At 71.4% G+C, this 229,231-nt stretch carries 207 protein-coding genes and 1 tRNA gene (2 of these 208 cut by a window edge); 118 read left to right on the top strand and 90 right to left on the bottom strand.

Going from position 1 to position 229,231, the window contains the following annotated elements:
- The 5 genes from ABD262_RS07855 to ABD262_RS07835 all read left to right on the top strand — a co-directional run.
- Positions 1–90: the 3' portion of a Ni/Fe hydrogenase subunit alpha gene (locus ABD262_RS07855; RefSeq protein WP_344133641.1), read on the top strand. Its footprint begins 1,221 nt before the window's first position; only the last 90 of its 1,311 coding nucleotides appear in the window; the start codon falls outside the window, past its left edge; it ends in the stop codon at positions 88–90.
- A 71-nt stretch (positions 91–161) separates the two neighbouring features.
- Positions 162–662: a hydrogenase maturation protease gene (locus ABD262_RS07850; protein ID WP_344133638.1), complete on the top strand. Its 501-nt coding sequence runs from the start codon at positions 162–164 to the stop codon at positions 660–662.
- Positions 649–903: a HypC/HybG/HupF family hydrogenase formation chaperone gene (locus ABD262_RS07845; RefSeq protein WP_344133635.1), complete on the top strand. Its 255-nt coding sequence runs from the start codon at positions 649–651 to the stop codon at positions 901–903. Before ABD262_RS07850 ends, ABD262_RS07845 begins: the two co-directional genes overlap by 14 nt.
- Complete coding sequence (locus tag ABD262_RS07840) at positions 900–1,829, top strand: DMT family transporter (protein ID WP_344133632.1); 930 nt, start codon at positions 900–902, stop codon at positions 1,827–1,829. The genes ABD262_RS07845 and ABD262_RS07840 overlap by 4 nt, the downstream gene beginning before the upstream one ends.
- A 5-nt stretch (positions 1,830–1,834) precedes the next feature.
- Positions 1,835–2,605: a DUF6390 family protein gene (locus ABD262_RS07835; protein WP_344133629.1), complete on the top strand. Its 771-nt coding sequence runs from the start codon at positions 1,835–1,837 to the stop codon at positions 2,603–2,605.
- Positions 2,606–2,709: 104 nt separating this feature from the next.
- Here ABD262_RS07835 and ABD262_RS07830 read toward each other — a convergent pair whose 3' ends face one another.
- The 4 genes from ABD262_RS07830 to ABD262_RS07815 form a co-directional block, all read right to left on the bottom strand.
- Entirely contained in the window at positions 2,710–3,828 is a 1,119-nt protein-coding gene (locus ABD262_RS07830) for a glutamate--cysteine ligase (protein ID WP_344133626.1), read from the bottom strand.
- Between the two features lie 98 nt (positions 3,829–3,926).
- Positions 3,927–4,214 (bottom strand): hypothetical protein, encoded by a 288-nt coding sequence (locus tag ABD262_RS07825; RefSeq protein WP_344133623.1) that lies wholly within the window; start codon positions 4,212–4,214, stop codon positions 3,927–3,929.
- Positions 4,211–5,344, bottom strand: coding sequence for a lysylphosphatidylglycerol synthase domain-containing protein (locus ABD262_RS07820; protein WP_344133616.1), 1,134 nt, complete (start codon positions 5,342–5,344; stop codon positions 4,211–4,213). Before ABD262_RS07820 ends, ABD262_RS07825 begins: the two co-directional genes overlap by 4 nt.
- 81 nt (positions 5,345–5,425) lie before the next feature.
- Complete coding sequence (locus tag ABD262_RS07815; protein WP_344133613.1) at positions 5,426–6,307, bottom strand: hypothetical protein; 882 nt, start codon at positions 6,305–6,307, stop codon at positions 5,426–5,428.
- Positions 6,308–6,558: 251 nt separating this feature from the next.
- On the opposite strand from ABD262_RS07815, the gene ABD262_RS07810 reads away from it, so the two are divergent.
- From ABD262_RS07810 to ABD262_RS07800, 3 genes are all read left to right on the top strand, one after another.
- The gene (locus ABD262_RS07810; RefSeq protein ID WP_425564813.1) at positions 6,559–7,242 is read left to right on the top strand and encodes an ANTAR domain-containing response regulator; all 684 of its coding nucleotides are present in this window, start codon (positions 6,559–6,561) and stop codon (positions 7,240–7,242) included.
- Between the two features lie 11 nt (positions 7,243–7,253).
- Positions 7,254–7,775, top strand: a complete 522-nt coding sequence (locus ABD262_RS07805) for a GNAT family N-acetyltransferase (RefSeq protein WP_344133610.1) — start codon at positions 7,254–7,256, stop codon at positions 7,773–7,775.
- Between the two features lie 271 nt (positions 7,776–8,046).
- Positions 8,047–8,637, top strand: a complete 591-nt coding sequence (locus ABD262_RS07800; protein ID WP_344133607.1) for a GNAT family N-acetyltransferase — start codon at positions 8,047–8,049, stop codon at positions 8,635–8,637.
- A 102-nt stretch (positions 8,638–8,739) separates the two neighbouring features.
- Here the strand turns inward: ABD262_RS07800 and ABD262_RS07795 are convergent, their stop codons facing one another.
- Entirely contained in the window at positions 8,740–9,132 is a 393-nt protein-coding gene (locus ABD262_RS07795; protein WP_425564835.1) for a PaaI family thioesterase, read from the bottom strand.
- Positions 9,133–9,229: 97 nt separating this feature from the next.
- Here ABD262_RS07795 and polA point away from each other — a divergent pair, with 97 nt between their 5' ends.
- A complete protein-coding gene (polA, locus tag ABD262_RS07790; protein WP_344133601.1) occupies positions 9,230–11,902 on the top strand; it encodes a DNA polymerase I in 2,673 nt (890 codons plus the stop codon).
- A 4-nt stretch (positions 11,903–11,906) separates the two neighbouring features.
- On the opposite strand, the gene ABD262_RS07785 is transcribed toward polA, so the two are convergent.
- The 3 genes from ABD262_RS07785 to ABD262_RS07775 all read right to left on the bottom strand — a co-directional run bounded on the left by ABD262_RS07785 (position 11,907) and on the right by ABD262_RS07775 (position 17,229).
- Complete coding sequence (locus ABD262_RS07785) at positions 11,907–13,631, bottom strand: hypothetical protein (RefSeq protein WP_344133598.1); 1,725 nt, start codon at positions 13,629–13,631, stop codon at positions 11,907–11,909.
- 83 nt (positions 13,632–13,714) lie between these two features.
- On the bottom strand, positions 13,715–15,763 hold the full coding sequence (locus ABD262_RS07780) for a hypothetical protein (protein ID WP_344133595.1): 2,049 nt from the start codon (positions 15,761–15,763) through the stop codon (positions 13,715–13,717).
- Entirely contained in the window at positions 15,760–17,229 is a 1,470-nt protein-coding gene (locus ABD262_RS07775; RefSeq protein ID WP_344133593.1) for a bifunctional glycosyltransferase/class I SAM-dependent methyltransferase, read from the bottom strand. Before ABD262_RS07775 ends, ABD262_RS07780 begins: the two co-directional genes overlap by 4 nt.
- A gap of 109 nt (positions 17,230–17,338) precedes the next feature.
- Here ABD262_RS07775 and ABD262_RS07770 point away from each other — a divergent pair, with 109 nt between their 5' ends.
- Positions 17,339–18,190, top strand: a complete 852-nt coding sequence (locus ABD262_RS07770; RefSeq protein ID WP_344133590.1) for a 2OG-Fe(II) oxygenase — start codon at positions 17,339–17,341, stop codon at positions 18,188–18,190.
- Here ABD262_RS07770 and ABD262_RS07765 read toward each other — a convergent pair.
- Positions 18,168–19,289 carry an acyltransferase family protein gene (locus ABD262_RS07765; protein WP_344133587.1) on the bottom strand — a complete coding sequence of 374 codons (1,122 nt, stop codon included), beginning with the start codon at positions 19,287–19,289 and terminating at the stop codon, positions 18,168–18,170. The two genes, ABD262_RS07770 and ABD262_RS07765, sit on opposite strands and share 23 nt — an antisense overlap.
- A gap of 67 nt (positions 19,290–19,356) precedes the next feature.
- Here ABD262_RS07765 and ABD262_RS07760 point away from each other — a divergent pair, with 67 nt between their 5' ends.
- Together ABD262_RS07760 and ABD262_RS07755 are read left to right on the top strand one after the other, a co-directional pair.
- Positions 19,357–21,150: an MmpA family trehalose lipid delivery protein gene (locus tag ABD262_RS07760; protein WP_344133584.1), complete on the top strand. Its 1,794-nt coding sequence runs from the start codon at positions 19,357–19,359 to the stop codon at positions 21,148–21,150.
- A gap of 10 nt (positions 21,151–21,160) precedes the next feature.
- Positions 21,161–21,301, top strand: a complete 141-nt coding sequence (locus tag ABD262_RS07755; protein ID WP_344133581.1) for a hypothetical protein — start codon at positions 21,161–21,163, stop codon at positions 21,299–21,301.
- A gap of 35 nt (positions 21,302–21,336) precedes the next feature.
- Here ABD262_RS07755 and ABD262_RS07750 read toward each other — a convergent pair whose 3' ends face one another.
- A complete protein-coding gene (locus tag ABD262_RS07750; protein WP_344133578.1) occupies positions 21,337–22,503 on the bottom strand; it encodes a glycosyltransferase family 4 protein in 1,167 nt (388 codons plus the stop codon).
- Positions 22,504–22,570: 67 nt separating this feature from the next.
- Between ABD262_RS07750 and ABD262_RS07745 the strand changes: the two genes are divergently transcribed.
- Positions 22,571–23,302: a class I SAM-dependent methyltransferase gene (locus tag ABD262_RS07745; protein ID WP_344133574.1), complete on the top strand. Its 732-nt coding sequence runs from the start codon at positions 22,571–22,573 to the stop codon at positions 23,300–23,302.
- Positions 23,303–23,313: 11 nt separating this feature from the next.
- Positions 23,314–27,513 carry an alpha-(1->3)-arabinofuranosyltransferase domain-containing protein gene (locus ABD262_RS07740; protein WP_344133571.1) on the top strand — a complete coding sequence of 1,400 codons (4,200 nt, stop codon included), beginning with the start codon at positions 23,314–23,316 and terminating at the stop codon, positions 27,511–27,513.
- Here ABD262_RS07740 and ABD262_RS07735 read toward each other — a convergent pair.
- Positions 27,455–28,558 carry an acyltransferase family protein gene (locus tag ABD262_RS07735; protein WP_344133568.1) on the bottom strand — a complete coding sequence of 368 codons (1,104 nt, stop codon included), beginning with the start codon at positions 28,556–28,558 and terminating at the stop codon, positions 27,455–27,457. The genes ABD262_RS07740 and ABD262_RS07735 overlap by 59 nt on opposite strands.
- Before the next feature lie 177 nt (positions 28,559–28,735).
- On the opposite strand from ABD262_RS07735, the gene pgfA reads away from it, so the two are divergent.
- Positions 28,736–29,695, top strand: a complete 960-nt coding sequence (gene pgfA, locus ABD262_RS07730) for a cell envelope lipid trafficking protein PgfA (RefSeq protein WP_344133565.1) — start codon at positions 28,736–28,738, stop codon at positions 29,693–29,695.
- 158 nt (positions 29,696–29,853) lie between these two features.
- Here the strand turns inward: pgfA and ABD262_RS07725 are convergent, their stop codons facing one another.
- A complete protein-coding gene (locus tag ABD262_RS07725) occupies positions 29,854–30,663 on the bottom strand; it encodes a class I SAM-dependent methyltransferase (protein ID WP_344133562.1) in 810 nt (269 codons plus the stop codon).
- A gap of 152 nt (positions 30,664–30,815) precedes the next feature.
- Here ABD262_RS07725 and rpsA point away from each other — a divergent pair, with 152 nt between their 5' ends.
- The gene (rpsA, locus tag ABD262_RS07720; protein ID WP_344133559.1) at positions 30,816–32,327 is read left to right on the top strand and encodes a 30S ribosomal protein S1; all 1,512 of its coding nucleotides are present in this window, start codon (positions 30,816–30,818) and stop codon (positions 32,325–32,327) included.
- Positions 32,328–32,526: 199 nt separating this feature from the next.
- On the opposite strand, the gene ABD262_RS07715 is transcribed toward rpsA, so the two are convergent.
- Genes ABD262_RS07715 through ABD262_RS07695 form a run of 5 tightly spaced genes read right to left on the bottom strand, consistent with a single transcriptional unit; the run spans position 32,527 to position 38,408 of the window.
- Positions 32,527–33,486 (bottom strand): ABC transporter permease, encoded by a 960-nt coding sequence (locus ABD262_RS07715; protein WP_344133556.1) that lies wholly within the window; start codon positions 33,484–33,486, stop codon positions 32,527–32,529.
- A gap of 7 nt (positions 33,487–33,493) precedes the next feature.
- Positions 33,494–34,474: an ABC transporter permease gene (locus ABD262_RS07710; protein WP_344133553.1), complete on the bottom strand. Its 981-nt coding sequence runs from the start codon at positions 34,472–34,474 to the stop codon at positions 33,494–33,496.
- Positions 34,471–35,550, bottom strand: a complete 1,080-nt coding sequence (locus tag ABD262_RS07705; RefSeq protein ID WP_344133550.1) for an ABC transporter ATP-binding protein — start codon at positions 35,548–35,550, stop codon at positions 34,471–34,473. The genes ABD262_RS07710 and ABD262_RS07705 overlap by 4 nt, the downstream gene beginning before the upstream one ends.
- The gene (locus tag ABD262_RS07700; RefSeq protein WP_344133547.1) at positions 35,547–36,599 is read right to left on the bottom strand and encodes an ABC transporter ATP-binding protein; all 1,053 of its coding nucleotides are present in this window, start codon (positions 36,597–36,599) and stop codon (positions 35,547–35,549) included. Before ABD262_RS07700 ends, ABD262_RS07705 begins: the two co-directional genes overlap by 4 nt.
- A gap of 9 nt (positions 36,600–36,608) precedes the next feature.
- Positions 36,609–38,408, bottom strand: a complete 1,800-nt coding sequence (locus ABD262_RS07695; protein WP_344133544.1) for an ABC transporter substrate-binding protein — start codon at positions 38,406–38,408, stop codon at positions 36,609–36,611.
- A 237-nt stretch (positions 38,409–38,645) separates the two neighbouring features.
- Between ABD262_RS07695 and ABD262_RS07690 the strand changes: the two genes are divergently transcribed.
- The 9 genes from ABD262_RS07690 (at position 38,646) to ABD262_RS07650 (ending at position 46,951) form a co-directional block, all read left to right on the top strand.
- Positions 38,646–39,329 (top strand): response regulator, encoded by a 684-nt coding sequence (locus ABD262_RS07690; protein WP_344133541.1) that lies wholly within the window; start codon positions 38,646–38,648, stop codon positions 39,327–39,329.
- Between the two features lie 68 nt (positions 39,330–39,397).
- Positions 39,398–40,732 carry an ATP-binding protein gene (locus ABD262_RS07685; RefSeq protein WP_344133538.1) on the top strand — a complete coding sequence of 445 codons (1,335 nt, stop codon included), beginning with the start codon at positions 39,398–39,400 and terminating at the stop codon, positions 40,730–40,732.
- Positions 40,733–40,745: 13 nt separating this feature from the next.
- Entirely contained in the window at positions 40,746–41,294 is a 549-nt protein-coding gene (locus ABD262_RS07680) for a GerMN domain-containing protein (protein WP_344133535.1), read from the top strand.
- A gap of 364 nt (positions 41,295–41,658) precedes the next feature.
- The gene (locus ABD262_RS07675) at positions 41,659–43,785 is read left to right on the top strand and encodes a hypothetical protein (protein WP_344133532.1); all 2,127 of its coding nucleotides are present in this window, start codon (positions 41,659–41,661) and stop codon (positions 43,783–43,785) included.
- Between the two features lie 104 nt (positions 43,786–43,889).
- Entirely contained in the window at positions 43,890–44,399 is a 510-nt protein-coding gene (locus ABD262_RS07670; RefSeq protein WP_344133529.1) for a hypothetical protein, read from the top strand.
- Between the two features lie 196 nt (positions 44,400–44,595).
- Positions 44,596–45,060 (top strand): PPOX class F420-dependent oxidoreductase, encoded by a 465-nt coding sequence (locus ABD262_RS07665; RefSeq protein ID WP_344133527.1) that lies wholly within the window; start codon positions 44,596–44,598, stop codon positions 45,058–45,060.
- A gap of 10 nt (positions 45,061–45,070) precedes the next feature.
- The gene (coaE, locus tag ABD262_RS07660; protein WP_344133524.1) at positions 45,071–46,261 is read left to right on the top strand and encodes a dephospho-CoA kinase; all 1,191 of its coding nucleotides are present in this window, start codon (positions 45,071–45,073) and stop codon (positions 46,259–46,261) included.
- Complete coding sequence (locus ABD262_RS07655; protein WP_344133521.1) at positions 46,254–46,631, top strand: YidH family protein; 378 nt, start codon at positions 46,254–46,256, stop codon at positions 46,629–46,631. The genes coaE and ABD262_RS07655 overlap by 8 nt, the downstream gene beginning before the upstream one ends.
- Positions 46,628–46,951 (top strand): DUF202 domain-containing protein, encoded by a 324-nt coding sequence (locus tag ABD262_RS07650; RefSeq protein WP_344133518.1) that lies wholly within the window; start codon positions 46,628–46,630, stop codon positions 46,949–46,951. Before ABD262_RS07655 ends, ABD262_RS07650 begins: the two co-directional genes overlap by 4 nt.
- A 71-nt stretch (positions 46,952–47,022) precedes the next feature.
- On the opposite strand, the gene ABD262_RS07645 is transcribed toward ABD262_RS07650, so the two are convergent.
- On the bottom strand, positions 47,023–48,393 hold the full coding sequence (locus tag ABD262_RS07645; RefSeq protein WP_344133515.1) for an MFS transporter: 1,371 nt from the start codon (positions 48,391–48,393) through the stop codon (positions 47,023–47,025).
- Between the two features lie 93 nt (positions 48,394–48,486).
- On the opposite strand from ABD262_RS07645, the gene uvrB reads away from it, so the two are divergent.
- The 3 genes from uvrB (at position 48,487) to ABD262_RS07630 (ending at position 56,569) form a co-directional block, all read left to right on the top strand.
- Entirely contained in the window at positions 48,487–50,595 is a 2,109-nt protein-coding gene (gene uvrB / locus ABD262_RS07640) for an excinuclease ABC subunit UvrB (protein ID WP_344133512.1), read from the top strand.
- A 161-nt stretch (positions 50,596–50,756) separates the two neighbouring features.
- Positions 50,757–52,553 (top strand): MFS transporter, encoded by a 1,797-nt coding sequence (locus ABD262_RS07635; protein WP_344133509.1) that lies wholly within the window; start codon positions 50,757–50,759, stop codon positions 52,551–52,553.
- On the top strand, positions 52,550–56,569 hold the full coding sequence (locus tag ABD262_RS07630; RefSeq protein WP_344133506.1) for an AAA family ATPase: 4,020 nt from the start codon (positions 52,550–52,552) through the stop codon (positions 56,567–56,569). The genes ABD262_RS07635 and ABD262_RS07630 overlap by 4 nt, the downstream gene beginning before the upstream one ends.
- Here ABD262_RS07630 and ABD262_RS07625 read toward each other — a convergent pair.
- The gene (locus ABD262_RS07625) at positions 56,560–57,507 is read right to left on the bottom strand and encodes a hypothetical protein (protein ID WP_344133503.1); all 948 of its coding nucleotides are present in this window, start codon (positions 57,505–57,507) and stop codon (positions 56,560–56,562) included. The genes ABD262_RS07630 and ABD262_RS07625 overlap by 10 nt on opposite strands.
- A 146-nt stretch (positions 57,508–57,653) precedes the next feature.
- Here ABD262_RS07625 and ABD262_RS07620 point away from each other — a divergent pair, with 146 nt between their 5' ends.
- The 3 genes from ABD262_RS07620 to ABD262_RS07610 all read left to right on the top strand — a co-directional run bounded on the left by ABD262_RS07620 (position 57,654) and on the right by ABD262_RS07610 (position 62,463).
- A complete protein-coding gene (locus ABD262_RS07620) occupies positions 57,654–60,797 on the top strand; it encodes a DHA2 family efflux MFS transporter permease subunit (protein WP_344133500.1) in 3,144 nt (1,047 codons plus the stop codon).
- Positions 60,794–61,147, top strand: coding sequence for an MmcQ/YjbR family DNA-binding protein (locus ABD262_RS07615; RefSeq protein ID WP_344133497.1), 354 nt, complete (start codon positions 60,794–60,796; stop codon positions 61,145–61,147). Before ABD262_RS07620 ends, ABD262_RS07615 begins: the two co-directional genes overlap by 4 nt.
- Positions 61,148–61,458: 311 nt before the next feature.
- Positions 61,459–62,463, top strand: a complete 1,005-nt coding sequence (locus ABD262_RS07610; RefSeq protein WP_344134600.1) for a TerC family protein — start codon at positions 61,459–61,461, stop codon at positions 62,461–62,463.
- Here the strand turns inward: ABD262_RS07610 and ABD262_RS07605 are convergent.
- Complete coding sequence (locus tag ABD262_RS07605) at positions 62,452–63,345, bottom strand: EamA family transporter (protein WP_344133495.1); 894 nt, start codon at positions 63,343–63,345, stop codon at positions 62,452–62,454. The genes ABD262_RS07610 and ABD262_RS07605 overlap by 12 nt on opposite strands.
- A 411-nt stretch (positions 63,346–63,756) precedes the next feature.
- Between ABD262_RS07605 and ABD262_RS07600 the strand changes: the two genes are divergently transcribed.
- The 3 genes from ABD262_RS07600 (at position 63,757) to ABD262_RS07590 (ending at position 65,790) form a co-directional block, all read left to right on the top strand.
- On the top strand, positions 63,757–64,323 hold the full coding sequence (locus ABD262_RS07600) for a sensor histidine kinase (RefSeq protein ID WP_344133492.1): 567 nt from the start codon (positions 63,757–63,759) through the stop codon (positions 64,321–64,323).
- Positions 64,320–64,970, top strand: a complete 651-nt coding sequence (locus tag ABD262_RS07595) for a response regulator (protein WP_056921120.1) — start codon at positions 64,320–64,322, stop codon at positions 64,968–64,970. Before ABD262_RS07600 ends, ABD262_RS07595 begins: the two co-directional genes overlap by 4 nt.
- 145 nt (positions 64,971–65,115) lie before the next feature.
- On the top strand, positions 65,116–65,790 hold the full coding sequence (locus ABD262_RS07590) for a response regulator (protein WP_344133484.1): 675 nt from the start codon (positions 65,116–65,118) through the stop codon (positions 65,788–65,790).
- Positions 65,791–65,812: 22 nt separating this feature from the next.
- Here ABD262_RS07590 and ABD262_RS07585 read toward each other — a convergent pair whose 3' ends face one another.
- Both ABD262_RS07585 and ABD262_RS07580 read right to left on the bottom strand, forming a co-directional pair.
- Positions 65,813–66,550 (bottom strand): maleylpyruvate isomerase family mycothiol-dependent enzyme, encoded by a 738-nt coding sequence (locus tag ABD262_RS07585; protein WP_344133481.1) that lies wholly within the window; start codon positions 66,548–66,550, stop codon positions 65,813–65,815.
- Positions 66,547–68,373 (bottom strand): glycoside hydrolase family 15 protein, encoded by a 1,827-nt coding sequence (locus tag ABD262_RS07580; protein ID WP_344133478.1) that lies wholly within the window; start codon positions 68,371–68,373, stop codon positions 66,547–66,549. Before ABD262_RS07580 ends, ABD262_RS07585 begins: the two co-directional genes overlap by 4 nt.
- 74 nt (positions 68,374–68,447) lie before the next feature.
- On the opposite strand from ABD262_RS07580, the gene uvrA reads away from it, so the two are divergent.
- The gene (gene uvrA / locus ABD262_RS07575; RefSeq protein ID WP_344133475.1) at positions 68,448–71,552 is read left to right on the top strand and encodes an excinuclease ABC subunit UvrA; all 3,105 of its coding nucleotides are present in this window, start codon (positions 68,448–68,450) and stop codon (positions 71,550–71,552) included.
- A gap of 80 nt (positions 71,553–71,632) precedes the next feature.
- On the opposite strand, the gene ABD262_RS07570 is transcribed toward uvrA, so the two are convergent.
- The 5 genes from ABD262_RS07570 to ABD262_RS07550 all read right to left on the bottom strand — a co-directional run bounded on the left by ABD262_RS07570 (position 71,633) and on the right by ABD262_RS07550 (position 76,607).
- Positions 71,633–72,352 carry an ABC transporter ATP-binding protein gene (locus ABD262_RS07570; RefSeq protein ID WP_344134597.1) on the bottom strand — a complete coding sequence of 240 codons (720 nt, stop codon included), beginning with the start codon at positions 72,350–72,352 and terminating at the stop codon, positions 71,633–71,635.
- Positions 72,342–73,259: an ABC transporter ATP-binding protein gene (locus ABD262_RS07565; RefSeq protein ID WP_344133472.1), complete on the bottom strand. Its 918-nt coding sequence runs from the start codon at positions 73,257–73,259 to the stop codon at positions 72,342–72,344. Before ABD262_RS07565 ends, ABD262_RS07570 begins: the two co-directional genes overlap by 11 nt.
- Positions 73,252–74,382, bottom strand: a complete 1,131-nt coding sequence (locus ABD262_RS07560) for a branched-chain amino acid ABC transporter permease (RefSeq protein WP_344133469.1) — start codon at positions 74,380–74,382, stop codon at positions 73,252–73,254. Before ABD262_RS07560 ends, ABD262_RS07565 begins: the two co-directional genes overlap by 8 nt.
- Positions 74,379–75,365 carry a branched-chain amino acid ABC transporter permease gene (locus ABD262_RS07555; protein WP_344133466.1) on the bottom strand — a complete coding sequence of 329 codons (987 nt, stop codon included), beginning with the start codon at positions 75,363–75,365 and terminating at the stop codon, positions 74,379–74,381. Before ABD262_RS07555 ends, ABD262_RS07560 begins: the two co-directional genes overlap by 4 nt.
- Positions 75,366–75,479: 114 nt before the next feature.
- Positions 75,480–76,607, bottom strand: coding sequence for a branched-chain amino acid ABC transporter substrate-binding protein (locus ABD262_RS07550; protein ID WP_344133463.1), 1,128 nt, complete (start codon positions 76,605–76,607; stop codon positions 75,480–75,482).
- A gap of 268 nt (positions 76,608–76,875) precedes the next feature.
- Between ABD262_RS07550 and ABD262_RS07545 the strand changes: the two genes are divergently transcribed.
- The 11 genes from ABD262_RS07545 (at position 76,876) to ABD262_RS07495 (ending at position 87,995) form a co-directional block, all read left to right on the top strand.
- The gene (locus ABD262_RS07545; protein WP_344133461.1) at positions 76,876–77,391 is read left to right on the top strand and encodes a Rieske (2Fe-2S) protein; all 516 of its coding nucleotides are present in this window, start codon (positions 76,876–76,878) and stop codon (positions 77,389–77,391) included.
- Positions 77,392–77,523: 132 nt separating this feature from the next.
- Entirely contained in the window at positions 77,524–79,494 is a 1,971-nt protein-coding gene (gene uvrC, locus ABD262_RS07540; protein WP_344133459.1) for an excinuclease ABC subunit UvrC, read from the top strand.
- A 28-nt stretch (positions 79,495–79,522) separates the two neighbouring features.
- A complete protein-coding gene (gene rapZ / locus ABD262_RS07535) occupies positions 79,523–80,452 on the top strand; it encodes an RNase adapter RapZ (RefSeq protein ID WP_425564833.1) in 930 nt (309 codons plus the stop codon).
- 118 nt (positions 80,453–80,570) lie between these two features.
- Positions 80,571–81,506, top strand: coding sequence for a gluconeogenesis factor YvcK family protein (locus tag ABD262_RS07530; RefSeq protein WP_344133453.1), 936 nt, complete (start codon positions 80,571–80,573; stop codon positions 81,504–81,506).
- 238 nt (positions 81,507–81,744) lie between these two features.
- A complete protein-coding gene (gene whiA, locus ABD262_RS07525; protein ID WP_344133450.1) occupies positions 81,745–82,725 on the top strand; it encodes a DNA-binding protein WhiA in 981 nt (326 codons plus the stop codon).
- 31 nt (positions 82,726–82,756) lie between these two features.
- A complete protein-coding gene (locus ABD262_RS07520; RefSeq protein WP_344133447.1) occupies positions 82,757–83,929 on the top strand; it encodes a nucleotide sugar dehydrogenase in 1,173 nt (390 codons plus the stop codon).
- Between the two features lie 177 nt (positions 83,930–84,106).
- Positions 84,107–85,111, top strand: coding sequence for a type I glyceraldehyde-3-phosphate dehydrogenase (gap, locus tag ABD262_RS07515; RefSeq protein WP_344133444.1), 1,005 nt, complete (start codon positions 84,107–84,109; stop codon positions 85,109–85,111).
- Between the two features lie 19 nt (positions 85,112–85,130).
- Positions 85,131–86,354, top strand: a complete 1,224-nt coding sequence (locus ABD262_RS07510) for a phosphoglycerate kinase (protein ID WP_344133442.1) — start codon at positions 85,131–85,133, stop codon at positions 86,352–86,354.
- A gap of 109 nt (positions 86,355–86,463) precedes the next feature.
- Positions 86,464–87,273, top strand: coding sequence for a triose-phosphate isomerase (tpiA, locus tag ABD262_RS07505; protein WP_344133439.1), 810 nt, complete (start codon positions 86,464–86,466; stop codon positions 87,271–87,273).
- 74 nt (positions 87,274–87,347) lie between these two features.
- Complete coding sequence (gene secG, locus ABD262_RS07500; protein ID WP_344133436.1) at positions 87,348–87,593, top strand: preprotein translocase subunit SecG; 246 nt, start codon at positions 87,348–87,350, stop codon at positions 87,591–87,593.
- A 51-nt stretch (positions 87,594–87,644) separates the two neighbouring features.
- Complete coding sequence (locus ABD262_RS07495; RefSeq protein WP_082592485.1) at positions 87,645–87,995, top strand: RNA polymerase-binding protein RbpA; 351 nt, start codon at positions 87,645–87,647, stop codon at positions 87,993–87,995.
- Positions 87,996–88,120: 125 nt separating this feature from the next.
- Here ABD262_RS07495 and pgl read toward each other — a convergent pair whose 3' ends face one another.
- The 6 genes from pgl to tkt are packed head-to-tail and all read right to left on the bottom strand — an operon-like array spanning position 88,121 to position 96,567.
- Positions 88,121–88,855, bottom strand: coding sequence for a 6-phosphogluconolactonase (gene pgl, locus ABD262_RS07490; RefSeq protein ID WP_344133431.1), 735 nt, complete (start codon positions 88,853–88,855; stop codon positions 88,121–88,123).
- Positions 88,852–90,048, bottom strand: coding sequence for a glucose-6-phosphate dehydrogenase assembly protein OpcA (opcA, locus tag ABD262_RS07485; protein ID WP_344133428.1), 1,197 nt, complete (start codon positions 90,046–90,048; stop codon positions 88,852–88,854). Before opcA ends, pgl begins: the two co-directional genes overlap by 4 nt.
- Positions 90,045–91,589 (bottom strand): glucose-6-phosphate dehydrogenase, encoded by a 1,545-nt coding sequence (zwf, locus tag ABD262_RS07480; RefSeq protein ID WP_344133425.1) that lies wholly within the window; start codon positions 91,587–91,589, stop codon positions 90,045–90,047. Before zwf ends, opcA begins: the two co-directional genes overlap by 4 nt.
- Positions 91,586–93,256, bottom strand: coding sequence for a glucose-6-phosphate isomerase (locus ABD262_RS07475; RefSeq protein ID WP_344133422.1), 1,671 nt, complete (start codon positions 93,254–93,256; stop codon positions 91,586–91,588). Before ABD262_RS07475 ends, zwf begins: the two co-directional genes overlap by 4 nt.
- Positions 93,253–94,392 carry a transaldolase gene (gene tal, locus ABD262_RS07470; RefSeq protein WP_344133419.1) on the bottom strand — a complete coding sequence of 380 codons (1,140 nt, stop codon included), beginning with the start codon at positions 94,390–94,392 and terminating at the stop codon, positions 93,253–93,255. Before tal ends, ABD262_RS07475 begins: the two co-directional genes overlap by 4 nt.
- Positions 94,393–94,398: 6 nt before the next feature.
- Positions 94,399–96,567: a transketolase gene (gene tkt / locus ABD262_RS07465; protein WP_344133416.1), complete on the bottom strand. Its 2,169-nt coding sequence runs from the start codon at positions 96,565–96,567 to the stop codon at positions 94,399–94,401.
- 171 nt (positions 96,568–96,738) lie between these two features.
- Between tkt and ABD262_RS07460 the strand changes: the two genes are divergently transcribed.
- Complete coding sequence (locus ABD262_RS07460; RefSeq protein WP_425564810.1) at positions 96,739–97,689, top strand: heme o synthase; 951 nt, start codon at positions 96,739–96,741, stop codon at positions 97,687–97,689.
- Here the strand turns inward: ABD262_RS07460 and ABD262_RS07455 are convergent.
- From ABD262_RS07455 to ABD262_RS07435, 5 genes are all read right to left on the bottom strand, one after another.
- Positions 97,676–98,962, bottom strand: coding sequence for an MFS transporter (locus ABD262_RS07455; RefSeq protein WP_344133413.1), 1,287 nt, complete (start codon positions 98,960–98,962; stop codon positions 97,676–97,678). The genes ABD262_RS07460 and ABD262_RS07455 overlap by 14 nt on opposite strands.
- Positions 98,959–99,540, bottom strand: a complete 582-nt coding sequence (locus ABD262_RS07450; RefSeq protein WP_344133410.1) for an ArsR/SmtB family transcription factor — start codon at positions 99,538–99,540, stop codon at positions 98,959–98,961. The genes ABD262_RS07455 and ABD262_RS07450 overlap by 4 nt, the downstream gene beginning before the upstream one ends.
- A gap of 52 nt (positions 99,541–99,592) precedes the next feature.
- Entirely contained in the window at positions 99,593–100,519 is a 927-nt protein-coding gene (locus ABD262_RS07445; RefSeq protein ID WP_344133407.1) for a COX15/CtaA family protein, read from the bottom strand.
- Between the two features lie 235 nt (positions 100,520–100,754).
- Positions 100,755–101,528, bottom strand: a complete 774-nt coding sequence (locus tag ABD262_RS07440) for an ABC transporter permease (RefSeq protein WP_344133405.1) — start codon at positions 101,526–101,528, stop codon at positions 100,755–100,757.
- Positions 101,525–102,235 (bottom strand): ABC transporter ATP-binding protein, encoded by a 711-nt coding sequence (locus ABD262_RS07435; RefSeq protein WP_344133403.1) that lies wholly within the window; start codon positions 102,233–102,235, stop codon positions 101,525–101,527. Before ABD262_RS07435 ends, ABD262_RS07440 begins: the two co-directional genes overlap by 4 nt.
- A 170-nt stretch (positions 102,236–102,405) precedes the next feature.
- Between ABD262_RS07435 and ABD262_RS07430 the strand changes: the two genes are divergently transcribed.
- The 13 genes from ABD262_RS07430 to ABD262_RS07370 all read left to right on the top strand — a co-directional run bounded on the left by ABD262_RS07430 (position 102,406) and on the right by ABD262_RS07370 (position 113,792).
- Complete coding sequence (locus tag ABD262_RS07430; protein WP_344133400.1) at positions 102,406–102,591, top strand: hypothetical protein; 186 nt, start codon at positions 102,406–102,408, stop codon at positions 102,589–102,591.
- Between the two features lie 127 nt (positions 102,592–102,718).
- Positions 102,719–102,913, top strand: coding sequence for a hypothetical protein (locus tag ABD262_RS07425; protein WP_344133397.1), 195 nt, complete (start codon positions 102,719–102,721; stop codon positions 102,911–102,913).
- Positions 102,914–102,926: 13 nt separating this feature from the next.
- Positions 102,927–105,968: a helix-turn-helix transcriptional regulator gene (locus ABD262_RS07420; RefSeq protein ID WP_344133394.1), complete on the top strand. Its 3,042-nt coding sequence runs from the start codon at positions 102,927–102,929 to the stop codon at positions 105,966–105,968.
- Between the two features lie 66 nt (positions 105,969–106,034).
- A complete protein-coding gene (locus tag ABD262_RS07415; protein WP_344133391.1) occupies positions 106,035–106,841 on the top strand; it encodes a helix-turn-helix transcriptional regulator in 807 nt (268 codons plus the stop codon).
- Positions 106,838–108,259 carry a Fe-S cluster assembly protein SufB gene (gene sufB, locus ABD262_RS07410; RefSeq protein WP_344133388.1) on the top strand — a complete coding sequence of 474 codons (1,422 nt, stop codon included), beginning with the start codon at positions 106,838–106,840 and terminating at the stop codon, positions 108,257–108,259. Before ABD262_RS07415 ends, sufB begins: the two co-directional genes overlap by 4 nt.
- Positions 108,260–108,320: 61 nt before the next feature.
- The gene (gene sufD, locus ABD262_RS07405) at positions 108,321–109,514 is read left to right on the top strand and encodes a Fe-S cluster assembly protein SufD (protein ID WP_344133385.1); all 1,194 of its coding nucleotides are present in this window, start codon (positions 108,321–108,323) and stop codon (positions 109,512–109,514) included.
- Positions 109,511–109,867 carry a non-heme iron oxygenase ferredoxin subunit gene (locus ABD262_RS07400; protein WP_344133382.1) on the top strand — a complete coding sequence of 119 codons (357 nt, stop codon included), beginning with the start codon at positions 109,511–109,513 and terminating at the stop codon, positions 109,865–109,867. The genes sufD and ABD262_RS07400 overlap by 4 nt, the downstream gene beginning before the upstream one ends.
- A gap of 53 nt (positions 109,868–109,920) precedes the next feature.
- On the top strand, positions 109,921–110,679 hold the full coding sequence (gene sufC, locus ABD262_RS07395) for a Fe-S cluster assembly ATPase SufC (RefSeq protein WP_344133379.1): 759 nt from the start codon (positions 109,921–109,923) through the stop codon (positions 110,677–110,679).
- Between the two features lie 29 nt (positions 110,680–110,708).
- Positions 110,709–112,007 carry a cysteine desulfurase gene (locus ABD262_RS07390; RefSeq protein ID WP_344133376.1) on the top strand — a complete coding sequence of 433 codons (1,299 nt, stop codon included), beginning with the start codon at positions 110,709–110,711 and terminating at the stop codon, positions 112,005–112,007.
- Positions 112,007–112,528, top strand: a complete 522-nt coding sequence (sufU, locus tag ABD262_RS07385; RefSeq protein ID WP_344133373.1) for a Fe-S cluster assembly sulfur transfer protein SufU — start codon at positions 112,007–112,009, stop codon at positions 112,526–112,528. The genes ABD262_RS07390 and sufU overlap by 1 nt, the downstream gene beginning before the upstream one ends.
- Complete coding sequence (locus ABD262_RS07380) at positions 112,525–112,854, top strand: metal-sulfur cluster assembly factor (protein ID WP_344133370.1); 330 nt, start codon at positions 112,525–112,527, stop codon at positions 112,852–112,854. Before sufU ends, ABD262_RS07380 begins: the two co-directional genes overlap by 4 nt.
- Positions 112,788–113,408: an acVLRF1 family peptidyl-tRNA hydrolase gene (locus ABD262_RS07375; RefSeq protein ID WP_344133367.1), complete on the top strand. Its 621-nt coding sequence runs from the start codon at positions 112,788–112,790 to the stop codon at positions 113,406–113,408. Before ABD262_RS07380 ends, ABD262_RS07375 begins: the two co-directional genes overlap by 67 nt.
- A gap of 18 nt (positions 113,409–113,426) precedes the next feature.
- Complete coding sequence (locus ABD262_RS07370) at positions 113,427–113,792, top strand: hypothetical protein (protein WP_344133364.1); 366 nt, start codon at positions 113,427–113,429, stop codon at positions 113,790–113,792.
- Positions 113,793–113,825: 33 nt separating this feature from the next.
- On the opposite strand, the gene ypfJ is transcribed toward ABD262_RS07370, so the two are convergent.
- Positions 113,826–114,752, bottom strand: a complete 927-nt coding sequence (gene ypfJ / locus ABD262_RS07365) for a KPN_02809 family neutral zinc metallopeptidase (RefSeq protein WP_344133361.1) — start codon at positions 114,750–114,752, stop codon at positions 113,826–113,828.
- A 153-nt stretch (positions 114,753–114,905) separates the two neighbouring features.
- Between ypfJ and ABD262_RS07360 the strand changes: the two genes are divergently transcribed.
- The 10 genes from ABD262_RS07360 (at position 114,906) to ABD262_RS07315 (ending at position 126,623) form a co-directional block, all read left to right on the top strand.
- Positions 114,906–116,507 carry an ABC-F family ATP-binding cassette domain-containing protein gene (locus ABD262_RS07360; protein ID WP_344133358.1) on the top strand — a complete coding sequence of 534 codons (1,602 nt, stop codon included), beginning with the start codon at positions 114,906–114,908 and terminating at the stop codon, positions 116,505–116,507.
- A 116-nt stretch (positions 116,508–116,623) separates the two neighbouring features.
- Positions 116,624–118,300: a nitrite/sulfite reductase gene (locus ABD262_RS07355; RefSeq protein WP_344133355.1), complete on the top strand. Its 1,677-nt coding sequence runs from the start codon at positions 116,624–116,626 to the stop codon at positions 118,298–118,300.
- Positions 118,297–118,503, top strand: a complete 207-nt coding sequence (locus ABD262_RS07350) for a hypothetical protein (protein WP_344133352.1) — start codon at positions 118,297–118,299, stop codon at positions 118,501–118,503. Before ABD262_RS07355 ends, ABD262_RS07350 begins: the two co-directional genes overlap by 4 nt.
- On the top strand, positions 118,500–119,303 hold the full coding sequence (locus tag ABD262_RS07345; protein WP_344133350.1) for a phosphoadenylyl-sulfate reductase: 804 nt from the start codon (positions 118,500–118,502) through the stop codon (positions 119,301–119,303). The genes ABD262_RS07350 and ABD262_RS07345 overlap by 4 nt, the downstream gene beginning before the upstream one ends.
- Complete coding sequence (cysD, locus tag ABD262_RS07340) at positions 119,300–120,229, top strand: sulfate adenylyltransferase subunit CysD (protein ID WP_344133347.1); 930 nt, start codon at positions 119,300–119,302, stop codon at positions 120,227–120,229. Before ABD262_RS07345 ends, cysD begins: the two co-directional genes overlap by 4 nt.
- Positions 120,229–121,587: a sulfate adenylyltransferase subunit 1 gene (locus ABD262_RS07335; protein ID WP_344133344.1), complete on the top strand. Its 1,359-nt coding sequence runs from the start codon at positions 120,229–120,231 to the stop codon at positions 121,585–121,587. Before cysD ends, ABD262_RS07335 begins: the two co-directional genes overlap by 1 nt.
- Complete coding sequence (gene cobA / locus ABD262_RS07330) at positions 121,587–122,891, top strand: uroporphyrinogen-III C-methyltransferase (RefSeq protein WP_344133342.1); 1,305 nt, start codon at positions 121,587–121,589, stop codon at positions 122,889–122,891. The genes ABD262_RS07335 and cobA overlap by 1 nt, the downstream gene beginning before the upstream one ends.
- Complete coding sequence (locus tag ABD262_RS07325) at positions 122,888–123,592, top strand: sirohydrochlorin chelatase (RefSeq protein ID WP_344133339.1); 705 nt, start codon at positions 122,888–122,890, stop codon at positions 123,590–123,592. Before cobA ends, ABD262_RS07325 begins: the two co-directional genes overlap by 4 nt.
- The gene (locus ABD262_RS07320) at positions 123,589–124,377 is read left to right on the top strand and encodes an enoyl-CoA hydratase/isomerase family protein (RefSeq protein ID WP_344133336.1); all 789 of its coding nucleotides are present in this window, start codon (positions 123,589–123,591) and stop codon (positions 124,375–124,377) included. Before ABD262_RS07325 ends, ABD262_RS07320 begins: the two co-directional genes overlap by 4 nt.
- A 377-nt stretch (positions 124,378–124,754) precedes the next feature.
- The gene (locus ABD262_RS07315) at positions 124,755–126,623 is read left to right on the top strand and encodes an ABC transporter ATP-binding protein (RefSeq protein ID WP_344134591.1); all 1,869 of its coding nucleotides are present in this window, start codon (positions 124,755–124,757) and stop codon (positions 126,621–126,623) included.
- A gap of 13 nt (positions 126,624–126,636) precedes the next feature.
- Here the strand turns inward: ABD262_RS07315 and ABD262_RS07310 are convergent, their stop codons facing one another.
- Complete coding sequence (locus ABD262_RS07310) at positions 126,637–127,434, bottom strand: SURF1 family cytochrome oxidase biogenesis protein (RefSeq protein WP_344133334.1); 798 nt, start codon at positions 127,432–127,434, stop codon at positions 126,637–126,639.
- Positions 127,435–127,466: 32 nt separating this feature from the next.
- On the opposite strand from ABD262_RS07310, the gene moaA reads away from it, so the two are divergent.
- A complete protein-coding gene (gene moaA, locus ABD262_RS07305) occupies positions 127,467–128,513 on the top strand; it encodes a GTP 3',8-cyclase MoaA (protein WP_344133332.1) in 1,047 nt (348 codons plus the stop codon).
- Positions 128,514–128,563: 50 nt separating this feature from the next.
- Here moaA and ABD262_RS07300 read toward each other — a convergent pair whose 3' ends face one another.
- Together ABD262_RS07300 and ABD262_RS07295 are read right to left on the bottom strand one after the other, a co-directional pair.
- The gene (locus ABD262_RS07300) at positions 128,564–128,773 is read right to left on the bottom strand and encodes a hypothetical protein (protein WP_344133330.1); all 210 of its coding nucleotides are present in this window, start codon (positions 128,771–128,773) and stop codon (positions 128,564–128,566) included.
- The gene (locus ABD262_RS07295; RefSeq protein WP_344133328.1) at positions 128,773–129,093 is read right to left on the bottom strand and encodes a DUF3099 domain-containing protein; all 321 of its coding nucleotides are present in this window, start codon (positions 129,091–129,093) and stop codon (positions 128,773–128,775) included. The genes ABD262_RS07300 and ABD262_RS07295 overlap by 1 nt, the downstream gene beginning before the upstream one ends.
- A gap of 99 nt (positions 129,094–129,192) precedes the next feature.
- On the opposite strand from ABD262_RS07295, the gene fabG reads away from it, so the two are divergent.
- The 3 genes from fabG (at position 129,193) to ABD262_RS07280 (ending at position 133,000) form a co-directional block, all read left to right on the top strand.
- Positions 129,193–129,903, top strand: a complete 711-nt coding sequence (gene fabG / locus ABD262_RS07290; protein ID WP_344133327.1) for a beta-ketoacyl-ACP reductase — start codon at positions 129,193–129,195, stop codon at positions 129,901–129,903.
- Between the two features lie 47 nt (positions 129,904–129,950).
- The gene (fabI, locus tag ABD262_RS07285; RefSeq protein ID WP_344133325.1) at positions 129,951–130,709 is read left to right on the top strand and encodes an enoyl-ACP reductase FabI; all 759 of its coding nucleotides are present in this window, start codon (positions 129,951–129,953) and stop codon (positions 130,707–130,709) included.
- A gap of 71 nt (positions 130,710–130,780) precedes the next feature.
- A complete protein-coding gene (locus tag ABD262_RS07280) occupies positions 130,781–133,000 on the top strand; it encodes a tetratricopeptide repeat protein (protein ID WP_344133304.1) in 2,220 nt (739 codons plus the stop codon).
- Between the two features lie 101 nt (positions 133,001–133,101).
- Here the strand turns inward: ABD262_RS07280 and cphA are convergent, their stop codons facing one another.
- The 3 genes from cphA to serB are packed head-to-tail and all read right to left on the bottom strand — an operon-like array spanning position 133,102 to position 138,098.
- Positions 133,102–135,957 (bottom strand): cyanophycin synthetase, encoded by a 2,856-nt coding sequence (cphA, locus tag ABD262_RS07275; protein WP_344133302.1) that lies wholly within the window; start codon positions 135,955–135,957, stop codon positions 133,102–133,104.
- Between the two features lie 40 nt (positions 135,958–135,997).
- Complete coding sequence (locus tag ABD262_RS07270; RefSeq protein ID WP_344133300.1) at positions 135,998–136,858, bottom strand: cyanophycinase; 861 nt, start codon at positions 136,856–136,858, stop codon at positions 135,998–136,000.
- A gap of 16 nt (positions 136,859–136,874) precedes the next feature.
- Positions 136,875–138,098, bottom strand: coding sequence for a phosphoserine phosphatase SerB (serB, locus tag ABD262_RS07265; protein ID WP_425564809.1), 1,224 nt, complete (start codon positions 138,096–138,098; stop codon positions 136,875–136,877).
- Positions 138,099–138,788: 690 nt separating this feature from the next.
- Here serB and ABD262_RS07260 point away from each other — a divergent pair.
- On the top strand, positions 138,789–139,103 hold the full coding sequence (locus tag ABD262_RS07260; protein ID WP_344133297.1) for a hypothetical protein: 315 nt from the start codon (positions 138,789–138,791) through the stop codon (positions 139,101–139,103).
- A 327-nt stretch (positions 139,104–139,430) separates the two neighbouring features.
- Here ABD262_RS07260 and ABD262_RS07255 read toward each other — a convergent pair whose 3' ends face one another.
- Together ABD262_RS07255 and glgC are read right to left on the bottom strand one after the other, a co-directional pair.
- Positions 139,431–140,243 carry an LLM class F420-dependent oxidoreductase gene (locus tag ABD262_RS07255; RefSeq protein ID WP_344133294.1) on the bottom strand — a complete coding sequence of 271 codons (813 nt, stop codon included), beginning with the start codon at positions 140,241–140,243 and terminating at the stop codon, positions 139,431–139,433.
- Positions 140,240–141,493, bottom strand: a complete 1,254-nt coding sequence (gene glgC / locus ABD262_RS07250; protein ID WP_344133286.1) for a glucose-1-phosphate adenylyltransferase — start codon at positions 141,491–141,493, stop codon at positions 140,240–140,242. The genes ABD262_RS07255 and glgC overlap by 4 nt, the downstream gene beginning before the upstream one ends.
- A 62-nt stretch (positions 141,494–141,555) precedes the next feature.
- Here glgC and glgA point away from each other — a divergent pair, with 62 nt between their 5' ends.
- Positions 141,556–142,746: a glycogen synthase gene (gene glgA, locus ABD262_RS07245; protein WP_344133284.1), complete on the top strand. Its 1,191-nt coding sequence runs from the start codon at positions 141,556–141,558 to the stop codon at positions 142,744–142,746.
- A gap of 16 nt (positions 142,747–142,762) precedes the next feature.
- Here glgA and ABD262_RS07240 read toward each other — a convergent pair whose 3' ends face one another.
- Entirely contained in the window at positions 142,763–144,472 is a 1,710-nt protein-coding gene (locus ABD262_RS07240; RefSeq protein WP_344133282.1) for an NAD(P)/FAD-dependent oxidoreductase, read from the bottom strand.
- Between the two features lie 41 nt (positions 144,473–144,513).
- Positions 144,514–145,281, bottom strand: a complete 768-nt coding sequence (locus ABD262_RS07235) for a hypothetical protein (protein ID WP_344133280.1) — start codon at positions 145,279–145,281, stop codon at positions 144,514–144,516.
- A gap of 32 nt (positions 145,282–145,313) precedes the next feature.
- On the opposite strand from ABD262_RS07235, the gene ABD262_RS07230 reads away from it, so the two are divergent.
- The 4 genes from ABD262_RS07230 (at position 145,314) to ABD262_RS07215 (ending at position 148,686) form a co-directional block, all read left to right on the top strand.
- Entirely contained in the window at positions 145,314–146,132 is an 819-nt protein-coding gene (locus ABD262_RS07230; RefSeq protein WP_344133279.1) for an ABC transporter ATP-binding protein, read from the top strand.
- 48 nt (positions 146,133–146,180) lie between these two features.
- The gene (locus tag ABD262_RS07225; protein ID WP_344133278.1) at positions 146,181–146,648 is read left to right on the top strand and encodes an NfeD family protein; all 468 of its coding nucleotides are present in this window, start codon (positions 146,181–146,183) and stop codon (positions 146,646–146,648) included.
- An 11-nt stretch (positions 146,649–146,659) separates the two neighbouring features.
- Positions 146,660–147,820, top strand: coding sequence for an SPFH domain-containing protein (locus ABD262_RS07220; protein WP_344134585.1), 1,161 nt, complete (start codon positions 146,660–146,662; stop codon positions 147,818–147,820).
- Between the two features lie 92 nt (positions 147,821–147,912).
- Positions 147,913–148,686: a sulfite exporter TauE/SafE family protein gene (locus ABD262_RS07215; protein ID WP_344133276.1), complete on the top strand. Its 774-nt coding sequence runs from the start codon at positions 147,913–147,915 to the stop codon at positions 148,684–148,686.
- A 43-nt stretch (positions 148,687–148,729) separates the two neighbouring features.
- Here the strand turns inward: ABD262_RS07215 and ABD262_RS07210 are convergent, their stop codons facing one another.
- Entirely contained in the window at positions 148,730–150,517 is a 1,788-nt protein-coding gene (locus ABD262_RS07210; RefSeq protein WP_344133274.1) for an Ig-like domain repeat protein, read from the bottom strand.
- A gap of 108 nt (positions 150,518–150,625) precedes the next feature.
- On the opposite strand from ABD262_RS07210, the gene ABD262_RS07205 reads away from it, so the two are divergent.
- A complete protein-coding gene (locus ABD262_RS07205) occupies positions 150,626–151,438 on the top strand; it encodes a TrmH family RNA methyltransferase (RefSeq protein WP_344133271.1) in 813 nt (270 codons plus the stop codon).
- A gap of 51 nt (positions 151,439–151,489) precedes the next feature.
- On the opposite strand, the gene ABD262_RS07200 is transcribed toward ABD262_RS07205, so the two are convergent.
- From ABD262_RS07200 to ald, 7 genes are all read right to left on the bottom strand, one after another.
- Positions 151,490–151,876, bottom strand: coding sequence for a DUF3037 domain-containing protein (locus ABD262_RS07200; protein WP_344133268.1), 387 nt, complete (start codon positions 151,874–151,876; stop codon positions 151,490–151,492).
- Entirely contained in the window at positions 151,873–152,640 is a 768-nt protein-coding gene (locus tag ABD262_RS07195) for a HipA family kinase (RefSeq protein ID WP_344133265.1), read from the bottom strand. Before ABD262_RS07195 ends, ABD262_RS07200 begins: the two co-directional genes overlap by 4 nt.
- Positions 152,641–152,699: 59 nt before the next feature.
- Complete coding sequence (locus ABD262_RS07190; protein ID WP_344133263.1) at positions 152,700–153,914, bottom strand: MFS transporter; 1,215 nt, start codon at positions 153,912–153,914, stop codon at positions 152,700–152,702.
- A 44-nt stretch (positions 153,915–153,958) separates the two neighbouring features.
- A complete protein-coding gene (locus ABD262_RS07185) occupies positions 153,959–154,429 on the bottom strand; it encodes a MarR family winged helix-turn-helix transcriptional regulator (protein ID WP_344133260.1) in 471 nt (156 codons plus the stop codon).
- A 56-nt stretch (positions 154,430–154,485) separates the two neighbouring features.
- Complete coding sequence (locus ABD262_RS07180) at positions 154,486–154,674, bottom strand: hypothetical protein (RefSeq protein ID WP_344133257.1); 189 nt, start codon at positions 154,672–154,674, stop codon at positions 154,486–154,488.
- Between the two features lie 152 nt (positions 154,675–154,826).
- Positions 154,827–156,359, bottom strand: coding sequence for an ATP-dependent DNA ligase (locus tag ABD262_RS07175; protein WP_344133254.1), 1,533 nt, complete (start codon positions 156,357–156,359; stop codon positions 154,827–154,829).
- 94 nt (positions 156,360–156,453) lie between these two features.
- Entirely contained in the window at positions 156,454–157,575 is a 1,122-nt protein-coding gene (ald, locus tag ABD262_RS07170; RefSeq protein WP_344133252.1) for an alanine dehydrogenase, read from the bottom strand.
- Between the two features lie 195 nt (positions 157,576–157,770).
- On the opposite strand from ald, the gene ABD262_RS07165 reads away from it, so the two are divergent.
- Positions 157,771–158,733, top strand: a complete 963-nt coding sequence (locus ABD262_RS07165) for an anti-sigma factor RsbA family regulatory protein (RefSeq protein WP_344133249.1) — start codon at positions 157,771–157,773, stop codon at positions 158,731–158,733.
- A gap of 20 nt (positions 158,734–158,753) precedes the next feature.
- Here ABD262_RS07165 and ABD262_RS07160 read toward each other — a convergent pair whose 3' ends face one another.
- Entirely contained in the window at positions 158,754–158,936 is a 183-nt protein-coding gene (locus tag ABD262_RS07160; protein WP_344133246.1) for a hypothetical protein, read from the bottom strand.
- Positions 158,937–159,039: 103 nt separating this feature from the next.
- Positions 159,040–159,768, bottom strand: coding sequence for a sulfite exporter TauE/SafE family protein (locus ABD262_RS07155; protein ID WP_344133243.1), 729 nt, complete (start codon positions 159,766–159,768; stop codon positions 159,040–159,042).
- Between the two features lie 170 nt (positions 159,769–159,938).
- On the opposite strand from ABD262_RS07155, the gene ABD262_RS07150 reads away from it, so the two are divergent.
- A complete protein-coding gene (locus tag ABD262_RS07150; RefSeq protein WP_344133240.1) occupies positions 159,939–160,820 on the top strand; it encodes a universal stress protein in 882 nt (293 codons plus the stop codon).
- 84 nt (positions 160,821–160,904) lie between these two features.
- On the opposite strand, the gene ABD262_RS07145 is transcribed toward ABD262_RS07150, so the two are convergent.
- The gene (locus tag ABD262_RS07145; RefSeq protein ID WP_344133237.1) at positions 160,905–161,477 is read right to left on the bottom strand and encodes a flavodoxin family protein; all 573 of its coding nucleotides are present in this window, start codon (positions 161,475–161,477) and stop codon (positions 160,905–160,907) included.
- A 222-nt stretch (positions 161,478–161,699) separates the two neighbouring features.
- On the opposite strand from ABD262_RS07145, the gene ABD262_RS07140 reads away from it, so the two are divergent.
- A complete protein-coding gene (locus ABD262_RS07140; RefSeq protein ID WP_344133234.1) occupies positions 161,700–162,575 on the top strand; it encodes a universal stress protein in 876 nt (291 codons plus the stop codon).
- A gap of 111 nt (positions 162,576–162,686) precedes the next feature.
- Here ABD262_RS07140 and ABD262_RS07135 read toward each other — a convergent pair whose 3' ends face one another.
- From ABD262_RS07135 to ABD262_RS07125, 3 genes are all read right to left on the bottom strand, one after another.
- Entirely contained in the window at positions 162,687–163,583 is an 897-nt protein-coding gene (locus tag ABD262_RS07135; RefSeq protein WP_344133231.1) for a universal stress protein, read from the bottom strand.
- The gene (locus ABD262_RS07130) at positions 163,580–164,530 is read right to left on the bottom strand and encodes a universal stress protein (protein WP_344133228.1); all 951 of its coding nucleotides are present in this window, start codon (positions 164,528–164,530) and stop codon (positions 163,580–163,582) included. Before ABD262_RS07130 ends, ABD262_RS07135 begins: the two co-directional genes overlap by 4 nt.
- A gap of 93 nt (positions 164,531–164,623) precedes the next feature.
- Positions 164,624–165,073 (bottom strand): hypothetical protein, encoded by a 450-nt coding sequence (locus ABD262_RS07125; protein ID WP_344133225.1) that lies wholly within the window; start codon positions 165,071–165,073, stop codon positions 164,624–164,626.
- 200 nt (positions 165,074–165,273) lie between these two features.
- Between ABD262_RS07125 and ABD262_RS07120 the strand changes: the two genes are divergently transcribed.
- Positions 165,274–166,458, top strand: coding sequence for a phosphodiester glycosidase family protein (locus ABD262_RS07120; RefSeq protein WP_344133223.1), 1,185 nt, complete (start codon positions 165,274–165,276; stop codon positions 166,456–166,458).
- Positions 166,459–166,514: 56 nt separating this feature from the next.
- Here the strand turns inward: ABD262_RS07120 and ABD262_RS07115 are convergent.
- Positions 166,515–166,602 (bottom strand) — tRNA-Leu (locus tag ABD262_RS07115).
- 150 nt (positions 166,603–166,752) lie between these two features.
- On the opposite strand from ABD262_RS07115, the gene ABD262_RS07110 reads away from it, so the two are divergent.
- Both ABD262_RS07110 and ABD262_RS07105 read left to right on the top strand, forming a co-directional pair.
- Entirely contained in the window at positions 166,753–168,105 is a 1,353-nt protein-coding gene (locus ABD262_RS07110) for a M20/M25/M40 family metallo-hydrolase (RefSeq protein WP_344133221.1), read from the top strand.
- Between the two features lie 119 nt (positions 168,106–168,224).
- Positions 168,225–168,974: a hypothetical protein gene (locus tag ABD262_RS07105; RefSeq protein ID WP_344133218.1), complete on the top strand. Its 750-nt coding sequence runs from the start codon at positions 168,225–168,227 to the stop codon at positions 168,972–168,974.
- Positions 168,975–169,019: 45 nt separating this feature from the next.
- Here the strand turns inward: ABD262_RS07105 and ABD262_RS07100 are convergent, their stop codons facing one another.
- On the bottom strand, positions 169,020–169,205 hold the full coding sequence (locus tag ABD262_RS07100) for a DUF5703 family protein (protein ID WP_344133215.1): 186 nt from the start codon (positions 169,203–169,205) through the stop codon (positions 169,020–169,022).
- A gap of 39 nt (positions 169,206–169,244) precedes the next feature.
- Between ABD262_RS07100 and ABD262_RS07095 the strand changes: the two genes are divergently transcribed.
- Positions 169,245–169,631, top strand: a complete 387-nt coding sequence (locus ABD262_RS07095; protein WP_344133212.1) for a hypothetical protein — start codon at positions 169,245–169,247, stop codon at positions 169,629–169,631.
- A gap of 47 nt (positions 169,632–169,678) precedes the next feature.
- On the opposite strand, the gene ABD262_RS07090 is transcribed toward ABD262_RS07095, so the two are convergent.
- Positions 169,679–170,617, bottom strand: a complete 939-nt coding sequence (locus ABD262_RS07090) for an aldo/keto reductase (protein WP_344133209.1) — start codon at positions 170,615–170,617, stop codon at positions 169,679–169,681.
- A 64-nt stretch (positions 170,618–170,681) separates the two neighbouring features.
- On the opposite strand from ABD262_RS07090, the gene ABD262_RS07085 reads away from it, so the two are divergent.
- Together ABD262_RS07085 and ABD262_RS07080 are read left to right on the top strand one after the other, a co-directional pair.
- Positions 170,682–171,740: an LLM class F420-dependent oxidoreductase gene (locus ABD262_RS07085; RefSeq protein WP_344133206.1), complete on the top strand. Its 1,059-nt coding sequence runs from the start codon at positions 170,682–170,684 to the stop codon at positions 171,738–171,740.
- A gap of 46 nt (positions 171,741–171,786) precedes the next feature.
- Positions 171,787–172,644 (top strand): undecaprenyl-diphosphate phosphatase, encoded by an 858-nt coding sequence (locus ABD262_RS07080; RefSeq protein ID WP_344133203.1) that lies wholly within the window; start codon positions 171,787–171,789, stop codon positions 172,642–172,644.
- Between the two features lie 27 nt (positions 172,645–172,671).
- Here ABD262_RS07080 and ABD262_RS07075 read toward each other — a convergent pair whose 3' ends face one another.
- From ABD262_RS07075 to corA, 7 genes are all read right to left on the bottom strand, one after another.
- Positions 172,672–172,941, bottom strand: a complete 270-nt coding sequence (locus ABD262_RS07075; protein WP_344133200.1) for a hypothetical protein — start codon at positions 172,939–172,941, stop codon at positions 172,672–172,674.
- A 118-nt stretch (positions 172,942–173,059) separates the two neighbouring features.
- The gene (locus ABD262_RS07070) at positions 173,060–173,479 is read right to left on the bottom strand and encodes an ester cyclase (protein ID WP_344133197.1); all 420 of its coding nucleotides are present in this window, start codon (positions 173,477–173,479) and stop codon (positions 173,060–173,062) included.
- A 78-nt stretch (positions 173,480–173,557) separates the two neighbouring features.
- Positions 173,558–176,383, bottom strand: coding sequence for an ATP-binding protein (locus tag ABD262_RS07065; RefSeq protein WP_344133194.1), 2,826 nt, complete (start codon positions 176,381–176,383; stop codon positions 173,558–173,560).
- Between the two features lie 78 nt (positions 176,384–176,461).
- A complete protein-coding gene (locus ABD262_RS07060) occupies positions 176,462–177,226 on the bottom strand; it encodes an ABC transporter permease (protein WP_344133191.1) in 765 nt (254 codons plus the stop codon).
- Positions 177,223–177,960, bottom strand: a complete 738-nt coding sequence (locus ABD262_RS07055; RefSeq protein WP_344133188.1) for an ABC transporter ATP-binding protein — start codon at positions 177,958–177,960, stop codon at positions 177,223–177,225. Before ABD262_RS07055 ends, ABD262_RS07060 begins: the two co-directional genes overlap by 4 nt.
- Positions 177,957–178,529, bottom strand: a complete 573-nt coding sequence (locus tag ABD262_RS07050) for a TetR/AcrR family transcriptional regulator (protein WP_344133185.1) — start codon at positions 178,527–178,529, stop codon at positions 177,957–177,959. Before ABD262_RS07050 ends, ABD262_RS07055 begins: the two co-directional genes overlap by 4 nt.
- A gap of 54 nt (positions 178,530–178,583) precedes the next feature.
- A complete protein-coding gene (gene corA, locus ABD262_RS07045) occupies positions 178,584–179,564 on the bottom strand; it encodes a magnesium/cobalt transporter CorA (RefSeq protein ID WP_344133182.1) in 981 nt (326 codons plus the stop codon).
- 78 nt (positions 179,565–179,642) lie between these two features.
- Here corA and ABD262_RS07040 point away from each other — a divergent pair, with 78 nt between their 5' ends.
- From ABD262_RS07040 to mshC, 4 genes are read left to right on the top strand one after another with little or no spacing between them, the layout of a single operon-like run.
- Positions 179,643–180,341, top strand: a complete 699-nt coding sequence (locus tag ABD262_RS07040) for an MSMEG_4193 family putative phosphomutase (RefSeq protein ID WP_344133179.1) — start codon at positions 179,643–179,645, stop codon at positions 180,339–180,341.
- Positions 180,342–180,350: 9 nt separating this feature from the next.
- On the top strand, positions 180,351–180,890 hold the full coding sequence (locus tag ABD262_RS07035; protein ID WP_344133176.1) for a DUF3090 domain-containing protein: 540 nt from the start codon (positions 180,351–180,353) through the stop codon (positions 180,888–180,890).
- Positions 180,827–181,699, top strand: a complete 873-nt coding sequence (locus ABD262_RS07030; protein ID WP_344134582.1) for an SCO1664 family protein — start codon at positions 180,827–180,829, stop codon at positions 181,697–181,699. Before ABD262_RS07035 ends, ABD262_RS07030 begins: the two co-directional genes overlap by 64 nt.
- Before the next feature lie 22 nt (positions 181,700–181,721).
- On the top strand, positions 181,722–182,969 hold the full coding sequence (gene mshC, locus ABD262_RS07025; RefSeq protein WP_344133173.1) for a cysteine--1-D-myo-inosityl 2-amino-2-deoxy-alpha-D-glucopyranoside ligase: 1,248 nt from the start codon (positions 181,722–181,724) through the stop codon (positions 182,967–182,969).
- A gap of 27 nt (positions 182,970–182,996) precedes the next feature.
- Here mshC and ABD262_RS07020 read toward each other — a convergent pair whose 3' ends face one another.
- Positions 182,997–183,848 carry a PAC2 family protein gene (locus ABD262_RS07020; protein WP_344134579.1) on the bottom strand — a complete coding sequence of 284 codons (852 nt, stop codon included), beginning with the start codon at positions 183,846–183,848 and terminating at the stop codon, positions 182,997–182,999.
- Positions 183,849–184,055: 207 nt separating this feature from the next.
- Between ABD262_RS07020 and ABD262_RS07015 the strand changes: the two genes are divergently transcribed.
- Positions 184,056–184,754 (top strand): HAD family hydrolase, encoded by a 699-nt coding sequence (locus ABD262_RS07015; protein ID WP_344133171.1) that lies wholly within the window; start codon positions 184,056–184,058, stop codon positions 184,752–184,754.
- Between the two features lie 8 nt (positions 184,755–184,762).
- Here the strand turns inward: ABD262_RS07015 and ABD262_RS07010 are convergent, their stop codons facing one another.
- Entirely contained in the window at positions 184,763–185,608 is an 846-nt protein-coding gene (locus ABD262_RS07010; RefSeq protein WP_344133168.1) for a RecB family exonuclease, read from the bottom strand.
- A 48-nt stretch (positions 185,609–185,656) separates the two neighbouring features.
- A complete protein-coding gene (gene metH, locus ABD262_RS07005) occupies positions 185,657–189,457 on the bottom strand; it encodes a methionine synthase (protein WP_425564808.1) in 3,801 nt (1,266 codons plus the stop codon).
- A gap of 59 nt (positions 189,458–189,516) precedes the next feature.
- Between metH and ABD262_RS07000 the strand changes: the two genes are divergently transcribed.
- From ABD262_RS07000 to ABD262_RS06985, 4 genes are all read left to right on the top strand, one after another.
- Complete coding sequence (locus tag ABD262_RS07000; protein WP_344133165.1) at positions 189,517–190,629, top strand: site-2 protease family protein; 1,113 nt, start codon at positions 189,517–189,519, stop codon at positions 190,627–190,629.
- Positions 190,630–190,640: 11 nt separating this feature from the next.
- Positions 190,641–191,678, top strand: coding sequence for a tRNA (adenine-N1)-methyltransferase (locus tag ABD262_RS06995; protein WP_344133162.1), 1,038 nt, complete (start codon positions 190,641–190,643; stop codon positions 191,676–191,678).
- 83 nt (positions 191,679–191,761) lie between these two features.
- Complete coding sequence (gene arc / locus ABD262_RS06990) at positions 191,762–193,501, top strand: proteasome ATPase (RefSeq protein ID WP_425564807.1); 1,740 nt, start codon at positions 191,762–191,764, stop codon at positions 193,499–193,501.
- Between the two features lie 54 nt (positions 193,502–193,555).
- The gene (locus tag ABD262_RS06985; protein ID WP_344133159.1) at positions 193,556–194,404 is read left to right on the top strand and encodes a sterol desaturase family protein; all 849 of its coding nucleotides are present in this window, start codon (positions 193,556–193,558) and stop codon (positions 194,402–194,404) included.
- A 33-nt stretch (positions 194,405–194,437) separates the two neighbouring features.
- On the opposite strand, the gene ABD262_RS06980 is transcribed toward ABD262_RS06985, so the two are convergent.
- The 3 genes from ABD262_RS06980 to ABD262_RS06970 all read right to left on the bottom strand — a co-directional run bounded on the left by ABD262_RS06980 (position 194,438) and on the right by ABD262_RS06970 (position 196,918).
- A complete protein-coding gene (locus ABD262_RS06980; RefSeq protein WP_344133156.1) occupies positions 194,438–194,860 on the bottom strand; it encodes a DUF3054 domain-containing protein in 423 nt (140 codons plus the stop codon).
- Positions 194,853–195,842 carry a ribose-phosphate diphosphokinase gene (locus ABD262_RS06975; RefSeq protein ID WP_344133154.1) on the bottom strand — a complete coding sequence of 330 codons (990 nt, stop codon included), beginning with the start codon at positions 195,840–195,842 and terminating at the stop codon, positions 194,853–194,855. The genes ABD262_RS06980 and ABD262_RS06975 overlap by 8 nt, the downstream gene beginning before the upstream one ends.
- Before the next feature lie 65 nt (positions 195,843–195,907).
- Positions 195,908–196,918: an alpha/beta hydrolase gene (locus ABD262_RS06970; RefSeq protein ID WP_344133152.1), complete on the bottom strand. Its 1,011-nt coding sequence runs from the start codon at positions 196,916–196,918 to the stop codon at positions 195,908–195,910.
- 48 nt (positions 196,919–196,966) lie between these two features.
- Here ABD262_RS06970 and dop point away from each other — a divergent pair, with 48 nt between their 5' ends.
- Genes dop through prcA form a run of 4 tightly spaced genes read left to right on the top strand, consistent with a single transcriptional unit; the run spans position 196,967 to position 200,399 of the window.
- The gene (dop, locus tag ABD262_RS06965) at positions 196,967–198,484 is read left to right on the top strand and encodes a depupylase/deamidase Dop (protein WP_344133149.1); all 1,518 of its coding nucleotides are present in this window, start codon (positions 196,967–196,969) and stop codon (positions 198,482–198,484) included.
- A gap of 36 nt (positions 198,485–198,520) precedes the next feature.
- Positions 198,521–198,727, top strand: a complete 207-nt coding sequence (locus ABD262_RS06960; RefSeq protein ID WP_056914404.1) for a ubiquitin-like protein Pup — start codon at positions 198,521–198,523, stop codon at positions 198,725–198,727.
- Positions 198,724–199,551, top strand: a complete 828-nt coding sequence (gene prcB / locus ABD262_RS06955) for a proteasome subunit beta (protein ID WP_344133141.1) — start codon at positions 198,724–198,726, stop codon at positions 199,549–199,551. The genes ABD262_RS06960 and prcB overlap by 4 nt, the downstream gene beginning before the upstream one ends.
- The gene (gene prcA / locus ABD262_RS06950) at positions 199,548–200,399 is read left to right on the top strand and encodes a proteasome subunit alpha (protein ID WP_344133138.1); all 852 of its coding nucleotides are present in this window, start codon (positions 199,548–199,550) and stop codon (positions 200,397–200,399) included. Before prcB ends, prcA begins: the two co-directional genes overlap by 4 nt.
- A 3-nt stretch (positions 200,400–200,402) precedes the next feature.
- Here prcA and ABD262_RS06945 read toward each other — a convergent pair whose 3' ends face one another.
- The 6 genes from ABD262_RS06945 to ABD262_RS06920 form a co-directional block, all read right to left on the bottom strand.
- A complete protein-coding gene (locus tag ABD262_RS06945; protein ID WP_344133135.1) occupies positions 200,403–201,143 on the bottom strand; it encodes a dienelactone hydrolase family protein in 741 nt (246 codons plus the stop codon).
- A gap of 26 nt (positions 201,144–201,169) precedes the next feature.
- Positions 201,170–201,805: a peroxiredoxin gene (locus tag ABD262_RS06940; protein WP_344133132.1), complete on the bottom strand. Its 636-nt coding sequence runs from the start codon at positions 201,803–201,805 to the stop codon at positions 201,170–201,172.
- Positions 201,806–201,854: 49 nt separating this feature from the next.
- Positions 201,855–202,793, bottom strand: a complete 939-nt coding sequence (locus tag ABD262_RS06935; protein ID WP_344133129.1) for an alpha/beta hydrolase — start codon at positions 202,791–202,793, stop codon at positions 201,855–201,857.
- Between the two features lie 122 nt (positions 202,794–202,915).
- A complete protein-coding gene (locus tag ABD262_RS06930) occupies positions 202,916–203,908 on the bottom strand; it encodes a Rossmann-fold NAD(P)-binding domain-containing protein (RefSeq protein WP_344133126.1) in 993 nt (330 codons plus the stop codon).
- A gap of 3 nt (positions 203,909–203,911) precedes the next feature.
- Positions 203,912–205,138, bottom strand: a complete 1,227-nt coding sequence (locus tag ABD262_RS06925; RefSeq protein ID WP_344133124.1) for a coiled-coil domain-containing protein — start codon at positions 205,136–205,138, stop codon at positions 203,912–203,914.
- Positions 205,131–206,642 (bottom strand): hypothetical protein, encoded by a 1,512-nt coding sequence (locus tag ABD262_RS06920; protein ID WP_344133121.1) that lies wholly within the window; start codon positions 206,640–206,642, stop codon positions 205,131–205,133. The genes ABD262_RS06925 and ABD262_RS06920 overlap by 8 nt, the downstream gene beginning before the upstream one ends.
- Positions 206,643–206,708: 66 nt before the next feature.
- Between ABD262_RS06920 and pafA the strand changes: the two genes are divergently transcribed.
- The 3 genes from pafA (at position 206,709) to ABD262_RS06905 (ending at position 209,606) form a co-directional block, all read left to right on the top strand.
- Complete coding sequence (gene pafA / locus ABD262_RS06915; RefSeq protein ID WP_344133119.1) at positions 206,709–208,076, top strand: Pup--protein ligase; 1,368 nt, start codon at positions 206,709–206,711, stop codon at positions 208,074–208,076.
- Positions 208,077–208,187: 111 nt separating this feature from the next.
- Positions 208,188–209,135 (top strand): FKBP-type peptidyl-prolyl cis-trans isomerase, encoded by a 948-nt coding sequence (locus ABD262_RS06910; protein ID WP_344133116.1) that lies wholly within the window; start codon positions 208,188–208,190, stop codon positions 209,133–209,135.
- Between the two features lie 84 nt (positions 209,136–209,219).
- Complete coding sequence (locus tag ABD262_RS06905; protein WP_344133113.1) at positions 209,220–209,606, top strand: FKBP-type peptidyl-prolyl cis-trans isomerase; 387 nt, start codon at positions 209,220–209,222, stop codon at positions 209,604–209,606.
- Between the two features lie 24 nt (positions 209,607–209,630).
- On the opposite strand, the gene ABD262_RS06900 is transcribed toward ABD262_RS06905, so the two are convergent.
- On the bottom strand, positions 209,631–210,761 hold the full coding sequence (locus ABD262_RS06900; RefSeq protein ID WP_344133110.1) for a DUF3866 family protein: 1,131 nt from the start codon (positions 210,759–210,761) through the stop codon (positions 209,631–209,633).
- A 52-nt stretch (positions 210,762–210,813) separates the two neighbouring features.
- On the opposite strand from ABD262_RS06900, the gene ABD262_RS06895 reads away from it, so the two are divergent.
- From ABD262_RS06895 to ABD262_RS06860, 8 genes are all read left to right on the top strand, one after another.
- On the top strand, positions 210,814–211,803 hold the full coding sequence (locus ABD262_RS06895) for a helix-turn-helix transcriptional regulator (RefSeq protein ID WP_344133107.1): 990 nt from the start codon (positions 210,814–210,816) through the stop codon (positions 211,801–211,803).
- The gene (locus ABD262_RS06890; protein ID WP_344133104.1) at positions 211,800–212,783 is read left to right on the top strand and encodes a helix-turn-helix transcriptional regulator; all 984 of its coding nucleotides are present in this window, start codon (positions 211,800–211,802) and stop codon (positions 212,781–212,783) included. The genes ABD262_RS06895 and ABD262_RS06890 overlap by 4 nt, the downstream gene beginning before the upstream one ends.
- 9 nt (positions 212,784–212,792) lie before the next feature.
- Positions 212,793–213,104: a hypothetical protein gene (locus tag ABD262_RS06885; protein WP_344133101.1), complete on the top strand. Its 312-nt coding sequence runs from the start codon at positions 212,793–212,795 to the stop codon at positions 213,102–213,104.
- Between the two features lie 67 nt (positions 213,105–213,171).
- Positions 213,172–213,459 carry a Sec-independent protein translocase subunit TatA gene (tatA, locus tag ABD262_RS06880; protein ID WP_344133099.1) on the top strand — a complete coding sequence of 96 codons (288 nt, stop codon included), beginning with the start codon at positions 213,172–213,174 and terminating at the stop codon, positions 213,457–213,459.
- A 32-nt stretch (positions 213,460–213,491) separates the two neighbouring features.
- The gene (gene tatC, locus ABD262_RS06875) at positions 213,492–214,298 is read left to right on the top strand and encodes a twin-arginine translocase subunit TatC (RefSeq protein WP_344133096.1); all 807 of its coding nucleotides are present in this window, start codon (positions 213,492–213,494) and stop codon (positions 214,296–214,298) included.
- Positions 214,295–215,194 (top strand): diacylglycerol/lipid kinase family protein, encoded by a 900-nt coding sequence (locus ABD262_RS06870; protein WP_344133093.1) that lies wholly within the window; start codon positions 214,295–214,297, stop codon positions 215,192–215,194. The genes tatC and ABD262_RS06870 overlap by 4 nt, the downstream gene beginning before the upstream one ends.
- A gap of 10 nt (positions 215,195–215,204) precedes the next feature.
- Positions 215,205–218,042: a DEAD/DEAH box helicase gene (locus tag ABD262_RS06865; RefSeq protein WP_344133090.1), complete on the top strand. Its 2,838-nt coding sequence runs from the start codon at positions 215,205–215,207 to the stop codon at positions 218,040–218,042.
- 55 nt (positions 218,043–218,097) lie between these two features.
- The gene (locus tag ABD262_RS06860; protein WP_344133088.1) at positions 218,098–219,438 is read left to right on the top strand and encodes an HNH endonuclease; all 1,341 of its coding nucleotides are present in this window, start codon (positions 218,098–218,100) and stop codon (positions 219,436–219,438) included.
- A 51-nt stretch (positions 219,439–219,489) separates the two neighbouring features.
- Here the strand turns inward: ABD262_RS06860 and ABD262_RS06855 are convergent, their stop codons facing one another.
- On the bottom strand, positions 219,490–220,431 hold the full coding sequence (locus ABD262_RS06855) for a 5'-3' exonuclease (protein WP_344133085.1): 942 nt from the start codon (positions 220,429–220,431) through the stop codon (positions 219,490–219,492).
- Positions 220,432–220,479: 48 nt separating this feature from the next.
- Here ABD262_RS06855 and ABD262_RS06850 point away from each other — a divergent pair, with 48 nt between their 5' ends.
- The gene (locus ABD262_RS06850) at positions 220,480–220,902 is read left to right on the top strand and encodes an Lrp/AsnC family transcriptional regulator (protein ID WP_344133082.1); all 423 of its coding nucleotides are present in this window, start codon (positions 220,480–220,482) and stop codon (positions 220,900–220,902) included.
- Between the two features lie 20 nt (positions 220,903–220,922).
- On the opposite strand, the gene ybaK is transcribed toward ABD262_RS06850, so the two are convergent.
- The 3 genes from ybaK to ABD262_RS06835 form a co-directional block, all read right to left on the bottom strand.
- On the bottom strand, positions 220,923–221,396 hold the full coding sequence (gene ybaK, locus ABD262_RS06845) for a Cys-tRNA(Pro) deacylase (protein ID WP_344133079.1): 474 nt from the start codon (positions 221,394–221,396) through the stop codon (positions 220,923–220,925).
- A gap of 2 nt (positions 221,397–221,398) precedes the next feature.
- Positions 221,399–222,010, bottom strand: a complete 612-nt coding sequence (locus tag ABD262_RS06840; protein ID WP_344133076.1) for a biotin transporter BioY — start codon at positions 222,008–222,010, stop codon at positions 221,399–221,401.
- An 81-nt stretch (positions 222,011–222,091) separates the two neighbouring features.
- Positions 222,092–223,537, bottom strand: a complete 1,446-nt coding sequence (locus ABD262_RS06835) for a KamA family radical SAM protein (RefSeq protein ID WP_344133074.1) — start codon at positions 223,535–223,537, stop codon at positions 222,092–222,094.
- Positions 223,538–223,680: 143 nt separating this feature from the next.
- Between ABD262_RS06835 and kdd the strand changes: the two genes are divergently transcribed.
- The 3 genes in view from kdd to pta are tightly spaced (at most 49 nt apart) and all read left to right on the top strand, a layout consistent with a single transcriptional unit that may run on beyond the window.
- A complete protein-coding gene (kdd, locus tag ABD262_RS06830; RefSeq protein ID WP_344133071.1) occupies positions 223,681–224,694 on the top strand; it encodes an L-erythro-3,5-diaminohexanoate dehydrogenase in 1,014 nt (337 codons plus the stop codon).
- A 49-nt stretch (positions 224,695–224,743) separates the two neighbouring features.
- A complete protein-coding gene (locus ABD262_RS06825) occupies positions 224,744–227,191 on the top strand; it encodes a phosphoketolase family protein (protein ID WP_344133068.1) in 2,448 nt (815 codons plus the stop codon).
- A 9-nt stretch (positions 227,192–227,200) separates the two neighbouring features.
- Positions 227,201–229,231 carry the 5' portion of a phosphate acetyltransferase gene (pta, locus tag ABD262_RS06820; protein WP_344133065.1) on the top strand. It continues 27 nt past the right edge of the window, so the window shows 2,031 of its 2,058 coding nt (coding positions 1–2,031); its start codon is at positions 227,201–227,203; the stop codon falls past the right edge of the window.

Genomic DNA, 229,231 nt, shown 5'->3' with positions numbered 1-229,231 from the left:
CTGCACCGCTGCGAGCAGGCCATCCGCAACTACGACCCGTGCATCTCCTGCGCGACGCACTTCCTCGACCTGACCGTGGACCGCACATGACCCGCCGGGAGACGGGAGGTCCGGACCCTGCGTCCCCACCGGGACCAGGAGTGGGAGCGAGGGCCCTCGTCGTGGGAGTGGGAAGCCCCGACCGCGGGGACGACGCGATCGGGGCGAAGGTCGCCGGCGCCGTTACCGCGCTCGGCCTGCCGCACGTGGCCGTCATCGTGCACGAGGACCCGACCGACCTGATCGAGCTCTGGTCCGGCTCCGACCCGGTGGTCGTCATCGACGCCGTCCGCTCGGGGGCTGCCGCGGGCACCCTCACGATCCTCGAGACCGGAGCCGGGCTCGACCCCCTGCCCGCGTCCGCGTGGCGGTGGACGGGGCGCGGCGGAACGCACGCCTTCGGAGTGGCCGAGGCGGTCGAGCTCGGACGAGCGCTGCACCGGCTGCCGCCGCGGCTGACGATCGTCGGCATCGAGGCCCGAGCCTTCGAGCACGGCGCACCGCTGTCCCCTGAGGTGGCGGCTGCGCTGCCCGACGCCCTGGAAGCCGTGCTGGGCGCGGTCTCGCTCAGCAGGCAGGGCAACGCCCACCGCCGGGAAGGACACGACCATGTGCCTGGGTGAGCTCGCTGAGGTGCTGCAGGTCGGGCCCGGCCCCCGAGCGCTGGTCCGAGCGGGCCGCCGGCCCACGACGGTCTCGCTGCTCACCCTGGAGGAGCCGGTGGCCGCCGGCGACTGGGTGGTCTGTCACTCGGGCTTCGCACTCAGTCGCGTCACTGCGACGGAGGCCGCCGAGGCCGCCGCGATCCGCGCCACGGCCGACCCGCAGACCATGAAGGCGACGACGACGGAGGACGAGCAATGAACCCCACCCGACGGACCGGCATACTCCTGGCGCTCGCCACCGCGGCGATCAGCGGTGTCTCGGTCTTCCTCAACGGCTATGGAGTGAAGGCCTTCGGCAGCTCCACCGTCTACACCACTGGCAAGAACCTCGTCGCCGCGGTCATCCTGCTCGCGCTGGTCGGGGTGGGGGGCCGCAGGGGCGCGCGGCTGACCAGACCGACGCGCCGGGGTCAGTGGCTGGCGCTCGGCGCGATCGGTGTGATCGGCGGCAGCGTCCCCTTCGTGCTCTTCTTCGAGGGACTGGCCAGGGCGTCGAGCCCACAGGCGGCGTTCGTCCACAAGACCCTGGTGCTCTGGGTCGCGCTGCTCGCCGTGCCTCTCCTCAGGGAGCGGTTGCAGTGGGGGCACTGGCTGGCCATCGCGCTGCTGGTCGTGGGCCAGGTCGGGCTCGCAGGGGGCGCTCCGGAGTCGTTCGGGACGCCGGGCCTGATGATCCTCGGCGCGACGCTCCTGTGGTCGCTGGAAGTGGTCGTCGCCAAACGGTTGCTCGCCGGAGTCTCCTCGTGGACGGTCGGCGTGGCGCGGATGGGACTGGGCTCGGTGGCGTTGCTGGGCTGGCTCGCGGTCCGCGGCCAGCTGGGCGCGCTCGTCTCGCTGACCGGTGCCGAGGTCGGCTGGGCGCTCGCGACAGGAGCCCTGCTCGCGGGGTACGTGGCCACCTGGTTCGCCGCGCTGGCCCGGGCCCAAGCCGTCGACGTCACCGCGGTCCTCGTGCTGGCGGCTCCCGTCACCGCCCTCCTCAGCGCGGCCGTGAACGGCACGACGCTGGCGCCCCAGACCCCCTGGCTGGCCATGGTGGTGCTCGGAGGCGTGACCATGGCCTGGCTGGGCTGGCGCGCCGGGCCGCTCGGAGGAGCACCGGTCCGCGTCGAGACGCCGAGGTAGTGCCGGTGCTGCCCACGGTGAGCGGTGCCCTGCAGTTCGCGGCCTACGCCTACCCGCCGAACGCGCTCGGTTACTGCGGCCCCGATGAGTCGAGCCAGCTGCTCGAGCAGGTGGCCGCGGGGGTGGACGACCCCGACCTGCGTCGACTGGCGCGGGGGTTCGAGGGCGCGTGGCCCTACCTCGAGCTGATCGCCTCGGCCAACCGGATCGGCGACCCGTTGGACCCCCGGGTCGTGGAGGCCTACTGGGTCGGCAACGAGCTGCTCGACCGGGTGGGTCCTCGGCTCCTGGGGGACTCCCTGGAGGTCCGGTTCCGCGCCAGGGCGGGCCGGTCCTGGCCGCGGCTCCTCGACGCAGTGCCGGCCGGGGCGGTCCCGCACCACTCGTTCCACGTCTTCGGTGTCTATCCCTGGCTCGGGCTGCTGCGCGAGGGCCGCGTCGACGAGCCCCTTCGGGTCCTCGACCGGTGCCGGGTCCGCTGGGGCCAGGTGCTCGACGTGGTCGGTGGTGAGGCCATCGTCCGCTCCCGGCCACTGTGGTGGGACGGCCGCCGGCTGCTGCTCGCCGAGGCGCGCGAGGAGCGTGCCGTCCTGCGCATGGACGGTCTCGGCCTGGCCAGTGGCATCCAGGTCGGCGACTGGTGCTCGCTGCACTGGGACTGGGTCTGCGAGCGACTCGACCGGCGCCGGCTGACGGCCCTGCACGACCGCACCCTCAGCCAGCTCAAGGTCGCCAACGGCACGCCCTTCCCGGCTCCCGCAGCGGTCCTTGCCTGAGCACCCTGCTCGGGTCCGCATCCGGCCGCACCTCTCCTGCGTGGTGCGGTCAGGCCGTCCGGCGCTGGCTCACGGCCGAGACCGCCCCGCAGGCGTCTGCACGGTCACCCCGTCGCCGGCGAGGCGACGGCGTGCGTGCACTCGACCGCGTCGCGGACCACCGCGGACAGCGAGCCCTGGCCGGCCCACACGCTGCGCTGGCGCTGGGCCCCGTTGCCCCTCGTGAACAGGCGCTCGAGCCCGTCGCCGACGAGCGCGTCGTCCCCGTGGCGCTGCAGGGCCGGGCGCACGTGCTCGTGCAGGTCGGCGATCACCAGCCGGGCTGGTCGCGGCACCCAGTCCACCGGGTGCACGAGGTCCCCACTCAGGCCCCATCGTGCGGCCCGCCAGGCCGCGGCTCGCAGGAGGGTGGTGGGCACCTGCGGGACCTCGGCGCCCTCGCGCCACTCCTGGGCCGCCGTGTCGACGAGGGCCCTCGCGAGCCCAGCGAACACCACGGCGTCCTCCGCGTGCAGGCAGACGTCGGCCACTCGGATCTCGACGGTCGGGTAGGTGGCGGAGAGCCGGGCGTCGAAGTAGACCATGCCGGCGTCGAGGATCGCCCCGGAGGTGATCAGGTCGCCGACCAGGCGGTGGTAGCTCTCGGGGCTGCCCTGCACGTCGATGGGTCCGGCCGAGGGCCAGCGCGACCACACCTGGGCGCGATAGCTGGAGTACCCGGTGTCGGCGCCCTGCCAGAAGGGAGAGTTCGAGGTCAGGGCGAGCAGCGGCGCCAGCCACACCCGGATCCGGTCGAGGGCGCCGACTCCTTCGGCGGGCGACTCCACCGAGACGTGGACATGGCAGCCGCAGGTGAGCTGCTCCTCCTCGAACGCCCGGTAGAGGCGCCGCAACCGCACGTACCTGCCGTGCCGGAGGAGGGTGGGCGAGACCGGCAGCGGCGAGGTCGCCAGGGCCGCGACCCGTGCCTCGGCCTGCCGGGCCAGCTGGTCGGCTCGGTGCCGCCAGCCCACCAGCTCGGCACCGAGCGCCGCCAGGCTCACGTGGGGGCGGGAGTTGGTCTCGAGCTGCTCTTCCTGGAGCTCGGCGACCAGTCCGCGCAGCTCGCGTCCGGGGAGCCTCCCGCCGTTCCGGCCGCGCAGGAGTTCGGAGGCGCGGGGCACCGGCTGCCCACTGCTCTCGTCGACCAGCAGCAGCTCCTCCTCGACGCCGACCGTCCGCACACCGTCAGTGTCGGACTGGGCGCGGCCGCGCCGTAGAGCAGGAAGTCCCGCCATACCCCGGACAGCCGACACCGCCGCTGCCTGGCCGACGTCTGCGATCACCAGGGCGGGGGTGGCCAGGCAGCAGAACGTCGCCGCTCGGCCTGCCCGGCACCACGCAGGTGCCTGCGACGACGGAGCTCCCGCACGATCTGCTCCCGCTGGTGCAGGAGCTCGCGACGGTCGGCGGCGACGGCAGACGAGTCGGCGTCAGCCACCCCTGACGGGTCCTCGCGGAGGGCGTCCTCGCACGAGGTGAGGTCGCTCAGGAGCTCGCGCACGGACAGGTGGGTCAGCGGGAGCACGGGCCCCTGTTCGCGTGTCTCGTCCGACGTGCTGTGCTTCACGGAGTCCTCGGCTCGTTCAACGCCTTCTCCATGACATGCAAGCGAGACCGACCTCGACCCAGCAGGGCCTTTGGTCCCACGTTGCCCCGGATCCGGCGGGCCAGCCACCACAGCAGCAGCAGGCCGCCGACGGGGACCTCCATGCCGACCACCAGGATCCGGTACAGCAGCACGGCGGCCGCGGCGCCGGCAGGGGCCGCGCCCGCCCCGACGAGGTAGCCGGTCATGCCGAGCTCGACGATCCCGGTCGCCGCAGGGGAGACCACGGCGAGCGACAGCACCCGTTCGAGCGCGAAGGCCGCGAAGATCACGGCCGCGGGCGGTTGGACGTGCACGACCGACAGGCAGAGCCAGAGCAGTGCCGCCTGGAGGGCCGCGTACCCGGCCTTGCCCACGGTCAGGGCCTGCCAGGCGTCCGCGACCAGCTCGGTGATCGAACGCTGGGCCGCGACCGTCAGCTCGGCGAAGGTGGTCCCGGGCGGAGGCGACCGTCGCACCACGCGAGCCAGCCGGTCGAGGGCGGCGCCCGCGGTCCGGGCCCAGGACTCGATCCTGAGGGCAGCCACCGTCAGGGCCAACGCCAGCAGCAGGACCAGCGAGGCTCCGAGTCCGGCGTCGCGCAAGGACGTCGAGGGCCATCCGGTGGCGGACAGCCAGACCAGCGCGACACCGGGCACCGCCAGCCGGCTGAGGGCGTCCCAGATGTTCGTCACCAGCGCCCACCGGATGAAGTCGGCGGTCCTGAAGCCCCAGCTCCTGACCGCCCAGTAGTTGACGACCGAACCTGCGGCGCCGCCCAGGGGCAGGAGGTTCGAGACCGAGCTGCCGGTGATGTTGAGGAAGAAGGCCCGTCGGTGCGAGAGCCCGGGAAGGGCTGCGGAGAGCGCGATGGTGTGCACCCAGAGCCCAGCCAGCCACACCGCGACGAGCGCCGCTTCCTCGGTCACGGTGAGGCTGCCCAGCACATCGCCGATCTGGTGCCAGCTGGCCCCCGCCACCCTGGGCAGGCCGAGCGCAAGCAGAGTGACGCCGAGGACGACGGCCGCGATCCAGACCACCCGATGCCGGATCGTCGACCATCGTGACCCGGACGGGACGACCGGCGACGACGCATGGGTCGGTGTGACCATCCTCCAAGCCTGTCGGGTGTCCCCTCCGCCCGACAGGGACGTTGGGCCCGGCTGCGGACCTCGGGGGCACGACCGGCTGGCTCAGCGCCACCCCGTCGTGTGGACCCCGCACCGCGCGGGGTCGGGGACCCTGGTCCGGCGCTGGAGGGTCCTGACCGCCCACCGGATCCGCCGGCGGGTGAGGAGCACGATCACGCCGACCCACAACGCGATGGCCCACCCCTGCGGACCACGAGGGGGATCGGGTGGTGGGCCGTACGCGCCGTCGAACAGACCGGCGGCCTGCTCGAAGTGGTTCTCCGACCCCGGGTAGAGCGTGTCGTCGACGAGGTACAGGACCGGGAGCAATGCGATCCCCCCGGCAATGGTGCAGACGGCCCACTGGTCGACGTGCCGGGACTCGTGCTGGGCCAGGTCGCGGGCGCGCACCGGGTTGATGCGGGGCACCGGCGAGGCCAGGAAGACCTCGCCGACCATGCTGCCCATGTGCCCGCCCGCCTGCGGGACGAAGGCGAGGGTCATGGGCGGGTCGCCGACACTGCACAGGCCCCGGCCCCGGGCCTCGGCGAACCACAGCGCGAGCCCGCTCACGGGGGCGGTCATCACCGAGCGCACCGTCGACCACATCGGCGGCGGACTCGGCGCGCGGGGGTCGATGACGCGACGCCCTTCGGCGATCGAGGTGTCGGCGGCGCAGGCCGGCAGCTCACGGGCGCGCTGGGACAGTCGCAGCCCGAACCCGGCGACCGAGACGAGCGCCAGGACCACCATCGCGGCCAGCAGACGTCGGTGCCGGCGTTGGCACAGGTCGCAGGCGAGCACCCGGCGAGGGCGCAGCATCCGGGTGCGGGGGAGGACGAGGAACAGCCCGAGCAGGCCGCCGCCCATGAACGCCACGAGCATCCACACCACGCGCATCGACGCGGACGTCGGTCGGCGGCGCGGACGGTGCGCCTCAGCCACCACGTTCTGCACTTGCCACGTCTCCAACTGCCATGCCACGGACGGCCGGACCACCACCAGCCGAGCGGCGACGGACGAGGGCGCCCGGTCGGCTCCGGGACCGGGTCCATTCTCGTCCTTCGACGCGTCCACAACCAGAGCGCGGTATGCCGCGAACGGTGCCCCCGCGGCATACCGTCGGTCCGCCTCCGGGCGGCGCGCGGGTGGACGCCGCAACCTGCCGTTAACGCACGTCCCCTAGGCTCGTTTCCGTGAGCGACACCCGTGACACCAAGACGCCCCAGCCGACGAGCAAGCCGGCCACCGAGCCGGCCACCGAGCCGTCGAGCAAGACGACCCAGCCGGCGACCCCTTCGCAGGCGCCCACCCGGATCCTGGTGGCCGAGGACGAGGCGCTGATCCGCCTCGACCTCGCGGAGATGCTCGTCGAGGCCGGCTACGACGTGGTCGGCCAGGCCAGCAACGGCGAGCAGGCCGTCGAGATGGCGACCGAGCTGCAGCCCGACCTGGTGATCATGGACGTCAAGATGCCGGTCATGGACGGCATCACCGCCGCCGAGCAGATCGGCGCCGCCCGGATCTGCCCCGTCGTCATGCTCACGGCGTTCAGCCAGACCGAGCTCGTCGAGCGGGCCCGCGACGCCGGGGTGATGGCCTATATCGTCAAGCCGTTCACGGCCTCCGACCTCGCGCCGGCCATCGACATCGCCCGGCACCGCTGGACCGAGGTCAAGGCGCTGGAGCAGGAGATCAGCGACCTGGGCGAGCGGCTCGAGACCCGCAAGTCGGTCGACCGGGCCAAGGGCGTCCTGATGAAGAAGCTCAAGATCACCGAGGCCGAGGCGTTCCGCTGGATCCAGAAGACCGCGATGGACCGTCGACTCGGCATGCGTGAGGTGGCCGACGCCGTCGTGGCCGGGATGGACAAGGCCTGAGCGTGGAGGTGGTGGTGCGCCCGGCAGGTGCGGGTGACGCTGCCGTGCTGGCCCAGGTGGCGGCGGCGACGTTCGCGCTGGCCTGCCCCCCGCACGTCACGCAGCAGGCGATCGACACCTTCATTGCCCAGGTGCTGTCGCAGGAGCGCTTCGAGGCCTACCTCGCCGACCCGGGGCGCGACCTCTACGTGTCGGTGGCTGACGGGCTCGTGACCGGTTACGCGATGGTCGTCCACGGGGAGCCCGCCGACCCCGACGTCCGCGCCGCGCTGTCCCTGCGCCCCACCGCTGAGCTGAGCAAGATCTACGTCCTGCCGGACCACCACGGCGCAGGCACCAGCCGGCTGCTGATGGCGGCCTCGATCGAGGGAGCCCGGGCTCGTGGTGCGGTCGCCGTCTGGCTCGGGGTCAACCAGCTGAACGAGCGGGCCCAGCGGTTCTACGCCAAGAGCGGCTTCGTCAAGGTCGGCACGAAGCGCTTCCTCGTGGGCGACCGCTACGAGGACGACTACGTCTTCGAGCGGTCCGTCTGACCCTGCGCGGAGCCGCCCGGGGGACCCGCGTGACCAGTCCGCGAGGACGGCGTGAAACGATGGCAAAGCAACGAATCGGCGCCGGCCCGTCAGGTAACACTCGTGGAACAACGGCAGTGGCAAGAGTTAACACGGGAAAGTCGTTGAACCCTTCACGAGGGCCCTCGAATGGGCCTAGAGTCCAGTCTCGGTCGCCTTTCGAGGCACCGCGGCCATCGGGGGAGCCGTCTGCAGTGGTGAGCAGGTCCAGAGCGACGATGGAGGAACCCCGGTGAGCCGTCCCGTGATCAGCGTCAGGCGCGTCTCCGCGGATGAGGAGCGTTCCTTCACCGAGCTCTGGATGAGCTCCCGGGTCGAGGCCGGCGTCAGCCCCGAGGTGGTCGCGCGCGCCGCCTCCGAGGGAAGGATCTCGACCGCGCTGCACCGCGAGGACGTCCGGGCCTACGTGGCCATGTCCGACGGCCAGCCGGTCGGCTTCGCCGTCGCGGCCACCAGCCCGTTCTCGTCGCTGACCGACGCTCCCTGCGTGACGATCGACCAGCTCTACGTCGCGCCCGACTCACGCAAGCACGGGGTGGCCCGTCAGCTCATGAGCGCCGTCACCCTCTACGCCGACTCCCGCGGGTGCGAGCAGATCGGCTGCAACGTGCCGGCCCAGCACCGCGACGCCAACCGCTTCTTCGCCCGGCTCGGCTTCTCCTCGCAGATGGTGCGCCGCGTGACGAGCGTGTCCGCCCTGCGCCGCCGGCTCGGTCAGGACGAGCCGCGCCACCACTCCATCGAGGCCCTGCTGCACCGCCGCCGCTCACTGCGGGCCCGGGCGACCGCCACCGCGACCGCCGAGAGCCGGCTGGCCGGCTGAGCCACCACAGCACGCGACGACGGGGGGGTATGCCGTGTGCACGGCATACCCCCTCGGCGTGCCTGCCCGGGTGGTGACGCGGCAGGTGGGTCGCGGGTGGCGTCAGGCGCCGGGGGCGGCGTCGCGCAGCAGGCAGGTGATCCGGCAGGTGCAGGTGCGCCGGTCCTGGTCGTCGGTGATGACGATCTCGTAGGACGCCAAGGTGTTGCCCAGGGACAGGGCGGTGGCCGTGCCGGTCACGAAGCCCGACCGCGCGGCCCGGTGGTGCGTCGCGTTGATGTCCAGGCCCACGGCGATCCGGTCGGGCCCGGCGTGCAGCGCGGAGCCGATCGAGCCGAGGGTCTCGGCCAGCACGACCGAGGCGCCCCCGTGCAGCAAGCCGTAGGGCTGGGTGTTGCCCTCGACGGGCATCCGGGCGACCAGGCGCTCCGGCGACGCCTCCAGCACCTCGATCTGCATGCGGTGGAGCAGGGAGCTCGGGTTCATCGCCAGCATCGCCTCGAGGGCGGCGGCGAACTCGGGGTGGGTGGGGCCAGCGCTCGGGGGGCTGGTGGTCGCGGGGCTGTCACTCATACGCAATAGGCTGCCATGCGTGAGTCGCCTCCTGCTCCTCGACGGTCATTCCCTTGCCTACCGCGCCTTCTTCGCGCTGCCGGCCGAGAACTTCTCGACCAGCACGGGGCAGCACACCAATGCTGTCTACGGCTTCACCTCGATGCTGATCAACGTCATGCGCGACGAGCAACCGACCCACCTCGCCGTGGCCTTCGACGTGTCGCGCCAGACGTTCCGCACCGAGGTCTACGCCGACTACAAGGCGGGGCGATCGGTCACCCCCCACGAGTTCCACGGCCAGGTGTCGCTGCTGCACGAGGTGCTCGACGCGCTGAAGATCCGCTACGTCGAGGTCGACGGCTACGAGGCCGACGACGTGCTGGCGACCCTCACCACCCAGGCCCTGGCCGAGGGCATGGAGGTGCTGATCTGCTCGGGTGACCGCGACTCGTTCCAGCTGGTCACCGACACCAGCACCGTCCTCTACCCGGTCAAGGGCGTCTCCGAGCTGGCCCGCATGACCCCCGGCGCGGTCGAGGCCAAGTACGGCGTCCTGCCCGAGCGCTACTCCGACCTGGCCGCACTCGTGGGCGAGTCCTCCGACAACCTGCCCGGGGTGCCCGGGGTGGGGCCCAAGACCGCCGCGAAGTGGCTCACCCAGTACGGCGACCTCACCGGCGTCGTGGCCCACGTCGACGAGATCAAGGGCAAGGCGGGCGAGTCGCTGCGGGAGCACCTCGACGGCGTGCTCCGCAACCGCCGCCTCAACCAGCTCGTCCGCGACCTCGAGCTGCCGGTCAGCATCGCCGAGCTCGAGCGGCAGAACTGGGACCGCGAGCAGGTGCACGCCGTCTTCGACAGCCTCGAGTTCAGGGTGCTGCGCGACCGGCTCTTCGAGTACCTCGACACGCCACAGGAGGAAGCCGACCACGGCTTCGACCTCGACGGCGCGCTGCTCGCCTCCGACGAGGTGGCCGGCTGGCTGCAGGAGCATGCCGCGCCCGGCACCTCGGTGGGCGTGCACCTCGTGGGCCACTGGGGTCGTGGCACCGGTGACGCCACGGCACTCGCGCTGGCCACCGACGCGGGCGCGGCGGCCTACCTCGACCTGACGGCGCTCGACGCGGCGGGCGAGGCCGCGGTCGGCGCGTGGCTGGCCGACGCCGACCGGCCCAAGGTGTTCCACGACGCCAAGGGACCGTTGCTGGCCCTGGCTGCGCGCGGCTGGCCGGTCGCCGGGATCGCCACCGACACCGCGCTGGCGGCCTACCTCGTGCGCCCCGACCAGCGGTCCTACGACCTGGCCGACCTGGTGCTGCGCCACCTCGGGCGTGAGCTGCGGGCCGAGTCCGACAACTCCGGCCAGGGCCTGCTCGACTTCGGTGACGAGGGTGACGCCGGCGCGCAGGACGCGATGGTCCGGGCCCGGGCGGTGCTCGACCTGGCCGGCTCACTGGCCGAGCAGCTCGAGGCCACCGGCGGCACCTCGCTCCAGCGCGACGTCGAGCTGCCGCTCGAGCAGGTGCTGGCCGGGATGGAGCGCACCGGCATCGCCGCCGACGTCGACGTGATGACCGGGCTGGAGGCCGACTTCGCCGCCAAGGTCCGTGAGGCGCAGCAGGACGCCTACGACGCGATCGGCGGCGACCAGATCAACCTCGGGTCGCCCAAGCAGCTGCAGGTGGTGCTGTTCGAGACGCTGGGGCTGCCCAAGACCCGGCGCACCAAGACCGGCTACACCACCGACGCCGACGCCCTCAACGACCTGTTCACCAAGACCGAGCACCCGTTCCTCGAGGCCCTCCTGCGGCACCGCGACTCGTCCCGGCTGCGGGTCACCGTCGAGGGCCTGCTCAAGTCCGTGGCCGACGACGGACGCATCCACACCACCTACCAGCAGACCATCGCCGCGACGGGCCGGTTGTCCTCGACCGACCCCAACCTCCAGAACATCCCGATCCGCACCGACGAAGGGCGCCGGATCCGTGAGGTGTTCATCGTGGGCGAGGGCTACGAGTCGTTGATGTCCGCCGACTACAGCCAGATCGAGATGCGGATCATGGCCCACCTGTCCGGTGACGAAGGGCTGATCGAGGCGTTCCGGTCGGGGGAGGACCTGCACCGCTTCGTCGGGTCGCGGGTCTTCTCGGTCGAGCCCGAGGACGTCACGTCGGCAATGCGTTCCAAGGTCAAGGCGATGTCCTACGGCCTGGCCTACGGGCTGTCGGCCTTCGGGCTGTCCAAGCAGCTCACCATCTCGACCGGCGAGGCGCAGGGTCTGATGGACGAGTACTTCGCGCGGTTCGGCGGGGTCAAGGACTACCTCGACTCGGTCGTCGCCGAGGCGCGGGGGACGGGCTACACCGAGACCATGCTGGGACGGCGGCGCTACCTGCCCGACCTCACCTCCGACAACCGCCAGCGTCGCGAGATGGCCGAGCGGATGGCCCTCAACGCACCCATCCAGGGGTCGGCCGCCGACATCATCAAGCTCGCCATGCTGCGGGTCGACAAGGCGCTGGCCGAGGCCGGCGCCCGCTCACGTCAGCTGTTGCAGGTGCACGACGAGCTGGTCCTCGAGATCGCCCCCGGCGAGGCGGCCGACGTCGAGGCGCTGGTGCGCAAGGAGATGGGCGGTGCCATCGAGATGGACGTCCCGCTCGACGTCAGCGTGGGGGTCGGCCGCTCCTGGTTCGACGCGGCGCACTGACGGCTCAGGACTTGCAGATCGTGTACTCCCCGGCACCGTTCAGCGTGACGAACACCAGCGCTTCCTTGGCCGTGGTCGACACGTAGATGGTCCCCGGGGTGACCGTCCAGGTGCGCTGGACGCTCGCCAGGTTCTGCCCACGCAGGATCTGGGTGACCACCTCCGTGCTCTGGCTCGTCACGGTGATCTCGTTCCCCTGACCCGTGCCGAGGACCAGAGCCGGTCGCTGCCCCTGAGCCTGGTAGGTGTGGCAGCCTGCGCCCGGCTTCATCGGCGTGGTGAAGCTCCCCGCGATCTGGTCGAGACCGCCGGTGGTGGCGGGGACCGCGCTCTTCGTCCCGACGCGGACCATGAACAGGCCTTCCGCGTCGATGCGTCCCTGGGGCGTCGCCTTGCCTCGAGGCAGCGCCCGGCGAATGGCCGGCTCGGTGATCCGCTGTGGGTTGATGTCGCCGTTGTAGAAGTCGCCCGAGAAGTCGTTCAGACTGCGCTCGCCCGCGTCCACGGCAGCCACCATGCCCAGGGTGCGATCGGGCCACGGGCGCGTGATGGGCACCCAGGTGTCGGCGAAGGTGCGCTCAGCCAGCACCCCGTTGACGGCGTAGCCGCCCAGCAGGCCGGCTGCGATGAGCGCCGGCAACCACTTCGGTTCGACGGCGAGCCGACTGACCCCCTCGATGCAGAGCGCGACGGCCGGGACGAGGAACACGATCGTGTAGTAGGAGTACCGACCCGTGTCCGGCGCCACGAACTGGCGGGACAGGGACAGCGTCGTGCTCATGAACACGGCGGCCAGGATGCCGGCCCACGCCAGCTGCTTGAGCTTCTCCTTGCGGCTCTTCACCAGAGCCGTGCCCACCAGGAGGGCCACGAGCACGGCGGGTCCGACCTCGGCATACCCCAGCGCGTTGCCCATCGCGGCCGACATGCCCTGCCAGACGAGCTGGGGGATCTTCAGGTAGTCCCACACGCCGGTGGGCATCTGCGCACCCGCCTCAACGTGTCCGTACAGCGAGTACCAGAGGAGGTAGACGGCCGCGGGGACCACCACCAGCCGGGCGGCCCGCAGGAGCCCGTGTCGGATCGCGACGAACGCCACCACGAAGAAGACCGCGCTCACGCCTGTGTTCGAGAACATCAGTGCGCCCACGAGGGGAATGGCGACCACCCAGGTCCGGTGACGTTCGGAGAGCACCAGCAGGAGCGCGCTGAGGCCGAGGAGCAGTGACCCCAGGTGGTTCATCGCAGCCGAGTACATGACTGCATCGCCGCCGACCCCGAGGAACAGGATCACCCAGGCCCCGACCAGGGCAGCCACTCGACGCGCGCGTAGCCGCATGAGGATGACGTACCACAGGGCTGCGATGGCCAGGTGGAACACGATGGTCACGAGCGCATACGGCAGGTAGGTGCGCAGACCGAAGAGGGCGAACAGGGCCCGGTAGATGGCGATGGTCAGGGTCGACCAGTGCCCGTTCTTCGGCTCCAGCCACCCTCGCGACTCTGCGGGGATGGTGCCGCGCAGCAACAGGAAGTCCCAGTCGTCCATGACGAACCAGAACTGACGCGCGAAGCCCACGAGGAGGAGGGCCTGCAGAGCGATCCCGAGTGCCAGAACCGTAGCGGGCAGCGCTCGCCTGACCCGGCCCCACTCGCGCAGGCCCAGTGAGGCGTGTCGTCGAGACGCCCGGTGGCGTTCTTCGACCTCGTGGTCTGTTTCGGTGGCCACGGAGATCGGGCCTTTCTATCGGAAGTCTCTGCCCGCTGGCATTTCGCCGCAGATGGGCAGGATTGTCGCAGACTCTGGAAGTCCTAGGAGCGGCCGGCGGCTGCTTCGCTCCATCCGTCGAGTCCATCGAGGTGGGCGCACAGCTCCGGCACGGGTCCGAGCTCGGAGGAGACCGTGGCATGCCTGACACTGCCGTGCTCGGCGGCGCCGGTGAACGACAGCGCGGCCTGGACGTTGTACCAGTCCGCGTTCCACTCGCTCGTGGCGAGGTAGAGGTCGTAGGCCGACGCGTCGTCGACGCGCAGACGGGTCTGGCCGGTCTCGGGCGTGGTGTGGGCGGTCACGGTAAAGGGACGTCCCCGCTCCACCTCGAACCAGGGTGAGTAGAAGTTGCCGTCCGGGTCCTCGACGACGAGGCGGGCTTCGGGCAGCTTGCTGTCGAACTCGACGCCGACCAGGCGGTCTTCGAGACCGGTCTGGCGGAAGAGCCCGACGGTGCCCGGGCGGTAGTCCTCGAAGACGGGACTGACCGTGGCCACCATGTCGCGCTGCTCGACCAGGGTCCACGGCTCGTACCGGTCGCCGGTGTTCAGGTAGACGGCGGCGCACTCGCCCCTGATGTGGAGCTGGTCGGTCTGCCCGCCCTGGGGCACGGAGTCGGAGCGGGTCAGCGGCGGTGACGACGACCCGTCCCCGAGACGCAGCCGCTGCTGGACCATGAGGTAGTCCGCGAGCCGGTCACCTCCCCATGTCTGGGCCGCCACCGCACTCCCGGTCGCCAGCTGGGACACGATGCTGAACGCGCACAGCAGGCCCAAGGCGGTCGCGACCGCCACGCGTGGAGCGCGGACGAGCGGCACGAGGCCGACGACCGTCCAGAGGCCGACGAACCCGCCGAGGACCAGCATCGGGACGAAGTCGCTCGTGTACCGGTTGGCCAGGTAGCCGTAGCCCATGATGCCGCCGGTCGCGCCCACGGCTGCGAACATCGGCCAGCGCGCCGCGACGACGCCGGGGCGAGACCGCATGACCACCAGGGCGACCAGGCCGATGAGGGTCAGGACGAGGAGGCCGGGCATGAAGGCCGTCACGCTTCCGGTGCGGTAGGTCTGGTCGAGGAACGCTCCGCCGTAGGCCTGCGCAGGCTTCGCGGGCAGCGTGACGAAGGGGAAGTAGTCGACGAACCGGATCCCGTCCGGCCGCAGGTAGTTCACCAGGGACGTCTCGAAGAACTGGGAGCCGGTGATGGTGCCACCGTTGACGCGGAGGGCCTCGCGGCGGTGCGCGTTGACCTGGGTCCAGACCTGCGACTGGAGCGGGAAGAGGTACGGGTGGCCGAACTTGACCACGTTGTAGACGACGGCCACCGCGAGAGGTGCGGCGCCGGCCGCGACCACGGTCAGGCCGAGCCGGCGGCGGTGCCGGATCGCCAAGGTGGCGCCGAGGAGCATCGTGGTGCCGGCCATCGCCCAGCCGCCCGGGGTCCGCGTGAGACCCTCGGCCAGGATCAGGGCGGCCAGCCACAGCGCGGATCGGCGGTCGGGCGAGAGGATCAGCCGGAGCATCCAGTAGCAGGAGCCGACGAGCAGCGCCGTGGACCAGAGGTACACCTCGTGGTAGACCCACGGGAGGGAGGCGTCGAAGGTCAGCGTGCTGCCGCCAGTGGCCATCGCGAGGACCACGACAGCGCTGACCCACTCGAACCGGGTCAGCGGGGTCGTGCCTCGGAGCTGCTCCCTGAGCAGCCAGAGCAGCTTCTGGGCGAAGACGGCGAACATGACCCAGGCGAGCCCCATGGAGACCAGGCTCAGGCGTCCGTCGAACTCGTGCGTGACCAGCTGGACGGGGACTCGCAGCAGGGCCGGGAACGGCCCGAAGTACATGAAGGTCTTGCCCTCGATGACGAAGCCCTCGATCCCCAACGCGCCGGTCGGCACGTCGAGGTGGCCGTGCAGGAAGGCCGTGGCCTGGATGTCGAAGAAGTTCGACGCATAGCGCTGGGAAACGGCCGTGCGCAGCAGGTCGACGCGGTAGTCCAGCAGTGCCAGGAAGAAGGGGATGCCGCCGAGGACGAGTCCCGTTGCCGTGGCGACCCCCTCCCGGGGCGGTCGCCGCCGCGCATGGGAGCTCAAACTCGCTCCAGCTTGTAGAGGAACTGGTAGCCGAACAGCGTGGGCCAGACCCGGACCGCCGCACGGTCGACGGCCGACGCGAACCGGGCGACCCGACCGACGACCGGGTTGCCACCCCGCTCGAGCACGTCCAGCGGTGAACCGACGGTCCGCCGCTCCACGATCCGCAGGCCGGCCCGGGCGATGAGGCGCTCGAAGCTGCGGCGGGTGAAGAACCGCACGTGGCCGCGGTCGAGGGGGCCGCGCTGGTCGTAGTCGAAGTTGCCCGACGCGGTCCGCAGACGCGGGTACCAGTGGCCGAAGTTGGGGATGCTCACGAGGATCGAGCCGTCGTCGCCGAGGCGCGAGACCATGTCGGCCATCAGCGAGTCAGGGTCGATCACGTGCTCGAGGACGTCGCCTGCCACGATCACGTCGTAGCCGGACCCTGCCTCGCTCGGGAGCCCCTGGTTGAGGTCCGCCTCGACGAAGGCGTCGATCCGCTGGCCGATGCCCTCGTGCTTGACCAGGTCGACCCCCACCACGTGGTGCCCCATCGAGCGCACCAGCCCGGCGAAGAGCCCGTCAGAGCAGCCCACGTCGAGCACCGAGGCCGCCGGGATGCCGGTCAGCCAGGTCAGCAGCTGGCCGTGCGAGGAGTGCGCGCTGTGCTTGACCTCGTAGGCCTCGGTGTCGACGCCACCCCGCGTCGACCCCCCGAAACCCATCTGGTGGGCCCGGTGGCGGAGCACGTCCATGGCCACGTCGCGGGCGTACGACAAGCCGTTGACGTAGCAGATCTCGTCGCCGTAGTAGGTGGGGATCGGCACCTCGACGATCCGCTTCCGGGCCGCGAGCATGCCCAGGATGATCTCGGTGTCGAAGTCGAAGTCGTTGGAGTAGTCGGCGAAGGGCACGTCGCGCAGGGCGTCGGTGCGATAGGCGCGGTAGCCGCTGTGCCACTCGGTCAGCGAGGCGCCGGTCACGGCGTTCTGGAAGCGCGTGAGGATGCGGTTCCCCACGTACTTGTAGAGCGGCATACCCCCCTTGAGGGCCGAGCCGCGCTTCATCATGCGCGAGCCCATCACGACGTCGGCCTCGCCGGTCATCAGCGGCGAGACGATCTGCTCCATCACCTCCGGGGCGTACTGCCCGTCGCCGTGCAGGAGGACCACGATGTCGAGCCCTTCCTCGATCGCCCAGCGGTAGCCGAACTTCTGGTTGCCGCCGTAACGCAGGTTCTCCACGTGCTTGATGACGGTCAGGGGGAGGGTCGAGCCGGACTTGTACTCGAGGCCGATCTCGTACGTCTCGTCGACGCTCGCGTCATCGCACACCAGGACGTGGTCGAGCTGGTCGCGGAAGTCGGACGGGATCCGGTCCAGGGTCTGTCGGAGGGTGCTGGCGGCGTTGTAGGCGACCACGAGGACACCGATCCGCACTGCCCCCGGCTCGGCGGAGCCCACGTCTTCTGACGCCACTGTCATCCCTCTCATGCTGCCCCGTGGAGTGCCGACTCGCCTCTCACTGCCGTGGGCTCGGGGAATCTTACCCGTTGGTAACGAGGCGGCAGGACGTTCTGGCATACTCCGCGCCATGACCGCCGCCCTCGTCGACCTCGGCACGCTCCAGGCGCGCTTGCCTGAGCTCACGGAGCAGTACCGCTCCGCCCAGCCGTTTCCCCACGTCGTGCTCGACGACGTGTTGTTCGCGGACGCCTTTGCCCGCGCGGCGACCGAGTTCCCTGCCATGCGGGACCCCTTCTGGAAGGGCTACCTCCACGTCAACGAGACCAAGTACGGCAACACCCAGCCCGACACCTGGGGGCCGACCCTGACCGAGGTGGCCAAGGAGTTCGTCTCTCCCGAGTTCGTGGGGTTCCTCGAGCAGCTGACCGGGATCACCGGCCTGCTGCCCGACTGGAGCATGGACGGCGGTGGCCTGCACCAGACGCTGCGTGGCGGACACCTCAACATCCACGCCGACTTCACCACCCACCACGTCCACGAGCACTGGAGCCGCCGGGTCAACATCCTGCTCTACCTCAACGAGGAGTGGCGCGATGAGTGGGGCGGCAAGCTCGAGCTCTGGGACAAGGACATGACCGCGGCCCAGGCCAAGGTCGAGCCGGCTGGCAACCGGATGCTCATCTTCACGACGAACGAGGACAGCTTCCACGGTCACCCGGACGCCCTCACCTGCCCGGACGACGTGGCGCGCAGGTCGATGGCGCTCTACTACTTCACCGAGGAGGAGCACGCGGTCCGCAGGTCGACCAACTACCGGGCCCGACCCGACGAGGCCGGCATCAAGCGTGCCGCGATCGCCGTGGACCGCAGCGCCGTCGACCTCTACGACCGCGCCAAGCGGAAGCTCGGCATCTCCGACGAGCACGTCAGCGGGCTCCTGGAGCGGATCAGCCGGCTCACGAGGCGACGGACGCGGTAGTCGCGGTCTCGGCGCGGGGGCGGCGGAGCCATCCCTGGGTGGGACGTTCGCAGAGTCGTTCGGTCACGACCGCGACGAGGGCGGTCAGGGCCACGGCGACCAGCGTCCTGGGCACCCAGCTCCAGCCGTGGGAGTGTCGCGCCACCGCCCAGAACACCGGGTAGTGCCAGACGTAGAGCGCGAGCGAGAGCGTGCCGAGCCTGCGCAGTGAGCGCAGTCCCAGCTGACGGCTGAGCGGACGGCTGGGTGCCGCGAGCCCGGCGACGAGTGCGACGGTGGCGACCACTGCAGCAGCTCCGGCCCACCCGAGGTACGCCAGGTCGCCGGCGCCCCCCGCGCTGGCCACGACGATGACGAGCCCCACTGCCCCGGAGGTGGCCAGCAGTCGGGCGGCGCGTTCGCCGAGGGGATGGAGACGGGTCGCGACAGCAGCCAGGGCGCCGCCGAGGATCGGGTCGCAGCGCGTGGTGGTCCGCAGCGAAGCGCTCACCCACCCCTCGACGTCGAGGATGTGCGCGCGCCAGACCATGACCACCACCACGCCGAGGGCGAGGACGCCGAGCAGCACAGGGAGCCGACGACGAAGGACCCAGACCAGCACGACGAGGAGCAGGCTCACCTGCAGGTCCACCGAGACGTACCACAGGTGCCCCAGGTCCTGGCGGGCCTCGGCGGAGTCGGTCTGCAGCAACCAGTTCCACGTGTAGGTCGCGACGGACCAGAAGGTGCGCCGGTTCGTCTGGTCCGTGGCCGGGTCGGTCGGGTCGAGCAGGCTGACGACGGCGACGACCAGCAGCAGTGGGTACACCTGCGAGCTCAGCCGGATGAACCGGCGCGCGGCCAGGCGCCAGGGGATCCGCCCCGGCCCGTCCCCTCCGGCGAGGACCGCGCTGCACAGGAGGAAGCCGCCGACCGCGAAGAAGCCCGTGACGGCCGTGTTGCCGCTGTTGAAGACACCCCGCAGGACCGGGATCCGATTCAGGTGGTCCGTCGGCCAGAGCGTCCAGCCGTGCGAGAGGACGACGATCACGATGGCGATGCCGCGGAGTCCGTCGAACGTCGTGATGCGTGGGCTGGTCGGGGTTGCTGGGTTGGGCACCTGTCCTCCGGGTGGGTTCGGCAGAGGTTAGCCTGCCCGCTCGGGGCGTTGCTATAGCCTCCCCGGTGTGGCCCGCCCCTCGACCCGCGCCATCGTCGAGGCGGCCGTGGTGCTGGGCGTCGCGATGCTCGTCCTGGGTCCGGCGCTGCGTCCCGGCGTGGTCCTCGCCTACGACCTCGCGTGGTCGCCCGACGCCCGGCTCACCCCCTTCGCTACCGGCGTCGACACGCCTGCTCCGCGTGCCGTCCCGAGCGACGCGGCCGCCTGGCTCCTGGGCCTGCTGCTCACTCCCGGGGTGGCGCAGAAGCTCGTCCTCGGGGGAGCGCTGGTCCTGGTCGGCCTCGGTGCTGCGGCGCTGGTCCGCGTCCTCCGTCCCGGGGCCGGTGCGCTCGCCACCTGTGCCGCCGCCGTCGCCGCTGTGTGGAACCCCTTCGTCGCCGAGCGCCTGGTCATCGGTCAGTGGACCGTCCTGCTCGGGTATGCCGTGCTGCCCTGGGCGGTGCGCGCCGCCCTGCGCGTCCGGGGCGGGTCGGGCGGGGTGACCGCGCTGGGCGGGTGGGCGATGCTGGGGGCCGTGGGGGGCGCCAACTCGCTGGTCATCGTCGGCCCCCCGGTCGTGGTCCTGCTGCTGCTGCCACGCCCCCTGTGGCGCGCGGTGCTCGCCTGGCTCGCGCTGGTCGCCGGGGCTGCGGCCGCGTGGGCGGTGCCCGCGCTGTGGGGCGGGCTGGCCTCGGACCCTGCGGGGTTCACGGTCTTCGCCGCACGGGCCGACGGCCCGTTGGGGCTGGCCGTCTCGCTGGCTGGGGGTGGCGGGTTCTGGAACCCCGCGTCATACCCCGCCGAGCGGGGGGTCGCGCCGATCGCGGCAGCGGCCGCGGTCCTGCTGACGGCCGGTGTGGTGGCCGTGGCCCTCGCTGCCCGTCGGGGTCGTGGCTCGACCGACGACGGCCCCACCGCCGCGCTCGGCGAGCGCCTCGACGCCGCCGTGCTGGTCCTGGTCGCGGTGGCCCTGCTCGGTCTGCTCCTGGCCCTCGCGAGCGGCACGCCGGGGCTCGCGGACGCCTGGTCGAGGCTCGCCGACGTGCCGGGCGGCGCCCTGCTCCGCGACAGCCAGAAGGTCGTCGCGCCCTGGGTCGTCCTCGGGGCGGCCGGGGTGGGACTCCTCGTCGACGGGCTGGTCCGCCACCGCGGTGCTGCCCTCGTGCCCGCCATCGGCCTGACCGTCGTGGCGCCGCTCCTGCTGCCCTCGCTGGTGTGGGGCGAGCGGGGTCGGGTCGAGGCGGTCACGGTGCCGGCCGACCTGCGCCAGGCCGCGGCCCGGCTGTCGAGCGCCCCCGCGGGGGACGTCGCGCTTCTGCCGTGGCGGCAGTACCGCCGCTATGGCTGGAACGACGCGCGAGTCAGCCTGAGCCTGGTGCCCCGCATGGTCGACCAGCGCGTCCTCTACGACGACTCGTTGCCGCTCAGCACCGGCCGCATCGCAGGGGAGAGCCCGCGGTCGGCAGCCGTCACCGCCGCCATCGACGCAGGCACCGACCCCTGGGACGCGGTGGTGGCCCAGGGGGCTCGCTACGTCGTCGTCGAGAAGGACACCGGGCTCGCGACCCCGACGCCACCCAGTGGTGCCGGACGGGTCCTGGCCGACACGGCACACGTCCTGGTCGTCGAGGTCCCAGCCCCGTCGCGGGCGACGACCGGGTCGAACAGGACGACCGAGGCGACCGAGGCGACCGGGGCAGGAGACGGCGCGGGCTCGGCGACGGGGTGGGGTGTGACGCTCGCGACACTGGCAACGTGGCTCGTCCTGGCGGGCCGGCGCGGCTTCAAGGGAAAACGCGGAGCGAACCGAACTCGCTGGTAGGGTTTCGCCCATGACTACTGCTGTCAGCGGCATCGCCGCCCTCGTGACCGGTGCCGTGCTCGCCCTGCTGGCCATCTTCGGCGGCACCGCGGCGCTGACCCCGTCCGTCGCGGCGAACAACTCGCCGGTCGTCAACTACGACGGCAACTGACCGCACCTTCTCCGCAAGCGGGCTGCTGACTTCGGTCAGTGGTCCGTTTCGCTGTCCCCGGCGGGGCCGGGTCCGGCCGGGGGATCGAGCTCTCGCGCCGCCGCGGCATACAGGAGTGACTCCCACCGGCTGACCGTCTCCGACCAGCGGAACCTCGTCACCCACCGGACGGCACGCTCACTCATGGCGTTCCTGGCGTCGTGGTCGTCGAGGAGCCGGCCCAGCGCGGACGTGAACTCGCGCTGCCCTCCGTGGACGAGCACCCCGGTCTCACCGTCGCGGACCGAGTCGTTGAGGCCGCCCACGTCGGCGAAGGCCACGGTGGGCGTCCCGTGCACGCCGGCCTCCACGACCACCAGACCCCAGCCCTCCTTGAGGCTGGGCAGCGCCAGCACCCACGCCTCGGCGAGGAGTCGGTGCTTCTCCGCCTCCGAGACGTGCCCGGTGAAGGTGGTGCGATCGCGGATCCCGAGCTCGTCGGCGACGCGGTGCAGCTCGGTGTCCCAGTAGCCGGAGCCGACGACCCACAGCTCGAGGTCGGGTCGGTCGACGGCGAGGTCGCGCACCGCCTGCATCGCGATCTCCACCCGCTTCTGCGGGACCAGCCGACCGAGGACCACCACGACCGGGTGGTCGGCTCGGCTGACGTGCTCGTCGGCGACGGCGTCGGTGCCGTTGTGGATCACCGTCACGCGCGCGGCCTCGACGCCGAGCCCACCCAGCTCGTCGCGAGTCGACTCGGACACGGCGACGTAGGGGCTGCGACCGTAGACGCGCGGCGCCACCTTCGACTCGAGGAACCACCCGGCCCGCGCGACGGTGGGACCGAACACCACGCCCCACTGCTCGCGGTGGACGTGGTGCACGAGGTTGACGACCGGCCGGCCGGACCGGACGAGGGGGCTGAGGAAGGGGACGCCGTTCTGCACGTCGACGACCACGTCGGCGCGGTGCCGGCCCAGCGCCAGCGCAGCCAACGAGCGCAGGTAGACGCCGTAGCGACCACCGCGGCGCAGGTACCGCACGCCCTCGACGGTCTCGCGCGGCAGCGCGCCCGGGTAGGCGGCGGTGCGCACCGTGACCCGGTGGCCGCGGGCGGCCAGCCCGGTCGCGACCTCGCTCAGGTACTTCTCGGAGCCGCCGGCCTCAGGGTGGTTCATGTCCCGCCAGTTGAGCAGCACGACGGACAACGGGTTGCGCACGCAGAAATCCTTGGTGGTGTGGGCACGCCCGAACGGACCACGAGGTCCGGCTGGCTAGCATGCACGGGTGAATCAGCGACCGACGCGACGGTATCGCACCGCTGGTCGGTCGCTCCGCCTCTTCCGGTCCTTCCTGGTGGAGCAGACCGACCCCGACCGCTTCTACGGTGACCTGGCCGACGACACCGTCGCGCTGCTGTCCGGGTACACCGAGCTGGCGGGCTCGACGGTCCTCGACGTGGGAGCCGGGCCACGGCAGTTCGCGGCCGCCTTCGACGGCGCAGGCGCGCGCTACGTCGGTCTGGATGTCGCCGTCGGCGACCTCGCCGAGGCCGCGGCCCCGGACGTGGTGGGAGTGGGGGAGCGGCTGCCGTTCGCCGACGCGAGCCTCGACTGTGTCATGTCGAGCAACGTCATGGAGCACGTCCCGAGGCCCGGCGTGGTGGCCCGTGAGATGGTGCGCGTCGTGCGCCCGGGCGGGCTCGTGTTCATCTCCTACACCGCGTGGGCGTCACCCTGGGGCGGCCACGAGACCTCGCCGTGGCACGTGCTCGGCGGCGAGTATGCCGCGCGACGCTACGAGCGCGGGCACGGCCACCCACCCAAGAACCGGTACGGGACGACCATGTTCGCGACCAGGGTCGGCGACGGGGTCCGGTGGGCCCGGCGCCAGCCGGACCTCGTCGTCGAGGAGCTCTCGCCGCGCTACCACCCCGACTGGGCGCGCGCCGTCGTCGAGGTGCCGGTGCTGCGTGAGGTCGCGACCTGGAACCTCATGATGGTGCTGCGGCGCCGGTGACCGCTCCACCTGTGACCGCAGGACGCCGACCCGCTGGCGTGCGGGCTGCCCCGGCCCGGGCCGTCCCCTCCCTGGTGGACCGGGCCCGCACCCTGACCTGCCTGCTGGTGCTGTGGACCGTCGCCTTCGCACAGCAGCCCGGCAAGGTGGTCGCCGACACCAAGATCGACCTCGCGCTCGACCCGTGGGGACTGATGTCCCGCGCCCTGCACCTGTGGGACCCGAGCACGACCTTCGGCGTCCTCCAGAACCAGGGCTACGGCTACCTCTTCCCGATGGGTCCGTTCGCCGCCCTCGGCCAGCTGGTCGCGGCTCCGTGGGTCGTGCAGCGGCTGTGGTGGGCGCTGCTCCTGACTGCCGGCTTCCTCGCGATGCGCGCCCTGCTGGCGGCCTGGCGCGTCGCCGACCCGGTCACGCGGCAGGTCGTCGCCGTCGCCTTCGCCCTGTCGCCGCGGGTCGTCAGCACGCTCGGCCCGATCTCGTCGGAGTCGGCCCCCGCGCTGCTCGCCCCCGCGATCCTCCTGCCCTTGGTGCTCGCGGGCCAGGGGCGGCTCGGAGCCCGTCGGGCCGCGGCGCTGTCAGCGCTCGCCGTGCTGTGCTGCGGCGGGGTCAACGCCACGGCGACCGCCTTCGCCGTCGTCCCCGCCGGCCTGTGGCTGGTGACCCGGCGCGGCTGGTGGCGCACCCCCCTCAGCTGGTGGTGGGCCGGCTCGGTGGCGGCCGCGTCGGCCTGGTGGGCCGTGCCGCTCGTCGTGCTGGGGCGCTACTCGCCGCCCTTCCTCGACTGGATCGAGTCCTCCGACACGGTGACCCGCACGGTCAGCCTGCTCGACGACCTGCGCGGGACGTCGCACTGGCTGGGCCACCTCGTGACGCAGGCGGGGCCCTGGTGGAACGCCGGCTACGACCTCGTCGCGGGGCCGGGGCTGGTCACCGGGACGGCACTGGCCGCTTCGATCGGGCTGGCCGGGCTGACCCTGCGCGGGCTGCCGCACCGCGGATACCTCGTCGGCCTCGCCCTCCTGGGGGTGCTGGTCCTGGCGCTGCCGCACAGCGGCCCCCTCGACAGCCCTCTCCGACCGCTCGTCCAGGACCTGCTCGACGGGCCGCTGGCGCCCCTGCGCAACGTGCACAAGGCCGACCCGCTGCTGCGACTGCCGCTGACGGTGGCCTTCGCCCACCTCGTGGGCCGGCTGGTCCAGCGCGACCGTCGGGCCCCCTTGGTGCCGGCCCGGGCCGCCCGGCCGGTGGTGGTGATCGCAGCGCTGACCGCGTGCGCCGCGGCGCTGAGCCCGGTCCTGCCCGGCGTCGCCGGACAGCTCGCCTCGCGCGGCTCGTTCGTCGCGGTGCCGAAGGAGTGGAGCCAGGCCGGCCGGTGGCTCGACCGGCAACCGGGCGGCGGGACCGCCCTGGTCGTGCCCGCGTCCAACTTCGACGAGTACACCTGGGGCCGGCCCCTCGACCTGGTGCTCCGCACCCAGACCTCGACCGGCACCGCGGTCCGCGACGCCGTGCCGCTGACCCCTGCCAACACCGTGCGGCTGCTCGACTCGGTCGAGACGCGCCTGCAGACCGGACGTGACCTGGGGGGCGTCGTCGACGTGCTCCGCTCGGCCGGGGTGCGCCACGTGGTCCTGCGCAACGACCTCGACACGTCCTCGACCGGTGGCGTGCCGGTGTCGGTGGCGCGCTCGGCGATCTCGCGGACGCCGACGCTCAAGGAGGTGGCGGCGTTCGGCGACACCTTCGTCGACGGCACCGGCGGACGCCTGCGGCCCGTGGAGGTCTACGCGATCGCAGGCTCGCCCGCCCCTCCCGCCGCGCTCACCCCGCTGTCGGAGGTCGGGTCGGCCTCGGGGGCGAGCGAGAGCCTGCCCGACCTGCGCGAGGCCGGCTTCGACGGGCCCGTGGTGTTCGACGGTGACGCGGCGAGCAGCGCCTCGGCCGCCCGGGTCGCGCGTGCGGCCGTGGCCGGCGGACGGCGGGTGGTCACCGACGGCCTGCGGGCTCGCGACCGCTCGTTCGGCGCGATCCGGGGGAGGGATGTCAGCCAGACCCTGCCTGCCGCCGACCTGTCCGGCGCCCATGACTACCTGCCGTGGAGCGACCCGCGTCTTCGCACGACGGTCGCCTGGACCGGGCTGCGCGACCTCCGGGCATCGGGGTCGTTGGCGACCGACGCCGGCCCCGGCGGGCTCGACCCGGCCGACCGGCCCTTCTCCGCCGTCGACGGGCTCGCGACCACGGCGTGGGTGGTCGCGGCGGACGGACACCCCTCCCTGACGATGACCTTCGACCGGCCGCGCTCGGTCGACGGTCTCGAGGTCTCCGCGCTCGCCGACAAGGCCCGCTTCGGTGACTTCCTCGGCATACCGACACGGGTGCGGGTCACCACGGACGCAGGCGACACCGTGGTCCCGCTGGCCGCCACCGGGCGCTCACAGGTGGTGACCGGCCTGCCTTCGGGCGCCACGACGCGGCTGCGCATCGAGATCCTCGCGACCGACCGCGGCGCCGACGCGCTGGTCACCGGCCTCACGGAGGTGCGGGTGCCCGGGCTGGTGGTCAGGGAGAGCACGGTCGTGGCGCACCAGAGCCCGGAGCCCGCAGACGCCTTCGTGCTGGCGGAGCAGTACCGCGGCACCGACGGCTGCGTGGACGTCCGAGCCGCCTTCGTATGCCGCGACGAGCAGCGGGCCCCCGAGGACGCCGCCGGCCTCGACCGCACCATCCCGGTCGCCGACGGGGTCGGGTATGCCGTGCACGGCACCCTGGGCGCCGTGCCCGGGCCGGGGCTCGACGCGGTGCTCGATCTGGGGGCGGTCGGCTCGGTGACCGCCAGCAGTCGGCTCTCGCGGGCGCCGCAGGCTCGTCCAGGCGCGGTGCTCGACAGTGACCCGGCGACGGCCTGGGCCCCTAACCCGGCTGATGCCACCCCCACCCTGTCGGTGGGGCTCGCCCGGCCCACCACGGTCGCCCACCTGCAGCTGCAGACCCGCGGGGAGTGGCTCACCGGGCGCGACGTGACGGCCCAGGTGACGGTGGACGGCAGGGTGCAGCTCGCCGAGGTGGCGCAGGACGGGAGCTTCGACATCCGTCCCACCACGGGTCGCAACCTGCGGGTGCGCCTCCTGCTCGCGGCCACGCGCCAGGATGCCGAGCGGGATGCCAAGCCCGCCGCGGGCATGGAGGTCAGCGAGCTGGTCATCGACGGTGTGCAGCCGACGCCCGTGCCGGAGCGGATCACCGCCGGCTGCGGCACGGGTCCCCAGCTGCTGGTCGAGGGCGTGTCCGTGCCGACGCGGGTGAGCGGTCCCCGGACGGCGGCCTTCGGAGTCGGGGAGCTCGACTACGAGGCCTGCGCGCCGGTGCGGATGAGTGCTCCCGAGGGTCGCGTGGCGGTCGCGCCGTGGGGCGGGTTCGTCCCCGACCGACTGGTCCTGACCCGCACCGACGGGTCCGCGTCGACCACGACCACGACCACGACCCCGGCCAGGTCGGTCGAGGTGGCCGCGACGTCGGCCGGGAGCCTGTCCGCCCAGGTGGGACCGGGCGCGGCCGGGCTCCTGACCCTGCCCCAGAACGCCAACCCGGGGTGGCGGGCGACCCTCGACGGGCGGCGCCTCGACCCGGTCACGGTGGACGGCTGGAAGCAGGGGTTCGTCGTGCCGGAAGGGGCCGGGGGGACCGTTGCGGTGACCTTCGGCCCGGACGGCCCGTACCGCTGGGGGCTCCTGCTGGGCCTCGTGCTCGTGCTCCTGGTCGCCGCCAGCGCGCTCACGCCTTCGCGCCAGCGTGACGGTGTGGTCACCGGGTCCGGTGCAACAGCAGGAGCGGCGCGGGTGTCCGTGCGGCGGCGCTGGTCGGTGCCCGCGCGGGTGCGGGCGGGGTCGGGGTCCGTGGCGACCCTGCTCCTGGGCTTCCTGCTCGCGGGCTGGTGGGGCGCGCTCGTCGCGGTGCCCTGCCTCCTGCTGACGGTCGGCCCCTGGCTGCGAGTCCCGCTCCGGGTGCGATCCCTGGTGGTCGGTGGGCTGGTCGCAGGGCTGGTGACGGTGGCGGGGCTCGTCCAGGCCTGGTGGGCCCCGGGACGGCTTGGCGGCCCGGCTCTGGAAGGCACCCTCCGCCTCCTGTGCGTGGCGGGCCTGGCCCTGGTCAGCGCGTCCTGGCGTGCACCCGGTCCATCAGCGGACGCTCGACCAGACGCTCGCTGAGGGCGGCCAGCCCCAGGGTGACGGGCACCCCGACGGCCAGCAGGGCGACCGCGCCGCCGGTGAAGTAGTCGATGCCCGTCACGGCGTAGATCGCCTCGAAGACGGGCAGGTGCCACAGGAAGACGCCGTAGGAGATCCGCCCGAGGTAGCGCGCCGTCGCCGTCCCGAGCGCCCGGCTGAACGCATCACCCCCGTCGCCGAACAGCAGCGGCACGAGGAGACCCGCGGTGACCACCGACCCCAGGACACCCTTGCCGGCGAGCTGGGTGCCGGCGACGGGGCCGAGGGTGAGTGGCCCGGCGACAGTGGTCGTGGCCAGGAGGTACGCGCCACCGGCCAGCGCCAGGCAGGTTCCCGGGTAGGCGGCGAGGTCGCGCAGCACGCGGTGGGCACGCAGGGCGGGGGTGTCGCGGACGACCGAGAGCGCCATCCCGAGCGCGAACTCTGGCCAGTGCGCCGGGAGCCAGCGCCCGGCCAGGCTCTGGCCACCGATCTCCACGAGCCCGGACACGACCGCAGCGGCCAGCCCGAGCAGCCAGCTGGCCGCGAGCACACGCAGTGCCACCGACGCCCGTCCGGTGCGCCGCCGCAGCGCCGCGAAGGCGAAGGGGAGGACCAGGTAGAACGAGACCTCGGTCGCCAGGCTCCAGGTCTGCGTGTAGCCGTCGAGCAGCGCGTCGGGGACGTAGACCTGGGTCAGGGACGCGTTGGCCAGCCACACCCGCGCGGGCGGTCGCACCGCGAGGCCGACGACGAGCAGCCCCACCCAGAAGGCCGGCAGCACCCGGACCGCCCGTCGCGCGTAGTAGCCCGGCACGTCCACCCGCCCGCTCCTGGCCCACTCGCGGCCCATCGCGGCATACAGCAGGAAGCCCGACAGGGCGAAGAAGATCGAGACCCCGAGGTCACCGCGACCGAGCAGCCGGCCGACCACGCCGAAGGAGACCGCGCCGGTCAGGAAGCCCACGTGCGTGAGCACCACGAGACCCGCAGCCACGGCCCTCAGGCCGTCCAGCGCGCCCAGTCGCGGCAGGTCACGGGACACGCTCGGCGGGTTCGCCGAAGGTACGCTCGCCGTTGCCCTACTCGCTGGTAGAGTCCCGCCAGTGGGGTCGGCTTCGGCCATGTCCGCAGGATAGTCATCAGTCAGCTGGCCGCCGGGGTCCAGCCGCGCCAGCCCTTGCTGCGTGGTCGCCGTCGGACCGCAACGAAAGGGTTCTGGATGCGCAAGGTCGCCGGTCTCATCGGGTTGGGGCTAGGAGCTTTTCTCCTGGTCTCGGCGCTGATGCTCAAGGTCTACGCCTACCCGGCGCTGGCCAAGGTTCCGCTCGACCAGTACTCCAAGTCGGTCTCGCAGGGTCAGAACATGGAGGCGTTCTACGTCTCGGACCTCTCGACCAAGTCCGGCCTGACCCTCACCTCGACCCGTTTCGTGAAGGCCGACCAGGCCGCGCAGACGAAGCAGGGTGACAACGTCGCCGTCTGGGACAGCTTCGTGCGCTCGACCGACCAGAACGGCGTGGTGCTCTCCGCCGGTCTGCAGCGGGTCGCGATGGACCGCACCACCGGCGAGGCCGTGCAGTGCTGCGACACCTACAACGCCGCGACCGAGGACCCGGCCGACCGGACTGCGACCGCCTACAAGGGCCTCATCTTCAAGATGCCCTTCGACGCGCAGAAGAAGACCTACCAGTGGTGGGACAACACCCTGCTGAAGCCGGTCGACGCCAAGTTCGTCCGCACCGAGAAGCTCTTCGGCACCGACGTCTACGTCTACCGCATGGTCATCCCGGCCACCCCTTACACCCAGCAGGAGGTGCCGGCCAAGCTCGCCGGTGACCCCAACGCGACGGGCAACATCACGGTCGACCGCGTCTACGAGAACACCCGCACCCTGTGGGTCGAGCCCAACACCGGCATCGTCGTCAAGGGTGAGGAAGTGCTCAACACCCGCTTCCAGAAGGACGGCGAGGATGTCGTCACCCTGCAGAAGGGCACGATCGGCTACGACGACGCGACCGTGAAGGCCAACGCGAAGGACGCCGGCGACAAGGGCTCCAAGCTCGCGCTCGTGCACACCACCCTCCCGCTGACCTTCCTGATCCTCGGGCTGATCCTGATCCTCGTGGGCTTCCTGGCGGTGCGGGTGAGCGCCCCCCGAGGACGCCGCGAGGCCGTCTGACCCGCCACCACCCCCCCTTTCACACCTCTATCGGTCCCCCCTGTCACACCTCTATCGGGTCCAGGGACAAAGGGCGGCTCCACCCGGGAACGGTTCCGGGGCGGAGCCGCCCTTTCCCGGGTGAGGCCCCGGCCGCGGAGGTATGCCGCGGCGGCGGCTCAGGCGCGGAGGCAGACGAAGATCGCCGTCCCGGGGAAGTAGCCGCCCCGCAGCGGCGACCACCCGCCCCAGGCCTGCTGGTTGCGCTCGGGCCACTCGGGCTCGACGAGGTCGACGAGGACGAGCCCGGCCGCCACCAGCTCGCGGATGCGGTCGCCGACCGTGCGGTGGTGCTCGACGTAGGTGGCCTCGCCGTCGGAGTCGGCCTCGACGTAGGGCGTGCGGTCGAAGTAGGACTGGGTCAGGGTCAGGCCGCGCGCACCCGGGTCGTCCGGGAAGGCCCACCGGAAGGGGTGGGTGGTCGAGAAGACGAACCGGCCCCCGGGGCGCAGCACGCGCGCGACCTCGCGCATCAGGCGCGCGGTGTCGGCGACGAAGGGGATCGCGCCGTACGCCGTGAACACGGTGTCGAAGCTGCCCTCGGCGAACGGGAGCTCGACCGCGTCGCACTGGGCGAAGGGGACGCCCCGCTGCGGAGCCTTGCGGTTGAGGTCGAGCCCCTGCCGCACCATCCCGGACGACAGGTCGGTGGCCACCACCTGGGCGCCGGCGGCAGCGACCCACCGCGCGCACTGGCCGGCGCCGGCCCCGATCTCGAGCACGCGGCGACCCTCGACGTCGCCGAGCAGCCGGAGCTCGTCCTCCCGCCAGCCCTCGGGTCCCCAGACGAAGTCGGCGTCGCCGAGGAAGGTCCCGTGCTCGGCGTAGTAGTCGCCCGCCTCGGCGTCCCACCACGAGCGGTTGGCGGCGGCTGTCTCCTCGGCGCCCGCCTCCCGACGGCTGACCTGCGCATACTCACTCAACGGCATACCCCTCGCGTTTTGACCCTGCACGGACGGCGTCGGTAGGCTAGGGAGGCACTTCCGTGTGCGCGCTTCGTCGTGCCGCCGTTCGGCGGTCCGGTTCGCGTGAGCACAACCAACACCTTCTATTCACTGTCCACCATCGGAGTTCCTACTACATGACTGCCAGCACGGTCGAAAAGACCGCCCCTCAGGTTGCCATCAACGACATCGGCACCGAGGAAGAACTGCTCGCCGCGATCGACGCGACGATCAAGGATTTCAATGACGGAGACATCGTCGAGGGTGTCATCGTCAAGGTCGACCGGGACGAGGTCCTGCTCGACATCGGCTACAAGACCGAGGGAGTCATCCCCTCCCGCGAGCTCTCGATCAAGCACGACGTCGACCCCTCTGAGGTCGTCAAGGTCGGCGACGAGGTCGAGGCCCTTGTCCTCCAGAAGGAGGACAAGGAAGGTCGTCTGATCCTGTCCAAGAAGCGTGCTCAGTACGAGCGCGCCTGGGGCACGATCGAGAAGATCAAGGAAGAGGATGGCGTCGTCACCGGCACCGTCATCGAGGTCGTCAAGGGTGGACTCATCCTCGACATCGGCCTGCGCGGCTTCCTCCCCGCCTCGCTCGTGGAGATGCGTCGCGTCCGCGACCTCCAGCCCTACGTGGGCAAGGAGATCGAGGCCAAGATCATCGAGCTCGACAAGAACCGCAACAACGTGGTCCTGTCGCGTCGCGCGTGGCTCGAGCAGACCCAGTCCGAGGTGCGCACCACGTTCCTCAAGGAGCTCCAGAAGGGGCAGGTCCGCTCCGGCGTCGTGTCCTCGATCGTCAACTTCGGTGCGTTCGTCGACCTCGGCGGCGTCGACGGTCTCGTCCACGTGTCCGAGCTGTCCTGGAAGCACATCGACCACCCGTCCGAGGTGGTCGAGGTCGGCCAGGAGGTCACCGTCGAGGTTCTCGACGTCGACATGGACCGCGAGCGTGTCTCCCTGTCGCTCAAGGCGACGCAGGAAGACCCGTGGCAGCACTTCGCCCGCACCCACGCGATCGGTCAGGTCGTGCCGGGCAAGGTCACCAAGCTGGTCCCGTTCGGTGCGTTCGTCCGTGTGGACGACGGCATCGAGGGCCTGGTCCACATCTCCGAGCTGGCCGAGCGCCACGTGGAGCTGCCGGAGCAGGTCGTCACGGTCGGTTCCGACATCTTCGTCAAGGTCATCGACATCGACCTCGAGCGTCGCCGGATCTCGCTGAGCCTCAAGCAGGCCAACGACGACAGCGCGCCCGTCGCCGAGTTCGACCCGACCCTCTACGGCATGGCCGCGGAGTACGACGAGGCCGGCAACTACAAGTACCCGGAGGGCTTCGACCCGGAGACCAACGAGTGGCTCGAGGGCTTCGACGCCCAGCGTGAGAAGTGGGAGAAGCAGTACGCCGAGGCCCACACCCGCTGGGAGGCTCACAAGACCCAGGTCGAGGAGGCCACCAAGGCCGACGCCGAGGCAGCCGCCAACGCCGGTGCCGCGACGTCCTACTCGTCCGACTCGGGATCGTCCTCCGCGGACTCCGACGACGACACGGGCAGCAGCAGCAGCCGCCCGGCCTCGCCGGTGTCCGAGGGCACCCTGGCCTCTGACGAGGCCCTCGCCGCACTGCGCGAGAAGCTCACCGGCAACTGAGCCCACGCCGCACGGCATACCTCGTATGCCGCGTGGCACGGCTTCTGGAGTCCACGAGAGGCCCGGTCCCCACCTGGGGGCCGGGCCTCTCGGCGTCCACGAGCGACTTCTGGCCACCCGCGCGGCACCAGCTGCGCGAAATGGGGTCCGGTGCGGCACAGGTGGCCAGAAGAGCCGGGGTAAGAGGGGTGCGCCCCCTTCAGTGCAGGCGGACGCGAGGGTCCAGCACCGCGTAGGCCAGGTCGACGAGGATGTTGGCGACCACGACCGCGGCGGCCGCGAACAGCACGATCCCGATGATCACCGGCAGGTCCTGTTGGTTGATCGCGTCGATCGCGGTCTTGCCCAGCCCCGGGAGGCTGAACACGGTCTCGGTGACGACCACCCCGCCGAGCAGCGACCCGACGTCGATCCCGAACTGCGTGACGATCGGGGTGAGCGCCGCTCGCAACCCGTGCCGCACGATCACCCGTCGTTCGCTGATCCCCTTGGACCGGGCGGTCCGGACGTAGTCCTCCCCGAGGACGTCGAGCATCGAGGCCCGGGTCAGCCGGGTGTAGGTCGCTGCCGACACCAGGGCCAGGGTGAACCACGGCAGGACGAGGTGCTGCGCCCAGGGGCCGAGGCCACCCCCGAAGGGCGCGTAGCCCCCGGCCGGGAAGGCCGTGTGCCCCGCGAGGGTCAGCCGGAAGTACAGCAGGTAGAGCAGCAGGATGCCGAGCAGGAAGGTCGGGGTCGAGTAGAAGAACAAGCTCAGCGCGGTGAGCGACCGGTCGGTGAACGATCGCGGGTGGGTGGCCGAGATGACCCCGTTGAACACCCCCAGGCCGAGCCACAGGAATGCCGCGCCGAACACCAGGGACAGGGTGATCGGCAGGGCGGACCCGAGGATCGTCGTGACCGGAACCTGGTGGTAGTAGTCGTAGCCGAGGTCGCCGTGCAGGGCGTTGCCCACGAAGTCGAGGTACTGCTTCCACAACGGCTGGTCGAGGCCGAGCCGGTGGGAGATGGCCGCGACCGTCTCGGGAGTCGCCTGCCGGCCGGCGAGCGTGCGGGCGACGTTGTTGGGGGCGACGAAGAACAGGCCGAAGACCGCCACGGTGATGAGCCAGAGCACGAGGAGGCCCAGCGCCACTCGTCGGATCAGGAAGCGCACCATGACGTCCTCACTTCGCCATCAGGCGCTCGGAGCGCGGGTCGAAGGCGTCGCGGATGCCGTCGCCGAGGAGGTTGAAGGCCAGCGTCGTGACCAGCAGCGCGGCGCCGGGGAAGACGACGAACCACCAGGACGTCGTGTAGTAGGTCTGGGCCTCGCTGATCATGCCGCCCCAGTCGGCCGTCGGCGGGGCCAGGCCCAGCCCGAGGAAGGACAGGGTCGCCTCGACCACGATGACCACAGGGATGAGCAGCGACGCGTAGACGATCACCGGCGCGAGCACGTTGGGCAGGATGTCGACGAACATGATCCGGGGGTTCGAGGCGCCCAGTGACCGCGCGGCCTCGACGAACTCGCGCTCCCGCATCGACAGCACCTGACCCCGCACGATGCGGGCCACGGACGCCCAGCTGAAGAACCCGATCACCAGCACCGTGACGAGCAGGCTCGGCCCCGTGATGGAGACCAGCGCGATCGCCACCAGCAGGAAGGGCACGGAGAGGACGACGTCGATGAGGCGGGCCAGCACGGTGTCGACGAGCCCGCCGAGGAAGCCGGCAGCCAGCCCGATCACCACCCCGATCACCACGGTCAGGACCGTCGAGGCCACCCCGACGAGCAGCGAGATGCGCGCTCCGTAGGCGATGCGGACGAGGATGTCGCGGCCGAGGTCGTCGGTCCCGAGCCAGAACTCGCTCGAGGGACCGCGGGGGAGGCCGTCCGGGGTGAGCCCGGTGGTGCGGTACTGCTCGTTGACCGGGTGCCCGGTCACCAGCGCGGCCAACGGTGCTGCGACGGCCATCAGGACGATGAGACCGATCACGACGAGCGACACCATCGCCACCCGGTCGCGCCGTAGCCGCTGCCATGCGAGCTGCCACGGCGTGCGGCCCTCGATGCCGGTCGCCGCGGTGGCCTGCGTGGTGGTGTACGGGTCGGGCTCGCCGCTCGACGGGCTCATGACGGCCACGACGTCTGCGGTGTCGCTCATGCGGACTCAGCCTCCTCGGCCCGGCTCGACCGGGCGTCGATCTCGGTGTCGCGGACCCGGGGCCTGGCCAGCGAGAGGTCCTCGCCCACCGCGAGCGGGTGCAGGCAGGCCGTCAGGTGCACCGGTCCGTCCCCGAGCACCGGTTGGAGCGGCGGGTCGGTGAGCGCGCAGTCCTCACGGGCCTTGGGGCACCTCGTGTGGAACCGGCACCCCGAGGGTGGGTTGGTGGGGGTGGGCAGGTCTCCCACCAGGACGATCCGCTCCCGGCTGTCGGCCACGTCCGGGTCGGCATGGGGGAGGGCGGACAGCAGAGACCTGGTGTAGGGGTGCCGGGTGTGGTCGAAGAGCTGGTCGGCGGGCGCGAGCTCGGCGATCTTGCCCAGGTGCATCACCGCGATGCGGTCGCTCACGTGACGGATCACCGAGAGGTCGTGGGAGATGAACAGGTAGGTGAGCCCGAAGTCGTCCTGCAGGTCGACGAGCAGGTTGATGATCTGTGCCTGGATCGAGACGTCCAGGGCGGACACCGGCTCGTCGCAGATGACCAGCTTGGGTCGCAGCGCGAGCGCGCGGGCCACCCCGATCCGCTGCCGCTGGCCGCCGGAGAACTCGGCCGGGAACCGGTTGTAGTGCTCCGGGTTGAGTCCGACCCGCTCCATCAGCTCCTGCACGGTGCGCTTGCGGTCGGCCGCGGCGCCGATCCCGTGGATGACGAACGGGTCGCCGATGATCGAGCCCACGCGCCGACGGGGGTTCAGCGAACCGTAGGGGTCCTGGAAGATCATCTGGATGTCCTGGCGCAGGGGACGCATCTCGCGGCCGGACAGGGTGCTGATGTCGCGGTCCTCGAACGTCACCGTGCCCGACGTCAGGTCGTAGAGCCGGGCGAGGCAGCGCGCGAGGGTCGACTTGCCGCACCCGGTCTCGCCGACCAGGCCCAGCGTCTCGCCCCGACGGATCTCCAGGCTGACGCCCGCCACGGCCTGCACCACGTCGTGCGTGCGGCGCAGCCCAGACGAGCGCACGGGGAAGGACTTGGTGACCTCCTCGGCGCGCAGGAGGACCTCGGGCCTCATGACCCGACTCCGGCCGGGGTCGGCGCGCGGTCGCCGGTGCTCGCAGCCGGACCGGCATCGCGGGCCTGGGCCGCCCTGCGAGCCTGGGCGTCGTCGGCGAGCCAGCAGGCGGAGCGGTGCTCCGGGTCGTCGTGCACGGTGTCGAGTGGCGGCGCGACGCTCCAGCACCGGTCGAAGGCATACCGGCAACGGGGGGCGAACGGGCAGCCCGGCGGCAGGCTGATGAGCGACGGTGGCGACCCCGGGATCGGCGTCAGTCGCTGACCGGTACCGCCCTGGGACGGCAGCGACGCCAGCAGTCCCTCGGTGTACGGGTGGTGGTTCCGGTAGAACAAGGTCCGGCGAGGTGCGCGCTCCATGACCGACCCGGCATACATGACCACCACCTCGTCGGCCATCTCGGCGACCACGCCGAGGTCGTGGGTGATGAGGATGATGGCCGTGCCGAACCTTTCCTGGAGGCTGCGCATCACGTCCAGCACCTGCGCCTGGACGGTGACGTCGAGGGCAGTCGTGGGCTCATCGGCGATCAGCAGCGCCGGATCGAGCGCCATCGCCATGGCGATCATGACGCGCTGGCGCATCCCACCCGAGAACTGGTGCGGGTAGTCATGGATCCGTTGCTCGGCCCGGGGGATGCCGACGATCGAGAGGAGCTCCGCTGCCCGTTGCTGGGCAGCGGCTTTCGTCACCTTGCGGTGCGCCCTGATCATCTCGACGATCTGCCAGCCGACGGTGTAGTAGGGGTGCAGGCTGGACAGCGGGTCCTGGAAGATCATCCCGATCTGCGCGCCCCTCACCCGGCGCAGCACCTCGGGGTCGGCACCGATGAGGTCGATGCCGTCGAAGCGTGCCGTGCCGCTCACCCGGGCGCCGCGGGTGAGGCCGGCGATGGTCTGGGTCGCCACGCTCTTGCCCGAGCCGGACTCTCCGACGATGGCGAGCGTGCTGCCACGCTCGACGTCGAAGGAGAGTCCCCGCACGGCCTGGACGACACCGTCGGCGGTGTTGAAGGCGACCTCGAGGTCGCGAACCTCCAGCAGTGCCATGACGGAACCTCAGCCACCCTGCTTGCCCGCGGCGAGCCATACGTTCGCGGGGTCGAACTGCTGGAAGGCGGGGATGTAGACCGCGTTCATCAGCTGTGCCGCCCGGTAGTTCGCAGTGATCGGGTTGGTGATCGGGAAGAAGATCGCGTCGTCCATCACCTGGTGGTCGGCCTTGGCCCACAGGACCCTGGCTTCATCTTCGGTCTTGGCCGTCGAGGCCTGCTCGATCAGCGCGTTGGTCGTCGGGCTGTCGTAGAAGCCGAAGTTGCTGCCGGCCGGCGGGAAGGCCGCCTTGCCGAAGTAGAGCGGCTTGAAGAACGACAGCGCCGCGTTGCCGTACCAGTCGGCTCCCCAGCCGGCGATCGCGATGTCCCACACGCCGCGCTGGGCGACGGTCGGCACCTGCAGGTACTTCGTGTAGAAGTCAGCGTTCGGGGACGGGACGCCGACGACCTTGATGCCGACCTTCGACAGGTCCTGCTGCACGGTCTGGAACGCCTTGCTCTGCCCCTCGGAAGCGTTGCGGTACAACATCTTCAGCGTCAGGCCGTTGGGGTAGCCGGCGGCCGCCAGCATCGACTTCGCCTTGGCCGGGTCGTTCGGGTACGGGTCGAAGTTCTGCTCACCGCCCACGACGTTGCTCGGCAGGACGTGGGTGAGCGGCGGGTTGACCTTGGGTCCGCCGAGCACCTGGATGATGTTGCTGCGGTTCAGCGCGTAGGAGAGCGCCTGCCGCACCTCCTTCTTCTGCAACGCCTTGTTGTTGGTCGGCGAGACGGTGTTGTAGACGAGGTAGGGGTTGTTCGACGAGCCCTCCCCGAGGTTGAGCAGCGGGTCCTTCTTCGCGATCAGGGCCGACAGCTGCGAAGGCGGCGGGAAGGTGTCGAAGGCCATGTCGGCGCTCGGGGTGCCGGTCTGCAGCTGCTGCTGGATCGAGTCCTGGCTGACCGTCTCGTTGATGACGACCTTGTCGACGTACGCCTTGCGGATCGGGTCCGTGGCGGGGTCCCAAGCGGGGTTGCGGCTGAAGGTGATCTTCTTCGTCGCGGTGTACGAGTCGACCTTGTAGGGGCCGTCGGAGATGGTGTGGGCGGCGAGCTCGGGGCTGGCCGGCAGGTAGGCGTCGTACTCCTTGGGCGCCGGCGAGAAGGACGGCAGGGTGAGCATGTCGACGAAGTAGCTGGCCGGGTGGGTGAGCTGGAAGACCACGGTCTGGTCGTCCTTGGCCTGGAGGCCGGCCACCGGGGTCTTGTCGACGTAGGCCGCGATGGCAGCCGGCGTCTTGGCCACCTTGGCGAAGCCGTCGCAGAACGACTGGAAGCCGACGATGAGGTCGGCGTAGTCCGGCAGGCCGCCGAACGGCTGGACCGGGTTGCAGGTGCGCTTGACCCCTCGGACCATGTCCTGGGCGGTCACCTGCCGTGCCGGAGAGGTGTCCCACTTGGCGCCCTGGCGGATGGTGAAGGTGTAGGTCTTGCCGTCGGCACTGATGCCGTTGCCCTCGGTCGGGATCGCGGTCGCGAGGTCGGGGGCAGCCTTGGTGACCTGGTCCTTGATGGCGGGATAGGTGAAGAGCTGACGGCTCCACAGTCGCAGTGCGACGTAGCCACCCGAGTAGTAGCTGACGTTCGGGTCCATGTAGTCGACGTCGCCGGTTCCCAGCATGTTCAGGGTGCCGCCCTTGACGGCCGTGCCGCTGCTGGCCGAAGTGCCGCTCGTGGTGCCGGTGCTGCTCGCGCAGGCAGCCAGTCCGAGGCTCGCAGTGCAGGCGGTGGCCACCGCTGCGAGCCGACGTGTCCTGGGGATCATCGCATTCTCCTCGGATGGTGGATGGAGGTTGGTTGCATGGTCTGCCCGCTCGTGCAGGACAGGTCGACTGCGAAACTAGGCACCACGCCGCACCCGTGGGAGGGCGCGCCGGGAAGCGTCACGGGACCGCAAATGCTTCGTCACACGGCCAGGGGCTTCATGACGATTGCGTGACGGAACGCCATGGGCGACAGGAAGTTCCGGACGGGTCCGAGGGGACGGTGTGATACTGACCGAGTGACGCGGCGCGTGCTGCTGGTTGAGGACGACCCTCGGGTCAGGAGGGTGCTCCGCCTCGCCCTGGAGGACGAGGGCTACCACGTGTCCGAGGCGGCGACGGGGGAGCAGGGTCTGGCCGACCTGCCGCGTGAGGAGCCCGACGTCGTGCTGCTCGACGTGATGCTCCCCGACACCGACGGCTTCTCGGTGTGTCGTGAGATCAGGCACCGCAGCAACGTCCCCGTCATCATGGTCACCGCCCGGTCGGACAGCCACGACGTGGTCGCCGGGCTGGAGGCCGGCGCCGACGACTACGTGACCAAGCCGCTCGTCGCCAAGGAGCTCTCGGCGCGGATCCGTGCGCTCCTGCGGAGGGTCGAGCCTGCCGTCGACCACCGCCCGCGCCGACCCGTGGTGGGTGACCTGTCGATCGGGCTCGACGACGGAGTGGTGCTCCGTGACGGAGAGCCAGTTGCGTTGACCCGCACGGAGTTTCGCCTCCTGGCCGAGCTCGCCGTGGCCGAGGGGCGCATCCTCAGCCGCGAGGACCTGCTCGACAAGGTCTGGGGCTACGGCTACTTCGGCGACTCGCGGATCGTCGACGTCCACATCCGCCGGCTGCGGACCAAGGTCGAGCGCGATCCCGCCAGCCCTCGCTACGTGGTCACCGCCCGCGGGCTGGGCTACCGGCTGGCGGGCTAGTGGCAGGCGGGGGAGCTGGCGCTGGATCGCCGGGTCTGCGTCGGCTCCTCCCTGCTCGCAGGTTCGGGGTGCGGGGGCGGGTCACGCTGGGGTTCGGGTTGCTGGCGCTGGGACTCTCGGCGCTGCTGTCCGGCCTGGCCTGGACGCTGGTGACCCGCACCATGGTGTCGCAGACCGAACAGACTGCCCTCGTCGAGACCTCGTTCGACCGTGGCGAGGTGGAGACGGCGCTCTCGACCGGCGTGGCCGACCTGCCGACCGTGCTCGAGGGAGTGCCGGGCACCGACTCGGCCGCGGTCCTCGCCCACGTCGACGGACGCTGGTACGCCACGTCCCCGAGCCTCGGGCCGGCCAGCCTGCCCACCTCGCTGGTGACCCTGGTCGGCAGCGGTCAGGGGGCCACCCAGCGGATCCGCGTCGACGGCACCCTCCACCTCGCCGTGGGGCTCCCGCTGGACGAGGGCCGGGGCAGCTACTTCGAGATCTACTCCCTCGACGAGATGCAGCGCACGGCGCGGGCCCTGTCCCTGGGCCTGGTGGCGGCCGCGGTCGTCACGGTGCTGATCGGCCTGGGTGTCGGCCGGTTCGCCAGCCGGCTGGCCCTGCGCCCGCTCACCGAGCTCAACCGGGTGGCGACCGACGTCGCGGCCGGCCGGCTCTCCGCGCGCCTTGACGCCGACGGCGACCCCGACCTCGAGGAGCTGGCCGGCTCCTTCAACCGCACCGTCGAGGACCTCCAGCGGCACGTCGTGGCCGATGCCCGGTTCGCGGTCGATGTCAGCCACGAGCTGCGCACCCCGATGACGACCATGCTCAACTCGATGCAGGTCATCCAGAACCGGCGCGAGCAGCTCCCCGAGTCGGTGCGCGAGCCCGTCGACCTCCTGGCCGACGAGCTCGAGCGGTTTCGCGCACTGGTCGTGGACCTCCTCGAGATCTCGCGCCACGACGCCGGCGACCAGGTGGTGCGGGAGACGGTCCGGGTGGGAGACCTGGTGCGCCGGGCGGCCGATGCGGCGGCGGGCCGGGTCGTCACCACCGTCGACCCGGGCGTCGCCACCCTGACCATGGAGGTCGACAAGCGGCGCCTCGAGCGGGTCGTCGCGAACCTCGTGGGCAACGCCGAGAGCCACGGTGGTGGATGCACCGCCGTCCGGGTGGAGCCCGGAGCGCACGGGCTGCGCATCGTGGTCGAGGACGCCGGGCCCGGCATCGTGCCCGAACGCCGTGCGCGCGTGTTCGAGCGCTTCGCGCGGGGAGGCTCGAGCGAGCGCACCGGCGTGGGTCTGGGCCTGTCCATCGTGCAGCGGCACGTGGCGCTGCACGAGGGGCAGGTGCTGGTCGAGGAACGACCGGGAGGAGGTGCCCGGTTTGTCGTCGAGCTGCCCACCATCTCGTCCTGACCCGGTATGCCGCGTGGCCGGCGTGGTGGCCGCCGTCGCCCTGGGCCTGTCGGCGTGTTCGATCGGCACGCAGGCAAGCCCCGTCCCGGCCTCCGCTCCGACGGCGACGTCCACCTCGTCGGGTCCCAGTCGTCAGGGGGTGCCGCTGAGCGTGCAGGTCTACCTCGTGCAGGGTGACCGCCTGGTGCGCTTGACCCGCACGGTGCCCCCCGGGGCCGGGCTCGAGCCGTCCTTCGTCGGGCTGGCCGTGCCGCTCACGCCCGCCATGGCAGCCCGCGGCATCCGCAGCGCCCTGCCCATCGCCAGCACCCCACTGCAGGGAGTCGTCGACCAGGACGGCGTCGCCAGGATCACGCTGCCGACCGGGTTCGAGCGGATCTCGGTGCACGAGCAGTCGCTCGCCATGGCCCAGCTGGTCTTCACGGTGACGGCCAACAGCCTCGCCCAGAGCGTCCAGCTGGTGCAGGGGAAGCGGTCGCTGCCGATGCCCGACCCGAGCGGGCAGCTCGTGACGCGGCCCGTCACGCGCGTGGACTACGCGGCATACGACCCTCCTGGGTAGACACCGGGGCAGCAGGGTGACCGCCGGAGCAGCAGGGGCCGGCCCGATCCGCAAGCGGACGACCGTGGACGCACGCCGCGAGGTGTCTTCATGTCGTGAATCACGACCAGTAGATGTTGAAGGATCTACGCAGCGTCTACGTCATTTCACTGATGGCGAACGCAGGCTAGTGCCTCTATACCTATTGGTGCTGCGCCAGCAGGGGGGGAACGACACCGTCGGTCCCTGACGCGGCACAGGGTGAGGTGTGCACGTGACGTCGCGGTCCGCGGCCGTCCACCAGCGCAGGGGGCGCGGTGACGACCGGAGGGCTGGTGCGGGTCGGCGACGGACGGCACACAGGAGTCTCGGGGAGGACTCGCACATGAAAACAACCACTACCGGGTTGCGCCGTTCGGCGCGGCTCGCAACGGTGCTCGTCACGGCCGGTGCAGCCTTTGCTGCGGCAGCCGCGACGGCCCAGACCGCCGCCTCGGCGGCACCATCGCACAGCATCGTGAAAGCGCCCGTCCAGGCGGCCGTGGTCGACGCGACCGCCGCGCCGACCACGACGGTCACCGCCACGAAGGTGCCACCCGGGAAGGGTGTCGCCACCGGCTCGAAGACCTCGGGCGTCGGCGGCGTCTCCGGCGCTGCGCCGTCCACCTACGCACAGCTGACGGTGCACGGCGGCTACACCGCCTCGGGCGTCGGCCTGCGCAACCGCGGCGCCGGTTCCATCTACGTGTCCGGGGTGCCGTCCGGCGCCAAGGTCGTGGAGGCATACCTCTACTGGACCATCCTGGGCAACCGGGAGTCCTCGTCCTTCGCGGCCGGGACGTTCAAGGGACTGCCCATCCGGGGCATCAAGGTCGGTCAGGGCGGCAGCCCGTGCTGGGCCGGCACGACCACCGGCTACGCCTACCGGGCGAACGTCGGCAGCTACGTGACCGGCAACGGCTGGTACTCGCTCAAGGGGTTCGCGTCGAGCCGGCACGACGGCGCCGACCCGTTCAAGACGTCTGCGGCGGCACCGCTCGCCGAGGGCGCCTCGCTGGTCGTGGTCTACGACAAGCCCAGCTACCCGCTCACCCAGGTCGTCGTGGCCAACGGCTACGGCATGACCTCCGGCGGGGCGATGACCACCTCGCTGCCCTTCGGGTTCTCAGCCTCGAACCCGGTCGGCGAGTTCCGGACCACCTTCATCGGTGGGGACGGACAGGCCAACGCCTCCGAGCCGTTCAGCAAGGTGAACGGTGTCGACGTCTTCCCGCCGGACTGGGACGGGACCGACCGGCCCCTGCCGCGCTACAGCCAGGGCAACCTGTGGGACACCGACACCATCTCGTTCGGCCGCCTGGTCCACCCGGGTGACACCAGCGCGAGGTTCACCGTCGACGGTGGCCCGGACTGCCTCGCCTGGGTGGCCCAGGTCATGTCGGCCCGCTACTACGGGCAGATCGACACCGACGGCGACAAGCTGCTCGACGGGTGGGAGGCCAACGGCCTCGACTCCGACGGCAACGGCACGTTCGACGTCCCGCTGCCGGGTGCGAGCCCGGTCCACAAGGACCTCTACGTCGAGATGGACTACATGGGGGCCGAGGCCGTGTGCCCGTGCCACCTGCCACTCGCCGCGGACCTGAACCGCATCGTGGCTGCCTACGCGGCTGCCCCGTATGCCAACAACCCTGACGGGCTCACCGGCATCCGGGCGCACCTGGACGCCGGCCCGGCGCGTGGTGCTGCGTACAACCTCGGTGGAGGCAACCTGGTGCCGTTCGACGCGGACCTCAACCCGGTCGCCTCGCAGTTCAACGCCATCAAGGCCGCCAACTTCAACGCCGCGCGCGCGAAGGTCTACTACTACATGATCTGGGCGCACGGCTACGACGGTGGCAGCAGCAGCGGCAACGCCTTCAACATCCCGAACGACAGCTTCGTCGTGACGCTCGGGCTCTGGGGTGGCGGCGGCAGCTCGGACGCCAAGGTGGGCACGTTCATCCACGAGTTCGGGCACGACCTCGGACTCCGCCACGGCGGGGACGACCACGCCAACTACGAGCCGAACTACCTGAGCGTGATGAACTACGCGTTCCAGGTGACCGGCATCCCGCGGACCGGCACCACACCGCCGAGCTTCACCTACTCCTCGTTCACCCTGCCGAACCTCAACGAGTCGGCCTTGAACGAGAACGCAGGGCTCGGGAGCGCCAGTGCCGCGACCTACCGCACCCGCTGGTTCTGCCCGAACGGCACGCAGCGCACCACCGCCGGTGGCGCCAACCTGCCGATCAACTGGAACTGTGACGGTGTCACCGGTGGTGTCGTCGCAGCCGACATCAACAACTCCGGCGGCCTCTCGGTCCTGGGTACCCAGAACAACTGGGCCAACCTGGTCTACGGCGGCGGCACGGTCGGTGGCGGGGTCTCCGCCGGGCTGAGCCCGACGGCGAGCACGCTGCACGAGCTCACCTACCAGGAGGCGAAGCAGCACCACCTGCACCGGTGACCTCAGGGTCGCAACCGGCTGGCGGGGAGCTCCGGCTCCCCGCCAGTCGGGCGACCGGGGGGAACCTGGGGGAACCATGACTCCGAGAGGGGCGTCGAAGTGCCATGAGCACCAAGCATCCGGTCAGGCGGCTGTCCACCGTCGGCGCGACCGCCCTGGTGTTGGCCATCGGCGGGTGCGCCACGACGACCACCGACGACCACGAGCCCCAGGTCTCGGCTCCGTCGACGAGCACGCTGCGGCCGACGAGCCCTTCGGCGAGCAGCAGCCCGACGTCGGTGCCATCCGAGCTCACCGCCGAGGAACAGCTGCGGGTCAACCCGCCGCCGCCACAGCGACTGAAGGCCACCCGTGTCGGCGACGCGGTGCGACTGACCTGGTCGCCGCCGCCGGCAGTGACCGTGCCGCACACCTACTCGGACACCGTGGTGGAGTACCGCATCTACCGCTCCGTCGACGGGCGCGGGGAGGAGCTCCTGGGCACCAGCGCGACGCTCACGTTCACCGATGCGAAGCCTGGCACCGGAACGGCCCGGTATGCCGTGAGCAGTGTCCGCGAGCACGGCGTGGAGGGCCCCCGCACGAACGCCGTCGTGGTGCCACCGGCATCCTGACCCCTTCGTCGGCGGTGACCCTCAGGCGCTGACCCTCAGGCGGCGCTGACCCTCAGGCGGCGCTGACCCTGGCGTTGACCCTCAGGCGGCGCTGACCCTCCGCGGCTGTCACCGTTGGCACCGATGGTGGCGACGTCGCGGCCCCGGGGAGGCGGCAGCGGGGGCGAGCCGCGACCCGCGTGTCTAGGCTCGGGGGATGGCACGCACCATCGCGACGAACACCCAGGTCGACCTCGACGGGCTCCTCGAGTTCGTCAGGCCCCGTCACCACATGCTCCTCATCACCAGTCGCGCGGACGGCCGACCACAGGCGTCGCCGGTGACCGGTGGGGTCGACGACAGCGGACGGATCGTCGTCTCCAGCTACCGCGACCGCGCGAAGACGTCCAACGCACGCAAGCGCCGCGACGTCTCCGTGGTCGTCCTCTCCGACGACTTCGGCGGTGCGTGGGTGCAGGTCGACGGGGAGTGCGAGGTGATCGACGCCCCCGAGTCGGTCGAGCCGCTCGTCGAGTACTTCCGCAACATCTCGGGGGAGCACCCCGACTGGGACGAGTACCGCCGGGCGATGGTCGACCAGGACAAGTCGATCCTGCGGATCACTCCGACCCGCTGGGGGCCGGTCGCGACCGGTGGCTTCCCTCCCCGCCTCGCTGACTAGAGTGGGGGACATGCTTCGCGTCGGCCTCACGGGAGGCATTGGATCCGGCAAATCGACTGTGGCACAACGACTTTCGTCGCATGGTGCTCTGGTCATCGATGCTGATGCCCTGGCCCGTGAGGTCGTGGCGCCGGGTGGCCGTGGCCTGGCGGCGATCGTCGAGCGCTTCGGCGACGCGGTCCTCGACGACGACGGAGCGCTCAACCGCCCCGCCCTGGGAGCCCTGGTCTTCGCCGACGGCGGTGCTCGTCGCGACCTCGAGGCCATCACCCACCCCCTCATCGCCGAGCGCACCCGGGAGCTGGTGGCCGGGGCCCCTCCGGATGCCGTGGTGGTGCACGACGTGCCCCTCCTCGTCGAGAAGCACTACGGCCCCGGGTACCACCTGGTCGTCGTCGTCGGGGCCGAGGAGGAGACGCGGGTGAAGCGCCTCATGCAGACCCGGGGCATGACCGAAGCCGATGCGCGCAGCAGGATCGCCGCGCAGGCGACCGACGAGCAGCGGCGCGCCGCGGCAGACGTCTGGCTGGACAACGACGGCGACAAGGACGCGCTCCTCGCGGAGGTCGACGACCTCTGGGACGCCCGCCTCGTGCCGTTCGAGGAGAACGTTCGTCGCGGCACACGCTCGCAGCGCTCCGACCAGCTGACCTTGGTGGACCCCGATCCGAGCTGGCCGGCGCAGGCGGCCCGCCTGGTGGAGCGGGTGCGGTTGGCCTTCGGCGAGCTCGCGCTGACGGTCGACCACGTGGGGAGCACCGCGGTGCCGGGGCTGGTCGCCAAGGACGTCATCGACCTCCAGGTGGGCGTGCGATCGCTGGCCGACGCCGACGACGAGGCGCTCGTCGCCCGCCTGGCCGCGGCGGGTTTCCCCCGCTCGGGGGGAGCCGCACACGACAGCTCCAAGGACGACGCGCCGTGGCCCAAGCGGTTCCATGCCAGCAGCGACCCCGGACGGCCGGCGCACGTGCACGTGCGGGAAGCCGGGAGCGCCGGGTGGCGGTGGGCCCTGATGTTCCGCGACTGGATGCGCGCGGTGCCCGAGGCCCGCGAGGAGTATGCCGCCGAGAAGCTGCGGATCGCTGTGAGCGGGGCGACGGTACGCGAGTACGCCGACGCCAAGGAGCCGTGGTTCGACGCCATGGACCCGAGGGCCGAGGCCTGGGCCGCCCGCACCGGCTGGGAGCCGGCGCGTGACTGAGCAGCGCAGACCCGCGAACGTCTACGGCGTCGGCGAGGAGCCGGACCCGCGGTTCTCCCTCGCCAACGAGCGGACCGCCCTGGCGTGGATGCGGACGGCCCTGGCCCTGGTCGGTGGCGGCATCGCGTTCGTGTCGCTGGCGAGCCTCTCGACGCTCCCGGGCTGGGCTGCCCTCGTGGGGGCCGCTGCCTGCATCGGCGGCGCCGTGCTGGCCGTCCGGGCCGTCACGGCCTGGGCGCGGGTCGAGCGTGCCCTGCGGCTCAGCCAGCCCCTGCCGGCACCGCGAGCGCTCGTCGTCCTCGCGGGGGGTGTGGTCCTCCTCGGCGGCCTCACGCTGGTCCTCGCCCTGGTCGAGGTCGCCGGCCGGTGAGCGCGATCCCGGGACGGGACGCCCTCCAGCCCGAGCGCACCGCCCTGGCCTGGCAGCGCACGGCGATCACCGCGTTGGTCGCGCTGGTGCCGCTGGTGCTCGTGGCGCTGCGGACGGGCCGGCCGCTCCAGGCCGCCTCGGGGGCGGCGGCGATGGGGATCAGCGTGCTCCTGGTCGGGTCGGTGCGACGCCGCTTCGTCCAGCTGCGCGACGAGACCCGTGGCTACTCACCCTGGCAGCCGATGGTCCGGGTCGCCGTGGTGACGCTCCTCGCCGCCGTGGGCGGTGTGGTGCTGGGCGTCACCTCGTGGCTGGGCTGACCACGCCCCAGGAGGGCGCTCGGCGGCCGACCGTGGGGGTCGGAGCCGAGGACCCGCCGGCGACGAAGGTGTCATCCGTCGCCGGCAGGCGCCTCAGGGACCGGCTGTTTCCCTGACCGGTCCTCAGGTGAGACCACCCTGCCCGTGATCCGTGACGCGCGTCGCCACGACATCGCCGACGGGGAGTGGGGGTTCGCCATTCCGGGGGGTGTGTCAGGTCCGGGAGGCGTGGCGTGCTCGTCCCGCACGGGGACCAGCGGCAGCGCGACCAGGGCGAAGAGGGACGCGGAGGCGAACGTCACGGCATACCCGGTCCAGCTCACGAGTGCCCCCGCGAGCGGGGGCACCGCGGCGGCGGTGAGGAACTGGCCGGTGTTCTGGACACCCAGGGCCCGGCCCGACCAGAACGGGCCGGCCCGTTCGGCCACGGCGGTGAAGGCGAGGCCGTTGTCGGCCACCGTGACCGTGGACGCGACGACGAGCAGGAGCACCGCGACGCCCCACTCCTCGTGGGCCGCGGCGCCGAGCAGCCCCATCGTCACGACGACCGCGACGGCGACCCAGCGCAACGGCCGCATCCGGCTGCCGACCCGGTCGGACAGGTGTCCCACGGCGATCCGTCCCACGGCGCCACAGACCTGGGTGGCCGCGACGAGGGTGCCGGCGGAGACGGCGGACCAGCCCCGGTCGGTCACCAGCCAGGCGAGCGCGTAGCTCCACACGAGAAACTGCGGCACGACCAGCAGCATGGAGACGCCGTGGATCCGCACCAGGGTGCGGTCGGCGCGGTAGGGGTTGCCTGCGGTCTCGACCGTGCGTGCGGGCCGCGGAGGGTCCCGGACGACGACGCCGACCGCCAGGCACGCGAGGGCAGCAGCCGCCGCGGGCACCACCAGCGCGGCCCGTATGCCGTGCTGCTCGGCGAGCACCGCCATGGTCACCGCCGCGACGGCCACGCCCAACGGCTGGGCCATCTGGCGGATGCCCATGGCGAGCCCTCGCCGGCCGGCCGGGAACCACCCGACCACGATCCGGCCGCTGGCGGCATTGGCGCTGGCAGCGGCCGCGCCCGCGACGAAGAGCCACGCGCCCCAGCCCACGGGACCGTGGGCCGTCGCGCTGCCCAGTGCGGCGACGGCCGTGACGGTGAGGCCGGTGACGAGGGCCAGTCGCTCGCCCCTGCGGTCGACGACCACGCCCCAGGCGACGAGGGTGAGCACCACGCCCACCATGGGTGCGGCGCTCACCAGCCCGGCAGTGGCGAGCGGGAGTCCCTCGCGGGTGTGCAGGACGGGGATCAGGAAGGCCGGTCCGTGGAGCGCGATCGCGGACGCCGTCTGGGCCAGCGTCCCCACCGCGAGCATGGCCCACCGACGGAACGCCCCCACGTCCGAGGTGGACGGGGAACCGGTCGTGCCGCGAGGGCTCGTTGCGGTGGCCACCGTCCAGTCCTACGCCTCGGGCGGTCGCCCGTGCAGGCCGTCTCACCGCATCCTGAGACGGGCGCTGTCAGGGGGTCGGCCTACGCTGGACGCATGCGTCCCACGACAGACCTGCAGCGCACGGTCGCCCCGTTCGAGGTCGTCTCCGAGTTCAAGCCTGCCGGAGACCAGCCCGCGGCCATCGCCGACCTCGCGACCCGGATCCGGGCAGGGGAGAAGAACACCGTCCTGCTGGGCGCGACCGGCACCGGCAAGTCGGCCACCACGGCGTGGCTGGTCGAGCAGGTGCAGCGGCCGACGCTCGTGATGGCGCCCAACAAGACGCTGGCGGCCCAGCTCGCGAACGAGTTCCGCGAGCTGTTCCCCAACAACGCGGTCGAGTACTTCGTCTCCTACTACGACTACTACCAGCCCGAGGCCTACATCCCGCAGACGGACACCTACATCGAGAAGGACTCCTCGATCAACGACGAGGTCGAGCGCCTGCGGCACAGCGCCACCAACTCGCTGCTGACCCGTCGCGACGTGATCGTCGTGGCCTCCGTCTCCTGCATCTACGGCCTCGGCACCCCGCAGGAGTACGTCGACCGGATGGCCCGCCTGCGGGTCGGCACCGAGGTCAACCGCGACGACCTGCTGAGGCGGTTCGTCCAGATGCAGTACACCCGCAACGACCTGGCGTTCACCCGGGGCACCTTCCGCGTGCGCGGCGACACGGTCGAGATCATCCCCGTCTACGAGGAGCTGGCCGTCCGGATCGAGTTCTTCGGTGACGAGATCGAGCGGATCTACACCCTGCACCCCGTCAGCGGCGAGATCATCCACGAGGAGCAGGAGATGTACGTCTTCCCGGCGACGCACTACGTCGCCGGACCCGAGCGGATGGAGCGGGCGATCCGGGGGATCGAGCTCGAGCTGGCCGACCAGCTCGCTGCGTTCGAGAAGCAGGGCAAGCTCCTCGAGGCCCAGCGGCTGCGCATGCGCACCACCTACGACATCGAGATGATGCGTCAGGTCGGCTCGTGCTCCGGCATCGAGAACTACTCGATGCACATCGACGGCCGCGGTCGTGGGACCGCCCCCAACACCCTCCTCGACTACTTCCCGGAGGACTTCCTCCTCGTCATCGACGAGTCGCACGTCACGGTGCCGCAGATCGGCGCGATGTACGAGGGCGACATGTCGCGCAAGCGACAGCTCGTCGACCACGGCTTCCGGCTGCCGTCCGCGATGGACAACCGGCCGCTGCGGTGGGAGGAGTTCCTCGACCGGATCGGCCAGACCGTCTACCTGTCGGCGACCCCCGGCCCCTACGAGCTCGCCCAGAGCGAGGGCATCGTCGAGCAGATCATCCGTCCGACCGGACTGATCGACCCCGAGGTCGTCCTCAAGCCGACGAAGGGGCAGATCGACGACCTGCTCCACGAGATCGGTGAGCGCGTCAAGGTCAACGAGCGGGTCCTGGTGACCACACTGACCAAGAAGATGGCCGAGGACCTCACCGACTACCTGCTCGACAAGGGAGTGCGGGTCCGCTACCTCCACAGCGAGGTCGACACCCTGCGCCGGGTGGAGCTGCTGCGCGAGCTGCGGATGGGGGAGTACGACGTGCTCGTCGGCATCAACCTGCTCCGCGAGGGGCTCGACCTGCCCGAGGTTTCCCTGGTCAGCATCCTCGACGCCGACAAGGAGGGCTTCCTGCGCTCGGCCCGCTCGCTGATCCAGACCATCGGCCGGGCGGCGCGCAACGTGTCCGGTCAGGTGCACATGTACGCCGACAAGATCACGCCGTCCATGCAGGAGGCGATCGACGAGACCCAGCGCCGCCGGGAGATCCAGATCGCCTACAACCTCGCGGCCGGGGTCGACCCGCAGCCGCTGCGCAAGAAGATCGCCGACATCACCGACCTGCTGCAGCGCGAGGACGCCGACACCGAGGCACTGCTCGGGTCGGGTCGCAGCCAGTCCCGCGGCAAGAACGCCAACCGGGGGGGTCGGGGCGCCCTGCAGGCCGACGCCGGGGTGGCGGCCGACCGGTTGCGCAACCTGCCCGCGAATGACCTCGCCAACCTCATCCAGGAGCTGTCCGCGCAGATGCACCAGGCGGCCGCAGACCTCCACTTCGAGCTGGCCGCCCGGCTGCGTGACGAGATCGGCGACCTGAAGAAGGAGCTGCGGCAAATGTCCGCTGCGACCCAGTAGGGGTCGTTTGCGGCCTGACGGCGGCTCACGGTGTGCATGGCACGTGGTGTGCGTCATTTGCGTGAAGACACGGCGGGTGGGCCCCTGACAGCCTGACGGGTGGAGGTGCACCATGGCTGCAGGACCTGCCGCGCCCACAACTTCATGAGGGTGCTGACCGCATGAGCGTGCTCGGTCGGGCCGTTCGCGAGTCCTCGACGGCGGTGCGCACTGTCTTCGGAAACCGCAACCTGCGCCGCATCATGCTCGCCTTCGGCGGGTCGCTGATCGGCGACTGGGCCTACGCCACCGCGATCTCGGTGTGGGCCTACAGCGTGGGTGGCGCCAAGGTCCTGGCGGTCTGGGCCGTGGCGAGGTTCATCCTGATGGCGGTGTGCACGCCGTTCGCTGCGACGTTGGTCGACCGGCACTCCCGCAAGGGCATCATGATCGGCGTCGACCTCGCGCGGTGTGTCCTGCTCCTGGTCGTCGCGGCCACGATGGCGACCGTGCCACCGCTGGTCGTCTTCGTGCTGGCCGGTCTCGCCTCCGTGTTGGGCACCCCCTTCCGGCCGGCCCAGCGCGCGATGATGCCGTCGCTGGTGTCGAGGCCGGAGGAGCTGACCGCGGTCAACGGCACGTCCAGCACCCTGGAGAGCCTGGCCTTCTTCGCCGGCCCGGCGCTGGCGGCGGGCATGTTGGCGGCGACCTCGGTCGAGGTGGTGCTCGTCTTCGACGCCGCGACCTTCCTCTGGTCGGCCGCCCTCGTCTACGGCGTGCGACCGGTACTGGCCGCGCAGCCGACTCGTACGCCCGCTGAGGAGGTGCGCGTCGACACCGGCGGATCGGAGGGTCCGCCGCCCGGCGCGACCGCCGGGGCAGCGCTCGAACCGGAGCCGGCCGGTGCCACGACGGCAGCCACCCAGACGACATCCACCGAGACGACATCCACCCAGACGACAGCCACGCAGCGGTGGGCCTTCCTGCGCGAGACCGGTGAGGGCTTCGCCTACATCTGGGGCAACCGCGACCTGCGGGTGCTCATCGGGCTCACCTGTGCGCAGACGCTCATCGCTGGCGCCTCGGCCGTCTTCGTGGTCTCGATGGCTTTCGACCTCGTCGACCTCGGGCCGCCCGGGGTCGGCTTCCTCGACTCCATGCTCGGGGTCGGGGCCCTGGTGGGTGGCTTCGTGGCCCTCTCGCGCGCGTCACGCCAGCAGCTCGGGCTGGACTTCTGCGTGGGCGTGGTCCTCTGGTCGCTGCCACTCGTGCTGGTCCTGGTGTGGCCGACCGTGGCGGTCGCCGTGCTGGTCATGCTCCTGCTCGGCCTGGCCAACCCCCTCGTCGACGTCAACCTCGACACCCTGCTGCAACGCCTCACGCCCGACCACCTGCTGGGACGCGTCTTCGGCACCCTCGACTCCGCCTACATCGCCTCCATGGCGGTCGGCGCGGGCGTGATGCCCCTGCTGATCGTCCTCGTCGGCCTCCAGTGGGGGATGGCCCTGCTCGGGGTGTTCGTGACGGTGATGGTCGTCCCCGCGGTCCCACGGATGCGCCGCCTCGACCTGACCCTCCGTGCGCCGGAGGGACTGCCCCTGGTCGAGTCGGTGCCGATGTTCGCGCCCCTGGACCGCACCGCGCTCGAGGGCCTGGCGCGCCAGCTGACCCGGGTCGAGGTCCCGGCGGGTGCGCTCGTCTTCGACGAGGGCGACGAGGGCGACCAGTTCTTCATCATCGAGTCGGGCGCGGTGGAGATCTGGCACCACGGCGTGCTGCTGCGCACCGAGTACGCCGGTGACTACTTCGGCGAGATCGCCCTGTTGCGTCAGGTGCCGCGGACGGCCCAGGTCCGGGCCGTCGAGCCGACCGTCCTGCGCGGGCTGGGACGTCGTGCCTTCCTCGACGCCGTCCTGGGGAACGTCGAGGCGGTGACAGCTGCCGAGACCGTCATGGCCCGCCGGATCCTCGCGGGGTGACGGTGGACGACCTCGACACGCGGCTCGAGCCGTACCTGCCCGTCCTGCTCCGAGGACCCGTGCCGGCCGAGCCGGTCCCGGCGCACTGGGCCCTGTCGGGCAGCCTCGTCGTCCTCGACATCAGCGGCTTCACCCGGCTCACCGAGAGGCTGGCCGCGCGAGGTCGCGCGGGTGCCGAGGAGCTCAGCGACGTGCTAGACGACGTGTTCGGCCCGCTCGTCGAGACGGCGCTGGCCGAGGGGTGCGACCTGCTCAAGTGGGGCGGCGACGCGGTGCTGCTGCTGGCCGCCGGCGCTGGTTCGGCGGTGCGCGCGACCCGCGCCGCAGCCAGGATGCGAGCCGAGCTGTCCCGCGTCGGCCACCTGCGCACCTCCGTGGGGGCCGTCGTCCTGCGCGCGTCGACCGGGGTGGCCACCGGCGACGTCCACCTCGTGCTGGCGGGAGACCCCGCTGTCCACCGCGAGCTCATGGTGCTGGGCCCGCTGGCCAGTCGGGTGACGGCGCTGGAGGCAGCGGCCTCGGCGGGACAGGTGCTCGTCGACGCGGCCACCGCGGCACTCCTGCCTGAGCGGTACGTGGGCGAGGCGACCGGGCCCGGCTTCCTGCTGCGCGGCCTCCCACCCGTCACCACCGCGCGAGCCGCCACCCCACTCGCCGCCGCCCCACCCGTCGCCACCGCACCACCGGCCCACACCTGGATCGGCACCAGGGATGGCGGGCAGGTCCCCGACCTGGGCACCCTCCTGCCGCAGGCCGTGGGCGGGGCCACGACGGACCGCGCCGGGCTGGTGCCCGGGCAGCTGCGGGCCCACGTCGAGCACGGCAACCGCGAGCCCGAGCACCGGGTCGCCGCGGCCGCCTTCGTCCGCTTCTCCGGCACGGACGCGCTGGTGGAGGAGGAGGGGCCCGAGGCCCTGACCCTCGCCATCGACCAGCTGGTGCGCACGATCCAGGAGGCGACGACGCGCCACGGGGTCTCCTTCCACGAGACGGACATCGACGTCGACGGGGGGAAGGTGATGCTGGTGGCAGGGGCGCCCCAGAGCACTGGTGACGACGTGGACCACCTCCTCGCGGCGGTGCGTCACGTGGTCGACCGACCTGGTCGCCTGCCGGTGCGGGTGGGCGTGGCGCAGGGTCGCGTCTTCACCGGCGACCTGGGACCGGCCAGTCGCCGCACCTACTCGGTCAAGGGAGGTGCGGTGAACCTCGCTGCCCGCCTCGCCGCCCGGGCCGCTCCGGGGAGCATCAGCCTGCCGGCCGAGCTGCTCGACCACAGCCGCACCCGGTGGGAGGTGGAGTCGGCCGCCGCGCTGCGGCTCAAGGGGTTGGCCGAACCGGTGTCCAGCGTGACCCTGGGCCGGGCCACCTCACGGCTGGCCGAGCAGGCCGAGACCGCCATGGTCGGCCGCGAGGTCGAGCTCGGGCAGATCCGGACCGCCCTCGACCGACTCGGCGACGGACAGGGCGGACTCGTCACGGTCGTGGGCCAGCCCGGGATGGGCAAGACCCGCCTCGTGGAGGAGGTGCTCGCGGGTGCCGAGGACTTCGTGGTGCTCAAGGCCGAGTGCGGGCACAGTGGCGCCACCGCGCCCTACGCGACGGTGCGCATCCTGCTGGCGGCAGCCCTCGGGCTGTCGTCCGAGGTCGACCCGCAGGAGGGGTTCCGGAGGGCGGCCGACGTGGTCGGGGCCCGTGACCCACAGCTCCTCGGGATGCTGCCGATGTTGGGCCTCGTCTTCGACGTCCCGCTCCGCCTGCCGCTCGAGGGTCAGGGCGACGACTCGTCGCCCGACCCGGGTGACGGGCGCGGGCCGTCGTCGACCGACCAGCCAGTCGGCCACGCCGCCCCCGAGGTCGCCGCGAGCGGGGACTACCTGGGGGAGGAGTTCCGCTCCGACGCGCTCCACCGCCTGGTGGTGGCCGTCATGGAGGCAGCCCTGCAGACGCCGACGTTGCTGGTGGTCGAGGACGCCCACCTCATGGACGGCGACAGCGCGCGGGTGCTCGAGCAGCTGGCGGCGCGTTGCGAGGAGCGGCCGTGGCTGCTCCTCACGACCCGGCGGGCGCTCGACGACAGCAGGCCCGTGGACGGCCTGGTGGTGGTCCTCGGACCACTCGGCGCGAGCGCCAGCGAGCTGATGACCGAGCTGGTCGACCCCGAACGGCCGCTGCCCCCCGCGGCGGCCCGTGCGCTCGTGGCGCGAGCGGGCGGCCACCCCTTGTTCATCCGTGAGCTGGTCCTGGCCGCAGCCCGCGGCGACCGCATCGACGACCTCCCGCTCTCGGTGGAGGAGCTGGTGGCGGTGCAGATCGACTCGCTGGCACCCCGCCAGCGCTCGCTGTTGCGCAGGGCCGCAGTCCTTGGCGACTCGTTCACCCTCGCGCTGCTCGCCGAGCTGGTGGCCGACCTGCCGGAGGGACGGACGCTGCGCGACGACGTCGCAGAGCTGTCGGCGTTCCTCGAGCCGGCCGGGACACGACGGTGGCAGTTTCGGCACGCGGTGCACCGGGAGACCGCGTATGCCGGGTTGCCGATCCGCGTGCGTACCAGCCTGCACGGCACGGTCGGGGAGGTGCTGTCGCGCTCGCCACGCGTCCGGAGCCGCCGGCCGGAGGTGCTGGCGCACCACTTCTTCGCCGCCGGACGGTTCGCCGATGCGTGGGAGTGCGCCCGGCGCGCGGGAGCCAAGGCGCTGGGCGCGGCCGCTCCCGAGGCCGCAGCCCACGCCTACGCCCAGGCGGCCGAGGCCGCGCTGCGGTCCGGGTCGGTGCCCAGCGTCGAGCGGGCTGCCGACCTCGAGTCGTGGGGCGACGCGTTGTTCCTCTGCGGCCGGTCCGGTGACGCCGACCGCGCCTACGCCCAGGCCAGGCACCTCTGGATGGGGGAGCCGGTGCGGTCGGCAGCGTTGTCGCTCAAGGCTGCCAAGGTCGCGCAGCGCCAGGGCCGCCACCCGGTCGCCCTGCGACGCACCGCCACGGGCCTGCGGATCCTCGACGGTGCCGAGGGACCCGACGCGCTGGCGGCCCGCGCCCGGCTCCTCTCGCGCAGGAGCGTGGTGCTGATGAGCCAGGGGCGCTATGCGCAGGCTGCGCAGTGTGCCCACGAGGCGGTGCAGACCGCCGAGCACGCGGGTCAGGACGACGCCCTCGCCCAGGCCCACCTGGTGCTCCACGGCGTGGAGGTCTTCACCGGCTCGAGCTCCGGGATGGACCACGGGGAGACCGCCCTCGCCCTGTATGCCGGTCTCGGGGACCTGAGCGGTCAGGCGCACGCCCACAACAACATCGCCATGCGACTACTGCTGCAAGGGCGTTGGACCGAGGCGCTCGAGGGCTTCCAGCGGGCGGCGGCCAGCTTCGAGAAGGTGGGTGACGCAGCCAACGCCGCCAACGCGGCATACAACAGCGCGGACCTGCTGAACCGGCAGGGCCGGCCCCGCGCGGCCCTGGACGTCCTCGCGGGGGTGCTGCGGATCGCGAAGGCGGTCGACGACGAGGAGCTGCGCGCGCTGGTGCTCCGTGAGCAGGGCCGGGCCCACCACCGGGCGGGACGCCCTGACGAGGGTGCTCGGCTGCTCGACGAGGCGCGCTCCGTCTTCCACGCCCTGCACGAACCCCACGAGGTCTGTGAGACCGACGTCGCCGTCGCCGAGGGCCACCTCCTGGCCGGTCGCTCCGCCGATGCGCTCGCGGCCACGCAGCGCGTCCTCGCGACCATCACCACGCTGGGGGCGGCGACGCTGTTGCCCTCGGCCCTGCGGGTGCGCGCCAGTGCCCAGGCGGTGCTCGGCCAGGTCTCCGACGCCTGGGTGTCGCTGCGTGACGGCCTCGCCGCGAGCGCGGCACCTGACCTCGCCCACGAGCGAGGGTTCCTCCTCGCGGTCCGGGCGCACCTGGAGTCGGTGGACCTGGCCGACCACGAGGCCTCGGTCGTCCTGGAGCGGCTCGGAGTGCTCCGCGCGCCCCTACCGTGGCTGTCGCCGGTCGGCCAGGACGAGCTGCATCACGGGTAGCTGCCCCGGATGTCGTAGGTGAAGAGGATGACGCTGTAGAGGTCGCCGGCGTTGTCGCGGGTGGACTGCACGGTGTCGCGGCAGGCGCTCTGTCCCGCGCCGAGCACGCCCTTGGACGGGCAGTCCGGCACCTGGGTGAAGGCTCCGGTGTTCGTCAGGTCGATCGTGATCGGGAACGAGCTGACGCCGCCCTGGCCGCAGAGCGTCTTGTCGCAGGCCAGGACGAGCGTGGCCGGCGCGCTGGGGGTGTAGAGCGGAGCGCCGTTCTCGTCCTTGAGCGAGACCTCGGCGGTGACCAGCCGAGCGGTGGTGCCCGACTTCGTGCGGCAGCTGAGGATCGTGTCGCAGGACCCGACCGACATCAGCACCGTGCCGTTGCCACCGTTGGGCAGCCGGAGGAAGCCGCACACCGGCGACGAAGGGCTGGGAGCCGGGCACCCGGGGTCGGTGACGTCCAGGCTGCTGCGCGGGGTGGCCTGGGCCCGGACGGCGGTCGCTGCCACGTTGACCGTCGTGGTCGTGCCGCTCAGGGCGGTCCCAGAGACGACCGTGACACCGAGCTCCACGCCGTTCCCGAACGCAGAGTAGGTGGCACCGGAGATGGTGCCCCGGCTGCTCGTCTTCGGGATCGTGCCCACGAGGACGCCGGCCAGGGTGCCGGAGCCGGTGACCAGGCTCAAGCGGATCTTGGTGTCCTGGTTGGGCACGAGTGGAGCGCCCAGGGGGTCCCGAGCCTCCACGACGACGTCGAAGGGCCGTCCGGCCACGGCGCCGACCAGTCCGGTGCCCTGGTCGCCGACGGAGATGACCGCCAGGGTCCCCTTGACGGGTCCCGCCAGGGAGGCCGACGGCGCCACCAGCAGGAGAGCCGCTGCCCAGAGCATGGCCACGACGGCCAGCACTGGGAGGGGGCGTTGGCGCAGTCGGAGCACGGACATGGGTGACCTCGGTTCGGCAGGTGGTCGTGAGCCTCCCATCGTGGCCTTCGGGCCCGGGGGTGCTGTACCTCAGTTGTCCTAGGCCGTTTGACGCGAGTCAGGCCGCGAGCGGTCCACCTACGCTCTGGCGCGGGAGGCGGTGATCCGTGGCGACAGTCACTGGAGCAGGGACTGCTGGCGTCACGAGAGACGCACGGGTCGGGAGCGGCACCGTGCTGGCGGTCGCCTCGATCGGCGCGTTCCTCGCGTTCCTCGACGCGACCGTCGTGAACGTCGCGTTCCCCAGCATCCGCGCCTCGTTCGGGGGCGCGAGCATCGGCGAGCTGTCCTGGGTGCTCAACGCGTACAACATCGTGCTGGCCGCGACCCTCATCCTGTTCGGCCGACTGGCCGACCTGGTCGGGCGCCGGAGGTTGTTCGCCCTCGGGGTCGCCCTCTTCACGCTGTCCTCGCTGGCGTGCGCGGCTGCCGACTCGGTCTGGTGGCTGGTCGCGGCCAGGTCGGTGCAGGCCCTGGGTGCGGCCATGCTGGTCCCCGCTTCCCTGGCGCTGGTGATCCAGGCCTTCCCCGCCGAGCGCCGGGTGCACGCCGTGGGGCTGTGGGGCGCCACGGCGGCGGCCGCAGCGGGTCTGGGTCCGCCCATCGGCGGCGCCCTGGTGAAGTGGGGCGACTGGCGGTGGGCGTTCCTCGTCAACCTCCCGGTGGGCGTCGGGGCGCTGGTCGCCTCCCGCCGGTGGCTGGTGGAGAGCCGGTCGCCGGGGCGCCGCCGGCTGCCGGACCTGCGAGGAGCCGTCCTCCTGGCCCTGGCGATGGGGCTGCTCACGACCGCGATCGTCACCGGGAACGACTGGGGCTGGACCAGTACGGGCGTGCTGCTGTGTGCTTCGGGCGCCGTGGTGGCGGCCGTGGGCTTCGTGCGGAGCTCGCGGTTGCACCCCAGCCCGCTGGTCGACCGGGCGCTGCTCTCGTCGCGCGGCTTCGTCGTCGCCAACGCCGCATCGGCGGTGGCAGGTCTCGGCTTCTACGCCTACCTGCTGACCAATGTGCTGTGGCTCCAGTACATCTGGCACTACGACGTGTTCAGGACCGGTCTGGCGCTGGTCCCCGGTGCCGTCGTGGCCGCCGTGTCGGCCGCCGTCCTCGGACCTCTCGCCGAGCGCCGTGGTCACCTCGTCGTCGTCGTGCCGGGCGCGCTCGTGTGGGCCAGCGCCTACGTCTGGTATGCCGTCGTGGTCGGCGCGTCGCCGAGCTTCCTGGGTCAGTGGCTGCCCGGGCAGGTCCTCAGCGGGCTGGGCGTGGGGGCGACCCTCCCGATCCTCGGCAGCGCGGCCCTGACCTCCGTGCCGGGGGGCCGCTACGCCGTGGCGTCAGCCGTGAACTCCAGCGTGCGGCAGATCGGCGGGGTGCTGGGGATCGCGTTCCTCGTGGTCCTGATCGGCACGCCTGACCCGTCCGGGGCGGCGGACGCCTTCCGACGGGGCTGGGTCTTCAGTGCCGCGGCCTTCGTGGTGTGCGCCGGGGTGTCGCTGCTGGCGGCCGGGTCCCGGGACCGGGCCGAGCCGGTCGACGAAGGGTCAGGGGAGGCCGGGTCGGCACTCCTGTCGGTGCCCGAGATCGACGCGCCCGCGCCGGTCACGGCCGCCCGCTCCCTCATGCACGAGCTCGGGCCCGACGGACGCGAGCTCGTCGAGCGGTCGGGTGAGCTGGTTCGGTTGCACGCAGGGGAGACCCTCTTCGCGGCGGGCGACCCGGCCGGTGCGGCCTACTCGGTGCGAAGTGGGCGGGTCGACGTCCTCACCGCCGATGCCAGGGTGCGATCCCTCGGCGCGGGCGACGTCATCGGCGAGCTGTCGATGCTGACCGGCGGGGTGCGCAGCGCCACGGTGCGGGCCCGCCGCGACTCCGTGCTGATGCGCATCGCGCCCGAGGCCTTCGACCACGCCCTCGACGAGCACCCCGCCACCGCCCGCTCACTGGTGCGCGTCCTCGCCTCCCAGCTGGCCAGTCCGCCGTCCCGCCAGAAGCAACGGCAGCCGGCCACCGTCGCGGTCGTCGGGCTGCACGTCGGTGCGCCCGTGGTCGAGGTGGCAGACGCGCTGCGGGCGGGGCTTGCGCGGTGGCTGGACGTGGCGGTGTCGGGCGAGGTCGACGTCGCCGGCCTCGAACGGCTCGAGCGCGACCACGACCGTGTGCTGCTCGCGGCGCCACTCGACCGGGTCGTGGGCACAGGGACGCAGCCGCAACCCTGGTATGCCGCCGCCCTGCGCCAGGCCGACGTCGTGGTGGCCGTCGCGGTCGGTGGCGAGGCACCGGACGACACGACGCCGTTGCTGCCCCCGGGCGCCGACGTCGTCCTGGTCGGTGGGAAGAACCCGACCGTCGGCCAGGTGGTCGCCTGGTCGCAGCGACTGGACGCCTGGCAGGTGACCACGGTCGACGGTCCCACGGCGAGCGCCCTGCGTCCGCTCGTCGCCAGGCTGGCGGGCAGGTCGCTCGGGCTGGTGCTGGCGGGCGGCGGCGCCCGCGCCTTCGCGCACCTCGGGGTGCTGGCGGCGCTGGAGGAGGCCGACGTCGCGGTCGACCGGGTGGCCGGGTGCAGCGTCGGGGGTGTGGTGGCGGCCCTCCATGCCGCGGGCATGTCCGCGGTCGAGGCGCGCGAGCAGGTCTACGCGGAGTTCGTCCGCGGTCGCCCGTTCTCCGACTACACGGTCCCAACGGCTGCCCTGGCGAAGGGGCAACGCCGTCGCCGTGCCATCACCCGGGTCTTCGGAGAGACCGTGATGGAGTCGCTGCCGCACCAGTTCCGCTGTGTCAGCACGGACCTGCTCTCGAGGGAAGTGGTGGTGCACCGTCGCGGTCCACTGGTCCCCGCGCTGATGGCCACCACCGCCCTGCCGGGGTTGTTCCCCCCGGTCGAGCTCGAGGGACGCCTCCTGGTCGACGGTGGGGTGCTCAGCAACCTCCCGGTGGACGCGCTCCTCGAGCGGCCCGAAGGACCTCTCGTCGCCGTGAACATCTCGATGGGTGGGTCGAGTGGGGTCCGACCCCCCGCGAGCGGGCCGCCGAGGCCGCTGCGCACCCCGGCCCTGGGGGAGACCCTCCTGCGCACCATGCTGATCGGCAGCGGCGGTGCCGTCGAGGCGGCCCGGGCGGCCGGCGCGATCGTCGTCACCCCCGCCGCCATGGGGGTCGGCCTCCTCGAGTTCCACCAGCTCGACACGCTCGTGGCCGCGGGGCTCACGGCGGGGCGCCGCCTCGTGGCCGAGTCGGGGCTACCGTCGCTCCTGTGAGCGAGCTCGACGCCGAGGCCCTGCGCGCCTACTGCCTGGCCAAGCCGGGCGCCTGGGCCGACCAACCCTGGGAGGGTGACTTCGTCGCCAAGGTGGGCGACAAGATCTTCGCCTTCCTGGGCCGCGACTCGGTCGGGCTGAAGTGCGGCCCGACCCGGGCCGAGGCCGACGAGTGGATCCTGCAGTACCCGGACGACGCCTCGGTGATGGCCTACGTCGGGCGATCCGGCTGGAACACGCTGCGCCTCGGTGGCGCGATCCCCGACGACGAGCTCCGCGATGCGGTCGACGACTCCTACGCGACCGTCGTCGCCAAGCTCCCGAAGAGCCGCCGACCCGAGACGCCCTGAGACCTGCCCGGCCCGAGTCGGGCTCGCGGTGGACCCGAGTCGGGCTCGCGGTGGACCCAGTAGGTCGGAGGCGGGTCCGAGTTGGGCGCGAGGCCAAAAGTCTGGGAGACTCGTCCTGTTCATCGGAGGGGAGTATCCCCACGCGGTGTCCTCGTCATCACGGTCGCCTGTCTTCGTGGCTCACCCAGCCACGCGGCATACCGACCCGGGGAACCGGTCCGCACCTCACGGGGCGGGAGAGACCTCCGGCCACCTTGTTGTGACCGGAAGGTTTCCCTGTGACCGCATTCGCTGCGACCACCGCCACCCAGATGGAAGTCCCCACCTGGGTCTGGTACCTCACCGTCGGCCTGATGGCCGCGGTCCTGCTGATCGACGTCTTCATCATCGCGCGCCGCCCGCACGTGCCGACGACCAAGGAGGTCAGCATCGCGCTGGCCTTCTACATCGGCGCGGCCCTGCTGTTCGGCCTCGGGATCTGGTACTTCACGCACGACCAGGCCGGCGGCAAGTTCGCCACCGAGTACTACGCCGGGTGGCTGACCGAGTACTCGCTCTCGGTCGACAACCTCTTCATCTTCCTGCTGATCATGGCCAGGTTCGGGGTGCCGGAGAAGCTCCAGCAGTCGGCCCTGCTGATCGGCATCATCATCGCCGTCATCCTGCGCGGCATCTTCATCGCCGTCGGCGCCGCCGCGATCAACCAGTTCTCGTGGGTCTTCTACATCTTCGGCGCCTTCCTCATCTACACCGCGGTCAAGCTCGGCAGGGAGGGGGAGACCGACGACGACGAGTACGAGGAGAACCGCTTCATGAAGTGGGTCGAGAAGCGCTTCCCGGCCACCGACCGGTACGACGGGGCCAAGCTGTTCACGCACGTCGACGGCAAGAAGCTCGCCACCCCGATGTTCATCGTGATCATGGCGCTCGGCACCACCGACCTGCTCTTCGCGCTCGACTCCATCCCGGCGATCTACGGCCTGACCAAGGAGCCCTACCTGGTGCTCACGGCCAACCTGTTCGCGCTGATGGGCCTGCGCCAGCTCTACTTCCTGATCGGTGGCCTGCTCAAGAAGCTGGTCTACCTGAGCCTGGGCCTGGCCGTCCTGCTCGCCTTCATCGGCGTCAAGCTCGTGCTGCACGCGCTGCACGAGAACGAGCTGCCGTTCATCAACGGTGGCGAGCACGTGACCGCGGCCCCCGACATCCCGATCTCGGTCTCGCTCGGCGCGATCGTCGTCATCCTCGGGGTGACCACCGTCGCGAGCCTCTGGAAGTCGCGCAAGGACGAGCGCGAGCGGGTCTCAGCCTCCTGACAGGGCAGGGTCGAGGCGCTCCTCCGGGGGCGCGTCGCGGCGCTGGCCGGCGCCCATCACCAGGGCGCTGGCCAGCACCACCAGGAACATGCCCAGGAGCTGCAGGGGGCCCAGCCGCTGGCCGAGGACGACGAGTCCGGCCAGTGCGGCGGCCGCGGGCTCGAGGCTCAGCAGGATGCCGAACACGCGTGGGCTGAGCGTGCGCAGGGCGGCCAGCTCGAGCGAGTAGGGCAGCACCGACGACAGCACGGCGATGCCGAGTCCCTTGGCCAGCGACTCGCCGGTCCAGTCGGGGATGCTCCGCACCCCGAACGGCAGCGTCACGACGAGGGCGACCGCCATCGCCAGCGCGAGGCCCTCGAGCTTCGGGAACTCCCGACCGGCGCGACCGCTCGCGAGGATGTATGCCGCCCAGCAGGCTCCCGCGAGCGCGGCCAGGCCCAGCCCGGTCCACTCCACCTCCGCGAGGGGCGTGTCGAGTGCCTCGGAGATCAGCACGACTCCCACGGCGGCGGCCGCGACGGCGCCCAGGTCGCGAAGGCGTCTCGACAGGGCGGTGGCCAGCGTCAACGGGCCGAGGAACTCGATGGTCACCGCCACCCCGATGGGCAGGTGGGCCAGTGAGGAGTAGAACGCGAGGTTCATCAGCCCCAGCGCGGCGCCGAAACCGAGCACGGTCAGCCAGGCCGCCCGGCGGTGTCCGCGCACCCGGGGTCGGGCGATGACCCAGAGGATGGCCGTCGCGAACACCAGCCGGAGGGTGACCGAACCGCCCGCCCCGATCTCGGGGACCAGGGTGGCCGCGAGGGCGCCCCCGAACTGCACCGAGACGATGGCGGTCAGGACGAGGAGCAGCGGCCGGGCCGGCGTCCTCGTCGTCATGGTGGGCGACTCTAGCCAGCACTGCGGCCGACGCCGTGGTTCCATACCACGAGTCGGATAAAGATCTGCGTTGTTGGTCTGCGGCAAGACTCAAGTCATCCAAATGCTGAGAAGGTCGGCTCAACGATTTTCACTTAGACCGTTCACATTGGCGGCGCCGTCGCAGGACACGTGAAGCACCTCGCGGTGAGAGCAGGCAACCGACATGTATTGGTGAGTTCACCTAGTCCCTAATGACTATTGCTGCCCATCTTTTTGACCTCATACCTTTGTCCAGTCGCGGAACCACAAGGAGACCTCACAGGGGGTGCTGGTCTTCGGTCTGCGGGGTTGTGAGGGACATACATGGCTGCTTTGTTCGAAGATCACCAGCGCCCAGTCGCTGGAGGGGAGATCGACACCGTTCGCGCGTTGCTGCATGACTTGCGGCAACCGCTCGCGGCGATTCTCCTGCTTGCCGGCACCGAGGGTGGTGACGTCGGTCGCAAGATGGACGGCATCGCCGGTCAGGCGCGATGGCTCGCCGAGCTCGTGGAGACGAGCCTCAGCGAGGCCGCGGCTGACGAGGTGACCACCACCGACCTGGGCGCCGTCGCCCACCGGGCGGTGGTCCGAGCCCGGGCCACCGCGCACTGTGTCATCAGCAGTGACGTGGTCGAGGGCCTCGAGGCCTGGGCCCGTCCGGTGGCGTTGAGCCGGGCGCTGGCCTGCGTGCTCGACAATGCCGTGCGCGCCGCAGGCGACGGGGGCCACGTGCGGGTCGACACCTACACCGACCGTGAAGGCGTCCACCTCACGGTCACCGACGACGGGCCGGGGCTCGGCAAGGTCAGCCCGCGCACGTCACTCGGGCTGACCACCACCCGGGCGATGGTCGCCGCGTGCCACGGGTCGTTCCGGCTGCACGCCGGCGACGACGGGGGCACCGTGGCCGACATCTGCCTCGCCCAGGTCGAGCTCCGGCGGGTGGCGTCATGAGGATCGTCGTCTGCGACGACCACCTGCTCCTGCTCGAGGCCCTCGGTCTCGCGCTGGGTGCCCGTGGTCACGAGGTCGTCGCCCTCGCGGGCACGCCCGAGGAGGCCGTCAGCGCGGTCGCGATGCACCGTCCTGACGTGTGCCTGCTCGACGTGAACTTCCCGGGTGGGACCTCGGTCTCGGCCATCCACGAGATCCGCGAGATCTCGCCGCAGACCAAGGTCGTGATGCTCTCCGCCGAGGCGGACCACGGCATCGTCGGCCGGGCCATCGCGGAGGGTGCCTCGGGCTACGTCGGCAAGGAGAAGCCGATCGTCGAGATCGTCGAGATGCTCGACCGCGCAGTGCGTGGCCAGCTCGCGGTCGAGCCGTCGCTGCTCCAGCGGGCCCTGCGCCCCCAGAAGTCGACCGACGACCCGCTGTGGGCGCTGCAGTTCCTGACCGACCGCGAGTGGCAGGTCATGCGCTGCATCATGGACGGCCAGACCACCGAGGAGATGGCGTCCTCGCTGGGGGTGCAGCGGAGCACGGCCAGGACCCACGTCCAGAACCTGCTCACCAAGCTCGGGGTGCACTCCAGGCTCCAGGCGGCTGCCCTGATGTCCGCCCACGGCTCGCACGAGTCGTGGCCGGTCCACCTGCGCTGACCGCCTGCGCTGACCGCTTGGCGGGGAGTCGGGTGTGACGCCTGCGTCCAGAGGGGCGGGACTAGTCCCATCACCCTTTTGACGTAGGCGTCACTCCCGCACTGGCGTGTTCTGTCGGCGGGGGCGTTGCGCGACGCTGGGGCACATGCCAGCCCCTGTACGCGTCCTGCTCGTGGACGACCATGAGGTGTTCGTGGACGCCTTGGCCCTCTGCCTGGGGGACTACCCCGACATCGTGGTCGAAGGGTCTGCGACGACTGTCACGCAGGGTCTGCGTCGGCTCCGGGAGACCCGGTGCGACGTCGTCGTCCTCGACCTCGCCCTCGCCGGTGAGGACGGGCTGACCCTGGCCCGCGAGGCACTCGCCGAGGACCCCACGCTCGGCATCGTCATCGCCACGGGCGCGGAGGCCGGCGACCAGATCGTCGAAGCGGTCCAGCTGGGCGTGCGCGGGTGGGTCACCAAGACCGAGACCGCCGATGCCCTGGTCGACGCGATCCGCGGGGTGGCCCGCGGGGAGACCCGCATCCCGGCCGACCTGCTCGCGGAGGTGCTGGTGTCGCTCTCGCGTGGTCAGCACACGACCGTGGAGCACGTGCAGGGCATCCGCGAGCTCACCAGCCGCGAGCTCGAGGTCCTGGCGTGCCTCGTCGAGGGCATGAGCCGCACCGAGATCGGGCTCCTGCTGCACGTCTCGCCCAACACCGTGCGCACCCACGTGCAGAGCATCCTGCACAAGCTCAAGGTCCACTCGGCGCTGGCCGCCGTCGCGATCGCGCGGCGCGCCGGCATCACGGGGGCGACGGTCCCCGCCGGTTGAAGCTCGCCGGCCCTGCGCGCCGCTAGGACCCGCGGGGGAGCGGCGGGAGGGCCCCCTCCGCGCTGACCTCGCTGGGATCCCGCCTGGCCAGCCAGAGCAGCAGGCCGGCCTGTGGTCCCCGCACGGTGACGCCACCGTCCGCGACCACCCACTCGTCGCCCTCGTCGCTGACGAGGCGCAGGCCGGGGGCGGCCTCGGTCGTCACCAGCCGACCGACGGCGTCGTCGAGGAAGCCTCGCACGAGCTCTGGCTCGACGTCCGCGAAGGTGAACCCGTCGTCGAGGTCGACGTGGTGGAAGACCACTTCGCGCAGCCGCAGCTGCGGCAGGACGAGCGGGTGCACCTTCAGGCCACCCCGCATCTCGACCGCGGCGACCGCCAGCTCGCCGCCCAGGGCGGCCAGGTGGGGCTCCAGCGCGGCAGCCGTCTCGGTCAGGTCGTCGACGAAGGCCCCCGCCGGTCGCCGGTCCCCGGGCGACGCCGGACCCGGCTTCGCCGCACCCTCCTCGATCGCGGCGTCCCGGGCGCGCGTGCCCCCGGGGTACATCGGCCGCGGCGCGCCGTCGACGGCCCACTGCGCCAGTCGCTGGATGGCTTCGGCGTTGCGGGCCACGTGCGCCAGCACGTGGGCCCGGCTCCAGCCCTCGCACGACGACGGTGCTCGCAGGTCAGCCAGCACGGCGGTGTGCTCGACCAGCAGGGCCGTGTGGCGTCGGACCGCCGCGAGGTCGGTCGCCAGGCGCTCGAGGTCGGCGCTCACGGCAGCTGCCCTCCGGGCTCGGCGGCGCCCTTCGACTCCGCCTCGGCGAGGGCGTGCGCGGCCCCGATGAAGGTGAGGTGCGAGAAGGCCTGCGGGAAGTTGCCGACCATCCGCTTCTCGTGCGGGTCGTACTCCTCCGAGATCAGTCCCACGTCGTTGAACAGGGTGACGAGCCGGTCCATGAGCTCTCGGGCCTTCGCGACCTGGCCGCACACGGCATACGCGCTCACCAGCCACCACGAGCAGGCCAGGAACGGGTGCTCGTCACCCGCGAGGCCGTCGACCCCGGTCTCGGTGCGGTAGCGCAGCAGGAAGCCCTCGCGCATGAGGTCCGTCTCGATCGCGGCGACGGTGCCGAGCACGCGCGGGTCGTCGGGTGGCAGGAACCCGACGAGGGGGATCAGCAGCAGCGAGGCGTCCACCTCGGTGGTGTCGTAGTGCTGCGTGAAGGTGTTCCGCTCGGCATCGAAGCCCTTCGAGAGGATCTCCTCCCGGACCTGGTCGCGCAGCTCGCGCCACTGCTCGACGGGGCCCTCCAGGCCCCACTTCTCCACGCCACGGACGGCCCGGTCGAAGGCGGCCCAGACCATCACCCGCGAGTGCGTGAAGTGGCGCATCGGTCCCCGGATCTCCCAGAGGCCGTTGTCGGGCTCCTGCCAGTGTCGGGCGAGGTTCTGCACCAGGGCGCGCTGCATCGCCCACGACTGGGTGGACACCTCGAGCCCCTTGGCCCGGGCCTCGTCCAACGCGATCATCACCTCGCCCAGGACGTCGGACTGGCGCTGGTCGACGGCGCCGTTGCCGATCCGCACAGGGGTCGAGCCGGCATACCCGGGGAGGTGGTCGAGGGTCCGCTCGGGGAGCCGTCGGGACCCGTTGATGGTGTACATGATCTGGAGGTCCTCGGGATCGCCGGCCACTGCCCGCAGCAGCCAGTTGCGCCACAGCCGCGCCTCGTCCACGTAGCCGGACGCCAGCAGCGCCTCGAGGGTCAGGGAGGCGTCGCGCAGCCAGCAGTAGCGGTAGTCCCAGTTGCGCTCGCCCCCGAAGTCCTCGGGGAGGCTGGTCGTGGGAGCGGCGACGATGCCGCCGTAGCGCGAGTGCGTCATCCCGCGCAGCGTGAGGAGCGACCGGACCACGAGCTCGCGGTAGGGACCCTCGTAGTCGCACCGCTCCGCCCACTCGTTCGAGACGCGGATGGTCTCCGCGATCCGCGAGTCGATGTCCAGCGGTGGCGGCACCTGCTCGAACGAGGGGAACCACGTCGTCGAGAACGTGTAGGTCTCCCCGGCGGAGACCTCGAACTCGTCCTCGTGGTGGCCGTCGCGGGGGTGGGGGAGCCGGCTGCCCCGCAGGACGAGCATGTCGGGGCCCGCGATCGCGGTGATGACGTCGCCGTCGAGCCGGTGGCCGACACCGTGCGAGACCCACGGCCGGACCTTGCCGTAGCCGAACCGGACGACCCACTCGTGCCGCATGGTCACCGTGCCGTGCAGGCCCTCGACACTGCGGATGATGTCGGCCCGACCGTCTCCCAGCGGCATGAGGTCGAGGACCTTGACCGCCCCGGTGTCGGTCTCGTGGACGGTCTCGAGGACGAACGAGCTCTCGACGTAGCGTCGCGTGCTCCTCGCCTCCCCGACCGGGCCAAGCAGCCACCGGCCGTGCTCGGGGGTGCCCAGCAGTGCGGCGAAGCAGGCAGGGGAGTCGAAGCGCGGCAGGCAGAGCCAGTCGATCGACCCGGCCCGGCTGACCAGGGCGGCGGTCTCGGTGTCGCCGAGCACGGCGTACTCCTCGATGGGAGTGGGTGCGTGGATGGCCATGCGCCGACTGTATGCCGCGGCGTGGGCGGGCGCCCGAGGACTACCGGTGAGCGCTGTCGGTGCGGCCACCTACGATGGGGCGCGTGACTTCAGCCGTACCTGCCCGCCGCCACCAGCACGACCAGCTCATCGTCCGGGGTGCCCGCGAGCACAACCTCCGTGACGTCTCGGTCGAGCTGCCCCGCGACTCGTTGATCGTCTTCACGGGGTTGTCCGGGTCGGGCAAGTCGTCGCTGGCGTTCGACACGATCTTCGCCGAGGGGCAGCGTCGCTACGTTGAGTCGCTGTCGGCCTACGCCCGCCAGTTCCTCGGCCAGATGGACAAGCCCGACGTCGACTTCATCGAGGGCCTGTCCCCGGCGGTGTCGATCGACCAGAAGTCGACCAACCGCAACCCACGCTCCACGGTCGGCACCATCACCGAGGTCTACGACTACCTCCGCCTCCTGTTCGCGCGGGCCGGTCGACCGCACTGCCCGGTCTGTGGTGAGCCGATCACCCGGCAGAGCCCCCAGCAGATCGTCGACCGCCTCCTCGAGCTGCCCGAGAAGACCCGGTTCCAGGTGCTCGCCCCGGTCGTGCGGGCCCGCAAGGGGGAGTACGTCGACCTCTTCGGCGAGCTCCAGAGCAAGGGCTTCTCCCGGGCCCGCGTCGACGGGGAGGTCGTGTCGCTGACCGAGCCCCCCAAGCTCGAGAAGCAGATCAAGCACACCATCGACGTCGTGGTCGACCGCCTGGTGGCCAAGGGTGACGACACCGGGGCCAAGCGGCGCCTCACCGACTCCGTCGAGACCGCGCTGGGTCTGGCCGGTGGCGTCCTGGTCGTCGAGTTCGTCGACAAGGACCCCCAGGACCCCGACCGCGAGCGGCGCTTCTCCGAGCGGATGGCCTGCCCCAACGACCACCCGTTGTCGATGGACGAGGTCGAGCCCCGCTCGTTCTCGTTCAACAGCCCCTTCGGCGCCTGCCCCAAGTGCACCGGACTCGGCACCGAGCTCGAGGTCGACCCCGAGCTCCTCGTGCCCGACGAGGACCTGACCCTGGCGGAAGGGGCGATCGCGCCCTGGGCCTCGACCAGCGGGTCGGCCGAGTACTTCCAGCGGGTCATGACCGCGCTCGGCCAGGACCTCAAGTTCGAGATGGACACCCCGTGGAGGGCGCTGCCCGCGCGCGCCAAGGAGGCGCTGCTCCACGGCCAGAACTACAAGGTGCACGTCCGGTACAAGAACCGTTACGGCCGGGAGCGGTCCTACACCACCGGCTTCGAGGGCGTCGTGCCCTTCGTGAAGCGACGTCACTCGGAGACCGACTCGGAGTGGAGCCGGGAGCGCTACGAGGGCTACATGCGCGAGGTGCCGTGCCCCGAGTGCGGTGGGGCCCGCCTGAAGCCCGAGTCACTGGCGGTGCACATCGGCGGCCGCAGCATCTCCGCGATCTGCGGGCTGGCGATCGCCGACTGCGCGAAGTTCCTCAAGGAGGTCGACTTCACGACGCGCGAGCGCCAGATCGCCGAGCGGGTCATCAAGGAGATCGACGCCCGGCTCGGCTTCCTGCTCGACGTGGGGCTCGACTACCTCTCGCTCGACCGGCCGGCCGGCACCCTGTCGGGCGGCGAGGCCCAGCGCATCCGGCTCGCGACCCAGATCGGGTCCGGCCTGGTCGGCGTCCTCTACGTCCTGGACGAGCCCAGCATCGGGCTGCACCAGCGCGACAACCACCGCCTCATCGAGACCCTGACCCGGCTGCGCGACCTCGGCAACACGCTGATCGTGGTCGAGCACGACGAGGACACCATCGCCACCGCTGACTGGGTCGTCGACATCGGTCCGGGCGCGGGGGAGCACGGCGGTGTCGTCGTCCACTCCGGGCCGGTGCAGGGCCTGCTCGAGCACCCCGACTCGATCACCGGCAAGTACCTCTCCGGCCGCCTGGAGATCCCGATGCCGGCGGTGCGCCGCCCGCAGGAGAAGGGCCGCGACGTCATTGTCGTCGGAGCCCGCGAGCACAACCTGCACGGCGTCGACGTGTCCTTCCCGCTCGGCAACCTCGTGGCCGTCACGGGGGTCTCGGGCTCGGGCAAGTCCACGCTCGTCAACGACATCCTCTACAACGTCCTGGCCAACAAGCTCAACGGTGCCCGCCACGTGCCCGGCCGGCACAAGACGGTCAAGGGCCTCGACAACCTCGACAAGGTCGTCCACGTCGACCAGAGCCCGATCGGTCGCACCCCGCGGTCCAACCCGGCGACCTACACTGGCGTGTTCGACGCGATCCGGAAGCTGTTCGCCACCACGACCGAGGCGAAGATCCGCGGCTACCAGCCGGGGCGGTTCTCGTTCAACGTCAAGGGCGGGCGCTGCGACGCGTGCTCCGGTGACGGCACCATCAAGATCGAGATGAACTTCCTCCCCGACGTCTACGTGCCGTGCGAGGTCTGCCACGGTGCGCGCTACAACCGCGAGACCCTCGAGGTGCACTTCAAGGGCAAGACCATCGCCGACGTGCTCGACATGCCCATCGAGGAGGCTGCCGACTTCTTCGCCGCCGTCCCCGGCATCGCACGACACATGAAGACGCTCAACGAGGTCGGGCTCGGCTACGTGCGACTCGGCCAGCCGGCGCCCACGCTCTCCGGTGGTGAGGCGCAGCGCGTCAAGCTCGCGTCGGAGCTGCAGAAGCGGTCGACCGGACGCACCATCTACGTGCTCGACGAGCCCACGACGGGTCTGCACTTCGAGGACATCCGCAAGCTGCTGCAGGTGCTGCAGGGCCTGGTCGACAAGGGCAACTCGGTCATCGTCATCGAGCACAACCTCGACGTCATCAAGAACGCCGACTGGATCGTCGACATGGGCCCCGAGGGCGGCAACGGTGGTGGCCGGGTCGTCGCCGAGGGCACCCCGGAGCAGGTCGCCCGGGTGGAGGACAGCTACACCGGTCAGTTCCTCGCGCCGATCCTCGCCCGCAGTGCCCGCACGCCCCAGCGGGCCACCGGAGCCAAGCGCACCGCAGCAGCAGCCGCCACCAAGAAGACGGCGACCAAGTCGGCCGCCAAGGCCCCTGCGCGCAAGGCGACCGCCAAGCGCACGACCGCCACGGCGACCACCAAGGCTGCCGCGAAGGCGACGACCAAGGCGGCCGCGAAGCCGTTGGCGCGCAAGGCGACCAAGAAGGCGTAGCCGCCCACGCGAACGGCCCCCCGGTGCTCCCGAGGGGCCGTTCGCGGTAGGCCGGCAGACCGGCTCACGAGGTGCGTCGCCTAGACGTCGCCACCGAGGTAGGCCGCCTTGACCGCAGGGTCGTTCGCGAGCTCCTGGCCAGTGCCCTCCCGGACGATCTCGCCGGTCTCGAGGATGTACGCACGGTGGGCACGCTTGAGGGCCTGGGCCGCGTTCTGCTCCACGAGCAGCACGGTGGTGCCCTGCTTGTTGATCTCGGTGATGATGTCGAAGATCTGCTGGATCAGCTTGGGCGCCAGTCCCATCGACGGCTCGTCGAGCAGCAGCAGCTTCGGGTCAGACATCAGGGCCCGGCCGATGGCCAGCATCTGCTGCTCGCCCCCCGACATGGTGCCGGCGACCTGGCTTCGTCGCTCAGCAAGCCGCGGGAACAGACCGAACACGCGGTCGCGGTCCTCCTTGACCTTGGGCGACTTACGGTCCTTGCGCGCGTATGCGCCCATGTCCAGGTTCTCCAGCACGGTCATTCCCACGAAGCAGCCACGACCCTCGGGTGACTGGCCGATGCCCAGCACCGGTCGCTCGTGCGGTGGCGTCGACGTGATGTCCTCGCCGGCGAACTTGATCGTGCCTTGGCGGACCGGACGCAGACCGGAGACCGTCTTCATGGTCGTGGTCTTGCCGGCGCCATTCGCCCCGATCAGGGTGACGACCTCGCCCTCCTCGACCGTGAACGAGATGTTCCGGATCGCCTCGATGCGCCCGTAGTTGACACAGAGGTCCTCGACCTCAAGAAGCATCTTCATCAACTCCAAGGTAGGCGGCGATGACCGCGGGGTTGTCCTGGATCTCCGCGGGCAGGCCTTCGGCGATCTTCTTGCCGAACTCGAGCACGACGATCCGGTCGGTGACGCCCATGACGAGCTTCATGTCGTGCTCGATGAGCAGCACGGTGTAGCCCTGCTGGCGGATCGACTGGATCAGCTCCATGAGACGCGCCTTCTCCGCCGGGTTGAAGCCAGCGGCCGGCTCGTCGAGGCAGAGCAGCTTGGGGTTGGTCGCCAGGGCGCGGGCGATCTCCAGGCGGCGCTGGTCGCCGTAGGGGAGGTTGCGCGCCAGCTCGTCGGCCCGCTTCTCCAGCCCCATGAACTTGAGCAGCTCGTAGGCCCGGTCCATGCCCTGCGACTCCTCCGAGTTGTGCCGGGGCAGGCGCAACAGTGCCGACCCCATACCCGTCGAGTGGTGCGCGTCGGCCCCGACCAGGACGTTCTCCAAGGCGGTCATGTTGTGGAACAGCCGGATGTTCTGGAACGTGCGCGCGATGCCCAGCTTGGTGATCTGGAACTTCTTGCGCTTGCCCAACGGCTCGCCCATGAACTTCACGCCGCCCGACGTGGGCTGGTAGACCCCGGTCATCACGTTGAAGCAGGTGGTCTTGCCGGCGCCGTTGGGGCCGATCAGCCCGAGGATCTCGCCGGTGTTGATGTGGAACGAGACGCCGTCGAGGGCGGTGACGCCGCCGAACCGCAGTGTGACGTCGTCGACCTCGAGCAGCTTGCCCTTCGGCAGGTGTGCGACCTCCTCCACGGAGATGTCGACCGAGGTGTCTGGCAAGGCCCCCTCGTCGGCGGGGAGCACGGTGTCATCGTCGACCCGGGCTCCCCGGCGCTCGTCGGGCCCGGTGGGGGTGGTGGGCGTGTCAGGCATGGGCCGCTCCGTCCTCGAGTACCTCGGTTTCCTCGTCCGCGCGCTGGGCCCGGACCGACCGTCTCGGTGGCAGGAGGCCTTGCGGTCGGAAGATGGCCAGGGCCATCAGTGCGAGCCCGAACAGGAGGAAGCGGGCATCGGAGAGGAATCGGAACTTCTCCGGTGCCCAGGTGAGCAGGAAGGCGGCGAGGATGACGCCCCACCGGTTGCCCTGGCCACCGACCACGACCATGGCGACGAACAGCACGGAGTAGAGGATGGTGAAGTTGTCGGGGTTGATGAACTGCTGCTTCGTGGCGAACAGGGCGCCGGACAGGCCGCCGATCGCCGCGCCGGTGGCGAAGGCCAGCAGCTTGAAGCGGAAGGTCGGCACGCCCATCAGCTCGGCGGCGTCCTCGTCCTCACGGGTCGCCTCCCAGGCCCGGCCGACCCGCGAGTTCTGCATCCGCCAGTCGAGGAACAGCACCACCAGCACCAGCGTGAGCGCCAGCCAGTAGTAGGGGATCGAGTCGGTCACCGAGAACTGCAGGAACCGGGTCTGGTTGTCGAGGTCGATCCTGGCGACGAAGCCGTCCCACACCAGGTGGGGGACCCCGAACAGGTCGAGGCTCGGGGGAGTCGGGATGTTGGAGATACCCCGCGACCCGCCGGTCAGGCTGTCCGCGTTGACCAGGATCAGCCGGACGATCTCACCGAAGCCGAGCGTCACGATGGCGAGGTAGTCACCACGCACGCGCAGCGTGGGCGCACCGAGGATGATGCCCGAGACCAGGGTGACGGCCATCGCGATCGGGATGCAGAGCAGCAGCGGCACGTTGCCGTGCGCCGAACCGAGGATGCCGACCGTGAAGGCGCCGATCGCGAAGAAGCCGATGTAGCCGAGATCGAGCAGCCCGGCATACCCGATCACGATGTTGAGCCCGATCGCCACGAGGGCGTACAGCGCACACAGGAACAGCACGGCACCGAAGTCGGAGTCGGTCGTCGTGATCAGTGGCGGGTTGAGGATCGGCAGGAGGTAGACGACCACGACCGCGGCGATGGCGAGGACGATCTTGGCCCAGCGGGGCAGGGCGCGGAACCGGTCGCGGACCCCGTGGAAGAAGCTCGAGACGGCGTTCATGCGCGGGCCTTTCCAAGGGACTCACCGAGCAGGCCGGTGGGTCGGAACAGCAGGATGACGACGAGCAGCACGAAGGAGACGACGTCCTTCCACTCTCCGCCGAAGATCGCGGACCCGTAGTTCTCGGCCACCCCGAGGATGAAGCCGCCGATGAGGGCGCCTCTGAGGTTGCCGATGCCACCGAGGACCGCAGCCGTGAAGGCCTTGACGCCCAGGAGGAATCCGCTGTTGTACCTGGTCACACCGAACTTCAGGAGGTACATCATGGCTGCGGCTCCAGCTGCGGCACCGCCGAGGACGAAGGTGAGCCGGATGACCTGGTCTCGGTTGACACCCATCAGGGCGGCGGACTCGGGGTCCTGGGCGACGGCGCGGATGCCGCGACCCAGCCGCGAGCGGCTGACGAACTGGTCGAGCACGACCATCAGGACGATGGCTGAGCCCAGCACGATGAGGTCGATGTTGGAGACGTGGTAGTCGAAGACGTAGAACAGCCGCTTCACCTCGATCTGCAGGGGCAGTGGCGAGGCCTCACGGGGGCGCCCTACGTACTCGGCCAGGTTGTCATCGACTCCGAACCACTTGAACGGCTTGTCGCGCAGGCCCATCGCCTCCGACAGGGTGTACGAGGCGCCGATGGCCGAGATGAGCGCGATGAGTGGTGGCGAGTTGCGCTTGCGCAAGGGCCGGTAGGCGACGAACTCGAGGAGCAGTGCGACCAGGGCCGACATGACCATGGCCGAGGCGAAGCCCACGATCAGGTAGCCGATCAGTCCGAGCCCAGAGGCCTTGCCGGCGCCGATGGCCAGCAGCATCCAGACGGCGGCGAAGCTGCCCCACATGAAAACCTCGGAGTGTGCGAAGTTGATCAGTCGCAGCACTCCGTAGACCAACGTGTACCCGAGGGCGATGAGCGCGTAGATCGCACCGAAGGCCAGACCGGTGATGGTGAATTCCCAGAAGTGGTGAAGCAGAAGATCCATCAAACCTCCGATGAAGGGGGGACCCCGACGAACGTCGAGGGGGCCCCGACCGGACGGGAACACGGTAGCGGCCAGGACCCCCGTTGCCGAGAGTCCTGGCCGCTGCGCGTCGAGTTACTTGATTTCCTGGTCCGGGACGATCTTGCCGCCGGTGACCTTGTAGGCCCAGACGGAGACCTCGGCCGGCTCGCCCTTGGCGTCGAACTTGACGTTCTTGGTGACACCCTGGGCGGAGTAGGACGCGATGAACGCGGTCATGTCCGCCGAGGAGGTCTTGCCGGCCTTGATCGCCGCGAGGAACACGTTCGCCGCGTCGTAGGCCTCGGCCGAGTAGGTGGCCGGGTCGGAGTTGTAGGCCTTCTTGTAGGCGGCCGCGAACTCGGGGGCCTTGTCCGGCGGGAGGCACGGGCAGGTGACGACGGCGCCTTCGGCCGCCGCGCCGGCGCCCTTGATGAAGCCGTCGTCCTTGACGCCGTCACCGGCGACGAAGGTGCCGGTGAAGCCACCGTCCTTCAGCTGCTTGACCAGCTTGCTGGCGTTCGAGTAGTAGCCGCCGTAGAAGAAGGCGGTGGCACCCGAGGCCTTGGCCTTGGTCACGGTCGCGGAGAAGTCGTCCTGCTTGCCGTCGGCAGCAGTCTGGTCGCTGGCGACCACGGCGGAGCCGAGGTCCTTCTTGACGATGTCGGCCAGGCCCTTGCCGTACTCCGACGTGTCATCGGAGACGAAGACCTTCTGGGCCTTGAGGACGTCCTTGATGTACTTCGCGGCGGCCGGCCCCTGCGTGGCGTCGTTGCCGAGGACGCGGTGGAAGGTCTTCCAGCCGTTCTCGGACAGCGCCGGGTTGGTCGCCGAGGCGGAGATGATGTTGAGCCCGGCCTTGTCGAAGATCGGGTCGGCAGCCTTGGACTCACCGGAGAAGGCGGGGCCGACGATGCCGACCAGCTTCTTGTCGGTCACGGCCTTCTGGGCGAGACCGGGAGCGATGGCGGGGTCGCCCTGGCTGTCGAACGAGGTGAGCGAGACCTTGCAGTCGGCGTTCTTCTCGTTGTACTGGTTGACGGCGAGCTCGGCGCCGTTCTTGATGTTGATGCCGAGGTTGGCGGCGTCGCCGGTCAGTGCACCGAAGAAACCGATCTTGAGGTCACACGCCTTGCCAGAGGCGGAGTCACCGTTGCCGGTGGTCCCGCCACAGGCAGACAGCGCGAGGGCAGCGGCCACGAGTGGCGCGCCAATCTTGAACACGGAACGCAAGACTCCTCCTGAAGTCATCTGGAGCACGCGGGACAGCCTTAACCCGCGGGTCACCCCGGTTGGGGTGTGTGCAGACTATGCCGCCGGTCACGGTGTGGGGGAGCACATCAGGCGCATGCGTGACCGTGTCGTTACCACCCCGCCCGGTATGTCCACGTGAACGCCATGACAGCGTCCGACGTTGTACCCATGTCCGGCCCGCATCATGGGCCTCCCTGGTCAGTCCCTCGCAGGGGCACCTCCACCGAAAGGCGCGCGCATGACCACCCCCCACGCCACTGGTCCGACCCCCGACCCCGGCTCGGACCCCACCCCCGGCACCACCTCAGACGCCACGTCGCGACCCACCTCAGGCCCCCCCTCGGGACCGTCCCGCCGGACCGTGCTGGCGTCGGTCGGCCTGGCCGGCGTCGGCGCGACGGCGCTGGCGGCGTGCGGCGCGGCATCGAACGCGGCGTCGAACGCGGCCGGCTCCGCCACCGACGCCGCGAAGGAAGCCATCTCCAAGGCGACCATCCCGGTCGGCGGCGGCAAGATCTTCGCCGACCAGAAGGTCGTCGTCACCCAGCCCACGTCCGGCGACTTCAAGGCGTTCAGCGCGGTGTGCACCCACCAGAGCTGCGTGGTGAGCGGCGTCGCCGACGGGACGATCGACTGCGCCTGCCACGGCAGCAAGTTCGACATCGCCACCGGCGCGGTCAAGCAGGGTCCCGCCACCAAGGCGCTGCCCGAGAAGACGATCAGCGTGAGCGGCGACGGCATCACCGTCACCTGACCCGAGCCCGACCGGTCAGCCCGGCACGTCAGCCCGGCACGGGCGCAGGCGAGGTATGCCGCGTGGTCACCCGCGCGGCATACCTCGTGGGTCGCGGGGTGAGCCGTCGGTGGCCCTCCATAGAGTGGAGCCGTGGCTGACCCGTCGACCTACCGCCCGGCGCCGGGGGAGATCCCCGTCGACCCGGGCGTCTACCGGTTCCGCGACTCGGCCCAGCGGGTCATCTACGTCGGCAAGGCCAAGTCGCTGCGCCCGCGGCTGTCCTCCTACTTCCAGGACATCGCCGCCCTGCACCCACGCACCGCCACGATGGTCACCAGCGCGGCGAGCGTCGAGTGGACCGTGGTGTCCACCGAGGTCGAGGCGCTCCAGCTGGAGTACTCCTGGATCAAGGAGTACGACCCGCGCTTCAACGTCAAGTACCGCGACGACAAGTCCTACCCCTACCTGGCGGTGACGCTCGGCGAGGAGTTCCCGCGGGCGCAGGTGATGCGTGGCGCCAAGCGCAAGGGCACCCGCTACTTCGGGCCCTACGCGCACGCCTGGGCGATCCGCGAGACGCTCGACCTGCTGCTGCGGGTGTTCCCGTTGCGCACCTGTTCCTCCGGGGTGTTCAAACGGGCGGGTCAGGTCGGGCGACCCTGTCTGCTCGGCTACATCGACAAGTGCTCGGCGCCCTGCGTCGGTCGGGTCACGCCCGAGGAGCACCGCGCCATCGCCGAGGACTTCTGCGACTTCATGGCCGGCAACACCACCCGGTTCGTCAAGCGCCTCGAGCGCGACATGGCCGCTGCGTCGAGGTCCCTGGAGTTCGAGCAGGCCGCCCGGCTGCGCGACGACCTGGTGGCTCTCGGCAAGGCGCTGGAGAAGTCGGCCGTCGTCCTGGGCGACGGCACCGACGCCGACGTGTTCGCCCTCGAGGACGACGGCCTCGAGGTCGCGGTGCAGGTGTTCCACGTCCGGGGCGGCCGCGTGCGGGGGCAGCGGGGCTGGGTGGCCGAGATGGACGCCGAGACCCTGCCGGAGATCGTCGGTCACCTCATGCAGCAGGTCTACGGCGGGGAGTCGGGTGACAGCGTGCCCCGCGAGGTGCTCGTGCCGGTGCTCCCGGACGAGGCCGACGCCGTGGCCGTGTGGCTCGGGTCCCTGCGCGGGTCGGCCGTCGACCTGCGAGTGCCCCAGCGCGGTGACAAGCGCACCCTGCTCGAGACGGTCCACCGCAACGCCAAGCAGTCGCTCGCGAGGCACAAGCTCGCCCGCGCCGGCGACCTCACCGCCCGCAGCCAGGCCCTCCAGGAGCTCCAGACCAGCCTCGACCTGGCCGACGCGCCGCTGCGGGTCGAGTGCTACGACATCAGCCACATCCAGGGTTCGCAGGTGGTGGGGTCGATGGTCGTGTTCGAGGACGGCCTGGCCCGCAAGTCCGAGTACCGCCGGTTCGTCATCCGAGGGGAGCAGGTCGACGACACCGCGGCGATGGACGAGGTCCTGACCCGCCGGTTCCAGCGCTACCTCGAGGAGCGTGACCAGGCCTCCGACGTCGAGCTGGGCCCCGACCCCGAGGCAGGTCCCGAACGCATCGACCCCGACACCGGCAAGCCGAAGAAGTTCGCCTACCCGCCCAACCTCGTCGTGGTCGACGGCGGGCTGCCGCAGGTCAACGCCGCGCAGGCCGCCCTCACCGCCCTGGGCATCGACGACGTCGCTGTCGTCGGGCTGGCCAAGCGGCTCGAGGAGGTCTGGGTGCCCGGCCAGGACTACCCGGTGATCCTGCCGCGCACCAGCGAGGGCCTCTACCTGCTCCAGCGGGTCCGCGACGAGGCGCACCGCTTCGCCATCGCCTTCCACCGGCAGCGCCGCTCCAAGGCGATGACCAGCAGTGTGCTCGACGGCATCCCCGGGCTCGGCGAGACACGGCGCAAGGCGCTGCTCCGGCACTTCGGCTCGGTCAAGAAGGTGCGGGCCGCCTCGGTCGAGGAGCTGCAGGAGGTTTCGGGCATCGGACCTGCGCTGGCGGCCACGATTGCGGCAGAGTTGGTCTCGGCGGGCACGCCCGCCCCGGCCGTCAACCTGATGACCGGAGAGATCCTCGACGATGACTGACCGCCACGAACCAGGAGACGGAGCAGCGATGACCGAGGAGGAGCGGGCCGAGAGCGAGGTCCAGGTCGAGGCCGAGACCGACACCCGGCACGACCCCGCCGAGCTCGTGATCGTCACCGGCATGAGCGGTGCCGGCCGGTCGACGACGGCCAACGTCCTCGAGGACTCCGGCTGGTACGTCATCGACAACCTGCCTCCCCACCTGCTGGTCTCCTTGGCCGACCTGGCCAACGAGGCGCCCCGACGGGCTGACCTCCCGCGCCTGGCCGCGGTCGTCGACGTGCGCGCGCGGGGGTTCTTCGACCACTTGCAGACGGCGCTCGACGAGCTGCGCGCCCGGGGGTGGCGTCCCAACCTGGTCTTCCTCGACGCCACCGACGAGGCGATCGTGCGGCGCTTCGAGTCCGTGCGGCGTCCACATCCCCTGCAGGGCGACGGCCGGCTGCTCGACGGGATCACCCGGGAGCGGGCCATGCTCGCCGACCTGCGGTCCCGGGCCGACGTCGTCATCGACACCTCGGGCCTCAACGTCCACCAGCTCGCCAAGAAGGTCCACCCGGTCTTCTCCGGCGACTCCGGACACAAGGTGCGGATCGCCGTGATGTCGTTCGGCTTCAAGTACGGCGTGCCGCTCGACGCCGACTTCGTCTTCGACATGCGCTTCCTCCCGAACCCGTACTGGATCCCCGAGCTGCGCAACTTCACCGGCCGCGACGCCCCCGTGGCCGAGTTCGTCATGGGGCAGGAGGGTGCTCCCGAGTTCGTCGACCGGGTCGTCGACCTGATGGAGCCGGTGACGGCCGGCTACATCCGGGAGGGTCGTCGCTACGTCACCCTCGCGGTCGGCTGCACGGGTGGCAAGCACCGCTCCGTCGCGGTCGCCGAGGCCTTGCGCGCGCGGCTGAGCAGCGACGACATCGCAACCTTCGTCGTGCACCGCGACCTGGGGCAGGAATAGTGAGTCTGACAGCGCAGCCGGGTCCCACGCTCCGCGTGGGCGCACACGAGCGAGGCACGAGCCGGGTCCCACGCTCTGCGTGGGCGGCGCGGAGCAAGCGTGGAAGCGAGCAGTTGTCGTGAGCGGGCCCGCGGTCGTCGCCCTCGGGGGTGGCCACGGGCTCGCGGCCTCGCTCGAGGCGCTGAAGCTCGTCACCGACGACATCACCGCCGTGGTCACGGTGGCCGACAACGGCGGCTCCTCGGGCCGGCTGCGTGACGAGTTCGACGTGCTGCCACCGGGTGACCTGCGGATGGCGCTCACGGCGCTGTGCGACGACACGGAGTGGGGCCACACCTGGCGTGACGTCCTGCAACACCGGTTCCGCGGTGACGGGCCCCTGGCCGGCCACGCCGTCGGCAACCTCCTCATCACCGCCCTCTGGGACGTCCACCAGGACCCGGTGGTGGGGCTCGACCTCGTCGGGCGGTTGCTGAACGCCCGTGGGCGGGTGCTGCCGATGGCAGCCGTCCCCTTGGAGATCACGGCACGGGTCCATGGCCTCGACCCCACCGACCCGGAGGGCTTGACGACCCTGCGCGGCCAGGTCGCGGTGGCCACGACCAAGGGCACCGTCGTCAGCATCGCGCTCGAGCCGCAGGACCCGCCGTCCGCCCCCGAGACGATCGCCGCGGTCCTGCAGGCCGACTGGCTGATCCTGGGGCCGGGCTCGTGGTTCACGTCCGTCATGCCGCACCTGATGGTCCCGGCCCTGCGCGAGGCGCTGCACGACACGACCGCCCGCCGCCTGCTGACCCTCAACCTCGAGCACTCCGGCGAGACGGCCGGCTTCACGGCGGCGCAACAGGTGGAGGCCCTCGTCGACCACGCGCCACGGATGCGCCTCGACGCCGTGCTGGCCGACCCCACGGCCGTCGACGACGAGGCCGGTCTGCGGGCCGCAGCCGGACGACTCGGCGCCGACCTCGTCCTCGCGCCGGTGGCGCAACGCGGTGCACCGGGGCACCATGACTCGCTGCGGCTCGCCGCCGCCTACCGCGACCTCTTCGGGTGACCGCTCCGGGACGGACCTGTGGGGTGGACCGGTCAGCTGGCCTCCGGGTCCTGGTCGGGCGCTCGTGGGGCGACATGCTTGACGGACGTGGTTGAGTCGGACGAGCAGGTGCCCGCGCCCTCGGGCGCAGCGGATGGGGGAGACAGCAGACCATGGGACGACAGCGGATCAGTGTGGGCCGGCGCATCGGCACCGGCCAGGGGACCAGAGCAGGACAGCGAGATGACAGGATGAAGCAATGGCGATGACGGCGCGGGTCAAGGACGAGCTCAGCAGACTCGACGTCACCAAGCCGTGCTGCCGCAAGTCCGAGGTGGCCGCGACCCTGCGCTTCGCCGGCGGGCTGCACATCGTCGGTGGCCGGATCGTGGTCGAGGCCGAGCTCGACACGGCCAACGCGGCACGCCGGCTCCGCAAGAACATCAGCGACCTCTACGGCCACCCGTCGGAGGTCCTCGTGCTCGCCGCCGGTGGGCTGCGCAAGGGCAGCCGCTACGTCGTCCGCGTGGTCCAGGACGGGGAGGCGCTGGCCCGCCAGACCGGGCTGATCGACGCCCGCGGTCGCCCGGTGCGTGGCCTGCCGCCCAAGGTCGTTAGCGCCTCGGCCTGTGACGCCGAGGCGGCCTGGCGCGGGGCGTTCATCGCGCACGGCTCGCTCACCGAGCCCGGTCGGTCGTCGGCCCTCGAGGTGACCTGCCCCGGGCCTGAGGCAGCGCTGGCCCTGGTCGGGGCGGCCCGACGACTCGGCATCCAGGCCAAGGCCCGCGAGGTGCGCGGCGTCGACCGGGTCGTCATCCGCGACGGGGACGCCATCGGCGCCATGCTCACCCGGCTCGGTGCCCACGACGCCGTGATGGCGTGGGAGGAGCGGCGGATGCGTCGCGAGGTCCGCGCCACGGCCAACCGGCTGGCCAACTTCGACGACGCCAACCTGCGCCGGTCGGCACGCGCCGCGGTCGCCGCCGGCGCCCGCGTGCACCGCGCGATGGAGATCCTCGGCGACGACATCCCCGACCACCTCAAGGAGGCGGGGTCGCTGCGGCTCGAGCACAAGCAGGCGTCCCTCGAGGAGCTGGGCCAGCTGGCCCAGCCACCGATGACCAAGGACGCCGTGGCCGGCCGGATCCGGCGGCTGCTGGCGATGGCCGACAAGCGGGCGCAGGACCTCGGCATCCCGGGCACGGAGGCCAACCTCACGCCCGACATGCTCGACGCCTGAACGGCCTGCACGCGACACACGAGGAGCCAGCATGACGAGGATCGCCGTCGTCGGCACGGGATACGTCGGACTGTCGATGGCCGTGCTGCTCTCGCAGCACCACGACGTCATCGCCTTCGACATCGACCGCGCCCGGGTCGCCGGGCTGCGTGCGGGACGCAGTCCCATCCGGGATGCGGAGATCGATGACTTCCTGGCCCACCGCGACCTGCGGCTCACCTTCACCGACGACTCCGACGAGGCCTACTCCGGCGCGGACTTCGTCATCATCGCGACCCCCACTGACTACGACCCGGTGACCAACTACTTCAACACCTCGACCGTCGAGAAGGTCGCGGCCGACGTGGCTGCCGCCAACCCGACCGCGGTGATGGTGGTCAAGTCCACCGTGCCCGTCGGCTTCACCCGGTCGCTGACCCAGCGGCTGGGCACCGACAACATCATCTTCAGCCCGGAGTTCCTCCGGGAGGGACGAGCGCTCTGGGACGGCCTGCACCCCTCGCGGATCGTGGTCGGCGACCTGGGGGAGCGGGGGCGGGCCTTCGCCGACCTCCTCGTCGGCGGGTCGCTCGAGCCGGACGTGCCGGTGCTGCTCACCGACAGCACCGAGGCCGAGGCGGTCAAGCTGTTCGCCAACACCTACCTCGCCATGCGAGTGGCGTTCTTCAACGAGCTCGACACCTTCGCGCTGACCCATGGCCTCGACCCGCAGCAGATCATCGAGGGGGTCAGCCTGGACCCGCGGATCGGGCCCGGCTACAACAACCCGTCGTTCGGCTACGGCGGCTACTGCCTGCCCAAGGACACCAAGCAGCTGCTGGCCAACTACCAGGACGTGCCGCAGTCACTCATCGAGGCCATCGTCACCGCCAACACGACGCGCAAGGACTTCGTGGCGACCGACATCCTGCGCCGCGCGCCCAAGGTCGTCGGCATCCACCGGCTCATCATGAAGTCCGGCTCCGACAACTTCAGGTCGAGCAGCGTGCAGGGCATCATGAAGCGGATCAAGGCCAAGGGTGTCCAGGTGGTCGTCTACGAGCCCGCCCTGGCGGACGACACGTTCTTCGGGTCACGGGTGATCCGCGACCTCGACGAGTTCTCCGAGCTCTCCGACGTGATCGTCGCGAACCGGATGGTGGCCGAGCTCGAGCCGGTCGCCGACAAGGTCTACACGCGCGACCTCTTCGGCGGCGACTCCTGAAGGTGTCCGGTATGCCGCTCTGGCAGTGGGTCGGCGGCCACCGACCCCGACGGGTTACCCGCCCGTACGCCGGACCGCACTGCCTCGGCGCCAGACCCATCCCATAGGCTTGCCGACGAGCAACACCGTGCCGCGAGCACGCGGCATACCGTCCCCATCCCAGAAGGACTTGGCATCGTGACTGTTCGCGTAGGTATCAATGGATTTGGCCGCATCGGCCGCAACTTCTACCGCGCCGTCCAGGCGTCCGGCGCCGACATCGAGATCGTGGCCGTCAACGACCTCACCGACAACGCCACGTTGGCCCACCTGCTCAAGTACGACTCGATCCTGGGGCGCCTGCCCGGTGACGTGACCTCGACGGACGAGGAGATCTCGGTCGACGGCAAGGCCTTCAAGGTCTTCGCCGAGCGCGACCCCGCCAACCTCAAGTGGGGCGAGCTGGGCGCCGACGTCGTCATCGAGTCGACCGGCTTCTTCACCGATGCCACCAAGGCCAAGGTGCACGTGGACAACGGCGCGAAGAAGGTCATCATCTCGGCCCCGGCCAAGAACGAGGACGTCACCATCGTCATGGGGGTGAACGACGACGCCTACGACGCCGACAAGCACACCGTCATCTCCAACGCCTCCTGCACCACGAACTGCCTGGCGCCGATGGCCAAGGTCCTCAACGACGAGTTCGGCATCGTCAAGGGCCTGATGACCACGATCCACGCCTACACCGGCGACCAGAACCTCCACGACGGCCCGCACAAGGACCTGCGTCGGGCCCGCGCCGCCGCGCTCAACATCGTGCCGACCACCACCGGGGCGGCCAAGGCCGTCGCGTTGGTGCTCCCGGAGCTCAAGGGCAAGCTCGACGGCTACGCCCTGCGGGTCCCGGTGCCGACCGGCTCGGCCACCGACCTCACCTTCGAGGCCGGCCGTGAGACCACGGTCGAGGAGGTCAACGCCGCGGTGAAGGCTGCTGCGGAAGGCCCGCTCAAGGGCATCCTCGTCTACACCGAGGACCCCATCGTGTCCAAGGACATCGAGACCGACCCCGCGTCCTGCATCTTCGACGCGGGCCTCACCAAGGTGATCGGCAACCAGGTCAAGGTCGTCGGCTGGTACGACAACGAGTGGGGCTACTCCAACCGCCTCGCGGACCTCGTCCTCCTCGTCGGCCAGACCCTCTGACCGGGGCGGGCCACCCCTGATGCAGACGATCTCCGAGCTGGGCGACCTGCGCGGAAAGCGCGTGCTCGTCCGCTCCGACCTCAACGTGCCCCTCGAGCAGGACGACGCGGGCGGGAGCACGATCACCGACGACGGGCGGATCCGCGCATCGGTGCCCACCATCCGGGCCCTCTCCGAGGCGGGCGCGCGCGTCGTCGTGTGCGCCCACCTCGGCCGCCCCAAGGGCGCACCGGAGGACAAGTACTCCCTCGCCCCCGTCGCCACCCGGCTGGGCGAGCTGCTCGGTCAGGACGTCACCTTCGCCACCGACACCGTGGGCGACAGTGCCCACGCCGCGGTGGAGGCAGCGCAGGACGGCGACGTGGTGCTGCTGGAGAACCTCCGCTTCAACGCGGGCGAGACGGCCAAGACCGACGAGGAGCGGGCCGAGTTCGCGGCGCAGCTCGCCGGCCTGGCCGACGTGTTCGTCTCCGACGGGTTCGGGGTGGTGCACCGCAAGCAGGCCAGCGTCTACGACGTGGCCCGGCTGCTGCCGTCCGCCGTCGGCGGACTGGTCGAGACCGAGGTCGGCGTGCTCAAGCGGCTCACCGAGGACCCGGAGCGCCCGTATGCCGTGGTGCTCGGTGGTGCGAAGGTCTCCGACAAGCTCGGGGTGATCGACAACCTGCTCCAGACCGCCGACCGCCTGCTGATCGGCGGCGGCATGGTCTTCACGTTCCTCGCGGCCAAGGACTACGAGGTGGGCTCGAGCCTGCTCGAGGCCGACCAGGTGGACCAGGTCAAGGGCTACCTCGCGCAGGCCGAGGAGCGTGGCGTCGAGATCGTCCTGCCCGTCGACATCGTCGCCGCGACCGCGTTCTCGGCCGACGCCGACCACGAGGTCGTCCCGGCCGGCGCGATCCCGGCCGACGGGATGGGCCTCGACATCGGACCAGAGTCCGGGGTGCTGTTCGCCAAGAAGCTCGAGGACTGCAGGACCGTCTTCTGGAACGGCCCGATGGGCGCGTTCGAGATGGCCCCGTATGCCGCGGGCACGGCTGCCGTGGCGAAGGCCCTCGTGGAGGTCACCGAGAAGGGAGCGCTCACCGTCATCGGCGGTGGCGACTCCGCGGCCGCGGTCCGCCAGCTGGGGTTCGAGGACGACCAGTTCGGCCACATCTCCACCGGTGGTGGCGCGAGCCTGGAGTACCTCGAGGGCAAGCAGCTGCCCGGCCTGACGGTGCTCGACGAGCCGCGCGCCTGACCCTGCTCCGACCCGCGGCGCCTGACCACCGCGGAGCCAGACCGCCTACCCGTTCGGTGGGCCGGGCGCACCGCCCGGCCCACCGGCATACCCCCAAGGACGACACCCGATGGCAGCAGCCAAGACCTCCGGTCGCACGCCCCTCATGGCCGGCAACTGGAAGATGAACCTCGACCACCTGCAGGCCACCCACCTGGTGCAGAAGCTCGACTGGACCCTGCGCGACGGTCGCCACGACTTCGGCGCGGTGGAGGTGGCAGTGCTCCCGCCGTTCACCGACCTGCGCTCGGTGCAGACCCTCATCGACGGCGACCGGCTCGAGCTGCGCCACGGCGCCCAGGACCTGTCCGCCCATGACAGCGGCGCCTACACCGGTGAGATCTCCGGCGCCTTCCTCGCCAAGCTCGGCTGCACCTACGTGCTGGCCGGCCACAGCGAGCGCCGCGAGTACCACCACGAGACCGACGAGCTGGTCAGCGCCAAGGTGAAGGCTGCCGTCCGGCACGGCCTGACCCCGATCTTCTGTGTGGGAGAGCCGCTCGAGATCCGTCAGGCCGGCACCCACCTCGACCACGTGCTCGGACAGCTCGAGGCCGGCCTGGTCGACATCACGGCGGCCCAGGCGGCCACGATCGTGATCGCCTACGAGCCGGTCTGGGCCATCGGCACCGGTGAGGTCGCGACCCCGCAGGACGCGCAGGAGGTCTGCGCCGCGATCCGCACCAAGCTGGCGGAGCTCTACTCGGGCGACCTGGCCGACGGCGTGCGGGTGCTCTATGGCGGATCGGTCAAGGCCGGCAACGTCGCGGCGATCATGGCACAGGAGGACGTCGACGGAGCCCTCGTCGGTGGCGCGTCGGTCGACCCGGCGGAGTTCGCGTCGATCTGCCGCTACCGCGACCACCTGGCGACCTCCTGAGCGTCGAACAGGTATCCTGACCCCTGCTGCGTTTTTCGCAGCCACAACTGACGTCGACTCGAGATGGGTGCTCCGTGGAAGCCGTACGCATTGGCCTGCAGGTCCTGCTGGTCATCGGTGGTCTGTTCCTGACGCTGCTGGTCCTGCTCCACAAGGGCAAGGGCGGCGGCCTGTCCGACATGTTCGGTGGTGGCATGTCCACCTCGCTGGGCTCCTCGTCGGTCGCAGAACGCAACCTCGACCGGTTCACCGTCGCGGTGGGCATCATCTGGTTCGCGTGCATCGTGGGGATCGGTCTGATCGACCGGTTCTCCGCCTGACGCGGCCAGCACCAGACCCTCACTTCCCTGACCAGATAGGACCATTCGCACATGGCCGGTGGCAACGCAATCCGAGGTAGCCGAGTCGGCGCAGGCCCGATGGGCGAGGCCGAGCGCGGCGAGGCGGCCCCCCGGGTCTTCATCTCCTACTGGTGCGCCAACGGGCACCAGACGCGCCCCTCGTTCGCCGAGGAGCCGGGCCTGGCCGTCCCCGAGACCTGGGACTGCCCGCGCTGTGGCTTTCCGGCCGGGCAGGACGAGGCCAACCCGCCGGCCCCGCCGAAGGTGGAGCCCTACAAGACCCACCTGGCCTACGTGAAGGAGCGTCGCTCCGACGCCGACGGCAAGGCCATCCTCGACGAGGCGCTGGCCACGCTGCGGGAGCGCAAGCTCATCCAGTAGCCGCCGGTGCGCGGCGCCCGTGCACCATGCAGCGACTCGCAGGGCTGGCCGCGACAGGCAGACCGCACCGCGACAGACAGAGGGCCGCCCCCGGAAACCCAGGGGCGCCCCTCTGTCCGTCGCGGTCAGCCGGGCAGCTCGGCGGCGGAGTCCGCGTCGACGAGCCAGATCGTCTCGCGGATGCCGCGGACCTGGGCGGCGCTGGACAGCTCGGGACCGGCACCTTCCACGCCTTGGCGGACGGCTTGCGCCTTGTCCGCGCCCGCGACGAGGAACCAGACCCGGTCGGACCGGCTCAGGCACTCGAAGGTGAGGGACACGCGGTCCGGTGGCGGCTTGGGGGAGTCGTGCACGGCCACGGCGATCGCGTCGGTCGTCAGCTGCGCGGGGTGTCCGGGGAAGAGGGAGGCGACGTGGCCATCGGGCCCGACGCCGAGGATCATGACGTCGAACTCGCCCCCACCACTGCCGCGCAGTGCTGCTGCGTAGCGCTCGGCGCTGTCCTCGGCAGAGTCGCTGGCATCCGGACCCGCGACCCGGTGGACGTTGTCCTGGTCGAGCCCGAGGCGGTCGAGACCCGCGGCGTCGTTCTGGGTGTCGTTGCGGTCGGCGTCGCCGGCGGGCAGGTAACGCTCGTCTCCCCACCACACCGAGACCTTCGACCAGTCGACCGCCGTGTGGGCCGGCACCTGGAGGATCGAGGCGATGATCGCCGAGCCGAGGGAGCCCCCGGTCAGCGACACGTGGGGAGACCGTCCGGCAGCCTGCAGGTCGAGCAGCGTCGTGACCAGGCGGGCCGCGCCTGCGTCGGCCACCGACTGCTTGTCCGGGTGCACCACGACGAGCGGGGCCGCACTCATGCCTTGCTCCCCTTGGTCGATGGGGCCGGCTTCCCGGCCCGTTTCGCGGCCGCCTTGGCCTTCTCGGTGGCGCCGGTCGACTTCGTCTTGGCCAGCTTGCGGGCGGCCGCCTTCTTCACGACCGCGGTGTCGGCCTGGGGGGCGGGGGGCGGCGTCTGCACCATCTCGGCGCTGCTGGCCTTCGAGGTGCTCCGCGCGATGCGCCGGGACTCGCGTTCGGCCTCCTGGACCGACGGCGCATCACCGTCGCGGACCGCCTCGGTGGCGGTCACCGTCTTCGTGCCCACCCTGGCCAGCCCGCTGCGGATGGTCTCCTCGTAGATCTCGTCGGGGTCGAGCCGGCGCAGCTCGTCGGCCAGGCACTCCGCGGTCGCGCGGCGCGCCAGGGAGATCCGGCGGACCGGCTGGCCCGGCTGGCTGAGCGTCGCGATGGCGCCGTCCGGGCGGACCAGGTCGATGGCACCGCTGCGGCGTTCGAGCCGGACGCTGACCATGCCGGTGCCGGTGCGCGACCGGGCGCGGCGCACGGGGCACCGCAGGGTCTGGGCGAGCCAGGCCGCCAGCAGGTCTGTCGACGGAGAGTCGGACCCACCGGTGACGGTCGCCTCGGTGACCGGCTCGAAGGGCGGCTGGTCGAGGGCAGCGGCCAGCAGCCCCCGCCACAACGTCACTCGCGTCCAGGCCAGGTCCGTGTCACCACGGGTGTAGGCCTCGGCACGCGCCTTGAGCGTCGCGCGCGGGCTCTTCGACTCAGCGGCGTCGGTGATGCGGCGCTGGGCCATCGAGCCGATCGGGTCCTGCGCGACGTGCGTGGGAGCGTCGGTGGGCCACCACGCGACGACGGGGGAGTCGGGCAGCAGGAGCGGGATGACGACGCTGCGTCCGTGGTCGGTCAGTGCGCCGTAGAGCCGCAGCACGACGACCTCGCTCGCGCCGGCGTCGCCGCCGACCCTGATCTGCGCGTCGATCCGCGACTGGCCACGCTTGTTCCCGATGACGACGGCGATGATGCGGCACGGGTGCTGCCGGCTCGCGTCGTTGGCCGCCTGGATCGCTTCCTCGGCGTCCTGCTCGTCGACGACGATCAGGAGGGTCAGGACCCGGCCGAGGGCCATCGCCCCGGTGTCCTGTCGGAGCGCGACCAGCTTCTTGCTGATCGCCACGGTCGTGGTGCTGGGCAGGTCGACGATCAAGGCATCCTCCAGACGCGTCCGTCGCGGCGCATCATCTCGTCGGCGCCGGCCGGTCCCCAGCCGCCTGACATGTAGGGCTCGATCTTCGCGCGTGACTTGGACCAGTACTCCTCGACCGGGTCGAGGATCTCCCAGGAGAGCTCGACCTCCTCGTGCCGGGGGAACAGTGGCGGGTCGCCCAGCAGCACGTCGAGGATGAGCCGCTCGTAGGCCTCGGGGCTCGACTCGGTGAAGGCGCGGCCATAGCCGAAGTCCATGGTCACGTCGCGCACCTCCATCTGCGCGCCCGGCACCTTGGCGCCGAAGCGCATGGTGATGCCCTCGTCGGGCTGCACCCGGATGACGATGGCGTTCTGCCCGAGCTCCTCGGTGGCGGTGTCGGCGAACGGCAGGTGGGGCGCCTTCTTGAACACCACGGCGATCTCGGTGACCCGCTTGCCCAGCCGCTTGCCGGTGCGCAGGTAGAACGGAACGCCTGCCCAGCGGCGCGAGTCGATCTCCAGCTTCATCGCGGCATACGTCTCGGTGCGTGACCCCTGGGCCACGCCCTCCTCGTCGAGGTAGCCGCCGACCTGCTCGCCGCCCTGCCAGCCGGGGGCGTACTGACCGCGTGCCGTGGACTTGCCGAGGTCCTTGGGGTGTCGCACCGCCGAGAGGACCTTCTCCTTCTCGGAGCGCAGGTGCTCGGCCGCGAACGAGACCGGCTCCTCCATCGCGGTGAGGGCGAGGAGCTGGAGCAGGTGGTTCTGGATGACGTCGCGGGCGGCGCCGATGCCGTCGTAGTAGCCGGCGCGACCCCCGATGCCGATGTCCTCGGCCATGGTGATCTGCACGTGGTCGACGTAGTTGGCGTTCCAGACCGGCTCGAACATCTGGTTGGCGAAGCGCAGCGCCAACAGGTTCTGGACCGTCTCCTTGCCGAGGTAGTGGTCGATCCGGAAGACGGCGTCAGGCGGGAAGACCCCCTCGACGATGTCATTGAGCTCCCGGGCGCTCTTGAGGTCGTGGCCGAACGGCTTCTCGATGACCACGCGACGCCAGGCGTCGGCCTCGGGCTTGCTCAGCCCGGAGCGCTCGAGCTGCTCGCAGACCACCGAGAACGAGGACGGCGGGATCGAGAGGTAGAAGGCGAGGTTGCCGCCGGTCCCGCGCTCGGCCTCGAGGTTCTTGACGGTCGCAGCGAGCAGGTCGAACGACGTCGGGTCGTCGAACGTGCCTGGTACGAAACGGAATCCCTCGGCCAGGTTGCGCCAGACGCTTTCCCTGAAAGGGGTCCGCGCATACTGCTTGACCGCCTCGTAGACGATCTTGCCGAAGTCCTGGTCGGCCCAGTCGCGTCGGGCGAACCCGACCAGCGAGAAGCCCGGGGGCAGGAGCCCACGGTTGGCCAGGTCGTAGATCGCCGGCATCAGCTTCTTGCGCGCCAGGTCGCCGGTCACCCCGAACAGCACCAGCCCGCAGGGGCCGGCGATGCGGGGGAGCCGCTTGTCACGAGGGTCGCGGAGGGGGTTGCTGTCCTGCGTCACCCGCGTCGGGCTCATGCGTCGCCTTCCGTGGGGGACAGGTCGGTCAGCGCGCGGGTGACCTGTGCCAGCCCGGCGTCGTGGTCGGTCAGGTGCAGCTGCAGCACCGGGCGCTGGTGCTCGGCCAGCACCTGCGCGTCGCCGGCGGCCTGCGAGGCGATGAAGTCACCGAAGGTGAACTCCCGCCCCGGGATCGCGAGGTCCTCGTGGGGCGCCGTCGTGATCTGCAGGTAGACACCGGTGGCCGGACCGCCCTTGTGGAACTGTCCGGTCGAGTGCAGGAACCGCGGCCCCCAGCCGAAGGTGGTGGGACGCTCGGTATGCCGCGCCAGCCCGGGGCGCACGTCAGCGAGGGGTGCGTCGGTGATCCGGTCGAGGTAGGCCATCACGGACACGTAGCCGCGCTCGGGGTCTAGCTGTGCGAGCAGGGCTCCCAGTGCGTCGGACACGGTGCTCGCGTCGCCGAGCCAGTCGCCACCCAGCGAGCGGATCTCGACCGCGCCGTCGGTGGCCGCAGGCGCTTCGGAGTCGCCGACTCCCTTGTCCAGCAACGCACGAGCGGCCTTCTTGGCGCTCTCGACGTCGGGCTGGTCGAACGGGTTGATGCCGAGGAGGCGACCGGCTGCTGCCGTGGCCACCTCCCAGAGGAGCAGCTGGGCGCCGAGGGAGCCGCTGACGGCGACCTCGGACCGGCTGCCGTCGGCCGTGCCGTCGGGTGCGGCACCCAGGGCGTCGAGGTCGTCGTCGGAGTCGCCGACCAGGCGCGCGATCGTCACGTCGGGGGCGGGCCAGCGCACCTCGGGGTCGGAGTCGCCGCCCACCACGACCGGCAGGATTCCGGTGCCCTGCTTGCCGGTGCTCTCGGCGATGAGCTGCTCGGCCCAGTCGGCGAACCCGACGATCCCGGACCCGTCGTCGACGATGACGAACTTGTCGCGCAACGGGTCGGTCCCGGCCATCGCCGCGCCGAGGCGCAGGCCGGGGTTGCCGTCGTCGTCGGCGCTCAGCACATCGGCCACGGCCTCGGCGTCGTCGAGCAGCGCCTCGAGGTCTGCCCCGGCGAGGCCCGAGGGCACCAGCCCGAAGGCCGTCAGGGCCGAGTAGCGCCCGCCGACGTTGGGGTCGGCGTTGATGACGCGGTAGCCGTCGGCGCGGGACTGCTCGTCGAGCGGGCTGCCCGGGTCGGTGACGATGACGATCCTGGCCGTGGGGTCGATGCCGGCCTCGGCGAAGGCGGCCTGGAAGGCGCGTCGCTGCGAGTCGGTCTCCACGGTGGAGCCGGACTTGCTCGAGACGACGACCACGGTGCGGTCGAGGTCGGTGATGGCGGCCCGCACCATGTCGGGCTGCGAGGAGTCGAGCACCACGAGGTCCACTCCGGCGGTGCCACAGATGACCTCCGGCGCCAACGACGAGCCACCCATGCCGCAGAGCACGACCCGGTCGACTCCGTCGCCCTTGAGCTGCTCACGCAGCGCCGCGATCTCGCCGAGCAGAGGCCGCGACGAGCGGGGCAGGTTGACCCAGGAGAGCCGGATGGCCGACTCGGACTCGGCGTCCGGACCCCACAACGTGGCGTCCTGGGCGAAGAGCTTGCTGGCGAACGTGGCCTCGACGAGGTCGGCGACCTTGCCGGCGATGGCATCGGCCGCCGCGCCCGATGCCACCACGCCGAGTGAGCTCACTTGTCGCCAGCCTCGGAGACGTCGGCGCGGGCCAGGTCGAGGTCCGACTGGGCTTCGTCGAGCAGCTCGCCCCAGGCGGTCGCGAACTTGTCGACGCCCTCTCGCTCGAGCTGGGCCGTGACGTCGGCGTAGGAGATGCCCAGGCCCTCGAGCGCGTCGAGCACGCCGCCGGCCTCCTCGTAGGTGCCGGAGATGGTGTCACCGGTGACCTCACCGTGGTCGGCGACGGCCTCCAGCGTCTTCTCGGGCATCGTGTTGACGGTGTTCGGGGCGACCAGCTCGGTGACGTAGAGCGTGTCGGAGTAGTTCGGGTCCTTGACCCCGGTGGAGGCCCACAGGGGACGCTGCGCGTTGGCGCCGTCGTCCGCGAGGTTCTTCCAGCGCGGCGTCGCGAAGACCTCCTCGAAGGCCTGGTAGGCGAGCCGCGCGTTGGCCACGGCCGCCTTGCCCTTGAGCCCCCTGGCCTCGTCGGTGCCGATCGCGTCGAGCCGCTTGTCGACCTCGGTGTCCACGCGCGAGACGAAGAACGAGGCGACGGAGTGGATCTTGGACAGGTCCTTGCCGCCCTCGCGGGCCTGCTCGAGCCCGGTGAGGAACGCGTTCATCACCCCGCGGTAGCGGTCGAGCGAGAAGATCAGCGTGACGTTGACGCTGATGCCCTCGGCCAGGACCTGGGAGATGGCGGGAAGCCCCTCGACGGTGGCGGGGATCTTGATGAGGACGTTGTCGCGACCGACGGCGGCAGCGAGCTCCTTGGCCTGGGCCACCGTCTTGCCGGTCTCGTGGGCCAGTCGCGGGTCGACCTCGATCGAGACCCGGCCGTCGACACCGTTCGTGGCGTCGAAGACGGGCTTGAGGATGTCGCACGCGGTGCGGACGTCCTGGGTGGTGAGCCCGAACACCGTCTCGTCGACCGTCTTGCCGTCAGCGGCGAACTGGCGCAGGTCGGCGTCGTAGCGGTCGCCCTTGGCGAGGGCGGCCTGGAAGATCGACGGGTTGGTGGTCACGCCCACGACACCCTTGGTGTCGATGAGCTCCTGGAGGTTGCCGGTCTCGATCCGGTCGCGTGACAGGTCGTCGAGCCAGATGGAGACGCCGTTGTCGGCGAGGGCCTTGAGGGCCGTGTTGTCAGTCATGGCAGTTCACTTTCCCTTGACGGTCTTGAGGGACTTCTTTGCGGCGGCGACGACGGCCGCTGCGGTGAATCCGAACTCGCGGAACAGGGTGGCGGCGTCGGCGGACGCGCCGAAGTGGTCGATCGCGATGATCTCGCCGGCGTCGCCGACGATGTCTCGCCAGCCCTGGGGCACCCCGGCCTCGATCGAGACCCGGGCCTTGACCGCGGCGGGCAGCACCTTCTCCCGGTACCCGGGGGTCTGCTCGTCAAACCACTCACGGCACGGCATCGAGACCACGCGGGTCGCGATGCCCGCCTTCTCGAGCGTCTCGCGCGCCTCGACGGCGAGCTGCACCTCGGAGCCGGTGGCCACGAGGATGACGTCGGGCGTCGCCTTGCTGGAGTCGTAGAGGACGTACGCGCCCTTGGCGACACCGCTGACCTTGCCTGCGCCGTTGGCGCCGGAGCGGTCGACGATGGGCAGGTTCTGGCGGCTGAGCGCCAGGCCGGCCGGCCGCCGGTTGCGCAGGATGGCCAGCCAGGCCGCCCCGGTCTCGTTGGCATCGGCCGGCCGGACCACGTCGAACGACGGGATCGCCCGCAGTGCGGCGAGGTGCTCGATCGGCTGGTGCGTCGGCCCGTCCTCGCCGAGGCCGATGGAGTCGTGCGTCCACACGAACGTCACCGGCGCCTGCTGGATGGCGGCGAGGCGCACGGCCGGGCGCATGTAGTCGGAGAACACGAGGAACGTGCCGCCGTAGGGGCGGGTCAGCCCCTCGAGCGCGATGCCGTTGAGGATCAGGCCCATCCCGAACTCGCGGATGCCGAAGTGGAGGGTGCGACCGTAGGGACCGCCCGACCACTCGCGGGTCTGCTTGGACTTCGGGATGAAGGAGGGCTCGCCCTCCATGGTCGTGTTGTTGGACTCGGCGAGGTCGGCCGAGCCGCCCCACAGCTCCGGGGCGACGTCGGCGAGGGCGCCGAGCACCTTGCCCGAGGCCGCGCGGGTCGCGATGCCCTTGGCGTCCGCGGCGAAGGTCGGCACGGCCTTGTCGAGCCCATCGGGGAGCTTCCCGGCGACGAGCCGGTCGAGCAGCGCGGCGCGCTCCGGCTGGGCCTTGCGCCACGCGGCATACGTCTTGTCCCAGGCCTTGTGGGCGGCCTTGCCCCGCGCCACGACCTTGCGGGTGTGGGAGAGCAGCGTCCGCGGGACCTCGAAGGTCTTCGCGGGGTCGAAGCCGAGGAGCTCCTTGGTGGCCTCGATCTCGGCGTCGCCCAGGGCCGAGCCGTGCGACTTGCCGGTGTCCTGCTTGGTGGGTGCGGGCCAGGCGATGATCGTGCGGAGGACCACGAAGGTGGGCTTGCGTGAGCTCCGGCTCTTGTCGAGGGCGGCCAGCAGCTGGTCCACGTTCTCGACGTAGCCACCGCTCGTGCCGTCGCCGCGCCAGTCGATGGTGACGACGTTCCACCCGTAGGCCTCGTAGCGCTTGGCCACGTCCTCGGAGAACGAGATCTCGGTCTTGTCCTCGATCGAGATGGTGTTCTGGTCGTAGATGACCGTGAGGTTGCCCAGCTCCTGGTGACCGGCCAGCGCGGAGGCCTCGTGCGAGACACCTTCCATGATGTCGCCATCCGAGGCGAGCACCCAGATGTGGTGGTCGAACGGGCTGGTGCCCGGCTTGGCGTCGGGGTCGAACAGGCCGCGCTGGCGCCGCTGGGCCATCGCCATGCCGACCGCGGAGGCCAGACCCGAGCCCAGTGGACCGGTGGTGATCTCGACGCCGTTGGTGTGGTGGACCTCGGGGTGCCCCGGGGTCAGCGAGCCCCACGTACGCAGCGCCTTGAGGTCGTCGAGCTCGAGGCCGTAGCCGGACAGGTAGAGCTGGATGTACTGGGTGAGGCTCGAGTGGCCGCAGGACAGCACGAACCGGTCGCGACCCAGCCAGTGGGAGTCGGAGGGGTCGTGACGCATGACGTTCTGGTAGAGCAGGTATGCCGCGGGAGCCAGGCTCATCGCCGTGCCGGGGTGGCCGTTGCCGACCTTCTGCACGGCGTCGGCGGCGAGCACCCGGACGGTGTCCACGGCGCGGACGTCGAGGTCGGTCCAACCGGCCTTGCGCGCCACCGGCGGACGCAGCGAGGTGCTGCGTTTCCGCGCTGGCGTTGACTTGGCGGAGCGGGTCGTGGTGGGCACGGATGGATCTCCTCACACTGAGCTGAACAGGCGTCGCACGGCAACGCTCCGAGACTAGTCCCGAGGGTGACCGGCGTCGCATCCAGTCCCGTCCACCAGACGGGTCGCGGCCGGGGATAGACTGGCCGCCGCTCCATCCCGCCCGCCCCAGCACCACCCGTGAAGGACGCCGTGACCGCACTCGATCCGTCTGCCCGGATCTCCGCGTCCCCGACCCCCGGGAGCCGTAGCAGGGCCGCGGCATACCTCGCCCTCACCAAGCCCAGGATCATCGAGCTGCTGCTCGTGACGACGATCCCGGTGATGTTCTTGGCGCACAAGGGGATTCCGTCGCTCTGGCTGATCGTGGCGACGCTGGTCGGTGGCGCGCTGAGCGCCGGCGCGGCCAACACGTTCAACTGTGTCTACGACCGTGACATCGACGCCGAGATGCACCGCACGAGCAACCGGCCGATGGTCACCGGTGAGATCAGCCCGCGCGCGGGTCTCGTCTTCGGGGTCGTCCTGACGGTGGCCTCGACGGTGTGGTTCGCGGTGTTCACCAACTGGCTCTCCGCGGCCCTCTCGCTCGGGGCGATCGTCATGTACGCCGTGGGCTACACCATGATCCTGAAGCGCCGCACCGCGCAGAACATCGTGTGGGGTGGCGCCGCCGGGTGCATGCCCGTCCTCATCGGCTGGTCCGCGGTCACCGACTCGCTGTCCTGGTCGGCCGTCATGCTCTTCCTCGTGATCTTCTTCTGGACGCCGCCGCACTACTGGCCGCTGTCGATGAAGTTCAAGGACGACTACGCGGCAGCCCACGTGCCGATGCTGCCGGTGGTCGAGGAGTTCGTCGTCGTCGCACGACAGATCGTGGCCTACTCCTGGGCGATGGTGATCGCCTCACTGGCGCTGGTCTGGGTCAACCCGATGGGCTGGGTCTACCTCGGCACGGCCGTCGTCACCGGCGGGCTGTTCCTCGCCGAGGCCCACCGCCTCCACCGGGCCGCGCGCACCGGTGCCGGCCCCAAGGTGCTGCGGCCGATGCGCCTGTTCCACTTCTCCATCACCTACGTCGGGATCCTGTTCCTGGGGGTCGCGATCGACCCCCTGGTCTACCTGCCCGTCATCTCGCGCTGACCCCGGCGTCCGCCGCCACGGGCATGTCCCGCAGTCCGCGCAGCGGGCTCCAGAACATCGACATGCACGCCACCACGTGGATGGCCGCCATCACCGCGATCGTGGGTCGCAGGCCGAGGGTGCTGCCCATCGCGCCGGCCGCGATGCCGGCCAGCGGCATGGTCCCGAGGTTGACCACCTGGGCCGTCGTGACCTGCCTGGCGACCATGTGCTCGGGGACGTAGCGGTTGCGCCATGCGCCCCGCACGACGTTGCCGGCGACGACCCCGGTTCCCACCAGGAGCATGCCCGCCACCATGGCGACCAGCCCGCCGCCCGGTGCCCCGAGCGGCACCAGCAGGGCCGGCGGTCCGGCCAGGACCTGGAGGGCGAGCAGGGCGCGGGCCGACCCGAGCCACTGCGACACCCGGGTGGCGATGGTCGCCCCGATGACGCCGCCCAGTGAGCCCACGGCCATCACGAGCCCGACCCCGCCGGAGCCGAGGTGCACCTCCCGGACCAGGAACAGGACGAGGAGGGCGGCGTAGCCGGTCAGGCCGAAGTTGCTGAGGCCACCCAGCACCGTGAAGAAGCGCAGGATCCGGTCGTGCCGGATGTAGTCGACCCCCTCCCGGATCCGCTGGCCCAGGGAGGCCGGCTCGGCACCCTCGGCCGGCTGCGGGTCTGCGTCGGGGAGCTTCAGCCGCCACAGGCAGACCGCGGACACGAGGAAGCTGACCGCGTCGACGAGCAGCCCTCCGGCCGCCGAGACCGCCTGCGCGAGCAGCCCGCCGACGCCGGGCCCCGCGACCTGCATGGCCGACTCGGTGCCGAACAACAGCGCGAAGGCCGGCTCCTGCTGCTCGCGCGGAGCCACCTGGCGCACGAGCGCGGGGTAGGCCGCGCGGAAGAACACGGTGCACACGCCGTTGCAGAACGCGGCGACCGCGAGGTGGGGGAGGGTGAGGACGTCCAGGAGCCAGGCGACCGGCACGCTCGCGAAGGTCAGGGCGGCAGCCAGGTCGCTCACGACCATGACGCGGCGAGCCGGGAGGCGGTCGACCCAGGCCCCGGCAGGCAGCCCGATGAGCAGCCACGGTACCCAGGCTGCGGCCGTGAGGGCGCCCATCCAGCCGGCGCCGGCGTCGAAGCCGACCACGGCGAGGAGCGGGAGCAGCACCGACGTGGTGGCGTTGCCGAGAACGCTGACGCCCTCGCCGAACCAGAGCAGGCCGAAGTTCCGGTTGCGGGCCAGTGGGGGAGGCGGGGCAACCGGTGCGGTGTGGGCGGTCATGGCTGGGCCGGGAACCCTCGGGCGAAGACCAGCACGGGCTCGCGTTCCACGCCGTCGTCCGGCACCGGTCGGCTGGACCAGCGCATCAGCACGTCGACGACCTCGTTGGCCAGGTCGGTGAGCTCGTCCGGCGAGAGCCGCAGCCAGTTCTGGGTGGCGAACGCGGCCGCGTCCCACTCCGGGACCGACGACGCGTTCGCATTCCACTCCTGGGTGCGCTCGAACTGCCGTTGGAGGGCGAGCGCCTCCGCCGCGTAGGCCGCGGTGACCGCCGCGGTGTCGTCGGCGAAGTCGGCTCGCGACCACCTGGTGCCGGCGTCGACGAGGCGCCACCAGCGTTCGCGGCGGTCCTTGGCAAGCTCGGGGGCCTCCTCCACCAGCCCGGCCTCGTGCAGCACCTTGAGGTGGTGGCTCGCGCTGCCGACCGCCTGGCCGGTGCGCGCGGCGAGGGCGGAGGCGGTGGACGGGCCGTCCACCTTGAGGGCGTCCATCATCCTGGAGCGGAACGGGTTGGCCATCGCGGAGAGGGCCTTGGCGTCGGTGACGGTGCGGATGCCGGGTCGTCGGGCGGGCTCCATGTGCACAAGGCTAGTTGTACAAATCGAGTTGCACAAGAGGGCTTGTTGAAATTCAGGGAGTGGTGCGCAGCCGCACCATGGCGCGCGTCAGCGCGACGACGAGCAGGGTGGCGAGCAGCATGTGCACCAGCACGACGACCCACGGCAGGCCGGTGAGGTACTGCGTGTAGCCCACGACGCCTTGCGCGAGGGTCACGACCAGCACCGCCGCCCAGGCCCGGCCGGGGAGGGTCGCCTCGGTCGTGACCCGGCTGGCGACCCAGACCGCGACCACGAGCCCCAGGAAGAGCATCACGGCGTCGGCGTGCAGCCACGAGATGGTGCGCGGGTCGAAGCCGAACCTGGCCGGTTCGTCGGCGTCGCCCGAGTGCGGGCCCGAACCGGTGACCACCGTGCCGAGCAGCAGGACGACGGCGGCCACCGCGCAGGTGGCCCAGCCCAGACGCTCGACGAGGGGGTGCACGGCCAGCGGCCGCGGACCGGCCGGCTCGGGGGCGCGGAAGACCAGGTAGGCCGCCGTGGCGACGAGGCACATCGACACCAGGAAGTGCGCCGCCACGGTGACCGGGTTGAGCCCGGTGCGGACCGTGATGCCCCCGAGCACTGCCTGCACTCCCACTCCGACGAGCACGCCGACGGCGGGGACGAGCAGGTCGCGGCGGCCGGCGGCCCAGCGCCACACCGCATACACGGTCGCGATGGCGGCGATGCTCACCACGCTGGTGAGGGTGCGGTTGCCGAACTCGATGTAGCGGTGCCAGCCCTCGGCCTGGTGGGGGACCGGGGTGTAGGACCCGGGCACGCACTCCGGCCAGCTGGGGCACCCGAGCCCGCTGCCGGTCAGCCTGACCAGTCCACCGGTCACGACGATGAGGACCTCGACGACCAGGTTGGCCAGCAGGACCCTCGGCAGCCAGACGGCGCCGGTGGTGGGCTCTGCGACGGCGGCGGCTGACGTCGGGACGGGTGCTGCGGTCACGCCACGAGGGTACGGCTCAGGGTGGACCCTGACGCGGTTGGGGGAGTCCCCTCATGGTGCAGGCGCCGGCGGGCTGGCTGACTTGACCCATGGTGACGAACACGTGGCGAGTGGGGGTCGCGGTCGGCTACGCGGCGTTGTTCGCGGTCGCGGCGCTGACGGCCCGGCCCGGCTGGCTCGTGACCGGCCTGGCCGTCGCGGCGACCGCCTGCTGGGCCAGTGCCCGGGAGCCGGGTCAGTCGCCCCAGCGGAAGAAGCGGCGGGCGAGCAGCGTCGCCCCGACTGCCCAGCCGAGCAGGACGAGCCACGCCCCCGGTGCGGCCTGGCCGTCGACCAGGGCCGCCCGCAGGCTGTCGCCGAGGGCCGCCGACGGCAGCACGGTCAGGACGGCCGCGAACCCGTCGGGCAGCTCGGTGCCGGCGACGACCACTCCGCCCAGACCGAGGAGGGCGACCCAGACCAGGTTGGCGACGGCGAGCACGCCCTCGGCGCGCAGGGTGCCACCCAGCAGCAGGGCCAGGGCCGTGAAGGCCCACGTCCCGAGGACGAGGGCGACGACGGCAGCGGGTATGCCGCGCAGCGCCGGCTCCCAGCCGAGCACCGCCCCGAGCGCGCCGATCAGCGCGACCTGCACCGCGATGACCGCCAACACCGCCACCGCCTTGGCCAGCACCAGTCCCGTGCGGCCCAGCGGCGTGACACCGAGCAGCCGCAGGACGCCGTAGCGACGGTCGAACCCGGTCGAGATGGCCTGTCCGGTGAACGCCGACGAGATGACGCAGAGGGCCAGGACCCCGGGCACCGCGAGGTCGACGCGACGCCCGTCGCCCAGCGAGATCGACCTCGCGTGCACCAGGCCCACCAGGACGGCAGCGGGGAGCAGGACGGCGACGAGGAGCTGTTCGCCGTTGCGCAGCAGGGTCGTCGCCTCGAACCGGGCCTGGGCGAGCACGCGGGCCGCGGGGGACGCCGGGCCCGCCGAGGGCGCGGCTGGGTCGACGGTCGTCATGCGACGGACCCGCGGGTGAGTGCGAAGTAGCGGTCCTCGAGCCGGGCGCCGCCGGTGACCTCGGCGAGGGAGCCCTCGGCCACGACCGCACCCCCCGCCACGACGACGATGTGGTCGGCCAGTCGCTCGGCCTCCTCGAACGAGTGGGTGGTCAGCACGACCGCGATCCCGTCGTCGGCCAGCGACCGCACCAGCTCCCAGACGTCGAGCCGCGCGTGCGGGTCGAGACCGGCGCTGGGCTCGTCGAGGAAGGCCACCTCGGGTCGACCCACCAGGGCGGCCGCGAGCGCCACCCGTTGGCGCTGGCCGCCGGACAACCGCCGCACCGTCGTGTCGGCGAACCGGTCGATCCCGAGCCGCTGCACGAGCGGGTCGAGGGGCGCGGGGGCGGCATACATCGCGCTGAGGTGGCGCAACAGGCGGAGGGGACGCGCGGACGCGGGGAGGCCACCGTCCTGGAGCATCACGCCGACCCGGGCGCGGTGCTCCGGGGAGGCGTTCCAGGGATCGGTGCCCAGGACCCGCACCTCGCCACCGTCCGGGCGCCGCAGTCCCTCGCAGCACTCGACCATCGTCGTCTTGCCGGCGCCGTTGGGCCCGAGGACGGCGGTGACCTCACCGGCCGAGGCCTGCCACGTGGCGCCGTCGAGGGCGACCACACCGCCGTAGCGCTTGACGAGACCGGAGACGAGGACGGCGGGTGGCACGCACTGAGTGTAGGTCGCTGCCGGGGCCCCTCCGCCCGCGGGCCCGGGGGCCTCAGACGGACCGGCGTAGTGGCAGGTATGGGCGACTTCCCCATGTCACCGGGTACCTCAGGGGCGAACCGTGGAGCCATCCGCACGACCCGACCAGAGCCGCACGAAGGAGCAGCGCCATGAGCCTCACCGCACACCCCTACATCGTCCTCGCCGAGCAGCAGTGGAAGCAGGAGAGCCTCTCCGGCGCGAACCTCGCCGGCCGCCACTCCGGCCGGCCGGCTCGGGGCCACCGCCCCCGCTTCCACTGGCACCTGCCGCGACCGCTCGGACAGCTGACCCGACACACCCCGCGTCCCGTCTAAGGCCCCCCGCAGGGCAGCGGCACGCAGATAAGGCACTCGCCCGATGTGGGCGCCCACCTCAGGCCGTCAGGTTTGAGACACCACCACGAGAGACGCCCAGAGTCTCCCGACCACGAAGGAGCAGACCATGAGCATCACCGCAGACCCGCTGTTCGTCGCCGCCGAGGTCCAGTGGCGCACCGAGAACCTCTCGGCCGGACTGGCCCACGCCTCGTCGGCCCGGCACCACGGGCACGCGATCCGCACCGCGATCCAGCGGATGCGCCACCCGCACCGGCACGGACGGCACGTCGCCCGTCAGCACGCGGCTCGCGTCGCCTGAGCCGGCCGCCCCGATGGCGACCGCGCTCGACGCGCCGATGGCGACCGCTCGGCAGGCCGAGACCCACGACACCGTGTCGGACCACTCCGACATAATCAGGGTCGTGGGTCTCGAGCGTTCGGCAGCCGGGTTGTTCGTCGGACGTGACGACGAAGCGGCCCAGCTCGCGCGACTGCTGGGGGTCTCCGGCGGCGACGGGGGCGCCGACGCCGCCCCCGACGGCACCGGACTGGTGCTGCTGTCCGGGGACGCCGGCATCGGCAAGACCCGCATCCTGGCCGAGGTCGCCGGCCGCGCCCGCGAGGCCGGGTGGTCGGTGCTCATCGGGCACTGCCTGGGCGAGGCCGGTCAGGCGCTGCCCTACCTGCCCTTCATCGAGGTCCTCGGACGGCTCGAGAGCACGACTCCGGAGCGGCTCGACCGGGTCCTGGCGGCGCACCCCGGGCTCACCCGGCTGGTGCCGTCGCGGCGCCGGGAGCCGAACCCCGACGACCCCGCCGACGAGGTGGTCGACCGCAGCGACCTCATCGAGGCGGTCCACGCCGCACTCGACGACCTCGCCACCGACGCCCCGCTGCTGCTGGTCGTCGAGGACGTGCACTGGGCCGACCAGTCCTCCCGTGACCTGCTCACCCTGCTCTTCACCCGCGGCTTCTCGCGCCGCGTCAGCATCGTCGCCTCCTACCGCAGTGACGACCTCCACCGGCGCCACCCGCTCCGCGCCACGCTGGCCCACTGGGCCCGCCTCGGTGACGTCGAGCGCCTCGACCTCGCGCCGCTGCCCGACCGGGCGGTGCGCGAGCTCGTGCGCGGCCTGCAGCCCCAGCCACTGCCCGAGGCCCAGGTGCGCGAGGTGGTCGCGCGCGCCGAGGGCAACGCGTTCTTCGCCGAGGAGCTGGTCGCGGCGACGGCACTGGGCGGCTCCGGGCTGGCCGAGGACCTGTCGCGCCTGCTGCTCGTGCGCTTCGACCAGCTCGACACAGCGGGTCAGCACGTCGTCCGGATCGCCTCCGCCGCGGGGCGCCACGTGTCCCACCGGCTGCTCGCGGCGGTGGCCGCGCTCGGCGAGGCCGAGCTCGACGCGGGGCTGCGCGACGCCGTCGAGCACCACGTCCTCGTCCCCACCGACAGCGGTGGCTACGCCTTCCGTCACGCGCTGCTGGGCGAGACGGTCTACGACGACCTGCTGCCCGGTGAGCGGGTCCGCGCCCACGAGCGGTATGCCGCGGCGCTGGCCGACGACCGGACGCTCGGCACCTGGGCCGAGCTGGCCCGGCACGCGACGGCGGCCGGGCTGCGCGAGCAGGCTCGGGGGGCCAGCGTCCAGGCCGGCGAGTCCGCGATGCGGATGGCCGGTCCGGAGGAGGCCTTCCGCCACTTCAAGAACGCCCTGGCCCTGATGTCCGAGACCGATGCCGACGTCGACGCCGTCACCCTGCGGGCCGCGACGGCGGCGACCGCCGTGGGCCAGGCGCTCAAGGCCCTCGAGCTGATCGAGGACCGCCTCGCGCGACGCGCGGCCGGGTCCGACCCGGCCGGTCGTGCCGAGCTGCTGGCAGCGCTGGCCACCACGGCCCGCATCACCGAGAGCACGGTCGACACCCTGGCCGCCACCAAGGAAGGGTTGGCGCTGCTCGACGCGGCTGACGTCGACCACCCCCAGACCCGGGCCAGGCTGCTGGCCGCCAAGGTGCAGGCCCTGGCCGACCGCGGTCGCGACGGTGAGGCCCTCGCCGGGGTGGAGGAGTCAGTGGCCGCTGCCCAGGCGGCGGGGCTGCGCGACGTGGCCGACGAGGTGCGGGTCGTCGAGGCACGCATCCTCGAGCGCGCCGGCGACCCGGAGACCTCGCGCCGCAGCCTCGAGCGGATCATCGCCGAGTCGCGGGCGCCCGGTGACCCGGCCGAGGTCCGGGCCTACCACCACCTCGGCTGGCTGCACCACCGCGCCGGGCGCCTCGACGAGGCGGTCGACGTCTACCGACGCGGGGTCGAGCGGGCCAGGGGAGCGGGGCGTCCCTGGGCTCCCTACGCCTTCGACGGGCGGCTGCTGGCCGGCATCGCCGCCTATGAGCGGGGGCGCTGGCCCGAGGCGCTCGACATCCTCGACGTGTCCCACGAGGTCCCGCCCGAGCCGGCCCGCTCCCTGCTGATGGGGGCCCGCATGTACGTCGCGGCGGCCCAGGGCGACTACTCCGCGGTCTCGGGCTACGAGGTGTCCCGTCCCTGGTGGGAGAGCGAGGGGCTGGTCCCCCTGCTGGCCGGCAGCGCCGCGATCGACCTGCACGGCCACGCCGACGACCTCGACCGGGCCATCGCCGTGCACGACGAGGTCGTCGAGGTGCTGACCCGGGTCTGGTACCCGCTGTTCCAGGGCCAGCTGCGCCTCGACGCCCTCCTGCTCGGCCAGCTCGGCAGCCACATCCAGCGCGTGCCCAGCTCGCAGCGACCCGCACTGCTGGCGCGGGGGGCCGCGCTGGCCGAGTCCGCGGCCCAGGTGTGGGACCGCGCGACGGCGCGACCGGGCAACGACGGCCCCGAGTCGACGGCCTGGCTGGCCCGCGCCGCCGCGGAGGCGCTGCGCCTGCAGTGGCTCGGCGGGGCCGACGTCGACCGTGACCAGCTGGTCACGGCGTGGCAGGCGGCGGTCGACGCGTTCGAGGCCTACGGCCACCCCTACGAGACCGCTCGGTCGAAGGCGCGCCTGGGTGCCTTCCTCAAGTCGGTCGGCGACCCGCGCGGGTCGGCCGAGCTGACCGCGGCCCTCGAGGTCGCCCAGCGGCTGGGCGCCGAACCCCTCCGGGCCGAGATCCGCCAGGGCGGGGGAGCGCGCTCCACCGCGAAGGCCGCCTCGCGCCAGGGTGAGTCGCTGACCGCCCGCGAGGCGGAGATCCTCGGGCTGGTCGCGCTCGGTCGCAGCAACCGCCAGATCGGCACGCAGCTGTTCATCAGCGCGAAGACCGCCAGCGTGCACGTCTCCAACATCATCGCCAAGCTGGGCGTGACCGGCCGGGGCGAGGCCGTGGCGGTGGCCCGCGACCGCGGCCTGCTCGACTGAGGGGTGCTGGCAGGTTAGGTAGACCTTGCTATGCAGGGGCGCGGGCATTTACGTAACATCGGTGTTGTGAATATCCAGTCCGCTGCCGTGTCGCCCCGCGCGACCGCTGCGCGGACCCATGACGCGCCGCTGGTCCTCGAGTCGCGCACCCGCGACCGGGTGCTCCAGGCGATCAGCGAGCGGGGCCCGATCACGGCGGCCACGCTGGCGGACGACCTTGGCCTGACCGCACCGGCCGTGCGGCGACACCTCGAGAACCTCGAGGAGGCGGGCCTGATCACCGAGCGTGAGCCGGCCCCCGGCATCCGCGGCCGGGGCCGCCCGGCCCGGTCCTTCGTCCTCAGCGACGCGGGCCACCACGCGCTGGAGTCCGACTACGACCACCTGGCCACCGAGGCCCTGCGCTTCCTCGCGCAGGAGGCCGGTGAGGGGGCCGTGCGCCGCTTTGCCGAGAGCCGCGTCGCCGAGCTCGAGACCCGGTATGCCGCGCAGCTCGCTGCCGCAGGCACCGACCGGGCCGCGCGGGTCGACGCGCTCGTCGCGGCCCTGACCCGCGACGGGTTCGCCGCCTCGGCCCGACCGGTCGGCGAGCCGGGCTCCGCGAGCCCGTTCACCGGCATACAGCTCTGCCAGGGGCACTGCCCCGTGCAGGACGCCGCTCGGGAATTTCCCGAGATCTGTGACGCTGAGACTGATGCGTTCTCGCGGTTGCTGGGCGTGCACGTGCAGCGCCTCGCGACACTCGCCCACGGCGACCACGTGTGCACCACGTTCATCCCCACCGGCAAGCACCCCGTCGCCCCCGCGGCACCGACATCAACACCTGCCCCATCAACACCTGCCCCATCAACAGAAGGGTCGTCCACGCGATGAGCACCCACATCGAGGAGCTGAACCCGGGTCTGAAGGACCTGGGCCGCTACGAGTACGGCTGGGCCGACAGCGACACCGCTGGCGCGACCGCCAAGCGTGGCCTCAACGAGGACGTCGTGCGCGACATCTCGGGTCGCAAGAGCGAGCCCCAGTGGATGCTCGACCTGCGGCTGAAGTCCCTGCGGTTGTTCGGCAAGAAGCCCATGCCCAACTGGGGCAGCGACCTCACCGGCATCGACTTCCAGAACATCAAGTACTTCGTGAAGTCCACCGAGAAGCAGGCGACCAGCTGGGACGAGCTGCCCGAGGACATCAAGAACACCTACGACCGGCTCGGCATCCCCGAGGCGGAGAAGCAGCGCCTGGTCTCCGGTGTCGCGGCGCAGTACGAGTCGGAGGTCGTCTACCACCAGATCCGCGAGGACCTGGAGGAGAAGGGTGTCATCTTCGTCGACACCGACACCGGCCTGCGCGAGCACGAGGACCTGTTCCGCGAGTACTTCGCGTCGGTGATCCCCGCCGGTGACAACAAGTTCGCCGCGCTGAACACGGCGGTGTGGTCGGGTGGCTCGTTCATCTACGTGCCGCCGGGTGTCCACGTCGACATCCCGCTGCAGGCCTACTTCCGGATCAACACCGAGAACATGGGCCAGTTCGAGCGCACCCTGATCATCGCCGACGAGGGCTCCTACGTGCACTACGTCGAGGGCTGCACCGCGCCGATCTACAAGTCCGACTCGCTGCACTCCGCGGTCGTCGAGATCATCGTGAAGAAGAACGCCCGGGTGCGTTACACGACCATCCAGAACTGGTCGAACAACGTCTACAACCTCGTCACCAAGCGGGCGACCGCTGCCGAGGGCGCGACGATGGAGTGGATCGACGGCAACATCGGCTCCAAGGTCACCATGAAGTACCCGGCCGTCTTCCTCCTCGGCGAGCACGCCAAGGGCGAGACGCTCTCGATCGCGTTCGCGGGCGAGGGCCAGCACCAGGACGCCGGCGCCAAGATGGTCCACGCGGCCCCCAACACCTCGAGCACCATCGTCTCCAAGTCGGTGGCACGTGGCGGTGGCCGCACGTCCTACCGGGGTCTCGTGCAGATCCTCGAGGGTGCCCACGGCTCCCGGTCGAGCGTCGTCTGCGACGCCCTGCTGGTCGACACGATCAGCCGCTCCGACACCTACCCCTACGTCGACATCCGCGAGGACGACGTGACGATGGGCCACGAGGCGACCGTCTCCAAGGTGTCCGAGGACCAGATGTTCTACCTCATGTCCCGCGGGATGACCGAGGAGGAGGCCATGGCCATGATCGTGCGCGGGTTCGTCGAGCCCATCGCGCGTGAGCTGCCCATGGAGTACGCCCTCGAGCTGAACCGCCTGATCGAGCTCCAGATGGAAGGGGCTGTGGGTTGATCGACACCCACGCTCCGTCCACCACCCCCTGCCCCCAGATGCTGCGCGAGGATCCCGCCCGATGAGCCTGCTGGCCCAGAAGAAGCCCACCGACGACGCCCACACCGACTCCGTCGCGGCGTTCGTCCCCGACCAGTCGCGGGCCGAGCGCAAGACCTCGTACGCCGTGGACGACTTCGCCGTGCCCGGCGGCCGTGAGGAGGAGTGGCGCTTCACGCCGGTCGACCGGCTCGCGTCGCTGTTCCAGGTCGCGCCGACCGACGAGGACAAGCTGACCGTCGACGTGCAGTCGCCGGCCGGGGTGTCCGTGTCGCACGTCGACCCCCGGTCCGCCGGCGTGCTGGTGCCCGCCGACCGCGCGGCCGTCGTCGCCTTCGCCGGCGAGGCGCAGGCGACGCTGGTGAGCATCCCGGCCGAGGCCGAGCTCAGCGAGCCCGTGCGCATCACCATCACGGCCACCGACCTCGCGCGGGTCAACGGCCACCTCGTCGTCGACGCCGGTCACCACAGCAAGGCCACCGTGGTGCTGACGCACCGCGGCTCCGCCGAGTGTGGCGCCAACGTCGAGATCAAGGTCGGCGACGGCGCCGACCTCACCTTCGTGACCGTGCAGGAGTGGGACGACGACGCCCTCCACGTCTCGCAGAACGACGCGCTGATCGGTCGCGACGCCCACCTGCGCCACATCGCCGTCACGCTGGGTGGCGAGATCGTGCGGGTCTCCACGAACGCGCGCTACTCCGGACCCGGTGGGTCGTTCGAGGGCCTCGGCGTCTACTTCGCCGACGCCGGGCAGCACCAGGAGCACCGTCTCTTCGTCGACCACGAGGCCCCGCACTGCCACTCGAACGTCGAGTACAAGGGCGCCCTGCAGGGCGACACCGCCCACACCGTGTGGGTCGGCGACGTCCTCATCCGCGCCAGCGCCGAGGGCACCGACACCTACGAGCTCAACCGCAACCTGGTCCTCACCGAGGGTGGTCGCGCCGACTCGATCCCCAACCTCGAGATCGAGACGGGCGAGATCGTCGGCGCCGGACACGCTTCCGCCACCGGTCGATTCGACGACGAGCAGCTGTTCTACCTGCAGGCTCGTGGCATCCCCGAGGACGTCGCCCGCCGCCTGGTGGTCCGCGGCTTCTTCGCGAGCATCGTCGCGCGGATCGGCGTGCCCGAGATCTCCGAGCACCTGATGGAGGTCATCGACGCCGAGCTCGGCGCGGTGCCCGGCATCGCCACCGAGGACGTCGCGTGAGCGCCGCTCCCGAGCTGGTCACCGACGACGGCGAGTTCGTGCGGGTCTGCCGCGTCGACGAGCTGCCCGAGAAGGGTGCGGCTGCCGCCGACATCAACGGCACCATCGTCGCGATCGTCCGCACCGAGAGCGGCTCCATCCACGCGGTGGACGACACCTGCAGCCACGCGAACGTCTCCCTCTCCGAGGGTGAGCTCGACGGCTGCACGTTGGAGTGCTGGCTGCACGGCTCGCGGTTCGACATCCGTACCGGCGAGCCGTCCGGCCCGCCCGCAATCATCCCCATCAACGTCTACCCGGTGCGGGTCGAGAACGACGAGGTCTTCGTCGGCACGACCCCGCTGAACGCCTGACCGGCTGCACCTCCAGACAGCACGTTCGAAAGAGATTGAGGAACCCCAACACCATGGCAACACTTGAGATCCGCGGCCTGACCGTCACCGTCGACGTGGAGGAGGGCACCAAGGAGATCCTGCGCGGCGTCGACCTCACCGTGAAGTCGGGTGAGACGCACGCCATCATGGGCCCCAACGGCTCCGGCAAGTCCACGCTGGCCTACTCGATCGCCGGTCACCCGAAGTACACCGTCACCGGTGGCACCGTGACCCTCGACGGCGAGGACGTGCTGGCGATGAAGGTCGACGAGCGTGCCCGCGCAGGCCTGTTCCTGGCGATGCAGTACCCGGTCGAGGTCCCCGGCGTGACGGTGAGCAACTTCCTGCGCACCGCCAAGACCGCGATCGACGGCCAGGCGCCGAAGCTCCGCACCTGGGTCAAGGACGTCAAGGGATCGATGGACGCCCTGCGCATGGACCCCGCGTTCGCCGAGCGCAACGTCAACGAGGGCTTCTCCGGTGGCGAGAAGAAGCGCCACGAGATCCTCCAGATGGAGCTGCTCCGGCCGAAGATCGCGATCCTCGACGAGACCGACTCCGGTCTCGACGTCGATGCCCTGCGCATCGTGTCGGAGGGCGTCAACCGCGCCAAGGAGGGCACCGACGTGGGTGTCCTGCTGATCACGCACTACACGCGCATCCTGCGCTACATCAAGCCCGACTTCGTGCACGTCTTCGTCGACGGCAAGATCGTCGAGGAGGGTGGCCCCGAGCTGGCCGACCGCCTCGAGGCCGAGGGCTACGACCGCTACCTCGCCACCCAGGCCTGAGCCCGAGCGTCGAGCACCAGGCACCTGTCATGAGCGCCACGCCCTTCTCCGAAGGGGAGCTGGCCCGGATCCGGGCCGGGTTCCCGATCCTGTCGCGCACGGTGCGTGACGGGAAGCCGCTCGTCTACCTCGACTCCGGGGCCACGTCGCAGCGGTATGCCGGTGCGCTCGACGCCGAGCGCGCCTTCAGCGAGCAGGTCAACAGCGCCGTGCACCGCGGGGCCCACCAGCTCAGCGAGGAGGCCACGGACGCCTACGAAGGTGCCCGCGCGAAGGTCGCCCGGTTCGTCGGGGGAGCCGCCGAGGAGGTGGTGTTCACCAAGAACGCCACCGAGTCGCTCAACCTCGTGGCCTACGCGTTCTCGAACTCGGTCGCCGGCCAGGTCAAGGACCCCCGGCTCGACCTGCGGGCCGGTGACGAGATCCTCATCACCGAGATGGAGCACCACGCCAACCTCGTGCCGTGGCAGGAGCTGGCGCGGCGCACCGGGGCGACGCTGCGCTGGGTCGGGGTCACCGACGAGGGTCGGCTCGACCTCGAGGGAGTCCACGGGCCCGCCCTCGGGGAGCTGCTGACCGAGCGCACCAAGGTCTTCGCCTTCACCCACGTGTCCAACGTGCTCGGCACCGTCAACCCGGTCCGTGAGCTCACGGCGGCCGCCCGGGCGGTCGGCGCGCTCACGGTCCTCGACGCCTGCCAGTCCGCGCCGCACCTGCGGCTCGACGTGGCTGACCTGGGGGTCGACTTCGCGGCGTTCTCCGGGCACAAGATGTTCGGCCCCACCGGAGTCGGTGCACTCTGGGGGCGCAGCGAGCTGCTGCACGCCATGCCCCCCTTCATCACCGGCGGCTCGATGATCGAGACGGTGCGGATGGAAGCGAGCACCTACGCGCCGCCGCCCCAGCGCTTCGAGGCCGGCTCGCCCAACTCGGCCCAGGCCGTGGGTCTCGGGGCCGCCATCGACTACCTCGACGAGCTGGGCCTCGACCGCGTCGCCGCCCACGAGCACGCCCTCACCGAGCGGCTGCTGGCCGGTCTGGCCCAGCGACCCTGGGTGCGCGTCGTCGGTCCGGTCGAGGCGGTCGACCGCATCGGGGCCGTGGCTTTCGACGTGCAGGGCGTGCACGCCCACGACGTCGGGCAGGTGCTCGACGACGCAGGCGTGGCCGTCCGCGTCGGACACCACTGCGCCTGGCCCCTGCACCGCCGGATGGGCGTCACCGCCACGACCCGGGCCAGCCTGGCCGCCTACAACACGGCGGCCGAGGTCGACACGATGTTCGAAGCGCTCGACCGGGTGCCCGCGATCTTCGGGGTGGCCAGCTGATGGACCTCTACCAGGAGCTCATCCTCGAGCACTCCAAGCGGCCGCACCACGCCGGGCTCCGCGAGCCCTTCGGCGCCGAGGTGCACCACGTCAACCCGACCTGCGGTGACGAGGTCACCCTCCGGGTGCAGGTCGAGGGCACCGGTCCCGACGCCGTGGTCCGCGACCTCTCCTACGACGCGTTGGGCTGCTCGATCTCGATGGCCTCCACCAGTGTGCTGGCCGACGAGGTCATCGGGCACACCGTGGCCGAGGCGATGACCACCCACGAGGCGATGCGCACCATGCTCACCTCCAAGGGTGCCGATGCCGGTGACGAGGAGGTCATCGGTGACGGCGTGGCCTTCGCGGGGGTCAGCAGGTACCCGGCTCGCGTGAAGTGTGCTCTGCTGGGATGGATGGCCTTCACCGACGCGTTGCACCAGGCAGGCATCGACACCACCAGCAGTGACACCACCAGCAGCACCCCGACCAGCAGCGACACCACCAGCAGCACCCCGACCAGCAAGGACGAGTCATGAGCGAGACCACCACCGCCACCCCCAACGTCGCCGACGTCGAAGAGGCCATGCGTGACGTGGTCGACCCCGAGCTCGGCATCAACGTCGTCGACCTCGGGCTCGTCTACGGCATCACCGTCGACGCCCAGAAGCACGCCGTCCTCGACATGACCCTCACCTCGGCCGCCTGCCCGCTGACCGACGTGATCGAGGACCAGACCGCGCAGGCCCTCGAGGGCCTGGTCGCGTCCTACCGCGTCAACTGGGTCTGGATGCCGCCGTGGGGCCCCGACAAGATCACCGACGACGGCCGCGAGCAGCTGCGGGCCCTCGGGTTCAACCTCTGAGCCCTTCCGGCCCCTCCTCGCCCGACCCTCGGCCCCGCGTCGTCGAGGTCGCTCCCGAGCGGCTCGACGGCTGGCTCGAGCGCTTTGCCGCCAACAACGCGGGAGCCGACTCGCCGCAGCGCGTCACCGGGCGTGAGGAGTTCGCGCACGACCCCGTGGGCGTGCTGCTCATCCGGCGCGGCGGGTATGCCGTGGGCCTGGCAGCCGGCCCGCTGTTCAGCGAGTCCAAGGTCGGCAAGCGGCACGTCCAGTCCCGGACCGCCGCGGGCGGCTGGTCGCAGCAACGCTTCGCCCGGCGACGCGGCAACCAGGCCGACGAGCTGGTCCGCGCGGTCGCCGAGCACACGCTGCGGATCCTGCCGCGCGGCATACCCCGTGGTCTGGTCGTGGGGGGTGACAAGGCCCTCGTGCGCGCGGTCCTCGACGACCCGCGGTTGGCGCACCTCGACGCCCTCCCGCGGCGCGAGCTGTACGACCTCCCGGACCCGCGGCGGGACGTCCTGGAGGAGGCCCTGCGCCGGGGCCGAGCCGTGCGGGTGACCATCGAGGACTGACGGGCGCATGATGGCGGCATGGCGAAGTACACGGTGAACCGCGCGGCGGTGCGGCACTGCCGCGAGCTGATCAGGGCCGGCAAGGTCGTGCTCGACAGCGAGTGGGGCGCCGTGCAGCCCGACGCGGAGGCGGAGAACGCGTTCCTCGAGGAGCACGGCTGGGACGACTACCCGCAGTGGTTCCTCGGGCTCACCGAGGGGGCCAACGACGGGACCAAGGCGCGGCACGCCTTCGCCTACGGTGACTTCACCAAGGTCCACCGCAGCGGGCTCATCGCGTGTGTCTACCGCGCCGCCGAGTGGCGCCACAAGGACGTGGAGCTGGCGGCGCACCGGCTGCTGCAGGAGCTCGACAAGGCGCACCCCGGGCCCACGGACGCCTGAGCCGCCCGCGCGGCGGGACGAGACCCGGCGGGCCTACTCGACGGTGTCAGGGCTCAGCGTGTCGCACTGGTTGAGGTCACCCGTCTTGTAGCCGGTGGTGAACCACTTCTGGCGCGCGGCCGCCGAGCCGTGGGTCCACGACTCCGGGCTCACCCGGCCCTGGGTCTTCTCCTGGATGCGGTCGTCGCCGACCGAGGAGGCCGCCGACAACGCGTCCTTGATGTCCTGGTCGGTCAACGGCTTCAGGAAGGCGACCTCGCCGCCCTTGGTGCTCTCGCCCTTGGTCTCGGTCGCGTGGTTGGCCCAGACGCCGGCGAGGCAGTCGGCCATGAGCTCGATGCGCACGCCGCCGCTCTGCTCGCCCTTGGGGTCCTTCTGCGCCTCGTCCAGCAGGCCCAGGAGGTCCTGGACATGGTGGCCGTACTCGTGGGCCACGACGTACTCCTGGGCCAGCGGGCCGCTGCTCGAGCCGAACTGGTCAGTGAGGATCTGGAAGAAGCTGGCGTCGATGTAGACCTGCTTGTCGAGCGGGCAGTAGAACGGTCCGACCTGGTTGCTCGCGGTGCCGCAGGCCGACTGCGTCGAGCCGTTGTAGAGGATCGTCTTCGCGGGGGTGTACTCGCGCTTGTACTTCGGCAGCTCCTGCGACCAGAACGTGTTCACCGCCAGGACGGTGGCCTTCACGCGGCAGGCGTCGCTCTTGTTGGCGTCGGCCCCGGTCTTGCAGTTGGCGAGCTCGGAGTCCTGCTCGGTGCCGCCGGGCTGGACCTGGCCCTGGTCGCTGCCACCACCACCGGGGTTGGTCGGCAGGTCACTGGGGTTGATGCCGAAGATGAGCGCGATGACCAGCAGGATGATGCCGCCGATGCCGCCGCCGACGACCATGCCGCCGGGTGCGCCGCCACCACCGCCGGACCCGACCTGGGAGCCGCCGATGTTGACGTCGTCGTTGAAGCTCATCTGGCCTCCGCGGTCGTGGGTGGGTCGCTCCCCGGTGCAGCTGTCCCGGTCGGGCAACTGTGCAAGTTAGACTAGTGATCTCAGCCTCTGAGCGGCGCATCCGCAACTCGTCGGAGCGCCCCCACCCCCCTCTGTGATGTCTGGAGTTCCGTCGTGATTGCCGCCAGTGGGATCGAGCTGCGTGCTGGGTCCAGGCTCCTGCTCGACGGTGCGACGTTCCGGATCGCGGCAGGCGACCGGGTCGGGCTGGTGGGCCGCAACGGCGCCGGCAAGACTACCCTCACCAAGGTCCTGGCCGGTCAGGGCCAGCCTGCCGCGGGCTCGGTGACGGCGACCGGCGAGGTCGGTTACCTGCCCCAGGACCCGCGCACCGGCGACCTGCACGTGCTGGCCCGCGACCGCATCCTGTCGGCCCGCGGGCTCGACCGGATCATCACCCAGATGCGCGAGGCCGAGGGCGCCATGGCCAGCGCCGACGACGAGACCCGCGACAAGGCGATGCGCCGCTACTCGCGGCTCGAGGCCGAGTTCACCGCCGAGGGCGGGTATGCCGCCGAGTCCGAGGCCGCGACCATCGCCAGTGCCCTGTCACTCGAGGAGCGCGTGCTCGGGCAGCCGTTGTCGACGCTGTCCGGTGGCCAGCGCCGCCGGGTCGAGCTGTCGCGGATCCTCTTCTCGGGGGCTGCCACGCTGCTGCTCGACGAGCCGACCAACCACCTCGACGCCGACTCGATCGGCTGGCTGCGCGACTACCTCAAGGGCTACCAGGGTGGCCTGGTCGTGATCAGCCACGACGTCGAGCTGCTCGACGCCGTCGTCAACCGGGTGTTCCACCTCGATGCCAACCGCGCGGAGCTCGACCTCTACAACGTCGGCTGGAAGCCCTACCTCCAGCAGCGCGAGACCGACGAGCGGGCCCGCAAGCGCGAGTACGCCAACGCCACCAAGAAGGCCGCTGCCCTGATGGAGCAGGCCGAGAAGATGCGCGCCAAGGCGACCAAGGCGGTGGCCGCCCAGAACATGATCAAGCGCGCCGAGCGGATGCTGGCCGGGGTCGAGGGGGAGCGGACCAGCGACAAGGTGGCCAAGCTGCGGTTCCCCGACCCCGCGCCCTGTGGCCGGACGCCCCTGCGGGCCTCCGGGCTGTCGCGCTCCTATGGCAGCCAGGAGGTCTTCACCGACGTCGACCTGGCGATCGACCGCGGGTCGCGGGTCGTCGTGCTCGGGCTGAACGGTGCCGGCAAGACCACGCTGCTGCGCATGCTCGCCGGGGCCGACCAGCCCGACACCGGTCAGGTCGAGCCCGGCCACGGCCTCAAGCTCGGCTACTACGCGCAGGAGCACGAGAACCTCGACGTCTCGCGCACGGTGCTCGCCAACATGAAGTCGGCTGCACCGGACTCGTTCGGCGAGACCGAGGTCCGCAAGGTGCTGGGGTCGTTCCTGTTCAGCGGCGACGACGTCGACAAGCCGGCCGCGGTGCTCTCCGGCGGCGAGAAGACCCGGCTCTCGCTGGCCATGCTGGTCGTCTCCAGCGCCAACGTGCTGTTGCTCGACGAGCCCACCAACAACCTCGACCCGGCCTCGCGCGAGGAGATCCTCGGCGCCCTGCGCACCTACAAGGGAGCGGTGGTCCTCGTCACGCACGACGAGGGGGCCGTCGAGGCGCTCGAGCCGGAGCGGATCCTGCTGCTGCCCGACGGCATCGAGGACCACTGGGGCCAGGACTACCTCGACCTCATCTCCCTGGCCTGAGTCGCGAGCCGAGAGGCGACGGTCGCGGCCACGCGGCATACCCATCGAATTGGTGGGAATTGCGGTCGGATAATGGACGGTTATGCAATGCATAAGCGAACGGGCAGAATAGTGGCGTGACGCAGACCCCGATCCGTCCCCAGCGGCAGGCAGGCAAGGCGACCGGAGCCTGGGCCGACGGCGACCGCACGCCACTGAACGCCAACGAGGAGTTCAAGCAGGCCGATGACGGCCTCAACGTGCGCGCCCGCATCGAGGAGGTCTACGCCAAGGAGGGCTTCGCGAGCATCCCGGGAGAGGACCTGCGCGGACGGATGCGGTGGTGGGGCCTCTACACGCAGCGCAAGCCCGGGATCGACGGCGGCAAGACCGCCACCCTCGACCCCAGCGAGCTCGACGCGGAGTTCTTCATGCTGCGGGTGCGCAGCGACGGCGGCGCGCTCGACGCCGACCAGCTGCGCACGGTCGCCGAGATCAGCCGGGAGTTCGCCCGCGACACTGCCGACGTCACCGACCGGCAGAACATCCAGCTGCACTGGATCCGGGTGGAGGACGTGCCCAAGATCTGGCAGCGGCTGGAGGCCGTCGGCCTGACCACCGCCGAGGCGTGCGGCGACACCCCCCGAGTCATCCTGGGCTCGCCGGTCGCCGGCATCGCGGCCGATGAGGTGCTCGACGGCACGCCCGCCGTGCGACAGATCCTCGACCGCTACATCGGCAGCCCGGAGTTCTCCAACCTGCCCCGCAAGTTCAAGACCGCGATCTCGGGCAGCCCCAGCCTCGACGTCGCCCACGAGGTCAACGACATCTCCTTCGTCGGGGTCGAGCACCCCGAGCACGGCCCGGGGTTCGACGTCTGGGTCGGGGGAGGCCTCTCCACCAACCCGATGTTCGCCCAGCGCCTGGGCGTCTGGGTGCCGCTCGACGAGGTCCCCGACGTCTGGAAGGGCGTCGTCTCGATCTTCCGCGACCACGGCTACCGGCGGCTGCGCAACCGGGCCCGGCTGAAGTTCCTGATGGCCGACTGGGGCCCGGAGAAGTTCCGTGACGTGCTGCAGAACGACTACCTCAAGCGCGTCCTCCTCGACGGCCCCGCTCCGCCGGCGCCCAGTGCCCACCGGCGTGACCACGTGGGTGTGCACCCTCAGCAGGACGGCAGCTTCTGGGTCGGCGTCGCCCCCGTCGCCGGCCGCGTCAGCGGCACCACGCTGTCTGCCGTCGCGGGGCTGGCCGCGAGGCACGGCTCCGGTCGCGTGCGGCTCACCGCCCACCAGAAGCTGCTGGTGCTCGACGTGCCGCAGCAAGAGGTCGCCGCCCTGACCGCCGCCCTCGACGAGCTCGGGCTGCCCAGTGCCCCCAGCGAGTGGCGCCGCGGCCTGATGGCCTGCACCGGCATCGAGTTCTGCAAGCTGGCGCTGGTCGAGACGAAGGCCCGGGCGCACACCGTGATCGCCGAGATGGAGCGCAGGCTGCCCGACTGGGACGTGCCGTTCTCCATCCACATCAACGGCTGCCCCAACTCGTGCGCCCGCACCCAGGTCGCCGACGTGGGGCTCAAGGGCATGGTGCAGACCGACGACGACGGCAACCTCGTCGAGATCTTCCAGGTGCACCTCGGCGGCGGGCTCGGCACCGAGCCGCAGCTGGCCCGCAAGACCCGCGCACTCAAGGTGCGCGCCGAGGACCTGCCCGACTACGTCGAGCGCCTCGCCGGCCGCTTCGTCGCGCAACGCGACGGCGACGAGTCGTTCGCCCACTGGGCCCACCGCGCCGAGGAGGACGACCTGCGATGAGCGACAGCCCGCGCGCCAGCATCATCTACTACTGCCCGTTCTGCGCCGAGGAGGACCTCCGCCCGGTCGAGGAGCCGCAGGGAGCCTGGCGCTGCAACGCCTGCGCCCGCGTCTTCACCGTGCAGATGGCCGCCCTCGACACGACCCGCATCCCGGGACGCCTGCGCGAGGAAGCCGAGCTCCGGGGAGGAGTGCAGCCATGAGCGCGACCGAGACCGACGCCGTCAGCGGCACCGACCCGGCGAGCAACACCGACGGAGTCAGTGGCACCCGGTCTGCCGCGGAGCTGCGGGCCCTGGCCGCGGCCGGCGAGGAGCGCTTCGCCGCGCTCGAGGCGCAGGGTGACGCCGCGGCACACGAGCAGCGCGTGGAGCTGGCGCGGCAGGCGCTGCGCTGGGCGCAGGAGACCTTCGGGGAGCGCCTCACGGTGGCGTCGTCGATGGGTGACGAGGTGCTCGTCCACCTGGTCGGCACCACCATCCCGGGCGCCGATGTCTTCTTCCTCGACACCGGCTACCACTTCGTCGAGACGCTGGGCACCCGCGACGCCTACGAGGCGATGCTGCCCCTCACGATCCGCACCATCCTCCCGCTGCTGACCGTCGCCCAACAGGACGCGGAGCACGGCCCCAGGCTGCACGACCGCGACCCGAACGCCTGCTGCGCCATGCGCAAGGTCGAGCCGCTCAACCGGGCACTGTCGACCCACGACGCCTGGGTGACGGGGATGCGCCGGGTCGACGCGCCGACCCGGACCGACATCGGGATCGTCGGCTGGGACGAGAAGCGCGAGATGGTCAAGCTCAACCCGATCGCCGGGTGGACCGACGACGACGTCGACCGCTATGTCGAGGAGCACGGGGTGTTCCTCAACCCGTTGCGACAGGAGGGCTACGCGTCGATCGGCTGCGCCCCCTGCACCCGCCCCGTCGCCGAGGGCGAGAACGCCAGGGCCGGCCGCTGGGCCGGCAAGGACAAGACCGAATGCGGGCTGCACACATGACGACGACCGCCGCGCGGGCGCTGCCCGACGAGTTCACCCTCGACCACCTCGACCACCTCGAGTCCGAGGCGATCCACATCTTCCGCGAGGTGGCGGGGGAGTTCGAGCGCCCGGTCATCCTGTTCTCCGGGGGCAAGGACTCGGTCGTCATGGTGCACCTGGCGCTCAAGGCGTTCGCGCCGGGCCAGCTGCCCTTCGCGCTGCTGCACGTCGACACCGGCCACAACTTCCCCGAGGTGCTCGACTACCGCGACGCCGTGGTGGAGCGGCTCGGGGTGCGCCTCGTCGTCGCACACGTGCAGGACTACATCGACGACGGCCGGTTGCGCGAGCGGCCCGACGGCACCCGCAACCCGCTCCAGACCGTGCCGCTGCTCGACGCCATCGAGGCCGGGAAGTTCGACGCCGTCTTCGGTGGCGGCCGCCGCGACGAGGAGAAGGCCCGCGCGAAGGAGCGCGTCTTCAGCCTGCGCGACTCCTTCGGGGCATGGGACCCGCGGCGGCAGCGACCCGAGCTCTGGGACCTCTACAACGGCAAGCACGCGCCGGGCGAGCACGTCCGGGTCTTCCCCCTCTCGAACTGGACCGAGCTCGACGTCTGGCGCTACATCGAGCGCGAGGGCATCGCCCTCCCCGACCTCTACTTCGCCCACGAGCGCGAGGTGTTCGCCCGGGACGGCATGTGGCTCTCGGCGGGTGACTGGGGCGGTCCCAAGGACTCCGAACGGGTGGAGAGCCGGATGGTGCGTTACCGCACGGTCGGCGACATGAGCTGCACCGGTGCGGTCGACTCCGACGCGACCGACGTGGCCGGCGTGATCCTCGAGCTCGCGGCGTCCCGACTCACCGAGCGCGGCGCCACGCGGGCCGACGACCGGATGTCGGAGGCTGCCATGGAGGACCGGAAGAAGCAGGGGTACTTCTGATGACTGCGACCCGTGCGGCGGATGTTGCCGTGACCCTCGCCACCGCTGACGACCACGCGCCCACCCACCGGCACGACCTGCTGCGGCTCGCGACCGCCGGCTCGGTCGACGACGGCAAGTCCACCCTGGTGGGGCGGCTGCTCTACGACACGAAGTCCGTTCTCGCCGACCAGCTCGACGCGGTCGAGCGGGTGAGCCGGGAGCGGGGCCTTGACGCCGCCGACCTCGCCCTGCTGACCGACGGCCTCCGGGCCGAGCGCGAGCAGGGGATCACCATCGACGTCGCCTACCGCTACTTCTCGACGGCGACCCGCTCCTACGTGCTGGCCGACACCCCGGGGCACGTGCAGTACACGCGCAACATGGTCACCGGTGCCTCCACGGCCGAGCTCGCCCTGATCCTGATCGACGCCCGCCACGGTGTCGTCGAGCAGACCCGCCGCCACCTCGCGGTGACCGGTTTGCTCGGGGTCCGCCACGTCGCGGTGGCCGTGAACAAGATGGACCTGGTCGAGTGGTCGCGGGAGAGGTTCGACGAGATCGTGGCCGAGTTCGTGCGGCACGCGGCGCGGTTCGGCATCGAGGACGTCGTGGCCGTGCCGGTGTCCGCCCTCTTCGGCGACAACGTGGTCGACCGCACCGACCGGGCCGGCTGGTACACCGGTCCGACGCTGCTCGAGCACCTCGAGTCGGTGCCCGTCGGCACCGACCCGTCGGCCCAACCCCTGCGCCTGCCGGTGCAGTACGTCATCCGGCCCCAGAGCACCGAGCACCGCGACTACCGCGGGTATGCCGGTCGGCTGGCCTCGGGGGTGGTGCGCCCCGGTGACGAGGTCACCGTCCTGCCCGGGGGGGCCCGCACCACCGTCGCGGGCATCGACCGGGCCCGGGCCGATGGTTCGCTGGAGTCGCTCGACGTGGCCTTCGCGCCACAGTCGGTGGTGCTGCGCCTGGCCGACGACCTCGACGTCTCACGGGGCGACCTGCTCGCCGCCGCCGACGAGCCGAGCCTGACCACCCGCAACCTGTCCGGCACCGTCGCCGTGCTGTCGGAGCGTCCGCTGCGCCAGCGTGACCGGGTCCTGCTGAGGGTCGGCACCCGCACCGTCCGCGCCCTGGTCGACGACGTGGTGGACCAGCTCGACATCGCGACCATGGAGCAGCAGGCGGCCCCGGATGGCTTGGCGCTCAACGCCATTGGCCGCGTGCGCCTGCGCCTGGCAGACGACGTCGCCATCGACGACTACCGCACGCTGCGCCGCACCGGCGCCTTCCTCCTGATCGACGACGCCGATGGCTCGACCCTCGCCGCCGGCATGGCCGACGCGCCGGACCGCAGCATCGGAGAGGGCATCTGATGGGCTCGCCCTCCTACCCCCTGACCCTCGACCTGACCGGCCGCAGGGCCGTCGTGGTCGGCGGTGGCCCGGTCGCCGCCCGCAGGGCCGCCGCGCTCGTCGAGTCCGGCGCCCTCGTCGAGGTGATCGCGCCCTTCGTGTGCGAGGACCTCGCGGCCCTGGTGGCGACCGGGCGGCTCGTCCGGCGGGAGCGCGACTACGTCGCGGGCGACCTGCTCGAACCCACTGCCGCGTGGCTGGTCCACACGGCCACCGGAGACTCCCGTGTCGACGCCCAGGTGGCCAGGGAAGCCGAGGCGGCGCGGATCTGGTGCGTCCGCGCCGACGACGCCGGGGCCTCCACCGCGTGGACGCCTGCCGTCGCGCGGGGATCCGTCGGCACCGCGAGCGAAGGGCTCACCGTGGCGGTCAGCGCCGGTGGCGACCCGCGACGAGCCTCGGCGGTCCGCGACGCGGTCCTCGCGGCGCTCGAGAGTGGCACGCTGCCCGTGCGCCGGGTCCGGCCCTCCACGTCGGCGGGGGCCGACGGGGCGCCGGCGGGCGGGGCCGGGGGCGTGGGTCGCGTCGCGCTCGTGGGCGGCGGTCCGGGTGCCGAGGACCTGATCACCGTGAGGGGACGGGCCCTCCTGGCCGCTGCCGACGTCGTCGTCACCGACCGCCTCGGCCCGCGCGGGCTGCTGCGGACCCTCGGCTCCGACGTCGAGGTCGTCGACGTGGGCAAGACGCCCGGCAACCACCCTGTCAGCCAGGAGCGCATCAACGAGCTCCTGGTGCACCACGCCCGGCTCGGCAGGCGGGTGGTCCGGCTCAAGGGCGGCGACCCCTTCGTCCTCGGCCGCGGTGGCGAGGAGGCGATGCACTGCCTCGCCCACGGCGTGCCCGTCGAGGTCGTGCCCGGCGTGACCTCGGCCGTCTCCGTCCCCGCGGCGGCCGGCATCCCGGTGACCCATCGTGGGGTGGCGGCGTCGTTCGTGGTCGCCTCCGCCCACGAGGGCGCCGACCACGTCCTGGCCGCCGCCGCCGACGCGGCTCCCGATGCGACGCTCGTGCTCCTGATGGGGGTCACCCGCCTCGCGGAGACCGCCGCCGCGCTCGTGGCCGCGGGGCGCCCGTCCGACACGCCGGTGGCGCTCGTCGAGCGCGGGTGGACCCCCGAACAGCGCACGACCACCACCACCCTCGCCGCGGCGGCGGCCGACGCCGAGGCGGCCGGCGTGCGTGCCCCCGCGGTCGTCGTCGTCGGCCAGGTCGTGGCCCTGCGAGAGCACCTCGGCGACCTCTCGGGGAGTAGCGTCACGGCGTGACCACCGACACCGACATCGTGCTGCTCGCCCACGGCTCGCCGGACCCCCGGCACGCCCAGGGCGTCGAGACCCTGGCCACCCACGTGCGCCAGCTGGCTCCGCACCGGACGGTGCACACGGCATACCTCGACCACCACGGGCCCAACGCGACCGAGGCGGGCGCCGACCTCGGTGAGCACGTGGTCGTCGTCCCGGTGCTCGTCACCCCTGCGTACCACGCCAAGGTCGACGTCCCGGCCGCGGTCGAAGAGCTCGTGGCGGCGTCCGGCTCCACGGTCTCCCTCGCCGCGCCACTCGGGCCCCACGCGCTGCTGCTGGAGGCCGCCGAGGAGCTGCTCGCCGCCGAGGGCATCGCACCCGACCCCACCACCGCCGTGCTCCTGTATGCCGCCGGGTCGAGTGACAGCGAAGCCGTGGCCACGGTGGGGCACACCATCGCCGACCACCCCCGAGAGGGGTGGGGACCGTGGGGGGTGGCCGCCCTCGACGGTGGCTCGACCCTCGACCAGGTGCTGCGGCGACTGCCCGACGAGGTCGAGCGGACGGTGGCGGTGTCGTTCATGGTGGCCGAGGGGGTCCTGCGCGACCGGATGGCCCAGCACTGTGGCCGGGCCGGGGTGTCCATGGTGCCCGGCGCCCTGGCGCACACGTCGGCGGCGGCCCACCTGGTGCTCGAACGGGCGGATAGCCTGCCTGCGTGACCGACGCAGCCCAGCCCCACCCGCACCTGTCCGTCGCGCGTGACGGAGCCGTCCTCACGGTGACTCTCGACAACCCGGAGCGTCGCAACGCCCAGACCCCCAGCCTCTGGCTGGCGCTGGCTGACCTCGCGGTCGACCTCGACCCAGCGGTCCGGGTCGTGGTGCTGCGCGGCGCGGGCCCGTCGTTCTCCGCCGGGCTCGACCGGGCCATGCTCGCACCCGGAGGCGTGCCGGGCGAGACCGACATGATCGCGATGGCGGCCGAGAGCGCCGAGGGGGCAGCAGCGACCATCGAGGCCTTCCAGCGCGGCTTCTCGGCCTGGTCCGAGGCGCGGGCCGTGGTCGTGGCGGCCGTGCAGGGCCACGCGATCGGCGCGGGCTTCCAGCTCGCCCTCGCTGCCGACCTGCGGGTGGTCGCCGACGACGTGCAGCTCGCCATGCGCGAGACCTCCCTCGGCCTGGTGCCCGACCTCGGTGGCACGGCCCCGCTCGTCTCGCTCGTGGGGGTGGCCAGGGCCCTCGAGATCTGCGCCACGGGGCGCTTCGTCGGCGCGGCCGAGGCCGTCGCGATCGGGCTGGCCAACGTCGCGGTCCCCGTGGCTGCCCTCGCGGCCACGACCGACGACCTCGTCGCCGCCCTGCTCGCCGCACCGGAGGCGGCGCTGCGTGAGCTCAAGCCGCTCCTGCGCAGCGCGGTGGACGCCGATCGCGAGACCCAGCTGCGGCTCGAGCGCGAGGCGCAGGGCCGGCTGCTGCACGCCATCGCGGGGCCGCTCGGGAGCTGACCGACGACCACCCCGCCGTTGCGCGCTGGGCGCAATGTCAGTGCCCACGACCATCATGGGGAATGCGCCGTCGTCCGGGCGGCGTTCCACGGCGAAGGGCAGGACTGAGGCAGGTGCGTCGGCCGCGGCCGGATGCTTCGACCGCACGACCCTGTTTCGACCGCACGACCCTGTTTCGACCGCACGACCCTGTTTCGACCGCACGACCCTGTTTCGACCGCACGACCCTGTTTCGACCGCACGACCCTGTTTCGACCGCACGACCCTGTTTCGACCGCACGAGCTACTTCCCACCGCACCACCCTGTTTCGACCGCACCATGATGAGGACGGACGCACGATGACGAGGACGGACGCCCCGTGAGCCATTCAGGCTGGATGGCCATGCGGTCCCTGACCCGCGACGACTCGGTCAAGGACCGCAAGCTCGCGCCCGGCACCGCTCGCCGGGTCGCGTCCTACGCCCAGCCGTTCCGCCGTGAGATCGGGCTGTTCCTCGTCCTGGTCATCATCGACTCGGCGCTGGTGGTGGCCACCCCGCTGCTGCTCAAGGAGCTGATCGACAAGGGCATCACGCCGCGCGACCGTGGCGTGGTCATCGAGCTCGCGCTCGTCGTGGCAGCCCTCGCTGTCGTGAGCGGTCTGCTGACCCTCGTCGAGCGATGGTTCTCGAGCCGCATCGGCGAGGGCCTGATCTATGCCTTGCGCACCGAGGTGTTCTCCCACGTGCTGCGCCAGCCGATCGCGTTCTTCACCCGCGCCCAGACCGGCGCCCTGGTGAGCCGGCTCAACAGTGACGTCATCGGGGCGCAGCAGGCGTTCACGTCAGTGCTCTCGAGCGTGGTGAGCAACGTCGTCTCGCTGGTGCTCATCATCGCCACCATGGCGACCCTGTCGTGGCAGCTGACGCTCGCGTCGCTGGCCCTGGTGCCCTTCTTCCTGCTGCCGGCCCGGCTGATGGGCCGACGCCTCGCGGGGCTGACCCACGCCCAGATGGGCCTCAACGCCGATCTCGGCTCACGGATGACCGAGCGGTTCAACGTGGCCGGCGCGCTGCTCGTCAAGCTCTTCGGCGAGCCCCGTCGCGAGGACCGTGAGTACGCCGAGCAGGCTGCCGGGGTGCGCGACATGGGTGTCCGGATCGCGCTCAACCGCAGCATCTTCTTCGTCGCCCTCACCCTCGTGGCGTCGCTGGCCACCGCGATGGTCTACGGGTTCGGCGGCCTGATGGCGGTCAGCGGCTCGCTCACCGTCGGCACCCTGCTCGCCCTCACCGCCCTGCTGGCGCGGCTCTACGGCCCGCTCACCTCGCTGTCCAACGTGCGGGTCGACGTGATGACCGCGCTCGTGTCGTTCGAGCGGGTCTTCGAGGTGCTCGACCTCCAGCCGCTGGTCACCGAGCGCCCCGACGCCCGGCCGATTCCGACCGGCCCGGTGCGGGTCGAGCTGTCCGGCGTCGCCTTCCGCTACCCCTCCGCCGACGAGGTGTCGCTGGCCTCCCTCGAGAGCGTCGCGACCGGAGACCGCAAGGGCGGGGGAGTCGTGCTCAGGGACGTCGGCTTCGTCGCGGAGCCCGGCCAGCTCGTGGCCCTCGTCGGGCCGAGCGGGGCCGGCAAGACCACCATCACGTCCCTCCTGGCGCGGCTCTACGACCCGTCGACCGGGTCCGTCCGCATCAACGGGGTCGACCTGCGCGAAGCCACCCTCGAGTCCGTCACCCGGACCGTCGGCATGGTCACCCAGGAGGCGCACCTGTTCCACGACACCATCCGTGCCAACCTCCGGTATGCCGCTCCGGACGCCACCGACGAGGAGCTTGTCGACGCGCTGAAGGCCGCCCAGGTGTGGTCGCTCGTGGGGTCGCTGCCCGAGGGGCTCGACACCGTCGTGGGCGACCGCGGGCACCGGTTGTCCGGTGGGGAGAAGCAGCGGCTGGCCCTGGCCCGACTGCTGCTCAAGGGTCCCGGCCTGCTCGTCCTCGACGAGGCCACCGCACACCTCGACAGCGAGTCGGAGGCCGCGGTGCAGCGTGCCCTCGACACCGCCCTCGAGGGACGCACGGCCATCGTGATCGCCCACCGGCTGTCGACCGTGCGCGGCGCCGACCAGATCCTCGTGGTCGACCAGGGCCGGATCGTCGAGCGCGGCACGCACCGCGAGCTGATCGATCGCGGGGGCCTCTACAACGACCTCTACACGACCCAGTTCGCCGACCAGGAGAGCCGCAGCAGCGACGTGCCGGCTTGAGAGGGAGCCTGGTTCAGGCGTCTTCCTCGTCCCAGATCCGCACCTTCCTGCGCGGCGTCGTGGTGCCCTCGGGGGCCGACTCCTCGAGTCCTTCCTGGTACTCACGGCGTGCGCCGAACCAGACCAGGACGAACCCCACCACCATGCCCAGCCACCATTGGAACGCATAGGCCTGGTGCGGACCGAGGTCGGTGTCCGGCGCCTCCAGGGCCGTGGGTCGGTCGGGCGCGGTCCCGTCGGGAAGGCGCTCGACCTCGAGGATGACGTAGGCCCCGAGCAGCGGGGTGCCGACCTGGCGGCTGGCCTCCGCGAGGTTGATGCTGGCGAGCTGGCCGCGGAGGGGCGTCTTGCCCAGCGACGGCTCCGACCGCCGCAGCCACCCGGTCACGGTCACGTCCCCGGTCGGTGCCGGGACGACCTCGGGCGACGTCTCGGCCGTCTGCGCGTTCTGCACCCAGCCGCGATCCACGAGCACCGTGTCGCCGGACGTGTCCCGGAACGGCACCAGCACCTCGTAGCCGTAGGTGCCCTGGTACGGGCGGTTCCGCACCAGCAGGGTGGCGTCCGCGGCATACCGGCCCCGCATGGTGACGCGGGTCCACTCGCGGGACAGCGGCATGGGATCGACACCGAGCACGGAGGCGATCGGCTGCGGCTTCGCGTCGTAGTGGCTGTGGATGCGGTCGGCCCGTGCGGCCTTCGCCTCGTAGCGGTGCCACTGCCACTGCCCGAGGAAGAACGCGGCCACGGCAAAGGCCAGGGCGACCGCGAAGGCACCCAGCCACCGACGCGATGTGAGCACCCTGACCACCGCTTCACGGTACCCGGCTTAGGCTAGGGGTCATGACCGGGCTTCCCTTTCCCAGCGTGCGCGCTGACTCGCGCGCTCCAGCAGGGACCGTCGGCCTGCCCGACCAGCTCGGTAGGGTGGCGCGCGACCTGCGCGTCTCCGTGACCGACCGGTGCAACCTGCGGTGCCGCTACTGCATGCCGGCCGAGGGTCTGCCGTGGCTCGCCAAGCCCGAGATGCTCACCGACGACGAGCTCGTCCGGGTGATCGGGGTGTTCGTCGGGCTGGGGGTGCAGCAGATCCGGCTCACCGGCGGCGAGCCCCTCCTGCGCAGGTCGCTGGTCGACGTGGTGCGACGCGTCGCCGCCCTCGAGCCCCGGCCCCGGATCGCCATGACCACCAACGGCATCGGGCTCGACCGGCTGGCCCAGCCGCTCGCCGACGCCGGGCTCGACCGGGTCAACGTCAGCCTCGACACGATCGACCCCCAGGAGTTCGCCGACCTCACCCGTCGCGATCGGCTCCACGACGTCGAGCTCGGGCTCAAGGCCGCGGCGGCCGCGGGCCTGACTCCCGTCAAGGTCAACGCCGTCGCGATGCGGGGGATCAACGACCACTCGGTCGCCGACCTGCTGCAGTGGTGCCTCGACCGTGGCTACGAGCTGCGGTTCATCGAGCAGATGCCGCTCGACGCCCAGCACGGCTGGGACGCGTCGACGATGATCAGCGCCGAGGAGATCCGCGAGCGCCTGACCGAGCGGTTCGAGCTGACGCCGCTGCCTGCGGCCGACCGGGGGAGTGCACCGGCCGAGCGGTTCCTCGTCAACGGCGGTCCCGCGACGGTCGGCATCATCGCCAGCGTGAGTGCGCCGTTCTGCGCGGCGTGCGACCGCACCCGGCTGACGGCCGACGGCCAGGTGCGCAACTGCCTGTTCTCGCAGAAGGAGACCGACCTGCTCGGACCGCTGCGGGAGGGGGCCAGCGACGAAGAGCTCGGCGCGCTCATCCAGGGTGAGATGTGGCGCAAGCTCCCGGGCCACGGCATCGGCACGGACGGCTTCGTCCAGCCGGACCGGCCGATGTCGGCCATCGGGGGCTGACCCACCCTCGGCAGTCGTCCGGCGGCAGTCGTCCGGCGGCTGACGACCGGTCAGCCGGCCGTCTCGGGGATCGCGTCCGCAGCCACGGTCTCGACCAGGAAGCCGCGGATCGACAGGAACTCGCCGAGCGACGTGCGGTGGTCGTCGCAGGCCAGCCAGACCTTGCGCCGCTCAGGGGTGTGCACCTTCGGGTTGTTCCACAGGTGTGCCCAGGTGGCGGTGTGGCGACACGCCTTCGCGCTGCAGACCAACGCCTCCATCAGCGACCGATCTGGTCGGGGCCGTCACCGCGCGGCGTGACCGGCGCCGAGGACCCGGGCAGCCGGGGGCGCACGGCATTGGCGAGCACCACGGCCACGTAGGGCAGGAGGATCGCGGCCACCGCGAAGCTGCCCCACAGCCACCAGGGCGCGCCCTTGGTCGCGGTCACGGCGGCGAGGACGAAGCAGGCGGTGCGGATGCCCATGGTCACCAGGTAGCGGCGGATCCGGCCGGCCTGCTCGTCGGCGAGCGACTCCGGGACCGACGTGACCGACTGCACGACGGGCTCTTCGGGGTGGTGTCGACGGGGGCGGGGCACATGTCCACGATAGGCGTCCTCGGATGCGGCGTACCCATGGGTAGTCGATAAGGTCGCGACGGAGCAGCCCCCTCGACAAGAATCCCCCGGAGGACATCCATGGCAGGTCGCAACGTGCTGGTCACCGGCGGCAACCGCGGCATCGGTCTCAGCATCGCCACAGCCCTGGTGGAGGCCGGCGACAACGTCGTCATCACGCACCGCTCGGGGGAGCCGCCCGAGGGCCTGCGCGGCGTGCGCTGCGAGGTGACCGACTCGGCGTCGGTCGACCAGGCGTTCACCGAGGCGGAGGAGATCCTCGGCGGCCCGGTCGAGGTCCTCGTGGCCAACGCCGGGGTCACCCGCGACACCTTGCTGATGCGGATGTCCGACGAGGACTTCGACGTGGTCATCGACACCAACCTCGCCGGCGCCTTCCGGTGCGCCCGCCGTGCCGTCAAGGGCATGATCAAGCAGCGTCACGGCCGGATCATCTTCATCTCCAGCGTCGTCGGCCTCTACGGCTCACCCGGGCAGACCAACTACTCCGCCAGCAAGTCCGGTCTCGTGGGGCTGGCCCGGTCCATCTCCCGAGAGCTCGGCGGGCGCGGCATCACCGCCAACGTCGTGGCGCCGGGCTTCATCGAGACCGACATGACGGCCGAGCTGCCCGAGGACCGCAAGAAGGCCTACCAGGCGACCATCCCCGCGGGCCGGTTCGCCCAGCCGGAGGAGGTCGCGGCGGCGGTCCGCTTCCTCGCCGGCGACGACGCGGCATACATCACCGGTGCGGTGATCCCCGTCGATGGCGGGCTGGGCATGGGCCACTGAGCCCAGGCCTGCAACCACACAAGACCACACACCGAAAGGCACCCGACATGCTGCTCGAAGGCAAGAAGCTCCTGATCACCGGCGTCCTGATGGACTCCTCGATCGCCTTCCACGTCGCCAAGATCGCGCAGGAACAGGGTGCGGAGGTGGTGCTGACGTCGTTCGGTCGCACCTTCAAGATCACCCAGACGATCGCCAAGCGACTGCCGACCACGCCGCCGGTGATCGAGCTCGATGTCACCAACCAGGACGACCTCGACAGCCTCGCCGGGCGGCTCGGGGAGCACGTCGACCGGCTCGACGGTGTCCTGCACTCCATCGGGTTCGCCCCCCAGGGCGCGTTCAACTTCCTCGAGGGCACCTTCGAGGACGTCGCGACGGCGATGCACGCCTCGGCCTACTCGTTGAAGTCCCTCGGGGTCGCGGCGCTGCCCCTGATGAAGGACGGCGGCAGCATCGTGGGGCTCACCTTCGACGCGAAGTTCGCGTGGCCGGTCTACGACTGGATGGGGGTGGCCAAGGCGGCGTTCGAGTCGACGAACCGCTACCTCGCCCGCGACCTCGGGCCGAAGGGCGTCCGCTGCAACCTCGTGGCCGCCGGACCGATCCGCACGACGGCCGCCAAGTCCATCCCCGGCTTCCAGACCTTCGAGGAGACCTGGAACGAGCGGGCGCCCCTCGGCTGGGACGTCAACGACGCCGTCCCTGCGGCGAAGGCCTGCGCCGTGCTGCTCTCCGACTGGTTCCCGGCCACGACGGGTGAGATCGTCCACGTCGACGGCGGCGTCCACGCGATGGGACAGTGACCGGCGCTGCCCGGCTGCGCGGCCGCACTGCCACGACGACTGCCGAGCTGCGCCACTACTAGGCTCGGCGCATGACGTCTTCCCCCGCCGTCTCCGACCCCCGACCCGTCGCCCAGCCCGCCGTGGCGGTGACCGAGGTCCGGGTCCTCGAGGGGCCCAACCTGTACTTCGCCAAGCCGGCGATCAAGGTGAGCCTCGAGCTGCCGGGCTACCTCGCGGCCGACGAGCGGACCCTCACCGACCTGGCCACCCGGGTGGGGATGCGCAGCGCCCGCCCCGGAGCAGCCGGCACCGAACAACGCCAGCGCTTCGTCATGCGGCTGGTCGAGCGGGCCGTGCGCCGGCTGGCCGCGGCGAGCGGCACCACACGGCTGGGTGTGCGGGTGCGTCCCGGCAGCGCGCCGGAGTCGGTCGTGATGGCCTTCGTGTGGCGTCGACGCACGCGGGCGCGCGCGCTCGGCCAGGGTGTCGGCCCGGTGCTCCAGGCCTGGCTCGACGGTGGCGACGTCGTCGAACAGGAGGGACTGGTGGTGGGGCGGACCGAGCCGGGAGACCGCCCGTCCGCCATCAAGCCGCAGATCCCCGTCGCGTCGGTCACCGGCACCAACGGCAAGACCACCACGACCCGCCTGCTCGGCCACATCGGCATGACCGCAGGGCTGCGGACCGGGTGGTCCTCCACCGACGGGGTGGTGGTCCAGGGTGAGGTCATCGAAGCGGGCGACTACTCCGGGCCGGCCGGGGCGCGCGGCGTGCTGACCGCCCCCGGCGTCGAGCTGGGCATCCTCGAGACGGCCCGCGGAGGGATGCTCCTCAAGGGGATGGGCGTGACCTCCAACGACGTCAGCGTCGTCACCAACGTCTCCGCCGACCACCTGGGCCTGCAGGGGATCGACACCGTCGACCAGCTCGCCGAGGTCAAGGCCATCATCACCAAGGCCACCCGGCCCGGCGGCTGGGTCGTGCTCAACGGCGAGGACCCGCGGGTCTGGGCCATGCGCAACGGCATCAAGGGCAAGCCCTGGGTCTTCACCCTGCGCTCCGACGCGCCGGCGATCCGTGAGTCGCTCGACCTGGGTGGCCGGGCGATCACCGTGCTCGACGGCTCGATCACCGTCCTCAGGAACGGCCGCGACCCCGACCGCCTGGTCAGCATCCTCGACGTCCCGGCGACGCTGTCGGGGCTGTCGCACCACAACATCGCCAACGCCCTCGCCGGTGCCGCGGCCGCCCTCGGGCTCGGGCTGCCGCGCGAGGCAGTCGTCGAGGGCCTGCGCACCTTCGTCCCCGACGACAGGCTCAACCCCGGCCGGATGAACACCTACACGCTGCGGCGCGACGACGGTGCGGCGATCACCGTCATCGTCGACCTCGCCCACAACGAGGCCGGGCTCGAGGCGCTGATGGACGTCGCGCACGGGCTCAAGGTGCCTGGCGGGCAGGTGCACCTGGGCCTCGGCCTGGCCGGCGACCGCACCGACGAGCTGCTCGAGTCGATCGGCGAGGTGGCCGGCCTGCGGGCCGACCGGATCGTCGCGGCCCACAAGGCCCACTACCTGCGCGGCCGCACCATGGAGGAGCTCGAGTCGCACCTCCGCGCGGGTCTCGCCCGGGCTGGGGTGTCCGACATCGAGTCCTACGAGACCGAGCTGGGCGGGCTGCAGGCCCTCGTGCCCGGCGCGGCCGACGGAGACGTCGTCGCGCTGATGTGCCACGCCGAGCGCTCCCAGGTGGCCGCCTGGTTGGCCCAGCAGGGCGCGACGTCCGACACCCCCGAGGACATCCGTCGCAAGGTGGTCGCGGCGCGCGGGGAGCACGAGTTCGAGGCCCAGATCGCGCAGCTGTGGGAGCTCACCGACGACCAGGAACGGATCGACGCGGTGGTCCGGCTGCGGAGCCAGCGCCCGGCCGACCCTCGCCTGGTGTTCGAGCACGCCAGCGCGCTCGACGCAGCGGGCAAGGAGCAGGACGCCATCCCGCTCTACCGTGACTGCCTCGCCGCCGGCCTCCGCGAGCCGCAGCGGCACCGGGCGCGGATCCAGCTGGCGTCCAGCCTGCGGGTCGCCGGTCAGCCAGAGCTCGCCTACTCGCTGCTCACCGAGCTGAGTGCCGAGCGGCCCGGCAGCGTGGCCGTCGAGGCCTTCCGTGCGCTGGCCGGTGTCGACAGCGGCCACGCCGCGTCATCGGTCGCCGACCTCATCGAGGTGCTGCTGCACCACGCCGGCGACGAGGACGCCCTCGCCTACCAGCGGGCGCTGTCGGGGTATGCCGCGGAGCTGCGCGCCCGCTGACCGACCCCTCCCGTCACCGGGCGAGTGACAACCACCCCGTTGTTCGGAAGATCCCCCCGGCCCTGACGCAGGGGATCCTCCGAACAACGGGGTGGTGAGGCTCAGGTGGTGGCGGGCTCGACCTCGGCCGCCTCCGCGGCAGCCGCCTCGTCGCCGGACTGCTGGGCCTCCGACTGCATCTCGACCGGGTCGAGGTCGGGGTCGCCGATGCCCTCCTTGTTGTGGGCACCCGCCTGGGCGTGCTTGGTCATGTGCTCGAGCTCGCCCAGGACCTCGGCGTGCTGGTCGACACAGAGCACCACGACGTCGCCGGGGTTCGCGCGAGCCATGCAGTGCCGCACGGCATCGACCTCGTTGAGGACGATCTCGACCTGGCGGCAGCGCACGCCCTCCTTGCCGATCTCGGCCTTGGCTCCCTCGGCGATGAGGTCGGCGGTCTGACCCGCCGGACGGCCGCGCTTGCGCTCGTCCTCGCGGACCACGACGACGTCGAAGTGGCGGGCAGCCAGCGACCCGAGCTCACGCATGTCGTCGTCACGGCGGTCGCCTGCGGTGGAGATCATGCCGATGCGCGAGACCTTGCCGAGGTCGGACTGGCCGGCCTTCTGCGCGGCATACGACTCCACGAACTCGCCGAGCACCCGCATGCCGGGCGCGTTGTGGCAGTAGTCGACGAAGACGTCGACGTTGTGCACGTTGACGAGGTTCATCCGCCCGGGGGAGAGGTAGTAGCTCGTGGTGAACGTGCGCAGGCCCTGGCGGATCTCGTGCAGCCCGGCGCCGGCCGCGAAGGCGGCTCCCGCTGCGGCCATGGCATTGGCGACGTTGAACTTCGCGGTGCCGCCGAAGGTCGACGGGAGCAGGTGGGTCCACGCCAGCTGCATCGAGCGACGTCCGTGCTTGATGACGATCATGTCGCCGCGGTCGGTGGTGTCGAGCACGACGGCCCGTCCGCCGCGCCGGCAGTAGTCCTCGACGAACTCGCGCACCTTGCTGCCGGGCGGCTGCAAGGAGAACCACACGATCCCGCCGGAACAGCGGCGACGCATCTTGCGGACGAGGTCGTCATCGGCGTTGAGCACCGCGAAACCGTTGCGGGGCACCGCTTCCACGACCACAGCCTTGACGTCTGCCAGCTGCGCGAGCGTGTCGATGCCCTTCATGCCGAGGTGGTCGGGGGCGACGTTCGTGACGACGGCGACATCGTTGCGGTCGTAGCCGAGACCTTCGCGGAGGATGCCACCACGAGCGACCTCCATCACGGCGAAGTCGACGCGCGGGTTCTGCAGGACCATCCGTGCGGAGCGGGGGCCCGAGGCGTCGGCCTTGTAGACCAGGCGCTCGTCGATGACGATCCCGTCGGTCGACGTCATGCCGACCTTGTGGCCGATTCCCTTGAAGATGTGGGCGATCATGCGTGACGTCGTGGTCTTGCCGTTGGTCCCGGTGACGGCCACGATCGGGACCCGCGAGGGGGAGCCGGGCGGGAAGAGCAGGTCGACCACGGGCTTGGCGATGAACTGCGGCTCACCGACGGTGGGGTGGGTGTGCATGCGGAAACCGGGTGCGGCGTTCACCTCGCAGATCGCTCCACCAGTCTCACGGACGGGCGAGGCGATGTCGGGACAGATGAAGTCGATCCCGGCCACGTCGAGTCCGATCATCCGAGCCGCCTCCTCGGCGATCTCGACGTTGTCGGGATGCGCGTCGAAGGTCCGGTCGACCGAGATGCCGCCGGTCGACATGTTGCCGGTCAGGGCGAGCTTGACCATGTGGTCCTTGGGGGGCACGTCGTCGAGCCCGAAGCCCTGGTCGCGGACGAGCCCGATGGCAGCGTCGTCGACCTTGATGCGGGTCAGCACCTTCTCGTGGCCGACGCCGCGTCGCGGGTCGGCGTTGGTGATCTCCACGAGCTCGCTGACGGTGTGGGTGCCGTCGCCGATGACGTGGGCGGGGACGCGCTCCGCGATGGCCTGCATCCGGCCACCCACGATGAGGCAGCGGTAGTCGCGACCGGTGACGTGGGACTCCACGATGACGAGGCCACGCCGTGACTCGCCCTCGGCGATGACGAAGCTCGACCGGACCGCATCCTCGGTCGTGAGGTCGAGGCACACCCCTCGGCCGTGGTTGCCGTCGAGCGGCTTGACCACGACCGGGTAGCCGATCCGCTTCGCCGCGGCGACGGCAGCGTCCGCGCTGCGCACCGTCTCCTGCTTGGGCACCGGCAGACCCGCGGAGCCGAGCAGCCGCGTCGTCATGTCCTTGTCGCTGGCGATGTCGACGGCGAGGGCGCCGGTCTTCGAGGTCATCGTGGCGCGGATGCGCTGGGCGTGGACGCCCTGGCCGAGCTGCACGAGCGAGGCGGAGTTGAGGCGGATGTAGGGGATGTCGCGCGAGACCGCCTCCTCGATGATGGCACCGGTGGAGGGGCCGAACGCGGTGCGCTGTGCGCGGCGCAGGAAGACGTCGAGCTCCTCGGAGAAGTCGAAACCCTCCTCGGCCTGCACGAGGTGGTTGACGAGCCTGACGGCGAGCGTGCCGGCGGCAAGGCCGACCGCCTCGTCGGCGTAGTCGTAGATCACGTTGTAGACGCCGGTCTGCCCCTTGACGGCTCGGGTCTTGCCACGCCGCAGGTCGTGCCCGGCCTCCTGCTGGAGCTGCAGGGCGACGTGCTCCGCCACGTGGCCGAGCCAGGTGCCCTCACGCATCCGCTCGATGAAGCCACCCTTCACACCGCGCGAGCAGGTGTGGTTCTGCAGGTTCGGCAGCAGCTCGACCAGCCGGTCGGTGAACCCCTCGATGGTGTCCGTGGGGTAGGCCTCCAGGACGCCGAGGTCGACGATGAGGTGGATCGCCGGGCTGTACGACCAGATGTTCCCGCCGCGGTAGACCCGCGACTCCACGATCGTGAGCTCGGGTGCAGCAGGACCGGTGGGGGTGGGGCGATCTGCCATGGGATCTCCTTGCGGGTCGGGCAGTGCGAGGCGGTGGGGGTCAGGCCTTGGCCGTCGCGAGGGCCACCGCGACATCGGGGTGCTTCTCGACGAAGTCGACGAGGCGAACCTCGGAGAGGTCGAACGTAGCGCCTGCGGGGAGTGAGTGCACGACTGCGCCGGAGACCATGAGGGGCGCACCACGTCGGGCCTCGGGTGCGTCGGACTCGGCGGCGCGGCAGTCGAGGACGAAGGCGACCCCGCTGCCGTGCACGGTGAAGTAGCGCCGGTCGCGGACCTCGATGGCGGTGTCCTCGTCGATGCCGACCCCGATCAGGTTCGGGGAGGCCGCCACCATCGACATGAGCCGGCCGTAGCGCGACCGCTGGGCGAAGTGCTGGTCGATGATGACGCCGTCGATCAGCCCCAGCCCGGCGGTGAGCTGTCCGTAGCGCTGCCGAGGGGTGACGCCCTCCTCGCCCATCGAGATCATGAACTGGCTCATGATCGAGGCGCCGGCCGAGGTGCCGCCGATGACGGTGCCCCGGTCGTGGGCGCGGGCCAGTGCGTCCCCCAGCAGGGTGCCCGGGAAGCGCTGGCTGAGCTTGAGCTGGCTGCCTCCGCTCATGAAGATCCCGGTGGCCTGGTCGAGGAGGGCCACGAGGTCCGCGTCGTGGGCCGAGACCCGGCTGGGAGGGTTGACCACCGAGATCTCGGGGGCGCCCAGGCGGGTGAAGACGTCGCGGTAGGACTCGACGACCTCGTTCTCGAACGAGGAGGCGGTGGGGATGAGGACGATCCGGGAGCGCCTGCCCCCTGCGAGCCGCACGAACCTGCGGAGCACGGTCGCCTTGCCGACCCGGTCCTCTGCTCCGCCGATGATGAACAGGGTGGGGACCTTGCGGTCCTGCGTGCGTGCCATTGCGTCAGCCTAGGAGTCAGGGTGTGGGGATCGGCGGAGCGGGGGTCGGCGTGCCGTCTGCCTCGTCCGCCTCCTCGATCTCCTCGCGGGTGATGCCCAGCAGGTAGAGCACCGCGTCGAGGTAGGGCACGTTGACGGCGGTGTCGGCTTGTTCGCGCACCACCGGCTTGGCGTTGAACGCCACCCCGAGCCCCGCGGCCTGCAGCATGTCGAGGTCGTTGGCGCCGTCACCGATGGCGACGGTGCGCGACAGCGGGAGGCCAGCCTCGGCCGCGAACCGGCGCAGTGCGTCCGCCTTGCCCGCCCGGTCCACGATGTCCCCGACCAGTCGCCCGGTGAGTATGCCGTCGCGCACCTCGAGCCGGTTGGCGTGGGCGTGGTCGATGCCGAGCTCGCGGGCGAGGTCCTCGACGATCTCGATGAAGCCGCCCGACACGATGGCGACGGTGAAGCCAAGCCGCTTGAGGGTGCGGACGAGGGTCCGTGCTCCGGGCGTGAACTGGACCGCTGCCCGGACGTCGTCGAGCACCGAGGCAGGAAGACCTTCGAGGGCCGCGACCCGCTCGCGGAGGCTGTCGGCGAAGTCGAGCTCGCCGCGCATCGCCGCCGCGGTCACGGCTGCCACCTCCGCCTCGCGTCCGGCGTGGCTGGCGAGCAGCTCGATGACCTCGTCCTGGATCAGGGTCGAGTCGACGTCCATGACGACCAGCCGACGGCCGCGCCGGGCCAGCCCGCCGGCGGCGACGGCGATGTCGAGCCCGTGGACGCTCGACTCCATCGCCAGCTCGCGGCGCAGCCGGTCGACGTCGGCGCCCGAGACGTCGAGCTCGACCGTCGTGACGGGGTAGCGCGACAGGCGTCGGATGCGGTCGATGTTGGCGCCGTGCGAGGCGATCCGTGCCGTGATCGCGGCCACTCCGCTGGCGCGCAGCGGGGCCCCGAGGACGACGACGGCCGCCCGACCACTGCGTCGGTTGCGGCTGTCGCCGGTGCCGGACTTCAGCTTCACCTTGAGGTCGAGGTCGCGCCCGACCGTCGTGAGCACGGTGCGCAGCCGCTCGTGGCCCTCGCCGGCCGTGAGCAGCATGGCAAGCGTCAGGTGGCCACGGACGACGACCTGCTCGAGGTCGAGCACCTCCGCGCCCACGTCGGCGATGGCGTCGAAGAACGTGCTCGTCACGCCCGGACGGTCCTCACCGGAGATGGTCACCAAGAGGGTCTGCGCGGTCAGGTCGGGCACCTCGCCACACTATCGACGCGCCTCCACCAGCCCGGTGGCAGTCTCGCCATCCGGCCGTGGTGGACACGGCCGCACCACCGTCGGCCTTGCAGGCCTAGGGTAAAGAATCCGTATAAATCTGGTCAGTCATATTCAGTCACGACCGCATGGCGGTCCGTTTTCCTATCCTTCACGAACCATGGCTCGAACCGCGAGCCGGAAGTCGAGCCGGGGGACCCGATGGGCAAGACACCAGCAGCAAGGGTTCGGATGACTCCTAGGAGAATCGCGGTGGCCTTGGTGGCGACCGCTATTTTTTGGCTTCGGTAGGACAAGCGCCCGCCGCAACGGCGCTGCCCAGTGCGGGGAGCGATGCTCTGGCGGAGCAGATGATCAAGGCCAAGACCGGCCAGGTGGGGCAGGAGGTGCCGGCTGAGGGGGTGGACAAAACGGCGGGCACCGCATCAAGCCCGCGAAAGGGCTGAAGACGTGGCTACAGATCGATGGGGCCAACGTGCGTCTCGTCGCCAAGCTGTCCGAGGGAGAGTCGTCCGGCGTCTTTGAGGACGTGGTCCCTGAGGGCTGGACGATCCAGGAGGCCGCAGATGGAAGCTATGACGTCTTGGACGCCGACAACCGGCCCACTGGTGGTCGGATCCTGGCCCCTTGGGCGGTGGATGCCGCAGGGAAGGCGCCACCTTCCCGGTGGTCATGGATCCGACGGTGACGGCGGGCTGGTGGTACGTCACGCCCGTCTACTACATCAAGTACGACTGGTCCGGGACGTGGAAGCTGAAGAGCTACATCGACGACAACCGGACCCTGATCGCGGGACTGATCTGCAACTTCCTGCCTAACACCGTGGCCAGGACCACGTGCCAGGCCATCTTCCTCCTGGTGCGCACCGACATCATCAACACGGTGAACGCGGCCATCGCCAACAAGAAGTGCTACAAGGTCCGGATGCCCGCTTCTGGTGGTGCAATCTCCTTGCCGGCCTACGATTCCTACTACGTGACCTGTTAGAGGAGCGATGAGCTCGATGTCGGAACGTACAACCATCGTCAGGGCGCTGAACGTGGCGGTCCTGGAGGCCACAGTCATCGTGTGCGTGTGGCTGGGGTTCTGCGTGGCGACCAACGCCCCCTATCCGAGCTGGAGTGCCATCGGGATCGTCGTGGTGGCTTGGCTGGCTACGACGGCTCTTCGCCACCGGCTGTATACGCGCAGATGACGCCGGACGCTGGGGCAGTAGGGCCGCCAAGCCAACCCGCAAGGGTTGCGCTTCGAAGGAAATGCACCAGCGTGGTGCGGTGAAGTCCTGACGCTGGCGGTCGGGTGGGGCCCCGCCGGTCAGGCCTGCCGGGAGTCGCGCCAGGCGACCAGGTCGCGGATCGGACCCAGGTCGTACTTGGGCCCCCCGATGCCGACGGTGAAGAGGCGCGTGCCGACGGCATACAGGGCCTCGGCGCCGGCGGCGTAGTCACTGACGTCCTCGGGGAGGCGACCGGGCTTGGGGGAGACGCCTGACGAGCGTTCGATCTCGGTCGGGTCGCGACCGAGCTTGGCGCACCAGTCGTCGAGGACGGCGTGCTTGTGGGCGATCGTCTCGGCGCTGCCGAAGCCGTGCCAGATGGTCGCGTGCTCGGCCACGATCTTGAGCGTCTTGCGTTCGCCCCCGCCGCCGATCAGGACCGGGATGTCGCGCGTCGGTGGGGGGTTCAGCTTGGCCCACCGCGACTTGATCAGCGGCAGGTCGCGGGCCAGGTTGTCGAGCCGCCCGCCGGCGGTCCCGAACTCGAAGCCGTACTCGTCGTAGTCGCGCTCGAACCAGCCGGAGCCGATGCCGAGGATCAGTCGGCCGTCGCTGATGTGGTCGACCGTGCGGGCCATGTCGGCCAACAGCTGTGGGTTGCGGTAGCTGTTGCACGTGACCAGGGCTCCGATCTCCACGCGGGAGGTCGCCTCGGCCCAGGCGCCGAGCATCGTCCAGCACTCGAAGTGGGCACCGTCGCGCTCGCCGTAGAGCGGGTAGAAGTGGTCCCAGTTGAAGACGACGTCGACGCCGATCTCCTCCGCCTCGGCGGCGGCGCGACGGATCGCGGCGTACTCGGCGTGCTGCGGCTGGAGCTGGACCCCGATGCGGATCGGCCGGTCGACCGTCACGCCGTGACCTCCTGGAACTTGGCGATGACGGTCAGGCCCGACTCGGTGACCATGAACCCGCGAGCGCGGTCGTGGTCGTGGTCGACGCCGATCGTGGTGTTCTCCGGCACCTGCACGCCCTTGTCGATGATGGCCCGCTTGATGACGCACCCACGCCCGACCTCGACCCCGTCGAGCAGCACGCTGTCGTCGATCGTGGTGCCGCTGTGGATGTGGCACCGCGGCGAGAGCACCGAGTTGGTCACGGTGGAGCCGGAGATGACGACACCGGGGGAGACGGCCGAGTTGTGGGCCTCGCCGAACTGGCCGGCCGCACCCTGGACCAGCTTGGCCGGCGCGAGCGGGCCGTAGTCGGTGTAGATCGGCCAGTCGTAGTTGTAGAGGTTGAAGACCGGGTGGATGGACACGAGGTCCATGTGGGCCTCCCAGTAGGAGTCCATCGACCCGACATCGCGCCAGTAGGCCTGGTCACGGGGGGTCGCGCCGGGGATGACGTTGTCCTTGAAGTCGTAGACGTAGCCCTCGCCGTTGTTGACGAAGTCGGGGACGATGTCGCCGCCCATGTCGTGCTTGCTGCCGTCGCGGTCGTTGTCCCGGGTCACCGCGTCGACGAGGACGTCGGCGTCGAAGACGTAGTTGCCCATCGACGCGAGGACCTCGTCAGGGGAGTCCGGCAGGCCCTTCGCGTCCTTGGGCTTCTCCTTGAACGCGGAGATCTTGCGGCGGTCGGCGTCGTCGACCTCGATCACGCCGAACTGGTCGGCCAGCGAGATGGGCTGGCGGATCGCCGCGACGGTCACGCCCGCCTTGGTCTCGATGTGCTGGGCCACCATCTGGGAGAAGTCCATCCGGTAGACGTGGTCGGCGCCCACCACGACGACGATGTCGGGCTTCTCGTCGTGGATCAGGTTGAGGCTCTGGAAGATCGCGTTCGCCGAACCGAGGTACCAGTTCTTGTCGACGCGCTGCTGCGCCGGGACGGGAGCCACGTAGTTGCCGAGCATCGTCGACATGCGCCAGGTCTTGGTGACGTGGCGGTCGAGGCTGTGGGACTTGTACTGCGTCAGCACGACGACCTTCAGGTAGCCCGAGTTCACGACGTTGCTCAGCGCGAAGTCGATGAGTCGGTAGATGCCGCCGAAGGGCACTGCCGGCTTGGCACGGTCGGCGGTGAGCGGCATGAGACGTTTGCCCTCACCACCGGCGAGGACGATGGCAAGGACCTTGGGAACCCCACGTCGATACGGCATGCCTCGACCCTAGGGACTGGACGCCCTCGCGGCGACCCCAGCGCGGGTCTAATCTCACGATCGTGAGAGTCGACATCCTGACCAAGGAGTACCCGCCCAACATCTACGGCGGAGCGGGGGTCCATGTCGCCGAGCTCGTGCGCGCGTTGCGCGCCAGAGGAGACGTCGACGCGCGAGTGCGGGCCTTCGGTGTGCCCGTCGTCGAGGAGGGGACGAGTGGGTATGCCGACCTGCCGGACCTTGCCGGGGCGAACGCGGCGGTCAAGACGATGGGGGTCGACCTCGCGATGGCGGGGGACTGCGTCGGTGCAGACCTCGTCCACTCACACACGTGGTACGCCAACTTCGCGGGGCACGTCGCCTCGCTGCTCGGCGGGATGCCCCACGTCGTGAGCGCGCACAGCCTCGAGCCGATGCGGCCGTGGAAGGCCGAGCAGCTCGGCGGCGGCTACCGGGTGTCGTCGTTCGTGGAGCGCACCGCCTACGAGGCCGCCGCCGCGGTGATCGCGGTGAGCGAGGGGATGCGCCAGGACGTCCTGCGCAGCTACCCCTCCATCGACCCGGAGCGGGTGAAGGTCGTGCACAACGGCATCGACTCCCAGCTCTGGCAGCGGCACCGCGACGACGACACGGTGCGGCGGCACGGCGTCGACCCCGACGGCAAGTCCGTGATCTTCGTCGGACGGATCACGCGCCAGAAGGGACTTCCCTACCTCCTGCGCGCCGCCGCCCAGCTGCCTCCCGACGTGCAGCTCGTGCTGTGCGCCGGCTCGCCGGACACCCCCGAGATCATGGCCGAGGTGCAGGGGCTGATGGAGGAGCTGCGGGCCACCCGTGAGGGCGTGGTCTGGATCCCCGAGATGCTCCCGCGCGACGAGGTGGTCGCCCTGCTGTCGGCGGCGACCGTGTTCGCCTGCCCGTCGATCTACGAGCCGCTCGGGATCGTGAACCTCGAGGCGATGGCCTGCGAGCTGCCCGTCGTGGCGACCGCCACGGGCGGCATCCCGGAGGTCGTCGTCGACGGCGAGACCGGCTGGCTGGTGCCGATCGAGCAGAAGCAGGACGGCAGCGGCATACCCCTCGACGCGGACCGGTTCGTCGCCGACCTGGCGCACGCGCTCAACGACGCCGTCAGCGACACCGCACGCGCCGACGCGATGGGGCAGGCCGGGCGCACCCGCGCGGTCGACGCCTTCTCGTGGGCCACCATCGGTGACCGCACCCTCCAGGTCTATCGGGACGTGCTCGCCTGATCCGACGCCCGGCTGGCTAGGACACCGGCGACGAGGCCAGCTCGTCCTCGGTCGCGGGGGCGAGGTAGGCGTGCACCAGGGGCACCACCGACGCGCCCTCACCGCTGGCTGCCGCGACCCGCTTCATCGAGCCCGCCCGGATGTCGCCGGCGGCGAAGATGCCGGGCACCGTCGTGGCCAGGCTCGCCGGGGGCACGTCGTCGGTCCACTGGTCACGGGGCACGTCGCGGCCGGTGAGGACGAAGCTGTGCTTGTCGCGGGCCAGCTCGGGGGGCAGCCAGTCGCAGCGGGGCGCGGCGCCGAGCAGGAGGAAGAGGCCTCGGGCCGGCTTCGTGGTGCGCCGACCGCTGGTCGTGTCCTCCAGGGTCACCCACTCGAGCTGGCCAGCTCCGCCACCGTCGACCACCGTCGTGCAGGGCAGCACGGTGATGCGCTCGTTGTAGCCGATCTCGTCGATGAGGTACTGCGACATCGTCTCCTCCAGCCCGCGGCGCCGGACCACGATCGTCACCGACCCGGCGAACCGCGCGAGGTGCAGGGCAGCCTGCCCGGCGGAGTTGCCGCCACCCACCACGACGACGTCGTAGCCCTCCATCTCGCGAGCCGCGGTCATGGCGGCGCCGTAGTTGACGCCCGCCCCGACCAGGTCCTCCAGCGGCGGCACACCGAGCTTGCGGTAGGCGACGCCACTGGCGATCAGGACCGTCCTCGCCCGCACGTCCCCGCCGTCGGTGTGCAGGACGTGGGGGGACCCGTCGGCGCCGGGTTCCAGCGCGGTGACCTCCCACCCGGTGAGGAAGTCCGTGCCGAAGCGCAGCGCCTGGTTGCGCGCCCGCTGGGCCAGCCGCATGCCCGAGATGCCCCGCGGGAAGCCGAGGTAGTTGCGGATCATCGAGCTGGTGCCGGCCTGGCCCCCGATCGCCTCGGCCTCGAGCACGACGACCGTGAGGCCCTCGGAGGCGCCGTAGACGGCGGCTGCCAGTCCGGCCGGACCGCCACCCACGACGGCGAGGTCCACGACACCGTCGAGCTCGAAGTTGCGCGGGGCGCCGTTGATCGCGATCGCCACGTCGCGGACGCTGGTGGCTTGAATCGGCACCCGGTTGGCCGCCACGACGAGGGGCCAGCGGATCTCGTCGACCCCCAGCTGGTCGCGGATCGCGGCGAGGTAGTCCTGCAGCTCCGGGGCGTCGGGGTGCCAGAGCCGGTTCTGCATGCCCATCCGGTCGAGGAAGTCCCGGATCGCCATGGTGAGCGCCTCGTGGGTCGGGGAGACCACCTTCGCGACCACGACCTCGGGCTGGGGGACCGTGGACGTCCACTCCGAGAGCAGGTCCGTGATGGCGTTGTGGAACTCCTCGTCACGCTTGCCGCGGGGCATGAGCAGGTAGGCGTCGAACTTCCCCTTGGCCATGCCGACCCGCAGGTCGGGCGCGTCGGCGAGGAAGTAGTCCCAGTGCGCGGCCACCACCCGGCGCGCCGTGGGGACGACGAGGCGCCAGCGGTGGAACGCGAGGTGGACGCTCTCCACGTCGGGCAGCCGCGAGTCCGTCACGAAGAGGGCCACGTGGTCCCCGCGGCCATGGATCTCGCGGGCGACGGACTCCGCCTCGGCACACGAGCCGGCCGTGTGCAGGTCGTAGTCGCGCTGGTACCTGCTCTGGAACTCCTGCAGCAGCGGGTCGGCATGGTGCTCCGACACCAGGATGATCGCGGGGTCAGCCATGGTGTCCAAGCCTAGTTGGCCGGACGCCGCGGACCCAGGGGTCACTGCGGTCGCCAGCCGGCCAACACGGCGCAGGCAGCGTTCGTCGCATCGGCCAGGGCGCGCTCCGAGGCGCGCTGGAGGCGCAGCAGCAAGCGGTGCCGCGTGCCGGCCTCCGCGGCCGTGAGGGCCCCGTCGCCCGCAGCGAGGGCCACGTCCACGACCGCGGCGACGGTGCCGGCCAGGGCGATGACGCGAGCCGCACGACCGGGCAGCCCGGTCGGCAGCCCCCAGCGGCCCCCCATGGCCGCATCGGCGAGCTCCCGAGCGGCAGTGGCGCCGAACGGCTGCCCGCCCACGGCGTCGATCGCCTCGGTGGCCGCGCGGATCTCGTCGCGCAGGTGGCGCTCGAGCTGCGACGGCTCCAGGGCCTCCACCCGGTGGCGGGGCACCGGTTGCGCGTCGTAGGCCGTCCAGTCCACCCGGGTGCCCACGTCCGGACCACCCTCGGGACCCGCTCCGTAGGTCGAGATCGTGGGCACGAGCATCCCGCCGAGTCCCGGGACGAACACGCACTCGCCACCCACCGCTGCGGCGCCCTGGGCCTCGGCCGACGCGCCCGGCAGGCCGACCAGGTCACCGGGGGCGGGAAGTGCCACGAGCACGGCCTGCTCACCCAGGTCGTGCCACAGCGCGAGGCGGTCGAGATCGCCCGCCACGTGGTCGATGTCGGGGAGCGCACGGGCGATCGCGTCCGCCAGCGGGCTCCCGCTGGCCCAGGCGTGCGTCGTCCACAGCGAAAGCCGCACGGACGCAGGGAGTTCGGGCATCCCGTCATGCTAAGCCGATAGGGTCCGGTGCCATGAGTGACGTCCTTGAGTTCGCGGGAGTGAGCGTCGTGCGGGGCCAGGCGACCCTGCTCGACGAGGTCTCCTGGGAGGTCGAGGAGGGTCAGCGCTGGGTCATCCTCGGCCCCAACGGCGCAGGCAAGACGACGCTGCTCCAGCTCGCCGCCGGACGAATGCACCCCACGCGAGGGGTGGCCGGCGTGCTGGGCGAGGTGCTGGGAGCCGTCGACGTCTTCGAGCTGCGGCCGCGGATCGGGCTGGCGTCGGCGGCCCTGGCGGAGCGCATCCCGTTCGACGAGATCGTCCACAACGTCGTGGTGACCGCCTCCTACGGCGTCGTCGGCCGCTGGCGGGAGAGCTACGAGACGTTCGACCACGCCCGCGCCTCCGAGCTGCTGGAGGCGTTGGGGGCCGACCACCTGGCCGACCGCACCTACGGCACGTTGTCCGAGGGCGAGCGCAAGCGGGTCCAGATCGCCCGGGCGCTGATGACCGACCCCGAGCTGATGCTCCTCGACGAGCCCGCGGCGGGCCTCGACCTCGGTGGGCGCGAGGACCTCGTGCGACGGCTGGGCGAGCTCGCCGCGGACGTCGAGGCGCCCGCGCTCATCCTCGTCACCCACCACGTCGAGGAGATCCCACCGCACTTCACCGACGTCCTGCTGCTGCGCGAGGGACGCATCGTGGCCCAGGGCCCGGTCGAGATCACGCTCACCGAGGCCAATCTGTCCGAGACCTTCGGGATGCCGCTCGAGCTCGAGCGCCGTGGCGACCGCTGGACGGCCCGGCTGAAGGTTGCCGAAGGAACGTCAGAAGCCCCTCCTTCGTCCTAGAGTTGCTGGACCACCGAGGTTGTGGAACTGCTGAGAGGGAGGGGTGTCATGGACTGGTTCGCGGAGAACCCGTGGCTCGCATGGCTCGGCTTGGCACTGATCCTGGCGGCCATCGAGGCCGCCACCGTCGACTTCGTGTTCCTCATGCTGGCCGGCGGCGCAGCGGCAGGGGCCGCGGCTTCCGCGGTCGGCCTGCCCGTCCCGGGGCAGGTGGTCGTGGCCGTCGTCGTGGCCGGGCTGCTGCTCCTGGTGGTGCGCCCGATCATCACCCGGAAGTTCATGGTGGCCGAGGCCAGTCACGGCATCGGGGCGCACGGCCTCGTCGGCCGCAGTGGTCGCGTCCTGCAAGCAGTCACGGCGACCGACGGTCGCGTCAAGGTGGGCGGCGAGACGTGGTCCGCCCGCATCCCCAAGGGGGACGCCACATGCCAGCCCGGCCAAGAGGTCCGGGTTGTATCAATCGAGGGGGCCACCGTGATCGTCACCGGCGTCACGGCGGGTCAGAAAACGGAGTAGACGTGGACGGCATCGGAGCAGGCTTCATAGTCCTGCTGATCCTGGTCGCCTTTGCGCTGATCGTGCTCTTCCGCACGGTGCGCATCGTGCCCCAGCAGACGGCCCTGATCATCGAGCGGCTCGGACGCTATGCCCGCACCCTGGAGGGAGGTATCCACTTCCTGGTGCCCTTCGTCGACAAGGTGCGCGCGAACGTCGACCTGCGCGAGCAGGTCGTGTCCTTCCCGCCCCAGCCCGTGATCACGAGCGACAACCTGGTCGTCAACATCGACACGGTCATCTACTACTCGGTCATCGACGCGAAGTCGGCCGTGTACGAGATCGCCAACTTCATCCAGGGCATCGAGCAGCTCACGGTCACCACCCTGCGCAACGTCATCGGCTCGCTCGACCTCGAGCAGACGCTGACCAGCCGCGACCAGATCAACGCCCAGCTGCGCGGGGTCCTCGACGAGGCCACCGGCAAGTGGGGCATCCGCGTGAACCGCGTCGAGCTCAAGGCGATCGACCCGCCGCACTCCGTCCAGGAGTCGATGGAGAAGCAGATGAAGGCCGAGCGCGAGCGGCGGGCGCAGATCCTCTACGCCGAGGGCACCAAGCAGTCCGCCATCCTCACGGCCGAGGGTGAGAAGCAGAGCCAGATCCTGCGGGCCGAGGGTTCGGCGCAGGCTCGCATCCTCGAGGCCCAGGGCCAGGCCCGCGCCATCCAGCAGGTCTTCGACGCGATCCACCGGGGCAAGCCCACCCAGAAGCTGCTGGCCTACCAGTACCTCCAGGTGCTGCCGCAGATCGCCCGGGGTGACTCCAACAAGATGTGGATCATCCCCAGCGAGCTCACCGACGCATTGCGTGGCATCGGCGGGGCGCTCGGCGCCACGGACAAGCCGCACGGCCCGGACGACGGGGGTGACGAGGAGTGGGTCGACCCCGGCCAGCTCGCCGACGCCTTCGACGAGACCGTGCTCGAGGACCCGATGCAGGCCCTCGCGGAGGCGCGTGGCCTGGCCGGCAAGGCGAGCCAGGAGGCCACTGAGCACGCGGCCCCGGTCCGGCGCGTCCAGCCCCCGGTCGAGCCGCCGGCCGACGCGGTGCCCGACTTCGAGCCGCCGGCCCCGCCGGCAGCTCCGCCCGTGGAGACCGAGGAGGGCCCCAAGCCGCCACCGCCGGCCTGACCTCCACCACCTTCCCGGTATGGCGCCCGCGCACCTGCGCGGGCGGCATACCGGTGTCCGGGGCGTGGCCGCGGCGTCGCTAGGGTGGCGTGGTGTCCGTCTTCGAAGCCCTCGGGATCTTCTTCGCAGGGCTCGCGGCAGGGACCATCAACACGGTCGTCGGGTCGGGCACCCTGATCACCTTCCCGACCCTGCTGTTCTTCGGCTACCCACCGGTCGTGGCCAACGTGTCCAACACCGTCGGGCTGGTCGCCGGCGGGGTGACGGCGGTGCACGGCTACCGCTCCGAGCTGGAGGGCGCCGGCCGCACCCTGCGAAAGCTGGCCCCGGCCTCGTTGGCGGGTGGTGTCATCGGCGCCGTGCTCCTGCTGGTGCTGCCGCCCGAGGCGTTCCAGGCGATCGTCCCGGTGCTGATCGCACTCGGCCTCGTGCTGGTCGTCCTCGGCCCCCGACTGCAGGCGCGGGCGGTCGCCCGCCACGAGGCGGGCGTCGCGCCGGCGTCCTGGCACGGGGTCGCGCTGACCGCCGGGGTCCTCGTGGCAGGGATCTACGGCGGCTACTTCGGGGCCGCGCAGGGCGTGATCCTGATGGGGCTGATGAGCGCCCTGTCGAGCGAGCCGATCCAGCGGCTGAACGGGTTCAAGAACGTGCTCGCCACGATCGTCAACGCCGTCGCGGCGATCACCTTCATGCTGGTCGCGTGGGGCCGGATCGACTGGCTGGTGGCGCTGCTCATCGGGCTGGGGGCGTTTGCCGGCGGCTTCGTGGGGGCGAAGGTCGGGCGCCGCCTGCCGCCCCTGGTGCTGCGGGGCGTGATCATCGTGGTGGGCCTGGTCGGCATCATCAAGATCGTCTGGTTCAGCTGACGGTCGGACCGACGCCGCCGCCGTGGCTCAGTGGCCTTTGACCTCAGGTGGCCTTGACCACCGTGCCCGGCGACACGGACTCCAGGTGGGTGCTGCTGCCGAGGTACCGCACCGTCAGGGTGTGGTTGCCCTTGGCGACCGGGGTCCAGACGATGCTGGCCCTGCCGTCGACGAGGGTGGCTGTCCCGAGGGCGTCGAGCCCGTCGTAGAGACGCACGGTTCCCGTGGGGCGCGGGCCGGAGGCGGCAGCCACCGTGACCGACACGGAGACCGGCTTGCCGGTCTTGACCGTCTTGGCGACCGTCAGGGAGGTCGTGGTGGCGATCCCGGGGACGACGACCGTGGTCGACCCGCTGCTCGGCTGCACCGTCGTGCTCCCGCCGTAGTCGGCGCCGAGGGTGTGGCTGCCCCGGGCGAGCCCGGGCACGACCAGGGAGGCCACGCCACGGGTGTCGAGCGCCGCCGTGCCCAGCGTCGACGAGCCCTCGCGGAAGGTCACCGGGCCGGTCGGGACCGCCGTCCCGCCCTGCACCGTGGCCGTGAGGGTGACGCTGCCGTCACTGGTGGCGCTCCCGCTCAGGGCCGTCGTGGAGACGGCCCGTGGATCGGCGGGAGCAGTGTGGAACCGCGCCCGGCCGGACATCGCGGCGCTCGCCCCGTCGCAGTACTGCCTGAACGTCACGTCGAGGCTGGTGACGGTGCCTGCGGCGTCGGTGCCGATGCTGTTGACCGTGAAGTCGCCGGTGAGGGCGTTGCAGCCACGCCCGGTGCCGGAGAAGCTCAGGCCGGGCTGTCCGGCCCCACGGAACGGTGCCCGCACCGCGCCCGTGTAGGTCCCGACCTGCAACGTCTCGCCGGGTGCGGCCGCCACATCGAGGGTCCACCACTGTTCGGTGCTGGGCGAGTCCACCGAGATGCTGGCGTAGCCGGCGGTGCCCCGTGCGGTGAGCGTTGCGGTCGTCGGCACGTAGCTCGCCGAGGCCCCCTGCCCGATGTAGTCACCGGCCAGGCTGCCGAACCACAGGGAGGTGTCGGGGACCGCGACCTCCTGGAGCAGCGGAGCCGAGGTGGCGGTGCCGACCCTGGCGGTGAGCGAGTGCGTGCCCGGGGTCAGCCGGGAGGTGGTCAACCGCGCGGTGCCGTTCGCGTCGAAGGAGGCCTGGCCGATCGGCGTGGTCGCGTCGTAGAACACGACCCCCGACGCGGTGCCGGGGGAGGTCCGGGCCGTCAGCGTGACGGGCTGGTCGGCCACGACGCTGGGGTTGGCTGACGTGAGGACGGGGGTGATGACGTATGGCGCCGCGTACTTCACGGTGGCGGACAGGCTCCCGGTGCTGTTGTCGCAGAACTGCGTGAGGGTCGCGTCCAGTGAGGTGATGCGTCCGGCCGTGTCCGCGCTGATCGCGAAGATCGTGAAGCGGCCCTTGACCGAGTTGCAGCCCCGCCCGGTCGAGGTGACCGAGAGACCGCCGTAGGTGCTGTTGAACGGGGCGCGGGTGGCGTTCTCGTAGGAGCCGGTCGTCAGCTGCTGGCCGGTCGGGGCGGCGAGCGTCACGTCCCACCACTCCGACCCGGTGTCGGCCGAGACCGTGACCGAGCCCGCGGTGCCGCTGATCCGGAACGGCGTGGGCGCGGCCAGGGTGCCGCTGCGACCTTGTCCGACGTAGTCGCCCGGGGCGCTGACGTACGACAGGTACGTCTCGCTCTCCGTGGCCGCTGTGGCCGGCCCGGTCACGGCCACCAGGGCCAGCGGCGCGACCACGATCGTCGCCGTCACCAGCCGCGTCCAGATACCTCGTCCACCCATCACGAGCCCCCTCGTTCCAGCCACGGTCCCCGACCCTGCGTCGGTCACAGCTGTGCTGCGGAAACGGTAGACCTGTGGCGTCGTGGCGAGCAGGCTTTTGGGGAAAATCGGCGGTGGCCTAGCCTGCTCGCCGTGCCCATCGCCATCACCGACCCCACCGACCCCCGGCTGGCCGACTACGTGTCGCTGACCGACGTGGCCCTCCGGCGACGCACCGAGCCCGAGCGGGGCCTCTACATCGCGGAGTCGGAGAAGGTCATCCGTCGCGCGCTGCGCGCGGGTCACCGCCCGCGCAGCTACCTGATGGCACAGCGCTGGCTGACCGACCTCGCCGACCTCGTGGCCGACGCTGAGGCCGACGGCGTCCCCGTCTTCGTGGGGGAGCACGACGTCATCGAGCAGCTCACCGGGTTCCACCTGCACCGGGGCGCGCTGGCCTCCATGCAGCGGCCCGAGCTGCCTTCGGTCGCCGCCCTCGTGGCCGGTGCCCAGCGGGTGCTGGTGCTCGAGGACATCGTCGACCACACCAACGTCGGCGCGGTGTTCCGCTCGGCGGCCGCCCTCGGGGTGGATGCCGTGCTGGTGACACCGCGGTGTGCGGATCCGTTGTACCGCAGGGCGATCCGCGTCTCGATGGGCACGGTGTTCCAGGTGCCGTGGACCCGGATCGACCCGTGGCCGGGCGGCATCACCGAGCTGCAGGCCGCCGGGTTCACGGTGGCGACGCTGGCCCTCGCCGACGACGCGGTGGGTCTCGACGAGCTGGCCGCCGACCCGCCGGAGCGACTGGCCCTCGTGCTGGGCACGGAGGGCGACGGACTGTCGCACCACACCCTCGAGGCGGCCGACCTCACCGTGACCATCCCGATGGCTGGGGGAGTGGACTCCCTCAACGTCGCCGCAGCGGGGGCCGTGGCCGCCTGGGCGCTGCGCCCCCAGCGCTAGATCGGTGGCGCCACATCGGTGGTGCCAGATCGGTGGTGCCAGACAGTCGGGCTAGGCCGGGTCGACGAGGCGACGGAGCAGCTCGGCCAGCTCGGCAGCGGGGTCCTCGGTGAGCCCTCCGTGCACCGGCCCGGGCTGCACGACCGTGCTCCGCGGTGCGCTGAGCCAGCCGAACCTGCGGCCCAGCCCGCCGAGGGTGGGCAGCCCACCGCCGGTGACCCCGCGGCATACCTGGCAGATCGTCTCCAGCGCCTGGTCGACGTCCTCGACGTCCACCTGGGGTGCGAACGCACGCAGGCGCGCCTCGTCGACGCGGTAGGCGGCCTCGAGGAAGTCGGCGGCCTGGCTGTAGAGCACCACACCGACGTTGAGGAACTCCTCGCGCTCGACGCGTGGCACGCAGCGCAGGACGACGTACTGGTAGCCGTAGCGGGTCATGATGCCGCGCCCGGGAGCCAGGCCTGCGGGTTCGCGAGGCGGGCCAGCAGGTGGTCGACGTATGCCGTGCGCACCGCCTCGACGGTGTCGAGCCCAGGTGCCAGCTCCAGCCACACCTCCGGGACGGCCGCCACGACCTCGGTCAGGAGCTCGCGGGTGAGCCCGGGGGCGTGCCGCTCGTGGGCGGCGGCCGGGCCGGTGGCGACGTCGCGCAGCACGTGGGTGCTGGCGTCGAAGGGCTGCGCGGCGAAGCGCTCGGCGTCGGCGCCCCGGCTGGGCCAGCCGTGGTGGAAGTAGAGCGCGGCCCCGTGGTCGATCAGCCACGGATTGCGGTGCCAGACCAGGAGGTTGGGGTTGCTCCAGGTGCGGTCGACGTTGGCCGTGAGGGCGTCGAGCCAGAGGATGTCGGCGGCCGTGTCGGGAGCGGGCGGGCGGGACCCGTCGTAGCCGAACGAGCCGGGGAGGAAGTCGATCCCGAGGTTGGGGCCGATGCTCGCCGTGAGGAGGTCCTGGACCTCCTCGTCGGCCTCGTACTTGGCGATCGGGGCCTGGAGGTCGACGACGGCGAGCCGAGGGACGTTCAGGCCCACCGCGCGGGCGAGCTCCCCGACGACGACCTCGGCGACGAGGACCTTCGGACCCTGCCCCGCGCCACGGAACTTCAGCACGTAGGTGCCCAGGTCGTCGGCCTCGACGATGCCGGGCAGCGACCCACCCTCCTTGAGGGGGGTGACGTAGCGCGTGGCAGTGACCTCGTCGAGCACGACGCCCAGCCTAGGGGGCCGGGCGTCGTGGTCCGGACGCCATTGTCCGGGAGTCGGTCTCAGGCGTCGCCGACGGTGAGCGCCGCCGCCTCGAGGGAGCGCTCCTGCTCGACCGTCTCGTCGGCGTGCTCGCGGTCGACGGCGGTGATCTCCCGTCGGGCGGTGAGCAGGACGGCCACGCCGAGCAGCACCGCGCCGGAGCCGACCCAGAACGGCACGTGCACCGAGCGTTCACCGAGCTTGCCGGCCAGCCACGGGGCGACCGCACCGCCGCCGAACCGCACGAAGCTGTAGGCAGCGGAGGCCACCCCGCGCTCGACCGGCGAGACCTTCATGACCGTCTCGGTGATCAGCGTGTTGTTGACGCCGAGGAAGGCGCCGGCGAGGACCACACCGACCACGAGCACCGGCTTGTGCTCGGTGCCGATCGCCATGGCCGCCAGGATGAGGGCGAAGCCGACCAGCGCGCCGACCACCCCGGGCAGCGTCCCGAACCGGCGCTGCAGGCGAGGTGCCACGACCACCGAGGTGAAGGCGAGCAGCAGGCCCCAGCCGAAGAAGACGAGGCCGACCTCGTGGGCGCCCATCGCGAGCGGGAAGGGCGTGAACGCGAGCAGGGTGAAGAAGCCGAAGTTGTAGAGCAGCGCGGTGATCCCCACGGTCAGCAGGCCGCGGTGCGACAGCGCCTTGAGCGGTGCCGAGATGCTGCTGCGCGGTCCGGTCGGCGGGGTGGCCGGCAGGGTGGTCAGGATGGCGACCAGGGCCACGGCCATCAGGGCGGAGACACCCCAGAACGGCCAGCGCCACGAGTGACCGCCCAGCCACCCACCCAGCAGGGGCCCGGTCGCGATGCCGACGCCGAGGGCCGCTTCGTAGAGGACGATCGCCTGGCCCACCGAGCCGCGGGCGGCACTGACGATGGTGGCGAGCGCCGTCGCGATGAACAGCGCGTTACCCAGGCCCCAGACCGCACGGAACGCGACGATCCCGCCGATCGAGTCCTGGGCGCCCGCGAGTCCGGCGCCGATGATGATGACGACGAGCCCGAGCAGCAGGGTCCGCTTCGCCCCGGTGCGGCTGGACACCCAGCCGGTCACGAGCATCGCGACCCCCATCACCGCCATGTAGCTGGTGAAGAGCAGCGAGACCTGCGACGCGCTGGCCCCGAGGTCGTCGGCGATGGGCTTGAGGATGGGGTCGACGAGGCCGATGCCCATGAAGGCGATGACACAGGCGAAGGCGACGGACCAGACGGTCTTGGGTTGGCGCCACATGGTGGGTTCAGGCTTCTCTCTGTGGGGGATGAGGGGTTCGGTGCTCAGTGGGTCAGGTGGGTGGAGGTCGCGGGAGGATCGGGCTCAGTGCCGGAGGCTCGGGCCAACAGGTCGTCGAGGGCGGCCACGGCGGCCTCGAGCCGGGCCAGCGCGGCTGCGTCGAGCTGGTCGAACGCGGGGGAGAGCGCCTCGAGCCGGGCGCGGCGGGCCCGTCCCAGTGCTGCGCGACCGGCGGCGCTGAGCGAGACGAGGCTGGCGCGGGCGTCGGCCGGGTCGGCCACGCGCACGGCCCAGCCCTCCGCCTCGAGCCGCTGGACCTGGGTGCTCATCGTCGGCTGGCTGGTGTGGTCGGCCGCGGCCAGCGTGCTGATGCGCGCGGGCTCGAGCTCCTCGACCAGGGCCAGCAGGCGGGTCTGGGCCATCGGCACGTCGAGGGAGGCGTTGCGGGACGCCCAGCGGGTCAGCCTCGCCGCGGAGCGCAGCACGCTGTTGCCCAGCTCGTCACGATCGGTCACGCCCTCCAGATTACATAGAGAACCTATGCAATGCACATTGGGCGGGGCGCGCCGAGTCAGGGCGCGAGGCAGGTGGCGTGGTTCAGTGCGCCGATCACGGCCTCGCGCCAGCTCAGCCGCACGATCGCGCTGCGGCAGGAGGCGCCGCCGCACTCGCACTGCCAGCGCCAGGTGCCGGAGCTGCCTCGCTGCACGTGCGGGTGGTGGTGGGCGGTGTCGCCCCTGGTGATGTGTCGTGTCTGCATGGTGCTGCCCCCCTCGTCCGTGCCACCCCCCGGGGCACGTCCTGACTCAAGGAGGCAGTGGGGTGGCGCCTGATACGTCCGGGCCGGCAGCTCCCGGAGGGCGCCCGGCTCCCTGGGCTCACGATTCGGGAGGGCTCACGACTCCGATGGGCTCAGCGCAACGCGCGCACCGTGTCGACGGTGTCGGCCTCGTCGGCGGTCTTGTCGTCGCGGTAGCGCAGCACCCGCGCGAACCGCAGTGCCATCCCGCCGGGGTAGCGGGAGGAGGTCTGGATGCCGTCGAACGCGATCTCGACGACCTGTTCGGGGCGCACCGGCACGACGTAGCCGTCGGTGCCCTCGGTCGCGAGCTCGGTGAAGCGCTCGGTCTGCCACTGGAGCATCTCGTCGGTCATGCCCTTGAAGGTCTTGCCGAGCATGACGAACCCGCCGTCCTCCGGGTCACGGGCGCCGAGGTGGATGTTGGACAGCCACCCCTTGCGTCGACCGCTGCCCCACTCGACCGCCAGCACCACCAGGTCGAGGGTATGGCGCGGCTTCACCTTCACCCAGCCGGCGCCGCGTCGACCGGCGGCGTAGGGGGCACTCGGTGACTTGACCACCACGCCCTCGTGACCGTCGCGGACGAGCTGGTCGAAGAACGCGGTCGCCTCAGCCGGGCTGGCGGCGGTGATGCGCGGCACGAGGCTGGCCCGGGGGACGAGCGCAGCGAGCCGGTCGAACCGCTCGGACGCGGGCAGCTCGAGCAGGTCGTCGCCGTCGAGGTGGAGCAGGTCGAAGAAGTAGGGGGTCACGGGGACGGCGGCCCTCAGCTTGTCGACGCCGGTGCTGCTCATCGTGCGAGAGGCGGTCTGCTGGAAGGGGAGCGGGCGCCCGGCCGCGTCGAGGGCGATGGCCTCGCCGTCGACGACCAGCTGGGAGGCCGGCAGGGCGAGGACCGCCTCGACGACCTCGGGGAGCCGGTCGGTGATGTCGTCGAGCGACCGGGTGAACAGGCGCACGTCGTCACCGTCGCGGTGGGCCTGGAGCCGGATGCCGTCGAGCTTGCCGTCGACGACGACCCCGTCGGAGGTGGCGCCGACCTGCTCCCAGGCGGCGTCGACGTCAGGGGCTGAGGCGGCCAGCATCGGGCGCATCGGCCGACCGACCTCGAGGTGGATGGCGGCCAGCGCCTCGCTCCCGCCCCCGAGTGCCGCAGCGGCCACCGGACCCGCGTAGCCCGCCAGCATCACGGCCCGCCGGACCTCCGCCTCCGGGAGACCGGACGCCGCGGCGATGGCCGCCAGCATGACGCCGTCGAGGGCTCCCTGCCGCACCTGACCGGTGACCAGGGCCCGGAGGAAGTCCTGCTCGGGCCCGGTCAACCGCGCGAAGAGGGCGGACACCGCTGCGGACCGCGTGGCTCCCGAACCACTGCCCGCGATCAGGGCGATCGCGGTCAGCGCCGCGTCCACCTCGGCGACGGTCGCGGTCGCCTCCGCCGCGGGCTCGGGGAGGGTGGACAGGCCGCGCCAGCTCACGCCGATGCGTCGCTGCGGCAGCACCCCGGAGAGGTATGCCGCGACCGTCGCCGCGTCGGCGGGGCCGGCGGCCCGCAGCGCGTCCGCCACGGCTGCCGTCTTGGCCAGCCGTGAGCGGGTCGCGGTGGCCGCGGCAGAGGCGGCGACGACGTCGGCGAGGAGCACGGGTCGAGGCTAGCCGCGACCGCCGACAGCTCGCCGGGGCGGCCCGGTGAGCCGTCGGCGGCGAGCCGTCGGCGACCTGGACGGACGGGAGCGCTCAGGCCTTCCCGAGGATGGTCTGCAGGTCGGTCGAGTCGAAGCCGTGCGCCTCCGCCACGGGGGCGTAGGTGACCGCCCCGTCGTGGGTGTTCAGCCCCAGTGCCAGTGGGCGGTTCGCGGCGAGGGCGTCGCGCCAGCCCTGGTTGGCGAGCTGCACGGCATACGGAAGGGTCACGTTGGTGAGGGCGTAGGTGCTGGTGTGGGGGACCGCGCCGGGCATGTTCGCGACGCAGTAGAACACCGAGTTGTGGACCTGGTAGGTCGGGTCGGCGTGGGTCGTGGGGCGGGAGTCCTCGAAGCAGCCGCCCTGGTCGATCGAGATGTCGACCAGCACCGAGCCGGGCTTCATCCGCGAGACCTGCTCGTTGGTCACGAGCTTGGGCGCCTTGGCCCCGGGCACCAGGACGGCACCGATGACGAGGTCGGCGTCCTCGATGGCGCGCTCGATCTCGTAGGTGTTGGAGGCGACCGTCTGGCAGTGCCCCTGGTAGATCGCGTCGGCGTGGCGCAGCTTGGCGATGTCGCGGTCGAGCAGCAGCACCTCGGCCTGCATGCCCAGGGCGATGGCGGCGGCGTTCATGCCCGAGACACCGGCGCCGATGACGACGACCTTCGCGGCATACACCCCGCTCACGCCACCCATGAGCACGCCGCGGCCGCCCTGGGCGCGCATGAGGGTGTGCGCCCCGACCTGTGGCGCCAGCCGGCCGGCCACCTCGGACATGGGGGCCAGCAGGGGCAGCGACCGGTCGGGGAGCTCCACGGTCTCGTAGGCGATCCCGGTCACCTTGCGCTTCACGAGCTCCTCGGTGAGCGGCTTGTCGGCCGCGAGGTGGAGGTACGTGAAGAGGGTCTGGCCCTCCCGCATCCGGTGGTACTCGGGCTCGATCGGCTCCTTGACCTTGAGGATGAGGTCACCGGTGCCCCAGACGTCGTCGGCGGTGTCGAGGATCGTGGCACCGGCCGCGACGTAGTCCGCGTCGAGGATGGACGACCCGACGCCGGCGTCCTTCTCGATGAAGACCTCGTGGCCGTGGACGACGAGCTCGTGCACGCCCGACGGGGTGATCGCGACGCGGTACTCGTTGTTCTTGACCTCGCGCGGGATACCGACCTTCATCAAAAGCCTCCTGGGTTGCAGTGGGTCCTCGAACCATGGCGGAGATGCGCCACGCTGCCAACCTCAGCCTCCCAGACGGCAAGCGCGGGCGAGGCGGATTCAAGTCGAACGATTCCCCTTCGGCCGGCCGCCCGCGGGCGTACCCTGACGAGGGTCCGGGGGGTGTCACCCCGGCGCCACCGCGCACGGAGTCCCATGAGCATGACGAGCACGCCCAGCCCCGCGATGGAGCGCGCCCACGAGGGCTACGTGCACGACGTGATGCTCTGGTCGGGGCAACGGGCCTTCGTCACAGCCGCCGCCGACTTCGTCCGGCAGGGAGTCCTCCGGGGTGAGCTCGCCCTGGTCGCCCTGCCGGCCGCACGGCTGCGGGCCGTGCGTGCCGCGTTGGGCGAGGCTGCCGAGCAGGTGAGGTTCGCGGAGATGGAGTCGCTCGGGTCCAACCCGGCGTGCATCATCCAGGCCTGGGTGGACTTCGTCGCGGCGGCCGGTGACCGGCCCTCGCGCGGCGTCGGCGAGCCGCTCTGGCCCGGTCGCACCGGCGTGGAGGTCACCGAGTGCCAGCTGCACGAGGCCTTGCTCAACGACGCGATCCCAGCAGCCGCGCCGCTGTGGCTGCGTTGCCCCTACGAGGTCGACGCCCTGCCGGACGAGGTCGTGGAGCAGGCTCTCCACGCGCACCCGTGGGTCACCGAGAGCGACGGGACGGCCCACCCGAACGACGCCTACCTCGGCGACGACCTGGGTGCGACGGCGTTCGCGTCCCCGCTCCCGCCGGCCCCGGCCGCGACGATCGTGCGCACCATCACGCCGGAGACGATCCGTGTCGTGCGAGACCTCGTGCTGCACGTGGCGCGGGTCTGCGGCATCCCCGACGACCGCGCGGCCGACCTCGGCCTGGCCCTGCACGAGCTCGGCGTCAACTCGGTGTTGCACGGCCGCGGGAGCGGCACCCTGAGGCTCTGGAGGACCAGCCAGGCACTGGTCTGCGAGGTGGCCGACGACGGCCTGGTGGCGGACCCCCTCGCGGGGCGGCTCGCGCCCGGGACGGAAGAGCCGGACGGGCGAGGGCTGTGGATGGTCAACCAGCTGTGCGACCTCGTGCAGCTGCGGTCGTCCGGGGAGGGCACCACCGTGCGGGTGCACACCTGGCTGTAGTGGTGGCCCTGACGTCCGCGTCAGGGGGCGATGGTGGACGAGTGCAGCAGGGCGCCGATCAGGGCCGAACGCCAGGGCAACGGGGCCTGGGCGGGGGTCCGGCAGGACGCGCTGCCGCAGTCGCACACCCACATCCAGCCCCGTGCCCCGCGCAGGACGCGTGGGTGGTGGCTGGTGGTGCGGTGGATGGTCTGCGTGCTCACGTCTTCGACGGTAGGAGTCCACCGATTCAGCCGTGGGCGGACGCGCCGGGGGTCGGCTGAGTTCGCGAGCGGGAATGGCCGAACGGATGAGGCGGGCCCACGCTCAGCGGACGATGAGCGCGAGGGCGGCGAGCGCCGACGCCACGAGGACCGACTGGTCGAACCGCCGCTGGCTGAGCCGTCGCACCGTCCGGAGCCCGGCCCACGCACCGAGCAGGACGAACGGCGCCAGGAGCAGGGTGCGCCGCGCGGTGTGGGGACCGAACAGGCCGAGCCCGAAGCTGAACGGCAGCTTGCAGAGGTTCACGCCGAAGAAGAGCAGCGCGCTCGTCCCCAGGAACCGCAGCTTCTCCACACCCTGCGCCACGAGGTAGAGGGTCGTCACCGGGCCCGCCGCGTTGGCCGTCATCGTGGTGAAGCCCGCCGCGATCCCGGTAGCGATCGCGGCGGTGCGGGACCTGCCGACCCTCCCGACGTCGGGCGAATGCCAGCGCAGCGCCAGCTGGAGGGCAGCCAGGAGGAGCAGGAGCGCCCCGATCGACCGGCGCAGGACGGTGTCGTCGACCACGGCGAGGAACGCGGCGCCCAGGGCGAGCCCGGGGAGCACCGCGGGGATGAGTCGACGCAGCAGGCTCCAGTCGGCCTCGCGCCGGTAGTGCCAGACGGCCACCACGTCACCGACCAGCAGGAGCAGCAGGATGGCTGCCGTCGACTCCCTGGCCGGCATGACACTCGCGAAGATGGCGACGCTGATGCTCGCGAGGCCGCCGATCGCGGTCTTGGCGTACCCGATCAGCAGCGCCGCGACGACGAGCAGGACGGCCTCGAGCACGCGTCGAACCCTAGCCAGCGAGTGTCCCCGGCGCGCCGTGGCGGTCGCCCCACCGATCCCGCGGGTGGTCACCCGGGGGATCGGCAGTGGGACCAATGGCCCTGTGACCAGGTCGCGGCGGGCCGCCACGATCGTCAGGCAACCCTGTTCCCCGAGAGGTGGAGAAGACCATGGAAGCCAAGGACGGGCGCCGCCCCATCGTCGTCGGCTACGACAGCTCCTCGGCCGGGCAGCCGGCCTTCGACTGGGCGCTCCAGGAAGCCGAGCGACGTCACGTGCCCCTGCACCTGATGGTCTCCAGAGGAGTCCTGTATGCCGCCGCGCCCACCGTCGGGGCGGCGTCCCCGTGGCCGTACGACATCACCGGTGAGCTGGTCGAGGAAGCGCGGAGCTTTGCCGCCTCCCGCGCTGCCGGCGTCCCCATCGTGACCGAGTCGGCGTTCGGGTCTCCGGCGTCCGTGCTCCTGAACGCCTCGCGGGAGGCCGCGATGGTGGTCGTCGGTCGGCGGCACCACACGGTCGTCGGCGAAGCGGTGGCCGGCTCGACGTCGGCCCAGGTCGTGGCGCACGCATCGTGCCCGGTCGTCGTGGTGGACCAGGAGCTGCACGCCGCTCCCGACGCCCCGATCGTGGTCGCCGTCGACGGTTCCCCGTCCAACGGTGCAGCCCTCGCCTTCGCGTTCGAACGGGCGGCCGCGCTGAAGGCTGGCATCGTGGCCGTGCACGCCTGGTGGCTCGACGTGCCCGGCCGGGTCGGTGGGTCCTGGCTCAGCGAGGACCAGGTGGGGGAGTGGCGCAAGTCGGCCCAAGCGGTCTTGGACGACGCGCTGTCGCCGTGGGCGGAGAAGTTCCCCGACGTCTCCGTGCGGCGCGTGCTGACCCGCGACCTGCCCGTCGACGCCGTGCTCGCCGAGGCACAGGGAGCGCAGCTCATCGTGGTCGGCAGCCGTGGCCACGGTGGCTTCGCCGGGCTCCTCGTGGGCTCGGTCAGCCAGGGGTTGCTGCACCACGAGCGGCCCTGCCCGCTCGCCGTGGTCCACCCGGAGGGGTAGTCCGTCTCGGCGCCCTGCGCCGAACGGTGCCGTCTGCGCCGAGGGGTGCCGTCTGCGCCGAGGGGTGCCGTCTGCGCCGAGCGGTCAGGACGTACCCACCGCCGCCAGTGCCTTCGCGGACAGCTCCCGCCCCCACTCGAAGGCGGCGTCACTGGCGCCGTCGACGAGCGGACCGCGCGCGCCCTCGACGAAGAAGGTCTGGGGCTTCACGAGTTGGATGTGGCCGAGGCGCTTCAGTCGACGAGCCGCGGCGTGGGCAGCGGACCCCGGCAGCCGGGGGTGGCTCACCTTGGTGTCGAAGGCGGCCGTCCTGAGGCCGGGACCGGTCGACCCGTCGGCACTGGCGAGCCCGTCCAGCCACTCCCGCAGACCCGGCTCCGAGGGGTGGTCGGCCTCAGTTGCCTGACGCCGCGCGTCCTCCCGCGTCGACTCGCGGCTGAGCCCGAAGGCATGGGTCGGCGCGCCGACGACCAGCAGGGCGAGGTCGGCCGGCAGGCGAGCGGCGGCTCGGCTGCACTCGACGAGGTCGGCGTCGAAGGTCGACGCCAGACCCAGCGCGATGGCCTCCGCGACCGCCTTGGTGTTCCCGAACATGGACTCGTAGACGACGAGTGCGGATGGTCGGGGCTCGGGATGGGACAGTCCGGTGCTGCTCATGACGCTCTCACTCCTGACGAGGCGAGCCTGACGGGACGCGAGTGCGAACGCTGGGGTTCATGGCTTGCCTCCATGTCGGTGCCAGTCGTGCTGGCAGTTCCACGCTGCCCGCCCGCGTCGGGGTCCGGGCAGGGACCAAGGGCCCGACTCGCAGAAGACCCGGGACCAAGTCCCCGGGCCACCGCACGGCCCACGAACGACAGTGGGTTCAAGCGCTGTGCCATGCGGAACGAGAGGCTCGAGATGCAGCTGGACAACCCCCTCGTGGTGGGTTTCGACGGATCCGGCCGGGCCAGGAACGCGGTGGTCTGGGCGGCGCGGGAAGCCGCGCGGCGCGGCCTTCCCCTCAGGCTGGTCCACGCGACCCCCTATCCCGCGGCCGGGCCGCCCGCCGAGGTGGGTGGGCCGGAGGAGCCCGATCCGGTCCTGGACCGCGGGCTGCGGGTGGCGCGCACCTACCTGCCGGACGACCTCGTGAGCGGAGTCTGCGTCCCCGGGCACGCGGCGGGAGTCCTCGCGGACCAGTCGCTGGGCGCAACCCTGGTCGTCGTGGGGCAGCGCTCGCAGGACGGTCCCGTCTCGAGCGCCGTGGGTTCGACCTCCCTGGTGCTGGCCGACCGGGCTGCGTGTCCGGTCGTGGTCGCTCGAGGCGCCACCGACGCGCAGCGGGCGGCGCTGCCCGTCGTCGTGTCGGCCTGCGGAGGCACCACCTCGCGGGCGGTCCTGGACTTCGCGGCACACGCAGCTCGTCTGCGCGGCGTGCCCCTGTCGATCGTCAGCGCCTGGTCGCTACCGCCCAGTCGGGAGTGGTCCGGAGCAGCAGGCGGCTTCGACTCGGTGGCCGAGTGGGTGCGCGCCACCGCGACCAGCGCCGCCCGAGCCGCACGGGCCACCGAGCAGGACGTCCACGAGTCCTGTCCGACCCTCGTGACCAGCACGCAGGTCGAGCGGGCCGATCCGGCGGACGCCCTCGTGCACAGCTCTCGGCGCGCTGGGCTCGTGGTGGTCGGGTCGGCCAGGCCGACCGGGCTGGGCCGGGTGGGCGCGACGGTGCTGGGTCTGGCTGCCTGCCCGGTCGCGGTCGTGCCCGAGGCCTAGGACGGTCGGCGCCGCATACGGACGACGGTCGGGCGCCGCCACGCAACGCAGGGTGCCGTCAGCGCATGAGTCGACCACGCGTGAGTCGTCAGGGTGGGGGTCCTCCGTGCCTCAGGCTGTCGCCGGCCCCCGCGGGAGGGAGGGGACGACGACCACCGGACACTGCGAGTGGTGCAGCGCCCGGCTGCTGACGGAGCCGAGCAGCAGGCCGGCGAAGCCGCCTCGACCGCGAGTGCCGAGGACCAGGAGCTGGGCCTCGCGGGACGCCTCCTCCAGCGCTGCGGTCGCGTCACCACGGACGAGCTCGATCCGGACCTCGACGTCCGGGTACTTCTCGCGCCAGCCGGCGAGCATCTCGCTCATCAGGACGTGACGCGACTCGGCGACGGCCGACCAGTCCTCGGCCCACCCCGCGTCGGTCGTCGCGGAGTCCGACAGGGGGCTGGGCTCCTCCCACCACCACGCGTGGAGAGCCACGAGCACGGCTCGGCGTGCAGAAGCCTCTGCGAAGGCCCACTCGACAGCAGGCACGGAGTGCTCGGAGTCGTCGACGCCGACCACCACCTCCGTGCGCTCCGTGGGCGTCCAGGCGTCGGGGACCACGAGCACCGGACAGCTTGCGTGGCTGGCCACCTTGCCGGTGGTGGCCCCCAGGACCACGCTGCCGACGCGGCCGAGTCGACCGGCGCCCATGACGACCAGCCACGCTCGACGACTGGCCTCGACGAGGGCCGCCGACTGGTCGGCGACCTCGGTCGCCGAGGTGACCTCCACATCGGCGGCGAGCGCGGTCGCCTGGTCGACGCAGGCGAGGGTCAGTGCCTGTTGCCGGGCCAGCCGCTCAGGGGTCCAGGGGACGATGCCGATGCCCGTGGCGTGCAGGACGTGCAGCGGGCGCCGGTAGAGCCGCGCGTGGGCGATCGCAGCCCGTAGGGCGCCGTCGTCGTTCGGGGTCCCGTCGACCCCGACGACGACGGCGCCGATGGGCTGGGTGCGGTCGGTCGTCATGACCGCGCTCCCTGGGTCGACTCGGTCGGTGCGGCCGAGGCGCTCGTGGTCGCGGCGGAGGCGGTGATGACCGCCACCGGGCAGTGCGCACCCGGGAGCACCTCCTGCGACGTCGAGCCCAGCACCAGGCCCCTGGTGGTCCCGCGGCCCCTGGCGGCCACGACGAGCAGGGCGGCGTTTGCGCTCTGGCGGACGAGCTCGTCCACGGCATGACCGCGGACGACGTGGCGTCGGACGTCGACGGCCGGGAAGTCCGCGGCGAAACCTGCCACGGACTGCGCCACCGCGGCCCGCTCGCGCTGTTCCAGCTGTTGGGCTTCTTCCGAGTCAGGGGGTGCCGTCCCCTCGTCCCAGGGGACGTCCCAGGTGTGGACCACGGTGAGCCCGGTCCCACGAAGGGAAGCGGCGTCGAAGGCGAACCGGAGAGCTTGCGTCGAGTCGGTGGAGCCGTCCACGCCGACGACGACGCGCAGGTCGGTCAGGGAACGACTCGGCGCCTCTCGCACCACGACCGTGGGGCAGTGCGCCTTGGCGCTGACCTTGGACGACACCGAGCCCATGAGCAGACCCCGTACCCGGCCGAGGCCCCTGGCGCCGACGACGACGAGGGCTGCAGAGCCAGAGGCCTCGACGAGGACGTCGCCCGGTTCGCCGGCGACGGTGTGCCCGGACACGTCCAGGTCGGGATGGCGCAGCCGGACGTGGTCGACGGCCGCCGTGAGGGCGTGTTCGGCGGTGATCGCCAGGGCGCTGGACGGCTGCACCCGCGGCTCCCCGGGCACCCCCGAGCGGGTGGTCGGGTAGCTGGCCGGGACCGCCGTCAGGACCACGATGGGCGAGCCCCGCAGCTCTGCCTCGGCGGCCGCCCAGTCCAGGGCGCGTTGGCCGTGCGGCGAGCCGTCGACACCGACCACCACGGGCCGGGGGGTGTCAGGGTGGGCGGTCATGATCTCTCCTGGGTGGGGGGGTGTGCCCTCACGTTCCCGCTGGGGAGTCCACCTGCCACAGGGCACTTGGTCCCGGGCTGGTCGTCCGACCGCCTAGCCGCCGAGCCGGCGCCAGTCGGCACGCGCGCTGCGGACCAGGAAGACCAGGGCCGGGACGCACCAGGCCAAGAAGCCCCAGCCGAACAGCATCAGCAGGACGTGGAACGTCACCACACCGACCCAGCCGATGCGGGCCGGCAGCCCGCCGCGCAGCAGCAGGAACGCGAGCGTGAGCTCGCCGGCGGCCACCAGGAGACCCCACAGCACCGGGCTCGCCATGAAGAGGTCGGTCCAGCCGGTGCGGACGAACGCGAACAGCGCCCGGTCGGCGAAGTGACGGTAGGCCTCGGTGTCGGCGAAGACGATCCCCACGTGCACGCCGCCGGTGAACAGGAAGAAGCCACCCACGGCACGGGTCCTGGGTGGGACGGCTCGCACCTCGTGGTCGGCGCGGACGTCACTGGCAGTCGTCGCGGGAAGCGACGGGTTCAGCTTGGTGGACATGGCCTTCACCTCCGGCTCCAGCCTCGACCCGACCTTCGGTGCGGCCCACGGTCCAAGGTCCCGGCGTCGGGTCCGCAGGAGTTCCTGTCGGGTGTTCAGCCCCTTTTCGGGCGAACTCCGGCGCGGCCGGGCCGGGTGCGGCACCCTTCCGGGTGAGGCAGCCGACCCCCGGGCTGTGCACCGAGAAGGACTTGGCACCCATGAACGCACCCACCTGGCGCTCTGCTCTGGCGCTCACCACTGCCGCGGCCCTGGCCACCACCCTGACCGGCGCCGTCACCCTGGCCACCCCGCGAACCGCCGACGCTGCCACCTGCCGGGCCACGCCCACCCTGCTGTCACGGACGCCCACCGTGACCAAGCTGGCGGGCGGAGCGACGGCCCGCATCTGGGACACCGGGCCCACGCCGAGCAACCCGCAGGCGTCCACCCGCATCGTGGCCGTCACCGTGCCGAGCTCCTCGACCGCGAACCCGCGGGTCCGCGGGGCGTCGAGCCTCAACTCCTCGCGCATCCCGTCGGCGTACTTCCTCGACGCACCGACCGCGGTGGTGATGGTCAACGGTGGCGTGTTCAACGCGACGGTGGGGGCGATGCCCGACCTGCCGCAGATGACGTCGGGCTGGCTCCGCAAGGCCCGATCCACGCACGACCCTGCCATCGTGACCGCCAAGGACGGACGGTCCCTCCCGTCCCGGCTGTGGATCACGGGCAGCGTCAGCGCCTCGGGCCACGGCTACCAGGCCGTGACCGGGCTGAACTGGCAGAGCCTGGCGGGTAGCGGCATCAACGCCTACACGCCGTCGTGGGGCAAGGCCCGTCGTCCCTACGGCACGGCCGACGTCGTCGTCGCGGGAGGCAAGGTCGTGGCGGTCCGCACCGGGACCACCCGCGGCCAGGCGGCCGCCTCGGGGCAGACCATCCTGACGGCGACCGGCACGGCCGGGAGCTGGCTGGCGTCCTTCCGGATCGGCACCAGCGTGTCCGTCGGCTACCACGCCTCCACCGACGCCCCGTTCCCGGCCTACGAGGCCGTCGGCCGCGGAGCCCGGTTCCTGAACCAGGGCGTCAAGAACGGCGGCACCTGCACGAGCCGCGACGAGCTGCTGCGACCGCGCACCGCCGTCGGGTGGACCAACAGCGGTGACCTGCTCGTCGTCGCCGTCTCGGGCCGGGCCACCGTCGACGGCGTGCGCTACGGCGGCGCCACCATCCACCAGATGGCCGACTACATGGCCAAGCTCGGCTCGTGGGACGCGACCAACCTCGACGGTGGTGGCTCCACGACGATGGTGGCGCGCACCGCCAGCGGCAAGGTCATCCGGCTGGACCGGGCCGGCACCGAGTGGCAGCGATCGGTCCCCAACGTGTTCTCGGCGGGCTGAGACCCGCCCGACCGACGCCGAAGGGCCCTCCACCATGGTGGAGGGCCCTTCGCTGGTGGTGTCCGGAGGGGGACTTGAACCCCCACGCCCGATAAAGGGCACTAGCACCTCAAGCTAGCGCGTCTGCCATTCCGCCACCCGGACAAGGTGCTTGGCAGGCACTTTGGGGAGCGCCTGCTGCGACCCGGAACGATAGCACGCAGGCCACCCCTTCTCCCAAACGGCCCAGTGCACAACGGAACCCGGGCGAACCAGCACGGGCACGGCATACCAGACGCGCCTAGTCTGGGCGTCATGAGCGAGGTCACCGAGCCCACCACCCAGCCCACCACCCAGCCGATCAGCCCCGTCGACGAGGTCGTGCGCCTGTGCCGCGACCTGATCCGCATCGACAGCACCAACTACGGCGACGGCAGCGGACCGGGGGAGCGCGAGGCGGCCGACTACGTCGTGGCGCAGCTGCGTGAGGTCGGGCTGGAGCCCACCGTGGTCGAGAGCGACCCGGGCCGCACGAGCGTGGTGGTCCGGATCGAGGGTGAGGACCGCGAGCGGCCGGCCCTGTGCATCCACGGGCACCTCGACGTCGTGCCGGCCAACGCCGCCGACTGGCAGGTCGACCCGCTCTCCGCGGAGCTGCGCGACGACTGCATCTGGGGCCGGGGTGCGGTGGACATGAAGGACATGGACGCCATGATCCTCGCCAACATCCGCGACCTCGCCCGCCGGGGTGCCAAGCCGCCGCGCGACATCGTCTTCGCGTTCTTCGCCGACGAGGAAGCCGGCGGGGTCAAGGGCAGCCACCACGTCGTCGACCACCACCCCGAGCTCTTCGACGGTGTCAGCGAGGCGGTCTCCGAGGTCGGCGGCTACAGCGTCACGGTCCCGACCCCCGACGGCCAGACCCGCGCGTACCTCGTGCAGACCGCCGAGAAGGGCATCCTCTGGTTGCGCCTGACCGCGCACGGCCGCGCCGGGCACGGCTCGGTGCCCAACGACGAGAACGCCCTCGTCCGTCTCGCCGAGGCGATCACCCGGGTCAACGAGTACAAGTGGCCCCGTGAGTACATCGCGTCCGTCCGCGAGCTGCTCGACGGGTTGTCCGACCTGACCGGCACGCCCTACTCCGACGAGGACCTCGACGAGCTGCTCGACCACCTCGGTGGCGCCCAGGGGTTCGTGCGCGGGACGCTCCAGGACACCGCGAACTTCACCATGGCCGAGGCCGGCTACAAGCACAACGTCATCCCCCAGAGCGCCTCGGCCTCCCTCGACTGCCGGTTCCTGCCCGGCCACGACGACGAGCTCCTCGACACCATCCGCGAGCTGGCGGGCGAGCACGTCACCGTCGACATCGTGCACCGTGACATCGCGCTGGACGCGCCGTTCGAGGGGCCGCTCGTCGAGGCGATGAAGGCGGCCCTGCTGGCTGAGGACCCCGGCGCCGAGGTGCTGCCCTACTGCCTGTCCGGGGGCACCGACAACAAGGCCCTCAGCAAGCTGGGCATCACCGGCTACGGGTTCGCCCCGCTCCAGCTCCCCGCCGACCTCGACTTCGCGCCGATGTTCCACGGCATCGACGAGCGGGTGCCGGTCGCCGCGCTCGAGTTCGGCACGCGCGTCCTCCAGCGCTTCATCGCCACCTGCTGAGCGGTATGCCGCGGGGCCGGCCCCGCGGCATACCGAAACTTTGCCCCGCGTGGGCGTAGCCCGCGGGTCGCGCTCGTCGTTTGACCTCGTGAGAGTCCACGCGACGGCAGGAGCAGCACATGACGTACCGGTCCCAGGGTCGAACCACCGCCCGGCTCGCGCTCGTGGGAGCCGTCGCCGGGCTCCTGTGGCTGTCGTCCGCCGGTGCGGCCGGCGCCGCGACCGCGCCCGACCCACTCGGTGAGGCGTTGAGGTCCGCGACCGACCCCGCCACGTCGGCAGTGACCCAGCTGCTCGATGGCTCCGGTGGCCCCGCACTGCCGACCACGCCCCCGAACGTCCCCGCGCCGCCGTCGTTGCCGGGCGCGCCCGCCGTGCCTGCCCTTCCAGCCGCTCCAGGCCAGCCGGGCCAGGGCTCGGGCGCCGCGAGCCAGGCCGACCCGGGTGCGAGCGCCGACGTGCGGGCTCCGGCTGGCGACGACCGCGCGGCGGTGGACGCGGCGGTCGCGGAGTTCCTCGGCGTCTGTGCCCGCGTCCAGCAGGATGTCGTGCCCGTCCGCGCGACCATCGTGGTCCTCGACCGCGACGTCATCGCCGAGCTGGTGGATGCGGGGGTGCCGCTGCAGCCGCTCGTGGTCCCGTGCCCCGAGGGAGCGGCGACCCCTGCGCCCCCTGCCTCGCCGCAGGCGCCTGACGCGTCCGGCCCCCGTGCGCGACCGGCCGCCGCGGCCGACCCGCGGTCCGGCCTGCCGGGCTCCCTGGCCTTCACGGGCACTGCCGTCGCTCCCACCGTCTGGCTGGCGGGAGGGCTGATCGCCCTCGGCATCGCGTTCCTGCGCAAGGCCCACCTGCTCGCAGTCGTCCGGTGAAGCGCGCGCCGAGGACCGCTGTGGGACTCGCCCGCACTGACGCCGTCAGTGCGGGCGAGGCGCGCGGATGATCTTGCGGCGCAACCAGGTCCGCTGCTGGCCGCCCAGGTAGATGCGGGTGCGGTGCAGCTCCCAGTGGCCGTACTCGGCATGCTCGGTCAACGTCCGCCGGATGTCGGATCGTGAATCGGCACGGGTGAAGCTCACCACGCGGTACTCGTACTCAACCATCGAGCGCCATTTTGCCCCAGAACCCGATACCGTCGAGCCATGACCGCAGACCCGCGTGGCGCGCTGGCCAACCTCATGACCGCGTTCGAGCGGCACCTGGAGGCTTCGGCCTCCAAGCGGGGCGAGGAAGACCCGACGGTCATCGCGGCGTACGACGACCTCGCCGACGCCTTCGCGGAGTACGACGACGCCCTGCTCCAGGCCTACGGGGAGATGACCCCGCTCGACATCTACGACGGTGACGAGGACGACGAGGACGACGACGACCGGGAAGACCGGGACGACGACGACACCCACGACGACGACACCGACGGTGACGAGGACGACGAGCTCGACGACCACGGTGACGAGGACGGCGACGGCAGCGTCTACTCCGGCCTCGACGACGCGGACTACGACGTCGAGGCTCGCGACAGCCAACGCTGAGCCGTCCGGCGCCGACCAACCAGCGCCGGGCCCTCACCGCCGAGCAGTCAGGCGGACACCTCGTCGAGGGCGGCGACCAGCTCCTCCGGGAGCTCCAGCGACTCGCTCGCCAGTGACGTCCGCAGCTGCGCGGTCGTGCGCGCCCCGACCACGGGGCTGACCACACCCGGGCGGTCGCGCACCCAGGCCAGGGCCACCTCGGCCGGGCTCACATCGAGCCCCTTGGCGGCGATGGCGAGCGCCTCGACGATGCCCGTGCTGCGGTCGTCGAGGTAGCGCGCGGTGAAGCGCGGGAAGTCGCGCGACGCGGCCCGGGAGTCGGCGGGGATGCCGTTGCGGTACTTGCCGGTCAGCACCCCGCGGCCCAGCGGCGACCAGGGGAGCAGCCCGAACCCGAGGGCCTGGGCTGCGGCGAGGAGGTCGGGCTCGGCCGTGCGGTTGGTCAGGGAGTACTCGACCTCGTTGGCCACCAACGGGACCCGAGCCTGCTCCAGCAGCGACATGGCGCGCGCGACCTGCCACCCACTGAAGTTGGAGACCCCGACGTAGCGGGCCCGACCCGTGTTGACCGCCCACTCGAGCGCCGACAGCGTCTCGGTCAGCGGGGCTTCGTCCGACCAGGTGTGCACCAGCCACAGGTCGACGTGGTCGGTGCCGAGGCGTTCGAGCGAGGTGTCGAGCTGGCTCAGCAGGCTGTGTCGTGAGGTGTCGACGACGCGGTGGCCGGACCGGCGGGAGATCCCCGACTTGGTGCAGATGACCAGGTCCTCGCGCTGCACGTCGGCGTCGATGAGCCGGCCGATGATCTCCTCGGAAGTGCCGTCGGAGTAGCCGTGCGCCGTGTCGACCAGGGTGCCACCGGCGTCCAGGAAGGTCCGCAGCTGGTCCCGCGCGCCCTCCTCGTCGGTCGTACGGCCCCAGGTCATCGTGCCGAGGGCCAGTCGGGACACCGAGAGCCCGGAGCTCCCCATTCGTCGCTGGCGCATGGTTCCGTACGGTAGTCGGCCCACGCCGCGTTCCTGCGGCGCACCCGCCGCTAACCTCGCTCCCATGGAACTCGGTGTGAACCTCGGCTACTTCGGCATGGGTGTGGACCAGGACAACGTGGCCGTCGCGCAGGAGGCCGACCGCCTCGGGTATGCCGTGGCGTGGGCCGCGGAGGCCTACGGCTCCGACGTCCCCACCGTCCTCGCGTGGATCGGGGCCCTGACGGAGCGGATCGACCTCGGGGCGGCGGTCATGCAGATCCCGGCGCGCACCCCCGCGATGACGGCGATGACGGCGGCCACCCTCGACACCCTGTCGAAGGGTCGCTTCCGGCTGGGCCTGGGGGTCAGCGGACCGCAGGTGAGCGAGGGGTGGCACGGCGTCCCGTTCACCGCCCCGCTCGGGCGGACCCGCGAGTACGTCGACATCGTGCGGATGGCGTTGCGGCGCGAGAGCCTCGCGTATGCCGGGCGGCACTTCACGCTGCCGCTGCCCGACGGCCCCGGGAAGGCACTCAAGCTCACCATCCACCCGCCGCGTCCCGACCTGCCCATCTACCTGGCGGCCGTGGGTCCGAAGAACCTGGAGCTGGCCGGGGAGGTGGCCGACGGGTGGCACGCCATCTTCTTCAGCCCGGAGCACTCGGGTGACCTCGTCCGGTCCGTCGTGGCCGGCCGTCGGCGGGCGGGCAAGGGGTCCGAGGACGACCCCCTCGACGGGTTCGACCTCGCGCCGTCCGTGCCGGTCGTCATCTCGGACGACGTGGCGGCCGCCGCCGACGCCATCCGGCCCTACGCCGCCCTGTACATCGGCGGCATGGGCTCCCGCGAGCAGAACTTCTACAACCAGCTGGCCGTGCGGATGGGCTTCGAGGAGGCCGCCGCCCGGGTCCAGGACCTCTACCTCGCCAAGCAGCACCGCGATGCCGCGGCGGCCGTGCCGTTCGAGTTCATCGACGCCACCTCCCTCATCGGGCCCCGGGACCGGATCCGCGACCGGATGGCCAGGTACGCCGAGGTCGGCACGGGCACCCTGTCCGTCGCCCCTTTCGCCGGGGGTCTCGAGGAGCGGCTGCATGTCGTGCGGACCATGGCCGAGCTGATGGGGGAGACTGGCCTCTGACCTCGGCGCCGCACCGCTCCCGCTCCACTGAACCGAAAGCAGACCGTTGACCCTGAGCTACCTCGACGCCCTGATCCTCGGCATCGTGGAGGGCCTGACCGAGTTCCTCCCGGTCTCCTCCACGGGCCACCTCACCATCACCGAGAAGCTGCTCGGCCTCAAGGTCGACGCCCCCGGGGTCACCGCCTACACCGCGGTCATCCAGCTCGGCGCGATCTTCGCCACGCTGCTGTACTTCCGCAAGGACATCGTCCGACTGCTCGGCGCCTGGTTCGCCGGGCTCGGCAACGCGCAGGCCCGCACCCACCACGACTACCAGCTCGCCTGGGCGGTCATCGTGGGCTCGATCCCGGTGGGGATCGTGGGCTTCGCCGCCAAGGACCTGATCAGCGGTGGCCTGCGCAGCCTGTGGGTCGTGGCGACCGCGCTCATCGTGTGGAGCGCCGTGATGTGGCTCGCCGAGAGCCGTCACGCGATGCTGACCACCCGTGGTGAGGAGCGCGGTGAGGGCCAGGTGACGTTGCGCGACGGGCTCGTCATCGGCCTGGTCCAGTGCGCCTCGCTGGTGCCCGGGGTGTCGCGCTCGGGTGCGACCATCTCGGCCGGGCTGTTCCGGGGCCTCGACCGGCTCACCGCGACACGGCTGTCCTTCTTCATGGCGATCCCGGCGCTGACGGCGGCCGGCGTCTTCGAGCTGCTGAGCGAGACCGACCACCTCAAGCTGCTCGGCGTGGGGCCGATCATCGTCGGCGTCGTCGTCTCGTTCGTGGTCGCCTACGCCTCGATCGCCTGGCTGCTGAGGTTCGTGAGCAGCAACAAGATCACGGCGTTCGTCTGGTACCGCGTCGCCCTCGGCCTCGTGCTGCTCGTGGTCCTGGCGGCCGGCTGGATGACCGCCACCTGATCCGTCGACCAGGTGGCGGCCCTCGCGTCAGGACCCGACGAGGATCGCCATCGTCTCGGGTAGGACGGTGTCGTACTTCATGGCCTCAGCCAGCTCGTCGGACGGATTGCCGAGCACGGCGAAGAAGGCGTCGAGGTCTGCGACGTCCAGGACCAGCCCGACCTTCGAGCGGTCCTGGGGATCCACGAAGGTCCGGATGTTGCTGGCGCCCAAGGAAGGCAGGATCTCCTCACGCTTCGGCGACGAGAGCCAGTGGTCGGTATCGGTGACCCGGTGGGTGACGATGACAGTGGGCATGTTCTCTCCTGGTGATCGGGTGGGACAGCAGGGCAGCTGACCCGGGGTCGGTGGCGGCATCGGTTGCCGAGTGGCGCAGCGCGCCGGGCCCGGCGTGCAGGCCCGGTGCGGACCGGTGCTACGCCGGTGCGCCCGACGGGACGACGCCGAGCTGGTGCATGAGCGAAAGCATGTCGGCGACACCCCAGTGCTCGCAGACCAGGCCGGCTCCGTCGAACCGCATGATGTCGACGAGGTCCATGTGGACCGCGGCCCCGGTGGGGGCCACCCCCATGAAGTCACCCTGGTGCGTTCCCGTCACGCTGACCCTGGCCATGGTCTTGTCGCCGTCGGCGATCAGGTCCTCGACATCCATCCGAAAGTCGGGGAACGAGGTCCGCAGAGCCCGGAAGAAGTCCAGGGTTCCCTCTTTGGTCGTGGGAAACCCCGGTCCGCCCTGGTGCTCGATGAAGTCGTCGGCCACGAGGTCACCGAACTTGCCGATCTCTCCCGCGTTGATCAGCTCGTAGGTACTCCGCATCGTCGCAGCGTGGTCCATCGCCGCATCCTTTCGTCCTTGGCCGCAGCGTCCTTCGCCGCGCACTTCGAGCGTGGGAGCGGAAACGGTGAAGAGACATCACTCGTTCGTGTGATGGACGATCGCCGCGAGCGCGACGCGGTTCTGCACGCCCAGCTTGGCGAACACGTGCCTGAGGTGGGTGTTGACGGTGTGCGGAGAGATGTAGAGCCGTCGGGCCACGGCTCCGTTCGTGAGTCCCTCCGCGACCAGCCGCGACACCGCCCGTTCGGTCCTGGTGAGGCTTTCCCAGCCCGTCTCGGCTTGGTGCCTCGAACCACGCGGACCTGGACGGACGCCGAGTGCGCGCAGCTGCCCCCGGACGTCGGCCGCCCAGGCGTCGGCCCCCGCCCGCTCGTAGCGCTCGAGTGCCTCCGTCAGCAGCTCGGCCGCTTCACGGTGCCGGCCGTCCAGGTCCAGCAGCCTCGCCGCGTCCTCGCATGCGGTGGCGTGCTCGACCAGCAGCGGCGTCTGGCGGACCATCGTGATCGCCTGGAGCATCGGTTCGACCGCGCCGAGGACCATGCCCTGGCAGCGCAAGGCCGAGGCCTGCAACGTCGGGACCTCGGGCGCCAGCGCCGCTGCCTCTGTGACGGCGTCGCAGACCTCGGCCGCGACGTCCCTGTGTCCGAGTTCCACGCCGAGGCGCACCAGGTCGGGCGCGAGCCAGCGGTGGTAGAAACGGCTGTCCCGGGCGACCTCGGATCGCCAGCACCGCAGCAACACGGTGTAGGCGTCCGTGTGGTTTCCCTCAGCCGTCCTCAGCCCTGCTACCGCGACGGCGAGGACCCCTGCGTTGTAGGTCGGCGGGTCCGTGTCCAGCGAAGTGACCAGTCCGGCGGCAAGCTCGGCAGCCGTCCGGTAGTCCCCCGTGCCGGTCGCGATGATGGCTCGATAGGCGGCGGACTGGGACACCAGGAGCGGGTTTCCTTTCTCCTGCGCGGCCTCCCCGGCCGCGATCAGTCCTGGCACGGCGTCGTCCCACTCACCGAGGGCAAACAACGCCTGGGCATCCGCCAAGAGCGTCTCGGAGAGCCACCACCCCGCGCCGGACTCGTCGTCGAGGGCGTCGCGGTAGGCCGCTCGCGCCTCGCTGACCAGGTCGCAGTCGAACAGCGCCAGCCCCAAGAAGAACGTGGGACGCAGCGGCAGCGACCTCGTGTCGGGGGTGCCAGCGGCCAGCGCAGCTGCCCGGCGGGAATGGGTCAGCGCCTCACCGAAGCGGCCCTGTCGACCCACGGCCACCATCAGCGCCGTCAGGGCCCAGACCGTCATCGCCCGATCACCCGACTCCTCCGCGATGACCAGGCCCTGGCGGGCGGACGCCTCGCCCGCCTTCGGGTCGCCCGTGTAGGTCAGCGCCCAGCTCTCCTGGGCAAGCATCATGACGCGGTCTGCGGCCTGGAGCCGGGCGGCGCCGTGGAGGCTGGACCGGACGACGGCGACCAGTTCGGTGGCGCGGTTCTGGAGAGCCAGCGCCCCGACCAACGCCACGCGCAACGGGGTGTCCACCTCGACGGCGTGCGGGCGCGAGAGCACAGCGTGGGCACGATCAGACGCTTCGGCTGGTTGCCCGGCCCGCAGGAGGGCCTGGACCAGCTCCGCGGACACCAGGTCCGCCTCGGGATGACCCCGGGGCAACAGTCCGTCGGCGCGTCGCACGAGCTCGAGGGTGACCGACGGAGCTTGGCTCGACGCCTCACGGGCGGCACCCCTCAACCAGGCAACCGCCTGCTCGTCACCCTTCACCGCGCCGCGGATCAGGTGATCAGCCACGTCCAGTCGGTCGGCGCCCCCGGACATGAGCACGACAGCCGCCTCACGGTGCAGCAGGCGGCGGGCGGCGGGCGGGACGTGCTGGTAGATCGCGTCGTGGACGAGCTGGTGCCGGAACACGAGACGGTCATCCGTGGCATCGAGCAGCTGGGCTTCGAACGCGTGCCTGAGCTTGGCCACGACCTCGGAGGGCGAGCGGTGCGTGACGCGGGCGATGTCGCGAAGCGACACTGCGTCACCGAGGACGGCCGCGACCTGCAGCAGCTCCCGCGTGGCCGTCGGCAGGTCGCTGAGGCGGCGGACCACGAGGTCGTTCAGCGACGCCGGGGGCTGCGACGTCGTCACGTCGACGCTGTCACCGTCGCGACGCAGCAGGCCTTCATCGGCCAGTGAGCGCACCAGGGCCACGGCCAGGAGCGGGTTGCCTCCGGCCTGGGCCAGCATCGTGGTCAGTCCTGGGCCGGGGAGCGCTCGCAGCACGTCTCGGGCGAGGACGGCGACCTCGTCCGAGGACAGCGGCGCCAGCGTGAGGGTACGCGCGCCCCCGTCCGCCAGGTCGGCCAGAAGCCGTTCCAGTGGAGCGGGATGCGGTGAGGACCGTGCTGTCACAGCGATCAGCAACGACGCCAGGGGCAGCTGTCGGGCGGCCGACAGGATCGCCAGCAGGCTCGCGCTGTCGGCCCACTGGAGGTCCTCGGCGACGAGCAGCATGGGGCCCTTGGAGCAGGTGCTCTCGATCAGGTCCACAATCTCCTCGACGACCCGGTAGCGGAGGTCGCCGACCGCCTCGCCCGATGCCCCACGACCGCGGCCCAACAGCTCCCCGAGAGCCGCCCTGCGCGGGTCGGACGAGCGCCGGCTCAGGCCCAGTGCCGACGCCACGACCCCGAACGGCCGCGTGCGCTCGAAGGGGTGAGCCTGCCCGCGGTGGACGGCGAACCCACGCTCCTGAGCGTCATCGGCGACGCAGTCGACCAGCCGGGTCTTTCCGATGCCGGCCTCTCCCTCGATCACCAGTGCCGACGCCCTCCCCCGCTCGACCTCGCGGAGCGCAGCGGCGGCATGCGCGAGCTCGACCTGCCTGCCCACCAGTGCCACTGCCGCAGCCACGCTCACAGGCTCTCCCACGCCAGCACCAGAGTCCATAGCCCGAGGCACGGACAGGCCCTGTCCCGCAGACCGGGACCGTCAGACGACCTCGGCTCGCTGCCACCAGGTCACCGTGGTGTAGGCGCCGAGGGCGGCGACCAGCGGCACGACCACCAGCCAGGCCGGTGCCACCGGTTCCATCCCCGACGCGCCGCCCATGGCCCACACCGCAGCCACAGACCAGGGCCACCAGGTGCCCGCCCCGGCCACGACGGCCACCTGCGCGGTCACGACGAGCACCATCAGGCCGCCGATGCCGGGAAGATAGCCCCGCCCGATGCTGGCAGGCGCGGCGACGGGCAGGGCGAGGAAGCCGGACAGGACCGCCAGCAGCCCGAGCCGCGCCAGGGCGCGCCAGTCAGCGGCGTCGGGGAGTCCGAGGCCGGTGGCGAGCCCGATCACCGCGGCAGCTCCGGCCACGCCGGTGCCCACAGCGACTGACCACGCCGTGAGCAGCACCAGCTTCGCCTTGGCGACGGAGGTGCGCGGGGTCGCGGACGCGTATAGCGAGACCACCGTTCGGTCGGCGTACTCCCGGCCGAAGCACCACGCGACCACGACTCCCGCGCCGACGACGCCCGCCGTGGCGTAGACCTGGACCAGGCCGCCGACGTAACCGGGCCAGCCGACCCCCGGCAGCAACAGGGCGGCCTTGGTGCTCATCGGGTCGGCGCCACCGCGCTCGGCAGCGATCAGGAAGACGCGGGCCAGCAGGGCCGGCACCACGAGCAGGGCCACGGTGACCACCACGACGACGCGGGACCGGCGCAGCTTCAGCGCCTCCACGACATACGCTGCCGTCATCGAACGGACTCCACCCGCCGGGTCGCGACGTCGGCGGCGTGCACCATCGCGAAGAACGCCCGCTCCAGGTCCACTCCGTGCGGGTCCAGCTCTCCCACGATCGTCCCAGCGTGGATGACGCTCACGCGGTCGGCGATCCGAGCCACCTCGTCCAGGTGGTGGCTGGAGACCAGTGCGGCCGCTCCGGCGGCGGCCCGCGTCAGGAGCTGCTCGCGCAGCAGCAGCACGCCGGCCGGGTCAAGGGCGTTGGTGGGTTCGTCGAGGACGAGCAGCCGAGGATCGTGCACGAGGGCACTGCCCAGGCCGACCCGCTGCCGGTTGCCCTGGGAGAGCGATGATGCGCGGCGGTCGGCCCACGGCGCGAGCTCCAGCGCGGCCAGGGTCTGGTCGGCGCGCGTCCGCGCGGTGGGTGCCGACACCCCGTGCAGTCTGGCCGCAGTCCACAGGTTCTCCCGGACGGTGAGCTCGGGGTAGACGAAGGGTGAGTCGATCAGGTGACCGACACCCGCCCAGCCCACGCGGTCGAGGTGGGCGACGTCGACACCGTCGATGCGGATGCTCCCAGCGGTCGGCCTGATCATCCCCAGGGCAGCCCGCATGAGGGTCGTCTTCCCGGCCCCGTTGAAGCCGACCAGGGCGTGCACCTCACCCTGAGCGACGGTGAGGTCGACGTCGTGCAGCACAGCGCTGTGGTCGTAGCGGTGCGCCAGGCTGCGGATCCGCAGGGCGCTCATCGGCGGGCACCTGCGTCGAGCACGTCGAGCGCCGATCCGAGCCGACTCGTCATCGGGTCATCGTGGTCGCCGAGGCACCATTCCAGCAGGGCGACGGTGAGGGCAGCCAAGGCAGCGGCGGAGGCGACGCGCGCCTCGAACTCGCTGACGCCGTCCGCCACCAGCACCTCGGCGATCGCCTCCTGCGTGGCCTCGGTCGCGGCATACGTCCCGGCGCGGAGCACCGGATGCTCGGCCGCGATCCTGACACGGGCCCGCACCTCGCGCTCACCGGGCACGTCTGCATGGGTCAGCGCGGCGCGCAGCCCGGCGCAGACCCGCGTCAGGGGAGGGAGGTCGGTCGGGGCTGCCGCCACGGCAGCCGCGATGGCCGGGTCGAAGCCGTCCTCGAGCACGACTGCGTCCTTGGTCGGGAAGTGCCGGAAGAAGGTCATGTGGCTCACGCCGGCCACCTTGGCGATCTGCTCCACGGTTGTCTCGTCATAACCCTGCTCGCTGAACAGCCTGAGGGCTACGCCCTGCAGCCGCGTGCGGGTGCGCTCGCTCCTGCTGCCCTGGACCACCGACATAGCCATATGTTAGTCGATAACATTCGAGGCCGGCAAGCCGCCGGGTGACAGACCTCAGAGCCAGCCGGACTTCCGGAACGCGCGATAGAGGGCCAGGCAGGCGGCCGCCATCACGCCCACGACCATGAAGTAGCCGTAGTGCCACTTCAGCTCCGGCATGTTGTCGAAGTTCATCCCGTAGATGCCCGCGATCATCGTGGGCACGGCGGCGATGGCGACCCACGCGGAGATCTTGCGCATGTCGGAGTTCTGCTGCACGGTGATCTGCGCCAGGTGGGCGTTGAGGATGTCGGTCAGCAGCCGGTCGTAGGACTCCACGTGGTCGATGACCCGCAGGAGGTGGTCGGCGACGTCGCGGAACAGCAGCCGGACCTCCTTCTGCGGCAGGGGCGAGCGTGAGCCGTCGTGGAGCATCTTGAGCGGCGCGGCCAGCGGCACGGCGGCGCGGCGGAACTCCAGCACCTCGCGCTTGAGCCGGTAGATCGTGCCCGAGCTGACCCGGTTGGCCCCCGTGAAGACCGACGCCTCGATGTCCTCGAGGTCCTTCTGGAGCTCGGCGTCGATGCTGACGTAGTTGTCGACGATGCTGTCCATCACGGCGTAGACCACGGCGATCTCGCCGTGGCGCAGGGTGTCGCTGTTGGCCTCGAGGTCGTGCCGGACGCGGGCGAGCGGGTTCGCCTCACCCCGGCGCACGGTGACCACGAACCGGTCACCGACGAAGAGCATCACCTCACCGGTCTCGACGTCCGAGGTCTCCTCGATGTACCGCAGCGTCTTCATCACGACGAAGATCGTGTTGTCGTAGAGCTCGACCTTGGGTCGCTGGTTGCCCTTGACGGCGTCCTCGACGGCGAGGGGGTGCAGCTTGAGCTCGTCGTTGACGAGGTCGAACTCGGCGTCGGTGGGGTTCTTCAGCCCGATCCAGAGGAAGGCGTGCGGATCGTCCCCGCCGCGCAGGTCCTCGAGGGCGTCGCTGAGGTCGCCGCAGGGAAGCCGCTGGCCTTGGCGGTAGATGGCCTGGTCCACGATCACGGGGCTACTCCACCACGTCTGCGACGGTCCCGCGACCAACCCGCCGGGAAGTGCGCCGCCGCACCGTAGAGTGCGCACGTGCCCACCGTCCTGCTCGTCCGTCACGGCCACTCGAGCGCCAACGGTGACGGTGTCCTCGCCGGCCGGCTGCCCGGCATACACCTCACCGACCGGGGTCGTGAGCAGGCCGACCAGCTGGCCCGGCGGTTCCGGGACCTGCCCGTCGCGCGGGTGGTGAGCAGCCCCCTCGAACGGTGCCTGGAGACCGCGGCACCGCTCGCCGCCGCAGCCGGCGTCGAGGTCACGGTGGACGACGACCTCCAGGAGTGCGCCTATGGCGCGTGGACCGGACGAGCCCTCAAGGACCTGGCCCAGGAGCCGCTCTGGCGGACCGTGCAGGACGACCCCGAGACCGCGCGCTTCCCCGACGACGACCGGTATGCCGCGGAGAGCCTTCGCGAGATGAGTGACCGCGTGGTCGCCGCCGTCCGGCGCCACGACGCCGAGGTGGCCGCCGCGGCCGGGGATTCCGCGCTGTGGGTGGCGGTCACGCACGGCGACCTGCTGAAGGCGACCCTGGCCGAGGCCACCGGCTCCGGGCTGGCCCGCTTCCAGCGCTACACCGCGGACCCCGCCTCGGTGTCCGTGGTGCGCTACGGCAGCAGGCAGACCTTCCTCCTGGCCGCGAACGACCTGGCCCCTGATCTCTCGCGTTTCCAGCCCCCACCGGACGCCCCCGCGTCGGGCGACGCCACCGTCGGTGGGGGAGCCGGTTAGAGTTTTGCCATGGGGCTCGTCGAGTTTGATCCACCGGACCGGTTCGTCGCCGGCACCGTCGGTCCGCCGGGGCAGCGGACCTTCTTCCTGCAGGCCAGCGAGGGACGTCGGCTGACCAGCGTCTCGCTGGAGAAGCAGCAGGTCTCGGTCCTCGCCGACCGGATCAACGACCTGCTCGACAGCTACGCCGGGGGAGAGGGCGCCGACCAGGCGGCGGCCGAGGTGGTCGACAACGCTCCCCTCGACACGCCCATCGAGGACGACTTCCGCGTCACGACGCTGAGCCTCGCCTGGGACGAGGACCGTCAGGTCATCGTCATCGAGGCCCTCGACCGCGACCCCGACGACCCAGAGGCTGGTGTCGACTCGGAGGTCCTCGCCGAGGAGCCCCGCCAGATGCGGGTCGTGCTGCCACCGTCGAGGGCGCGCGCGTTCGCCCGGCGCGCCCAGTCCGTCGTCTCGGCGGGCCGACCGCCCTGCCCGTTCTGCGGTGGTCCGCTCGAACCCGAAGGGCACATCTGCCCCCGCTCGAACGGGTACAAGCGCTGACCCAGCCCGCAGGTGGCCCGTCGGTCTCCCTCGACCTCCTGACGCGCGCAGACCTGGTGGTGCTGGGAGCGCTGGCCGACGCCTCCAACCTCGCGCTGCTGGTCCGGCTCGAGGACGACGAGGGCCCGTTGGCGATCTACAAGCCGATCCGGGGTGAGCGTCCGCTCTGGGACTTCCCCGACGGCTCGCTGGCCGCTCGCGAGGTCGCCGCCCACCTGATCAGCACGACGGGCGGCTGGGACGTCGTGCCGGAGACGGTGCTGCGCGACGGGCCTCGGGGCCCTGGCTCGGTGCAGCGGTGGGTCGGTGACCCGGAGACACCGCCCGACCACGTGGTCGACGTGGTTGCGCCCGACGCGGTGCCGCAGGGCTGGCTGGCCGTGCTGCGCGGCGAGGACGAGCGCGGCCGTCCGGTGCTCGTGGTCCACGAGGACAGCCCGGTGGTGCGTGCCGTCGCGGCGTTCGACGCGGTCATCAACAACTCCGACCGCAAGGGATCGCACCTGGTCCGCGAGGGCGACCGGCTCCGTGGTTTCGACCACGGCGTGAGCCTGCACGAGGAGCCCAAGCTGCGCACGGTCCTCTGGGGTTTCGCCGGACAGCCACTGCCCGACGACGACCTGGCCCGGATCACCCGGGTGAGTGACGCCCTCGCCGACGGCGGGTCGTCGCTGCGGGCCGGGCTCGCCCCCCTGCTCACGCCGGGCGAGGTGACCGCCCTCCAGGCGAGGTGCGCCGCGCTCCTCGACCACGCGGCATACCCGGTGCCCTCCGGGGACTGGCCGGCCATCCCGTGGCCGCCGCTCTGAGCCGTCCCCGTAGGCTTCCGGTGTGATCTCCTGGCCCACCCCGTTCCTTCCCGCGGTGCCCGGCACCGGACACCCTGTGCAGGTCTTCGACTCGGCGACAGGTTCGGTCCGGGCGATCACGCCCGGACCGACGGCGCGGATGTACGTCTGCGGCATCACGCCTTACGACGCGACCCACCTGGGGCACGCCGCGACGTACGTGACGTTCGACGTCCTGGGGCGCGCACTGCGCGACGCCGGCCACGCCGTCGAGTACGTGCAGAACATCACCGACGTGGACGACCCCCTGCTCGAGCGGGCCACCCGCGACGGGGTGCGCTGGGAGGACCTCGCCGCGGAGGAGATCGCCCTCTTCCGTGAGGACATGACCGCGCTGGCCGTCATCCCCCCCGACCACTACGTCGGTGTCGTCGAGAGCATCGAGCCCGTCGGCGCCGCCGTGCGGACCCTGCTCGAGCAGGGTGCCGCCTACCCGGTCGACACCCCGGACTCCGAGGGCGACGACCTCTACCTCGACGTCTCCACCGACCCCGGGTTCGGCGCCGTCTCCAACTGGACCCGTGAGCAGATGCTGGCCGTCTTCGCCGACCGTGGAGGCGACCCTGAGCGGCTGGGCAAGCGCGACCGGCTCGACCCGCTGCTGTGGCGCGCGGCCCGCGACGGCGAGCCGTCGTGGGTCGTCGAAGGACTCCCGCAGGGCCGACCCGGCTGGCACATCGAGTGCACCGCGATCGCGCTGGACCACCTGGGCATGTCGTTCGACGTGCAGGGCGGCGGCACCGACCTGCTGTTCCCGCACCACGAGATGAGCGCCACGCAGGCGGTGGTGCTGACCGGCCAGCGTCCCTTCGCCCGGACCTACACGCACCAGGCGATGGTGGGCCTCGACGGCGAGAAGATGAGCAAGTCGAAGGGCAACCTCGTCCTGGTCTCCAAGCTGCGGGCCGACGGCGTCGACCCGATGGCGATCCGGCTCGCCCTGCTCGGGCAGCACTACCGCACGGAGTGGTGCTGGACCGACGCGATCCTGGAGCAGGCCCAGGCCCGGCTCGACACGTGGCGCGAGGCGTTGTCGGTCAACGCCGCGCCCGACTCCGACGAGGTCGTCGAGGCGATCCGCACGCGCGTCGCGGACGACCTGGACACCCCGGGCGCGCTGGCGGCTGTTGACCGCTGGGCCAGGCAGACCCTCACGCGCGGTGGGTCGGACAGCACCTCTGCCGGCGTCCTCGCCCGCGCGCTCGACGCCATCCTCGGCGTCCGGGTCTGACCGGAGCCCGGTCTGACCGGAGCCCGGTCAGCCGGGTCCTTCCTGGCCACGGCGACGCAGGTACCGCTCGAACTCCCGGGCGATGGCGTCACCGCTGGCCTCGGGCAGGTCGGCGGTGTCCTGGGCCTCCTCGAGCGACTGCACGTACTCGGCGACCTCCTCGTCGGTGTCGGCGAGCTCATTGATGCCCCGCTCCCACGCCTTGGCTCCCTCGGCGAGGTCGCCGTGGGGGATGGTGGCGTCGAGCAGCTCCTCGAGCCGGGAGACCAGCGCGAGGGTGGCCTTGGGGGACGGTGAGTGGCCGGCGTAGTGGGGCACCGCCGCCCAGCACGAGAGCGACTGCATGCCGGACTGGGTGGCCGCGTCGGCGAGGACGCCGACGATCCCGGTGGGGCCCTCGTACCGGCTCGGCTCGAGGTCGAAACGGTGGATCACGTCGTCGTCGTCGGAGGTGGCCGTGACCGGGATCGGCCGGGTGTGCGCCACATCGGCCATCAGCGCCCCGAGGGTGACGACGGTGCTCGCGCCGACCTCCTGCGCGAACTCCATCAGCTCGATCGTGAAGGCCCGCCAGCGGAAGGACGGCTCGATGCCCTGGATGAGCACGACGTCGCGGTCCAGCCCGGCCGAGCGGGCGACGAGGATCCGCGTGGTGCGCCAGTGGATGCGGCGGCGACCGTCCTCCAGGACGACGCGCGGCCGGTTCACCTGGAAGTCGTAGTAGTCCTCCGGGTCGAGCGCCGCGATGGCGTCGGCATCCCACACGTCGATGAGGTGGTCGATCACTGCCGTCGCTGCCTCGCCCGCGTCGTTCCAGCCCTCGAAGGCGGCGATCACGACGGGGTTGTTGAGCTCCGGGACGTCTTCGAGTTCGATCACCATCGCTCCTTCCTTTGAAGAGTCACAGCCTGGGCTGGACGCAGTCCTGACGACACAGCCTCGGCGAAGACAAGCGTCGAGCTCACCCGGACTCCGCTGGCGGCACCACTGTCCCGCCCAGCCTACGGTCCGCGGTGCGGACGCATCCGCACGGCTGCGTATAGTCGGGCGCGCCGCCACTCCCGCACCACAAAGGTCCTCCGCGCCATGCCGTCTCAGCAACCGCTCGACACCGAGCCCGCGACCTCCCGTGCCGGCGACCTGCCCGCTGCGGTCTTCTGGGACATGGACGGCACCCTGGTCGACACCGAGCCGTACTGGATCAACGCCGAGCACTCCATCGTGGAGGAGGCCGGCGGGGTCTGGAACGACGAGTACGCCCACCAGCTCGTCGGCAACGACCTGATGGTCTCGGCCGAGTTCATCCGCGACAACAGCCCGGTCACGCTCGAGCCGGTGGAGATCGTCGAGGACCTCCTGCGGCGGGTGATCGCCCAGGTCAGCGAGCACGTGCCCTGGCGCCCCGGCGCGATCGAGCTGCTCACCGCCCTGCGTGTGGCGGGCGTCCCGAACGCCCTGGTGACGATGTCGTGGCGGTCTCTGGCCGACAGCGTCGTCACCGCGCTGCCGGAGGGCACCTTCGCCGCGGTGATCACCGGCGACGAGGTGGAGCACGGCAAGCCCCACCCGGAGCCCTACCTCGCTGCCGCCCGCGCCCTCGGGGTCGAGGTGGTCGACTGCATCGCCATCGAGGACTCACCCACCGGGGTCCGGTCCGCGGTCGCCGCAGGCGTCCCCACCCTCGCCGTGCCCCACATCGTGCCGGTGCCGCTCATCGCGGGCGCGGTGCAGGTGCCGAGCCTGCGCGGGCTGATCCCGGCCGACCTGCACACGCTGTTCGGGTGAGCGGCAGCTCACTCGTCCGTCGGCGTGACCTGACCGGAGATGGCCGGGTTGAGCGCGATCAGGGCGGCGTCGGCGGGCAGCGGTGGGGGAGTGCCGCCCCACGCCGGGCAGAACTCGCGGAAGTCGCACCAGTCGCACAGCCGTGACGTCTTGGGCCGCCAGTCGCCCGTCGTCGCCGCCCGCTCGATCGCCGTCCAGACCGCCTTGAGGTTGCGCTCCAGGCTGAGCAGGTCGTGCTCGTCCGGCGAGTAGCGGACCACCTCGCCGTTGCCGAGGTAGACCAGCTGGAGCAGCCGCGGGATCTCTCCGCGCAGCCGCCACAGGACGAGCGCGTAGAACTTCATCTGGAACAGCGCCTTGCCCTCGAACAGCTCGCTCGGGGAGCGACCGGTCTTGTAGTCGACCACCCGCATCGCGCCGTCGGGTGCGACGTCGAGGCGGTCGACGTAACCACGCAGGACCAGGCCGTCGACGTCGGTCTCGACGTAGAGCTCGCGCTCCGCCGGCTCGAGCCGGGTCGGGTCCTCGAGGGTGAACCACGTCTCGATCAGGGCCTGGGCGTCGCCGAACCACCCGGCCTCGGTGAGCTTGTCGTCGTCGGCGATCATCGCCGCGAGCTCAGGCTCCTGCTCGACCAGGGCCTCCCACTGCGGGCCCAGGAGGGCCTGCGCGGCGGCCGGGGTGCGCTCGTCGGCGGGGAGGTCGAACAACCGCTCCAGCACGGCGTGCACCAGGGTGCCCCGCGCCGCCGCAGGGCTCGGCGGGGAGGGCAGCTTGTCGATGGTGCGGAACCGGTAGAGCAACGGACACTGCTTGAAGTCCGATGCCCGGCTCGGTGAGAGGGCGGGAACCATGGAGCACACGGTATGCCGCGGCGCCGACAACGGCGCCGCGGCGTGCCGTCAGTCCTCGGGCAGGTAGCCGAGGTTGGGAGCCAGCCAGCGCTCGGCCTCGGCGAGGGTCCAGCCCTTGCGCTCGGCGTAGTCCTCGACCTGGTCGCGCCCCAGCCGGCCCACGACGAAGTACTGGGACTGCGGGTGCGAGAAGTACCACCCGGAGACCGAGGCGCCGGGCCACATGGCCATCGACTCGGTCAGCTCCATGCCAGTGTTCTCCTCGACCTGGAGCAGGTCCCAGAGCAGCGCCTTCTCGGTGTGGTCCGGGCAGGCGGGGTAGCCCGGCGCGGGGCGGATGCCGACGTACTTCTCGGCGATCAGGTCGGGGTTCTTCAGGTGCTCGTCGGGCGCGTAGCCCCAGAAGTCGTGGCGCACCCGCTCGTGCATCCGCTCGGCGAACGCCTCGGCCAGCCGGTCGGCCAGGGCCTCCAGGAGGATCGCGTTGTAGTCGTCCATGGCGGCCTTGAACTCGTTGACCTTGTCGTGCGAACCGAGACCGGCGGTCACGGCGAACGCGCCGACGTGGTCGGAGCGTCCACTGGCCTTGGGCGCCACGAAGTCGGACATCGCCCGGTTGGGGATGCCCTCACGGTGCTGCCCCTGCTGGCGCAGCGTGTGCAGGGTCGTGGCCACCGTCTCGCGGGACTCGTCGGTGTAGACCTCGATGTCGTCGCCGACCGAGTTGGCCGGGAAGAGTCCGATCACGCCGTTCGCGCGCAGCCACTTGTGCTCGATGATCTGGTCGAGCATCGTCTGCGCGTCCTGGTAGAGGCGGGTCGCGGCCTCGCCCGTCGCCGGGTTGTTGAGGATGTCGGGGAACCGGCCCTTCATCTCCCAGGCCAGGAAGAACGGGCCCCAGTCGATGTAGTCGCGCAGCTCGGCGATCGGGTAGTCCTTGAAGGTCCGCACGAACTGCGTGACGGTGCGGTGGCGGTCGCTGCCCGACTGCCGACGCAGCAGCTCCTTCTCCTGCGCTGCCACCAGGTGGGGCACCGGCGGGCGGTAGCTGCTCCAGTCGATCGGCGTGGCCATCGCACGGGCCTTCTCGATCGGCACGAGCGGGCGCTCGGTCGTCTTGGCCGCGTGGCGGGCGCGCAGCGAGTCGAAGTCGGCCTTGACCCCTGCCATCAGCTTGGGCCGCAGCTCGTCGGACAGCAGCTGGGCGACCACCGGCACCGACCGTGATGCGTCCTTCACCCACACGACCGCGCCGTGGTACTTCTGGTCGACCTTGACGGCGGTGTGGGCCCGTGAGGTGGTGGCGCCGCCGATGAGGAGGGGGATGTCGAAGCCCTGCCGCTCCATCTCGGTGGCGAAGTTCACCATCTCGTCGAGGCTCGGGGTGATCAGCCCGGACAGCCCGATGACGTCGGCCTTCTCGGCACGTGCGGCGTCGAGGATCTTCTGCGCCGGCACCATGACCCCGAGGTCGACCACGTCGTAGTTGTTGCACTGCAGCACGACGCCGACGATGTTCTTGCCGATGTCGTGCACGTCGCCCTTGACGGTGGCCATGACGACCTTGCCCTTGGCCTTGTTCTCGGCGACCTCGGCCTCGGTCTTCTCCGCCTCGATGAAGGGGATGAGGTAGGCCACGGCCTTCTTCATGACCCGCGCCGACTTCACCACCTGGGGCAGGAACATCTTGCCCGCGCCGAACAGGTCGCCGACGACGTTCATGCCGTCCATCAGGGGGCCCTCGATGACCTCGATCGGGCGACCACCCCGCGCCGAGATCTCCTGGCGCAGCTCCTCGGTGTCGGTCTCGGCGTGCTCGTCGAGACCCTTGACCAGGGCGTAGGTGATGCGTTCGCCGACGGGCAGGGAGCGCCACTCCTCGGCGATCGCCTCCTGCTTGGTGTCGCCGGTGTTGAACGTGTCGGCGATCTCGAGCAGCCGCTCGGTGGAGTCGGGGCGCCGGTTGAGGATGACGTCCTCGATGCGCTCGCGCAGCTCGGGGTCGACCTGGTCGTAGACGACGAGCGCCCCGGCGTTGACGATTCCCATGTCCATGCCCGCCTGGATGGCGTGGTAGAGGAACACGGCGTGGATGGCCTCGCGCACGGCGTTGTTGCCACGGAACGAGAACGAGACGTTCGAGACGCCTCCGGACACGAGCGCGCCCGGCAGGTTCTCCTTGATCCAGCGGGTCGCGTCGATGAAGTCGGTGCCGTAGGCCGCGTGCTCCTCGATGCCGGTCGCCACCGCGAAGATGTTGGGGTCGAAGATGATGTCCTCGGCGGGGAACCCGACCTCCTTGGTGAGGATGTCGTAGGCCCGCTGGCAGATCTCCTTGCGCCGCTCGAGCGAGTCGGCCTGGCCGTCCTCGTCGAACGCCATCACCACGACCGCTGCGCCGTACTTGCGGCACAGCCGGGCGTGCTCGATGAAGGGTTGGACGCCCTCCTTCATCGAGATGGAGTTGACGATCGACTTGCCCTGGACGCACTTGAGCCCGGCCTCGATGACGTCCCACTTCGAGGAGTCGACCATCAGGGGGACCCGCGAGATGTCGGGCTCGGTGGCGACCAGCTTGACGAAGCGGTCCATCGCGGCGACGCCGTCGATCATGCCCTCGTCCATGTTGATGTCGATGACCTGCGCCCCCGACTCGACCTGCTGGCGCGCGACGTTGAGGGCGGTGCCGTAGTCCTCGGCCTGGATGAGCTTGCGGAACCGCGCGGAGCCGGTGATGTTGGTCCGCTCGCCGACGTTGACGAACAGCGACTCCTCGGTGACGGTGAGCGGCTCCAGGCCGGACAGCCGCAGGGCGGGCGCGACCTCTACGGGAACCCGCGGCTTCTGGTCGGAGGCCGCCTTGGCGATCGCCGCGATGTGGTCGGGGGTCGTGCCGCAACAGCCACCGAGGAGGTTGACCAGCCCGGCCTCGGCGAACTCGCCGACCACGCCCGCCATCGCGTCCGGCGTCTCGTCGTACTCGCCGAACTCGTTGGGCAGGCCGGCGTTGGGGTAGCACGAGACGAAGGTGTCGGCCACGCGGGCCAGCTCCGCGGCATACGGGCGCATCTCGGCGGCGCCGAGGGCGCAGTTGAGGCCCACGGCGAGGGGGCGGGCGTGGCGCACGGAGTTCCAGAACGCCTCGGTGACCTGCCCGGAGAGGGTGCGCCCCGACGCGTCGGTGATGGTGCCCGAGATGATCACCGGCCAGCGCCGGTCGTGCTCCTCGAACAGCGTCTCGAGGGCGAAGATCGCGGCCTTGGCGTTGAGGGTGTCGAAGATCGTCTCGACGATGAGGAGATCGCTGCCTCCGTCGACCAGGCCACGGGCCTGCTCGAGGTATGCCTCGACCAGCTGGTCGAAGGTGACGTTGCGCTTGCCGGGGTCGTTGACGTCGGGCGAGATCGACGCCGTGCGGTTCGTCGGGCCGAGCGCCCCGAGCACCCACCGCGGCTGGTCGGGGGTCTTCTCGGTCATCGCGTCGCAGGCCTGCCGCGCCAGCCGGGCGGACTCGAGGTTGAGCTCGTAGGCGAGGTCCTCCATGCCGTAGTCGGCGAGGGAGATCCGCTGGGCGTTGAAGGTGTTGGTCTCGATGAGGTCGGCACCGGCGTCCAGGTATGCCGTGTGGATGCCGCGAATGATGTCCGGCTGGGTGAGGCTCAGCAGGTCGTTGTTGCCCTTGAGGTCGCTCTCCCAGTCGGCGAACCGCTCGCCGCGGTAGTCGGCCTCACCCAGCCCCACGCGCTGGATCATCGTGCCCATGGCGCCGTCCATCACGAGGATCCGCTCGGACAGGGCGGTCGTGAGCTGGTCGGTCGCGTCGGGCCGAAAGGCGGAGGAGTTGGGCACCGCACAAGTATGGCCTAGTGGCCCCGTCCGGGTCGTGGTCGGTCACGTAGGGTCTGCGCATGACGACGCGGGCTCCCGAGCAGCAACCGGAGGAGTCCGGTCACGGGGTGCGCATCGCCCGGGTCGGCGGCGTGCCCGTCTACCTGGCGCCCAGCTGGTTCCTGATCGCCGCCGTGATCGTCGCGATCGTGGCCACTCCCTACTTCCCCGACCGGGTCGGCACCGGGCTGGCCATCGGCGTCACGCAGGCGCTGCTGCTGCTGGTCAGCGTGCTGGTCCACGAGGCCGCCCACGCCGTGACCGCACGGCTGTTCCACATGCCCGTGATCCGCATCGTCGCGAACCTGTGGGGCGGCCACACGTCCTTCGAGCCCGGACGCACCTCGCCCGGCAAGCTGGCCGCCGTGGCGGCTGCTGGCCCCGCCTCCAACGCCGTCCTCGCAGTGCTGGCCTGGCTGCTCCTGCTGCAGACGTCCGGTGACCGGACCAGCGCCCTGCTGACCGGGTTGGTGATCATCAACGGCTCCCTCGCGGTGCTGAACTTCCTCCCCGGCATGCCGCTGGACGGCGGGCAGGTCGTCGAGAGCCTGGTCTGGAAGGCGACCGGCGACCGGAACAAGGGCTCGGTGGTGGCCGGCTGGTGCGGCAGGGGCCTGACCGTCCTGCTCGTCCTCTGGTTCTTCGTCCGGCCGCTGGCGGACGGTCAGCAGCTCGGGTTCGACACCATCTGGGTGCTGGTGATCGGGTCGGTGCTGTGGACCGGCGCCACCCAGTCGATCAACCGCGGCCGAGCCCTGTCCCAGGTGGAGTCGCTGCGCGTCGCGCAGGTGATGGAGCCGGCCGTGTTCCTCGACCCGCAGGCGCCCGTCCAGCTCGCCCTGGACCATCCGGACGTCGTCGTCACCACGGACGCACGCGGCATACCGTGCCTCGTCTTCGCGGCGCCGGGAGGCGTCGTGCCCCCGGGGCTCGACCCGGCCGCGCCGCTCGTCTCCGCGGTCGTGCGCATCCCGGACGACAACGTGCTGGAGGTCTCGCCGGAGGCGAACGCCCGCACCGTCGTGGAGGCGATCCAGACCACGGGCTTCCCGGACGTCGTGCTGACCTGGCACGGGCGGGTCTACGGCATCGCGCACGCCCGGCTGGTCAACGAGGCCGCAGCCCGCAACTAGACTCGCCGGTCATGAGCGACGCGCCCACCCACCCCCCTGTCACCGCCGTCGGGGCGGACCTGCGGCGAGGACCCTTCGCGGTCGGGGAGCGGGTCCAGCTGACCGATCCGAAGGGGCGGCTGCACACGATCAGCCTCGAGGCGGGCCGTGAGTTCCACACCCACCGCGGGCGGCTCGCCCACGACGACCTCATCGGTGCACCGGACGGCTCGGTGGTGCGCAACACCGCGGGTGTCGAGTACCTCGCCCTGCGCCCACTGTTGTCCGACTACGTGATGTCGATGCCCCGCGGCGCGGCCGTCGTCTACCCCAAGGACGCCGGCCAGATCATCACGATGGCCGACGTCTTCCCCGGAGCGCGGGTCGTCGAGGCCGGCGTGGGCTCCGGCGCCCTGTCGATGTCGCTGCTGCGTGCGGTCGGGGAGCACGGTCACGTGCACTCGTTCGAGCGACGCGAGGACTTCGCCGACATCGCCAAGGGGAACGCCCGCACCTTCTTCGGTCAGGACCACCCGGCCTGGCAGGTGACCGTCGGCGACCTCGTCGAGTCGCTGCCCACGGCGGAGGAGCCCGGCTCGGTCGACCGCGTGGTGCTCGACATGCTGGCCCCCTGGGAGTGCCTCGACGTCGTGGCCGACGCCCTGGCCCCCGGCGGCGTGATCATCTGTTACGTCGCCACCGCAACCCAGCTCTCGCGGGTGGCCGAGGCGTTGCGCGACCACGGTGGCTACACCGAGCCGGAGGCCTGGGAGTCGATGGTCCGGGGCTGGCACCTGGAGGGCCTCGCGGTCCGGCCGCAGCACCGCATGCACGGCCACACCGGGTTCCTCATCACCAGCCGTCGACTGGCTCCGGGGGTCACCCCGCCCCTGCGCAAGCGCCGCCCGGCCAAGGGCTCCACCGACGAGGAGGGCGCCCTCGAGAGCGGCCTCGCCTTCGGGTCCGAGAGCGACTTCACCGCCGAGGAGATGGGGGAGCGCGTCCCATCAGACAAGAAGATCCGTCGGCTTCGCCGTTCTGTGACTCAAACCTCCCCGACAGCGGAGTAGATCGGGGTTAGGTTGGGTCATCGGCCGGGCATTCGACGGTCGGTAGCAGTCGTTCGCCACTCTGAGGTCTTGAGGGAGCCGACATGACCGATTCCGCCACCCCGGGTGACTACTCCGAGGAGCGCCGCCAGGCAGAGCTTCTCGCCGAGGAGGTCGCCGCCCTGCGCCAGCGCCTCGCCGACGCCCCCGTGCGGTCCCGCGAGCTCGAGACCAAGGTGCTCCAGCTGCAGTCCAACCTGGCCACGGTCTCGTCGCAGAACGAGCGGCTCGTGCGCACCCTCAAGGAGGCCCGCGAGCAGATCGTCACGCTGAAGTCAGAGGTCGACCGGTTGGCCCAGCCGCCGGCCGCCTACGGCGTGATCCTCGAGTCCTACGACGACGCCACCGTCGACATCCTCACCGGCGGACGCAAGATGCACGTGGCCGTCAGCCCAGCCGTCGACCCCGCCGAGCTGAGCAGCGGTCGCGAGGTGCGCCTCAACGAGGCGATGAACGTCGTGGCCACCTGCGGGTACGAGCGGATCGGCGAGGTCGTGATGATCAAGGAGCTGCTCGGCGAGGGCCGGGTGCTCGTGGTCGCGCACGCCGACGAGGAGCGCGTCGTCCGGATGGCCGAGTCGCTCGAGGGCGAGCCGATCCGTGTGGGCGACGCCCTCATGCTCGAGTCGCGCTCCGGCTTCGTCTACGAGCGGATCCCCAAGGCCGAGGTCTCCGAGCTGGTCCTCGAAGAGGTCCCCGACATCGACTACGAGGACATCGGTGGGCTGGCCGGCCAGATCGAGGCGATCCGTGACGCCGTGGAGCTGCCCTACCTGCACCCCGACCTGTTCACCGAGCACCAGCTCAAGCCGCCCAAGGGAGTGCTCCTCTACGGCCCACCCGGCTGTGGCAAGACGCTGATCGCCAAGGCGGTGGCGTCCTCGCTCGCCAAGAAGGTCGCGGAGAAGGAGGGCAAGCCGGTCGGCAAGTCGTTCTTCCTCAACATCAAGGGCCCCGAGCTCCTCAACAAGTACGTGGGGGAGACCGAGCGACACATCCGGCTGATCTTCCAGCGGGCCCGCGAGAAGGCCTCCGGTGGCACCCCGGTCGTCGTCTTCTTCGACGAGATGGACAGCCTGTTCCGCACCCGCGGGTCGGGGGTCTCCAGCGATGTCGAGACGACCATCGTGCCCCAGCTGCTGTCCGAGATCGACGGCGTCGAGCGCCTCGAGAACGTCATCGTGATCGGCGCCTCCAACCGCGAGGACATGATCGACCCGGCCATCCTGCGGCCCGGCCGGCTCGACGTGAAGATCAAGATCGAGCGGCCCGACGCCGAGAGCGCCCGGGACATCTTCACCAAGTACCTCGTGGCCGACCTGCCCCTGCACGAGCACGACCTGGCCGAGCACGGTGGGTCGCCGCAGGCCACGGTCGACGCCATGATCACGGCGACCGTGGAACGGATGTACTCCGAGATCGAGGAGAACCGCTTCCTCGAGGTCACCTACGCCAACGGTGACAAGGAGGTCCTGTACTTCAAGGACTTCAACAGCGGCGCGATGATCCAGAACATCGTCGACCGGGCCAAGAAGATGGCGATCAAGGACTTCCTCACCGCCGGTCAGCGCGGCATCCGGGTCGACCACCTGCTTGCCTCGTGCGTCGACGAGTTCAAGGAGAACGAGGACCTGCCCAACACGACCAACCCCGACGACTGGGCGCGCATCTCCGGCAAGAAGGGCGAGCGGATCGTCTACATCCGCACGCTGGTCACGGGCAAGAGCGGGACCGAGCCGGGTCGCTCGATCGACAACGTCGCGAACACCGGGCAGTACCTGTGACGTCGCCGCCGAAGGGGTAGCCGGCACTAACTTACTCTCGGTAACATAGCGGGCGTGGACCACCTGCTGCAGGACCCTGCGCTCCTCGCCGTGCCGTTCTTCGTCTCGTTCATCGTGCTCGAGCTCGTCGCCCTGCGCGTGCTGGAGACCGACGCGGACGCGCCGCGGCGCGGTTACGCCCGGCGCGACTCGCTGGCCAGCCTGTCGATGGGCGCCGGTTCCGTGGTGGTCAACCTCGCGGCCCGGGCGCTGGCGCTGGTCGGCTACACCGCCCTGTATGCCGTGACCCCCCTCCGCCTCGACCCGCACGACTGGTGGACCTGGGTCATCGCGCTGCTCCTCGTGGACCTGCTCTGGTACGCCTACCACCGCAGCAGCCACCGCGTCCGGGTGCTCTGGGCGATGCACCAGGCCCACCACAGCAGCGTCCACTTCAACTACACGACGGCGTTGCGGCAGAAGTGGAACCCGTGGGGCGAGCTGCTCTTCTGGGTGCCGCTACCGCTGGTGGGCCTGCCACCGTGGATGATCTTCTTCGTCTTCTCGCTCAACCTGGTCTACCAGTTCTGGGTGCACACCGAGACCATCCCCAAGCTCTGGCGGCCGATCGAGCTGGTCTTCAACACGCCTTCCCACCACCGCGTGCACCACGCCAGCGACGCCGACTACCTCGACCGCAACTACGGCGGCATCCTGATCGTCTGGGACCGGTTGTTCGGCACCTTCTGCGAGGAGCAGCGACGCCCCTCCTACGGCCTGACCCACCCGGTCGCGACCTTCAACCCGTTCCGGCTGCAGTACGCCGAGCTCGCGCTGATGTTCCGCCAGGTCAGGCAGGCGCGACACTGGCGTGACCGGCTCGGCTACCTCTTCGCACCCCCAGGCTGGTCACCGGAGCCCTGAGTCATCGGAGCCCTGAGCCATCGGAGCCCTGAGTCACCGCCGGGAGGCGGCCCGATCGGCCCACCGTCCGAGTCCGGCACCCGCGAAGCGCAGCACCTCGACGGCACAGCGCCAGCCGAGGAGGAAGAGCCCCAGGACGACGACGGTGACGACCCCGAAGCTCCAGGCGAAGCCACCGCCGGTGGCCACGCGGAGCAGCAGTCCGAGCACGGCCGTGACCAGCCACACCGTCGACGACCCGGGCATCCGGACCGGCCAGCCCGACCTGCGGCGGGCCACCGCCCAGCCGACCAGCAGGGCCACGACGAACGGCCACGCGACACCGAGCACGCCACCGGGCGTGACGCCCTCGTCGTGGCTGAGTCGGCCGATCGTGGCGAACAGCACCACGAAGCCGAGGTCGACCACGAGGGCGACCCAGGCCTGCAGGGGCCGCGCGGCGGTGGGCTCAGGCATGGACCTTGTCGAACAGGGTGGCCTGCGGCGGGGCGTGGGTCGGGTCCACCCCGTCGAACAGGCTGCTGACCGACTCGCCGGCGTGGATCCGCTTGATCGCCTCGGCGAAGAGCTGCGCCACGGACCGCACCCGGAGCTCGGGCCAGTGAGCCGGCGCCGGCACGGTGTCGGTCGTGATCACCTCGCCGATCATCGGGTGGTCGCGGAGTCGTTCGACGGCCTTGCCGGCGAACAGCCCGTGCGTGCAGGCGACGTCGGCGCGGGTGCAGCCGAGGTCGGCCAGCCGGTCGAGCAGCTCCACGATCGACCCGCCGGTGGCGATCTCGTCGTCGAGGATGATGGCGCGCTTGCCGGTCACGTCACCGACGATGGAGTCGATGATCACGCGGTCGTCGCCCAGGCGCTGCTTCGACCCGGCCGCGACGGGCAGGCCCAGCAGCCGGGCGAACTGGGTGGCCGTCTTGGCGTTGCCGAGGTCGGGCGAGACGACGACGGAGTTCTGGAGGTCGCCGCCCCGGAAGTGGTCGGCGAGCACGCCGATCGCGGTGAGGTGGTCCACCGGCACGGAGAAGAACCCGTGGACCTGCGGCGCGTGCAGGGTCATGGTCAGCACCCGGTCCACCCCGGCTGCCACGAGCATGTCGGCGACCAGCCGGCCACCGAGCGAGATCCGCGAGGCGTCCTTCTTGTCGGAGCGCGCATACGCGTAGTGGGGGATGACCGCGGTGATCTGGGCGGCCGAGGCGCCTCGCGCCGCGTCGATCATGAGGAGCAGCTCCATCAGGTGCTCCTGGGTGGGGGGCACCAGAGGCTGCACGATGTAGACGTCGCGCTGACGGCAGTTCGCCAGCAGCTGGGCCTGGAGGCAGTCGTTGCTGAAGCGCTTGATGTCGGCAGGGGAGAGCTCCACCCCGAGTGCGTCACAGATGCGACTGGCCAGAGCGCGGTGCGCGCTCCCGCTGAAGACCACGATGTCCCGCAATGGCACTCCTGGTGGGTGGGTGGCCGGACCGGGTTGGCTGGTCGGACCGATGGTCTGGGACGAGCCTAACCCGCGCGCCCGCGCTCTGGCGCGCCGGCGGCATACAGGTGTCTCCGCAGCTCGCCGACGAGCTCGGCGCGGTGCTGGGCCGAGCTGGGCACCATCCCCGGGATGGACGCGAAACCGTGCGGCACGCGCACGTAGTTGGTCAGCCGCACCGACACTCCCGCGGCCTCCAGCGCGTCGGCGTAGCGCACTCCGTCGTCGCGCAGCGGGTCGAGGTCGGCGGTCTGGACCAGGGTCGGCGGCAGGCCAGCGTGCTCGCCGAAGAGCGGGGACAGCAGCGGGTCGCGCCAGTCGGAGCCGGTCGGTGCATAGAGCTCGCGGAAGGTCACGATGCTCGCCCGGGTGAGCATCGGCGCGCCGGCGTTCTGGGCGATGGACGGCGACGCCAGGGTCATGTCGGTGGCGGGGTAGAGCAGGGCCTGGTGCACGACCGGCGAGCCGCCGCGGTCGCGCAGCTGCTGGGCCGCCACGGCCGTGAGGTTGCCCCCGGCGCTGTCACCGCAGAGCGCGATCCGGCTGGTGTCGGCGCGCAGCGCGACGCCGTGGTCGGCCACCCAGGCGATGGCATCGGTCACGTCGAAGGCCGCCGTCGGTGCCCGGTGCTCCGGCGCGAGCCGGTAGTCGACGCTCACGACCACGGCCCGCACCCGGGCCGCGAGGTGCGTGCAGAGGGGGTCGTAGACCACGACGTTGCCCCGCACGAAGCCCCCGCCGTGCACGAAGACGACGACGGGCACGTCCACGTCGGTGTCGCGGACGGCCCTGGGGCGGTAGATCCGCAGCGGGAGCTCGTAGCCGTCACGGGCCCTGGCGGTGCCGTAGGTGATGCTCACGGACCGGTCGACCCGACCCGTGACCCACGAGAACGGCGGTCGGTCCGGGGGAACCGTCCCGCGGTCGGCCTGGATCTCCGCCAGGGACTGGCGCTCGACCGGTTTGCGCAGCCCGCTGTCCAGGAGCGCGCTGATGAGGGCGGTCCGCGGGTAGAGGGCGAATGGGGAGTGCCGCATGGTCCGCCACTCTCTCACCTAGGGTGAGGCCATGAGCGCGGGAGTGGCATGACCGTCCGCAGGGTGATGGGTATCGAGACCGAGTACGGCATCTCCGTGCCCGGCGACCCCGCAGCCAACCCGATGATCCTCTCCGGGCAGGTCGTCAACGCGTACGCGTCGGCACAGGGGATCCGCGCCGCCCATGCCTCGTGGGACTACGCCGACGAAGCACCGTTGCGGGATGCGCGAGGGTTCGAGATGGGCCGCAGCGTCGCCGACCCGAGCCAGCTGACCGACGACGAGGACCCCACCCTCGCCAACGTGGTGCTCACCAACGGCGCCCGGCTCTACGTGGACCACGCGCACCCCGAGTACTCCTCACCCGAGGTCACCTCCCCGCGCGCGGCGATCGCCTTCGACCGGGCCGGGGAGGCGATCATGGCCGAGTCCGTCCGGCGGCTCTCCCACGTCCCACCCGGGGTGAACCTCTACAAGAACAACACCGACGGCAAGGGCCAGTCCTACGGCACCCACGAGAACTACCTGATGCGGCGCGAGACGCCCTTCACCGACATCGTGCGCCACCTCGTGCCGTTCTTCGTCGCCCGGCAGGTCGTCACCGGGTCGGGGCGGGTCGGCATCGGCATGGACTCGCGGACCGCCGGCTACCAGCTGAGCCAGCGCAGCGACTTCTTCGAGGTCGAGGTGGGTCTCGAGACGACGCTCAAGCGGCCGATCATCAACACCCGCGACGAGCCGCACGCGGTGGCCGACCTCTACCGCCGGCTGCACGTCATCATCGGTGACGCCAACCACTGCGACGTCGCCAACCTCCTGAAGCTCGGGATGACCTCGCTCGTGCTGGCGATGATCGAGGACCGCGCGATCGACGTCGACCTGACCGTGGCCCGCCCGGTGGCAACGCTCCAGGCGGTCAGCCACGACCCCACCTGCCAGGCCCTGCTGGAGCTGCGCGACGGCACGAAGCTCACCGCCGTGCAGCTGTTGTGGCGCTACCACGCCCTGGCCGAGCGCTACCTGGCGAACCGCTACGCCGGTGAGCTCGACGACGACACCGCCGAGGTCATGCGGTGGTGGGCGGTCACCCTCGACCGCCTCGAGCGCGACCCCATGGAGGCGTCCCGCGAGCTCGACTGGGTGGCCAAGCAGCAGGTGATGCAGGGGTACATCGACCGCGACGGCCTCGACTGGTCGGACTCCCGGCTGCGGGCGATCGACATCCAGTGGTCCGACGTGCGACCCGACCGCGGGATCTTCCACAAGCTGCGGGCGGCCGGCCGGTTCGAGGAGCTGGTCAGCGACGAGGTCGTCCACGAGGCGGTCCGCGAGCCCCCGGCCGACACGAGGGCGTACTTCCGGGGCAAGTGCCTCGAGAAGTACCCCGACCAGATCGCCGCCGCATCGTGGGACTCGGTCATCTTCGACATCCCCGGGCAGCCGTCGCTCCAGCGGGTGCCGATGCTCGAACCGCTGCGCGGCACCAAGGCGACGGTCGGCCCCCTGCTCGACCGCAGTCCGGACGCAGCCACGTTGTTGCGTGAGTTGGCGTCCGCATCGGGATAGGTTGAACGCAAGCCCCGCGAGTGAGAGGTCCCACCAATGCCCAGCCAAGAGCAGAGCCGGCCACAACGTCGCGACGACGCCCCCGACGAGGCGCCCGAGCCCACTCCCGCGGCGCCGGAGGCGACGGCCCGCAAGGAGAACCTCGACTCCGACATCGACAGCGTCCTCGACGAGATCGACGGCGTGCTCGAGTCCAACGCTGAGGAGTTCGTCCGCGGCTTCGTCCAGAAGGGCGGCCAGTGACCACTGGCGCCGACGCGGGCAAGCTCCCCGCGGCATACCTCTCCGCCGGGTCGTCCTCGTTCACCGAGTTCGTCGGCGCCCACGCCCCCTCCCTGTTGCCGTCCCGTCGCGTGCTGCCTCCGGGGAGCACGCTCGAGGCACCCCACGGCACGACGATCGTCACCGCCACCTTCACCGGTGGGGTGGTGATGGCCGGTGACCGGCGCGCCACGATGGGCAACATCATCGCCAACCGCGACATGGAGAAGGTCTTCGCGGGGGACGAGTACTCCGCCGTCGGGATCGCCGGCACCGCCGGGATCGCGATCGAGCTGGTCAAGCTGTTCCAGGTCGAGCTCGAGCACTACGAGAAGATCGAGGGCACGCTGCTCTCGCTGGAGGGCAAGGCGAACCGCCTCGCCTCGATGATCAGGTCGAACCTCGGGATGGCCATGCAGGGCCTGTCGGTCGTGCCCCTGTTCGCGGGCTACGACCTCGACCGCCAGCTCGGCCGGATCTTCTCCTACGACGTCACGGGCGGGTGCTATGAGGAGCACGACCACCACAGCGTCGGCTCCGGCTCGTTGTTCGCACGGGGAGCGCTCAAGAAGGTCTGGCGCCCGGGCCTGACTGCCGACGAGGTCGTCAGCGTGGTCGTGGAGGCCCTCTACGACGCGGCCGACGACGACTCCGCCACCGGGGGCCCCGACGTGGGTCGGCGGATCTGGCCCACCGTGGCCGTGGTCGGCGTCGACGGCGTGCGCTTCGTGTCCGACGACGAGCTGCGCGAGGTGGTCGAGGCCGTCATCGCCGCACGACAGGGCAACCCGGGAGGCGCGCGATGACCAGCATGCCGTTCTACGTCTCGCCCGAGCAGCTCATGAAGGACCGGGCCGACTACGCCCGCAAGGGAATCGCCCGGGGCCGCTCCGTGGTCGTGCTCGGCTACGACAAGGGCATCGCGTTCGTCGCCGAGAACCCCTCGCGGGCCCTCCACAAGGTCTCCGAGATCTACGACCGCATCGCCTTCGCAGCGGTCGGCAAGTACAACGAGTTCGAGAACCTCCGCGTCGCGGGCGTCCGGTATGCCGACCTGCGCGGCTACTCCTACGACCGCACCGACGTGACCGCGCGCGGTCTGGCCAACGCCTACGCGCAGACCCTCGGGACGGTCTTCACCCAGGAGTCCAAGCCCTACGAGGTCGAGATCGTCGTCGCCGAGGTCGGGACGACCGCCGACGAGGACCAGATCTACCGGCTCACCTACGACGGGTCGGTGGCTGACGAGCTCGGCTTCGTGGCCATGGGCGGGGCCGCCGAGACGATCGAGACCGGGCTCAAGGCCCGCTGGAGCCCCGGGCTGAGCCTCGGCGACGCGCTCAGCCTCGCCGTCGGGCTGCTGAGCCAGGACCCGGCCGCACCCGCGGGTGGCCCCCCGCGCACCCTCACGGCCGCCCAGCTCGAGGTGGCCGTGCTCGACCGCGAGCGTCCGCGCCGGACCTTCCGCCGGATCGGTGGCGGCCTGCTCGACGCCCTGCTCAGCACCGAGGACCCGACCAGCGACGCCCCCGCCGAGGACGACCCCACGCCGGGTCGGCACGACACCCTCACGGGTGAGGGGTCGCCCCGCGACGAGTCGAGCAACCCGCAGACCCAGCGCCCCGAGCAGGGCACCGGGCCGGCCACCGAGTAGGGGTCACACCGGCAGCTTCTCGGCCAGCCAGGCGGTCGTCGCGGCCCAGGCCTCCTGCGAGGCGCCCTCGTGGTGGAACACCGGCGACGGGTTGTCGAAGGCGTGCCCGGCGCCGGCGTAGGTCAGGAACGTCACGTCGTCGTTGGCGGCGGTCACCGCGGCCTCGATCTCGTGCACGGTGTCGACCGGGATGTAGGCGTCGTCCAGGCCGAAGTGGTGCAGGCTGGGTGCGCTCACCTGCGGGGCGAGCCCGAGCAGGGTGGGCAGCGCCGAGCCGTAGTAGCTCACCAGCGCGTCGGGGCCGGCTCCTGCCGCGCCGGTCACGGCCGCGACGTTGAACGCGAGCCCGCCGCCGAAGCAGAACCCGAGCACGCCGACCGGTCCGTCGACCGCCGGGAGGTCCTGGAGCGCGTCCAGCGCCGCGGCACCGTCACGGACGGCCGCGTCCCAGTCGACCTTGCCGAGCAGCTCCATCGCCCGCGGCAGCCCGTCGGCAGCCTCGCTGACCACCTCGTCGCCCACCCGCCAGTAGACGTGGGGGACCAGCACGACGTAGCCGAGGTCGGCCAGGTCCTGGGCCCGACCGCGGATGTAGTCGGTGACGCCGAAGATCTCCTGGAAGAGCACGACGCCGGGGCCGGTGCCGGCCTCGGGCAGGTAGAGGTCGGCGGGCACCTCACCGTCGGCGACGGGGACGGGGTGGCTGGCGACGGGGCGGTCGGAGGGCGTGCTGGCTGGGGTCATGACCCCCAACGTAGGCCGCGCCGGCGTCAGGCGCTCGGCGCCTCGGCGTAGCGCAGGTAGGGCTTGACCACCTCGACGCCCTTGAACCGGGCCCGGGCGTCTTCGGTCGTGACCGTCGGGGCCACGATGATCCGCTCGCCGACCTTCCAGTCGACCGGCGTCGAGAACGGGCCGGCGTCGTTGACCTGCAACGCATCGAGGGCGCGCAGGATCTCGTCGAAGTTGCGGCCGGCGCTCTTGGGGTAGGTCAGCGACAGCCGCACCTTGCCGGCCGGGTCGATGAGGAACACGGAGCGGACCGGCGAGGTGTCGCCCGCGCCGGGGTGGATCATGTCGTAGAGCTCGGCGACCTCGCGGTCCTGGTCGGCGACGATCGGGTAGGTGACGGCGGCGCCGGACACCTCCTCGATATCGGACTTCCACGCGGTGTGGTCCTCGAGGGCGTCCACGGAGACGGCGAGCACCTTGGTGTTGCGCGCGGCCCACTCGTCCTTGAGCTGCGCGACGCGCCCGAGCTCGGTGGTGCAGACCGGCGTGAAGTCGGCAGGGTGGCTGAACAGCACGGCCCAGCCGTCGCCCTTCCAGTCGTGGAAGGTCAGTTCGCCCTCGGTGGTCTGGGCGGTGAAGTCGGGGGCGTCGTCGCCCAGTCGCAGGGTGGCCATGACGGTCCTCTCGAAGGTAACGCGATGTTTGTCGGGACCAAACATGCCGTTATCTGCCCGAGGCGTGGATGTCGCGTCCGGATGCTGGTACACCCGCCAGCCGGGTGACGCCCTCCGCGACCAGCCGCACCGACGAGGCCTCGAGCAGGCTGCCGTAGTGGTCGGCGTCCAGCCCGGTGACGGCGACATCCCTCGGCAGGCGGGCGCGGGCGATGCGCTCGGCGGTGTAGAGGCCCTCGGGCTGCCCCAGCGGACCCCGAGCCGCCCAGAACAGGTGGCTGGGGCACTGGAGGGTGTGCACGGCGCTCAGCGTCGCAGGGTCGCTCATGAGGTCGGCCCAGTCGGCCCGCACACACTCCAGTGAGCTCGTCGAGCGCATCTGACCGGGGGCCCCGGCCAGGTCGTGCAGCAGGTATGCCGTGAGGTCGCCTCCCGCAGGCGAGCCCAGCAATGGACCCATCGCCGGGTGCCCGCGCCAGTGCCGCAGGTAGGCCGCCTCGTCGTCGAAGGTCATCGACAGCCGGTCCATCGCCGGACCGATGATGCTGTGCAGCACCTCGTCGACGTCGAACGTCCCGGGGGAGGGGAACGCGAGTCCACCGTCGACCAACACGACTCCTGCCACCCGGTCGGGATGGGTCGCGGCGGTAAGGGCCGCGACGAACGCGCCCATCGAGTGGCCCGCCAGCACCGGGCGCTCCAGCTCGTAGTGGTCGAGCACCCGCACCACGTCGGCCACGTGGTCGGCCAGACCGGTCGAGCGCAGCGTGGAGCTCTCGGCTCGGCCGCGCAGGTCGGGCGCGAGGACCCCCACCCGTCCGGTGAGGGCCCGCGCCACGGGCACCCAGCTCAAGGCGTTCGACGAGATGGTGTGCAGGGCGACCACCGTCGATGACCCGGACGCGGCCTCGGCCAGCCGGTGCACTGCCAGCCGCCCGTCACCGACCTCCACGTGATCCGTGGCGAGCTGTCGGCCCTGCTGCAGCACGTGTCTCCCTCGTCATCCCGGCGGGCACCGCCTCCTGGGCGCGACTGCGACGCTACGCAGGCTGCCGGGTCGTGGACATGGCGACTGTGCCCACATCCGGGCGCCGAGGGTGTGGCGTCGACCTAGCTCCGGGCGTCGACCAGCAGGGCGAGCTCGTCGGTGGGCGACAGCCCGGCCTTGCGGGGCCGTCCCGGACCGGACGCCACCTCCCACGCCAGGGTGTCGGCCAAGGTCTGCTCGAGCGGTCGGGCGACCAGCCCGAGGGCCTCGGCCGCGGCCGTGCTGCGGGCCATGAACCCGGCATACTCCGGCAGCGGCAGCCAGAGCGGCAGGCTCCGCTCACCCGACCAGGGGGCGACCTCGCGGGCCGCCAGCCAGTCCTGGTCGACGGGGACCACGGCGCCGGTGTGGCCGGCGACAGTCCGGGCGACTGCGAGGTGGTCGGCCAGGGGGATGGTCGGGCCGCTCGCGTTGACCACGCCGCTGGCCCGGGAGAGTCCGGCGCGGACGAGCCAGCCGGCGAGGTCGCGGACGTCGAGCACCTGGGTCAGCAGTGGGGTGTCGGGCACCAGCACCGCATCGTCAGGACTCGCCGGGTGAGCGAAGCGCAGCGGCCAGTATCCGGTGCGGTCGGTGTGGTCGCCGGGACCGGCGATCAGCCCGGAGCGCGCGACCAGGGCACGGTCGCCCACGGCCGCGAGGACGAGCCGCTCGCCGGCCACCTTGCGCGCGCCGTAGGTCTCCCAGCCCTCGTCGTCGGCCTCGTGGGCGGCCAGCAGCTCAGCCGTCTCGTCCGCGCCCGGGACCTGGTCACCCGCGTAGACGGAGGCGGAGGAGACGAAGACCCAGGACCCGGTGCGGTCGCCGAGCGCCTCCAGTGCCCCGGCCACGTGGCTCGGCTGGCGCGCGACGTCGACGACGACGTCCCAGTCGCGGTCCCGCACCTCGGCGTAGGCGCCGGGCTCGCCGCGGTCCGCGCGGACGACCTCGACGCCGTCGGGTGGGGCCCCGGACCGGCCCCGGGCCAGGATCGTGACCTCCTGGCCCAGCGCCACGCCCGCGGCAGCGACCTCACGGCCCAGCCACGCGGTCCCACCGAGCACGAGTAGCGCCATGGGTCAGGCCCGCGTGCCCGCCTTCGCGTCGGCCTTCGCGTCGGCCTTGGCGGCGTCCTCGTCCTGGGTGCCCTCGGGCTCCTCGTCGGCGTCAGTGGCACCGTCAGCGGACTCGTCAGCGTCGTCGAGCTCGTCGACCGGCTCGGCCTCGTCGTGCGGCTCGGCCTCGTCGTGCGGAGCCACCTCGTCGACCGGCCCGTCGGCCGCAGCCTCGGGGTCAGTCGCGGCGCCGGACTCGGCGCTCGACCCGGGTGCGGTCTCCGCGACCGGCTGGCCCGCCGACGGCTTGGCCGCAGCGTCCTGGTGGTCGTCGAGCCCGTCGACCATCGCAGCGCCACCGAGGGTCGCCAGCATCTGCCGGACGTTGCTCAGCTGCGCGGTGATGCTGTCACGGCGCTGCGTCGCTGCCGACAGCTCGCGCTCGGAGTCGCGACGGATGCGCTCGGCCTGCTCGCGTGCGGAGGCGACCAACTGCTCGGCCTCCGCCTTGGCCGCCTCGAGGGCGCGCTGGCTCTCGGCCTGCGCCTCGGCGTGCGCCCGCTCGCTGTCGGCCGACAGGGTGGAGGCGCGTTCCTGCGCCTGCGTCAGGGCGTCCTGCTGGGCGGCCATCTGCGCGGAGAACTCGGCGGCCGCCTTGTCGCGGCGCTGGCCGAGGGTGGCCTCGAAGTCGGCGGCGGCCGAGGCGGCCCGGGCGCGCTGGTGCTCGTAGAACGCCTCGGCCTCCTCACGCCGTGCGGAGGCTTCGCGGTCGGCGTCGTCGAGGATCGCGTCGGCCTGCTGCTTGGCCTTCTCGACGACCTGGGTGGCCTGCGCGTCGGCCTTGGTGCGAACGTCCTCGGCATAGCGGTCCGCCTCCGCGCGGACGCGGTCGGCCTCGAGCGTGGTGGTGCCCTTGAGGGTGTCGGCGTCGGCCCGCGCGTTGGACCGGATCTCGTCGGCCTCCTCGTCGGCGAGGCTGAGGATCGTGCCGATCCGCTCGCCGAGGTTGGCGTAGGTCGGGGCGGCGGCCTTGCTCTGCTCCTCGCGCAGCGCGGCGAGCGCCTGGGCGGTGCCCGACTGCTCGTCCTGGGCGCGAGCGAGCGCGGCCCGCAGCTCGCTGACCTCGACGGTGCGCTCGGCAGCCTCCTGGCGCGCCTGCTCCAGGGCGCCCGCGTGCTCGGCCCGCCACTGGTCGACCTGCGCCGGGTCGTAGCCGCGCAGCACGCTGCGGAAGGAGGTCGTGTCACTCATGGTCGTTCCGTTCTCGGTGGGGGATGGGATCGGGGGTTTCCGGGGCGTCGGGGAGGTCCGCGACGCTGTCGTCGGCCGAGGGGTTCGCGGCCTTCTCGGGGACGGCGAGGGCGTTGATCACGCCCGAGAGGTGACCCAGCTGGGTGGTGATGTCCTCGCGGCGGGAGGCCAGCGCGGCCACCTCGGAGCGCGCGCGCTCGAGCATGGCACGAGCCTCCTCGCGCACCCGGTCCGCGTCGGCACGGGCCTGGGCGGTGGTCGTGACCAGCTCCTCGCGGGCCTGCCGGTGGGACTCGTGCGTCTCGCGCTGCAGGCGTTCGATCTCCTGGGCGGTCCGCTCCCTGACGAGGCGCGCCGCCTTCTCGGCCTCCTCGAGCCGCCGCGCGGCGCGCTCGTCGGCCGCACGCTCGGTCTCGGCAGCGGTCCAGCGCACCCGCTCGGCCTCGGCGGCCGCGGCGGCGGTGGTGCGCTCGGCCTGCGCCTGCGCGGCGGCCATCACGGCCTCGGCCTGGGCGCGGAGCCGGTCGGACTCCAGCCTGGCCGACTCGCGGTCGGAGCGGGCCCGGTGGGCGGTCTGGGCCAGGGCGGTCTGGATCAGCTGACGCCGTGAGCGCACCCGGGCCGCCAGCTCGCGGTGGGTCTCCTTGCGCATCCGGCGCACCTCGGCGTCACCCTCGTCGAGGATCCGACGCACCGTGTCCTGGCCCCACTTGAGGTGGTCCTCGGCCTGCGTCATGATCTCGCCGGCCTCGGCATGGGCCCGGTCGAGGCGCTCCTGGGCGTCGGTCCGTGCCTGCTCCAGCAGGGTGGCCGCCTTGGCGGCCGTCTCCTGTTCGTGGATCGCGGCGGCGCCGATCATCCGCTCGGCCTCGACCTGCGCGTCCTCGCGATGCTTCGTGGCCGCGGCGGTGGCCTCCTCCAGCAGAGCGACCCGGGTGGCCTGCTCCTGCTCCTCGCGCTCGGCGAAGTGGGCGTCCATCTTCTCGACACCGGCTCGGAAGTCGGCGTCGCGCTCGGCCTCGTGTGCGGCATACCGGGCCATCGCCGCGTCGTAGTCGCTCTGGGCACTGGCGCGCAGGGCCTCGGCGCGGGTGGTGGCGTCCTCGAGGATGGCCGACGCCTCGGCTCGCGCGGAGGTGACCACCTCGTCGCTGGTGCGGGTCGCCGACTCGTTGAGCATCGAGGCCTGCTCGGCGGCGTCGGAGACGAGCGACTCCGCCTCGCGGGTCGCCTCGGCCAGCGCGCGGTCGGCCTGCTCGCGCTCACGCACGGCGTCGGCGTGCTGGCGCTGCGCGTCGTCGAGCAGGGTCTGGACCTCGTCACGGATGCGCGCGGCATCCGCCCGTGCGGTGGCCAGGACCTGGTCGGTCTCGGCTCGCATGGCGTCGGCATACGCCTGGGCGCGTTCGAGGATGGACTGGGTGTGCCGCGTGAGGTCGCCCACTTGCGTGGTGGTCGAACCGGTCGCACGGGTCCCCGCGTCCGCTGCGTGGGCGTCGGGCATGGCGCCCATGATTCCACGGACCGTCAACCTCGCGGCCCTGAGGCTGGTAAAGCCTAGAGTGGGTTCATGGACCGGCGGATCTTCGGGATCGAGAACGAGTACGGCATCACGTGCACGTTCGAGGGGCAGCGACGGCTGACCCCGGACGAGGTCGCCCGCTACCTCTTCCGCAAGGTCGTCTCGTGGGGCCGCTCCTCCAACGTGTTCCTGTCCAACGGCAGCCGGCTCTACCTCGATGTCGGCTCCCACCCCGAGTACGCCACCCCGGAGTGCGACCACGTGCGCCAGCTCGTGGTCCACGACAAGGCCGGGGAGCGGATCATCGAGGGCCTGGTGGCAGACGCCCAGGAGCGGCTCGCCGAGGAGGGCATCGAGGGCGAGATCTACGTCTTCAAGAACAACACCGACTCGGCCGGCAACTCCTACGGCTGTCACGAGAACTTCCTGGTGGGCCGGGCGGGGGAGTTCCAGCAGCTGTCGGACGTGCTCATCCCGTTCCTGGTCAGCCGCCAGATCACCTGCGGGGCCGGCAAGGTCGTCACGACCTCCAAGGGCGCGACCTACTGCGTCAGCCAGCGCGCCGACCACATCTGGGAGGGCGTCTCGTCGGCGACCACCCGCAGCCGTCCGATCATCAACACCCGCGACGAGCCCCATGCCGACGCCGAGCGCTACCGCCGGCTGCACGTGATCGTCGGCGACTCGAACATGAGCGAGACCACCACGATGCTCAAGGTCGGGTCGGCCGACCTCGTGCTCCGGATGATCGAGGCCGGCATGGTGGTGCGCGACCTCACCCTGGAGAACCCGATCCGGGCGATCCGCGAGATGAGCCACGACATGACGGGGCGCAAGACGGTCCGGCTCAGCAACGGACGGGAGCTGTCCGCGCTGCAGATCCAGTCCGAGTACCTCGAGCGCGCGCAGGCCTTCGCCGACCGCGAGGGCCTCGAGGACCCGATCCACAAGCAGGTCCTCGACCTGTGGGAGCGCACCATCCGCGCGGTCGACTCCGGCGACCTGTCGCTGGTCGACACCGAGATCGACTGGGTGATCAAGCACAAGCTGATCACCGGCTACATGGCCAAGCACGACCTCCCGATGGAGCACGCCCGGATCGCCCAGCTCGACCTCGCCTACCACGACGTCAACCGCGAGCGTGGCGTCTTCTACCTGCTCCAGAAGCACGGGCGGGCAGCCCGCATCACCACCGACCCGGAGGTGTTCGAGGCCAAGACGGTGCCGCCGCAGACCACGCGGGCCAAGCTGAGGGGTGACTTCATCAAGGCCGCGCAGGAGCACCGTCGCGACTTCACCGTCGACTGGGTGCACCTCAAGCTCAACGACCAGGCCCAGCGCACCGTGCTCTGCAAGGACCCCTTCGCCGCGGTGGACGCGCGGGTCGACCGGCTCATCGAGGGCATGCGCGGCTGAGGCCCCGACGCGGTATGCCGCGTGCTCGGCATACCGGGACGAATCGGGCTTTGCCAGCCGTGAAGGTTATGGTGGGCGCTGGTTCCCCGCCCCCAGCGAAAGTCCTTCACCGTGCATCTGCGACGTTTTCCTGCCCTCACTGCCGCCGCCCTGGCGGCAGCCCTGGCGCTCACCGGCTGCGGTGACACCAAGGAGTCCAAGGGTTCCGCGCTCGACAAGATCACGGTGACCGGAGGAAGCGACACCACCGCCCCGACCGTGACGGTCAACCCCAAGCCGCTCTCGGTGGCCGAGACGACGACCAAGGTGGTCAAGGCCGGCTCCGGCGCACCGGTCAAGGGCGACGAGATCGTGAGTCTGAAGTACGTCCTGCTCAACGGCAAGGACTCCTCGGTGCTCGACAGCAACTTCGGCAAGCAGAACCTCGGCCTGAACCTCGGGGCGAGCGACCTGCTCCCCGGCCTCAAGAAGGGCCTGCTGAACCAGAAGATCGGTTCGCGCGTGCTGGTGGCGATGCCTCCCAAGGACGCGTTCGGCACCCAGGGCAACGCGGAGATCAAGGTCGCGGGCACCGACACGGTCGTCTTCCTCATGGACGTGCTGGCGGCGACCAAGCCGCTGGCCTCCGCGGAGGGCAAGGAGGTCAAGCCCGCCGCGGGCCTGCCGACCGTCACGGTCGAGCCGGGCAAGGCCGCCACGATCACCATCCCCAAGGGCAAGAAGCCGCCGACCAAGACGGTGGGCCAGCTGCTCGTGGAGGGCTCGGGCGCCAAGGTGGCCGCCGGCCAGACCATCCGGGTGACCTACACGGGTGCGCTCTGGAAGGACGGGTCGGTCTTCGACTCCTCCGCCAACAGCCCCGACAAGTACTTCGAGACCGTGATCGGCAAGCAGCAGGTCATCAAGGCCTGGGACGCCCAGCTGGTCGGCAGGACCGTCGGCAGCCGCGTCCTGATGGTGGTCCCGCCGGCGGACGGCTACGGTGCCGCCGGCAGCCCCCCGAAGATCAAGGGCACCGACACGCTCGTGTTCGTCGTCGACATCCTCGCGGCGTACTGACCCGAGCTCGCGGCGTACTGACCCGAGCTCGGCCCCACCCGTACCACCCCATCCCGACCATTCCCCTGCGAAGGAGCACCCCCCATGGGTTTCGACCCCAACACCACCAAGCCCGAGATCGACTTCCCCGGCGACGCGGCCCCGGCCGAGCTGGTCATCGAGGACATCACCGAGGGTGACGGCCAGGAGGCCGGAGCCGGCGACACCATCTCGGCGCACTACGTCGGCGTCGCCCACTCCACCGGCGAGGAGTTCGACGCCTCCTGGAACCGCGGCGCGCCCCTCGACTTCCGGCTCGGCGTCGGCCAGGTCATCCGTGGCTGGGACGACGGCATCGTGGGCATGAAGGTCGGCGGCCGGCGCAAGCTGGTCATCCCCCCGCACCTGGGCTACGGCGACCGCGGCGCCGGTGCCGCGATCAAGGGCGGCGAGACGCTGATCTTCGTCGTCGACCTCGTGGACGTGCGCTGAGCGGGTCGCGCTCCAGCTGAGCAGTCAGCTCTCCAGCAGCCGGGCGGCATGCCGCCCGGCTGCTGCGCTGTAGAGGAACGCCGCGTGGTCCTCGTCGAGGCCCCGGCCCATCGTCGAGAGGGTCACCGGGACGGCCCGCAGGGCGGCGTCCAGGCCGTCGGCGTCGACGTCCCTGACCCGCAGGGCGCCCTGGGCGTTGCGCACCAGGGCGTGGGCCTGGTCGGCGACCAGCAGCCCGAACTCCGAGGGGTCCGTGGGCAGGGGGACGTCCGCCGCCACGAGGCAGACCCGCCCGTAGGCGGTCGTGCTGTGGTGGGAGATCCCGCGGTGCCGGTCGCGCTGGTCGGCGTCCGACACCCGGAGCGCGGCAACCCCGCGGCCGCCGAGGGTGCCGACGGCGTTGAGCGCCTCGCCGGCGGCGACACCGGTGTAGCCCCAGGCGGTCCCGGTGCCGACGTTGCCCGGCCCCTGGATGACGATCGCGAGGTCGGCCCCCAGCACGTGGCGGGCGGCCAGTAGTCCGGAGTGCAGGGTGACGGCCTCGTGCTCACCGCCGTAGGCCTGCCCGACCGTCACGGTGCCAGCCAGCCAGCCGTGCGCGGTGAGGGTGGCGACGGTGCGGGAGAAGGCGAGGGGCAGCGCTCCACCGTCCGTCATGAGGTAGACCACCCGGGCCTGGGGGCGGTCGAGCCGGATGCCGGCCAGCACCGCTGGTAGGGCCGAGTGGAGGTCGGCCACGACGACCGGCATGCCCTGCAGGTCTCCCGCCGTCGCCAGCGGTCCGGTCATGACGTCGTGGTGCGGGCTGTCCTGCTCGTCCACCGCCATGAACATCTGCTGCTGCGGGGTGTACCGCGCCTTGACGATGTGCCCCGGCGAACCCACCGGGTCGGCCGGCAGCCGGTCGGGGGCCGCGACGATGAACGCCAGGCCGCCGGTGCCGAGCCCGCGCAGCAGTGCGGAGGCGTTGAGCAGCACCCGGTCGCCGACCTGTGGCTCACCGACCAGGGCGGTGTAGGCCAGCGCCCGCACCACGTCGTCGCCGGCCACCTCGGCTGCAGCAGCGCCGGCGGGCTTCAGCCGCACGGCATACTCGACGGCGCCCGGCCACTGGCCACGCACCTGCTCGACCGTTCCCTCGCGCCACTGCATCACGACACGCAGACTAGCCACGAGGGGCGGGTCGCACTCGGGTAGCGTCGGGCGGGTGAGTTCCCCCACCGGTCCGGCGGCCAAGACCGAGCGCCTGCTCAACCTCGTGCTCTGCCTGCTCTACACCCGCCGCCCCCTGCCCAAGTCGCGGATCCGTGCCGTCGTCCCGCAGTACGGCGATGCCACGAGCGACGAGGCTTTCGACCGGATGTTCGAGCGTGACAAGGACGAGCTGCGCGAGCTCGGCATCCCGCTCGTCACCGAGGACATCGGTGGCGCCTGGGACGACGAGGTGGGCTACCGCATCGACCAGCGCGAGTACGCCCTCCCCGACATCTCCTTCGAGGCCGACGAGCTCGCCGTGCTGGGTCTGGCCAGCCGCACCTGGGCGCACGCGTCGCTCGCGGGTCCGGCCGCCCAGGCGCTGCGGAAGCTCAAGGCCGCCGGCATCGAGCGTGACGGCGACTCGCTGATCGGCATCGAGCCCCGGCTCGGCACCAGCGAGCCGGCCTTCGAGCCCGTCAAGAACGCCGTGGTCGGCCAGCGCACGATCTCCTTCGGCTACCGCACCGGCGGTGAGGGCGAGGTGATGACCCGCGTCGTGCAGCCCTGGGGGCTGGCGTCGTGGCACGGTCGCTGGTACCTCACCGGCTTCGACCTGGACCGGGGGGCGGCGAGGGTGTTCCGCCTGTCGCGCATCGACGGCGACGTCACCGAGGTCAAGAAGGCCCAGCCGTATGCCGTGCCCGCCGACCACCGGGCTCAGGAGATGATCCGCACCTCCGTGGGTGAGCAGCCGACCCGTGATGCGGTCGTCCGCGTCCGGGCCGACCGGGGCAACACCCTGCGTCGCCGCGCCACGAGCAGCACCGACCTGGGGGAGTGGACCGAGCTCGTGGTGCCGTTCGGTGACGACGACGCGCTGGCCGACGAGGTGTGCGGCTACGGCGCCGACGTGGTCGTCACGTCCCCACCCGAGGTGCGCGAGCTGGTCGTCCAGCGACTGCGTGGGGCGCTGGCGGCACACTCAGGGGGTGCGGCATGACGCCGCCGCCCAAGAAGGGCAAGACCGCTCCGGAGACGGCCACCGACCGATTGGCCCGGCTGCTGACGATGGTGCCGTGGCTGGTCGCGCGACAGGGCATCGACCTCGACCGGGCCGCAGCCGAGCTGGGCATCACCGTCGAGCAGCTCGAGACCGACCTGCGCCTGCTCTACCTCTGTGGCTACGGACAGATGCCCGACGAGCTGATCGACGCCCAGTGGGAGAACGGCAGGGTCTTCGTGACCAACGCCGACACCATCGCGCGGCCGCTGCGGCTCGGACGTGACGAGGCCCTGACCCTGATGGTCGGGCTGCGAGCGCTGGCCTCCGTGCCCGGCCTGGGGGAGAGGGACGCCATCGAGCGGGCGATGGCCAAGCTCGAGCAGGCCACCGGGGCCAGCGCCGAGGCCGCAGCCCGCGTCGAGGTGGCGATCAGCGAAGGGGTGGAGGCCGACCTGTTGTCCGACGCCCGCCGCGCCGTCGAGGGTCACCGCCGGGTGCACCTGCGTTACCTCGTGCCGAGCCGTGACGAGGCCACCGAGCGCGACGTCGACCCGATGCGCGTGGTGAACCTCGACTCGCGCTGGTACCTCGAGGGCTGGTGCCACCTGGCCCAGGACACCCGCACCTTCCGGATGGACCGGATCGCCCGCCTCGACGTCCTCGACGAGGACGGCACGCCCCCACCCGACGCCCAGCTGAGGGATCTCGACGCCGGGGCGTTCACCCCTCGACCGGACGACACACCCGTCACGCTGCGACTCCTCCCCGGCGCCACCTGGGTCAGCGACTACTACCCGGTCGACTCGGTCCGGACCGAGCCCGACGGGTCACAGACGGTCACCCTGCGCACCGCCGACACGCTCTGGCTGCGGCGGCTGGTCTGGCGGCTCGGGGGCCGCGGCACGGTCCTCGCCCCGGACGACGTGGCCGCCTCCGTGCGCGAGGGCGCACAGGAGGCCCTCCGGGCCTACGAGTAGGGTCGTCCCGTGTGGTGGTGGATCCTGATCTGGGCGCTGCTGGTGCTGATCGCGCTGGCCTACCTGGCGACCCGTGCCTGGGGCGTCTGGGGCCAGTTCAAGGAGCTCACGGCCGAGGTCGGCCACTCCTCTCGGACGGTGGCGGCGCTGCAGGCCGAGACCGACCGCCTCGGGGAGCGACCTCCTCCGCCCACGCCCGACATCTTCGGTGACCCGCGTCAGCTGCGGCGGGAACGCGACGCCACCCGTGCCTCGTTGAAGCAGCAGCGGCGCGCCCGGCTGGCTGCGCGGCGTCCCAGCTGGGCCCGGCACCTAGACTGACTGCAGTGCCGCACCCACGGCACGATCGACATCATGGTCACCCGGTGACCGAGAGGAAATGAGTACCATGCGCGGACTGTTCGAGGGCTGGCACCTCATCATCTTGCTCGTCCTCCTGGTCGTGCTCTTCGGCTTCAAGCGCCTTCCGGACGCCGCACGCTCCATCGGTCGCTCGATGCGCATCTTCAAGTCCGAGGTCGAGGAGATGAAGAACGACGGCAAGTCGGCGGCGAGCTCCGACACCGTCAAGGGCGAGACGGTCAAGGACGCCGGCGCGAGCCCCGGCACCGAGGGCACCAACCCGATCCGCGAGGACAACACCCCGCGCACGGACAACAGCTCCGGCGCCTCCTAGAGTCGCCCGCTTCCTTCCCCAGACACACGACCATGGCCTTCCGGCGTGCCCGCAACCCCGAGGGGCGGATGTCCCTCGGTGACCACCTGCGCGAGCTCCGCCGACGGTTCCTCATCTCGGCGGTCACCCTCCTCGCCGGAGCGGTGCTGGGCTGGATCTTCTACGAGCGGGTCTACGACCAGCTGGCGGCCCCGTTCAACGAGTACAAGAACCAGAACCCCACGAGCGTCATCAGCCTGAACTTCGGCAACGCCACGGCCGCCTTCTCCCAGCAGGTCAGCCTGTCGATCTTCGTCGGCGTGCTGCTCTCCAGCCCGGTGTGGCTCTACCAGCTCTGGGCCTTCATCGTGCCGGGCCTCACGAAGAAAGAGCGCCGGATCTCGCTCGCCTTCATCGCGGCGACCGTCCCCCTGTTCCTCGCGGGCTGCGCCCTGGCCTACTACGTGCTGCCGAAGGTGCTGGAAGTGCTCTACGGCTTCACTCCGCCGGGCGCGTCCAACATCCAGCAGGTCAGTGACTACTTCTCCTTCGTCACCAGGTTCATCCTGGCCTTCGGCTGCGCCTTCCTGATGCCGGTCTTCCTGGTGGCCCTCAACGCCATCGGCATCCTCCCCGCCTCCGCGATGATCAAGGCCTGGCGGCCGGCGATCTTCGGGATCTTCGTCCTCTCGGCGATCGCGACGCCGACTCCGGACGCCTTCACGATGTTCCTGCTGGCCGTCCCGCTGTGCATCCTCTACGTGGCGGCCATCCTCGTCAGCAAGCTGATCGAGCGAGGCCGGCGCAAGAACCGGCCCGACTGGGTCGAGGTGCCCGACGACGAAGCATCGTCGTTGTGACCAAGCGCGTCGGCCTGGTCGTGAACCCCACGTCCGGCAAGAACCGCGGCATGTCGCTGGGGCTCGCGGTCGCCCAGCGGATGCGGGCGGCCGGGCACGAGGTCCTGGACCTGTCGGACGAGACGTATGCCGCCGCTCGTGACCGCGCGCTCGGTGCCATCGCGCAGGGGCTCGACGTGCTCGCGGTCGTCGGCGGTGACGGCATGGTCCACCTCGGGGTCGAGCTCGCGGCGGAGACCAGGACGACCTTGGCGATCATCGCCGCCGGCACCGGGAACGACGTGGCCCGCGGGCTCGGCCTGCCCGTCCACGACCCGGTGCGGGCGGCCGACCTCGTGACCACCGGGGTACCCCGCACGATCGACGCGGCCCGGCACGTCGACGCCCACGGCGTCCGGCACTGGTACGTGGGCGTGCTGGGGGCCGGCTTCGACTCGCTGGTCAACGAGCGGGCCAACACCTGGCCCTGGCCCAAGGGCCAGATGCGCTACAACCTCGCGGTCCTGCGCGAGCTCCCGTTCTTCCGGGCGATCCCCTACCTCGTGACCATCGACGGAGTGCGTCACGAGACCAAGGCGATGCTCGTCGTGGTCGGCAACGGCCCCAGCTACGGGGGCGGCATGCAGGTGCTGCCGGACGCGAAGTTCGACGACGGCCTGCTCGACGTCATGCTGCTCCACGAGATCAGCACACTGGAGTTCCTCAAGGTCTTCCCGAAGGTGTTCAAGGGTGCCCACGTCGGTCATCCCGCCGTCGAGATCATCCGCGGGCGCTCGGTCACGCTCGAGGCCGAGGGCATCGTGGCCTACGCCGACGGAGAGCGGTTCGCCCCGCTGCCGCTGACCGTCGACGTGGTCCCCGGCGCGGTGACGGTGCTGGCGCCAGCCGCACCGTAGGCTCGGGAGCATGTCGACGCCCGCTGAGCGATTCGCCGCAAGCGCCCGCCGCGCGGCACACGAGAAGTCGGAGCTGGCCGCCTTCGCGGCCACGGTGTCGTTTCCCCTCGACGACTTCCAGGTGCAGGCCTGCCAGGCCGTGGAGGCCGGTCGTGGTGTCCTCGTCGCGGCGCCGACGGGAGCCGGCAAGACCATCGTCGGTGAGTTCGCCGTGCACCTGGCCCTCGCCAGCGGGCGCAAGGCCTTCTACACGACGCCGATCAAGGCACTGTCCAACCAGAAGTACAACGACCTCGTGCGCCGACACGGCGCGAAGAACGTCGGGCTGCTCACCGGCGACTCCTCGATCAACGGTGAGGCACCCGTCGTCGTCATGACGACCGAGGTGCTGCGCAACATGATGTATGCCGGGTCGTCCACCCTCCACGGCCTCGGCTACGTGGTGATGGACGAGGTGCACTACCTCGCCGACCGGTTCCGCGGAGCCGTGTGGGAGGAGGTCATCATCCACCTGCCTCAGGACGTGCAGGTCGTCTCGCTGTCGGCGACGGTGAGCAACGCCGAGGAGTTCGGCGCCTGGCTGTCCGAGGTGCGCGGCGGGGTCGACATCATCGTGTCCGAGCACCGGCCGGTGCCGTTGTGGCAGCACATGATGGTGCAGCAGTCGATGTACGACCTCTTCGTCGACGAGGCTTCGGCTCCCGTCACGGGCATCGACGCCACGCGCGTGAACCCCGAGCTCCTGCAGGCGATCCGACAGTCGGAGCAGCGCGGACGCTGGGACGAGGGCGCCCGCCACGGCTCGCAGTCCGACCGTCACAGCCGGGGAGGACGCGGCAGGGCTCCGCGCGGGCCCGGTGGCGGCTACGGCGGCCGAGGCATGGCCCGCACCTCGGGAGGGCGTCCCGGCGGGGGAGCGACGCGCTCCGAGGTCGTCCAGCGGCTGGAGCGGGAGGGGCTGCTACCCGCGATCACCTTCATCTTCAGCCGGGTCGGCTGCGAGGCCGCGGTCGGGCAGCTGCTGCGTGACGGCGTCCGGCTGGTTTCCGAGGCCGACGGAGACAAGATCCGCCGCACCGTCGAGGAGCGGGTGTCGTCCCTCGCCGACGAGGACCTCGGCGTGCTCGGGTACTGGGACTTCGTCGACGGGCTGACCAGGGGGTTCGCCGCCCACCACGCGGGGATGCTGCCGACCTTCCGCGAGATCGTCGAGGAGCTGTTCACCGCCGGGCGGATCCGGGCGGTGTTCGCCACCGAGACCCTCGCCCTCGGGATCAACATGCCCGCGCGCACCGTGGTGATCGAGAAGCTCGTGAAGTTCAACGGCGAGACCCACGCCGACATCACCCCCGCCGAGTACACCCAGCTGACCGGGCGCGCCGGGCGCCGGGGGATCGACGTCGAGGGTCACGCCCTCGTGCAGTGGAACCACGGGATGGACCCGCTCGCCGTGGCCGGGCTGGCCTCGACCCGCACCTACCCGCTGCGCTCGTCCTTCCGTCCGACCTACAACATGGCGGTCAACCTGGTGGCCCAGGTGGGCCGCGAGACCTCCCGCGAGATCCTCGAGACGTCGTTCGCCCAGTTCCAGGCCGACCGAGCAGTCGTCGGCATGGCCCGCGCCGTGCGCAAGAACGAAGAGGGCCTCGAGGGGTACGCCGAGGGCATGGCCTGCCACCTCGGCGACTTCGCGGAGTATGCCGCGCTGCGCCACGAGATCGCGCGGCTCGAGAAGGACGGCGCCAGGGAGCGTTCGGCCAGTCGGCGGGCCGAGGCCGCGGTGTCGCTGGAGACGCTGCGGATCGGCGACGTCATCAAGATCCCGGCAGGCCGCCGCGCTGGCTTCGCGGTCGTGGTGCAGCCGTCCAAGTCATACCGGGGGGAGACGCCGGCACCGACCGTGGTCACCGAGGACAAGCAGCTGCTCAAGCTGACGCTCGTCGACGTGCCCACACCCGTCGAGGCGATCGGGCACGTGAAGGTCCCGCCGCACTTCAACGCCAAGAGCCCGAAGGCGCGCCGAGACCTCGCGACCTCCTTGCGCATCGCGGTGCCCCACGATCCGCCGCCGTCCCGCTCACGCGGCTCGGCGGCATACGCCGGCAGCGCCGAGGACGGACGGATCGCCGAGCTGCGCCGCCAGCTCAAGGCGCACCCGTGCCACCAGTGCCCCGATCGCGAGGACCACGCCCGCTGGGCGGAGCGCTGGTGGCGGCTGAAGCGCGAGACGGTGGGGCTGCAACGCAAGGTGGAGGGGCGGACCAACTCGGTGGCCCGGACGTTCGACCGGATCTGCACGCTCCTCGGCGAGATGGGCTACCTGTCCGACAGCGGTGACCTCGTGACGGAGCAGGGCGAGCACCTCCGCCGGCTCTACACCGAGAAGGACCTGCTCGCCGCCGAGTGCCTGCGCCTCGGGGTCTGGAAGCGGCTCGACCCTGCCGGACTGGCCGCGGTCGTGTCAGCGCTCATCCACGAGCCCCGGCGCGACGAGGCCGACCCGTCGCCCCGGATGCCCAACGAGGAGGTGGCCGAGGCGGTGCGCGAGATGGTCCGGCTGTGGTCCCTGCTCGAGGACCGCGAGCGCGAGCTGGGCCTGCCCCTCACCGGTGACCCCGACGCCGGGATGGCGTGGATGATGCACCGGTGGGCGAGCGGGCGGCAGCTCGAGGAGGTGCTCCGGGGCTCCGACATGGCGGCCGGCGACTTCGTGCGGCGGTGCAAGCAGGTGGTCGACCTGCTCGGCCAGATCGGCGACGCCGCTCCTGAGCCGACCCTGCGCGCCACGTCGCGCAAGGCCGTCGACGCCGTCATGCGTGGCGTGGTGGCGGCCGACCGCCTCGACTGAGAAACGTGCGGCGTGAACGCGCCGCGCTGTCAGACCCTGGGGCTAGGTTGGACACATGTTCGAATCGGGGGGTCGGCCGCGCGATGTGGACGAGGTGCGAGTCGCCATCTCGGCGCTGGCGTCGCTCGAAGGCGGGTCAGACACTGAGCGGATCGACCTGATCTCGGCCCTGGAGTCGCTCAAGGCCGCGGCGTCGGCCGCGCAGGCGCGGCTGGCGGTCGAGTTCGCCGAGTCGCAGGAGGCCGCCCAGGCTGCCGCTGGTGTCCCGGCGCGGGAGCGGGGCAGGGGAGTGGCCGCCCAGATCGCGTTGGCTCGGCGCGAGTCACCGCACCGCGGGTCGAGACACCTGGGCTTCGCCCGGGCGATGGTGCACGAGATGCCCGAGACGATGGCCCACCTCACGGCCGGCCGGGTGAGCGAGTGGCGGGCGACCATCCTCTGCCGCGAGACGGCTGTGCTGTCCATCGACCACCGGCGCGACGTCGACCGCCAGCTGGGCACCGACCTGCCGTCGATGGGTGACGCCCAGGTCGCCCGCGCAGCACGAGGACTCGCGGCAGGGCTCGACCCGGAGTCGGTGGTGCGCCGCGCCAGCAAGGCCGCCGACGAGCGATGCGTGTCGCTGCGTCCGGCTCCCGACACGATGACCTACCTCACCGGGCTGCTCCCGGTCGCCCAGGGCGTGGCGACGTATGCCGCGCTGGACCGGCACGCGACCGAGCTGATCGCCGCCGGTGACGGCCGCGGACGCGGCCAGATCATGGCCGACACCCTGGTCGAGCGGGTCACCGGTCAGGCGACCGCACCCGCCGTGCCGATCGAGGTCAACCTCGTCATGTCGGTCGAATCGATGGTCGGCGCTGAGGACCAGCCAGGCGAGATCCTGGGACACGGACCGATCGCCTCAGAGTCGGCCCGTCTGCTGCTCGGTGCGGCTGGTGAGAGCGGTGCCCCGATCTGGCTCCGTCGACTTCTGACCTCGATGGACGGCACCCGGCTCATTGGGCTCGAGAGTCGTCGGCGGCTGTTTCCGGAGGCGCTCAAGCGCTTCCTCGTCCTGCGCGACAAGGCCTGTCGCACCCCGTGGTGCGATGCGCCGATCCGGCACGCCGACCACGTCGTGTCAGCCGGCCGGGACGGCCCGACCAGCGCCGCCAACGGCCAGGGCCTGTGCGCGGCCTGCAACCAGGCCAAGGAGGCCGGCGGGTGGAGCGCACAAGTACTCGCTGACGGACTGACGTGTGCAGGTCGGGACGGACGCCACCGAGTCCGGCTCCGCACGCCCACCGGCCACACCTACGACTCCACCGCACCGCCGCTGTTGGAAGCACGCCGAGCGAGCCCGGACTTCAGCTGGGTCGAGCACGCGCTCGAGGTCACCCTGGCCGCCGCCTAGCTCCAGCTCGTCATCCGACCTCGCCATCCGATGTCGGCTCCGTCCTGCTCGCTACTCGATCCGGAGCGCGGAGAGCACCCGGTTGAACGAGCTGGTCACGCCGAACTCGCTGGCGATCCGGCTCATCAGGACCGGGTCGGCCACCTCGCTGGGCAGCGTCATGTCCACCTCGGCGACCGGTGCGTCGGGAGCCACCTGGACGACCTTGGGTGCCACGTCGAGGTAGGCGGCGCCGGCCTCCAGCCGGGTGCGCTGGGCGCCCTTGATCTCCGGGTCGCCGGAGTCGACGGCGGCCCGGAGGGCGACCAGCGTGCCGTACTTCTCGATCAGCTTGGCGGCCGTCTTCTCCCCGATGCCCGCCACTCCCGGCAGGCCGTCGCTGGTGTCACCGCGGAGCACCGCCATGTCGGCGTAGGCGGGTCCGCTGGCCACCGCGTACTTCGTCTGGAGGAAGGCCTGGTCGACGAGGTCGGGGTCGCGGACCCCGCCCCGGGCGGTGTAGATGACCCGCACGTCTGCGGCGTCGTCCACGAGCTGGAACAGGTCACGGTCGCCGGTCACCACGTCGACCGCCATGGCGGCCTTGTGGCGGGCGGTGAGCGTCCCGATCACGTCGTCGGCCTCGAACCCGTCGGCCCCCAGCCGCACCAGGCCGAGGGCGGCCAGGGCGTCGCGGATGACGGGCACCTGCGGCGCGAGGTCGTCCGGCACCTCCTCCTCGACCACGGTCGCGTCAGCCAGCCGGTGGGTCTTGTACGTGGGGATCGCGTCGACCCGGAACTGCGGCCGCCAGTCGTTGTCCCAGCAGGCCACGAAGTGGGTGGGCTGGTGCGTGGTGATGAGCGAGGCGATCATGTCGAGGAACCCGCGGATCGCGTTCGTGGGCGGCTCCGAGGGGTCGGAGCGCTGGTCGGGGACACCGAAGAAGGCCCGGAAGTAGAGGGAGGCGCTGTCGAGCAGCATGAGACGGCCGGTGCCGGCGGACGAGGTCATGGCGGACATGCTCCCACCTGACGGCCCGGTCCTCAGTAGGGTGTGGTCGTGGAAGACCTCGATCGACGCATCGTCGACCTGCTTCGCGCCGACGGCCGGATGAGCTACACCGACCTGGGCAGGGCCATGGGCCTGTCCACCTCGGCGGTCCACCAGCGGGTCCGCCGGCTCGAGGAGCGTGGAGTGCTCAAGGGGTATGCCGCGCTGGTGGACTTCACCGCCCTCGACCTTCCCTTGACGGCCTTCATCTCCATCTCGCCGCTCGACCCCGCGGCGCCCGACGACATCCCGGACCGGCTGCGCGACATCACCGAGCTCGAAGCCTGTCACTCGGTGGCGGGGGAGGAGAACTACATCCTCAAGGCCAGGGTGCGCACCCCCGGTGACCTCGAGACCCTGCTGGCCAGGATCCGAGCCGCCGCCAACGTGGCCACCCGCACCACCGTCGTGCTCTCGACCCCCTGGGAGTAGACGCCCCGGCGTGCCACGCCTCAGCGGGCGATCGGTGCCACCCGTGCCCTCGTGGCCGTCACCAGGTCGCTCGGGGCCAGCGAGATGTCCAGGCCTCGCCGGCCACCCGAGACGTAGACGCGCTCGAAGGCCATCGCCGATGCGTCGACGACCGTCGGGAGCGCCTTGCGCTGCCCGATGGGCGAGATGCCGCCCACGACGTAGCCCGTGGAGCGCTCGGCCGCGGACGGCTCGGCCATGGCGACCTTCTTGTGGCCCAGGGCCGCGGCAACGGCCTTGAGGTCGAGCTGGCGGTCGACCGGGACGATGCCCACCGCGAGTCCGGAGTCACCGACGACGAGCAGGGTCTTGAAGACCTGGCCGGGCGGCACCGACAACGCCGCGGCGGCCTCCAGTCCGTAGGAGGCCGCCGCGGGGTCGTGGTCGTAGGGGTGCAGCTCGAAGGCCAGCCCCAGTCGGGTGAGGGCCGTCGTGGCAGGGGTGCCCGAGGCCAACCTCAGCGCTTGTCGACGCGCTTGACGAGTGACCAGGCGGCAGGGAGCAGGCCGGCCGCGGCTGCGATCTTGATGCCGTCACCGATGAGGAACGGGGTCATGCCTGCCGTCAGCCCGGCCTGCAGGTCCATGCCGGTCGCGTTCATCAGCCACGACACACCCACGGCGTAGATGACCAGGTTGCCGAGCACCATCGTCACGACGGTCTTGGCGACGGTGCGGTCGCCACCACGCTGGGCCAGCCAACCCACGATGGTCGCCGCGATGACGAAGCCGATCACGTAGCCGAAGGTGGCACCACCCCAGCCATCCTTGTGACCGGCGAACCAGTTGACCCCGAGGCCGCCGGCCACGAGGTAGGTGCCGACGCTCAACAGGGCACGCAGGCCGCCGAGGGAGGCGCCGGTGAGCAGGACGGCGAAGGTGCCGAGCGTGAGCGGCACGGGCGTGCCGGGCAGCGGGATGCTCCACTGGGAGAGCAGTCCGATGAAGCCGGCACCTGCGGCGACGAGAGCGACGTCGCGGACGCGGGCACCGACCGAGGCCGGGACTCCGGCGACAGCGGGGACGTAGTCGGCGAGGACGCGCTTGCGGGGGAGGGCGATAGCAGTCACGGGAGCAACCTAGCGAAAGCCGGCCACGCGGCATACGCACGTCTCACGTCGACCACGTCACACCGCACGGCGTGGCGACACTCAGACCAGCGACGCCTCACGGCTGGCGGCAGCGCGCTCGACGGCCACGGCGTGGGCGGCCTCGTGGTCGCCCTCCTCGCGCCACCACTGCTGACCGGCCTCGGGGAGGGTGTAGATCGGGTCGAAGTAGACGTAGTCACGCGACAGCGCGTCGGTGTCGGCGCCCTCGATGGAGGTGCGGTAGTTCTTGCGCCAGAACGACATCCCGCGCTCGGTGTCGTAGCTGTCGACCTGGTGCACCCAGCGCTTGCCGACGTAGGGCACGTCGCAGACGATGCGCGGCGTGGCGAACCCCGGCAGGTAGCCCATCATCGAGTGCTGCAGGTGCTGGGCCTCCGCGAGCGAGAGCCGCCAGTGCTCGGAGAACGGGATCATGTCGCACATGTAGAAGTAGTACGGCGTGATCATCGCGTCGTCCTGCAGCGCGAAGCAGAGGTCGAGCAGCTGCTCGGTGGAGTCGTTGACGCCACGCATCAGGACGCCCTGGTTGCGCACGTCACGGACGCCGGCCTCGAGCATCGCCTTGGCCGCGTCGGCGACGAGCGGCGTCACGGACTGGGCGTTGTTGACGTGGGTGTGGATGGCGAGCGACACGCCGCGGGAGCGCGCCTTCGCGGAGACCCGGGCCACGCCCTCGACCACGTCGGGCTGCAGCCAGTGCTGCGGCAGGCCCATGAGCGCCTTGGTGGCCAGCCGGATGTCACGGATGTTGTCGACGTCGAGGAGCTTGTCGATGAAGCCCTCGAGGTTCTTCCACGGCATGTTCGCCACGTCACCGCCGGAGACGACGACGTCGCGCACCTGGGGCGTCTGCTGGAGGTAGGCGAGCATCGCGGCGTAGCGGTCGACCGGCTTGCCGGTCAGCTTGAGCTTGTCGATGACCGCAGTCGAGTTGCCGACCAGGTCCATTCGGGTGCAGTGGCCGCAGTACTGGGGGCAGGTCGGCAGCAGCTCGGCGAGGACCTTGGTGGGGTAGCGGTGGGTGAGACCCTCGGCGACCCACATGTCGTGCTCGTGCAGGCTGTCGCGGGTGGCGTAGGGGTGCGACGGCCAGTCGGTGCGGCGGTCGGAGAACACCGGGAGCATGTAGCGACGGATCGGGTCGGCGTAGAAGGCCCGGGTGAACTCGGTGCCGGCCGCGGGCATCGTGCCGTCGGCCCAGGTCAGCTCGCTGACCATGGTGTTCATCATCTGCGGCGGGACCAGCATGGACATCGTCGCCCGCTCGGCCTGGTCGCGCTCGAGGTCGGCGTAGAAGGTGTCGGTGAGCAGGTCGCCCATGAGCTCGCGCAGCTGTTTGATGTTCTTCACGCAGTGGGCTCGCTGCCACTGGGCGCTGGCCCAGTCGGTGGCGGTCACGTCGCGCCAGCCGGGGAAACGGGTCCAGTCGGGCTCGACCAGCTCGCGGTGCCGGTAGACGTAGGGCTGCTCGATCGCGGTGCTCATACGTGGCAGGATACGGGACAGGTTCCGATGAAAACGACCAACCACCGCAACTTTTGCGGTGAGCGTCGCTCTTGATGGGAGATTCTGTGTCTGCGCCGACCGAATGCAGGTCCACGCCGTCCTCACCGGTGGGTCTGCACCGCGTGGTCGAGCCGGCGGGCGCCTGCCTGCCGCAGGCCGCCGCCCGGCTCGACGCCTCGCCCGAGCTCTGGCCCGACGAGGTGCGCATCGCGATCGAGACGCTCAACCTCGACGCCGCGTCGTTCCGCCAGCTCACCGAGAAGCACGGGGGAGAGGGCGAGGCGGTCCGCGCCGAGGTCCTCGACATCGTCGCCGCGCGCGGCAAGATGCAGAACCCCGTGACGGGTTCGGGGGGCATGCTCATCGGCACGGTCGAGGAGGTGGGTCCGGAGTCGACGCTGGGCCTGTCGGTGGGCGACCGCGTCGCCACCCTCGTCTCGCTGTCCCTGACCCCGCTCGTCATCACCGACGAGCTCGCCGGCTGGGACGGGCGGTCCGAGCGCGTCCCTGCCCGTGGTCACGCCATCCTCTTCGGGCGCTCGATCGCCGCCCAGCTGCCCGAGGACCTCGATCCCGACCTCGCGCTGATGGTCATGGACGTGTGCGGCGCACCTGCCCTCGTGGCCAGGGTCGTGCGGGAGTATGCCGAGCGCGGCCACGCGCCCACCGTCGCGGTCCTCGGCGGGGCGGGCAAGTCCGGCTCACTGTCCCTCGCCGCTGCCGCTGACGCCGGCGCCGGTCGGCGGATCGCGGTCGTGCCGGTCCAGCGCGAGGCCGACCTCCTGGCCGGCACCGGCCTGGCGGACGAGGTCGTCGTCGCCGACGCGCGGAGCCCGCTTGGCCTGTCCGAGGCGGTGGCCGCAGCCGGCGGTCCGGCCGACGTCACGGTGGTGTGCGTCGACGTGCCCGGGTGCGAGCAGCCCGCCATCCTGTCGACCGCCCAGGGCGGCACGATCATCTACTTCTCGATGGCGACCCACTTCGCGGCAGCCGCCCTCGGCGCCGAGGGTGTCGCGGCCGACGTGCGGATGCTCGTGGGCAACGGCTACGTCCCCGGCCACGCGGCATACGCACTGGAGCTCATCCGGCGCAACGCCGCGGTGCGCGGCCTGTTCGAGGGACGCCTCGGGGAGTAGCGGGACCAAGGGCCTATCGCTGCGCGTCGCAGCGTGGTGGGGTGGGCGCATGCCGCAGAACTCCGTCGCGCCCGAAACCCTGACCTACCCCGCCGAGGAGCTCGAGCTCGACCTGCGGTGGTGGGCCGCGGCCAACTACCTGACGGTGGGGCAGATCTACCTGCGGGACAACGCCCTGCTCCGCCACCCGCTGACGCTGGCCCACACCAAGCCACGCCTGCTCGGGCACTGGGGCACCAGTCCGGGCCTGTCGATGATCTACGCCCTCCTGAACCGGCGCATCCGCGAGACCGACACGGACTGGCTCTACGTCACGGGCCCCGGCCACGGCGGTCCGGCCCTCGTGGCGGCAGCCTGGCTCGAGGGGACCTACAGCGAGGTCTACCCCCAGATCGGCGACGACGCGGACGGCGTGCTGAGGCTCTTCCGCCAGTTCTCGTCGCCCGGGGGAGTGCCCAGCCACGTCAGCGTGCAGACCCCCGGCTCGATCCACGAGGGAGGGGAGCTCGGCTACGCGTTGGTGCACGCGGCCGGCGCGGCGTTCGACCACCCCGACCTCGTCGTGGCCTGTGTGGTCGGCGACGGGGAGGCCGAGACCGGACCGATGGCCGCCTCGTGGCGCCTGCCGAACTTCCTCAACCCCCGCCGCGACGGTGCGGTGCTGCCGATCCTGCACCTCAACGGCTACAAGATCGCCGGACCGACCGTGCTGGGGCGCACCAGCGACGAGGACGTCGAGGCCTACCTGCGCAGCCAGGGCTGGGATCCGGTGACCGTCAGTGGCGACGACCCGCGGGTGGTGTTCCCGGCGCTGCGCGCGGCCCTCGCGGACGCACACGACCGGATCCGGGCGATCCAGGACGCGGCTCGCGGCGGGACCGGGCCGGCCGAGCCGGTGCGGCACGCGTGGCCGGCGATCGTCCTGCGCACCCCGAAGGGCTGGACCGGCCCCGACATCGTCGACGGCAAGCAGGTCGAGGGCACGAACCTCGCCCACCAGGTGCCGTTGTCCGGTCTGGCGAAGGACCCCGAGCACCTGAGGATGCTCGAGGAGTGGATGCACACCTACCGCCCCGAAGAGCTCTTCGACACCGACGGGCGACTCGTCCCCGAGCTGCGTGCCCTCGCCCCGCAGGGGGACAAGCGGATGTCCGCGACCCCCTACGCCAACGGCGGTCGGCTGCGGACCGACCTGCCGCCGGTGGACCTCGCCGCCCACGAGTTCGCGGTGACCCCGTCCACCCGCGGCCGGCTCTCGCTCGAGAACACCATCACGTCCGGGCGCCTCATGCGCGACCTGTATGCCGCGACGGCCCGGCCGGACGGGGGCGGCAGCTTCCGCCTGTTCTCGCCGGACGAGACGGCGAGCAACCGGCTGCAGCCGGTGTTCGAGGTGACCGAGCGCTGCTTCATGGGCCCGCTCCGGGACATCGACGACCACCTCGGACCGGACGGCAGGGTCATGGAGGTGCTCAGCGAGCACCTCTGCGAGGGCTGGCTGGAGGGTTACCTGCTCAGCGGCCGGCACGGGGTGTTCGCGACCTACGAGGCGTTCGCGATGGTCTCGGCGTCGATGGCCGTGCAGCACGTCAAGTGGCTCCAGCACGCCCGCGAGCTGGCCTGGCGCGCCGACGTGTCGTCGCTCAACGTGCTCCTCACCTCGACCTGCTGGCGCAACGACCACAACGGCTTCTCGCACCAGGGCCCGGGCCTGATCGACTGCCTCATCCCGCTGTCGCCCGAGGTCGTGCAGGTGTGGTTCCCGCCGGACGCCAACACCACCCTGTCGATCACCGACCAGTGCCTCCGGAGCACCAACCACGTCAACCTCATCGTCGTGGACAAGCAGCAGCACCTGCAGTACCTCACCCTCGAGGAGGCGCACGCCCACTGTGCCGCAGGCGCCGGCGTGTGGGAGTGGGCCAGCACGTGCGGTCCCGACGACGACCCCGACATCGTGTTGGCGTGTGCCGGCGACGTGCCGACCCAGGAGGCCCTGGCCGCGGTGGAGCTGCTCGCCGAGCACGTGCCCGACCTTCGGGTGCGGTTCGTCAACGTGGTCGACCTGATGGCCCTGCTGCCCGAGAACGACCACCCCCACGGCTACTCCGACAGCACCTTCGACGGGCTGTTCACCTCGGAGCGGCACGTGGTCTTCGCGTTCCACGGATACCCCCGAGCCGTGCACCAGCTCATCCACGGCCGCAGCAACCCCGGACGGTTCCACGTGCGCGGGTTCAACGAGCAGGGCACCACGACGACGCCCTTCGACATGGTCGTGCTCAACCGGATGAGCCGGTTCCACCTCGCCCTGGAGGTGTTGCGCAGGGCCGACCGGCGGGTGGCCGGCTGGGAAGCCCTGACCGAGCTGTGCGAGCGCCGGCTGGCCGAGCACCGGCCCTACATCGAGGAGCACCTGGAGGACCTGCCCGACATCGCCGAGTGGACCTGGCGCGGTCTGGACGGTCACGCAGCGACGGACGGGCGAGGCCGGTAGTTTCGACCCGTGGCCACCAGCATCTACATCGCCGGCACCGAGGCGCAGTCCGGCAAGTCGGCGGTGGCGGTCGGGCTCCTCGACCAGCTGTCCAGGCGGGCCGGCCGGGTGGGTGTCTACCGACCCATCGTGCGGTCGGGGGCGCCCGACGAGCTGCTCCTGACCCTGTTGTCGCAGCTCCCCGGTGACCTGGCGGTGGAGCAGGCCTGTGGCGTCACGTACGACGACCTGCACTCCGACCCCGAGCGGGCGATGGATGTCATCGTCGACCGGTTCCACGACATCGCCCGGGCCCACGACGTGGTGCTCGTGGTCGGCTCGGACTTCACCGACGTCGCTGCCCCGACCGAGTTCTCGGTCAACGCTGCGGTGGCCGCCAACCTGGGCTCGCGTCTGTTGCTCGTCGTGCCCGCCCAGGACCGCGACCCGGTGGAGGTCGCGACCACTGCCGAGATGGGCGTGCACGCCGCGCGGGAGGCGCACGCCCACGTGACGGGGGTGGTGGCGAACCAGGTCGCACCGGAGCGGCTCGCGGAGACCCAGCAGGTCGTGTCGGAGCGGGTGCGGGTGCCCGTGCAGGCACTGCCCGAGACCCCGCTCCTGCGCGCGCCCACCGTCAAGGACCTCCTCGACGCGTGCGGTGGACGGCTCGTCCACGGTGACCCCGCCTGGCTCGACCGCGAGTGCATGAGCATCCTGGTGGGCGCCATGACGATGCCCCACGTGCTCGACCGGCTGATCGAGGGCGGGGTGGTGATCGTGCCCGGTGACCGCGAGGACGTGGTGCTGGGCGTCCTGCTGGCGCACCGGTCCAGGACCTTCCCGAACCTCGCGGGGATCGTCCTCAACGGTGGTTTCCCGCTGCCGCACCAGGTGGAACGGCTCATCGAGGGGCTCGACGTCGTGCTGCCCGTGATCGCCACCGGAGGGGGCACGATGACGACCGCCTCACAGCTCGGCTCGGCCCGTGGCCGGCTCACCCCCCAGTCCACCCGCAAGCTGCAGGCCGCGGTCGCCATGGTCGAGCGGGGGCTCGACGCCGACACGCTGTTGGGGCCGGTCGCCGCCGCCGGCGAGGGCACGGTGACCCCGCTGATGTTCGAGCACCGTCTCGTCGAGGAGGCCCGCGCCAGCGGTGCCCACATCGTGCTGCCCGAAGGGGCCGAGGACCGCATCCTGCTCGCTGCCGACACGGTGCTGGCGCGGGGGATCGCCAAGCTCACCCTGCTCGGCTCGGAGGAGACGATCCGGGCGAACGCCGCGCGCCTCGGGGTCGATGTCTCCGGGGCCGAGGTGATCGACCCGAGCACCAGCCCGCTGCGTGAGGCCTTCGCCGGCGAGTACGCGACCCTGCGCGCCCACAAGGGCGTCACCCTCGACCAGGCCCGGGACCGCGTCCTGGACCCGTCCTACTTCGGGACGATGATGGTGCACCAAGGGCTGGCCGACGGCATGGTCTCCGGCTGCATCACCACCACGGCCCACACGATCCGCCCGGCACTCGAGATCGTGCGCACCGCCCCGGACGTCTCCGTCGTCTCGAGCGTCTTCATGATGTGCCTGGCCGACCGGGTGCTCGTCTACGGCGACTGTGCGGTCAACCCCGACCCCACCGCCGAGCAGCTGGCTGACATCGCGATCTCGTCGGCCCGCACGGCCGAGCGCTTCGGCATCGAGCCGCGGGTGGCGATGTTGTCCTACTCGACGGGGGAGTCCGGCACCGGTGCGGATGTGGACAAGGTGCGGGCGGCCACGGCCCTGGTGCACCAGCGCGCACCCGAGCTGCTCGTCGAGGGCCCGATCCAGTACGACGCAGCGGTCGACCCCCGGGTCGCCGCGACGAAGCTCAAGGACAGCCCGGTGGCGGGCCGGGCGACGGTGCTCGTGTTCCCCGACCTCAACACCGGCAACAACACCTACAAGGCCGTGCAACGCAGCGCCTCGGCGGTGGCCATCGGACCGGTGCTCCAGGGGCTGAACCAGCCGGTCAACGACCTCTCCCGCGGAGCCCTGGTCCGCGACATCGTCAACACCATCGCC

It is taken from the genome of Pedococcus bigeumensis (assembly GCF_039531795.1).
Lineage (GTDB): Bacteria > Actinomycetota > Actinomycetes > Actinomycetales > Dermatophilaceae > Pedococcus > Pedococcus bigeumensis.
This window is presented reverse-complemented; position numbering and strand designations above follow the sequence as displayed.

Bases quoted from the DNA above. Each gene is read 5' to 3' on its own strand.
- ABD262_RS07845 (WP_344133635.1), top strand. From the start codon at position 649: ATGTGCCTGGGTGAGCTCGCTGAGGTGCTGCAGGTCGGGCCCGGCCCC.
- ABD262_RS07840 (WP_344133632.1), top strand. From the start codon at position 900: ATGAACCCCACCCGACGGACCGGCATACTCCTGGCGCTCGCCACCGCG.
- ABD262_RS07820 (WP_344133616.1), bottom strand. From the start codon at position 5,344: ATGGTCACACCGACCCATGCGTCGTCGCCGGTCGTCCCGTCCGGGTCA.
- ABD262_RS07795 (WP_425564835.1), bottom strand. From the start codon at position 9,132: ATGCTGGCGATGAACCCGAGCTCCCTGCTCCACCGCATGCAGATCGAG.
- ABD262_RS07775 (WP_344133593.1), bottom strand. From the start codon at position 17,229: ATGACAGTGGCGTCAGAAGACGTGGGCTCCGCCGAGCCGGGGGCAGTG.
- ABD262_RS07770 (WP_344133590.1), top strand. From the start codon at position 17,339: ATGACCGCCGCCCTCGTCGACCTCGGCACGCTCCAGGCGCGCTTGCCT.
- ABD262_RS07755 (WP_344133581.1), top strand. From the start codon at position 21,161: ATGACTACTGCTGTCAGCGGCATCGCCGCCCTCGTGACCGGTGCCGTG.
- pgfA (WP_344133565.1), top strand. From the start codon at position 28,736: ATGCGCAAGGTCGCCGGTCTCATCGGGTTGGGGCTAGGAGCTTTTCTC.
- ABD262_RS07725 (WP_344133562.1), bottom strand. From the start codon at position 30,663: ATGCCGTTGAGTGAGTATGCGCAGGTCAGCCGTCGGGAGGCGGGCGCC.
- rpsA (WP_344133559.1), top strand. From the start codon at position 30,816: ATGACTGCCAGCACGGTCGAAAAGACCGCCCCTCAGGTTGCCATCAAC.
- ABD262_RS07715 (WP_344133556.1), bottom strand. From the start codon at position 33,486: ATGGTGCGCTTCCTGATCCGACGAGTGGCGCTGGGCCTCCTCGTGCTC.
- ABD262_RS07710 (WP_344133553.1), bottom strand. From the start codon at position 34,474: ATGAGCGACACCGCAGACGTCGTGGCCGTCATGAGCCCGTCGAGCGGC.
- ABD262_RS07705 (WP_344133550.1), bottom strand. From the start codon at position 35,550: ATGAGGCCCGAGGTCCTCCTGCGCGCCGAGGAGGTCACCAAGTCCTTC.
- ABD262_RS07700 (WP_344133547.1), bottom strand. From the start codon at position 36,599: ATGGCACTGCTGGAGGTTCGCGACCTCGAGGTCGCCTTCAACACCGCC.
- ABD262_RS07695 (WP_344133544.1), bottom strand. From the start codon at position 38,408: ATGATCCCCAGGACACGTCGGCTCGCAGCGGTGGCCACCGCCTGCACT.
- ABD262_RS07675 (WP_344133532.1), top strand. From the start codon at position 41,659: ATGAAAACAACCACTACCGGGTTGCGCCGTTCGGCGCGGCTCGCAACG.
- ABD262_RS07670 (WP_344133529.1), top strand. From the start codon at position 43,890: ATGAGCACCAAGCATCCGGTCAGGCGGCTGTCCACCGTCGGCGCGACC.
- ABD262_RS07665 (WP_344133527.1), top strand. From the start codon at position 44,596: ATGGCACGCACCATCGCGACGAACACCCAGGTCGACCTCGACGGGCTC.
- coaE (WP_344133524.1), top strand. From the start codon at position 45,071: ATGCTTCGCGTCGGCCTCACGGGAGGCATTGGATCCGGCAAATCGACT.
- uvrB (WP_344133512.1), top strand. From the start codon at position 48,487: ATGCGTCCCACGACAGACCTGCAGCGCACGGTCGCCCCGTTCGAGGTC.
- ABD262_RS07635 (WP_344133509.1), top strand. From the start codon at position 50,757: ATGAGCGTGCTCGGTCGGGCCGTTCGCGAGTCCTCGACGGCGGTGCGC.
- ABD262_RS07625 (WP_344133503.1), bottom strand. From the start codon at position 57,507: ATGTCCGTGCTCCGACTGCGCCAACGCCCCCTCCCAGTGCTGGCCGTC.
- ABD262_RS07610 (WP_344134600.1), top strand. From the start codon at position 61,459: ATGGAAGTCCCCACCTGGGTCTGGTACCTCACCGTCGGCCTGATGGCC.
- ABD262_RS07605 (WP_344133495.1), bottom strand. From the start codon at position 63,345: ATGACGACGAGGACGCCGGCCCGGCCGCTGCTCCTCGTCCTGACCGCC.
- ABD262_RS07595 (WP_056921120.1), top strand. From the start codon at position 64,320: ATGAGGATCGTCGTCTGCGACGACCACCTGCTCCTGCTCGAGGCCCTC.
- ABD262_RS07590 (WP_344133484.1), top strand. From the start codon at position 65,116: ATGCCAGCCCCTGTACGCGTCCTGCTCGTGGACGACCATGAGGTGTTC.
- ABD262_RS07580 (WP_344133478.1), bottom strand. From the start codon at position 68,373: ATGGCCATCCACGCACCCACTCCCATCGAGGAGTACGCCGTGCTCGGC.
- uvrA (WP_344133475.1), top strand. From the start codon at position 68,448: ATGGGGCGCGTGACTTCAGCCGTACCTGCCCGCCGCCACCAGCACGAC.
- ABD262_RS07570 (WP_344134597.1), bottom strand. From the start codon at position 72,352: ATGCTTCTTGAGGTCGAGGACCTCTGTGTCAACTACGGGCGCATCGAG.
- ABD262_RS07565 (WP_344133472.1), bottom strand. From the start codon at position 73,259: ATGCCTGACACGCCCACCACCCCCACCGGGCCCGACGAGCGCCGGGGA.
- ABD262_RS07560 (WP_344133469.1), bottom strand. From the start codon at position 74,382: ATGAACGCCGTCTCGAGCTTCTTCCACGGGGTCCGCGACCGGTTCCGC.
- ABD262_RS07555 (WP_344133466.1), bottom strand. From the start codon at position 75,365: ATGGATCTTCTGCTTCACCACTTCTGGGAATTCACCATCACCGGTCTG.
- ABD262_RS07545 (WP_344133461.1), top strand. From the start codon at position 76,876: ATGACCACCCCCCACGCCACTGGTCCGACCCCCGACCCCGGCTCGGAC.
- rapZ (WP_425564833.1), top strand. From the start codon at position 79,523: ATGACCGAGGAGGAGCGGGCCGAGAGCGAGGTCCAGGTCGAGGCCGAG.
- whiA (WP_344133450.1), top strand. From the start codon at position 81,745: ATGGCGATGACGGCGCGGGTCAAGGACGAGCTCAGCAGACTCGACGTC.
- ABD262_RS07520 (WP_344133447.1), top strand. From the start codon at position 82,757: ATGACGAGGATCGCCGTCGTCGGCACGGGATACGTCGGACTGTCGATG.
- ABD262_RS07510 (WP_344133442.1), top strand. From the start codon at position 85,131: ATGCAGACGATCTCCGAGCTGGGCGACCTGCGCGGAAAGCGCGTGCTC.
- tpiA (WP_344133439.1), top strand. From the start codon at position 86,464: ATGGCAGCAGCCAAGACCTCCGGTCGCACGCCCCTCATGGCCGGCAAC.
- ABD262_RS07495 (WP_082592485.1), top strand. From the start codon at position 87,645: ATGGCCGGTGGCAACGCAATCCGAGGTAGCCGAGTCGGCGCAGGCCCG.
- pgl (WP_344133431.1), bottom strand. From the start codon at position 88,855: ATGAGTGCGGCCCCGCTCGTCGTGGTGCACCCGGACAAGCAGTCGGTG.
- zwf (WP_344133425.1), bottom strand. From the start codon at position 91,589: ATGAGCCCGACGCGGGTGACGCAGGACAGCAACCCCCTCCGCGACCCT.
- tal (WP_344133419.1), bottom strand. From the start codon at position 94,392: ATGACTGACAACACGGCCCTCAAGGCCCTCGCCGACAACGGCGTCTCC.
- ABD262_RS07455 (WP_344133413.1), bottom strand. From the start codon at position 98,962: ATGACCGCCCACACCGCACCGGTTGCCCCGCCTCCCCCACTGGCCCGC.
- ABD262_RS07450 (WP_344133410.1), bottom strand. From the start codon at position 99,540: ATGGAGCCCGCCCGACGACCCGGCATCCGCACCGTCACCGACGCCAAG.
- ABD262_RS07440 (WP_344133405.1), bottom strand. From the start codon at position 101,528: ATGACGACCGTCGACCCAGCCGCGCCCTCGGCGGGCCCGGCGTCCCCC.
- ABD262_RS07430 (WP_344133400.1), top strand. From the start codon at position 102,406: ATGAGCCTCACCGCACACCCCTACATCGTCCTCGCCGAGCAGCAGTGG.
- ABD262_RS07425 (WP_344133397.1), top strand. From the start codon at position 102,719: ATGAGCATCACCGCAGACCCGCTGTTCGTCGCCGCCGAGGTCCAGTGG.
- ABD262_RS07420 (WP_344133394.1), top strand. From the start codon at position 102,927: ATGGCGACCGCGCTCGACGCGCCGATGGCGACCGCTCGGCAGGCCGAG.
- sufB (WP_344133388.1), top strand. From the start codon at position 106,838: ATGAGCACCCACATCGAGGAGCTGAACCCGGGTCTGAAGGACCTGGGC.
- sufD (WP_344133385.1), top strand. From the start codon at position 108,321: ATGAGCCTGCTGGCCCAGAAGAAGCCCACCGACGACGCCCACACCGAC.
- sufC (WP_344133379.1), top strand. From the start codon at position 109,921: ATGGCAACACTTGAGATCCGCGGCCTGACCGTCACCGTCGACGTGGAG.
- ABD262_RS07390 (WP_344133376.1), top strand. From the start codon at position 110,709: ATGAGCGCCACGCCCTTCTCCGAAGGGGAGCTGGCCCGGATCCGGGCC.
- sufU (WP_344133373.1), top strand. From the start codon at position 112,007: ATGGACCTCTACCAGGAGCTCATCCTCGAGCACTCCAAGCGGCCGCAC.
- ABD262_RS07380 (WP_344133370.1), top strand. From the start codon at position 112,525: ATGAGCGAGACCACCACCGCCACCCCCAACGTCGCCGACGTCGAAGAG.
- ABD262_RS07370 (WP_344133364.1), top strand. From the start codon at position 113,427: ATGGCGAAGTACACGGTGAACCGCGCGGCGGTGCGGCACTGCCGCGAG.
- ypfJ (WP_344133361.1), bottom strand. From the start codon at position 114,752: ATGAGCTTCAACGACGACGTCAACATCGGCGGCTCCCAGGTCGGGTCC.
- ABD262_RS07350 (WP_344133352.1), top strand. From the start codon at position 118,297: ATGAGCGACAGCCCGCGCGCCAGCATCATCTACTACTGCCCGTTCTGC.
- ABD262_RS07345 (WP_344133350.1), top strand. From the start codon at position 118,500: ATGAGCGCGACCGAGACCGACGCCGTCAGCGGCACCGACCCGGCGAGC.
- cysD (WP_344133347.1), top strand. From the start codon at position 119,300: ATGACGACGACCGCCGCGCGGGCGCTGCCCGACGAGTTCACCCTCGAC.
- ABD262_RS07335 (WP_344133344.1), top strand. From the start codon at position 120,229: ATGACTGCGACCCGTGCGGCGGATGTTGCCGTGACCCTCGCCACCGCT.
- cobA (WP_344133342.1), top strand. From the start codon at position 121,587: ATGGGCTCGCCCTCCTACCCCCTGACCCTCGACCTGACCGGCCGCAGG.
- ABD262_RS07315 (WP_344134591.1), top strand. From the start codon at position 124,755: ATGGCCATGCGGTCCCTGACCCGCGACGACTCGGTCAAGGACCGCAAG.
- moaA (WP_344133332.1), top strand. From the start codon at position 127,467: ATGACCGGGCTTCCCTTTCCCAGCGTGCGCGCTGACTCGCGCGCTCCA.
- ABD262_RS07300 (WP_344133330.1), bottom strand. From the start codon at position 128,773: ATGGAGGCGTTGGTCTGCAGCGCGAAGGCGTGTCGCCACACCGCCACC.
- fabG (WP_344133327.1), top strand. From the start codon at position 129,193: ATGGCAGGTCGCAACGTGCTGGTCACCGGCGGCAACCGCGGCATCGGT.
- fabI (WP_344133325.1), top strand. From the start codon at position 129,951: ATGCTGCTCGAAGGCAAGAAGCTCCTGATCACCGGCGTCCTGATGGAC.
- ABD262_RS07280 (WP_344133304.1), top strand. From the start codon at position 130,781: ATGACGTCTTCCCCCGCCGTCTCCGACCCCCGACCCGTCGCCCAGCCC.
- cphA (WP_344133302.1), bottom strand. From the start codon at position 135,957: ATGGCAGATCGCCCCACCCCCACCGGTCCTGCTGCACCCGAGCTCACG.
- ABD262_RS07270 (WP_344133300.1), bottom strand. From the start codon at position 136,858: ATGGCACGCACGCAGGACCGCAAGGTCCCCACCCTGTTCATCATCGGC.
- ABD262_RS07260 (WP_344133297.1), top strand. From the start codon at position 138,789: ATGGATCCGACGGTGACGGCGGGCTGGTGGTACGTCACGCCCGTCTAC.
- glgC (WP_344133286.1), bottom strand. From the start codon at position 141,493: ATGCCGTATCGACGTGGGGTTCCCAAGGTCCTTGCCATCGTCCTCGCC.
- ABD262_RS07240 (WP_344133282.1), bottom strand. From the start codon at position 144,472: ATGGCTGACCCCGCGATCATCCTGGTGTCGGAGCACCATGCCGACCCG.
- ABD262_RS07235 (WP_344133280.1), bottom strand. From the start codon at position 145,281: ATGCCCGAACTCCCTGCGTCCGTGCGGCTTTCGCTGTGGACGACGCAC.
- ABD262_RS07230 (WP_344133279.1), top strand. From the start codon at position 145,314: ATGAGTGACGTCCTTGAGTTCGCGGGAGTGAGCGTCGTGCGGGGCCAG.
- ABD262_RS07225 (WP_344133278.1), top strand. From the start codon at position 146,181: ATGGACTGGTTCGCGGAGAACCCGTGGCTCGCATGGCTCGGCTTGGCA.
- ABD262_RS07200 (WP_344133268.1), bottom strand. From the start codon at position 151,876: ATGACCCGCTACGGCTACCAGTACGTCGTCCTGCGCTGCGTGCCACGC.
- ABD262_RS07190 (WP_344133263.1), bottom strand. From the start codon at position 153,914: ATGTGGCGCCAACCCAAGACCGTCTGGTCCGTCGCCTTCGCCTGTGTC.
- ABD262_RS07180 (WP_344133257.1), bottom strand. From the start codon at position 154,674: ATGCAGACACGACACATCACCAGGGGCGACACCGCCCACCACCACCCG.
- ald (WP_344133252.1), bottom strand. From the start codon at position 157,575: ATGAAGGTCGGTATCCCGCGCGAGGTCAAGAACAACGAGTACCGCGTC.
- ABD262_RS07165 (WP_344133249.1), top strand. From the start codon at position 157,771: ATGAGCATGACGAGCACGCCCAGCCCCGCGATGGAGCGCGCCCACGAG.
- ABD262_RS07150 (WP_344133240.1), top strand. From the start codon at position 159,939: ATGGAAGCCAAGGACGGGCGCCGCCCCATCGTCGTCGGCTACGACAGC.
- ABD262_RS07145 (WP_344133237.1), bottom strand. From the start codon at position 161,477: ATGAGCAGCACCGGACTGTCCCATCCCGAGCCCCGACCATCCGCACTC.
- ABD262_RS07140 (WP_344133234.1), top strand. From the start codon at position 161,700: ATGCGGAACGAGAGGCTCGAGATGCAGCTGGACAACCCCCTCGTGGTG.
- ABD262_RS07135 (WP_344133231.1), bottom strand. From the start codon at position 163,583: ATGACGACCGACCGCACCCAGCCCATCGGCGCCGTCGTCGTCGGGGTC.
- ABD262_RS07130 (WP_344133228.1), bottom strand. From the start codon at position 164,530: ATGACCGCCCACCCTGACACCCCCCGGCCCGTGGTGGTCGGTGTCGAC.
- ABD262_RS07125 (WP_344133225.1), bottom strand. From the start codon at position 165,073: ATGTCCACCAAGCTGAACCCGTCGCTTCCCGCGACGACTGCCAGTGAC.
- ABD262_RS07120 (WP_344133223.1), top strand. From the start codon at position 165,274: ATGAACGCACCCACCTGGCGCTCTGCTCTGGCGCTCACCACTGCCGCG.
- ABD262_RS07110 (WP_344133221.1), top strand. From the start codon at position 166,753: ATGAGCGAGGTCACCGAGCCCACCACCCAGCCCACCACCCAGCCGATC.
- ABD262_RS07105 (WP_344133218.1), top strand. From the start codon at position 168,225: ATGACGTACCGGTCCCAGGGTCGAACCACCGCCCGGCTCGCGCTCGTG.
- ABD262_RS07100 (WP_344133215.1), bottom strand. From the start codon at position 169,205: ATGGTTGAGTACGAGTACCGCGTGGTGAGCTTCACCCGTGCCGATTCA.
- ABD262_RS07095 (WP_344133212.1), top strand. From the start codon at position 169,245: ATGACCGCAGACCCGCGTGGCGCGCTGGCCAACCTCATGACCGCGTTC.
- ABD262_RS07090 (WP_344133209.1), bottom strand. From the start codon at position 170,617: ATGCGCCAGCGACGAATGGGGAGCTCCGGGCTCTCGGTGTCCCGACTG.
- ABD262_RS07085 (WP_344133206.1), top strand. From the start codon at position 170,682: ATGGAACTCGGTGTGAACCTCGGCTACTTCGGCATGGGTGTGGACCAG.
- ABD262_RS07075 (WP_344133200.1), bottom strand. From the start codon at position 172,941: ATGCCCACTGTCATCGTCACCCACCGGGTCACCGATACCGACCACTGG.
- ABD262_RS07070 (WP_344133197.1), bottom strand. From the start codon at position 173,479: ATGGACCACGCTGCGACGATGCGGAGTACCTACGAGCTGATCAACGCG.
- ABD262_RS07060 (WP_344133191.1), bottom strand. From the start codon at position 177,226: ATGACGGCAGCGTATGTCGTGGAGGCGCTGAAGCTGCGCCGGTCCCGC.
- ABD262_RS07055 (WP_344133188.1), bottom strand. From the start codon at position 177,960: ATGAGCGCCCTGCGGATCCGCAGCCTGGCGCACCGCTACGACCACAGC.
- ABD262_RS07050 (WP_344133185.1), bottom strand. From the start codon at position 178,529: ATGTCGGTGGTCCAGGGCAGCAGGAGCGAGCGCACCCGCACGCGGCTG.
- ABD262_RS07035 (WP_344133176.1), top strand. From the start codon at position 180,351: ATGGGGCTCGTCGAGTTTGATCCACCGGACCGGTTCGTCGCCGGCACC.
- ABD262_RS07015 (WP_344133171.1), top strand. From the start codon at position 184,056: ATGCCGTCTCAGCAACCGCTCGACACCGAGCCCGCGACCTCCCGTGCC.
- ABD262_RS07010 (WP_344133168.1), bottom strand. From the start codon at position 185,608: ATGGTTCCCGCCCTCTCACCGAGCCGGGCATCGGACTTCAAGCAGTGT.
- ABD262_RS07000 (WP_344133165.1), top strand. From the start codon at position 189,517: ATGACGACGCGGGCTCCCGAGCAGCAACCGGAGGAGTCCGGTCACGGG.
- ABD262_RS06995 (WP_344133162.1), top strand. From the start codon at position 190,641: ATGAGCGACGCGCCCACCCACCCCCCTGTCACCGCCGTCGGGGCGGAC.
- arc (WP_425564807.1), top strand. From the start codon at position 191,762: ATGACCGATTCCGCCACCCCGGGTGACTACTCCGAGGAGCGCCGCCAG.
- ABD262_RS06980 (WP_344133156.1), bottom strand. From the start codon at position 194,860: ATGCCTGAGCCCACCGCCGCGCGGCCCCTGCAGGCCTGGGTCGCCCTC.
- ABD262_RS06970 (WP_344133152.1), bottom strand. From the start codon at position 196,918: ATGCGGCACTCCCCATTCGCCCTCTACCCGCGGACCGCCCTCATCAGC.
- dop (WP_344133149.1), top strand. From the start codon at position 196,967: ATGACCGTCCGCAGGGTGATGGGTATCGAGACCGAGTACGGCATCTCC.
- ABD262_RS06960 (WP_056914404.1), top strand. From the start codon at position 198,521: ATGCCCAGCCAAGAGCAGAGCCGGCCACAACGTCGCGACGACGCCCCC.
- prcA (WP_344133138.1), top strand. From the start codon at position 199,548: ATGACCAGCATGCCGTTCTACGTCTCGCCCGAGCAGCTCATGAAGGAC.
- ABD262_RS06945 (WP_344133135.1), bottom strand. From the start codon at position 201,143: ATGACCCCAGCCAGCACGCCCTCCGACCGCCCCGTCGCCAGCCACCCC.
- ABD262_RS06940 (WP_344133132.1), bottom strand. From the start codon at position 201,805: ATGGCCACCCTGCGACTGGGCGACGACGCCCCCGACTTCACCGCCCAG.
- ABD262_RS06930 (WP_344133126.1), bottom strand. From the start codon at position 203,908: ATGGCGCTACTCGTGCTCGGTGGGACCGCGTGGCTGGGCCGTGAGGTC.
- ABD262_RS06925 (WP_344133124.1), bottom strand. From the start codon at position 205,138: ATGAGTGACACGACCTCCTTCCGCAGCGTGCTGCGCGGCTACGACCCG.
- ABD262_RS06920 (WP_344133121.1), bottom strand. From the start codon at position 206,642: ATGCCCGACGCCCACGCAGCGGACGCGGGGACCCGTGCGACCGGTTCG.
- pafA (WP_344133119.1), top strand. From the start codon at position 206,709: ATGGACCGGCGGATCTTCGGGATCGAGAACGAGTACGGCATCACGTGC.
- ABD262_RS06905 (WP_344133113.1), top strand. From the start codon at position 209,220: ATGGGTTTCGACCCCAACACCACCAAGCCCGAGATCGACTTCCCCGGC.
- ABD262_RS06890 (WP_344133104.1), top strand. From the start codon at position 211,800: ATGACGCCGCCGCCCAAGAAGGGCAAGACCGCTCCGGAGACGGCCACC.
- tatA (WP_344133099.1), top strand. From the start codon at position 213,172: ATGCGCGGACTGTTCGAGGGCTGGCACCTCATCATCTTGCTCGTCCTC.
- tatC (WP_344133096.1), top strand. From the start codon at position 213,492: ATGGCCTTCCGGCGTGCCCGCAACCCCGAGGGGCGGATGTCCCTCGGT.
- ABD262_RS06865 (WP_344133090.1), top strand. From the start codon at position 215,205: ATGTCGACGCCCGCTGAGCGATTCGCCGCAAGCGCCCGCCGCGCGGCA.
- ABD262_RS06860 (WP_344133088.1), top strand. From the start codon at position 218,098: ATGTTCGAATCGGGGGGTCGGCCGCGCGATGTGGACGAGGTGCGAGTC.
- ABD262_RS06855 (WP_344133085.1), bottom strand. From the start codon at position 220,431: ATGACCTCGTCCGCCGGCACCGGCCGTCTCATGCTGCTCGACAGCGCC.
- ABD262_RS06835 (WP_344133074.1), bottom strand. From the start codon at position 223,537: ATGAGCACCGCGATCGAGCAGCCCTACGTCTACCGGCACCGCGAGCTG.
- ABD262_RS06825 (WP_344133068.1), top strand. From the start codon at position 224,744: ATGCCGCAGAACTCCGTCGCGCCCGAAACCCTGACCTACCCCGCCGAG.